This window comes from Puniceibacterium sediminis (assembly GCF_900188035.1).
GTDB lineage: Bacteria > Pseudomonadota > Alphaproteobacteria > Rhodobacterales > Rhodobacteraceae > Puniceibacterium > Puniceibacterium sediminis.
Genome location: NZ_FZNN01000001.1, coordinates 113,179 through 343,238, shown reverse-complemented (window position 1 = coordinate 343,238; position 230,060 = coordinate 113,179). Strand labels below are relative to the sequence as shown.

The 230,060-nt window shown below is 62.1% G+C and carries 208 protein-coding genes, 5 tRNA genes, 1 pseudogene and 1 riboswitch (2 of these 215 only partly in view); of the genes and pseudogenes, 85 read left to right on the top strand and 129 right to left on the bottom strand.

All coding sequences use genetic code 11. The annotated features are described in order from the left end of the window. From ccmB to yajC, 7 genes are all read right to left on the bottom strand, one after another. On the bottom strand, positions 1-471 hold the 5' portion of the coding sequence (ccmB, locus tag CHB75_RS01620) for a heme exporter protein CcmB (protein WP_089268763.1). 186 nt of this gene lie to the left of the window's left edge; the window shows 471 of its 657 coding nt (coding positions 1-471); the start codon lies at positions 469-471; its stop codon lies beyond the left edge, outside the window. After that, positions 468-1,082: a heme ABC exporter ATP-binding protein CcmA gene (gene ccmA, locus CHB75_RS01615; RefSeq protein WP_089268762.1), complete on the bottom strand. Its 615-nt coding sequence runs from the start codon at positions 1,080-1,082 to the stop codon at positions 468-470. The genes ccmB and ccmA overlap by 4 nt, the downstream gene beginning before the upstream one ends. A gap of 204 nt (positions 1,083-1,286) precedes the next feature. Continuing rightward, on the bottom strand, positions 1,287-1,640 hold the full coding sequence (locus CHB75_RS01610; RefSeq protein WP_089268761.1) for an Mth938-like domain-containing protein: 354 nt from the start codon (positions 1,638-1,640) through the stop codon (positions 1,287-1,289). A gap of 12 nt (positions 1,641-1,652) precedes the next feature. After that, positions 1,653-2,405: a sulfite exporter TauE/SafE family protein gene (locus CHB75_RS01605; RefSeq protein ID WP_089268760.1), complete on the bottom strand. Its 753-nt coding sequence runs from the start codon at positions 2,403-2,405 to the stop codon at positions 1,653-1,655. Further along, entirely contained in the window at positions 2,398-3,366 is a 969-nt protein-coding gene (gene secF, locus CHB75_RS01600; protein WP_089268759.1) for a protein translocase subunit SecF, read from the bottom strand. Before secF ends, CHB75_RS01605 begins: the two co-directional genes overlap by 8 nt. Before the next feature lie 13 nt (positions 3,367-3,379). Then, complete coding sequence (secD, locus tag CHB75_RS01595; RefSeq protein ID WP_089268758.1) at positions 3,380-5,041, bottom strand: protein translocase subunit SecD; 1,662 nt, start codon at positions 5,039-5,041, stop codon at positions 3,380-3,382. A gap of 32 nt (positions 5,042-5,073) precedes the next feature. Beyond that, entirely contained in the window at positions 5,074-5,364 is a 291-nt protein-coding gene (yajC, locus tag CHB75_RS01590) for a preprotein translocase subunit YajC (protein ID WP_089268757.1), read from the bottom strand. A gap of 255 nt (positions 5,365-5,619) precedes the next feature. Here yajC and CHB75_RS01585 point away from each other — a divergent pair, with 255 nt between their 5' ends. From CHB75_RS01585 to CHB75_RS01575, 3 genes are all read left to right on the top strand, one after another. After that, on the top strand, positions 5,620-7,122 hold the full coding sequence (locus tag CHB75_RS01585; RefSeq protein ID WP_176439035.1) for a pentapeptide repeat-containing protein: 1,503 nt from the start codon (positions 5,620-5,622) through the stop codon (positions 7,120-7,122). A 423-nt stretch (positions 7,123-7,545) separates the two neighbouring features. Beyond that, positions 7,546-8,838 (top strand): serine--tRNA ligase, encoded by a 1,293-nt coding sequence (gene serS / locus CHB75_RS01580; protein WP_089268755.1) that lies wholly within the window; start codon positions 7,546-7,548, stop codon positions 8,836-8,838. 2 nt (positions 8,839-8,840) lie between these two features. Beyond that, a complete protein-coding gene (locus CHB75_RS01575; protein ID WP_089268754.1) occupies positions 8,841-9,542 on the top strand; it encodes a hypothetical protein in 702 nt (233 codons plus the stop codon). Between the two features lie 243 nt (positions 9,543-9,785). Here CHB75_RS01575 and CHB75_RS01570 read toward each other — a convergent pair whose 3' ends face one another. The 5 genes from CHB75_RS01570 to CHB75_RS21580 all read right to left on the bottom strand — a co-directional run bounded on the left by CHB75_RS01570 (position 9,786) and on the right by CHB75_RS21580 (position 15,716). Continuing rightward, a complete protein-coding gene (locus tag CHB75_RS01570) occupies positions 9,786-11,540 on the bottom strand; it encodes a SulP family inorganic anion transporter (RefSeq protein ID WP_089268753.1) in 1,755 nt (584 codons plus the stop codon). Positions 11,541-11,811: 271 nt separating this feature from the next. Next, positions 11,812-13,269: a ribosome biogenesis GTPase Der gene (gene der / locus CHB75_RS01565; RefSeq protein ID WP_089268752.1), complete on the bottom strand. Its 1,458-nt coding sequence runs from the start codon at positions 13,267-13,269 to the stop codon at positions 11,812-11,814. 63 nt (positions 13,270-13,332) lie between these two features. Then, complete coding sequence (locus CHB75_RS01560) at positions 13,333-14,658, bottom strand: PQQ-like beta-propeller repeat protein (protein ID WP_089268976.1); 1,326 nt, start codon at positions 14,656-14,658, stop codon at positions 13,333-13,335. A 70-nt stretch (positions 14,659-14,728) separates the two neighbouring features. Beyond that, a complete protein-coding gene (locus CHB75_RS01555; protein ID WP_089268751.1) occupies positions 14,729-15,385 on the bottom strand; it encodes a tetratricopeptide repeat protein in 657 nt (218 codons plus the stop codon). 190 nt (positions 15,386-15,575) lie between these two features. Further along, a complete protein-coding gene (locus CHB75_RS21580; protein ID WP_176439034.1) occupies positions 15,576-15,716 on the bottom strand; it encodes a hypothetical protein in 141 nt (46 codons plus the stop codon). On the opposite strand from CHB75_RS21580, the gene CHB75_RS01550 reads away from it, so the two are divergent. Together CHB75_RS01550 and CHB75_RS01545 are read left to right on the top strand one after the other, a co-directional pair. Continuing rightward, positions 15,715-17,028 (top strand): efflux RND transporter periplasmic adaptor subunit, encoded by a 1,314-nt coding sequence (locus CHB75_RS01550; RefSeq protein WP_089268750.1) that lies wholly within the window; start codon positions 15,715-15,717, stop codon positions 17,026-17,028. The genes CHB75_RS21580 and CHB75_RS01550 overlap by 2 nt on opposite strands. Further along, positions 17,025-20,798 (top strand): efflux RND transporter permease subunit, encoded by a 3,774-nt coding sequence (locus CHB75_RS01545; RefSeq protein WP_089268749.1) that lies wholly within the window; start codon positions 17,025-17,027, stop codon positions 20,796-20,798. The genes CHB75_RS01550 and CHB75_RS01545 overlap by 4 nt, the downstream gene beginning before the upstream one ends. 151 nt (positions 20,799-20,949) lie before the next feature. Here CHB75_RS01545 and CHB75_RS01540 read toward each other — a convergent pair whose 3' ends face one another. From CHB75_RS01540 to CHB75_RS01520, 4 genes and pseudogenes are all read right to left on the bottom strand, one after another. Continuing rightward, the gene (locus CHB75_RS01540) at positions 20,950-22,776 is read right to left on the bottom strand and encodes an ABCB family ABC transporter ATP-binding protein/permease (protein WP_089268748.1); all 1,827 of its coding nucleotides are present in this window, start codon (positions 22,774-22,776) and stop codon (positions 20,950-20,952) included. Positions 22,777-23,262: 486 nt separating this feature from the next. Then, entirely contained in the window at positions 23,263-24,552 is a 1,290-nt protein-coding gene (locus CHB75_RS01530) for an MFS transporter (protein ID WP_089268975.1), read from the bottom strand. A gap of 330 nt (positions 24,553-24,882) precedes the next feature. Next, positions 24,883-25,529, bottom strand: a pseudogene (locus CHB75_RS22440) (transposase); the annotation flags it as partial. 219 nt (positions 25,530-25,748) lie between these two features. Continuing rightward, positions 25,749-27,395: a LysM peptidoglycan-binding domain-containing protein gene (locus tag CHB75_RS01520; RefSeq protein WP_141135063.1), complete on the bottom strand. Its 1,647-nt coding sequence runs from the start codon at positions 27,393-27,395 to the stop codon at positions 25,749-25,751. A 112-nt stretch (positions 27,396-27,507) separates the two neighbouring features. Here CHB75_RS01520 and CHB75_RS01515 point away from each other — a divergent pair, with 112 nt between their 5' ends. Next, a complete protein-coding gene (locus CHB75_RS01515) occupies positions 27,508-28,059 on the top strand; it encodes an LOG family protein (protein WP_089268974.1) in 552 nt (183 codons plus the stop codon). Here CHB75_RS01515 and rarD read toward each other — a convergent pair. From rarD to CHB75_RS01465, 10 genes are all read right to left on the bottom strand, one after another. Continuing rightward, positions 28,002-28,916, bottom strand: a complete 915-nt coding sequence (gene rarD, locus CHB75_RS01510; protein ID WP_089268745.1) for an EamA family transporter RarD — start codon at positions 28,914-28,916, stop codon at positions 28,002-28,004. The two genes, CHB75_RS01515 and rarD, sit on opposite strands and share 58 nt — an antisense overlap. An 85-nt stretch (positions 28,917-29,001) precedes the next feature. Further along, complete coding sequence (locus CHB75_RS01505) at positions 29,002-29,457, bottom strand: baeRF12 domain-containing protein (RefSeq protein ID WP_089268744.1); 456 nt, start codon at positions 29,455-29,457, stop codon at positions 29,002-29,004. Continuing rightward, positions 29,457-29,687, bottom strand: coding sequence for a hypothetical protein (locus tag CHB75_RS01500; RefSeq protein ID WP_089268743.1), 231 nt, complete (start codon positions 29,685-29,687; stop codon positions 29,457-29,459). The genes CHB75_RS01505 and CHB75_RS01500 overlap by 1 nt, the downstream gene beginning before the upstream one ends. A 138-nt stretch (positions 29,688-29,825) precedes the next feature. After that, positions 29,826-30,434 (bottom strand): superoxide dismutase, encoded by a 609-nt coding sequence (locus CHB75_RS01495; protein ID WP_089268742.1) that lies wholly within the window; start codon positions 30,432-30,434, stop codon positions 29,826-29,828. Between the two features lie 93 nt (positions 30,435-30,527). Further along, complete coding sequence (locus tag CHB75_RS01490) at positions 30,528-30,935, bottom strand: hypothetical protein (RefSeq protein WP_141135062.1); 408 nt, start codon at positions 30,933-30,935, stop codon at positions 30,528-30,530. 158 nt (positions 30,936-31,093) lie between these two features. Continuing rightward, positions 31,094-31,660 carry a sarcosine oxidase subunit gamma gene (locus CHB75_RS01485; protein WP_089268740.1) on the bottom strand — a complete coding sequence of 189 codons (567 nt, stop codon included), beginning with the start codon at positions 31,658-31,660 and terminating at the stop codon, positions 31,094-31,096. Next, positions 31,653-34,670 (bottom strand): sarcosine oxidase subunit alpha family protein, encoded by a 3,018-nt coding sequence (locus tag CHB75_RS01480; RefSeq protein WP_089268739.1) that lies wholly within the window; start codon positions 34,668-34,670, stop codon positions 31,653-31,655. Before CHB75_RS01480 ends, CHB75_RS01485 begins: the two co-directional genes overlap by 8 nt. Positions 34,671-34,732: 62 nt before the next feature. Next, entirely contained in the window at positions 34,733-35,062 is a 330-nt protein-coding gene (locus CHB75_RS01475) for a sarcosine oxidase subunit delta (protein WP_089268738.1), read from the bottom strand. Between the two features lie 96 nt (positions 35,063-35,158). Next, positions 35,159-35,446 carry a hypothetical protein gene (locus CHB75_RS01470; protein WP_089268737.1) on the bottom strand — a complete coding sequence of 96 codons (288 nt, stop codon included), beginning with the start codon at positions 35,444-35,446 and terminating at the stop codon, positions 35,159-35,161. Between the two features lie 130 nt (positions 35,447-35,576). Then, a complete protein-coding gene (locus tag CHB75_RS01465) occupies positions 35,577-36,824 on the bottom strand; it encodes a sarcosine oxidase subunit beta family protein (protein ID WP_089268736.1) in 1,248 nt (415 codons plus the stop codon). Positions 36,825-37,013: 189 nt separating this feature from the next. On the opposite strand from CHB75_RS01465, the gene ccmI reads away from it, so the two are divergent. The 4 genes from ccmI to CHB75_RS01445 all read left to right on the top strand — a co-directional run bounded on the left by ccmI (position 37,014) and on the right by CHB75_RS01445 (position 40,379). After that, positions 37,014-38,261 carry a c-type cytochrome biogenesis protein CcmI gene (ccmI, locus tag CHB75_RS01460; protein ID WP_176439033.1) on the top strand — a complete coding sequence of 416 codons (1,248 nt, stop codon included), beginning with the start codon at positions 37,014-37,016 and terminating at the stop codon, positions 38,259-38,261. 103 nt (positions 38,262-38,364) lie between these two features. Continuing rightward, entirely contained in the window at positions 38,365-38,856 is a 492-nt protein-coding gene (ruvX, locus tag CHB75_RS01455) for a Holliday junction resolvase RuvX (protein WP_089268972.1), read from the top strand. Next, complete coding sequence (locus CHB75_RS01450; RefSeq protein ID WP_089268735.1) at positions 38,853-39,086, top strand: DUF1289 domain-containing protein; 234 nt, start codon at positions 38,853-38,855, stop codon at positions 39,084-39,086. Before ruvX ends, CHB75_RS01450 begins: the two co-directional genes overlap by 4 nt. A gap of 246 nt (positions 39,087-39,332) precedes the next feature. Beyond that, entirely contained in the window at positions 39,333-40,379 is a 1,047-nt protein-coding gene (locus CHB75_RS01445) for a YeeE/YedE family protein (RefSeq protein WP_089268734.1), read from the top strand. Positions 40,380-40,687: 308 nt separating this feature from the next. Here the strand turns inward: CHB75_RS01445 and CHB75_RS01440 are convergent, their stop codons facing one another. The 5 genes from CHB75_RS01440 to CHB75_RS01420 form a co-directional block, all read right to left on the bottom strand. Then, a complete protein-coding gene (locus CHB75_RS01440; RefSeq protein WP_089268733.1) occupies positions 40,688-41,986 on the bottom strand; it encodes a DUF3422 family protein in 1,299 nt (432 codons plus the stop codon). A 337-nt stretch (positions 41,987-42,323) separates the two neighbouring features. Continuing rightward, complete coding sequence (locus CHB75_RS01435) at positions 42,324-42,782, bottom strand: tRNA (cytidine(34)-2'-O)-methyltransferase (RefSeq protein WP_342745270.1); 459 nt, start codon at positions 42,780-42,782, stop codon at positions 42,324-42,326. A 96-nt stretch (positions 42,783-42,878) separates the two neighbouring features. Beyond that, complete coding sequence (locus CHB75_RS01430; protein ID WP_089268731.1) at positions 42,879-43,391, bottom strand: hypothetical protein; 513 nt, start codon at positions 43,389-43,391, stop codon at positions 42,879-42,881. 288 nt (positions 43,392-43,679) lie between these two features. Beyond that, a complete protein-coding gene (locus CHB75_RS01425) occupies positions 43,680-45,113 on the bottom strand; it encodes an NAD(P)(+) transhydrogenase (Re/Si-specific) subunit beta (protein WP_089268730.1) in 1,434 nt (477 codons plus the stop codon). Positions 45,114-45,125: 12 nt separating this feature from the next. Then, positions 45,126-46,700, bottom strand: coding sequence for a Re/Si-specific NAD(P)(+) transhydrogenase subunit alpha (locus CHB75_RS01420; RefSeq protein WP_089268729.1), 1,575 nt, complete (start codon positions 46,698-46,700; stop codon positions 45,126-45,128). A gap of 444 nt (positions 46,701-47,144) precedes the next feature. Here CHB75_RS01420 and CHB75_RS01415 point away from each other — a divergent pair, with 444 nt between their 5' ends. Together CHB75_RS01415 and kynU are read left to right on the top strand one after the other, a co-directional pair. Beyond that, positions 47,145-47,900, top strand: coding sequence for an SDR family NAD(P)-dependent oxidoreductase (locus CHB75_RS01415; protein ID WP_089268728.1), 756 nt, complete (start codon positions 47,145-47,147; stop codon positions 47,898-47,900). Continuing rightward, positions 47,897-49,090: a kynureninase gene (gene kynU, locus CHB75_RS01410; protein WP_089268727.1), complete on the top strand. Its 1,194-nt coding sequence runs from the start codon at positions 47,897-47,899 to the stop codon at positions 49,088-49,090. Before CHB75_RS01415 ends, kynU begins: the two co-directional genes overlap by 4 nt. A gap of 40 nt (positions 49,091-49,130) precedes the next feature. On the opposite strand, the gene CHB75_RS01405 is transcribed toward kynU, so the two are convergent. The 4 genes from CHB75_RS01405 to CHB75_RS01390 all read right to left on the bottom strand — a co-directional run bounded on the left by CHB75_RS01405 (position 49,131) and on the right by CHB75_RS01390 (position 53,267). Beyond that, positions 49,131-49,907 carry a gamma-glutamyl-gamma-aminobutyrate hydrolase family protein gene (locus CHB75_RS01405; RefSeq protein WP_089268726.1) on the bottom strand — a complete coding sequence of 259 codons (777 nt, stop codon included), beginning with the start codon at positions 49,905-49,907 and terminating at the stop codon, positions 49,131-49,133. Between the two features lie 67 nt (positions 49,908-49,974). Further along, positions 49,975-50,403: a GlcG/HbpS family heme-binding protein gene (locus CHB75_RS01400; protein ID WP_089268725.1), complete on the bottom strand. Its 429-nt coding sequence runs from the start codon at positions 50,401-50,403 to the stop codon at positions 49,975-49,977. Between the two features lie 81 nt (positions 50,404-50,484). Further along, positions 50,485-52,638, bottom strand: coding sequence for a malate synthase G (locus tag CHB75_RS01395; RefSeq protein WP_089268724.1), 2,154 nt, complete (start codon positions 52,636-52,638; stop codon positions 50,485-50,487). Positions 52,639-53,069: 431 nt separating this feature from the next. Continuing rightward, positions 53,070-53,267, bottom strand: a complete 198-nt coding sequence (locus CHB75_RS01390; RefSeq protein ID WP_089268723.1) for a hypothetical protein — start codon at positions 53,265-53,267, stop codon at positions 53,070-53,072. Positions 53,268-53,394: 127 nt separating this feature from the next. On the opposite strand from CHB75_RS01390, the gene pepN reads away from it, so the two are divergent. Both pepN and CHB75_RS01380 read left to right on the top strand, forming a co-directional pair. Then, on the top strand, positions 53,395-55,944 hold the full coding sequence (gene pepN / locus CHB75_RS01385) for an aminopeptidase N (RefSeq protein ID WP_089268722.1): 2,550 nt from the start codon (positions 53,395-53,397) through the stop codon (positions 55,942-55,944). Between the two features lie 388 nt (positions 55,945-56,332). Next, complete coding sequence (locus tag CHB75_RS01380) at positions 56,333-57,199, top strand: lysophospholipid acyltransferase family protein (RefSeq protein ID WP_089268721.1); 867 nt, start codon at positions 56,333-56,335, stop codon at positions 57,197-57,199. An 82-nt stretch (positions 57,200-57,281) separates the two neighbouring features. On the opposite strand, the gene CHB75_RS01375 is transcribed toward CHB75_RS01380, so the two are convergent. Further along, positions 57,282-57,950: a transglycosylase SLT domain-containing protein gene (locus CHB75_RS01375; RefSeq protein ID WP_245840588.1), complete on the bottom strand. Its 669-nt coding sequence runs from the start codon at positions 57,948-57,950 to the stop codon at positions 57,282-57,284. 181 nt (positions 57,951-58,131) lie between these two features. Here CHB75_RS01375 and CHB75_RS01370 point away from each other — a divergent pair, with 181 nt between their 5' ends. Together CHB75_RS01370 and gatB are read left to right on the top strand one after the other, a co-directional pair. Further along, on the top strand, positions 58,132-59,382 hold the full coding sequence (locus CHB75_RS01370) for a hypothetical protein (RefSeq protein WP_141135061.1): 1,251 nt from the start codon (positions 58,132-58,134) through the stop codon (positions 59,380-59,382). 72 nt (positions 59,383-59,454) lie between these two features. Then, positions 59,455-60,969 (top strand): Asp-tRNA(Asn)/Glu-tRNA(Gln) amidotransferase subunit GatB, encoded by a 1,515-nt coding sequence (gatB, locus tag CHB75_RS01365; RefSeq protein WP_089268719.1) that lies wholly within the window; start codon positions 59,455-59,457, stop codon positions 60,967-60,969. 667 nt (positions 60,970-61,636) lie between these two features. Here gatB and CHB75_RS01360 read toward each other — a convergent pair. Then, positions 61,637-61,894, bottom strand: a complete 258-nt coding sequence (locus tag CHB75_RS01360; protein WP_089268718.1) for a BolA family protein — start codon at positions 61,892-61,894, stop codon at positions 61,637-61,639. A 74-nt stretch (positions 61,895-61,968) separates the two neighbouring features. Here CHB75_RS01360 and CHB75_RS01355 point away from each other — a divergent pair, with 74 nt between their 5' ends. Next, positions 61,969-62,592 carry a J domain-containing protein gene (locus CHB75_RS01355; protein ID WP_089268717.1) on the top strand — a complete coding sequence of 208 codons (624 nt, stop codon included), beginning with the start codon at positions 61,969-61,971 and terminating at the stop codon, positions 62,590-62,592. A gap of 111 nt (positions 62,593-62,703) precedes the next feature. Here CHB75_RS01355 and msrB read toward each other — a convergent pair whose 3' ends face one another. Next, complete coding sequence (gene msrB, locus CHB75_RS01350) at positions 62,704-63,168, bottom strand: peptide-methionine (R)-S-oxide reductase MsrB (protein WP_089268716.1); 465 nt, start codon at positions 63,166-63,168, stop codon at positions 62,704-62,706. A 223-nt stretch (positions 63,169-63,391) separates the two neighbouring features. On the opposite strand from msrB, the gene cobS reads away from it, so the two are divergent. The 7 genes from cobS to CHB75_RS01315 all read left to right on the top strand — a co-directional run bounded on the left by cobS (position 63,392) and on the right by CHB75_RS01315 (position 70,420). Beyond that, complete coding sequence (cobS, locus tag CHB75_RS01345; RefSeq protein ID WP_089268715.1) at positions 63,392-64,381, top strand: cobaltochelatase subunit CobS; 990 nt, start codon at positions 63,392-63,394, stop codon at positions 64,379-64,381. After that, positions 64,378-64,698 (top strand): hypothetical protein, encoded by a 321-nt coding sequence (locus CHB75_RS01340; protein ID WP_089268714.1) that lies wholly within the window; start codon positions 64,378-64,380, stop codon positions 64,696-64,698. Before cobS ends, CHB75_RS01340 begins: the two co-directional genes overlap by 4 nt. A gap of 98 nt (positions 64,699-64,796) precedes the next feature. After that, positions 64,797-65,204, top strand: a complete 408-nt coding sequence (locus CHB75_RS01335) for a hypothetical protein (RefSeq protein ID WP_089268713.1) — start codon at positions 64,797-64,799, stop codon at positions 65,202-65,204. A gap of 79 nt (positions 65,205-65,283) precedes the next feature. After that, the gene (gene cobT / locus CHB75_RS01330) at positions 65,284-67,161 is read left to right on the top strand and encodes a cobaltochelatase subunit CobT (RefSeq protein ID WP_089268712.1); all 1,878 of its coding nucleotides are present in this window, start codon (positions 65,284-65,286) and stop codon (positions 67,159-67,161) included. Between the two features lie 284 nt (positions 67,162-67,445). Beyond that, positions 67,446-69,230 (top strand): aminopeptidase P family protein, encoded by a 1,785-nt coding sequence (locus tag CHB75_RS01325; RefSeq protein WP_089268711.1) that lies wholly within the window; start codon positions 67,446-67,448, stop codon positions 69,228-69,230. A gap of 63 nt (positions 69,231-69,293) precedes the next feature. Then, entirely contained in the window at positions 69,294-69,638 is a 345-nt protein-coding gene (locus CHB75_RS01320; protein ID WP_089268710.1) for a DUF427 domain-containing protein, read from the top strand. A 449-nt stretch (positions 69,639-70,087) separates the two neighbouring features. After that, entirely contained in the window at positions 70,088-70,420 is a 333-nt protein-coding gene (locus tag CHB75_RS01315) for a hypothetical protein (RefSeq protein WP_141135060.1), read from the top strand. Positions 70,421-70,523: 103 nt separating this feature from the next. Here the strand turns inward: CHB75_RS01315 and CHB75_RS01310 are convergent, their stop codons facing one another. Continuing rightward, positions 70,524-72,206 carry a chloride channel protein gene (locus CHB75_RS01310; RefSeq protein ID WP_089268708.1) on the bottom strand — a complete coding sequence of 561 codons (1,683 nt, stop codon included), beginning with the start codon at positions 72,204-72,206 and terminating at the stop codon, positions 70,524-70,526. A gap of 74 nt (positions 72,207-72,280) precedes the next feature. On the opposite strand from CHB75_RS01310, the gene CHB75_RS01305 reads away from it, so the two are divergent. Further along, the gene (locus tag CHB75_RS01305) at positions 72,281-73,654 is read left to right on the top strand and encodes an FAD-binding oxidoreductase (protein WP_089268707.1); all 1,374 of its coding nucleotides are present in this window, start codon (positions 72,281-72,283) and stop codon (positions 73,652-73,654) included. 66 nt (positions 73,655-73,720) lie between these two features. Here CHB75_RS01305 and recN read toward each other — a convergent pair whose 3' ends face one another. The 13 genes from recN to ftsW form a co-directional block, all read right to left on the bottom strand. Further along, positions 73,721-75,370, bottom strand: coding sequence for a DNA repair protein RecN (recN, locus tag CHB75_RS01300; protein ID WP_089268706.1), 1,650 nt, complete (start codon positions 75,368-75,370; stop codon positions 73,721-73,723). A gap of 39 nt (positions 75,371-75,409) precedes the next feature. After that, positions 75,410-76,264 (bottom strand): outer membrane protein assembly factor BamD, encoded by an 855-nt coding sequence (locus tag CHB75_RS01295; protein WP_089268705.1) that lies wholly within the window; start codon positions 76,262-76,264, stop codon positions 75,410-75,412. Positions 76,265-76,400: 136 nt separating this feature from the next. Beyond that, a complete protein-coding gene (gene lpxC, locus CHB75_RS01290) occupies positions 76,401-77,324 on the bottom strand; it encodes a UDP-3-O-acyl-N-acetylglucosamine deacetylase (RefSeq protein ID WP_089268704.1) in 924 nt (307 codons plus the stop codon). A 244-nt stretch (positions 77,325-77,568) separates the two neighbouring features. Beyond that, positions 77,569-79,200, bottom strand: a complete 1,632-nt coding sequence (ftsZ, locus tag CHB75_RS01285) for a cell division protein FtsZ (RefSeq protein ID WP_089268703.1) — start codon at positions 79,198-79,200, stop codon at positions 77,569-77,571. Positions 79,201-79,642: 442 nt separating this feature from the next. Continuing rightward, the gene (locus tag CHB75_RS01280) at positions 79,643-80,245 is read right to left on the bottom strand and encodes a hypothetical protein (RefSeq protein ID WP_089268702.1); all 603 of its coding nucleotides are present in this window, start codon (positions 80,243-80,245) and stop codon (positions 79,643-79,645) included. A 113-nt stretch (positions 80,246-80,358) separates the two neighbouring features. Further along, the gene (ftsA, locus tag CHB75_RS01275; RefSeq protein WP_089268701.1) at positions 80,359-81,693 is read right to left on the bottom strand and encodes a cell division protein FtsA; all 1,335 of its coding nucleotides are present in this window, start codon (positions 81,691-81,693) and stop codon (positions 80,359-80,361) included. Then, on the bottom strand, positions 81,694-82,560 hold the full coding sequence (locus CHB75_RS01270) for a cell division protein FtsQ/DivIB (RefSeq protein ID WP_245840585.1): 867 nt from the start codon (positions 82,558-82,560) through the stop codon (positions 81,694-81,696). It lies immediately after the preceding gene. Next, the gene (locus tag CHB75_RS01265; protein ID WP_089268700.1) at positions 82,548-83,462 is read right to left on the bottom strand and encodes a D-alanine--D-alanine ligase; all 915 of its coding nucleotides are present in this window, start codon (positions 83,460-83,462) and stop codon (positions 82,548-82,550) included. The genes CHB75_RS01270 and CHB75_RS01265 overlap by 13 nt, the downstream gene beginning before the upstream one ends. Positions 83,463-83,544: 82 nt before the next feature. Further along, on the bottom strand, positions 83,545-84,492 hold the full coding sequence (murB, locus tag CHB75_RS01260; RefSeq protein WP_089268699.1) for a UDP-N-acetylmuramate dehydrogenase: 948 nt from the start codon (positions 84,490-84,492) through the stop codon (positions 83,545-83,547). Further along, positions 84,485-84,769 carry a hypothetical protein gene (locus tag CHB75_RS01255; protein WP_089268698.1) on the bottom strand — a complete coding sequence of 95 codons (285 nt, stop codon included), beginning with the start codon at positions 84,767-84,769 and terminating at the stop codon, positions 84,485-84,487. The genes murB and CHB75_RS01255 overlap by 8 nt, the downstream gene beginning before the upstream one ends. A 54-nt stretch (positions 84,770-84,823) precedes the next feature. Continuing rightward, positions 84,824-86,221, bottom strand: coding sequence for a UDP-N-acetylmuramate--L-alanine ligase (gene murC / locus CHB75_RS01250; RefSeq protein ID WP_089268969.1), 1,398 nt, complete (start codon positions 86,219-86,221; stop codon positions 84,824-84,826). A gap of 26 nt (positions 86,222-86,247) precedes the next feature. Further along, positions 86,248-87,360: a UDP-N-acetylglucosamine--N-acetylmuramyl-(pentapeptide) pyrophosphoryl-undecaprenol N-acetylglucosamine transferase gene (locus tag CHB75_RS01245; RefSeq protein ID WP_089268697.1), complete on the bottom strand. Its 1,113-nt coding sequence runs from the start codon at positions 87,358-87,360 to the stop codon at positions 86,248-86,250. Positions 87,361-87,405: 45 nt separating this feature from the next. Then, complete coding sequence (gene ftsW, locus CHB75_RS01240) at positions 87,406-88,572, bottom strand: putative lipid II flippase FtsW (RefSeq protein WP_089268696.1); 1,167 nt, start codon at positions 88,570-88,572, stop codon at positions 87,406-87,408. Positions 88,573-88,710: 138 nt separating this feature from the next. Between ftsW and CHB75_RS01235 the strand changes: the two genes are divergently transcribed. Further along, on the top strand, positions 88,711-89,895 hold the full coding sequence (locus CHB75_RS01235) for a BaiN/RdsA family NAD(P)/FAD-dependent oxidoreductase (RefSeq protein WP_089268695.1): 1,185 nt from the start codon (positions 88,711-88,713) through the stop codon (positions 89,893-89,895). A gap of 167 nt (positions 89,896-90,062) precedes the next feature. After that, positions 90,063-90,770 (top strand): hypothetical protein, encoded by a 708-nt coding sequence (locus CHB75_RS01230; RefSeq protein ID WP_089268694.1) that lies wholly within the window; start codon positions 90,063-90,065, stop codon positions 90,768-90,770. On the opposite strand, the gene murD is transcribed toward CHB75_RS01230, so the two are convergent. The 8 genes from murD to mraZ form a co-directional block, all read right to left on the bottom strand. Next, positions 90,763-92,169, bottom strand: a complete 1,407-nt coding sequence (murD, locus tag CHB75_RS01225) for a UDP-N-acetylmuramoyl-L-alanine--D-glutamate ligase (protein ID WP_089268693.1) — start codon at positions 92,167-92,169, stop codon at positions 90,763-90,765. The genes CHB75_RS01230 and murD overlap by 8 nt on opposite strands. A 279-nt stretch (positions 92,170-92,448) precedes the next feature. After that, entirely contained in the window at positions 92,449-93,531 is a 1,083-nt protein-coding gene (mraY, locus tag CHB75_RS01220; protein WP_089268692.1) for a phospho-N-acetylmuramoyl-pentapeptide-transferase, read from the bottom strand. Between the two features lie 34 nt (positions 93,532-93,565). Then, the gene (locus CHB75_RS01215) at positions 93,566-95,002 is read right to left on the bottom strand and encodes a UDP-N-acetylmuramoyl-tripeptide--D-alanyl-D-alanine ligase (protein WP_089268691.1); all 1,437 of its coding nucleotides are present in this window, start codon (positions 95,000-95,002) and stop codon (positions 93,566-93,568) included. Next, entirely contained in the window at positions 94,999-96,483 is a 1,485-nt protein-coding gene (locus CHB75_RS01210) for a UDP-N-acetylmuramoyl-L-alanyl-D-glutamate--2,6-diaminopimelate ligase (protein ID WP_089268690.1), read from the bottom strand. Before CHB75_RS01210 ends, CHB75_RS01215 begins: the two co-directional genes overlap by 4 nt. Positions 96,484-96,529: 46 nt before the next feature. Beyond that, positions 96,530-98,317 (bottom strand): peptidoglycan D,D-transpeptidase FtsI family protein, encoded by a 1,788-nt coding sequence (locus CHB75_RS01205; protein WP_089268689.1) that lies wholly within the window; start codon positions 98,315-98,317, stop codon positions 96,530-96,532. Continuing rightward, complete coding sequence (ftsL, locus tag CHB75_RS01200) at positions 98,314-98,661, bottom strand: cell division protein FtsL (protein ID WP_089268688.1); 348 nt, start codon at positions 98,659-98,661, stop codon at positions 98,314-98,316. The genes CHB75_RS01205 and ftsL overlap by 4 nt, the downstream gene beginning before the upstream one ends. Continuing rightward, the gene (gene rsmH, locus CHB75_RS01195) at positions 98,661-99,671 is read right to left on the bottom strand and encodes a 16S rRNA (cytosine(1402)-N(4))-methyltransferase RsmH (protein WP_089268687.1); all 1,011 of its coding nucleotides are present in this window, start codon (positions 99,669-99,671) and stop codon (positions 98,661-98,663) included. The genes ftsL and rsmH overlap by 1 nt, the downstream gene beginning before the upstream one ends. A 3-nt stretch (positions 99,672-99,674) precedes the next feature. After that, positions 99,675-100,181 carry a division/cell wall cluster transcriptional repressor MraZ gene (gene mraZ, locus CHB75_RS01190; RefSeq protein WP_089268686.1) on the bottom strand — a complete coding sequence of 169 codons (507 nt, stop codon included), beginning with the start codon at positions 100,179-100,181 and terminating at the stop codon, positions 99,675-99,677. A gap of 790 nt (positions 100,182-100,971) precedes the next feature. Further along, positions 100,972-101,181, top strand: a riboswitch (cobalamin riboswitch). Positions 101,182-101,259: 78 nt separating this feature from the next. Between mraZ and CHB75_RS01185 the strand changes: the two genes are divergently transcribed. From CHB75_RS01185 to CHB75_RS01175, 3 genes are all read left to right on the top strand, one after another. Then, a complete protein-coding gene (locus CHB75_RS01185; RefSeq protein ID WP_245840583.1) occupies positions 101,260-103,140 on the top strand; it encodes a TonB-dependent receptor plug domain-containing protein in 1,881 nt (626 codons plus the stop codon). Positions 103,141-103,272: 132 nt separating this feature from the next. Further along, complete coding sequence (locus CHB75_RS01180; RefSeq protein ID WP_089268684.1) at positions 103,273-104,253, top strand: FecCD family ABC transporter permease; 981 nt, start codon at positions 103,273-103,275, stop codon at positions 104,251-104,253. Continuing rightward, the gene (locus CHB75_RS01175; RefSeq protein WP_089268683.1) at positions 104,250-105,008 is read left to right on the top strand and encodes an ABC transporter ATP-binding protein; all 759 of its coding nucleotides are present in this window, start codon (positions 104,250-104,252) and stop codon (positions 105,006-105,008) included. Before CHB75_RS01180 ends, CHB75_RS01175 begins: the two co-directional genes overlap by 4 nt. A gap of 48 nt (positions 105,009-105,056) precedes the next feature. On the opposite strand, the gene CHB75_RS01170 is transcribed toward CHB75_RS01175, so the two are convergent. Further along, on the bottom strand, positions 105,057-106,121 hold the full coding sequence (locus tag CHB75_RS01170; RefSeq protein ID WP_089268682.1) for an Mrp/NBP35 family ATP-binding protein: 1,065 nt from the start codon (positions 106,119-106,121) through the stop codon (positions 105,057-105,059). Between the two features lie 234 nt (positions 106,122-106,355). Between CHB75_RS01170 and CHB75_RS01165 the strand changes: the two genes are divergently transcribed. Together CHB75_RS01165 and CHB75_RS01160 are read left to right on the top strand one after the other, a co-directional pair. Beyond that, positions 106,356-106,574, top strand: coding sequence for a DUF1127 domain-containing protein (locus CHB75_RS01165; protein WP_089268681.1), 219 nt, complete (start codon positions 106,356-106,358; stop codon positions 106,572-106,574). 1,124 nt (positions 106,575-107,698) lie between these two features. Next, entirely contained in the window at positions 107,699-110,791 is a 3,093-nt protein-coding gene (locus CHB75_RS01160; protein WP_089268680.1) for a valine--tRNA ligase, read from the top strand. A gap of 185 nt (positions 110,792-110,976) precedes the next feature. Here the strand turns inward: CHB75_RS01160 and CHB75_RS01155 are convergent, their stop codons facing one another. The 3 genes from CHB75_RS01155 to metZ form a co-directional block, all read right to left on the bottom strand. Then, positions 110,977-112,425 (bottom strand): TrkH family potassium uptake protein, encoded by a 1,449-nt coding sequence (locus CHB75_RS01155; RefSeq protein WP_089268679.1) that lies wholly within the window; start codon positions 112,423-112,425, stop codon positions 110,977-110,979. 140 nt (positions 112,426-112,565) lie between these two features. Then, entirely contained in the window at positions 112,566-113,669 is a 1,104-nt protein-coding gene (folE2, locus tag CHB75_RS01150; RefSeq protein WP_089268678.1) for a GTP cyclohydrolase FolE2, read from the bottom strand. A gap of 143 nt (positions 113,670-113,812) precedes the next feature. Further along, positions 113,813-114,982, bottom strand: coding sequence for an O-succinylhomoserine sulfhydrylase (metZ, locus tag CHB75_RS01145; protein ID WP_089268677.1), 1,170 nt, complete (start codon positions 114,980-114,982; stop codon positions 113,813-113,815). Positions 114,983-115,263: 281 nt separating this feature from the next. Between metZ and CHB75_RS01140 the strand changes: the two genes are divergently transcribed. Beyond that, positions 115,264-115,668 carry a hypothetical protein gene (locus CHB75_RS01140; RefSeq protein ID WP_141135059.1) on the top strand — a complete coding sequence of 135 codons (405 nt, stop codon included), beginning with the start codon at positions 115,264-115,266 and terminating at the stop codon, positions 115,666-115,668. A gap of 38 nt (positions 115,669-115,706) precedes the next feature. Further along, positions 115,707-116,372, top strand: coding sequence for a glutathione S-transferase N-terminal domain-containing protein (locus CHB75_RS01135; protein ID WP_089268675.1), 666 nt, complete (start codon positions 115,707-115,709; stop codon positions 116,370-116,372). 133 nt (positions 116,373-116,505) lie between these two features. Here the strand turns inward: CHB75_RS01135 and CHB75_RS01130 are convergent, their stop codons facing one another. After that, positions 116,506-118,935 carry an ATP-dependent helicase gene (locus CHB75_RS01130; protein ID WP_089268674.1) on the bottom strand — a complete coding sequence of 810 codons (2,430 nt, stop codon included), beginning with the start codon at positions 118,933-118,935 and terminating at the stop codon, positions 116,506-116,508. A gap of 142 nt (positions 118,936-119,077) precedes the next feature. Between CHB75_RS01130 and CHB75_RS01125 the strand changes: the two genes are divergently transcribed. Next, positions 119,078-120,214: an alpha-hydroxy acid oxidase gene (locus tag CHB75_RS01125; protein WP_089268673.1), complete on the top strand. Its 1,137-nt coding sequence runs from the start codon at positions 119,078-119,080 to the stop codon at positions 120,212-120,214. 120 nt (positions 120,215-120,334) lie between these two features. Next, a complete protein-coding gene (locus CHB75_RS01120) occupies positions 120,335-123,778 on the top strand; it encodes a pyruvate carboxylase (RefSeq protein WP_089268672.1) in 3,444 nt (1,147 codons plus the stop codon). Between the two features lie 112 nt (positions 123,779-123,890). Here CHB75_RS01120 and CHB75_RS01115 read toward each other — a convergent pair whose 3' ends face one another. Further along, positions 123,891-124,661 carry a VPLPA-CTERM sorting domain-containing protein gene (locus CHB75_RS01115; RefSeq protein WP_089268671.1) on the bottom strand — a complete coding sequence of 257 codons (771 nt, stop codon included), beginning with the start codon at positions 124,659-124,661 and terminating at the stop codon, positions 123,891-123,893. A gap of 28 nt (positions 124,662-124,689) precedes the next feature. On the opposite strand from CHB75_RS01115, the gene CHB75_RS01110 reads away from it, so the two are divergent. The 4 genes from CHB75_RS01110 (at position 124,690) to CHB75_RS01095 (ending at position 126,953) form a co-directional block, all read left to right on the top strand. Next, positions 124,690-124,764: transfer RNA gene (locus CHB75_RS01110), tRNA-Gly, on the top strand. Positions 124,765-124,786: 22 nt separating this feature from the next. Beyond that, positions 124,787-124,861, top strand: a tRNA-Gly gene (locus tag CHB75_RS01105). Positions 124,862-125,055: 194 nt separating this feature from the next. Further along, the gene (locus CHB75_RS01100; protein WP_089268670.1) at positions 125,056-126,015 is read left to right on the top strand and encodes a DNA cytosine methyltransferase; all 960 of its coding nucleotides are present in this window, start codon (positions 125,056-125,058) and stop codon (positions 126,013-126,015) included. A 17-nt stretch (positions 126,016-126,032) separates the two neighbouring features. Beyond that, positions 126,033-126,953, top strand: a complete 921-nt coding sequence (locus tag CHB75_RS01095) for a NaeI family type II restriction endonuclease (protein WP_089268669.1) — start codon at positions 126,033-126,035, stop codon at positions 126,951-126,953. A 202-nt stretch (positions 126,954-127,155) separates the two neighbouring features. On the opposite strand, the gene CHB75_RS01090 is transcribed toward CHB75_RS01095, so the two are convergent. Continuing rightward, on the bottom strand, positions 127,156-127,395 hold the full coding sequence (locus CHB75_RS01090; protein WP_089268668.1) for an Lrp/AsnC family transcriptional regulator: 240 nt from the start codon (positions 127,393-127,395) through the stop codon (positions 127,156-127,158). A gap of 132 nt (positions 127,396-127,527) precedes the next feature. Here CHB75_RS01090 and hisB point away from each other — a divergent pair, with 132 nt between their 5' ends. Next, entirely contained in the window at positions 127,528-128,115 is a 588-nt protein-coding gene (hisB, locus tag CHB75_RS01085; RefSeq protein ID WP_089268667.1) for an imidazoleglycerol-phosphate dehydratase HisB, read from the top strand. Between the two features lie 65 nt (positions 128,116-128,180). After that, complete coding sequence (gene hisH, locus CHB75_RS01080) at positions 128,181-128,819, top strand: imidazole glycerol phosphate synthase subunit HisH (RefSeq protein WP_089268666.1); 639 nt, start codon at positions 128,181-128,183, stop codon at positions 128,817-128,819. Between the two features lie 175 nt (positions 128,820-128,994). Here hisH and CHB75_RS01075 read toward each other — a convergent pair whose 3' ends face one another. Continuing rightward, complete coding sequence (locus CHB75_RS01075; RefSeq protein ID WP_089268665.1) at positions 128,995-129,381, bottom strand: DUF2147 domain-containing protein; 387 nt, start codon at positions 129,379-129,381, stop codon at positions 128,995-128,997. A 147-nt stretch (positions 129,382-129,528) separates the two neighbouring features. Here CHB75_RS01075 and hisA point away from each other — a divergent pair, with 147 nt between their 5' ends. Genes hisA through CHB75_RS01060 form a run of 3 tightly spaced genes read left to right on the top strand, consistent with a single transcriptional unit; the run spans position 129,529 to position 131,375 of the window. Beyond that, positions 129,529-130,248: a 1-(5-phosphoribosyl)-5-[(5-phosphoribosylamino)methylideneamino]imidazole-4-carboxamide isomerase gene (gene hisA / locus CHB75_RS01070; RefSeq protein WP_089268664.1), complete on the top strand. Its 720-nt coding sequence runs from the start codon at positions 129,529-129,531 to the stop codon at positions 130,246-130,248. A gap of 54 nt (positions 130,249-130,302) precedes the next feature. Beyond that, entirely contained in the window at positions 130,303-131,064 is a 762-nt protein-coding gene (gene hisF / locus CHB75_RS01065) for an imidazole glycerol phosphate synthase subunit HisF (protein ID WP_089268663.1), read from the top strand. After that, positions 131,061-131,375 carry a phosphoribosyl-ATP diphosphatase gene (locus CHB75_RS01060; protein WP_089268662.1) on the top strand — a complete coding sequence of 105 codons (315 nt, stop codon included), beginning with the start codon at positions 131,061-131,063 and terminating at the stop codon, positions 131,373-131,375. The genes hisF and CHB75_RS01060 overlap by 4 nt, the downstream gene beginning before the upstream one ends. 75 nt (positions 131,376-131,450) lie before the next feature. On the opposite strand, the gene CHB75_RS01055 is transcribed toward CHB75_RS01060, so the two are convergent. The 7 genes from CHB75_RS01055 to CHB75_RS01025 all read right to left on the bottom strand — a co-directional run bounded on the left by CHB75_RS01055 (position 131,451) and on the right by CHB75_RS01025 (position 140,477). After that, the gene (locus CHB75_RS01055; RefSeq protein WP_089268661.1) at positions 131,451-131,918 is read right to left on the bottom strand and encodes a CoA-binding protein; all 468 of its coding nucleotides are present in this window, start codon (positions 131,916-131,918) and stop codon (positions 131,451-131,453) included. A 136-nt stretch (positions 131,919-132,054) separates the two neighbouring features. Beyond that, entirely contained in the window at positions 132,055-133,158 is a 1,104-nt protein-coding gene (locus tag CHB75_RS01050; protein ID WP_089268660.1) for a DUF2235 domain-containing protein, read from the bottom strand. After that, positions 133,136-135,433 (bottom strand): xanthine dehydrogenase family protein molybdopterin-binding subunit, encoded by a 2,298-nt coding sequence (locus CHB75_RS01045; RefSeq protein ID WP_089268659.1) that lies wholly within the window; start codon positions 135,431-135,433, stop codon positions 133,136-133,138. Before CHB75_RS01045 ends, CHB75_RS01050 begins: the two co-directional genes overlap by 23 nt. Before the next feature lie 192 nt (positions 135,434-135,625). Continuing rightward, positions 135,626-136,231 (bottom strand): inner membrane-spanning protein YciB, encoded by a 606-nt coding sequence (locus tag CHB75_RS01040; protein ID WP_089268658.1) that lies wholly within the window; start codon positions 136,229-136,231, stop codon positions 135,626-135,628. Positions 136,232-136,264: 33 nt separating this feature from the next. Further along, positions 136,265-137,167 (bottom strand): DMT family transporter, encoded by a 903-nt coding sequence (locus CHB75_RS01035; protein WP_089268657.1) that lies wholly within the window; start codon positions 137,165-137,167, stop codon positions 136,265-136,267. 98 nt (positions 137,168-137,265) lie between these two features. Continuing rightward, a complete protein-coding gene (gene ftsY / locus CHB75_RS01030) occupies positions 137,266-138,465 on the bottom strand; it encodes a signal recognition particle-docking protein FtsY (RefSeq protein WP_089268656.1) in 1,200 nt (399 codons plus the stop codon). 326 nt (positions 138,466-138,791) lie between these two features. Next, complete coding sequence (locus CHB75_RS01025) at positions 138,792-140,477, bottom strand: NAD(P)H-dependent oxidoreductase subunit E (RefSeq protein ID WP_089268655.1); 1,686 nt, start codon at positions 140,475-140,477, stop codon at positions 138,792-138,794. A gap of 355 nt (positions 140,478-140,832) precedes the next feature. Between CHB75_RS01025 and CHB75_RS01020 the strand changes: the two genes are divergently transcribed. After that, positions 140,833-141,237 (top strand): hypothetical protein, encoded by a 405-nt coding sequence (locus tag CHB75_RS01020; RefSeq protein ID WP_089268654.1) that lies wholly within the window; start codon positions 140,833-140,835, stop codon positions 141,235-141,237. A gap of 133 nt (positions 141,238-141,370) precedes the next feature. Here the strand turns inward: CHB75_RS01020 and xseA are convergent, their stop codons facing one another. Continuing rightward, entirely contained in the window at positions 141,371-142,912 is a 1,542-nt protein-coding gene (gene xseA, locus CHB75_RS01015; RefSeq protein WP_089268653.1) for an exodeoxyribonuclease VII large subunit, read from the bottom strand. A gap of 75 nt (positions 142,913-142,987) precedes the next feature. Here xseA and purD point away from each other — a divergent pair, with 75 nt between their 5' ends. After that, a complete protein-coding gene (purD, locus tag CHB75_RS01010; RefSeq protein ID WP_089268652.1) occupies positions 142,988-144,250 on the top strand; it encodes a phosphoribosylamine--glycine ligase in 1,263 nt (420 codons plus the stop codon). Positions 144,251-144,364: 114 nt separating this feature from the next. Here purD and CHB75_RS01005 read toward each other — a convergent pair whose 3' ends face one another. From CHB75_RS01005 to rpiA, 10 genes are all read right to left on the bottom strand, one after another. Next, positions 144,365-145,093 (bottom strand): FG-GAP repeat domain-containing protein, encoded by a 729-nt coding sequence (locus CHB75_RS01005; RefSeq protein WP_245840580.1) that lies wholly within the window; start codon positions 145,091-145,093, stop codon positions 144,365-144,367. Between the two features lie 35 nt (positions 145,094-145,128). After that, positions 145,129-145,452 carry a 2Fe-2S iron-sulfur cluster-binding protein gene (locus tag CHB75_RS01000; RefSeq protein ID WP_089268651.1) on the bottom strand — a complete coding sequence of 108 codons (324 nt, stop codon included), beginning with the start codon at positions 145,450-145,452 and terminating at the stop codon, positions 145,129-145,131. A gap of 374 nt (positions 145,453-145,826) precedes the next feature. Further along, positions 145,827-146,840 carry a sensor domain-containing diguanylate cyclase gene (locus CHB75_RS00995; protein ID WP_089268650.1) on the bottom strand — a complete coding sequence of 338 codons (1,014 nt, stop codon included), beginning with the start codon at positions 146,838-146,840 and terminating at the stop codon, positions 145,827-145,829. Beyond that, on the bottom strand, positions 146,812-147,330 hold the full coding sequence (locus tag CHB75_RS00990; RefSeq protein ID WP_089268649.1) for a methanogen output domain 1-containing protein: 519 nt from the start codon (positions 147,328-147,330) through the stop codon (positions 146,812-146,814). Before CHB75_RS00990 ends, CHB75_RS00995 begins: the two co-directional genes overlap by 29 nt. Positions 147,331-147,485: 155 nt before the next feature. After that, a complete protein-coding gene (locus CHB75_RS00985) occupies positions 147,486-148,892 on the bottom strand; it encodes a Do family serine endopeptidase (protein WP_425439480.1) in 1,407 nt (468 codons plus the stop codon). Between the two features lie 337 nt (positions 148,893-149,229). Next, positions 149,230-149,421 carry a DUF2065 domain-containing protein gene (locus CHB75_RS00980; RefSeq protein WP_089268647.1) on the bottom strand — a complete coding sequence of 64 codons (192 nt, stop codon included), beginning with the start codon at positions 149,419-149,421 and terminating at the stop codon, positions 149,230-149,232. Continuing rightward, positions 149,421-150,311 carry a protease modulator HflC gene (gene hflC / locus CHB75_RS00975; RefSeq protein ID WP_089268646.1) on the bottom strand — a complete coding sequence of 297 codons (891 nt, stop codon included), beginning with the start codon at positions 150,309-150,311 and terminating at the stop codon, positions 149,421-149,423. Before hflC ends, CHB75_RS00980 begins: the two co-directional genes overlap by 1 nt. Before the next feature lie 3 nt (positions 150,312-150,314). Further along, on the bottom strand, positions 150,315-151,469 hold the full coding sequence (hflK, locus tag CHB75_RS00970) for an FtsH protease activity modulator HflK (RefSeq protein ID WP_089268645.1): 1,155 nt from the start codon (positions 151,467-151,469) through the stop codon (positions 150,315-150,317). A 72-nt stretch (positions 151,470-151,541) separates the two neighbouring features. Then, positions 151,542-153,011, bottom strand: a complete 1,470-nt coding sequence (locus CHB75_RS00965; protein ID WP_089268644.1) for an FAD-dependent oxidoreductase — start codon at positions 153,009-153,011, stop codon at positions 151,542-151,544. A gap of 227 nt (positions 153,012-153,238) precedes the next feature. Continuing rightward, positions 153,239-153,970 carry a ribose-5-phosphate isomerase RpiA gene (gene rpiA, locus CHB75_RS00960; protein ID WP_089268643.1) on the bottom strand — a complete coding sequence of 244 codons (732 nt, stop codon included), beginning with the start codon at positions 153,968-153,970 and terminating at the stop codon, positions 153,239-153,241. A 225-nt stretch (positions 153,971-154,195) separates the two neighbouring features. On the opposite strand from rpiA, the gene CHB75_RS00955 reads away from it, so the two are divergent. The 4 genes from CHB75_RS00955 (at position 154,196) to CHB75_RS00940 (ending at position 158,019) form a co-directional block, all read left to right on the top strand. Beyond that, positions 154,196-154,600 (top strand): hypothetical protein, encoded by a 405-nt coding sequence (locus CHB75_RS00955; protein WP_089268642.1) that lies wholly within the window; start codon positions 154,196-154,198, stop codon positions 154,598-154,600. 189 nt (positions 154,601-154,789) lie between these two features. Beyond that, positions 154,790-155,485, top strand: a complete 696-nt coding sequence (locus CHB75_RS00950; protein WP_089268641.1) for a glutathione S-transferase family protein — start codon at positions 154,790-154,792, stop codon at positions 155,483-155,485. A gap of 2 nt (positions 155,486-155,487) precedes the next feature. Beyond that, positions 155,488-156,861 (top strand): L-serine ammonia-lyase, encoded by a 1,374-nt coding sequence (locus CHB75_RS00945; protein ID WP_089268640.1) that lies wholly within the window; start codon positions 155,488-155,490, stop codon positions 156,859-156,861. 216 nt (positions 156,862-157,077) lie between these two features. After that, positions 157,078-158,019, top strand: coding sequence for a DMT family transporter (locus CHB75_RS00940; protein ID WP_089268639.1), 942 nt, complete (start codon positions 157,078-157,080; stop codon positions 158,017-158,019). Here CHB75_RS00940 and CHB75_RS00935 read toward each other — a convergent pair. Next, positions 157,943-158,626 carry a thiamine diphosphokinase gene (locus CHB75_RS00935; RefSeq protein WP_089268638.1) on the bottom strand — a complete coding sequence of 228 codons (684 nt, stop codon included), beginning with the start codon at positions 158,624-158,626 and terminating at the stop codon, positions 157,943-157,945. The genes CHB75_RS00940 and CHB75_RS00935 overlap by 77 nt on opposite strands. A 137-nt stretch (positions 158,627-158,763) precedes the next feature. Between CHB75_RS00935 and CHB75_RS00930 the strand changes: the two genes are divergently transcribed. After that, entirely contained in the window at positions 158,764-160,395 is a 1,632-nt protein-coding gene (locus CHB75_RS00930) for a hypothetical protein (protein ID WP_089268637.1), read from the top strand. Between the two features lie 87 nt (positions 160,396-160,482). Here CHB75_RS00930 and CHB75_RS00925 read toward each other — a convergent pair whose 3' ends face one another. Together CHB75_RS00925 and CHB75_RS00920 are read right to left on the bottom strand one after the other, a co-directional pair. Next, a complete protein-coding gene (locus CHB75_RS00925) occupies positions 160,483-160,704 on the bottom strand; it encodes a DUF2842 domain-containing protein (protein ID WP_089268636.1) in 222 nt (73 codons plus the stop codon). A gap of 23 nt (positions 160,705-160,727) precedes the next feature. After that, positions 160,728-162,020, bottom strand: coding sequence for an adenylosuccinate synthase (locus tag CHB75_RS00920; RefSeq protein ID WP_089268635.1), 1,293 nt, complete (start codon positions 162,018-162,020; stop codon positions 160,728-160,730). Positions 162,021-162,175: 155 nt separating this feature from the next. Between CHB75_RS00920 and CHB75_RS00915 the strand changes: the two genes are divergently transcribed. Then, positions 162,176-162,571 (top strand): DUF6524 family protein, encoded by a 396-nt coding sequence (locus tag CHB75_RS00915; protein ID WP_089268634.1) that lies wholly within the window; start codon positions 162,176-162,178, stop codon positions 162,569-162,571. 59 nt (positions 162,572-162,630) lie between these two features. Here the strand turns inward: CHB75_RS00915 and CHB75_RS00910 are convergent, their stop codons facing one another. Genes CHB75_RS00910 through nthA form a run of 3 tightly spaced genes read right to left on the bottom strand, consistent with a single transcriptional unit; the run spans position 162,631 to position 164,263 of the window. Further along, positions 162,631-162,945: a nitrile hydratase accessory protein gene (locus CHB75_RS00910; protein ID WP_089268633.1), complete on the bottom strand. Its 315-nt coding sequence runs from the start codon at positions 162,943-162,945 to the stop codon at positions 162,631-162,633. Beyond that, the gene (gene nthB, locus CHB75_RS00905; protein WP_089268632.1) at positions 162,942-163,634 is read right to left on the bottom strand and encodes a nitrile hydratase subunit beta; all 693 of its coding nucleotides are present in this window, start codon (positions 163,632-163,634) and stop codon (positions 162,942-162,944) included. The genes CHB75_RS00910 and nthB overlap by 4 nt, the downstream gene beginning before the upstream one ends. After that, positions 163,631-164,263 (bottom strand): nitrile hydratase subunit alpha, encoded by a 633-nt coding sequence (gene nthA, locus CHB75_RS00900; protein ID WP_089268967.1) that lies wholly within the window; start codon positions 164,261-164,263, stop codon positions 163,631-163,633. The genes nthB and nthA overlap by 4 nt, the downstream gene beginning before the upstream one ends. Positions 164,264-164,541: 278 nt before the next feature. Between nthA and secG the strand changes: the two genes are divergently transcribed. Together secG and CHB75_RS00890 are read left to right on the top strand one after the other, a co-directional pair. After that, the gene (secG, locus tag CHB75_RS00895) at positions 164,542-164,925 is read left to right on the top strand and encodes a preprotein translocase subunit SecG (protein ID WP_089268631.1); all 384 of its coding nucleotides are present in this window, start codon (positions 164,542-164,544) and stop codon (positions 164,923-164,925) included. A 204-nt stretch (positions 164,926-165,129) separates the two neighbouring features. Beyond that, the gene (locus CHB75_RS00890; RefSeq protein ID WP_089268630.1) at positions 165,130-166,773 is read left to right on the top strand and encodes a CTP synthase; all 1,644 of its coding nucleotides are present in this window, start codon (positions 165,130-165,132) and stop codon (positions 166,771-166,773) included. A gap of 15 nt (positions 166,774-166,788) precedes the next feature. Here CHB75_RS00890 and CHB75_RS21235 read toward each other — a convergent pair whose 3' ends face one another. After that, the gene (locus CHB75_RS21235) at positions 166,789-167,529 is read right to left on the bottom strand and encodes a hypothetical protein (protein ID WP_141135058.1); all 741 of its coding nucleotides are present in this window, start codon (positions 167,527-167,529) and stop codon (positions 166,789-166,791) included. Positions 167,530-168,338: 809 nt separating this feature from the next. On the opposite strand from CHB75_RS21235, the gene rlmJ reads away from it, so the two are divergent. The 12 genes from rlmJ to CHB75_RS00830 all read left to right on the top strand — a co-directional run bounded on the left by rlmJ (position 168,339) and on the right by CHB75_RS00830 (position 180,228). Further along, entirely contained in the window at positions 168,339-169,118 is a 780-nt protein-coding gene (rlmJ, locus tag CHB75_RS00885; protein WP_089268629.1) for a 23S rRNA (adenine(2030)-N(6))-methyltransferase RlmJ, read from the top strand. 227 nt (positions 169,119-169,345) lie between these two features. Next, complete coding sequence (locus CHB75_RS00880; RefSeq protein WP_089268628.1) at positions 169,346-169,786, top strand: tellurite resistance TerB family protein; 441 nt, start codon at positions 169,346-169,348, stop codon at positions 169,784-169,786. Then, positions 169,783-170,526 carry a phosphate/phosphite/phosphonate ABC transporter substrate-binding protein gene (locus CHB75_RS00875; RefSeq protein WP_089268627.1) on the top strand — a complete coding sequence of 248 codons (744 nt, stop codon included), beginning with the start codon at positions 169,783-169,785 and terminating at the stop codon, positions 170,524-170,526. The genes CHB75_RS00880 and CHB75_RS00875 overlap by 4 nt, the downstream gene beginning before the upstream one ends. A 115-nt stretch (positions 170,527-170,641) precedes the next feature. Beyond that, positions 170,642-171,412: an ABC transporter ATP-binding protein gene (locus tag CHB75_RS00870; protein WP_089268626.1), complete on the top strand. Its 771-nt coding sequence runs from the start codon at positions 170,642-170,644 to the stop codon at positions 171,410-171,412. A 58-nt stretch (positions 171,413-171,470) separates the two neighbouring features. Next, positions 171,471-172,199, top strand: coding sequence for a transporter substrate-binding domain-containing protein (locus tag CHB75_RS00865; protein WP_089268625.1), 729 nt, complete (start codon positions 171,471-171,473; stop codon positions 172,197-172,199). Between the two features lie 81 nt (positions 172,200-172,280). Next, positions 172,281-173,165, top strand: coding sequence for an ABC transporter permease (locus tag CHB75_RS00860; protein WP_089268624.1), 885 nt, complete (start codon positions 172,281-172,283; stop codon positions 173,163-173,165). Then, the gene (locus CHB75_RS00855; RefSeq protein ID WP_089268623.1) at positions 173,162-173,968 is read left to right on the top strand and encodes an ABC transporter permease; all 807 of its coding nucleotides are present in this window, start codon (positions 173,162-173,164) and stop codon (positions 173,966-173,968) included. The genes CHB75_RS00860 and CHB75_RS00855 overlap by 4 nt, the downstream gene beginning before the upstream one ends. Positions 173,969-174,105: 137 nt before the next feature. Further along, positions 174,106-175,440 carry a glutamine synthetase family protein gene (locus CHB75_RS00850; RefSeq protein WP_089268966.1) on the top strand — a complete coding sequence of 445 codons (1,335 nt, stop codon included), beginning with the start codon at positions 174,106-174,108 and terminating at the stop codon, positions 175,438-175,440. Between the two features lie 84 nt (positions 175,441-175,524). Next, positions 175,525-176,208 (top strand): type 1 glutamine amidotransferase, encoded by a 684-nt coding sequence (locus CHB75_RS00845; protein ID WP_089268622.1) that lies wholly within the window; start codon positions 175,525-175,527, stop codon positions 176,206-176,208. Continuing rightward, entirely contained in the window at positions 176,205-177,566 is a 1,362-nt protein-coding gene (locus tag CHB75_RS00840) for a glutamine synthetase family protein (protein ID WP_089268621.1), read from the top strand. The genes CHB75_RS00845 and CHB75_RS00840 overlap by 4 nt, the downstream gene beginning before the upstream one ends. 82 nt (positions 177,567-177,648) lie before the next feature. Further along, positions 177,649-178,953, top strand: a complete 1,305-nt coding sequence (locus CHB75_RS00835; RefSeq protein ID WP_089268620.1) for an NAD(P)/FAD-dependent oxidoreductase — start codon at positions 177,649-177,651, stop codon at positions 178,951-178,953. An 84-nt stretch (positions 178,954-179,037) separates the two neighbouring features. Next, positions 179,038-180,228, top strand: a complete 1,191-nt coding sequence (locus tag CHB75_RS00830) for a DegT/DnrJ/EryC1/StrS family aminotransferase (protein WP_089268619.1) — start codon at positions 179,038-179,040, stop codon at positions 180,226-180,228. 104 nt (positions 180,229-180,332) lie between these two features. Here the strand turns inward: CHB75_RS00830 and phaR are convergent, their stop codons facing one another. From phaR to CHB75_RS00815, 3 genes are all read right to left on the bottom strand, one after another. Continuing rightward, the gene (gene phaR, locus CHB75_RS00825) at positions 180,333-180,881 is read right to left on the bottom strand and encodes a polyhydroxyalkanoate synthesis repressor PhaR (protein ID WP_089268618.1); all 549 of its coding nucleotides are present in this window, start codon (positions 180,879-180,881) and stop codon (positions 180,333-180,335) included. Positions 180,882-181,095: 214 nt separating this feature from the next. After that, positions 181,096-181,548 carry a phasin family protein gene (locus CHB75_RS00820; RefSeq protein ID WP_089268617.1) on the bottom strand — a complete coding sequence of 151 codons (453 nt, stop codon included), beginning with the start codon at positions 181,546-181,548 and terminating at the stop codon, positions 181,096-181,098. A gap of 119 nt (positions 181,549-181,667) precedes the next feature. Further along, a complete protein-coding gene (locus CHB75_RS00815) occupies positions 181,668-183,470 on the bottom strand; it encodes a PHA/PHB synthase family protein (protein ID WP_089268616.1) in 1,803 nt (600 codons plus the stop codon). 109 nt (positions 183,471-183,579) lie between these two features. Here CHB75_RS00815 and phaZ point away from each other — a divergent pair, with 109 nt between their 5' ends. Beyond that, positions 183,580-184,845: a polyhydroxyalkanoate depolymerase gene (gene phaZ / locus CHB75_RS00810; RefSeq protein ID WP_089268615.1), complete on the top strand. Its 1,266-nt coding sequence runs from the start codon at positions 183,580-183,582 to the stop codon at positions 184,843-184,845. Between the two features lie 66 nt (positions 184,846-184,911). On the opposite strand, the gene CHB75_RS00805 is transcribed toward phaZ, so the two are convergent. The 3 genes from CHB75_RS00805 to CHB75_RS00795 all read right to left on the bottom strand — a co-directional run bounded on the left by CHB75_RS00805 (position 184,912) and on the right by CHB75_RS00795 (position 188,179). Further along, positions 184,912-185,880 carry a Gfo/Idh/MocA family protein gene (locus CHB75_RS00805; protein ID WP_089268614.1) on the bottom strand — a complete coding sequence of 323 codons (969 nt, stop codon included), beginning with the start codon at positions 185,878-185,880 and terminating at the stop codon, positions 184,912-184,914. Between the two features lie 194 nt (positions 185,881-186,074). Next, positions 186,075-186,971: an RNA polymerase sigma factor RpoH gene (rpoH, locus tag CHB75_RS00800; protein WP_089268613.1), complete on the bottom strand. Its 897-nt coding sequence runs from the start codon at positions 186,969-186,971 to the stop codon at positions 186,075-186,077. Between the two features lie 182 nt (positions 186,972-187,153). Then, positions 187,154-188,179, bottom strand: coding sequence for an RluA family pseudouridine synthase (locus CHB75_RS00795; RefSeq protein ID WP_089268612.1), 1,026 nt, complete (start codon positions 188,177-188,179; stop codon positions 187,154-187,156). On the opposite strand from CHB75_RS00795, the gene CHB75_RS00790 reads away from it, so the two are divergent. Then, positions 188,178-188,477 carry a DUF6476 family protein gene (locus CHB75_RS00790; RefSeq protein WP_089268611.1) on the top strand — a complete coding sequence of 100 codons (300 nt, stop codon included), beginning with the start codon at positions 188,178-188,180 and terminating at the stop codon, positions 188,475-188,477. The genes CHB75_RS00795 and CHB75_RS00790 overlap by 2 nt on opposite strands. Here CHB75_RS00790 and CHB75_RS00785 read toward each other — a convergent pair. Next, a complete protein-coding gene (locus tag CHB75_RS00785; protein ID WP_425439477.1) occupies positions 188,474-188,998 on the bottom strand; it encodes a GNAT family N-acetyltransferase in 525 nt (174 codons plus the stop codon). The genes CHB75_RS00790 and CHB75_RS00785 overlap by 4 nt on opposite strands. A gap of 81 nt (positions 188,999-189,079) precedes the next feature. Here CHB75_RS00785 and CHB75_RS00780 point away from each other — a divergent pair, with 81 nt between their 5' ends. Beyond that, the gene (locus CHB75_RS00780) at positions 189,080-189,280 is read left to right on the top strand and encodes a DUF6324 family protein (RefSeq protein WP_089268610.1); all 201 of its coding nucleotides are present in this window, start codon (positions 189,080-189,082) and stop codon (positions 189,278-189,280) included. Here the strand turns inward: CHB75_RS00780 and CHB75_RS00775 are convergent. Further along, positions 189,277-189,735, bottom strand: a complete 459-nt coding sequence (locus CHB75_RS00775) for an MmcB family DNA repair protein (protein WP_089268609.1) — start codon at positions 189,733-189,735, stop codon at positions 189,277-189,279. The genes CHB75_RS00780 and CHB75_RS00775 overlap by 4 nt on opposite strands. A gap of 112 nt (positions 189,736-189,847) precedes the next feature. On the opposite strand from CHB75_RS00775, the gene CHB75_RS00770 reads away from it, so the two are divergent. Continuing rightward, positions 189,848-191,212 carry an AAA family ATPase gene (locus tag CHB75_RS00770; protein ID WP_089268608.1) on the top strand — a complete coding sequence of 455 codons (1,365 nt, stop codon included), beginning with the start codon at positions 189,848-189,850 and terminating at the stop codon, positions 191,210-191,212. Further along, on the top strand, positions 191,212-191,952 hold the full coding sequence (locus CHB75_RS00765; protein WP_089268607.1) for a COG3904 family protein: 741 nt from the start codon (positions 191,212-191,214) through the stop codon (positions 191,950-191,952). The genes CHB75_RS00770 and CHB75_RS00765 overlap by 1 nt, the downstream gene beginning before the upstream one ends. Before the next feature lie 834 nt (positions 191,953-192,786). Here CHB75_RS00765 and nusB read toward each other — a convergent pair. From nusB to ribB, 3 genes are read right to left on the bottom strand one after another with little or no spacing between them, the layout of a single operon-like run. After that, the gene (nusB, locus tag CHB75_RS00760; protein WP_089268606.1) at positions 192,787-193,269 is read right to left on the bottom strand and encodes a transcription antitermination factor NusB; all 483 of its coding nucleotides are present in this window, start codon (positions 193,267-193,269) and stop codon (positions 192,787-192,789) included. Further along, a complete protein-coding gene (locus CHB75_RS00755; protein WP_089268605.1) occupies positions 193,266-193,817 on the bottom strand; it encodes a 6,7-dimethyl-8-ribityllumazine synthase in 552 nt (183 codons plus the stop codon). Before CHB75_RS00755 ends, nusB begins: the two co-directional genes overlap by 4 nt. After that, positions 193,817-194,944 (bottom strand): 3,4-dihydroxy-2-butanone-4-phosphate synthase, encoded by a 1,128-nt coding sequence (gene ribB / locus CHB75_RS00750; RefSeq protein ID WP_089268604.1) that lies wholly within the window; start codon positions 194,942-194,944, stop codon positions 193,817-193,819. Before ribB ends, CHB75_RS00755 begins: the two co-directional genes overlap by 1 nt. A gap of 274 nt (positions 194,945-195,218) precedes the next feature. On the opposite strand from ribB, the gene CHB75_RS00745 reads away from it, so the two are divergent. Continuing rightward, complete coding sequence (locus tag CHB75_RS00745; RefSeq protein ID WP_089268603.1) at positions 195,219-196,148, top strand: hypothetical protein; 930 nt, start codon at positions 195,219-195,221, stop codon at positions 196,146-196,148. On the opposite strand, the gene rlmB is transcribed toward CHB75_RS00745, so the two are convergent. Then, positions 196,145-196,924 carry a 23S rRNA (guanosine(2251)-2'-O)-methyltransferase RlmB gene (rlmB, locus tag CHB75_RS00740; RefSeq protein WP_089268602.1) on the bottom strand — a complete coding sequence of 260 codons (780 nt, stop codon included), beginning with the start codon at positions 196,922-196,924 and terminating at the stop codon, positions 196,145-196,147. The two genes, CHB75_RS00745 and rlmB, sit on opposite strands and share 4 nt — an antisense overlap. 133 nt (positions 196,925-197,057) lie before the next feature. Here rlmB and CHB75_RS21575 point away from each other — a divergent pair. Together CHB75_RS21575 and CHB75_RS00735 are read left to right on the top strand one after the other, a co-directional pair. Beyond that, positions 197,058-197,141, top strand: a tRNA-Tyr gene (locus tag CHB75_RS21575). A 486-nt stretch (positions 197,142-197,627) separates the two neighbouring features. Then, on the top strand, positions 197,628-199,577 hold the full coding sequence (locus CHB75_RS00735; protein WP_089268601.1) for a hybrid sensor histidine kinase/response regulator: 1,950 nt from the start codon (positions 197,628-197,630) through the stop codon (positions 199,575-199,577). Between the two features lie 663 nt (positions 199,578-200,240). Here CHB75_RS00735 and CHB75_RS00725 read toward each other — a convergent pair. The 7 genes from CHB75_RS00725 to CHB75_RS00695 all read right to left on the bottom strand — a co-directional run bounded on the left by CHB75_RS00725 (position 200,241) and on the right by CHB75_RS00695 (position 205,934). Next, positions 200,241-200,315 (bottom strand) — tRNA-Glu (locus CHB75_RS00725). Between the two features lie 158 nt (positions 200,316-200,473). Continuing rightward, positions 200,474-202,225 (bottom strand): single-stranded-DNA-specific exonuclease RecJ, encoded by a 1,752-nt coding sequence (gene recJ / locus CHB75_RS00720; protein ID WP_089268599.1) that lies wholly within the window; start codon positions 202,223-202,225, stop codon positions 200,474-200,476. A gap of 88 nt (positions 202,226-202,313) precedes the next feature. After that, positions 202,314-203,279: a class II fructose-bisphosphatase gene (glpX, locus tag CHB75_RS00715; protein ID WP_089268598.1), complete on the bottom strand. Its 966-nt coding sequence runs from the start codon at positions 203,277-203,279 to the stop codon at positions 202,314-202,316. Positions 203,280-203,368: 89 nt separating this feature from the next. After that, positions 203,369-203,773 (bottom strand): NUDIX hydrolase, encoded by a 405-nt coding sequence (locus CHB75_RS00710; RefSeq protein WP_245840577.1) that lies wholly within the window; start codon positions 203,771-203,773, stop codon positions 203,369-203,371. Continuing rightward, positions 203,766-205,052: a homoserine dehydrogenase gene (locus CHB75_RS00705; protein ID WP_089268596.1), complete on the bottom strand. Its 1,287-nt coding sequence runs from the start codon at positions 205,050-205,052 to the stop codon at positions 203,766-203,768. The genes CHB75_RS00710 and CHB75_RS00705 overlap by 8 nt, the downstream gene beginning before the upstream one ends. Positions 205,053-205,195: 143 nt before the next feature. Further along, positions 205,196-205,474 (bottom strand): hypothetical protein, encoded by a 279-nt coding sequence (locus CHB75_RS00700; protein ID WP_089268595.1) that lies wholly within the window; start codon positions 205,472-205,474, stop codon positions 205,196-205,198. Positions 205,475-205,511: 37 nt separating this feature from the next. Then, entirely contained in the window at positions 205,512-205,934 is a 423-nt protein-coding gene (locus CHB75_RS00695) for a c-type cytochrome (protein ID WP_089268594.1), read from the bottom strand. A 182-nt stretch (positions 205,935-206,116) separates the two neighbouring features. Between CHB75_RS00695 and CHB75_RS00690 the strand changes: the two genes are divergently transcribed. Then, positions 206,117-206,551, top strand: a complete 435-nt coding sequence (locus CHB75_RS00690) for a DMT family transporter (RefSeq protein WP_089268593.1) — start codon at positions 206,117-206,119, stop codon at positions 206,549-206,551. 49 nt (positions 206,552-206,600) lie between these two features. On the opposite strand, the gene CHB75_RS00685 is transcribed toward CHB75_RS00690, so the two are convergent. Both CHB75_RS00685 and CHB75_RS00680 read right to left on the bottom strand, forming a co-directional pair. Next, the gene (locus CHB75_RS00685; protein ID WP_089268592.1) at positions 206,601-207,284 is read right to left on the bottom strand and encodes an ABC transporter ATP-binding protein; all 684 of its coding nucleotides are present in this window, start codon (positions 207,282-207,284) and stop codon (positions 206,601-206,603) included. Further along, entirely contained in the window at positions 207,277-208,563 is a 1,287-nt protein-coding gene (locus tag CHB75_RS00680) for a lipoprotein-releasing ABC transporter permease subunit (RefSeq protein WP_089268591.1), read from the bottom strand. The genes CHB75_RS00685 and CHB75_RS00680 overlap by 8 nt, the downstream gene beginning before the upstream one ends. A gap of 293 nt (positions 208,564-208,856) precedes the next feature. On the opposite strand from CHB75_RS00680, the gene CHB75_RS00675 reads away from it, so the two are divergent. Together CHB75_RS00675 and copM are read left to right on the top strand one after the other, a co-directional pair. Continuing rightward, positions 208,857-209,975 carry a pyridoxal phosphate-dependent aminotransferase gene (locus CHB75_RS00675; protein WP_089268590.1) on the top strand — a complete coding sequence of 373 codons (1,119 nt, stop codon included), beginning with the start codon at positions 208,857-208,859 and terminating at the stop codon, positions 209,973-209,975. An 84-nt stretch (positions 209,976-210,059) separates the two neighbouring features. Beyond that, entirely contained in the window at positions 210,060-210,419 is a 360-nt protein-coding gene (gene copM / locus CHB75_RS00670; protein WP_089268589.1) for a CopM family metallochaperone, read from the top strand. A gap of 52 nt (positions 210,420-210,471) precedes the next feature. On the opposite strand, the gene CHB75_RS00665 is transcribed toward copM, so the two are convergent. Next, positions 210,472-211,668 (bottom strand): pyridoxal-phosphate-dependent aminotransferase family protein, encoded by a 1,197-nt coding sequence (locus CHB75_RS00665; RefSeq protein WP_089268588.1) that lies wholly within the window; start codon positions 211,666-211,668, stop codon positions 210,472-210,474. A gap of 140 nt (positions 211,669-211,808) precedes the next feature. Between CHB75_RS00665 and CHB75_RS00660 the strand changes: the two genes are divergently transcribed. Further along, positions 211,809-212,525: a phosphatase domain-containing protein gene (locus CHB75_RS00660; RefSeq protein ID WP_089268587.1), complete on the top strand. Its 717-nt coding sequence runs from the start codon at positions 211,809-211,811 to the stop codon at positions 212,523-212,525. Between the two features lie 45 nt (positions 212,526-212,570). Continuing rightward, the gene (locus CHB75_RS00655) at positions 212,571-212,861 is read left to right on the top strand and encodes a hypothetical protein (protein WP_089268586.1); all 291 of its coding nucleotides are present in this window, start codon (positions 212,571-212,573) and stop codon (positions 212,859-212,861) included. Here CHB75_RS00655 and CHB75_RS00650 read toward each other — a convergent pair. Beyond that, entirely contained in the window at positions 212,810-213,484 is a 675-nt protein-coding gene (locus CHB75_RS00650; RefSeq protein ID WP_089268585.1) for a glycosyltransferase, read from the bottom strand. The genes CHB75_RS00655 and CHB75_RS00650 overlap by 52 nt on opposite strands. 68 nt (positions 213,485-213,552) lie before the next feature. On the opposite strand from CHB75_RS00650, the gene ygfZ reads away from it, so the two are divergent. After that, positions 213,553-214,290, top strand: a complete 738-nt coding sequence (ygfZ, locus tag CHB75_RS00645; protein ID WP_089268584.1) for a CAF17-like 4Fe-4S cluster assembly/insertion protein YgfZ — start codon at positions 213,553-213,555, stop codon at positions 214,288-214,290. A 93-nt stretch (positions 214,291-214,383) separates the two neighbouring features. On the opposite strand, the gene efp is transcribed toward ygfZ, so the two are convergent. Beyond that, positions 214,384-214,947, bottom strand: a complete 564-nt coding sequence (gene efp / locus CHB75_RS00640) for an elongation factor P (protein WP_089268583.1) — start codon at positions 214,945-214,947, stop codon at positions 214,384-214,386. A gap of 217 nt (positions 214,948-215,164) precedes the next feature. On the opposite strand from efp, the gene CHB75_RS00635 reads away from it, so the two are divergent. Continuing rightward, positions 215,165-215,485, top strand: coding sequence for a DUF6280 family protein (locus CHB75_RS00635; RefSeq protein WP_089268582.1), 321 nt, complete (start codon positions 215,165-215,167; stop codon positions 215,483-215,485). Between the two features lie 126 nt (positions 215,486-215,611). Here CHB75_RS00635 and CHB75_RS00630 read toward each other — a convergent pair whose 3' ends face one another. The 6 genes from CHB75_RS00630 to CHB75_RS00605 form a co-directional block, all read right to left on the bottom strand. Next, positions 215,612-216,337, bottom strand: coding sequence for a hypothetical protein (locus tag CHB75_RS00630; protein WP_089268581.1), 726 nt, complete (start codon positions 216,335-216,337; stop codon positions 215,612-215,614). Positions 216,338-216,411: 74 nt separating this feature from the next. Continuing rightward, entirely contained in the window at positions 216,412-217,824 is a 1,413-nt protein-coding gene (locus CHB75_RS00625) for a TolC family outer membrane protein (protein ID WP_245840574.1), read from the bottom strand. A 41-nt stretch (positions 217,825-217,865) separates the two neighbouring features. Further along, positions 217,866-218,519: a protein-L-isoaspartate O-methyltransferase family protein gene (locus tag CHB75_RS00620; protein WP_089268580.1), complete on the bottom strand. Its 654-nt coding sequence runs from the start codon at positions 218,517-218,519 to the stop codon at positions 217,866-217,868. 144 nt (positions 218,520-218,663) lie between these two features. Next, on the bottom strand, positions 218,664-219,722 hold the full coding sequence (locus CHB75_RS00615) for an AI-2E family transporter (RefSeq protein WP_245840571.1): 1,059 nt from the start codon (positions 219,720-219,722) through the stop codon (positions 218,664-218,666). A gap of 9 nt (positions 219,723-219,731) precedes the next feature. Further along, positions 219,732-220,085, bottom strand: coding sequence for a phage holin family protein (locus tag CHB75_RS00610; RefSeq protein ID WP_089268578.1), 354 nt, complete (start codon positions 220,083-220,085; stop codon positions 219,732-219,734). Between the two features lie 3 nt (positions 220,086-220,088). Beyond that, positions 220,089-220,415, bottom strand: coding sequence for an ElaB/YgaM/YqjD family protein (locus CHB75_RS00605; RefSeq protein WP_089268577.1), 327 nt, complete (start codon positions 220,413-220,415; stop codon positions 220,089-220,091). 146 nt (positions 220,416-220,561) lie between these two features. Here CHB75_RS00605 and CHB75_RS00600 point away from each other — a divergent pair. Continuing rightward, a tRNA-Cys gene (locus tag CHB75_RS00600) sits at positions 220,562-220,635 on the top strand. 181 nt (positions 220,636-220,816) lie between these two features. Here CHB75_RS00600 and hisG read toward each other — a convergent pair. Continuing rightward, entirely contained in the window at positions 220,817-221,536 is a 720-nt protein-coding gene (gene hisG / locus CHB75_RS00595; protein WP_089268576.1) for an ATP phosphoribosyltransferase, read from the bottom strand. Then, positions 221,533-222,615, bottom strand: a complete 1,083-nt coding sequence (locus CHB75_RS00590; RefSeq protein WP_089268575.1) for an ATP phosphoribosyltransferase regulatory subunit — start codon at positions 222,613-222,615, stop codon at positions 221,533-221,535. Before CHB75_RS00590 ends, hisG begins: the two co-directional genes overlap by 4 nt. Positions 222,616-222,957: 342 nt before the next feature. Between CHB75_RS00590 and CHB75_RS00585 the strand changes: the two genes are divergently transcribed. After that, on the top strand, positions 222,958-223,158 hold the full coding sequence (locus CHB75_RS00585; protein ID WP_089268963.1) for a SlyX family protein: 201 nt from the start codon (positions 222,958-222,960) through the stop codon (positions 223,156-223,158). Positions 223,159-223,176: 18 nt separating this feature from the next. Here CHB75_RS00585 and CHB75_RS00580 read toward each other — a convergent pair whose 3' ends face one another. The 4 genes from CHB75_RS00580 to CHB75_RS00565 all read right to left on the bottom strand — a co-directional run bounded on the left by CHB75_RS00580 (position 223,177) and on the right by CHB75_RS00565 (position 229,196). Then, entirely contained in the window at positions 223,177-223,758 is a 582-nt protein-coding gene (locus CHB75_RS00580) for a hypothetical protein (protein ID WP_089268574.1), read from the bottom strand. Positions 223,759-223,896: 138 nt separating this feature from the next. Continuing rightward, positions 223,897-227,397 carry a DNA polymerase III subunit alpha gene (dnaE, locus tag CHB75_RS00575; protein WP_089268573.1) on the bottom strand — a complete coding sequence of 1,167 codons (3,501 nt, stop codon included), beginning with the start codon at positions 227,395-227,397 and terminating at the stop codon, positions 223,897-223,899. Between the two features lie 123 nt (positions 227,398-227,520). After that, positions 227,521-228,297: an outer membrane protein gene (locus CHB75_RS00570; protein WP_089268572.1), complete on the bottom strand. Its 777-nt coding sequence runs from the start codon at positions 228,295-228,297 to the stop codon at positions 227,521-227,523. 86 nt (positions 228,298-228,383) lie between these two features. Then, the gene (locus CHB75_RS00565; protein WP_089268571.1) at positions 228,384-229,196 is read right to left on the bottom strand and encodes a hypothetical protein; all 813 of its coding nucleotides are present in this window, start codon (positions 229,194-229,196) and stop codon (positions 228,384-228,386) included. 318 nt (positions 229,197-229,514) lie between these two features. Here CHB75_RS00565 and xdhA point away from each other — a divergent pair, with 318 nt between their 5' ends. After that, positions 229,515-230,060: the start of a xanthine dehydrogenase small subunit gene (gene xdhA, locus CHB75_RS00560; protein WP_089268570.1), read on the top strand. It continues 840 nt past the right edge of the window; only the first 546 of its 1,386 coding nucleotides appear in the window; it begins with the start codon at positions 229,515-229,517; the stop codon falls past the right edge of the window.

Sequence of the window (230,060 nt, the reverse complement as noted above, 5' to 3'; positions counted from 1 at the left end):
AAGGCCGCCGCGTTTCAATCCGATGGTCAGCGCCGCGCCGAAGGTCCCGATGACCGACAGCGCCGGCGTACCTACCGCCAGCGATACCAGTACCCAGAGATAGCCGCCCGGCGCGAGGTTCAGCAACACCCCCAGCACCGGCGCGGCGAGCACCAGTGGCAACCCCGTGGTGATCCAATGCGCAAGGGCCTTCACGCTCACGATCCCCTCCATCGGTAAAGGGGCGGTCGCCAGCAGATCCAGCGTGCCATCCTCCCAATCGAGCGCAAGGATCCGGTCAAGTGACAGCAGGCAGGCCAGCAGCGCCCCGATCCACAATATCCCCGGGGCAATCCGCGTCAGCAACGCCGTTTCGGGGCCGACACCAAAGGGCACCAGCACCGTCACAATCAGGAAAAACGAAAGACCAAGGCCAAAACCGCCGCCCGCCCGCACAGCCAGTCGCAGATCCCGTGCCAGCAGCGCCCTCATAAAAAGGCCTCGTCGCTCTGCGCTGCACGGGGGCTGGCACGAAAGGCGGACAGGTCCAGAACCGCCGCCTCCTCCAACCCAAGATCGATATGCGTCGCCATAAGCGCAGAGCCGCCCTGCCGCAGATGAGCGCGCACTGCAGCGGCAAAGAGCCCGACCGAAGCCGCATCAAGCGAGACGGTCGGTTCGTCCAGCACCCAGATCGGTCGCCCGGTAACCATCAACCGCGCGAGGCCAAGGCGCCGTTTCTGCCCTGCGGACAGGGTCCCGGCCATACGATCCCTCAGATCGCGCAAATCAAAGGCCTCTACCGCTGCCTCGATGTCCGTGCGGCCGAACACAGCCGCCCAGAAAGACAGGTTTTCGTCCACCGTCAGCATGGATTTCAGCCCGTCGGAATGCCCGGCATAGGCCATGGCGTCCATCGCTCCGGAAATCTCTCCGCTCTGGGCTGGTTGCAGCCCGGCGATGGTGCGCAGCAAGGTGGTCTTGCCGACCCCATTCGGGCCGCGCACAATCAGTGCCGATCCCGGCGCGAGCTCAAAGTTCACCCCTTCCAGCACGGCGCGCCCGCCGCGCGAAATCTCGAGATCTGTAACCCGCAAAGTCATGGAACATGACCTAGCTCACCGTGTCCGCTGACAAAAGCACCAAAACGCCCGGATCGTGCCGAAGCCCCTGCCTTCGTCAGCCCGCCGCCGGTTTGACCAAAGTTGAATGCGCGGTGACTACTCCGGGGATCATGCAGGACAGGCCCCCCCGCTCTGGCGCGCGCGGAAAGCCGAAACGCCGCGTGCTGAAAACCGTCGGTAAAATCAGACAGGCAAGGCCGCCAGTGCCACACGGCGACCTTCGGACAACAGCACATTGTAGGTCCTGCAGGCAGAAGGTGAATTCATCACCTCGACCCCCAGCCCCAGCGCCTCAAGCCGGTCACGCAAGGTACGTGGGATATGCGCGATATCGCTGCCGGTGCCGACAAAAAGAACATCAACATCCTGGGACAATTGCATCAGTGTTTCCGGATCATCAAGCCCGCCCCAAGGTTCCACGCCGCGCAGGGAAACACAGATCGGGCCGTGCACCGGCTTGCTGTCGATCCGAAAAAAACCGGGGCCGTACCCTTCGATCGGCAAAGCTTCTGTATAGACGATCTCGTTCATGCGCATGGCATCAATCCCCTAGTCCCACAAAGGCAACCCCAAAAGGATGGCCAAAAATATGATGCCATAGGCAACGGTTCTGTAAAATTTTTCAAGCCCGGGATGGAACAAACGCGCGCCCAAGCGCGCCCCCGTGCCGTAGGGTAACAACAATATCAGCCCCAAAACAACCGCAGGCGGAGTAAGCAGCCCCTGGATCGCCATAAGGGGCAAGAGTAGCAGGCTGGTGACGGTCAGAAACACCAGGCTCGTCGCCCGCGACGTCGTGACGGAATCACGTCCCGCCAGTTGGAACAGCACCATCACCGGCCCCAGCAGACCGGTTGCCCCCCCGACAAACCCGGTGGCAAAGCCGATGGCGGACCGCGTTGCCAGCGTCGGTGTGGTCGCATAGCGCCACCCGGCGACCAGCGCCAACAGAGTGGCCGAAGTTACGCCGATCACACCCCAGCGCAGCACGGTCAGATCCGTCACCCGCAGTATCCACAGCCCTAGTGAGGCAGACAGCGTGGCACAGACGACCATGACCGCGACGCCCCTGCGGTTCACCTGCCCCCAGGCGCGCGGCACTACGGTGACAAAGGACGATAGCGCAGAAACGGCAAAGGCCGCGACTGCGACCTCCATCGACATGACTGAAGAGGCGAGCGGCATGAAAATCAGCGCCGCGCCGAATCCTGCGAATCCATAGACCACACCGGCGATGAAGACCGTCCCGATCAGCGCCCAGAGCCCCGGCATAGCGAGGGTCTGGGCGAGCAGGTCAGGCATCAATGTTGGAATACTGGTTGCCGGAATTCGCGTCGGGTCTGGTCCAGTCCCGCTTCACTCCGAACCGCAGCAACAGGGCCGAGGCGATGAAGATCGACGAATATGTACCGACGAAAATGCCCCACATCATCGCAAAGACAAAGCCGCGGATCACGTCACCGCCCAGCACGAACATGGCAATCAGCGCCAGCATCGTGGTGAGCGAGGTCATGATCGTCCGGCTCAGCGTCTCGTTTATCGAGATGTTGAGGACCTCTTTGAGCTCCATCTTCTTGTACTTGATCAGGTTTTCGCGCACCCGGTCAAACACCACGACAGTGTCGTTCAGCGAATAGCCAACGATGGTCAGCAAGGCCGCGATGATGGCGAGGTCAAACTTGATCTGCACTTCGGAAAACACACCGATGGTCAGCACCACGTCATGCACCAGCGCCAGCACGGCACCGACAGCGAACTGCCATTCGAACCGCAGCCAGATGTAGATCAGCACCGCCCCGATAGCGAGCAGCACCGCGATCACCGCCGTCTGGATCAGCTCGCCCGAAACCTTGGGGCCGACGGATTCCACTGAGGCAAAGCTGATATCCGGTGCGACCGTGGACAATGCCTGACGCAGCTGTTCGGTCGCTTCGGCGGTGATTGCCTCTTCCTCGTCCTGCGCCTGGATGCGAATCATCGCCACATTGTGGTCGGCACCAAAGCTGGGATCAAAAACCTCGGAAATGCTCACATCGCCCAGTTCCAGCGGCTGCAGCGCATTGCGATATCCGCCCACATCCACCGGCTGCGCACTAACCGTGCGGATGGTCGTGCCGCCACGGAAATCGATGCCGTAGTTCAGCCCCTGCACAAAGAAAGAGATCAGCGCGACCACCATCATCACGCCCGAGATACCGAGCCAAAGCTTGGATCTGCCAAAGAAGTCCCAGTTGGTATTGTCGGGCACCAGTCGCATACGCATTTGGATGAACCTTTCAGACTTCGATGGTTTTGGGACGCGTGCGGCGGAACCACATCGCAATCATAAGCCGTGTGACGAAGATTGCCGTAAAGACCGAGGTCACGATGCCCAGTCCCAGCGTGATGGCAAAGCCACGCACCGGACCCGAGCCCATGACGAACAGGATGATCGCCGTGATGATCGTGGTCAGGTTCGCGTCGACAATCGCGCTCTGGGCTTTTTCATAGCCCAGTTCGATCGCCCGTGCGGGCCCTTTGGCGGTGCGCAGTTCTTCGCGGATACGTTCAAAGATCAGCACGTTGGCGTCCACCGCCATACCGACGGTCAGAACGATACCCGCGATCCCCGGCAGGGTCAGCGTCGCACCGATCATGCTGAGCACCCCAAACAGCATCGCGATGTTGATGATCAGGGCGATGTTGGCAAAAACGCCGAACAGGCCATAGGTCAGGAACATGAACAGCAGCACCGCTGCACCCGCGACGACAGAGGCAACGCGCCCGGCATCAATGCTGTCCTGCCCCAGTTCCGGGCCGATCGTGCGTTCTTCGAGGAAATCCAGCGCCGCCGGCAGGGCACCGGCGCGCAGCAGCACGGCGAGGTTGGTCGATTCCTCGACCGAGAAATTGCCCGTGATGATACCCGATCCGCCTGCAATGTGGCTCTGGATCACGGGGGCAGAAATCACTTCTCCGTCCAGCACGATGGCAAAAGGCGATCCGATGTTGTTGGCGGTATAGTCACCAAATTTGCGCGCGCCCGACGGGTTGAAGCGGAAGTTCACCGCCGGTCGGCCATTCTGGTCAAAGGTCGGCTGCGCATCGACAAGCTCTTCGCCAGTCACGACGGGCGCCTGTTCCAGCGTGTAAAACAGACCTTCTTCGTCGCCGGCGGGCAGCACTTCGTTGCCCACGCCTGCGACGGCATCCTTGTCCGATCCGCGGCCCACCACGGGCTGGAACGTCAGTTGCGCGGTGGTGCCGATGATCGCCTTGAGTTCGGCCGTGGAACCGATGCCGGGCACCTGGATCAGGATGCGGTCGGTGCCCTGACGTTGAATCGTCGGTTCGCGGGTGCCAACAGCGTCGATCCGTCTGCGAATGATTTCAAGGCTTTGGCGCACCGTGCGTTCGTCCATCGCCTGACGTTCGGCCTCGGACAGGGTGACGATCAGCTCATCATCAACGCCGTTCACTTCCAGATCTGTCGACCCCGCCCCGGTCAGCGAAACGACTGGCTGCGCAAGGCCGCGCACAACCTCAAGAGCTTTCTCCATCCCCTCGGGTTTCGAGATTTTCACCCGCAGTTCCAGAGGGTTGGAGGGTTGCAGCCGCACGGTGCCGACGCTGTCGCGTTCCGGGCGCAAGGCATCGCGGACATCGGGCCAGAGCGTTTCGAGCCGCGAGGCATAGACATCGGCCACCCGCACCTCGGCCAGCAGATGCGCACCGCCCCGCAGGTCAAGCCCAAGGTTCACAAGACCCGAGGGCAGAAAGGCGGGCCACAGGGCGGCCTGCGCCTCAAGCTCTGCCGTAGAGCCTTGTTTCTCAATGGCTTTCACCGCGTCATTATGCATTTCGACACGGGTGTAGAAGGCGTTTGGCAGGGCAAAGTAAATGCCCAAGGCCACGAGCCCCCAGATGACGACGCGTTTCCAGAGATCAGTTTGCAACATCGCGGGGGGCCTACTTCAGGTCAAAGAACGGGTCAGGAATTAGCGGCGGGTTCAGTCTTGGACAGGACCTGAGCGATGGTGGACTGCACGACACGAACCTTGACGTTATCGGCCAGCTCAACCTCTACTTCGTTGTTTTCCTTGACCTTTACGACCTTACCAATCAGGCCGCCCTGGGTCACGATCTGATCGCCACGGCGCAGGGCCGACACCATCTTCTGGTGATCCTTCAGCTTTTTCTGCTGCGGACGGATAAGCAGGAAATACATGATCGCAAAGATCAGGATCAGCGGGACGAACTGCGCGATGGTACTGGTATCCATGGGGGCTCCTTTGGCATGAGGCGGGGCACCCCCGCTCGAATTGCGCGGAACCTATGTGCAGAGGGCGGGCTTTGCAAGGCGGGTTCTGTGCCGTCTGGCTGGCGTATGGAAACCGTATGGCAAGCGTATGGCTGGCGTATGGCTGCGGCGCGCGGGGATGTTGCGCGCGATTGTCAGGGGGGTGGGGCCGGTTTCGGGCGCAGGACTGCATCTCTTCTTGGCAGTAACCTCGGCCCGCGCCATGGTGAGCGGAGCATGACCAAGACAGAGATCACCATTCCCCTGCCCCCGGACACGGTCTGGGGCATTGCGACCCTGCTGGGCGCGGCGCTGGCCATGGGGATGGTGTTTCTGGCGCTCCTGCAGATGGGCCGTTCTGGCGTGAACCCGTTGGGGCGGTTGCCGGAGCGTCTGGGCCTGAGCGCCCTGAACCCCGGTCTGGTTATTATTCTGATCACGCTCTGGGGGTTGCTGTTCCTGACCCTCACCGCTGGGCTGTTCGGTCTGATTTTCGACATCCTTGTGCACGCGGTGCCAGATGGGGGCCAGACAGAGGATGTCTGGAACTGGCGCTTCAAGCTGGTGCAGATCACCGCGCTGACCGGGGTTCTGGGAGCAGTGACCGCCCTGCCCTTTACGTTGGTGCGGATCAGATTGACCGCCACGCAGAATATCACCGCGGCCGAGTCGCTGTTCAACGACAAGATCAACGCCGCGACGACGGATCTGTATGCGCAGCGGCAGGTGACGGAGGATTTGGCAGACGGTACGCGGTTCAATCGCTGGGAAGACGATGTGATCAAGCGCAACGCCGCCATCGACCGTCTGGAGGGTCTGGTCGAGGAACGCCCCGACACCGCCCCCCGAATCGCCCGGATGCTGAGCGTCTATGTCCGGGAATTGTCGCGGGAAATGAAGCCGAAGGAGGTGCCCGAAGGGGCAGGTCCCGGTGCAGTACGCGAATGGGCGCAAACTCTGGAACCAGCGCGGTCGGATCTGGAAAAGGCGGTCCAGACGCTTGGGCGTTTGCGCCGGGTGTCGAAACGCTCTGCTGAAGAGGTGCCCATCGACCTGCGATCAACTAACCTTCAGGGTTTTGAACTCGGGCGGGCGGATTTCCAGGAAGCAGAAATGAGCGGAGCGCAAATGCAGGGGACAGACCTCAGCGAGGCACAGTTGCAGGGAGCACGCCTCTTCCGGGCTCAGTTGCAGGGTGCAAACCTCAGCTTCGCTCAGATGCAGGGCGCAGGCCTCGGCGATGCTCAGTTGCAGGGAGCAAATCTAATGGTTGCCAATATGCAAGGGGCAGACCTCAGCGAGACACAACTTCAAGGGGCGGCACTAATCAGGGCTAAGTTGCAGGGGGCATATCTAAACTGGGCGCAATTGCAGGGGGCAAACCTCATGAACGCCCAGTTGCATGGGGCAGACCTCCACGAAGCGCAGCTGCAGGGGGCAAGTTTATATGAGGCGCAGCTGCAGGGGGCAAATCTCTTTGGAGTGGATTTTGACGCTTCAACCTCTCTCAGAGCGACGGCGCTCCGAGGTGCTGCTCTGAGAGACGTTGATTGTAACGTAGCACCATTTTTGCAGGATCACATAAACGGAGCTTATGGCGACGCCTCGGTAATCTTGGGAAAATTGGCAAAGCCGACGCATTGGGATCAGGGGGACGAGCCCCTTGGATTGGCTGCATTTGAGAAGGCATGGCGCGCCCACATGCGCAAACTTGGCATGGACCCGGATGATCCGAAGTGAGGACGGGGTGAACCCCGCCCTACGGCCTCGCCCCCCGCGTTCCGCGCGCCGGGTGGTGCCTGCCCGTGGGGTGGCGCCGGGACGGGTGAGCGGGACGCTTTATGGTGCGGGGTCGTTCGTCATTTGAGGCTATGCGCTGACGTCACCAAAGCGCCAGCCCGCCCGAACGGGCAGGCGCTGCCCGGCGCCTTTGGCTTGATTCCGGGCGGGTGTGGCTGCGGCGTTGTCGGGGGAAAGGGTGAATGGGTGTGATTGCAAGGGCAGGCGCTGCCCGGTGGTGCTGCGCACCTTGATTCCGGGCGGGGGTTGGGTTCAGGTAATTTGGCTGACGGGGGGACGGGGTGAAGCCTGCCCTACACCTTGGCGCGAAGATGTTGCATAAGATGGCGACGACTCAATTTTGCCTGTCCAAGGACCGATCCCATGCATGATATCCGCGCGCTTCGCGACAACCCGGCTGCGTTTGACGCGGCGCTACTGCGTCGTGGAACCGAGGGCGTGTCGGCCCAGATCCTGAGCCTTGACGAGGCGCGGCGCGGGGCGATCCATGCGGCCGAGACCGCGCAGGCGGAACAGAACGCCGCGTCAAAGGACGTGGGTCGCGCCAAGGCGAGCGGCGATGAGGCCGAATTTGCACGGCTGCGCGCGCTGGTGGGCGACAAGAAGGCCGAAGTGGCGGCGATGCAGACCCGCGCGAAAGAGCTGGATGACGAGCTGACGGCGCTGCTGATGGCGATCCCGAACCTGCCGTTCGACGACACCCCCGAGGGCGCGGACGAGGCGGATAACGTCGAGATGCGCCGGTGGGGCACGCCGCGCGCGTTGGATTTTGCGCCGAAGGAACACTACGAGATTCCCGCGGTGATCCCGGGCATGGATTTCGAAACGGCGGCCAAGCTGTCGGGCGCGCGGTTTGTCGTGCTGTCCGGTGCTGTGGCGCGGGTGCACCGGGCGCTGGCGCAGTTCATGCTGGATACGCACGTCGAGGAGAACGGGCTGGCCGAGACCTGGACCCCGGTTCTGGTGCGTGACGAAATGATGCTGGGCACCGGGCAGTTGCCGAAGTTCGGCGAGGATTCCTACCGCACGACCAACGGCTGGTGGCTGGTGCCGACGGCCGAGGTGACTTTGACCAATATCGTCAATGGGCTGACCGTTGAGGAAAGCTATTTGCCGCGCCGGTATGTGGCGCATACTCAGTGTTTCCGGTCGGAGGCCGGGTCGGCTGGGCGCGATACGGCGGGGATGCTGCGGCAGCACCAGTTTGAGAAGGTCGAGATGGTGTCGGTCACGCATCCCGATCAGAGCCGGGCCGAGCATGAGCGCATGACCGATTGCGCCGAGGGCATCCTGCGACGTCTGAACCTGCCCCACCGGACGGTGGTGCTGTGTACCGGTGACATGGGTTTCGGCGCGAGTCGGACCCATGACATCGAAGTCTGGCTGCCGGGGCAGAATACCTATCGCGAGATCAGTTCGGTTTCCGTCTGCGGCGATTTCCAGGCGCGTCGGATGAATGCGCGGTTCAAGCCTACGGCCGGCGGCAAACCCGAGTTCGTGCACACGCTGAACGGATCTGGCCTTGCCGTGGGGCGCTGCCTGATCGCGGTGCTTGAGAATGGTCAGCAGGCGGACGGGTCTGTCGATCTGCCAGAGGCGCTGCACCCTTGGCTGCGCGGCAAGACGCGGATCACCGCGCAGGGCGAGTTGGTCTGACGATGGCACGTCTGTGGTCCATACTGGTGCTGCTGGCGGCGGTGACCTTTGCCGCGTCGCCGTGGTTCGTTGACGGGTTCAAGGGCTTTTCGGCGGATCAGTTTCCGGTTCAGGTGCAGAATCCGCCGGTGCAGCCTGCGGGCTATGCCTTTGCGATCTGGGGGCTGATCTATGTCTGGCTGATCGCCGGTGCGGTGTTTGGTGCGATCTGGCGGGGGGATGACCCCGACTGGGCAGAGATGCGCCCGCCGCTGTTTGCAAGCCTTGTGGTCGGCACGGTCTGGCTGCCTGTTGCGGTTGCCTCGCCGCTCAGGGCGACGTTGCTGATCTGGGCCATGCTGGGCACGGCGCTGCTGGCCCTGTTCCGGGTCGGGGATACGGATCGCTGGTGGCAACGGGCGCCGGTGGCAATCTATGCGGGCTGGCTGACGGCGGCCAGTGCTGTGGCCGTTGGGGTCCTGCTGGGCGGGTACGGCTGGATGGCGCCGACGCCTGCGGCGCTGGTGTCACTGGCCCTTGGGCTGGGTATCGCGCTGGTGGTGCAATACCGGCTGCACCGCGCGCCAAGTTATGGCGTCACCGTGATCTGGGCGCTGGTTGGCGTGATCGTGGCGAATTACCAGCCGCTGAACATCGCCGTGGCTGGGCTGGCGGTACTGGGGATCATCGCGATCCTGGCGCTGCGCGGGACCGATACGGAGTAGATCACGACGGTTTTGCCGGGATCGGCGACCTGCCTGTCATCCGTCAGAGCGACGTGAGCCGGGCAGTGCCTGCCCCTGGGATGGCGCATGGGACCCCGGAGCGGCGCGCTTTATGTCTGCAATGTCATTCGTTCACTTGAGCGGAACGCTTACGTCACCAAAGCGCCGGCCCCGGGAAGGGGCAGACGCTGCCCGGCGGCGCTGCGCGCCTTGATTCCGGGCGGCCTGTCGGGATGATGCGGTTCAGGATGCAGACGCGGGTTGCTCCGCCACCGCATCCTTCTGCTCCAGCACGGCCTGATAGGCGTCATACTGGGACAGGAACACCTGCCCTGTCAGCTCATCCAGCAGGTGCCCGCGCTTGAGGCGGTCCATCACCGGGCCTTTGACCTCGGAGAGGTGCAGCTTGACCCCCATCTCGGAGAGGCGGTTGTTGATCGCCTCAAGGGATTCCACGGCGCTCAGGTCAATCTCGTTCACGGCGGAACACATCAGGATCACATGGCGCAGGGCGGTGTCGCCGGTGACGCGATTTGTGACGCTGTCCTCAAGGAAGCGGGCATTGGCGAAATACAGGCTTTCGTCCACGCGCATGGTCAGCACGGTGGGGTCGGTCTGCACCTCGTGGCGGTGGATATTGCGGAAATGCTGCGTACCGGGGACCAGCCCGACCTCGGCCACATGTGGGCGCGATGTCCTGTGCAGGTGCAGCAGGATCGACAGCAGCACACCCGACGACACGCCCGCCTCGACCCCGACCAGCAGCGTGACCAGCATGGTCACAGCGACGGCGGCGAAATCGCTGCGCGAATAGGTCCAGGCGGTTTTCAGGATCGACAGATCGACCAGCCCCAGCACGGCAACGATGATCGTGGCGGCAAGCGTGGCGTTCGGCAGGTAGTGGATCAGCGGCGTCAGCATCAGCGCCGCGATGGCAAGGCCGACGGCGGTATAGGCCCCGGCGGCCGGCGTTTCGGCCCCTGCGTCAAAGTTCACGACCGACCGGGAAAAGCCGCCGGTGACCGGGAAACCACCGGTAAAGGCGGCACCAAGGTTGGCGGCGCCCAGCCCGATCAGCTCCTGATCCGGGTCGATGCGCTGGCGGCGGCGGGCCGCAAGGGTCTGCGCCACCGAGATGGATTCGACAAAACCGATGATCGAGATCAGCAGCGCCGGGATCAGCAGCTGTTTGAGCAGTTCCGGTGACAGTGACGGCATGGTCAGCGGCGGCAGGCTTTGCGGGACGGCACCGACGATGTTGACGCCGCGCGCATCCAGCCCCAGCAACCAGACGGTGGCGGTGGTGACAATGACAGCGGCCACGGGGCCGGCCTTGGTCAGGGCGTCGGCCATGGCGGGCGACAGGCCCTTGGCGCGCAACAGCGGCTTCAGCCCCTTGCGGACCCAGAACAGGAAGGCCGTGGCGCTAAGACCGATGGCCAGCGTCCAGAAATTGACCGCGCCAAGGTTGCTCACCAGAGAGGTCAGCATTTCGATCAGCGTGTGGCCAGAGGCGGGAACGCCAAGGATGTATTTCAGCTGGCTGGCCGCGATCAGAATGCCCGAGGCGGTGATAAAGCCGGAAATCACCGGGTGCGACAGGAAGTTGGCCAGAAAGCCAAGCCGGAACACCCCCATGCCCAGCAGCATCAGCCCCGACATCAGCGCAAGGGTCAGCGCGGCGGCGCCGTAGCCGATCGTGCCCTGCGCCGCGATATTGCCGATCGCCGCCGCCGTCATCAGCGACACCACCGCCACCGGGCCAACCGCCAGCGCGCGGCTGGTGCCAAAGACCGCATAGAGCATGATCGGCACGATCGAGGCATAAAGACCCGCCTCGGGCGGCAGACCCGCCAGCAGGGCATAGGCCAGAGATTGCGGGATCAGCATGATGGTGACGATGACCGCGGCCAGCAGGTCATTGCCCAGTGCCGCGCGGTCATAACGCGAGCCCCAGTCGAGGATCGGCAGGTAACGGGCGAATTTCCTGGGTATCATGGCGGGGTCCCTGCTCGGCTGCGGCACCCGGGGCGGGACCGTCACACAGAGGGAATGTATTGCGATTGTGTCAGGGACTCAAGACGCATTCAAAAAAAAGAATGTGTCTTGAGTCCCTGACCACCGATACCACGGCCGAACTGCGGGCTCGCATCCCCCACAGGCGCCAGAAACCAGCGCGTGCGGAACGCGCGCTCAATTGGATCAAGCGCGGAACGCGCGCACAAGTGGATCAAGCGCGGTAGGCGCGCCAGGTTAGATCAAGCGCGGCTCACCGGTTGGTGGGCCGCTTTCCCAGATGCTTGGTCAGCGCGCCGGCATTGGTCTTGCGGCGGCCCTTGTAGGGGTTCTTGTCCGACTGGCCGCGCATGTACAGGCGGATCGGCGTGCCGGGCATGTCGAAATCCTCGCGCAGCGAGTTCACCAGATAGCGCGAATAGCTTTCGGGCATCTTGTCGGGATGCGAACACATGACGACAAAGCCGGGGGGACGCGTCTTGGCCTGGGTCATGTAGCGCAGTTTGATCCGCTTGCCCTGCGGCGCGGGTGGCGGGTGCTGTTCCAGCATGCCCGACAGCCAGCGGTTGAGAGCGGCGGTGGACACGCGACGGTTCCAGACCCGGTGCGCCTTCATGATGGCGGCGTGCAGCCGGTCCAGCCCCTTGCCGGTCTTGGCCGAGACGGTGACCAGCGGCGCGCCGCGCAGCTGCGGCAGAAGGCGCGTGAATTCCTCGCGCAGCATCTTCAGCTTGTCCTGCTTGTCGTCCTCGATGTCCCACTTGTTCACGGCGATGACCACGGCGCGGCCTTCGCGTTCGGCAAGGTCGGCGATGCGCAGATCCTGCTGTTCGAAGGGGATGGCGGCGTCCAGAAGCACCACCACGACCTCGGCGAATTTCACCGCGCGCAGGCCGTCAGACACGGAGAGCTTTTCCAGCTTTTCCTGAATCTTGGCCTTTTTGCGCATACCCGCCGTGTCAAAGATGCGCATCGGCACATCTTCCCAGTCGATCTGCACGGAAATCGCATCGCGGGTGATGCCGGCCTCTGGGCCGGTCAGCAGGCGTTCTTCGCCCATGATCTGGTTGATCAGCGTGGATTTGCCCGCGTTCGGGCGGCCCACGACGGCAATCTGCAGTGGCTTGGACTTGGTGATGGGGCGGGGCGAATCATCGTCCTCTTCGCCCACATCCACGTCGACTTCGGGCGCTTCTTCTTCGGCGCGCTCTTCGTAGGCGTCCGACAGCGGCATCAGTTGGGCATAAAGGTCGTTCAGACCTTCGCCGTGTTCGGCGGACAGGCGGATCGGTTCGCCGAGGCCCAGGCCATAGGCCTCGAGCACGCCGGAATCCGCCGCCGAGCCTTCGCCCTTGTTGGCGGCCAGGATCACATGCTTGGCGCGTTTGCGCAGGATTTCGGCCAGCACTTCGTCCATCGGTGTCACGCCGGCGCGGGCGTCGATCATGAACAGGCAGATGTCGGCCATATCCACTGCGCGTTCGGTCAGCTTGCGCATCCTACCCTGCAGGGATTCGTCCGTCGCCTCTTCGAGGCCGGCGGTGTCGATCACGGTGAATCGCAGGTCGCCGAGGCGCGCAGCGCCTTCGCGCAGGTCGCGTGTCACGCCGGGCTGATCGTCGACCAGCGCCAGACGTTTGCCCACAAGGCGATTGAAAAGTGTCGATTTGCCCACGTTGGGGCGTCCCACGATGGCGAGGGAAAAGGTCATGGTCAGGCTCCTCGGGTCGGCCACGCCGCCCGTTTCAAGCCGTCCCTCTACCGCATCGTGCGTCTAACGGAAAGCGTGCAATTGCCCCTTGCCCGAGACCACGTAAAGCACGCCGTTCACAACGATGGGTCGGGTGGTGGCCCCGCCATCGATGGCAGTGGTGCCGACAAGCGCGCCGCTGGTGGGGTCAAAGCTGCGGATCTGCCCGTCTGTCGAGGCGACGATCAGCCGCCCGCCTGCCAGAATGGGGCCAAGATTGGCAAAGGTGCGGTCACGCTTTTTCTGCGGGTTGCTGCGGGCCAGATAGCCGGGCAGGTCCACTGCCCAGATCTGGGTGCCATCGCGGGCATCCAGCCGGACAAGCTGATTGCGGTCGGAGACGAAAAACACCGAATCCCCGGCGGGCCACATCGGACCCAGCGCGCCCTGTTTGGCCGTCCAGAGCCGTTCGCCCGACGCCTTGTCCAGCGCCACGGTGCGGCCCGAGAAGTTGCCAGCAAAGACCGTATCGCCCGAGATCAGCGGATCGCCGGTCACATCGTCGATCAGCGCGATGGCCGATCCGTCACGACCGCCCGCGATATTCGCATTCCAGAGCTGCAGACCACCCTGACGGAAGGCCGCCTGAACGGTACCGTCGCCATAGGCAAACACGACGCGCTGATCATCGACCGCGGGTGCGGGCGCACCGGCCACGTTGTTGATGTCGCCCACGCCTTCGATCTGCCAGCGGATGCGACCATCCTGCGCCTCGACCGCCCAGGCAAGGCTGTCACCCGAGGTGAGATAGATCAGCCCGTCGCGGTAGGTCGGCGCGCCCGTCGCGGCACTGTCAAGGCGCTGGACCCAGATCTCGGCACCGGTTGCAGCGTCCAGCGCGCTGAGCGTGCCAAAGCCGGACGCAACATAAAGCCGCCCGTCTGCCGCCGCAAAACCGCCGCCCTGCGCCTGATTGCTTGCATCGCGCAGCGGGGTCAGGTTGTGGGTCCAGAGCACCTGACCATCCGTCGAAACGGCGGTCACCAGATTGGCGCTGTCCATGGTAAAGATGCGCCCGCCCAGGGCCACCTGATTGGTGTTGAGCTTGTGACGGCGTTGATCCCCCTGCCCGATGTTCACCGACCAGAGCGGTGTCAGGCTGGCGCCAAGGGCAGCGTTTTCGGTGCGGGCAAAGGGGCTGACGCCGCTTTGCGCCCATGCGGCATTGGCGACCTGCGCGGGAAGGTTGATCGCCCGCTGGGTGTTGGCAGGGGTGCCTTCCTCGGTGCCGCGGTTCTGCAGCACTTCGCGGATGCCAAGGCGTTCGCCGGGCAGGACCACTTCGTTCGATCCGCAGGCAGCGAGCAGGGTCGCCCCCAGGAGACCGGCCATAATCGTCAGTTTGCGCAAAGCTCTGCCCCCGTGGTCCGTCATCGTCTGGTTCCGCTCTGCCGCTTTGGCAGGACAGATGTTGTTCTGCTCAGGCCGCATCAAGCGTGCCGCCCAGCGACACAATCAACTGCGACGCGCGGCGGCGCAAGCCTGCCGTGACTTCGCTGTCGACAAGGATCGCCTGCAGTTTGGTCAGGGCGGCTTCGGTGTCGCCTTCTTCGATGTCCAGCAGTGCCAGCTGTTCTTCGGCCAGCAGCCGCAGAGCGTTGGCGTTGGTGGCCAGTGTCTGGAACCCGTCCCGGCGTTCCTGCACCGACAGCCCGCCGTTGGAACGGGTCAGCGCCTTGAAGCTGGCGATCTGGCGGTAGATCAGCGGCACCGCGTTGTCGTTGGCTACGGATTGCAGCGTCTGTGTCGCGGCGGCATCGTCGTCGGCACCTGCCAGTTCGGCGGCCAGCAGCATGGAAAGAATGGCCTGCGCACCGGGTTCCGCGGTCTCGATCGCCTTGAGTGCTGCGATGCGCGCCTCGGGTTCCTCGGATTCGAGCGCTGCGGTGATCTGATCGCCAAAGGCCTGCGCCGCGCTGCGGGCCTGTGCCTTTTGATATTCGCGCCAGGCGGCGCCGCCAACGATCAGGATCACCACCAGAACCGCGATCCAGCCGTATTTCCGGAACCCCGCATAAAGCCGGTCGCGCCGGACTTCTTCGGTGACTTCGTCGATGAAACTGTCGGTGTTGCTCAAGGTGCGCCTCGCGTCGGGTTTTCCTGTTGGCCCCCTCTTACCCCGCCTGCCGCTGACTGCCAAGCCGTCTGATCCAGTGGCGGGCGGCGGTTCGCGCGATGGGCGGTGGTCGGGGTGGGCGGCCCTGACTGGCGTTCGAAAACTTCGCATTCACGGGCGAATTGGTACAATCCTGACACTTTTTGCCATGTCATTTGATGTATACATCGCCCTGACCTTGTGAAAACAACCTTTGAGTTTTATTTTGAACCCGGCGGTTCAGTCGGTATTGCCACATCACCTGATCCCGCCCTGCGTGGCGGCCCGCGACAATCACAGGAATATTCTGCATGCGTGTTATCCCGATCCTCACCGCCCTGATCGTGGCCGTGGTATTATATGCCGTGGTGATCGAGCGTGACCGGCTGATGCAGTTCGCCCGCGAGATGAGTCCGCTTGGTGACGAGACGACAGAGATGCAGGAGACATCGCCGACCGAAACCGTGGCGGAAGAGACCAGCGCCGATGAGCCCGCATCGGGTGTGGTGGGCGTGATGGCCCTGCATTCGGTCGCGCAAGAGGTTGACAGCGCTGTCGTCCTGCGTGGCGAAACGCAGGCCCTGCGCGCGGTCGATGTGCAGGCTGAAACTTCGGGCAAGGTGATATCGGACCCGCTGCGCAAGGGCACCTTTGTCGAGAAAGGTCAGGTTCTGTGCAAGCTCGACCCCGGCACCAGCCTTGCCGATCTGGCCGAAGCGCAGGGCAAGCTGTCCGAAGCCCGCGCCCGCATCCCCGAAACAGAGGCCCGCATCCCCGAGGCCGTGGCCCGTGTTGAAGAGGCGCGCGCCCTGCTACAAGAGGCGCAGATCAACGAAAACGCCGCGACCAAGCTGTCCGAGGGTGGTTTTGCCAGCGACACGCGGGTTGCCGGTGCGCAGGCAGGCAAGCGCAGCGCCGAAGCCGCGGTCAGCAGCGCCGAGGCCGGCCTGAAGGCGGCGCAGTCGGGCATGCAGGGCGTCGACGCCGCAATCCAGAGCGCCGAGGCTGCCGTCGCCCGCGCCCAGACCGAGATTGACCGCCTGACGATCCACGCGCCGTTTTCCGGAGTGCTGGAAACCGACACCGCCGAGTTGGGCAGCCTGATGCAGTCCCAGGGGGGCAGCGCGCTATGTGCGACGATCCTTCAGCTCGACCCGATCAAGCTGGTTGGATTTGTGCCGGAACTGAGCGTTGGCCGGGTCGAAGTGGGCGCCCCCACCCGCGCCCGCCTGACCGAAGGTGGCACCATCGAGGGGCAAGTAACCTTCCTGTCGCGCAGCGCCGATTCAGTCACGCGCACCTTCCGGGTCGAAATCACCGTGCCGAACCCCGATCTGGCGCTGCGGGCCGGGCAGACCGCCGAAATCGCCATTCAGGCCGAAGGTGCGCCGGCGCATCTGGTGCCGCAGTCGGCGCTGACGCTGAACGACGATGGCGTGTTGGGGGTGCGGACCGTGGACGCCGAAGGGCTTGCCGAATTCATGCCGGTCGAGGTGATGCGCGACACGACCCAAGGCGTTCTGCTAACCGGTCTGCCAGACAGTGTGAACATCATCACCGTCGGTCAGGAATATGTCACCGACGGCGTGCCCGTCGCACCCAGCTATGAGGACGTCATCCAATGACCGGAATCGTCGACTGGGCCGCCGCACACGCGCGGATGGTGATTGCCTTTATCGTCCTTAGTCTGGTCGTCGGTGCCTATGCCTATGTCGCCCTGCCGAAAGAGGGCGAGCCGGATATCGAAATCCCCATGCTGTTTGTTTCGGTGCCGTTTCCGGGCATTTCCTCGTCTGATTCCGAAACGCTGCTGGTCAAGCCGATGGAGACTGAACTCTCTGATCTGGACGGCCTCAAGACGATGGGTGCCACGGCTGCCGAAGGCTATGCCGGTGTGCAGCTGGAATTCGAATTCGGCTGGGACAAGACCATGATCATGGCCGATGTCCGCGATGCCATGACCAAGGCGCAGTCCAAGTTTCCCGACGGGGCGGAACAGTATTCGATTTCGGAAATCAACTTTTCCGAATTCCCGATCATCATCGTGAACCTGACAGGCCCGGTGCCCGAACGCACCATGGCGCGGGTCGCAAAGGATCTTCAGGACCGGCTCGAAGGACTGGATGCGGTGCTCGAGGCCGGGATCGCCGGCAACCGCGATGAGATGATCGAGGTGCAGATCGACCCGCTGCGGCTGGAATCCTACAATGTGACGGCGGGCGATCTGATTTCGGTTGTGCAGAACAACAACCAGCTGATCGCGGCGGGCGAAGTCGAGACGGCGACCGGCACCTTCTCGGTCAAGATCCCGTCAAGCTTTGGCACGACGCAGGACATCTATGACCTGCCGGTCAAGGTGAACGGCGACCGGGTGGTGACGCTGGGCGATCTGGCGCGGATTTCGCTGACCTTTGAAGACCGCACCGGCACGGCGCGTTTCAACGGCGAAAACACCGTCGCGTTGCAGGTGGTCAAGCGCAAGGGTTTCAACCTGATCGACACCGTGACGCTGATCAATTCCGAGGTGGAGGCCGCACAGGACTCCTGGCCGCCCGAGCTACGCGCGGTGGTGAATGCAGGCACCTCCAACGACCGGTCGCGCGAAGTCAAAAGCATGGTCAGCCAGCTGGAAGGGTCGGTTCTGACCGCCATCGCGCTGGTGATGATCGTTGTGCTGGCCGCCCTTGGCACGCGCCCCGCCCTGCTGGTGGGATTTGCGATCCCGACATCGTTTTTGCTTTGCTTTGCCTTTCTCGCACTGATGGGTATCAGCGTGTCGAACATCGTGATGTTCGGTCTGATTCTGGCCGTGGGGATGCTGGTCGACGGGGCCATCGTGGTGGTGGAATACGCCGACAAGCGGATTTCCGAAGGCGTCGGCCCGATGAGCGCCTATGTCGAAGCCGCCAAGCGGATGTTCTGGCCGGTGGTCAGTTCGACCGCGACGACCCTGTGTGCCTTTATGCCGATGCTGTTCTGGCCGGGCGTGCCGGGGCAGTTCATGGGAATGCTGCCCGTGACGCTGATCTTTGTTCTGTCCGCATCGCTGGTTGTGGCACTGGTCTATCTGCCGGTCATGGGCGGCGTGACGGGCCGGTTTTCGCGCCAGCTGGACCATGCGACCGATGCGCTGAAGCGGGGATTGCCCTGGGTGGCGCGCGCGGCGCTGGTGCCGGTGGTGCTGCTGGGCATGTTCGTGGGCGCGATGATGGTGGTGAACCCATCTTACCTGTTCAGACCGCCCTCAAGTTTCAACCTGCCGAGCGCACTGAAGGCTCTGGAGCCGATCTTAAAATTTGCGGCCTATCCAGGGGCGGCGATTGCAGTCTTTCTGATCTCGGCCGTCTGCGCGTCGATCGTCATGGACGCCGCCCGGATCGAACGCCGCCGCAAACGCGTCGACGGGCGCTATCGCCGCACACCGTTTGGCTGGTTCATCACCGCCATCGCCGCCAATCCCATCATGCCGCTGCTGACCATCGGGCTGGTGGGGTTCTTTGTCGTTTCGACCTTCACCTACTTTGTCGCGCACAACAAAGGCATTGAATTCTTTGTGGAATCCGAACCCGAGCAGGCCATCGTCTATGTCCGTGCACGCGGCAACCTGAGTTTGGTCGAAAAGGATGCGTTGGTGCAGCGGGCCGAACGGGTTGTGCAGGCGCATCCCGGGGTCAAGACCGTGTTCGCATTCGCCGGTCAGGGCGGGCTGGACAACAACAATGGCGGCGCGCAGGGGCCAAAGGATGCAATCGGTCAGGTCCAGTTTGAAATGATCCCATGGGAAGACCGCTCCGACCGTCCTGATCTGGACGGCAATGTGGTGATCGACGAGCTGAGCGCCGAGCTGGCCAGGATCCCCGGCATCAAGACCGAAGTCTCTGCGCTGGAGGGTGGCCCGGCAAGCGGCAAACCGGTGCATCTGCGGCTCAGGGGCGATGACTGGCAGACGCTGCTGGATGCAACCGCACAGGCCCGGGCCAAGTTCGAATCCACGCCGGGGTTGATCCAGATCGAAGATACGCTGCCCCTGCCCGGTATCGACTGGCAGATCGACGTGGATGTGGAAAAGGCCGGGCGCTATGGCGCGGATGTCGCCACCGTCGGCGCGATGGTGCAGCTGGTCACACGCGGCATCCTGCTGGATACCATGCGGGTCGAGTCATCCGACGAAGAAATCGACATCCGCGTGCGTCTGCCCGAAGAGGACCGCCTGCTGTCGACGCTGGATACGCTCAAGGTGCGCACGGCGGATGGGTTGGTGCCCTTGTCGAACTTTGTCACCCGCAAGCCGGTGGCCAAGCTGGCCGAGATCAACCGGATCGACCAGAAACGATACTTCGACGTCAAGGCGGATGTGGCCGAAGATCTGGCCAAGCTGGTGCATGACGGCGCGGAGGGCCCCGAAACACAGGCCATCGTGAAAGTGCTGGAAGAGGGCGTGTCGGCAGAAGGTACGCCCCTGAGCGCGCCGGATGGTACGCGCTATGCGCTGGTGTCGGTGTCAGACGGGTTCGATGCTCAGACAGTCACACAGGCGCTGGAGGCTGGTGATCTGCGCGCTGTGCCGATTAACGCGAGCGAACGCATCGCCGTGCTGAACGACTGGCTGGCCACCAGCCCCCTGCCCGCAGGCATTGATCCTGTATGGACCGGCGATCAGGAAGAGCAGGACGAAAGCATGGCCTTCCTTGGCAAGGCGTTTGCAGCGGCGCTGGGGTTGATGTTCATCATCCTGCTGGCGCAGTTCAATTCGTTCTATAACGCGACGCTGGTGCTGCTGGCGGTGGTGCTGTCCACGGCGGGCGTGCTGATCGGGATGCTGGTGATGGGGCAGACCTTCAGCATCATCATGACCGGCACCGGCATTGTCGCGCTGGCGGGAATCGTCGTGAACAACAACATCGTGCTGATCGACACCTATCAGGAATACGAACGCTACATGCCAAGGATCGAGGCCATCGTGCGCACCGCCGAGGATCGTATCCGCCCCGTCCTGCTGACCACGATCACCACCATGGCGGGCCTTGCGCCGATGATGTTCGGGCTCAGCCTCGACTTCTTTGGGGGCGGCTATTCCATCGATTCCCCCACTGCGCTGTGGTGGAAACAACTGGCAACGGCGGTGGTCTTTGGCCTTGGCATTGCGACGGTGCTGACGCTGGTGTTCACGCCGTCGATGCTGGCGCTGCGGGTGTGGTTCGTGACCTACGTGACATGGATCGCACGGCTGCTGGCGAAACTCTCGCTGGGCAGATCAAGCCGCGCCGCCCGCGACTGGGCCCTGCAGCGTGACGCCCGCCGCATCCGCGCGCCCGAGATCCTGTGGGAGGATGAGGAATCCGGCACCGCTCGCCTTGCGCCCCAGCCGGGTCGGCCCCTGCGCGCCGCGGAATAAGGGCTGCGGCATCGACCATGCCGCAAACCCGGATGCAGCTTCGTATTCTTACAGGCTCCAATCGCGGTGACCTGCAAAATTTTGGCAAAAATTTTGTCCCGGCGAGCCCGCGGGCTACCCGCAAAATTTTCCTAAAATTTTGCCCCCGCCCTCAGGCGACCGCATCCTTTTCCGCCTGCTGCCGGTGCCAGAGCTGAGCATAGCGCCCCTGCCGCGACAGAAGATCCTCGTGGGTGCCAGTCTCGACCACCTCGCCGTCCTGCAACACGACGATACGGTCGGCGTCGGCGATCGTGCTCAGCCGGTGGGCGATGGTGATCACCGTGCGCCCCTCGGCGGCGACATGCAGGGCAGACTGGATCTCGGCCTCTGTCTCGGTATCGAGCGCGCTCGTTGCCTCGTCCAGCAGCAGGATCGGCGGGTTCTTGAGCAGGGTGCGCGCGATGCCCACCCGCTGCTTTTCACCGCCCGAGAGCTTCAGCCCGCGTTCCCCCACCATGGTGTCATATCCATCCGGCAGACGGGCGATGAAGTCGTGGATCTGGGCCGCGCCTGCGGCTGCGATGATCTCATCCTCTGTCGCGCCGTCGCGACCATAGGCAATGTTGTATCGGATCGTGTCGTTGAACAGCACCGTATCCTGCGGCACCACCCCGATGGCCCGGTGCAGGCTGTCCTGCGTCACGTCCCGCACATCCTGCCCGTCGATTGTCAGTGATCCGCCGGTCACGTCATAGAACCGGAACAGCAACCGACCGATTGTCGACTTGCCCGACCCCGAAGGCCCGACCAGCGCCACGTTCTCGCCCGCGCCGACCTTCAGCGACACCCCTTTGAGGATGGGCCGCGCCGCGTCATAGCCAAAGCGGATGTCGTGCAGTTCGACCACTCCGCCGGACACTGCGATGTCGCGCGCGCCAAGTTTGTCCGACACTTCCGCGGGCTGGCCCAACAGGTCGAACATCTGGCCCATGTCGACCAGGCTCTGGCGGATCTCGCGGTAGACCGTGCCAAGGAAGTTCAGCGGCATGGTGATCTGGATCATGTAGGCGTTGACCATGACGAAATCGCCGACCGTCATGCTGCCGTTCTGCACCCCGATGGCGGCCATGACCATCACCCCGACCAGACCCGCGGTGATCAGCACCGACTGGCCAAAATTGAGGAAGGCGAGCGAGGTCGCAGTCTTCACCGCTGCCGCCTCGTAGCGCTGCATGGCGCTGTCATAGCGTCGCGCCTCGCGCGTCTCGGCGCCGAAATATTTGACGGTTTCGAAGTTGAGCAGGGAATCGATGGCCTTCTGGTTGGCATCGGTGTCCTGATCGTTCATCTCGCGGCGCAGCTTGACCCGCCACTCGGTGACCCGAAAGGTGAACCAGACATAGAGCGCGATCGTCCCGGCGACGACCACCAGATACCAGACGTCGAAAAGGTAGAACAGAACCCCCGCGATCAGTGCCAGTTCGAGCACCAGCGGCCCGACACTGAACAGCAGGAAGCGGAGCAGGAAATCCACGCCCTTCACCCCGCGTTCGATGATCCGGGACAGCCCGCCGGTCTTGCGGGTGATGTGATAACGCAGCGACAAGCGGTGGATATGGGTGAAGGTCTCAAGCGCCAGCGCGCGCAGGGCCCGCTGGCCGACACGGGCGAACACCCCGTCGCGCAGCTGCTGAAAACCGACGTTCATCAGCCGCGCCATGCCATAGGCCACGGTCAGGCCCACGGCCCCCAGGGCCAGTTCCGGCACCTGGCCGTCCAGCCTGTCGACGGCGGCCTTGTAGATCAGCGGCGTGCCCACGGCGATCAGCTTGGCCACCAGCAAAAGCACCAGCGACAGTGTTACCCGGTGACGCACCCAGGGCGTGTCGCGCGGCCAGAGATAGGGCGCCACGCGGCGGATCGTGCGCCAACCAGAGGCCCGCTCATCCCGGGCTAGTTCGGCTGTTTCGGCATCCTGTGAGGAGTCTGGCGGCATCGTCTGTCCTTGATCTTTGCGCAGCCCAGATAGACCGGGGCGTGCCGAATGACCAGTGGTCGGGCCCTGCGGAGGATCAAAGCCGCAAGAGCCTTCTTAGCCGCGAACGGAAGATCGGGTCACAGGTAACCAGCCCCCCCGTTTCATCTGCCCAAAAATATTGGGGGTGTCTGCAAAGCGTGCTGGCAACTTCGCCTGAGCGAAAAAAGGCCCATATTTTTCCGCTTTTTTACGGAGGATGCCTTGCTACACCACGACGTTCGCCGGCTTCTTGATGCCCTTCACGAGCTGAACCCGGCCCAGATCGAGGGTGCCCTGACGAAGATCAAGGATCTCCGTAGAAACACAGAGGCGATCTCGGAGATCGAAGCACGGATAAATCAGGGCCACGAGTGCCCGTTCTGCGGCGACGCGCGACGCCAGGAATGGGGACGCAAACGGACCAGGGTCCGGCGCGACCGATACTGCACCGCGCACGAACGTCAGCTATTCGGATGCTACGGCCAGCCGTCTGACCAAAACCAAGATCAGTATCACTGCAACGAAAAGAAACACCGCACCTACAATCCACGCGATGGGTGTAGAGTAAATATCAGCGACCGTTCCGGCCAAAACCAGACCCAATGCAGCCCCCAACTGTTGGATCAGCGATCTCAGAGATAGCATGATCGACCGCTGACGGTCTTCTACACAGCGATGCAGAATGCTGCTGGCCGGCGTCTCAGAGACACCAAGGATCACAGAATACAGGATGAATACCGTCACAAAGCCGAGGATACTGCCTTGCAACGCCAATGCGATCTGAACGCCTGCCAAGCAAGCAAAACTCGCCGCCAGCGTCATGGCGTGCCGCCGCTTGAAGATCCGGCTGATGTGCGCAGACAGAGATGCGCCGAAAGCGATGGAGAAGAAATAGGTCGCAGTGACGACACCGATCACAGTGTTTGCATAGCCCTCATCCAGCATGGGTTTTGCATGGGTCGGCCAGATCACCTCGACCGGGCTGGTTGCCATCAGAAAGAAGGCCAAGGCTGCCAGCAGTATCGACAGAGCGGGATGTCTCACAGCCAAAAGGCTCGCGTCCTTTATCACCGTTGGGACATTGGCGAAGCCGTGCATGAGAGCAGTGACGTCTCTGGGACGCGGTTTTTCGACAATGGCGAACATCGTGAAAACAAACACGCCCAACATCACACCAAAGCTTGCCAGGTAGGACACATCATAGGTGCTGAACCCGAGGCTTATTGCGACCTCGCCCAAAATATCGGGCAGAAGCCCCCCCACGACGGCGCCAATGGCCAAGCCTACGGCGTTAGCCCATTGCGCTTTGGCCAGTGCGGGTTGGACATCCACATCAGGGGCGAGGGCCTTGAAAGTTTCGACAAACCACGCATCAAGGGTGCCTGACCTGAGCGCGCGTCCAAAACCGATGAATGCAAATGAAAGCGCCAGAACATGGAAATCACGCGTCGACAGAAAGAGCACGAGCGAAATCAAGCTGGCGACGACCGCCGTCAAAAAGACCGGCTTGCGGCCAATGCTGTCGGCGAGACCACCGAACGGCAGCTCCATCGCCATCGTCGTGAGCGAGTAGACCCCGAAAAGAAGCGAGATTTGAACGAGGTCCATGCCACGGTCAACCAATGCCAGTGCAACAACGGCGACTGTCAGCCCCATCGCAAAACGGTCAAGGAACTGGTGAATCTGAAACACGCGAATGTGCCGTCGCGCTGACGGGTTCAGTGCTGCAAAAGAGAACTCTATTTCGGAGGCCATCTTTGCAACATCGACGTTGCTGTGGACATGCACAATACCTCAGGTGAGCCGGAACCTATTTCGCACCACAAAGCTGCCGTTCGAACAGGCGCAAAGAACGGCAGCGAGGTCCGGAGGGTGTGTCGCAACTGGTTTTGTCGCGCCGCCGCTGTCACTTTCGACTTTTGTGCCTGTTTTGGCCGAGATCTTCATGTTGGAGAATATGATGGGCTGTCTTGGCGTAAATCGCCGCCTTGGACGGATCATGCGTGTTTGGGGCACATGTGAGGCTTAGCCAGCTACTTAGACCTTCATGGCGACGATCATCGCCGGAACGCCCATCATGTTGATGACGTGGGTTTCGCCGGTTTCATCCATGCGCTGCTCGATTGATCTGTAACGCGTGGTCGCCTTTTGCTGATGCTCCAGCTTTCTGAGTGTGCGTTCCATGCGCGCTTCCGGCACCACCGGCAAGTCTGCTCACACACCTCATCAGTGCGATCCGACTCGCCCAGATAGCGCTCGATTACCTTGTCGGTCTCACCCAGCTTTTGGCCCAGCTCGCCGCGCATATAATTCCTGGCCCGGGAGTTCAGCGCCTTGGACCGGCTGCCATCAATAGCGACCACATCCCCGTCGAGCAAACCCATGTTACGGCACAGAGCGACAAATTGCTGGCACACCTTGCGGATCGCAGGCCCGTTATCTTTGCGGAAGTCCGCGATCTTCCTGAAGCCGGGCTTCTAGCGACCGGTCAACCGGATGAGCTCCAGATTGCGTCCGCACTCCCGTTCCAACCGCCGCGACGACTGGATCTGGTTCAGATATCCGTAAAGATAAATCCGCAGCATCAACCGAGGATGATAGCCTCGGCCGACCCGTGTTCGCGGGGCGCGCGTTAAACCAGGCGCGGCAAGATCAAGCAAGTCTGTGAAGGCATCAATCCCACGCACCGGGCTGTTCTCATCGACATAGTCCTCCAGAAATTCTGGCAGCAACGTCGCCTGCTGACGGTGTCAGCCTTCGATAAATTCCGACATGAGAAACCTCCGTATCGAATACGGAAATCATACCAGCATGCAGAAAAATAGGGAGTGTTCACACACCCTCTCGGCACAGCAGACCAACACGATTTGCGGACAGCCCCAAAGATATTCCCGGGGAGTTGCCCGAACGGGCGGCGGGGGCAGCGCCCCCGTCAACCCCGCAGAAAGCGCCTAGTCCGGGATGGTGAACACCTGTCCGGGATAGATCAGGTCGGGATTTCGGATGGTGTCCCGGTTCGCCTCAAAGACGCGCACATAGGCGGTGCCTTCGCCATAGCGGTCCCGCGCGATAGCCCAGAGCGTGTTGCCGGGCTGCACGGTGACGGCCCGGACTGCGGCCGATCCAGCCTCGGCTGCGGCGGCGGCCAGAGATTCCGGCGTTTCGCGCAGGAAGGGGCTTTCGACGCGCGAGGTTACCGTTCCCGCCGGTCCAAGCTGATCGACACGCAGCCTGTAGGTTCCACTTTGCACATCCTGCAGCGTCGCCCGCCAGCGTCCGTCCGGCTGGATCGGTGTTGTGCTGACGGGGCGGTTGTTCAGGTAGATGCGCACCGACTCGGCACTCTTGCCACGGCCGGTCAGGACCACGGCACCGTCTGCTTCATAGGTGATCGCATCCAGCGCGACCTCGCTCTGGACGGCTGGACGGGCCGCGGGCCCTGATGGCGGCTGGAGCACATCGATCCCTGCCCGGTTGGACAGGATCACCGCCGGGGCTTGGGCCGTGGACGGGGTCGTCGGCGGGGCGGGCACAACTGGGGACGCGTCGCGCGTCACGGTACCATCAGGTTTACCCGGTGCCGTCGCCACAGCCTGCGGCAGGGTCGCGGCATCCGTGGCCGCGTCTGTGGTTTCGGATGTCGGCGTGTCCCTGTCAGCAGCGGCGGCAATCGCGTCTGCCTGTGGGGTGTCGACAGTTGTTTGCGGGGCGCTGGCCGCATCGGGCGCGGACAGTCCGGCGATTTCGCGGGTCGCATCGGTGTCAGCGGTGGTCTGGGGAACCTCGGGCATGGTGCCCGGCACTGACGTTGCTGCGGCCTGTGCGGTGCCTTCGGGCTGGGCGGTGCCTGTGGTATCGGGGCCTGCGGTATCGGGGCCTGTGGCGCTGTCCGTGGTTGCAGTCTGCCCGTCCCCCGTGTCGTCCATGGCGGCTGTTTCTGGCGCAGAGGCCCCTGCGGGTGCGCCGGATGCCGCCTTGGCGAGGTTCTCACCTGCTGCAGCGACCTGCGCCCCGGCATCAGGCTGTTGCGACCTTGGCGCAGGTTCGGTCTGGGCGACCTGCGGGGTGGGCGCAAGGATCACCTCGTCCAGCGAGTCGCGCGGACCAGACTCTGACTGCGCACGCAAGCTAAGGATGCGGGCCTGATCGCTGGCGGGAATACTGAGGAAAATCGCAAAGCGGCCCGTGGCATCGGTCCGGGTGCTATCGGTCAGGGCGCCGTCCAGCAGCACCTCGACAACACTGTCCGGTTCGGCGACACCGGCCACAAGGGTTTCACCGTCCTGCTGAACGCGCACGATGTCAAAGCTGGGCAGGGTGGTGTCAGCCCCCTGCGGCGCGGCCTGCGCCTGCCGTTCGGCGGCGGGTTCCTGACTGACAGTCCCGGGATCGGAAACCATATCCTCCCCCCCGGCAGGCAGTTCGGTTGCCGGGACAGAGGCCGCGTCGATTGCGGGCAGCGGCACCGCGTCATCGCCGCCTGTGTCCTGCATCACCGGGCGGCCAAAAAAGAACACCCCCGCCAGCACCAAAGCCAGCGCGGCAGCCGCCCCCGACGCGACGCCACCCGCGCCCTTCAATCTTGCATTCCCGGTCATATGGTCCCTTTTATCCCGCATCATCCCGGGCTGCGGCACCCTGTGCGGTTGAGAGTGTATAGCAAGGGGGTTAACAGCGGTCAAAACGCCAAATTCAGTCAGGATCCCAATGATGTCCGTCAAATCCATCTGTGTCTATTGTGGCAGCCGTTCCGGTACAAATCCGGCCTTTACGCAAGAGGCCGAGGCGCTTGGCCGTGGCATTGCCGATGCCGACTGGCGACTGGTTTACGGCGCGGGCGATGTCGGGCTGATGGGCGTTGTCGCGCGTGCAGCGCAGGAGGCCGGGGCGGACACCTTTGGCGTGATCCCCGAACACCTGCTGAAATGGGAGGTGGGTAAGACCGACCTCACCCGGTTCATCGTCACCGAAACCATGCACGAACGCAAAAAGGTCATGGTGATGAACGCCGACGCCATCGTCGTGATGCCGGGTGGTGCCGGGTCGCTGGACGAATTCTTTGAGGTGCTGACATGGCGCCAGCTGGGCCTGCATGACAAGCCGATCGTGCTGATGAACGTCGCTGGCTACTGGGATCCGCTGCAGGGGCTGATCGACCATGTGGTCGACCACGGCTTTGCCGACGAAAGCCTGAAGGGATTTGTTCAGAGCGAAGGCACCGCCGCCGCCGTTCTTGACGCTTTGCGCCGCGCGCTTTCCTGACGCATGGAGGCGGCGGAATAGAACCCAAGCGCCGTCCAGATCAGCCCGAAGGCCACCGCATCCACCATCCCGAAGGCTTCGCCAAAGATCACCACCGCGCAGAAAAATTGCAGCGTCGGGTTGAGGTATTGCACCAGCCCGATGGTGGTCAGCGTGACCCGCTGTGCGGCATAGGTGAACAGGATCAGCGGCACCGCCGTCAGCAGCCCCGAGAACATCAGCAGCGCGGTGGTGGCAAAATCCTCGCCAAAGGCGCCGCCTGCCCCGTTGTGGGTGTGCCACAGCCAACCCAGCGCCAGTGGCGAAAGCAGCATCACCTCGGCGGTGACTGACACAAGCGGGCCGACGGTGACGCGTTTCTTGACCAGACTGTACAGGCCGAATGTCAGCGCGATCAGCAGCGATATCCACGGCGCGACACCGGATGCGACCGACAGCACCACAACCGCAGTTGCAGCCAGCGCAACGGCAAATATCTGCACCCGGCCCAGACGTTCACCAAAGGCCACCACCCCCAGCAGCACAGCCACCAGCGGATAGATGTAATAGCCAAGCGACGCCTCGGTCGTATGGCCGTTCTGGACCGAAAAGATGAACATGAACCAGTTGGCCGAGATCATCAGCGCGGCAAAGCCCAGGATCACCACGCTGTGCAGTGATCCAAGGGCATCGCGCAGCCGACCCAGACGGCCCTGAAACAGCAGGACCACGGTAAAGAAGACCGCAGACCACAGCGTGCGATGCGACAGCACCTCAAGTGGCGGCACATGGGCAAGAAGTTTGTAATAAAGCGGGGACAGGCCCCAGACGGTGCAGCTGGTCACCATCGCAAGCACTCCGGCGCGTGCGCTCTGCATGATGATCCTTCCCGCTGCATTCGTTTGTTGAGCGGGTAGTAGCCCGCCACCGCAGGGGCGGCAAGGCGCTGCGCCGAAGGTTTGTTCAGCTTTCGTCTGGCAGGTCGCGCAAAAGCTGTTCGATCTTGTCGAGCGGGTGGTTTGTCAGCGTTTTGGCAACCTCGGCCACGACGCGCGACGACACTTCGCTGTGCAGCTTGGCGCGCAGCTCGCCCAGAATGTTGGGTGCTGCGACCAGAACGATACGGTCGAACGCGCCCTTGTGGGCCAGCTTGTACAGCTTTTCCGCAAGGTCGTCCGCGAAACGTTCCTTGGCCAATTCGTGCCAGTCCGTATCGTCCAGCGCCGACCGCTGCCCGGTGCCGGTGTCAGGCACCCGCCCGGGGCGGTTCGCCGACTGTTCGCGGTTTGACGGGTTGTCCTGAGTTTCGATTTGGACAACGTTCAGATCCGGGTTCATCTGATCCAGATCATTGCGCAGGAACAGCGCCTTTTCCCCGTCCGCGACGAGAACCCAGGTCCCCTTGGTCAAAATCGCCATTATACTTTCTCCTTGTCACCGCTGCCGTTCTTGTCCTGCCCAAGAGGGCGGGTCGCGCCAGCCGACGTTTCATCATAGCGCTTGCCTTCGTCACGGGTGCCGACCTTGCGCTGAAGCTCGCCACCGCTCCGGCCCTGTTGTGCCGGGCCTTTGGATGCATCTTCGGGGGATTGACCAAGCACCTCTGCAGTTTCGCTCTTGCCATCCTTGGATCTGTGACGCTCTGCCATGAAATCTCTCCTTGATTGTTCACAAAGTCAACGCAGGTGCCGCGGCTGCGTTCCCGCAAAGGTCCGGCCAGACGCAAAAACGCCCCGCAAAATCAATGCGGGGCGTTTCAAAACTCAGCGAGCTGTGGGCCGGTTGGATCAGGCCTTGGACAGACGCTCGGCCACGTTTTCCCAGTTCACGAGGTTGTCGAGGAAGTTCGTGAGGTAGGCGGGACGCTTGTTGCGGAAGTCGATGTAGTAGGAGTGCTCCCACACATCACAGCCCAGCAGAGTGGTCTGGCCAAAGCACAGCGGGTTCACGCCGTTTTCGGTCTTGGTGATCTTCAGCGTGCCGTCGGTGTCAACCACCAGCCACGACCAGCCAGAGCCGAACTGACCGGCGCCGGCGGCGGCAAAGGCTTCCTTGAACTTGTCGACCGACCCGAAGGCTTCGGTGATGCGGCTTTCCAGTTCGGACGGCATCGGGTGCGAACCCGGGCCCATCATTTCCCAGAACTGGGTGTGGTTCCAGTGCTGCGATGCGTTGTTGAAGATGCCCGACTGCGCCACTGCGCCCGCGTCGTAGGTGCCTTTGATGATCTCTTCGACAGACTTGCCTTCCCATTCGGTCCCGGCAATCAGCTTGTTGCCGTTGTCGACATAGGCCTTGTGGTGGATGTCGTGGTGAAACTCGAGCGTCTCCTTGGACATGCCTTTGCTGGCAAGCGCGTCATGTGCATAGGGAAGATCCGGAAGTGCAAAAGCCATTGTGTGACCCCTCTCGTGTTTTTGAAATCGTTGTACGTTACCTGCTACCTTGCGACACGGACGTCAAGGCCGGGGTATGGCAGCGCTGATGGATCAACGCACCTCGACCGCGCAGGTTCCCTCGCCCTTGAAATGGTTGGTATAGCCTATCGGGGTCGCAGACAGCAGCATCTTCTTGGCCTGCTTCAGGTAGGTTGCGGTATATTGAAAGTTCCGAATGTACTGGCCGTGGTTGCTCTTGACCGAAATGGACCAGACAAATGTCGTACGCTTGGCGTTGTCGGCTGCCACCTTGCCTGACACCGGCGCGCCGTCGTTGTAGTATAGGATAATGGGGTCCGAAATCGTGACGGTATCGGCACCGTCTTCGCGCCCCACAAACAGGATCTCGGGAATCCAGCCGCTGCGACCTGTATCGGCTATCCTGCAAATATAGATCTGTGCCGCCTCAGCCATCGGAGCGGCACAAAGGCAGGCAGTCAGGACAATAGCTCTGAGCAAGAAAATCTCCTTTGGACGCGCGTTTCGCGTCTGGACTGCTTCATGCAACCCTAAGGAGGTCTGCGCCCGGTTAACAGCCTTGCCAGCCGCAGGGGCAATTTTCTTTGCAATCTGAGGTAGCCGCCGTTCAATCCCGCCCGGCCCCGCATCGCGACTGGTCAGAAAATCCCCACTTCGGTCCCCGGCGTCGCCGCATTGCAGAGCAGTGCAAACATATAAGGCGCGACTGAGCGGAAACAGATGATCTGCGCCGTTTCATCGTCCCGCAGCCACACCGCCGCCGCGACCTGTGCAAACCGCGTGCGGCGCACCATGCCGGGGCGGAACGCCGCTGGCGACATGTCCACCGGGGCAAGTTTGGCGATGACGTCGCGGATATGGGTCCCGGTCAGGGTAAAGACCACCCGCGCGTCGGACACATCCACCGCAAGCGCGTGGGTATCGCCCAGCGCCTCGGTCAGCTTTGTGACCGTTTCGCCCGCTTCTGCGTAGGGGCACAGCAGCAGCAGCTCGTCCGGCGACATCCAGATCAGAGACGTGTCGCCACCCGACACAACCTCGCGCTGGTCGGGCATGGCGACCCCGGCGACATCGGCCACAGCCTGGGCAAAATCAGCATCAGCGTGATCGCCGCGCAGGGTGATCATGCCATGCAGTCCGGCCTCTTGCACATGAGCAAGACCGTCAAAGGCGGCGGCGTTCAGGGCGCTTACGGGCTCAGACATTCTGTTTCTCCCCTTCCGGGTCCAAGAACACGGCATTGACGATTTTCGTCGGGATGGTGGTCCCGTCAAGCTTGGTGAACTCCAGCACCTCGCCCATGCGATCCGGGCCGTTCAGCACCAGCCCCATGGCGATCCCGCGGTTCAGCGTCGGCGAATGGTAGGTCGACGTGACCCGCCCTTGGGTATGACGCTGGCCGTTGGCATTCGTCCCCGATGCCACAGCCAGCGCGCCATCGGGCAGAACCGAGCCGTCCACCGTCTCAAGCCCGACAAGCTGCCAGCGGGTCGGATCGGTCATATGGCTGCGGGCCTGCGCGCGCTTGCCGATATAGTCGGCCTTTTTCTTCGAAATAGCCCAGCCCAGCCCCAGATCCTGCGGGATCACCGTGCCGTCGGTTTCATCCCCGATCATGATGAAACCCTTTTCGGCCCGCAGGATGTGCAGCGCCTCGGTGCCATAAGGGGTGGCGTTCCATTCCGCGCCTTCGGCGTGCAGCCGTTCCCAAAGCGCAAGGCCCTGCGACGCAGGCACGGCGATTTCATAGCTGAGCTCACCCGAGAAGGAGATCCGGAAGATCCGCACCGGGAAACCGCCCAGCGTCCCGGCCGCCCACTGCATGAAGGGCAGCGTTTCGCGGCTGACATCCATGCCGCCGAGTTTCTCCAACAGCTTGCGGGCGTTGGGGCCAACCACGGCGATCTGGGCGTATTGCTCGGTCACGTTGGCGCAGTAGACCTGCCAGTCCCACCATTCGGTTTGCAGCCATTCCTCCATATGGGCGTGGATGCGTTCGGCCCCGCCGGTGGTGGTGTGGCACAGCCAGGTATCATCAGACATCCGCGCGACAACGCCGTCATCCATCAGAAACCCGTTTTCGTTGCACATCAGGCCATAGCGGCATTTGCCCACCGGCAGCGTGGACATCATGTTGGTATAAAGCATGTCGAGGAATTTGCCCGCATCCGGCCCCTTGACCACGATCTTGCCCAGCGTCGATGCATCCAGCAGGCCAAGGCTGTCGCGCGCAGCCTTCACCTCGCGGTTGACGGATTGTTCGACCGTCTCGTCCTGCTGTACAAAGCTGTAGGGGCGACGCCACTGACCGACGGGTTCCCAGTGAACGCCGTGGGCCTCGTGCCAGCCGTGCAGCGGAGTCTCGCGCACTGGCTGAAAGATGTCACCGCGCGCCTGCCCGGCAATCGACCCCATTGAGATCGGCGTATAGGGCGGGCGGAAGGTGGTTGTTCCAACGCTTGGGATCGCCTCGCCCAGGGCCGCCGACAGCGTGGCCAGACCGTTGATGTTGCTCAGCTTTCCCTGATCCGTCGCCATACCGAGCGTTGTATAGCGCTTGGCGTGTTCAACCGATTCATACCCCTCTTGCGCGGCAAGCTGGATGTCGGACACCTTTACGTCGTTCTGGAAATCGAGCCATGCCTTGGACCGCAACTTGACGTTGGCCCCCTGCGGCATCAGCCAGACCGGCAGCATCGCCGCCTCTTCGCGCGGCGCAACCTGCGGCAGGGTGCCGACCTTGGGCTGATGACCGGCGGCTGTGGCGGCGCTGGACCCGGCTGTGGTGGCGTCGGCAAGAGTATCCTTCAGCTGGATATAGCCGTTGGCCGAACCGGCCGGGATGACAAAGGGGGCACCGTCGTGACTGGTCGGGGCGCGCGACAGGTCCGGGCGGAAAAAGGCGTTGCCCTCGTCCCAGCTCAGCTTGCCGCCGCAATGGGACCACAGGTGCACCACCGGGGACCAGCCGCCGGACATGGCAACCGCATCGCAGGGGATGGTTTCCAGCACCGCGCCCTCGCCCGCCTGATCGCAGATCTCGACCGCGGTCACCTTGCGGGTGCCCTTGACCTTTGCGATGGCCTTGCCCTTCAGGACGCGAATGCCCAGCGCCTCGGCCTGCGCCATCAGCGCACCGCCGCCCTGCATCCGCGCGTCGATGATCACCGGCACGTTCAACCCGTGTCCATGCAGACAGATCGCGGTGCGGTAGGCATCGTCATTGTTGGTGACGACGACAGTACGATCCCCGATCGACACGCCGTAGTTCACCACATAGTCGCGGATCGCCGAGGCCAGAAGCACACCGGGCACATCATTGCCGGCAAAGCTGAGCGGGCGTTCGATGGCCCCGGTGGCGGTCACGATCTGCTGCGCGCGGATGCGCCACAGCCGGTGGCGCGGCCCGGGCGTTTCCGGTGCGTGGTCCGTCAGACGTTCATACCCCAGCACATAGCCGTGGTCATAGACCCCTGCCCCCATGGTGCGGCTGCGCAGGGTGACATTCCCCATGGCTTCCAGCGCCTGAACGGTGTCCTTGATCCACTGTTCGGCAGGTTTTCCGTCAATCTCGCCACCGTCCACCGGCGTGCGACCGCCCCAATGGGCGTTCTGCTCCAGCAGCAGAACCTGCGCGCCAGACCGGGCCGCCGTCAGCGCCGCCTGAAGGCCCGCCACACCGCCGCCAAGCACCAGAACATCGGTGAAGGTATAGAAATGTTCGTAGGTATCGGCATCCACCGTTTCTGCATCGGGCGCGGCACCCAGACCGGCGGACCGGCGGATGAAAGGTTCGTACACGTGCTTCCACAAGGGGCGCGGATGGATGAACATCTTGTAATAGAAACCGGCGGGCAGGAAACGTGACAGGTGCGTGTTGATCGCACCCACGTCGAACTGCAGGCTGGGCCAATGGTTCTGGCTGGCTGCAACCAACCCGTCAAAAAGTTCGGTGGTCGTCGCGCGCTGGTTCGGTTCGAACCGCGCCCCCTGCCCAAGGTTCACAAGGGCGTTGGGTTCCTCGGAACCGCTGGCGACCGGGCCGCGCGGGCGGTGATATTTGAAACTGCGCCCCATCATCAACTGACCATTGGCCAGCAAGGCCGAGGCCAGCGTGTCACCCTCAACGCCGCGCATCTGCTGGCCGTTGAAACGGAATTTCATCTGCTTGGTGCGGTCGGTCAGGCGGCCGCCGGTGGCGAGACGGGTGCTCATGTCTTAGACCTCTGCGCTGGTGGTTGGGGTCGTATCTTGCGTATTTGAAATGGCGGGGCGCGTCATGCGAGCTCCCTCCATGACCAGCCGGGGCGTTTTGCGCTGATACGGTCGCGGATATGCTGTGGCGGCTCGGATGTCTGGGCACTGTAGGTGCCGAATACTTCGAGCGTCGCGGTGCAGCGCGCGGCATGGAACCACTTGCCGCAGCCATGGACGTGCCGCCAGCGTTCAAAATGCACGCCGCGCGGGTTTTCGCGCTGAAACAGGTAGCCCTCAAAATCCTGATCCGAGCTTTCGGGGCCATGCCGTGTCAGATGCGCCTCTCCGCCGCCATGAAGTTCGGTTTCTTCGGCATGGACGCCGCAATAGGGGCATTCAAGGATCAGCATGACACGACACTTTCCGGGCGGAGGGCGGACAGCAAAAAACCGGTCGCACGGCAGGTGCGACCGGTCGGGTTCAGAACTGTGGTACGGGTGGCGGGGTTAGTTGCCGCCGGTTGCGTCTTTGGCAACGCCTTCGACAGCGTTGGCAGCGCCCTGAAGCGCAGTGCCAACGTCATTGGCCGCTTCGCCTGCGCCATCAATGGTGATGTTGAGGTCATCGGAATTGTCCGCTGTACCGCCGAATATGACAAAGGCAAGGACCGCCACAACGACGACCAGAATGCCGACGACAAAGGCGATGCCGGTGTTGCCGCCAGAGCGCGTGGTGGTCGTGGTTGTGGTGTTGGACGGCGGCGGGGTCTGTGTTGTGGTGTAGGGTTCGGCCATGACGGCGCTCCTTTGCAATGCGTTGTTGCAATTGGAACAATCGTCGACGGCATTCGGTTCCCGCCCATCTCAAAGATAACCGGCAGAGGCGAATTTTCGCCTGCGCGGGCCGGGGGACAGATCGCAGACATCAGTGCGCCACCCCGGCGGCAACGGATTCGTCAATGAACCGACCCTCGCGGAAGCGTTCGAGGCCAAAGGCCGATGCCAGCGGGCCGGGGGCGCCCTGCGCGATCATCTCGGCCGTGGCCCAGCCGGAGCCGGGGATCGCCTTGAACCCGCCGGTGCCCCAGCCGCAGTTGATGAAACAGCCGCCCAGCGGTGTTTTCGAAATGATCGGCGAACGGTCACCGGTGATATCCACGATCCCGCCCCACTGGCGCAGCATCTTGAGCCGCGACAGCATCGGAAAGGTCTCGATCAGGGCGCGCACGGTTTCCTCGACATGGTGAAACGATCCGCGCTGGGTGTAGTTGTTGTACCCGTCCGTGCCGCCGCCAATGACCATCTCGCCCTTGTCGGATTGCGACATGTAGCCGTGCACGGTGTTGGCCATGATGACCACGTCCATCGCCGGTTTGATCGGCTCGGACACCAGCGCCTGCAGCGCGACCGATTCAATCGGCAGGCGGAACCCGGCCATATCGGCCAGCACACCCGAATTGCCCGCGACAACAATGGCCAGCTTGTCACAGTCGATGTCACCCATGGTGGTGGTCACGCCGCGCACCTTGCCCGCGTCCGAGCGTACTGCGGTCACTTCGCACTGCTGGATGATGTCCATGCCCATGTCCGAGCACGCCCGCGCATAGCCCCAGGCCACCGCATCGTGGCGCGCCGTGCCACCGCGCGGCTGATAAAGCGCCCCCAGAACCGGATAGCGCGGTCCGTCCAGACGGATGATCGGGCACAGCTCCTTGACCTTTTCCGGGCCGATGAATTGCGTCTCGACACCTTGCAGGGAATTGGCGTGCGCCGTGCGTTCGTATCCACGCACCTCGTGATGGGTCTGGGCCAGCATCATCACGCCACGCGGCGAAAACATGACGTTATAGTTCAGGTCCTGACTCATCGTCTCGTACAGGGACCGCGCCTTTTCATAGATCGCCGCAGACGGATCCTGAAGGTAGTTCGAGCGGATGATCGTGGTATTGCGCCCGGTGTTGCCACCGCCCAGCCAACCCTTTTCCAGGATCGCGACATTCTTGATCCCGTGATTCTTGCCAAGGTAGTAGGCCGTGGCAAGACCATGCCCCCCCGCACCGACGATCACCACGTCGTACTTTTTCTTGGGCGTCGCCTTGCGCCAGGCGCGCTCCCATCCGGTGTGGTGACGCAGGGCTTCTCGGGCGATGGCAAAGGCGGAATAGCGTTTCATGGCACTCGATTCTGATCCACGGGTGGGCTTGGGCGATATGTGGACCGGTGCACCAATTCCCCCACTGCTGCAACCGTCACAACATCGCGCAGTTGCGACATGCGTCACGATGTCGGGGTTTTGCCCTTTTGTCACGGGGCTGCGCGCATTACATGTCTGGCTGGGGATATTTTCGGTTGAGGAGACCGCATGATTTTGTTCTGGAGCCTCTGTGCCGCGCTGGCGCTGGCAATGACCGGCCTGCTGGTGACGGCACTGCTGCGCGGGCGTCGCGACACCGGGCCGGTGCAGGCCTTCGACATGCAGGTTTACCGCGACCAGCTGCGCGAGGTTGAACGCGACCTTGCCCGCGGCACGATCAGCCCGGAAGATGGCGAACGCCTGCGCGCCGAAGTCTCGCGCCGCCTGCTGACTGCGGATGCGCAGGTGCAGGGCGACACCGGCGGGGATACACAGCCGCGCGGTGTGGCTCTGGTCATGGCGGTGGTCGTTGCGGCATCGCTTCTGGGCGGGGGTTTCTGGCTTTATGCCCGGCTTGGCGCGCCCGGATACGGCGACCTTGGCCTGAAGGACCGCATCGCCGCAGCCGCGCAGGCACGGGAAAACCGCCCCAGCCAGCAAGAGGCTGAATCCCAGGTTCCCGCGACCAGCCCCACCGATGCACCACCGGAATACGCCGAACTCGTGACCCGCCTGCGCGCGGCCGTGGCCGAACGCCCCGATGATCTGCAGGGCCACATCCTGCTCGCCCGGAGCGAAGCCGCCCTGAGCAATTTCACCAAGGCCTACAAGGCGCAGGAACAGATCCTGCGGCTCAAGGGCGATGAAGCCACCGCCAAGGATTACGCCGATCTGGCCGATATGATGGTGCTGGCCGCCGGCGGCTATGTCTCGCCCCAGGCCGAGGCTGCACTGGACGCCGCCATGACCCGCGACCCCGGCAACGGCGTTGCGCGCTACTATGGCGGGCTGATGCTGGCGCAGACCGGCCGCCCCGATGCCGCCTTCCGGCTCTGGGACAACCTGCTGCGCGAAAGTGCCCCCACAGACCCATGGGTGCCCCCGATCACCAGCCAGATAGAAGAGATGGCCCTGCGCGCCGGCGTCAACGACTACCGCCTGCCGGAAACCGCCATCCCGCTGCCCGGCCCGGCCCTTCCCGGCCCTGGTCAGGATGACGTGGCCTCTGCCGCCGACATGACGCCCGAACAGCGCACCCAGATGATCCAAGGCATGGTCGCGCGCCTGTCCGACCGGCTGGCGACCGAGGGCGGCACACCGCAGGAATGGGCCCGGCTGATCGGTGCCTACGGCGTGCTGGACAATCAGGCTCAGGCCATCGCGATCTGGGACAACGCCAAAGAGGTCTTTGCAGGCGACGAAGAGGCGCTCAAGATCGTCCGCGAAGGGGCCGCAAACGCCGGTATCGCGCAATGACCTCCATACCCCGGCAGCTTCATCTGCCGATAATTTGCCCGGGCAGGGTCCGCAGGACGGGGGCCAGCGCCCCCCTGCCATGCCCCGCAAAGGTGCCGCGCCCATGATCATCGAAACCATCGACGACTTCGCCCCCCTGCTACCGCGCGGCCGGCCCATCCTTGGGCTGGACCTTGGCGAAAAAACCATCGGCGTGGCCACGTCCGACGGGCTGCTGTCCGTCGCCACCCCGCTTGAAACCGTCCGGCGCAAGAAATTCACGCTGGACGCCGCCCGCCTGCAGGAACTGATCGCAGGCCGCAACGTGGCCGGGGTCGTGCTGGGCCTGCCGCGCAACATGGATGGCTCTGAGGGCGCGCGCTGCCAGTCCACCCGCGCCTTTGCGCGCAACTTCGAACGGCTCTGGCCGGGACCGATCACCTTCTGGGACGAACGCCTGTCCACCGTGGCCGCGGAACGTGCCCTGCTCGAAGCCGATACATCGCGCAAACGCCGCGCCGAAGTGATCGACCATGTGGCGGCCTCTTATATCCTTCAGGGCGTGCTGGACCGATTGGACCACATCCGCCGAAACGCCAAAGGCACCCCGGAATGAGCGACGACATCTGGACCCGCGACGAGGTTGAAAGCCCCTGCATCAAGATCTGCGTCATCCACCCGGAATCGCGGCTCTGCACCGGCTGCCTGCGCACCATCGACGAAATCACCCGCTGGTCGAAAATGCCCCCCGAGGAACGCCATACCGTGATGGCCGAACTGCCCTCCCGTCAGGGGCAGCTGACCAAACGCCGGGGCGGTCGCGCCGCGCGCCTCAACCGCAACTGACAGGGTCCCCCCCGGAATCCGCCGCCACAGGGCCCCAAACGCAAATAAGACGCCCCGCCCCGGTCGCCCCCACCCGGCTGCAACCGGCAATCGGCGCAAACCGGCAAACGGGTGACATTGTTCCTCCTCATGCCGAATCCCGGAACAACGTTCTTCTGCGCACCGCGCATCTGAACGCAAACAGACTTGCATCCCGCCGCAGCTCTCGACATCAGGGCCGGAAAACAACATTCCGGAGACCCTCCAATGTTCGAAGAGCTCGGATTCGAAACCCTGACCGCCCCGCAAGTGGTCGTCATCTTTGCCCTGATCCTGGGCGCTGTCTTTGGCATCCTGGCCGAGCGCACCCGCTTCTGCTTTCGCCGCAGCCTTGTGGGCGATGACCGCCGCGAGGCGTTGGGCGTCTGGATGACGGCGCTGGCCGTGGCGATCCTTGGCACCCAGTTCGCGGTTTATCAGGGCTGGATCGACTTTTCCGACCACCGTTTCATGACCCCCGACATGCCGGTTCTGGCCATCGCGCTGGGGGGCGCATTGTTCGGTGCGGGCATGGTGCTGACCCGTGGCTGCGTTTCGCGGCTGACCGTGCTGACGGGCGGCGGCAACCTGCGCGGGCTGTTCGTGCTGATACTCTTCGCCATCACCGCCCATGCCACGCTCAAGGGCGTACTTGCCCCGCTGCGCACCACACTTGGCGCCTACACCCTGCCGCTGGGCGATGCCGTATCGCTCGCCGCACTGCCCGGTGGCGCGCTGTTCTGGACCGCCGTTCTGGCGCTGGCGGCGTTGTGGGTTGGTCTCACTTCGGGCAACCGCCGCCGTACGCTGGTTCTGGCGGCGCTGATCGGCGCGCTGGTGCCGCTGGCCTGGGTCGGCACGGGCTACGTCCTTTATGATGACTTCGACCCCATCGCGATGGAGTCCTTCTCCTTCACCTCGCCCTTTGCCGAGACACTGTTCTGGGTCGTGGCCTCGACCTCGATCCCTGCGGGTTTTGGTGTGGGCCTGATCGGTGGCACGCTCCTCGGCGCGCTGGTCTCGTCGCTGGTGTTCGGCAGCTTCCGCTGGCAGTCCTTCTCGACCCCGCGCGAAACCGGCCGCTACGCCTCTGGCGCCGTGCTGATGGGCGTGGGCGGCGTGCTGGCAGGTGGTTGCACCATCGGCGCGGGCCTGTCGGGCATCCCGACGCTGTCGCTCGCCGCCGTACTGGCACTGGCCTCGATCGCAGCGGGTGCCCTGACCATGAACGCCGTGCTGGGGCAATCGGTGACACCGCTGCGTGCCCGCCCCTAGAGGTAACGCATTACTATCTCTGCCACATTTGGGGCTCTGCCCCGCCCGCGCAAGCGCGGACTCCCCGGAGTATTTGGGGGCAGATGAAAACGAAGACGTGTTATGAGGATCGGCCCGCAGCAGTGCCACGGGCCGACTATGAAGCATAGCTTCATCTGCCACGGTCATCGGCGCTCCCGCCTGTACCGTGACTCCATGGTGGCAGCGCGTGGTTAACAAAATCTTTTCGTTGTTTCATCTGCCCCCAAATACTCCGGGGAGAGTGAGGGGCCGGCCCCTCACTCCGGCGCGCGCCAAAGGCGCAAAGGTCAGCTTTCCGGGCCCTGCTTTTCTATCTGGTTATGGATCCGGCGGATCATCAGCCAGACCGTTGCGAAAACCGGCAGGGTCGCAAGCGCCGTCAGCAGCCCCTTTGAGATGCCGACAACATCGGCCAGCGGATACAGCAGGTAGGACACCAGCGACACCGCGTAGTAGCTGATCGCCACGACCGACAGCCCCTCGACCGTGTGCTGCAGACGCAGCTGCATGTCGGCGCGCTGGTTCATGCCCTCCAGCAATTGCTGGTTCTGAGCGGACCGCTCAACCTCAACCCGTGTGCGCAAAAGATCCCCGGCCCGCATCGCCCGGTTCGCCATGCTGGCAAGCCGCAGTTCGCTGGATTTGACCGTCCGCATGGCCGGGTCGTACCGGCGCATCATGAACTCGGCAAAGGTCTGCCGCCCGCGCCAGCGCGCCTCGCGCAGCACCTGAATACGCTGGCCCACGATCGCCTCATAGGCACCCGTCGCCCCCAACCGGAACGACGCCTGCGCCGACAGCGACTCAAGCTCGGCCGAAACGGACAGCAGGGATTTCAGCGTGTCCTCGGCCGGGCCGGTGCCCTCGGTCATCGCGACCATCAGCTTGGACAGCTCGCTGTCGATCTCGCTCATCCTCGGAGCCAGTTCGCGCACCCGCGAAAAGCCCAGCATCGACATGATCTTGTAGGTCTCGATCTCGCACAGCCGCTGGACGATCCGCCCGATCCGGCGTTCCCCCACATGCGGGCGCGGAAAGACCGCAAACCGCAGATGGCCCGCGGGATCGATGCGGAAATCGCCCGCAATCACCGCCTCATCGTCGATCACGCTGCTTACCGCCAGGCTTTCGGGGACAAACCAGTCGTCGATCTGTTCACCGATCACATCGTCATCCACCCGTTCGCAGACCCGGATCAGCGCCGAGGTGATCCGCACCCCGGGCGCCGCAGCCAGCCATTCGGCAGGAAAGACATCGAAATCCGACGGATCAAAGACCCGCGGCGTGACGCCGCTGAAAAACACCGTGTAGGTCACGAATTCGGTGTGCTGTTCCCATTTCAGAACATGCTGGCCGATGCGGTCGGAAAAATGCGTCGCCCCCGGCTGCGGATGCGCGGTGCCGTACCGGTCCAGCAGGTCGGTCAGGTGCTTTACGTCCAGCGACTTGTCCCGCGATGCGGCATCGTGCGGTTTCTTGATGGCCAGAAACACCGCCCGGCACGGCGCCTTAAGCGATGGAAACGGGCGGGCGTGCAATTCGTTGGCAAGCTTGAATCGCAGGGGGTGATCTTGGATCGGGGGCATGGCTCAGTCCGCTCTGTACCCCTCTGGCGTACCGCCGCCCCCGCGTCATGTAAAGAAAAAGTCTGTTGTGTTTCATGGGTTTGTCGGTGCGCAACCGCATACCGCCGCGCGCCGGGGCTTCGTCCCTGCGATCATGACAGCACCGTCCAGCCCGCCGACCGCCGTTGCAGCGGTCGATACACACGCCTCCGGCCCCTTGCTGCTGCGCTGTTGTCAGGAACACCAGAAACCCACGAATGCAGCCAGTTTACCCACAGAGGAAAAGAGGGCGTTCGCGCCGTCCGTGCATGAGCGCGGAGGTTACAGGCATAGCCAGCCCTGTCGCTATTGGCTGCTTTCAGCCGCCCAGCTGAGTACGCATAGCTTGATAGACAACTGCTGTGGCTACATTTGCCAAATTGAGCGATCGGACGCGTGAATCGAGCATCGGTAAACTGAATGTCCGATCTTCCATCCCATCCAGTATCGCCAATGGCAGGCCTTTGGATTCACACCCGAATACCAGATAGGCATCCTGTTGATAGTCAGGATCGTAAAGTGTTTGTTCGCCGTGCTCTTCGAAGAAGAACAGACTTTCGGGGCGTGGCTTGCGATCATCCAGAAAGCTTTCCCAACTGTCATATTCGCTGAGGTGAACATATTTCCAGTAGTCGGTCCCGGCCCGCCGCACGGCTTTCTCGGCAAGGGAAAACCCGTAGGGCTTGATCAAAATCAGCTCCAGGTTCAACGCAACGCAGGTCCGCCCAATTGCGCCCGTGTTGTAGGGAATTTCAGGCGTGACCAACACAACTTTCATGCAGGGCTCAGACATCGGATGTGTGGACCTTCTCACTCGATGACGCTGCATTCGCAGCGCATCGCTTAGTCGTTCTGATAAATAACGCTCGGGAAACTACCGGTTTTCAAGAAACTGGTGAGCCTGCAGTAGCGTTGTGGCGAGCCCGTCAAAAAAGCCCGGCACGCCAACATCTATCAGGGCTGAAGGCGCGTTTTCTTCTTGTGATGTGGTGCTTTCGGCAGGTTTCACATGAAAAAGTGTGGTCGGAGTATTGAGCAATTCCCGATAGCTCGCGCCTTTTCCGTGTTTGAGCACGTTGATCGCCAGATAATATTCGTGAACTCTATCGGCCAGATCCGTCTCTCCGCTATCCAGAAGAGCTGATCTTAATTTTCGCGAAAACGGACCCCGTTTGAAGTGATTCTGCATGCGCCCCTCGAAAAGGGTGAAGATATCAACCGCAGCCAATTCAAGCGCGACATTCGCGGCGCGAAGCTCTTCTACTTGGGCGTCGGACTTCGCCTGCCCTTCCAACTGATCCCGAATTTCCGAAATTCTGTCTTCGGATATCTTTGCTTTTGCCTGCGCTGCCGCAATCAGTGTCGGCACATCCTGTGATGTTGTCATCGTTCATTCTCCGTAGCGTCCCCCCTCCCTTAAGCTAAGCGGCCGGGAATGATAGGGGCAGGAAGGATTCGCAGGAAGGATTCATCGTGTCGCCGTACAAAGATCATTCTCGGGCGGCGATGCTCCAGGCCGACCATGCGCTGCGCGCCTGACAGAAGTCCGCCCCGATCTCAACGCCAAACTCCTTGAGCATGACACCCGAGCCGCCTGTCGCCGTTCACCGCCCCGGAATGCGAAAAGCCCCGCCGTTTCGGGCGGGGCTTTCCAGTAGCGTCCTAAGGCGGTGCCTCAGGAAATCTTTGTCAGCAACTCATCCAGCGACTTTTTCGCGTCACCATAGAACATCCGCGTGTTGTCCTTGAAGAACAGCGGGTTCTCGATGCCGGAATAACCGGTGCCCTGCCCGCGCTTGGACACGAACACCTGCTTGGCTTTCCAGCACTCCAGCACCGGCATCCCGGCGATGGGCGAATTGGGATCGTCCTGCGCCGCCGGGTTCACGATGTCGTTGGACCCGATGACGATGGCCACGTCGGTCGTGGGGAAATCGTCGTTGATCTCGTCCATCTCCAGCACGATGTCATAGGGCACCTTGGCTTCGGCCAGCAGCACGTTCATGTGCCCCGGCAGACGCCCCGCGACGGGGTGAATGGCGAAACGCACGACCTTGCCCTTGGCACGCAGACGCTTGGTCAGTTCGGCCACGTTCTGCTGCGCCTGTGCCACGGCCATGCCGTAGCCCGGGATGATGATGATCGAATCCGCCTCTTCCAGCGCGCTTGCCACACCATCGGCGTCGATGGCGATCTGTTCGCCCTCAACCGCCATCTGCTCACCCGCCGGGCCGCCAAAGCCGCCCAGGATGACCGACACAAAGGACCGGTTCATCGCCTTGCACATGATGTAGCTCAGGATCGCACCGCTTGAGCCGACCAGCGCGCCAACCACGATCAGCAGATCGTTGCCAAGGCTGAAACCGATCGCCGCCGCCGCCCAGCCTGAATAGCTGTTGAGCATCGACACAACGACAGGCATGTCCGCGCCGCCGATGCCCATGATCAGGTGGTAGCCGATGAACAGCGCCGCCAGCGTCATCAGGAACAGCGGGAACAACCCGCCGGTGTTGAAGTACCAGATAAGGCAGATGACCGAGACCGCCGCCGCCGCGATGTTGAGCATATGCCCACCCGGCAGCTTGACCGCCGCCGAGGATACCTTGCCCGCCAGCTTGCCATAGGCAATGACCGACCCGGTAAAGGTGATCGCCCCGATAAAGATCCCGAGGAACAGCTCGACCCGCAGGATCGACACTTCGACCGGCTGCTTGTGCGCCAGAAGGGCGGCAAAGCCCTCAAGCGCGGCACGCTGGGTTTCGTCCATCGCCATCACGCGGCCCATTTCGATATGGGCGACGTAGCCGACAAAGACCGCCGCCAGACCGACCAGCGAATGCATCGCCGCGACCAGTTCCGGCATCTGCGTCATCTGCACCTTGGTGGCCAGCTGATAGCCGATGGCCCCGCCCAGCGCGACCAGCACCAGCGATGCCAGCCACAGCCCCGAACCGGGGCCGATCAGCGTCGCGACAACCGCCAGCGCCATGCCGGTGATGCCGTACCAGACGGCCCGCTTCGCGCTTTCCTGACCCGACAAACCGCCGAGCGACAGGATGAAGAGCACCGCCGCGACCACATAGGCCGCCGTTGTAAATCCGAATTCCATTGCTCTGCCCCCTTACGATTTCTGGAACATGGCGAGCATGCGCCGTGTTACGAGGAAACCGCCGAAAATGTTGATGCCCGCCATAAAGACCGACAGCGCCGCCAGCAGGATCACCAGCCAGGACCCCGACCCGATCTGCATCAGCGCACCCAGGATGATGATCGACGAAATCGCATTCGTGACCGCCATCAGCGGCGTGTGCAGGCTGTGCGCCACACCCCAGATCACCTGGAAGCCGATGAACACCGACAGCACAAAGACGATAAAGTGCTGCATGAAGCTCGCCGGGGCGAACAGCCCGACAAACAGCACCAGCGCGCCGCCCACAGCCAGCAAAGTGACCTGCGATTTGGTCTGCGCCTTGAACGCCGCCACCTCGTCTGCCCGCTTCTCGGCGGGGGTCTTTTCCTTGACCTTTTCCTTGGGCTTCTGCGCCGCGATCGCCTTTACCTTGGGCGGGGGCGGCGGGAATGTGATCTCGTTCGCATGGGCAATCGTCGCCCCGCGGATCACGTCATCCTCCATGTTGTGATTGACGCGGCCGTCCTTGTCCGGCGTCAGGTCCGTCATCATGTGGCGGATGTTGGTCGCATACAGGGTCGAGGATTGCGTCGCCATCCGGCTGGGGAAATCTGTATAGCCGATGATCGTGACACCGTTGTCGGTGACGATCTTCTGATCCATCACCGTCAATTTGCAGTTGCCGCCCTTTTCCGCCGCAAGGTCGATGATCACCGACCCCGGCTTCATCGCGTCGACCATATCCTTGGTCCACAACTCGGGGGCTTCGCGGTTCGGGATCAGCGCCGTGGTGATGACGATATCGATATCGGGCGCAATCTCGCGGAACTTGGCCAGCTGGGCCGCCGCGAATTCCGGGCTGGATACCGACGCATAGCCACCCGATTCAGCGCCGTCCTTGGCGGTTTCCTCGAAATCGAGGTAGACGAACTCGGCGCCCATGCTCTCGACCTGCTCGGCCACTTCGGGGCGCACGTCAAAGGCATAGGTGATCGCGCCCAGCGCGGTGGATGTCCCGATGGCGGCAAGGCCTGCCACACCGGCACCGACGACCAGCACCTTGGCCGGGGGCACCTTGCCCGCCGCCGTGATCTGACCGGTAAAGAAACGGCCAAAGTTGTTGCCCGCCTCGATCACCGCACGGTAGCCCGCGATATTGGCCATCGAGCTTAGCGCGTCCATCTTCTGCGCCCGGCTGATGCGTGGCACCATGTCCATGGCGATGACGCTGGCACCCTTGTTCGCGGCGGCCTGCATCAGGTCACCATTCTGGGCCGGCCAGAAAAACGAGATCAGCAATTTGTCCGCCGTCAGCATCCCTACTTCGGCGTCCGAGGGCGGGCGCACCTTTGCGATGACATCAGCCCCCCGCCACAGCGCTTCTGCGCCGTGCACAACCTCGACCCCGGCTTCGGCATAGGCCTCGTCCATGAAACCTGCGGCCACCCCGGCCCCGGCCTCAATGGCACAGTCATAGCCCAGCTTCTGTAGCATCCGTGCTGATTCCGGCGTCATGGCAACCCGTGCCTCGCCGTCAAACACTTCCTTTGGCGTTCCAATTTTCACGTCTTAATTCCCCTCTTGCGTCAGACGGCGCCCTTTTAGGCAGCGGCGACCCATTCACTGATGGGTCTACCGTGCTGACCTAGCTCAGACAAGCTTGCTTGCGGTTGTAGACCATAGACTGCCGTGGAGTTTAATCCACCTATACGTATGTTGCGCATGTCAGCGGTGGCTCGCAACATCCTTGCTTTGATTTTGGCGTGTTTCCTATTGGAAACGTTGCAACACGCGGCATCCGGGGGCCTCTGCCCCGCCCGAAACCGCCACGCAGCCACGCGATACGCGACTCTGGGTCGCACCCGGCCAATGCATCCTGGCGCTTGGCAGCCATACGCCAGCCATACGCTTTCCATACGCAAACCATACGGGTTCCATACCGGTCATTTCACATCGCCTTGCCACCGCTGACCGCTCGGCTAACCTGTTGTGAAATCGGGGGAGGCACAGATGAATATCGCAGGGAAACATGCACTTGTCACAGGTGGCGGCACCGGAATCGGCCTTGCCATTGCCCGTGCCCTGGCTGCCAATGGCGCGCAGGTCACCATAACCGGTCGGCGCAAGGACAAGCTGGACGAGGCCGCACAAACCCAAGGCCTTTTTGCGCAAGTGATTGATGTGATGGACGAAAATTCCGTCGTCACCGGCGTCGCCACAGCCGTCGCGGCCCGCGGACCGGTGCAGATCTGCGTCCCCAACGCCGGAATCGCCGAAGGCCGCGCGCTTCACAAGACCGACCTTAACTTCTGGCGGACCATGATGGCGACCAACCTCGACGGCGCGTTTCTCACCATCCGCGAATCCCTGATGTCGATGCGCGAAACCGACTGGGGCCGGGTGATCGCCGTCTCCTCCATCGCGGGGGTCAAGGGTCTCAAGGGCGCCCCCTGCTATTCCGCGTCCAAACACGGGCTGATCGGCCTGATCCGCGCGCTTGCGGCGGATTCTCTGGGCAAGCCCTATACCTTCAACGCGCTCTGCCCCGCCTATGTCGATACCGACATCGTGCCGCAGAACATCACCCGCATCATGGCCCGCACCGGCATGTCCGAGGCTGAGGCCCACGCCGTCATGGACGGCGCCAACCCCCACGGCCGTCTGATCACCCCGGAAGAGGTCGCCGAGGCCGCGCTCTGGCTGTGCGGCGACCATTCAGGCAGCGTAAACGGACAGGCGATCCAGATCGCAGGAGGTGAGATGTGACCGATTTCAACTGGACACGCGATCAGTTCCACCTTCCCCAGGGGATGATCTATCTTGACGGTAACTCCTTGGGGCCGTTACCTAAAATGGCCCCGGCGCGGGTCATGGAGATGATGGAGAACGAATGGGGTGAACAGCTGATCGCCGGCTGGAATGCCTCTGGCTGGATGGCCCAGCCCACCCGTGTCGGCGACCGCATCGCGCGGCTGATCGGCGCCGAAAAGGGCCATGTGGTGATGGGCGACACCCTGTCGATCAAGGTGTTTCAGGCGCTGGCAGCGGCGCTGAAACTCAACCCAGATCGCAAGGTGATCCTGTCGGATTCCGGCAACTTCCCTTCCGATCTCTACATGGCCGAAGGGCTGGTGAACCTGCTTGGCAACGGTCTGGAACTGCGCATCGTCGCCCCCGAAGAGGTCGAGGATGCCATCACCGACGAAATCGCCGTCACCCTGATCACCGAGGTCGGCTATACTACGGGCCGCAAGCACGACATGGCGAAACTGACCGCAAAGGCGCATGAACACGGCGTGATCACCGTCTGGGACCTGGCGCATTCCGCCGGTGCGATTCCGGTTGATCTGGCGGGCGCTGGCGCGGATTTCGCTGTCGGATGCACCTACAAATACCTCAACGGCGGCCCCGGCGCCCCGGCCTTCATCTACGTCGCCCCGCGCCATGCCAAAACCGCCCAGCCCGCACTTGCCGGATGGCTGGGCCACGCCCGCCCCTTTGCGTTTGAGCAAGGATATGACGCCGGCAAGGGCATCGAACGCATGCGCGTCGGCACCCCGCCCGTGCTGCATTTGACGGCGCTAGAGGTCGCTCTGGATGTCTGGGACAAGGTCGACATGGCGGACGTTCGCGCCCGGTCGATCGCGCTCTGCGAAAGGTTCATCGCCGGGGTCGAGGAGCATTGCCCACAGCTAAGCCTTTGTTCTCCCCGCGATTCTGACTTGCGCGGCTCGCAGGTTTCGTTCCGGTTCGAACACGGCTATGCGGTGATTCAGGCGCTGATTGCCGACGGGGTGATCGGCGACTTCCGCGCGCCCGATGTGATGCGTTTTGGGTTCACGCCGCTTTACACCAGCGAAAAGGATGTGGACGAGGCGGTCGGGGTGCTGACACGGATCCTGCGCGGGGCGCTGTGGGACCGGCCTGAATTTCTGGAGCGCAAGGCGGTGACCTAAGCGGTCGGTCACACCAGCCCGGCAGGAACCCGGTGTCGGCTCAGGCCGATTTCCGACCCGGAAACGCCTTGGCCGCCACCCAATCCCGCGCAGCATCCCCAAAGGCCGTAAACAGCGGGCGCGAGACGGGATCGTTCGCCGCATCCCATTCCGGATGCCATTGAACCGACAGGGTAAAACCCGTCGCGCCCTCGATATAGGTGGCTTCTGGCGTGCCGTCGGGGGCATGGCCATCCACCACAACCCGCGCGCCGGGGCGCTTGATCCCCTGCCCGTGCAGCGTGTTGGTCATGACCTCCTGCGACCCCATCAGGCGGGAAAACGGCCCCCCTTCGGTGAAAGTCACCACATGGCGCAGGGCAAATTTCTCTTCCAGCGTGCCGTCGGGGGGCATCCGGTGGTTAATCCGCCCCGGCAGGTCCCGGATTTCAGGGTAAAGCGAACCGCCCATGGCCACGTTCACCTCCTGAAAGCCGCGGCAGATGCCCAGAAAGGGCTGTCCCCGCTCGACACAGGCGCGCACCAGCGGCAACACGATGGCATCGCGGGCGCGATCAAAGGCACCATGCGCCTCGGTCGCCTCTTCGCCGTATTCTTCGGGATGCACATTGGGCCGTCCGCCGGTCAGAACGAACCCATCGCAGGCCTCAAGCAGTTCATCGACCGACATGAACCGCGGATCGGCGGGAATCAGCAGCGGCACACAATCCGCCACACAGGCCACCGCCTCGGAGTTCATCGAGCCGCCGGCATGGGCCGGATACTGGTCGTTCAACAGATGCTGGTTGCCGATGATGCCAACGATCGGACGGGTCATGGTGCCCCCTTCAGGATAGTCGAATGCACATTACATAAGCTACCCTGAAGGAATGGAAAAGAGCGGCTCAGATTTCGGCGCTCAAACCCACGGATTCAATGCCCGCTTTTGCGGCGGCTGCATCATTTTCCGACGAATCACCGGTGACCCCCACTGCGCCGATCACGGCCCCCTTGGCATCACGTACCAGAACACCGCCCGGCACCGGGATCATCTGCCCGCCATAGGCCGCCCCGGCAGCGGCGATGAAATAGGCCTGCGCCTCGGCACGCTTCATCTGCGCCGTGCCCGCCATGCCCAGCATGATGGATCCATAGGCCTTGCCCTGCGCGATCTGGAACCGCCCCGGGCTCGCGCCGTCTTCACGCTCGAACGCGATCACATGCCCGCCCGCATCCAGCACGATGGCCGTCAGCGGGTTCATCCCCGCGGCTTTGCCATGCTCCAGCGCCTTGCGAATGATCGTCCGCGCCCGTCTCAGTGAAATCCCGGCCATATCGTCTCCAATCCCTGTTTCTTCTCTTTCCATGCGCGCCTGAAGGTACCCGAGGGGGCCGACAGCCCCCTCATCCCCTTGTCACGAAGCCTTCTGTGAGGCGGCCTTGAGCTGCAATCTGCGGGCATGAAGCACCGGCTCGGTATAGCCCGAAGGCTGCACGCGCCCGCGAAACACCAGATCACAGGCCGCCTGAAACGCGATGCTGCCAAAGTCCGGTGCCATCGGGCGATAGGCCGGATCCCCGGCATTCTGACCGTCCACGACCACGGCCATCTTGCGCATGACTTCCATCACCGTGGCCTCGCTCACCACATCGTGGTGCAGCCAGTTGGCGATGTGCTGCGCTGAAATCCGGCAGGTCGCGCGATCCTCCATCAAGCCCACATTGTTGATGTCCGGCACCTTGGAACAGCCTACGCCCTGATCGATCCAGCGCACAACATAGCCCAGAATACCCTGTGCGTTGTTCTCGACCTCGCGCAGAACCTGATCTTCGGACCATTTCTGGAACGCCGCCAGCGGGATGTCGAGGATGGTGTCCACATGCGCACGCCGCCCGCCCTTGCGCAGACGTGCCTGCACGGCGAATACGTCGATCTTGTGATAATGCAGCGCGTGCAGCGTGGCGGCGGTGGGCGACGGCACCCAGGCGCAGTTGGCGCCGGCCTTGGGATGCTCGATCTTCTGTTCAAGCATCGCGGCCATCATGTCGGGCATCGCCCACATGCCTTTGCCGATCTGGGCCTTGCCGGACAATCCGCACTCCAGACCGATATCGACATTGCGGTTTTCATACCCGCCGATCCAGGCCTTGCGCTTGATGAAATCCTTGCGGCTGAACGGACCGGCCTCCATCGAGGTGTGGATCTCGTCCCCGGTCCGGTCAAGGAACCCGGTGTTGATAAAGGCCACGCGCGATTTCGCCGCCCGGATACATTGCTTGAGGTTCACCGAGGTGCGCCGTTCTTCGTCCATGATGCCCAGCTTGACGGTGTTCTGCGGCATGCCCAGAACCTTTTCGACAAAGCTGAAGGTCTCGTCGGCAAAGGCGACCTCTTCGGGGCCGTGCATCTTGGGCTTGACCACATAGACCGATCCGGTGACCGAATTGCCGCCCACGCGGGCAAGGTCGTGCTTGGCGATCACCGCGGTGATCATTGCATCCATCAGACCTTCGAACACTTCGTGGCCGTCACGGTCAAGGATCGCGGGGTTCGTCATCAGATGACCCACATTGCGGATCAGCATCAGCGCGCGCCCCTTCAGGGCCACCTTGCCACCGTCCGGCGCGGTATAGACCCGGTCCGCGTTCAGCGCACGGGTCAGGCTCTCGCCGCCCTTCTCGAAGGTCTCTTCCAGATCGCCCTTCATCAAGCCCAGCCAGTTGGCATAGGCCTGTGTCTTGTCTTCACCATCGACGCAGGCGACGGAATCTTCGCAGTCCATGATGGCGGAAATCGCGCTTTCCATCTGGACGTCAGCCAGACCGGCCTGATCCCGGCTGCCGATCCGGTGGGTGCGGTCAAACACCAGTTCAACGTGCAGTGCGTTGTTGCGCAGCACCACCGCTTCGGGTGCACGGGGGTGCCCCTTGTAGCCCACAAATTTCGACGGATCGACCAGCGGCATGTCATCCACCAGCAGGGCGCCGTTGTGAATGTGATAGCGGCGCGCATCCGCGTGGCTGCCGCCATCAATCGGGAATGCCTCGTCCAGGAAAACCCGCGCCCGCGCCACGACCCGCGCACCACGGCCCTTGTCATAGCCGCCCTTGGGCGCTGGTGTGCCCATGGCGTCCGTGCCGTAAAAACCATCATACAGGCTGCCCCAGCGGGCATTCGCGGCGTTCAGGGCATAGCGCGCGTTGGTGATCGGCACGACCAGCTGCGGCCCCGGCACGGTGGCGATCTCGGGGTCAACGTTTGCGGTGTCGATCTCGAAGTCATCACCCTCGGGCAGAAGGTAACCGATCTCGGCCAGGAAGGCCTTGTAGGCTTCGTGATCATGCGGCTGGTTGCGCCGCTTGATGTGCCAGCCGTCGATCTGGGTTTGCAGTTTGGCGCGCGTTTCCAGCAAGGCACGGTTGCGAGGCCCGAAATCGTGGATCAGATCCGACAACCCCTGCCAGAATATGTCCGCAGACACATTGGTGCCCGGCAATGCCTTTTCTTCGATGAAGGAATACAGGATTTCGTCGATCTGAAGATCGGATCGGGTGATACGTGTTGTCATGTCGGCCTCCCCCTAGGATTTGTTCGGTATGCAATTGTGTGCATCATTAGAAAAAGAGTTTCCGATAGGCAACAGGCGAAGCTGATCAGAAGCGGTTCAAAGTGCTCATTCCGCCATTCTGCCGCCTGCCTTCGCAAATTGCGACAACGATCCTCACAACCGGGGAATCCATCCCGGACCCGTGCTCGCCACTGCGCCAGACAAAGAATGATGTATCGCTTCTGTGCAGAGATTTCACCGGCTTCGGTGACTGGCATGATGTATGTCCGTACTGAAAGCGGACATCACAGAAACGAAAACTGACGGCCCGATGTACAATCAGACCGTCAGTTATCTGGTTAGAAAATAGAATGAATCAGCTGCACGCCGGTGCGCGAAATTCCAACAGAAACGTGGCCTATGTCAGAACGACCAACCATGTCACCGAAAGGCTATTCCGTCTGAACCTCTTCGCCGGTGCGCCCGTCGATCTGCGCCTTTGCGCCGTCTGGAGCGTCGGCGGCGCTCACTGTCCAGACAAGCCAGCCAACCAATAGAATGGCGACAAAGATCAGCACCGCCTTCATTCCCAGAATCGAAGGTTTGTGCCGCTTTTCTTCGGTTGTCGTGTTTGTATCGGGTGCAGACATAGGAGAGACCTTTCCAAAAAACAGTGGGAACGCTGTTGCAGCGTCCGTTTCACGGACCTAACACTCGGACAAATGACGCGGTTCCATACGATCAGGGCCTGCGCTGCGAATTCAGGAGAGACCGGAAATGAAAGACGCCGCCCCCCAAACGATCTACCTGCGCGATTACACACCCTTTGGGTTCGTGGTCGAAGAGGTCCATCTGACATTCCGGCTGGCCCCGACCAGCACCCGCGTCCTGAGCCGCATCAAGTTCGCCCCCAATCCGGAGGCCACCGACAAGACGTTCTTCCTGCATGGCGAAGATCTGATCCTGAAGTCGTCCAAGATCGACGGCAAGAAGGTCACGCCCACCGTGACGCCCGAGGGGCTGACCTGCGCCGTGCCCGACAAACCCTTTGTCTGGGAGAGTGAAGTCGAGATCAGCCCGCAAACCAACACCGCGCTGGAAGGGCTGTATATGTCGAATGGCATGTACTGCACCCAGTGCGAGGCCGAGGGTTTCCGCAAGATCACATACTACCCCGACCGCCCTGACGTGATGTCGGTCTTTACCGTGCGCGTCGAAGGCCCGCATCCCGTTCTGTTGTCCAACGGCAACCCCAAGGACAGCGGCGACGGCTGGGCCGAATGGCGCGACCCATGGCCCAAACCGTCCTATCTGTTTGCGCTTGTGGCCGGCGATCTGGTGAATTTCCCCGGTGAATTCACCACCTGTTCGGGCAAGGATGTCGAACTGAACATCTGGGCGCGTCCGGGCGACGAAGGCAAATGCGCCTTCGGCATGGAAGCGCTGAAAAAGTCCATGAAGTGGGATGAGGAAGTGTATGGGCGCGAATACGATCTCGACATCTTCAACATCGTTGCGGTGGACGATTTCAACATGGGCGCGATGGAGAACAAGGGGCTGAACGTGTTCAACTCCTCTGCCGTTCTGGCATCCCCCGAAACCTCGACCGACATGAACTTTGAACGCATCGAGGCGATCATCGCGCATGAGTATTTCCACAACTGGACCGGCAACCGCATCACCTGCCGCGACTGGTTCCAGCTGTGCCTGAAAGAGGGTCTGACGGTTTTCCGCGACTCGCAGTTCACCTCTGACATGCGTTCGGCCCCGGTCAAGCGGATCAGTGATGTGATCGACCTGCGCGGTCGCCAGTTCCCCGAGGATCAGGGTCCGCTGTCCCACCCTGTGCGGCCCGAGTCGTTTCAGGAAATCAACAACTTCTACACTGCCACCGTATATGAAAAGGGCGCCGAGGTGATCGGCATGCTAAAGCGGCTGGTCGGTGACGAAGATTATGCCGAGGCGCTGGAGCTGTATTTCGCGCGTCACGACGGGCAGGCCTGCACGATCGAGGATTGGCTGAAGGTGTTCGAGGATGTGACGGGCCGCGACCTGACCCAGTTCAAGCGCTGGTATTCCCAGTCAGGCACCCCGCGCCTTTCGGTCAGTGAGGCCTACGCCGACGGCACTTATACACTAACCTTCAAACAGCATACGCCGCCCAGCCCGGATCAGGCGGAAAAGCTGCCGCAGGTGCTGCCCATCGCGGTGGGTCTGCTCAACCCCAATGGCGACGAAGTGGTGAAAACCACGCTGCTTGAGATGACCGAGGCCGAGCAGAGCTTTGAATTCCGGGATCTGGCGAGCAAACCCGTTCCGTCCCTGCTGCGTGGCTTTTCCGCCCCCGTGGTGCTGGAGCGCGCGGCAAGCCGGGACGAACAGGTTTTCCTGCTTGCGCATGACACGGACGCATTCAACCGCTGGGAAGCGGGGCGCAACCTTGCCCGCGCCAGCCTTATCGCGATGGTGCGCGACGGTGCGGCCCCCGATCAGGCCTATCTTGACGGCCTGGCTGCGCTGCTGCGCGACGATGACCTCGACCCGGCCTTTCGCGCGCTGATGTTGTCCCTGCCGTCGCAGTCCGAACTGGCGCAGGCGCTGTACGAAGTGGGCGTGACGCCGGACCCCGATCAAATCTGGCAGGCCAAGGAAACCATGGCGGACACCATGGCCCGGACCTTCCGGGATCTGCTGCCCAAGCTAGCCTTTGAGGGCAAGGTGACGGAGCCCTATGAACCCAGTGCAGAACAGTCTGGCAAGCGTTCGCTGGGCGCGGCGGCGCTGGCCCTGCAGACGCGGCTGGACGGCGGTGAAGCGGCGCAAAAGCAGTTCGACAAGGCCGACAACATGACCTTGCAGCTCTCGGCGCTCAGCCAGCTTATTCAGGCGGGCAAGGATGCGAAAGCGGTGCAATCCTTCCACGACCAGTGGAAGGATGACCGGCTGGTGATGGACAAATGGTTCGGCCTGCAGGTCGGTGCAGCGCATCCCGCACAGGCGGTGGACCGGGCGAAAGCGCTGACCGAACATCCGGCCTTTGACATGAAGAACCCCAACCGGTTCCGCGCGGTCTTTGGCGCGCTGGCGATGAACCACGCCGGGTTCCACCGCAAGGACGGCGCCGGTTATGATCTGCTGGCCGATTGGCTGATCAAGCTGGATGCAAAGAACCCGCAGACCACGGCCCGGATGTGTTCCGCTTTCCAAACCTGGCGGCGCTATGACGCCGACCGGCAGTCCCTGATGAAGGCCGCGCTGGAACGCATCGCCGCCCAGCCAAGCTTGTCGCGTGACACGACGGAGATGGTCAGCCGGATTTTGGGCTAAAGCTTTGGAGAGCAGGGCCGGGATGGCGCGGGGGGCATGGCGGGCACCGTCTCGTCCACCCCGACCATCCCATCCTTGGAAATACCTGCCAGACCAGCATTCGACATGATGGACCCCTGTGCCGATCACACAGACAGATCCGATAATAACGGATCTGTCGCCAAGGCAATTGATGACCGGAACAGGATTGAACTTGAGCTTTCGCTCTGTTCAATCGCCTCTTTTTTCGATAAATCGAAGGAACCGGCGGCTTCACGCCCGCGTTATCCGATTGGACTTGCTGTTTTCCGCTCACGCCGGGAGCCAGCACTTTCCTGGGCTTGCGCTGCTTGAACAGACAGCGCGACCCTGTCACAGACCTGTTTCAATAACCTGTTCTGAGTGCCATATGCAGGACCGTATCGACCCATTGATCCAAGAACGCGCGCCGTGGCTATTTGCCGATCGGCCCGGAACGCGGCATGCTCGCGCCACCCTGAACTTCCTGCTCGGGTACGAAAAGACCGTCTCGCTTGCCAGCGCGTTCGAGGAAATGCCCTCGGACAAGATCATGGCAGCGATGGGCCAGCTGTTGGCGCGCGACGTTGAGGTCGCGGGGCTGGGCCACGTTCCCCGTCACGGAGCGGCATTGATCGTGGCGAACCACCCCACCGGGATTGCTGACGGGATCATCCTGAACCATTTGCTGACCAAGGTGCGGCCGGACAGCTATTTCTTTGCGAACCATGACATCCTGCGCGTCCTGCCGCAGATGTCAGACATGATTGCGCCCGTCGAATGGCGGCAGGAAAAGCGCAGCCATGGCAAGACGCGTGAAACGATGGCCTTTACCCGCTCGGCGGTCGAAGGTGGGCGGCTTGGCGTCATCTTTCCGTCCGGACGGCTGGCGAAACGCCGCGGTCTGTCGCTGCATGAACGGCCTTGGCTGGCGTCGGCTGCGATGATCGCGCGCAAATTCGACCTGCCCGTGATCCCGGTAAACATCCGCGCCCGCAATTCGGTGCTGTTCTACCTGTTCGACCTAATCCACCCGACCCTGCGCGACATCACCCTGTTCCATGAGACGCTGAACAAGCATCGCCAACCCTACCGTGTCACGGTGGGAGAGCCGATTTCGGCCAGCGCGCTGCCTGCGCGGTCGGATGAAAGCATCGAAATGCTGCGTCGCGCGACGCTGGCACTGGGTGGTGCGCGGGCACCGGCTGTGTCTCTGGTGGACAGTACGCGCAAGCCATCCTGGCTCAAGGCATACTAAGCGAAAGTTCTGATAGATCGCTCTGGGTCCGCGCCATTGCGGGCCAAACTGCGCTGACCGCCCCGTATTTACTGGCCCTTGGCTAAGGGATCGGCCGCGCCTTTGGCCTTGTGGCGTCAAGCGCGCGACAAAAACTCTGCGATCGGGTCCAGGACATCATGTCGTCACGCTTGGCCGCGTTGTGGAACGGCCCCCAGTCAGCGGCCACACCACGCATCCCCTTTGACACCACACCGTCACGCGCGACAGTGTGCGCCATGATCCTGAGCGCGCAGGACAGGTTAGCAGGCCCGTAGATCAGCGCATCGCCGCTATAGGCGCGACATCCATAGCTGCGCGCCGTTCCCGGCAGGATCTGCAGCAACCCATACCACCGCCCACCACCACCGACGGCTTTGGGGCGGTAGGTGCTTTCATGTTTGGCCAAGGCAGACAGCAGGCCGACCCAGAACGCCTCGCGCTTGGCCTTGTCGGCCGTTCGGTAGGCGGGGCACCAGGCATCAATGTCACGCGGCACCATTCTGGGCAGATCACTGGCATGTCCGCGCAGCGCCGATACCGAAGCGCGGGTCCACAGCAGGCCGCGCGCCCGATCGCTCCAGCGTACGGCAGGCAGGCTTTCAGACCGTGCGACCGGACGCAGAGATTCGGTCACCGCCAGCGGCGATTGCGGCGGAAAGGCGGGCGATGTGGTGGCCCACCCTCTCAGAGGAGCCAGAATCATAGCCAGAAGAAATGCGAAACGCAGCATGGCGGCCACATTGCCTCACATCCACGCTGCCGCACAAGTCGGAGCCCCCGGACGCCGCTGCCCCGCCCAACAAGAGAGACTTCAAATTATATAAAATCTTTGCAAGAATTTTGGAAAGAATATCACTCAAGTGACGCGCGGCTGCCCTTTTTGGGCCAGATTGTATAGGCAGAATAACTGGATGAACCTGTCACATCGCCTTTACTCCCGCTCGCTGGGCCTGCAACTTGGCCCAAGATTGAACGCCCTCAAGTCGGTGTTTCGACCGGGACAGCGTACGCCCGTCGCCGCGAACACCTCACCGCTAGTGCCTAACCTCGACATTACAACCCGTGTCGAGACGCCGGAGACATGCGCACAAGCCCAATATCGCACGCACGGCCAACTCCTCGCGCGGCAGGGCCGGTGGGATGAATTGGCCCGCCTGATCGCCGCAAGCGACCGTCAGCGTCTTGCCACGCCCGGTGCCACCTCAGTGGTTGACCTTCTGGCGCAAGGCGCACGGGGCGATGCCATGGAAGTCGCACGCGACGCCGCGCGGCGCGATGATGTACAGGGCACCAAAGCGGCCTTGGCCACGCTTGACGATATGCAGGCTGACTATCCCCACGACTACGGCATCGGTCTTGTCGTCGCTCAAGCGCATATAGAAATCGGTTGTGAATGGCGTGGTGAAAGCGGGCCAGAAGAAATTCTGACGCACCGTTTGGCCGCTTTCCATGCACACTTCCGGACCGCTGCACGGATTATCAATAGCTTCGACCCTTTTGAGCTTGACGCGCCGTCTCTTGCCGCCGCGCGCTGCGCTCTGCTCGTCGGGCATCCGCGCCCTGCCCCGCGGGTGGCCGACGACTACGAGGATATTATTGATTTCGACCCACACAACCCGAACCACATGCGCAATCTGGGCAATTACCTGCTGCCGCACTGGTTTGGCAGTTACGAGCATCTTGAGCTGGAAGCGCGGCGCACTGCGGCGCGCACCCGCGATATCTGGGGTGCCGGTGCCTATGTATGGGTGTATTTTGACGCGCTGGCGGTCGATCCAGAGGCATTCGGCCTGCTGGATGCCGAATACTTCGTAGAAGGCCTGCACGACATCGTCGCGCGGTGTTCGGATCAGCATACCATCAACCTTCTCGCTGCCTTTACGGGTTTCACGCTTGCGCAATCGGCCGCACCGGTCGATCTCCGCGACCGAATTTCGGGCTGTTTCGACTGGATCGTGCATGACCACCTGCGCGAGCTGCATCCGGTCGTTTGGGCGGCGGCGCTGCCAAAGGCAAAAACGAACCCGCAGACGGGTAATGGAGAGATCGCAGCCAGGGGTCGTGCGCGCGCCATGTCCTCGCTCGCCGGGCATTTTGCATCTGAAATCGAGCATGATCACAAGGACAACTTTGAACAGGACTGTTTGCGCATCGTCAACTGACCGCCCGCCCCCTTGCCCCGGAGCGGCACCTGCCCTAAGACCGGAGCGTTCATACGAATGAGGACGCAAGGCATGCTGGATCTGAGCTACGACTCCCCCAAGCCCAAGGTTATCGCCGGGGCCAAGCACGACTGGGAACTGGTGATCGGGATGGAGGTCCATGCCCAGATCGCGACGCAGGCCAAGCTGTTCTCGGGTGCGTCGACCAAATTCGGCGCGGAGCCGAACTCCAACGTCTCCTTTGTGGATGCGGCCATGCCAGGCATGCTGCCGGTGATCAACGAATTCTGCGTCGAACAAGCGGTGCGCACGGGGCTGGGCCTGAAGGCAAAGATCAACCTTTTCAGTGCATTCGACCGCAAGAACTACTTCTACCCTGACCTGCCGCAGGGCTATCAGATCAGCCAGCTTTACCACCCCATCGTGGGCGAGGGCGAAGTGCTGGTGGACATGGAGCCGGGCATTGCACGACTGGTGCGGATCGAACGGATCCATATCGAGCAGGACGCCGGGAAATCGATCCACGACATGGACCCGAACATGTCCTTCGTCGACCTCAACCGGACCGGTGTGGCGCTGATGGAGATTGTCAGCCGCCCCGACATCCGTGGACCCGAAGAGGCCGCGGCCTATGTTGTCAAGCTGCGTCAGATACTTAGGTACCTTGGCACCTGTGATGGCAACATGCAGAGCGGCAGTTTGCGGGCGGATGTGAACGTTTCGGTTTGCCGTCCCGGGCAATATGAAAAATATCAGGCGTCCCAGGATTTTGGCGATCTTGGCACGCGCTGCGAAATCAAGAACATGAACTCCATGAGGTTCATCCAGCAAGCCATTGATTACGAGGCAAAACGCCAGATCGCGATCCTTGAGTCCGGTGGTAAAATCGATCAGGAGACCCGGCTATACGATCCAGACAAGGGCGAGACGCGGTCGATGCGTTCGAAGGAAGAAGCCCATGATTACAGGTACTTCCCCGATCCTGATCTGCTGCCGCTGGAAATCGAGCAGGAGTGGGTCGATGCGATCGCGGCCTCGCTTCCGGAACTGCCTGACGCCAAGAAGGCCCGGTTCGTCAAGGATTTCGGCCTGTCGGAATATGATGCTTCTGTCCTGACCGCCGACACGGCAAATGCCGTTTACTTCGAAGAGGTTGTCGGCCTTTGTTCAGACGGAAAACTGTCGGCGAACTGGGTCATAAATGAGCTTTTCGGGCGCCTGAAAAAGGACGATCGGGACATTTCCGAGTCCCCGGTGACGCCAAAACAGCTGGCCGGGCTGATCACGCTGATCAAATCGGGCGATATCAACGGCAAAATCGCCAAGGATGTGTTCGAAATCGTGTTTAACGACGGCGGCGATCCCGCGGATATCGTTAAAGAAAAAGGCCTTCTTCAAGTAACTGACACCGGCGCGATCGAAACCGCAGTGGATGAGGTCATCGCGGCCAATCCGGCGCAGGTCGAAAAGGCGAAACAGAATCCGAAACTGGCGGGCTGGTTTGTTGGTCAGGTGATGAAATCCACCGGCGGCAAGGCCAACCCGGCGGCGGTGAACGCCATCGTAGCGGCGAAGCTGGGCCTGTAAAAACCGGCAAAATCGGCGTATGGAAGGCGTATGGAAGGCGTATGGTTTGCGTATGGCAACCGTATGGCTGGCGTATGGCGCCGTGCCATGATCAGAGGCGGCGATCAGCGTGAGCAGGTCGGCCCTTGCGGAATTTGCTGCGTCATCCGTTCCTTGCGCGCCCGCCCCGCAGGGCGGACGTAGAGACATGAACAGCCGTTAATCACCGTGTGGTTGAGGTCGCACTTGTTGATGTCGTGCTTGTTGTCGAACTGGTGCTTGATGCCAGGGTCGATAGAAATGACAGTCCCGGATTTGGCGAGCCGCTGCTGAGTCCACCAAGATCCGGCAGGACCTCATCGGCCATAACCGGCGGTGCGAGCACAAGTGTGAGGGCGGCCAGAGTGGCCGGGAACAGGAGCTTCATTTTAGGTGTACCTTTCGAGTTCAAGGCGGAACGCGCCTGCTCATGGCCCGAAGGACACATGCAGACTCGACCCGGGCTCTCCTCCCGCAAGCAATACCGCCTGCCCAACTCCACTTAAGCGTGTTAGTCATTTTGATTTCAATTGGCGCACTGCGAATGGTACGTGAAATACCGAATCCGCCCGGTGAATGGCCGGAATTGCCACCGCCACGCACACATTACGTGCGTTAAATAAAAAACCACAACCTTAGGTAGATGGAATCAGGCCCCGAGATCCAGAGACAGGGCGTGGATGCGGCCCATGAGGTCGGCGCCGAGGGCGCTGTGGACGGCGCGGTGGTTACTGATACGCGACTGACCTTGAAAAGCAGGGCTGCGGATCACCACATGAAAATGGCTTTCGCCGCCCTCCTGAAACCCAGAATGGCCCCGGTGGCTTTCGCTGTCATCGCGCACAATCAGTTCACTTGGATCGAATGCTTTGCGCAGACGCGTCTCGATTTCCTGAGTTCTGGTCATTTTTTAGCGTTCAACCTCTGTCATCTGTCGGTGGATAGTCTAGAGTTTGGCGTCCGAGTCGAAAAGGTGTTCCCATGAGCAAATCAGATCCATTCGGTTTCGACATGTCAGTGTCGTCTTCGAAAAAGAAAAATCCACGCGGGCGCCGCGGCATGTCCGGTGAGAGCACGACCTCTGTGAGGCTGTGCGAGCACGAGGGCTGTGAGGAGCCGGGCAAGTTCCGTGCGCCCAAGGCCCCGGATGTGCTGGACGACTTTTTCTGGTTCTGCAAGGACCATGTCCGCGAGTACAACCTCAAGTGGAACTTCTTCCACGGCAAGACCGAGGCCGAGATGAACGCCCAGGCCACATCGGACAAGGTCTGGGAGCGCAAGACCAAGGATTTCCGCGACACCGAGCAGCTGGCCTGGTCGCGGCTGGGCATCGAGGACCCGCATCAGGTGCTGGGCGACAATGCGACGCGCAATCCGGGCAAATCGATCACCGGTACCCGCCGCCTGCCCCCGACCGAACGCCGCGCGATCGAGATCCTTGAGTGCAAGGATCACTGGACCAAGGCCGAGGTGCGCAAGGCCTACAAGGGGCTGATCAAGGTGCTGCACCCGGATATCAACGGCGGCGACCGGTCGCAGGAAGAGCAGCTGCAAGAGGTCGTCTGGGCCTGGGATCAGATCAAGGACAGCCGGAACTTCAAGTGATCTGGATGGCCGGGTGGTGAAGACCGGGCGCTGCCTGGGCTGTTGGGTCGCAGCCTGCGGCCGCCCCAAACCGCCCGGCAGCTGGATACTGTTTGAGACGCCGCCGGGGGATCAGGCGGGTTTGAACACCAGGCTCACACCGTTGATGCAGTGACGTTTGCCTGTCGGGGGCGGGCCGTCGTCAAAGACGTGGCCAAGGTGCGATCCGCATCTGCGACAGTGTTCTTCGGTTCGCACACCAAACAGAGAACGATCCGCCTTATTTTCGACGGCGCCGTCGATGGCCGCATAAAAGCTGGGCCAGCCGGTGCCGCTGTCGAATTTCGTATTTGAGTCGTAAAGCGGCAGATCACAGCCGCGGCAGTGAAATGTCCCGGGGCGCTTTTCGTCATTCAGTGCCGAGGTGAAGGCGCGTTCGGTGCCTTCCTTGCGCATCACCTTGTATTCGAGATCCGACAGCATTGCCTTCCATTCGGCAGTGCTGCGGGTGATTTCGAAATCCTGTGCGGCCATCGCAGGCGCGTTTTGCAGCCCGAGGGCGGCGGCGGTGGTGGTCAGGAACAGGCGTCGGTTCATGGTATCCTCCCTTTTCGATGGGATGACTGTGCAGGCCCCGCCCCTGTCAGAGCAAGAGCGGGTGCCGCACATTTACGCGACCATAATGTGTGGTCAGGGGCATGATTGAGAGACAGCCATGCCGCGCCGGACGCAGAACTTGTGCGCTTCCCCTTGCCCCTTCGCGCGTTATGTTGCACCACGGGCACGACACAATTGCGCGACGCTAAAGGACGGTTTCATCATGGCTGACGGTACGACAATCGACATCAATGCAAAGCCGACCGAAGAGATCGACGTTCGCGAGGTTTTCGGAATTGACACCGACATGATCGTTCACGGGTTTCCCGACCGGACAGATCGTGTGCCCGACATCGACAGCACCTACAAATTCGACGCCGATACGACGCTGGCGATTCTGGCGGGGTTCCGCAACAACCGTCGCGTGATGATCCAGGGCTATCACGGCACGGGTAAATCGACGCATATCGAACAGGTGGCGGCGCGGCTGAACTGGCCTGCGGTGCGGGTGAACCTTGATTCGCACATCAGCCGTATCGACCTGATCGGCAAGGATGCGATCAAGCTGGTCGATGGCAAGCAGACCACCCAGTTTCAGGAGGGCATCCTGCCCTGGGCGCTGCGCAACCCCTGCGCCATCGTGTTCGACGAATATGATGCCGGGCGCGCGGATGTGATGTTCGTGATCCAGCGGGTGCTTGAGACCGACGGCAAGCTGACGCTGCTGGACCAGAACAAGGTGCTGACACCGCACAAGTATTTCCGCATCTTCGCCACCGCCAACACGGTCGGCCTGGGGGATACGACGGGCCTGTACCACGGCACGCAGCAGATCAACCAGGGTCAGATGGACCGCTGGTCGCTGGTTGCGACGCTGAACTATCTGAGCATCGATGCCGAAACGGCGATCGTCCTGTCCAAGAACCCGCACTACAACACTGACAAGGGCCGCAAGACCCTGCGCCAGATGGTGACGGTTGCGGATCTGACGCGGACGGCCTTCATGAACGGGGATCTGTCCACCGTGATGTCGCCGCGGACGGTGATCGCCTGGGCGCAGAACGCCGAGATTTTCCACAACATCGGCTATGCCTTCCGGGTCTCCTTCCTCAACAAATGTGACGAGCTTGAGCGTCAGACAGTGGCAGAATTCTATCAGCGCTGCTTTGACGAAGAGCTGCCCGAAAGCGCGGCTTCGCTCAGCATCGGGTGATAAGGGCCGCGCTGGTCCTGTTGCTGGGGGCGACTCCGGCGGCAGCGCAGGAGGCTGACGTCACCTGCGCCGCGCTTTGGTTGGGCTACGCGGATTTCGCGCGCGTCTCGGCCTATCTCGATATTGGTGATGCGGATCGGCAGGCGGCAAGGCACCGCGCGATGGCGATCCGCGCCGGGCTGTCGCCCAAAGATGCCGATCGTCAGATAGATGCGCAGCGGGGTGGCATGTTCCTGCTGGTGCGCGCCACGGTCGAAGATGATGATCCCCTGAGCAGACAGCTTTTCGAACGCCAGATGCAGCTATGTGCGGGGTGAGTCCTGCCGTTCTGATCGGCTGCTTTCTTTACAGTTTTAGAAAGATGCGGGCGCCGGGTTAAGCGTTTTGCCAGTTTTCCGGGCGCATCCTGACCGGCATGGCAAAGTTGCACCACACTCTGGGCACCCTGTGTGCCGCATTGATCTGGATCGCCGCGCTATCCGCGCCCGCCAGCGGCCTGCCAGCAGCCAAACGTGATCTGGCATATGTCTTTGCCGATTGCGCCGGGCGGATGTCGGCGATGATGGAATTCCAGTGGATGTTTGACGGCGCGGCGTCGGAGCGGACGGATGTGACCATCACCCGGTTTGATGTCCTGATTGATGCGACGGCGGGCCCTGAGCAGACCGGGCGCGAGTTGCTGAACTGGCGGATCGAGGCGAAGATGGCACAGTCGCGTCTGCTCAACCTCGCCACCTTTGGTCAGGATGAACGCCTGCGCCGTCAGGCCGCCCGCGCCGCCGCGCAATACGTGGCGCATTGCGAAGCACTGTTGCTGGGCTGAACGCCGCCCCCGGGGTCCGCAGGGATCAGTGACAGATCGGCACTTGTCAAACAGCGTTGGATGTCCAATTAGTCGGGGTATGGCTCAGCAATCCGACAACCCCGCAGATCCCTTCAAAAAGGCCCTCGCCGAGGCGACCAAGGTCATGGCGCACGACCGCGACCTGACGGTCAGCTATTCGGTCGACCCGTCCGGCGTGTCCGGCGATTCAATGCGCCTGCCGCAAGTGTCACGCCGCATGACCCGGGACGAGGTTCTGCTGGCGCGTGGCACGGCGGATGCGCTGGCCTTGTATCACCGCTATCACGATGCGCGCACGCACAGCCGTTACGCCCCGCCGGGTGACATGGCGCGCGAGCTGTACGAATCGATGGAGACTGCCCGCTGCGAGGCAATGGGCGCGCGGGACATGCCGGGAACGGCCGGGAATATCGACACCAAGATCGCCCACGAGGCGACGCGGCGCGGCTATGATCAGGTCAAGCAGGCGTCAGATGTGCCGCTGGCGGTTGGTGCGGGCTATCTGATCCGCCATCTGGCGACCGGGCGCGATCTGCCGCCGGGGGCGCAGAACGTGATGGATCTGTGGCGCGGGTTCATCGAGGATCAGGCTGGCGGATCGCTGGACGCGTTGCAGGACAAGCTGGCGAACCAGAGCGAATTCGCCAAGTTCGCGCGCCAGATCATTTCGGACCTCGGGTATGGCGACCAGCTGGGCGATGACCCGGACGACATGGACGACACCGCCGAGGATCAGGCCGAAGACGGTGGCGAAGAGGAGCAGGATCCCGATAGCACCGGCGATGACGAAGAGGGCGAAGAGGATTCCGAATCCTCGCCTGAGTCGTCGCAGGATGAGACTCAGGACAGTTCGCAAGCTCAGGTCAGCATGGACGAGCTGGCGGATCAGGAGCTGGGCGACGAGGCCGAGATGCCCGATGGCGAGGCCCCGATGGAGCCCCCCGCCCCGCAGCCGTTTTCCGATGCCGATCCGAATTACACCGTCTATGACAGCGCCCATGACGAAGAGATCAAGGCCGAGGATCTGGCCGAACCCGTCGAGCTTGAGCGCCTGCGCGCCTACCTTGATCAGCAGCTTGAACCGCTGAAGGGCGCGGTGTCACGGCTGGCCAACAAGTTGCAGCGGCGTCTTCAGGCGCAGCAGAACCGGTCATGGGAGTTCGACCTTGAGGAAGGGATACTGGACGCCGGGCGTCTGGCCCGCGTGGTGGTCAGCCCGACGACGCCGCTGTCCTTCAAGATCGAAAAGGACACCGAGTTCCGCGATACGGTGGTGACGCTGCTGCTGGACAATTCCGGGTCCATGCGCGGGCGGCCGATTTCGATCGCGGCGATCTGTGCGGATGTGCTGGCGCGCACGCTGGAGCGGTGCAACGTCAAGGTCGAGATCCTGGGCTTTACCACCAAGGCGTGGAAGGGCGGCATGGCGCGTGAAAAGTGGCTAAACGAGGGCCGCGAACAGCAACCCGGGCGACTGAACGACCTGCGGCACATCATCTACAAGGGGGCCGATGCGCCCTGGCGGCGGACGCGGTCGAACCTGGGTCTGATGATGAAAGAGGGCCTGCTGAAGGAAAACATCGACGGCGAGGCGCTGGAATGGGCGCACCGGCGGATGGTGAACCGGCCCGAGGCGCGCAAGATCCTGATGGTGATTTCCGATGGTGCGCCGGTGGACGATTCGACCCTGTCGGTGAACCCGGCGAATTATCTGGAAAAGCACCTGCGCGACGTGATCGCCATGGTCGAGCGGCGGCGTCAGGTCGAACTGCTGGCCATCGGCATCGGCCATGATGTGACACGGTACTACAACCGCGCCGTGACGATCACCGATGTAGAGCAGCTGGCCGGGGCGATGACCGAGCAGCTGGCATCGCTGTTTGATTCCGACCCACGGGCACGGGCCCGGGTCATGGGAATCAAGCGCGCGTCCTGATCTGGTTTCGGATCGGCTTTGCCGATCCGACCGGCGCGGCCATGCGGGCCGCGCATCCGGGGCGCTGCCCCCGTCGCCCATCATGCCAGAGGCCTGACTATGGCGCGACGGGCGGCTGCCCCGGAAAATTCAGGGGCAGATGAAACAGGCGCTTGCCTGTTCTGATCCGGTATCTGGAAATTCGGTCTGGCCGATTGGCGTTTTGGCAGCGGAAGCGAGCCAAAGGTTCCACTGGCGGGCTTTGGCTAAACCAGTAATCTGACGCGCAAAGACGAGGAGTAGGCATGTTTCAGTCATTTCAGGAAACCGCATCACCCGAACAGGGGCCAGCGCGTCTGGCAGCGCTGCGCGAGGCGTTGCAGGCTATGACGCTCGACGGGTTCATCGTGCCGCGCTCTGATGCGCATCAGGGCGAATATGTGGCCCCGCGCGACGACCGGCTGGCCTGGCTGACCGGGTTCACCGGATCGGCAGGGTATTGCGTGGCGCTGCGTGACAGCGCCGGTGTGTTTGTCGACAGCCGCTACCGGGTGCAGGTCAAGGCGCAGGTGGCCGATGTCTTTACCCCCGTCGACTGGCCCGAGGTGGGGCTGGCCGAGTGGATCGCCAAGGCGTTGCCGGATGGTGGGCGCGTCGGGTTTGATCCCTGGCTGCATGCGGTCGAACCGCTGCGCAGCCTACAGGGTAAGCTGGACACAGTGACGCTTGAGCGTTGCGCAAACCTTGTGGACCGGATCTGGGAGGATCAGCCGGCACCACCCACCGGCCAGGCCTCTGTCCAGCCGCCGGAACTGGCCGGTGAGGCGCATGGCGACAAGATCACGCGGCTGGCGGCAAGGCTGGGCCGGGCAGATACGGCGGTGATCACCCTGCCCGATTCAATCGCCTGGCTGCTGAATATCCGCGGGTCGGACATTCCGCGCAATCCGGTGGCGCATAGCTTTGCCCTGCTGCATGCCGACGCCACGGTCACGCTGTTCATCGACAAGGCCAAGCTGGTCGATCTGGGCGATCACCTTGGCCCCCGGGTGTCGGTCGTATCGCCGGACAGCTTTCTGGCCGTGCTTGCCACGCTGAGCGGGCCGGTGGCGATTGATCCGGCGACCTGCCCGGTGATTGTTGCCGATACGCTGTCCGAGGCCGGTATCGAGATGATCGAGGCGCAGGACCCCTGCGTCCTTCCCAAGGCCTGCAAGAACGAGACCGAGATCGCCGGATCCCGCGCGGCGCATCTGCGTGACGGGGCGGCGATGGTGCGGTTTCTGGCCTGGCTTGACCGCCAGCCGCCGGGCAGCCTGACCGAGATCGACGTGGTAAGCGCCCTGGAGGCAGAGCGGCGCGCCACCAATGCCCTGCGCGACATCAGTTTCGAGACGATCAGCGGTACTGGCCCACATGGGGCCATCGTGCATTACCGCGTGACGGAAAAGACCAATGCGCGGGTCGAGGACGGGCATCTGCTGCTGGTGGATTCCGGCGGGCAGTATGTCGATGGTACCACCGACATCACCCGCACCGTGGCCGTCGGCCATGTGGGCGAGGAAGAGGCCGCCGCCTTTACCCGCGTGCTGCGCGGCATGATCGCCATCAGCCGGGCGCGCTGGCCCAAGGGGCTGGCCGGGCGCGATCTGGACGCGCTGGCGCGTGTGCCGCTGTGGGAGGCGGGGCTGGATTACGGCCATGGCACCGGGCACGGCGTGGGCAGCTATCTGTGTGTGCACGAAGGTCCGCAGCGGCTGGCCCGCACGGGAACAGTGCCGCTGATACAAGGGATGATCCTGTCAAACGAGCCGGGCTTTTACCGGGAGGGTGCCTATGGTATCCGTATCGAGAACCTTATTGTGGTGACCGGCGCTCCGGCCCTGGCCGGGGCGAGTGTTCCGGATATGCTGTCTTTCGAGACATTGACCTATGTGCCGATCGACCGGCGGCTGATCGTGACAGAGATGCTGACCGGGCCCGAGACCGATTGGCTGAATGCCTATCATGCAACCTGTCGCGCGCGGCTGGAGCCTTTGGTCGAGTGCGAGGCAAGAGACTGGCTGATCGCGGCGACCGAACCGCTGTGACGCATCCGACATGAACCCGTTACACGGGCAAGAGACAAAGACAAAGTTTTGGGGAGAGACGACATGACGAAACATATCACCATCCGGCCCGCCGAGGGCACATGGGTTGTCCGCGCCGGCGGCGCCGTTCTGGGCGAGAGCAACAAGGCGCTGGAACTGACCGAGGGCGATCTGCCGTTCGTGATCTATTTCCCGAAGGCCGACATCGCCATGGCGATGCTGGACAGCACCGATCACAAGACAACCTGCCCGCACAAGGGCGAGGCGTCGTATTACTCGATCATGTCCAAAAGCCGCACCTACACCGACGCCGCCTGGTCCTATGAGGACCCCAAGCCCGAAGTGGCGGACATAAAGGGCTATATCGCCTTTTACGTTCAGGACGGCGTGATGGTCGAACAGGTCTGAGGTCATTGGCTGGGGCGGGTTCTGACAAGGGCCGCCCCGGTTAGACGGCGCTATGGCGTCAAGGGGGCGGGCTAAAGGCGATCGGCCCTGTGCTTGCGAGGTGCCTTTGCGTTCGGCAGGCAATATATGTCGGATACATCTCCGCGAGATGTTCTGAAGGTCAGATCACCACCAAGAATTTTTGAAGTCCGCTATCCGGAGATACTGTTGAAACAGTTGGTGCGCGACCGCCAACTGCGGAATCAGCGGAACACTTTTCCTGTGAAAGGCCGCTTCGCAAACACTGGTTTTAAGAGCCCAGCTAGCAAGAACAATATTCCGGAATTTAGACGCGAATTTCCAGTGGAGGACTATTTCAACAGTATGAGGACGAAGCGGACTTTGACAAAACTGCGGCCTCAGCTGTAGCAACGCCGAAGCAATCTTCGGTCGAGGGCTTGATCTTCTCAATGACGAAATTCGAAGTCCGACTAATGTTTGAATGGGGAGGACCCTGTTTGTGGGGCATGAATGAGGCGGCTCAAGCCACCTTTGGTGGCTATTCAAACCTGGAGAGCACCCTGCCATTATCTAATAAAATAAAGGCAAAACTGGGCGAGCTAATAGAAATTCACGACGGAGCCTTAGACTGGACAAATCCCGGTGGAGCCAGTCCCTGGTCAAAGCAGGACTTTGATAAGTTCGAGACCGAAGCAAACGCCATCCTGAAAACACTTCAAGCGGACCTGGGTGACCAGTTTCTGATTTGGTACGAGCCGATAGGTGGAGCTGAAAAGCGGTAGCTTTGGGCTCGAAGCGGTCCTTGACTGAAACTGAAGCTGGGCTGGCCCGTCACTTTTGCGGGCGGCGGGCGTTTGGGTGATTGCGGACCTGCATTTCGCCGCCTCAGCTGTGTTCTTCTGCCGCCGTGGCGGCCAGTGCGCGGTTGTAGGCCTTGAGCGCATCCAGATGATACAGCGCGCCCTGGATCACCGGCAGCTTGTCCGTGCCTTGCAGTTCAACCACCGGCAGGAATGGATTGCCGGTACGTTCAAACAGCGGCAAAACGGTGGCCAGCGTCGAGGATGAGGTCACGAACAGCGCCTGCTGGATCATCTCGGCGCAGGTCGCGGCGTCCTCTTCTGACAGGTCTTCGCTTTTGCGCATGACGGCGCTGACCCGGAACATCCGCAGAAGATAGGACTGCGGCCCGGCGGCAAGCTGGATGTTGCGGCGTTCAAGCTGGGTCAGGAAATAGGATCGGTCCACCAGCCGGGCCGCAAGGCTGGTCGACAGCGAGACCGACACCATCACCGCAAGCCCGGTCTGCCAGTCCCCGGTCAGTTCGAACACGATGAGGGTGGTGGAAATCGGCGCGCCCAGCACCGCCGCCGCGACCGCCCCCATGCCGGCCAAGGCATATAGCGTCGAGGCGCCGGAATTGTCCGGGAACAGCCCCGTGGCGATCAGGCCGAATGCCATTCCCGTCAGCGCGCCGATCATCAGAGAGGGCGAAAATATCCCGCCGCCCATGCGCCCGGCAAAGGTGATCGCCACGGCGATGACCTTGATCACGGTGAAGACGATTGCCTCGTGCAGGATCAGGTTGCCGGTGAGGGCGCGGCTGGTCGTTTCATAGCCGACGCCGATGATATGGGGATAAAAGATTGCCAGCGCGCCAAGCAGCAGTCCGGCGGTGGCCGGGCGCAAGAGGTTCGGCATCTTCAGGCCGCGCTGCAGCCGGGTGCCAAGGTCATCAGCCCAGAAGATGCCGCGCATGGTCACAACGGCCACCAGCCCGCAGACCAGGCCCAGTATCAGAAAGGCCGGCAGTTCCAGATAGAATTCGACCGTTGTGGTGCCGGGCAGGCGGAATTCGGTGACGTTGCCGAAGGCCAGCCGGTTGATCACCGTCCCTGCGGCCGAGGCGATGACGATGGGGGCAAAGGCGTGCAGGGCAAAGTGGCGCAGCACGACTTCGAGCGCGAAGAGCGCCCCGGCAATGGGCGCGTTGAAGGAGGCAGAGACGGCCGCCGCCACGGCACAGCCCAACAGGTCACGTCCGGTGATTCCGTCGGCGTGAATCAGATTGCTGACCCAGCTCGACATCATCGCGGCCATATGGACGACCGGCCCTTCGCGCCCCGACGACCCGCCCGTCGACAGGGTGATCCAGGAGGCCAGAATGGATGCGATGCCGGCCTTGCGTTCGACCCGCCCGTTATAAAGAGCCGCGCCTTCGATCACGTCAGCGACGGCGCGGACACGGCCATCGGGTGTGAAGAAATGCATGATCAGCCCCACAACCAATCCACCCGCCACCGGAATCAGCAGCACCCAATACCACGGCAGCGTCTGGGCAAAGCTGGCCAGCAGGTTGACATCTTCGGTTCCGTAGAGGGCTGTTTGCAGTGTCTCGATCGCCTTGCGGAACAAAAGCGCGGCGGTGCCGGCGGCGATTCCGATGGCCAGAGCGATGAACCAGAACTGGATCTGACCGGGACCGCGTTCGCGCAGCAGTTGCCATCCGCGGCCACAACTCGCCGTTGCCTTGCGCCACTGTCGTTTCACCTGCAGGTCCGGCGCCATGCCACCTCCGTCATCAGGGTTTCACACAGGTGGCGACCGGGCTAGGATCGCGCCTGATATGACCGGAGAATTCCATGTACCAGCCCCAGGCCCTGTCCGCCCTTGGTTCTTTTCTAGGCCAACGGTTGAGTACCTCCAAGTCCGATTTGGACCTGCATGGCCAATCAGAGTCCTATTTTTCCCTCAGCCCGCCCGACGCGGTCGCCTATCCGCAGAACACCGGGGAGGTGCAGAAGATCATGCGGATCTGTGCGGAACACGACATGCCGGTTATCGGCTGGGGTATGGGGACCTCACTTGAAGGTCATGCGCTGCCGGTAAACGGCGGGCTGGTGGTCGATTTCCGGCTGATGGACAAGGTGCTGGAAATCCGCGCGGCGGACATGGATGTGGCGGTGCAGCCCGGCGTGACCCGCGAGGCGCTGAACGAAGAGCTGCGCGCGACCGGGCTTTTCTTTTCCGTCGATCCGGGGGCGAATGCGTCGTTGGGCGGCATGGCGGCGACCGGGGCATCGGGGACAACCACGGTGCGCTATGGCACGATGCGCGACAACGTGCTGGGTCTGCAGGTCGTGCTGGCCGATGGCCGGGTGATCCGCACCGGTGGCCGCGCGCGCAAGTCAGCGGCGGGCTATGACCTGACCGGGCTGATGGTCGGATCCGAAGGCACGCTGGGCCTGATCACCGAACTGACCCTGCGCCTGCATGGCCTGCCCGAGGCCGTGTCGGCCGGGGTCTGCGCCTTTACCCGCAACGAGGATGCGGTGAATACCGTGCTGGACACGATCCAGATGGGCATTCCGGTGGCGCGGATCGAATTCGTCGATACGGCGACGGCTGCGGCCTTCAACGCCTATGCCGGGACCAACCTGCCCGCCTGCCCCCACCTGATGGTGGAATTCCATGGATCACCCGATTCTGTCGCGCAGGATGCCGCCCGCTTTGGCGAAGTCGCGGCGGATCACGACGGCTTGGGCTTTCAGTGGTCCACCAAGGAAGAGGACCGTCGCGCACTTTGGGCGATGCGGCACAATGCCTATTACGCCATCCTTGCATCGCGCCCCGGCGCACGGGCGATGGTGACGGATGTCTGCGTGCCGATCTCGCGGCTGGCGCGCGCGGTGACGGAAACCCAGGCCGATCTTGCGCAGGCGTCGATTCCGGGGCCGATTCTGGGCCATGTGGGGGATGGCAACTTTCACAGCGTCCTGTTGATCGATCCCACCCGCCCCGAGGAGCTGAGCGAGGCGCGCAGGCTGTCGCACCGCATGGTGAAGCGGGCGCTGGATCTGGGCGGCACGGCGACGGGGGAACATGGCGTCGGCATGGGCAAGCTGGAATACATGGAGCGTGAACACGGCGAAGGCTGGGATGTGATGACCACGTTGAAACAGGCGCTGGACCCGCAGGGCATCCTTAATCCGGGCAAGCTGATCCGTCCGGTCTGAGGCTGTTACGGTGCGATGAGTCACGCCGACGAAGCGAGGCGGCGGCGATGGGGCAGCGCCCCCGCCCTAGCCTGCGAGAAGCGCGCGCGCGGCGGCGCGGGCCTCGGCGGTGACGGTGTCACCAGCCAGCATCCGGGCGATTTCGCCTTCGCGGGCGGCGCTGTCCAGCGGGACCACGGTCGAGGTGGTCACATCGCCGTCCACACGCTTTTCCACCCGCCAGTGATGCGCGCCAAGGGCCGCGACCTGCGGCGAATGGGTGACCACCAGAACCTGACCGCCCGTCGCCAGCGCCGACAGACGCCGCCCGACCGCATCCGCGGTTGCGCCGCCGACACCGCGGTCAATTTCGTCGAATATCATTGTGACGCCGCGGTTACGCTCTTTGGACAGGCAGACCTTGAGCGCCAGAAGAAAGCGGCTGAGTTCACCGCCCGAGGCGATCTTGCCCAGAGGGCCTGCCGGTGCGCCGGGATTTGTGGCGACGGTAAAGGCAACGACATCGCGCCCTTCGGGACCTGCCGGGCCGTCGGTGATGGCGGTCTGGAACACCGCGCGTTCCATCTTGAGCGGGGCGAGTTCCGCCGTGACAGCCGCGTCGAGGCGACTGGCGGCTGCGCGGCGCGCGGCAGACAGGGCATCGGCGGCGGCGGCGTAGTCGGAATTGGCGGTATAAAGATCCGCCTTCAGCGTGGCCAGATCCGCAGCGCCCGCATCCAGCGCCGCCAGTTTCGTCTGCAATCCAGCGGCAAATTCGGCCAGTTCATCGGGTGCGACCTGATGTTTCCGGGCAAGCGCGCGGATGGCAAAGAGACGCTCTTCGGCGTTCTCCAGCGCGTGGGGGTCAAAGTTCAGCCCGTCAAGGCAGCTTTCGACACCGGCGGTCGCCTCGCCCAGCTCGACCATGGCACGTTCCAGCGCGGCCAGCGGCGCCTCGAGCGCGCCCTCGGCCCGGTCTGCAACACCTTCGAGCCAGCGCAGCGCATCCCCCATGGCCTGTTCGGCCCCACCTGCCAGCGCGGCGCGGGCGCGGGTGATATCCTCGCGGATGCGTTCGGCGCCCTGCATATTGCGGCGCTGCATATCAAGCTGTGCCTCTTCGCCCGGTTGCGGGTCGAGCGTTTCCATTTCGGCCACGGCGTGGCGCAGGAAATCCTCTTCGGCGCGGACGGCATCAAGCGCGGTTTGGGCCGTGGCCAGTGCCCTTTCCGCCTTGGCCTGTCGGGTCCAGGCCTTGCGCGTCGCATCAAGCGCCTGTTCCAGCCCGGCATAACTGTCCAGAAGAGTCCGGTGGCCACGCGGGTTCAGCAGGCCGCGATCATCATGCTGGCCGTGCAGTTCCACCAGCGTTTCCGACAGGGCGCGCAGCACCTCGCCCGAGCAGCGGCGGTCGTTGACCCAGGCGGTCTTGCGCCCGTCGGAACCGTTCACCCGGCGCAGGATCAGTTCTGAGCCGACGGGCAGTCCCGCATCTTCGAGCACCAGACGCGCCATGTGATCGGGAGAGAGGTCGAAGACTGCCGTCACCTCGCCCTGATCCGCGCCCGCGCGCACCAGTTCGGCGCGACCGCGCCAGCCAAGCACGAAGCCCAGTGAATCCAGCAGGATGGATTTACCCGCGCCGGTTTCGCCGGTCAGCACGTTCAGGCCCGGCTGAAAGGCAAGTTCCAGCCGGTCGATGATCAGCATGTCGCGGATTTCAAGCGCGCGCAGCATGGAACGTTCCCCCGGGGACGGCGAATGCCCGTCCCGAACCTAGAGCCACTGCCCTTTGATCATCTGGCGATAAATCTTGGACAGCCAGTTGTTGCCCGACGCCTTCAGTTCAAGCCCGCGCCCGGTCAGCAGCTTGTAGCTGTCCTGATACCATTCGGTGGACTGATAGTTGTAGCCCAGAATCGCACCAGCGGCCTGCGCCTCTTCGGTCAGCCCCAGTGACAGGTAGCTTTCCACCAGACGGTGCAGCGCCTCTGCGGTATGCGAGGTGGTCTGGAAATCTTCGACCACGACGCGGAACCGGTTGACGGCGGCGGCGTAGTTCTTGCGCTTGAGATAATAGCGCCCGATCTCCATCTCCTTGCCGGCAAGGTGATCGAAAGCCAGATCGAATTTGAGAATCGACGAGCGGGCATATTCGCTGTCGGGATAGCGTTCGATCACGGTGCGCAGGCTCTGCAGCGCCTGAAAGGTCAGCCCCTGATCGCGGCCGACCTCTTCGATCTGGTCATAGTAGGACAGCGCCAGCAGGTACTGCGCATAGGCGGCATCGTCTTCAAGCGGATAGAAGTCGATATAGCGCTGCGCGGCGGAACGGCTGTTTTCGTAGTCCTTGTCACGATGGTAGGCAAAGGCCTGCATGATCAGCGCGCGTTTGCCCCAGTCCGAATAGGGGTAAAGACGCTCGATCTCGCCAAAGTAGAAGGCTGCCTGAGTCGGATCGTTGCGGTTCAGTTCGAACTCGCCCCGCTCATAGATCTGTTCAGCTGTGAAATTTTCGAGTTCGGGATTTCGGCCCAGGCTGGTTGTGGCACCACGGTCGCCACAGGCCGACACCAGGCCCATTACCAGAACTGCCCCGATCACAGAAAGTCGCGACCTGCCGCCTGTCATGCCTGCTCACCCTTGATTGCGTATTGCAGGACCCCGGGCCCCGCTATTGCCACCGGTCCTAGCACAGAAAATTCCGGTGCAAAACGCCTTTGCACCGTTTTCCGCTGACCCAATGTCAGAAGCTATACCGAACGGTTCAGGCGACTGCCGGAATCTCGTGACGGTTGACGCCGGCACCGGGCAGACGCGCCGCGGTTTCGGCGGATACGGCGGACATCCGGAAGGCCCCCGGCGTGCTGAACAGTTTGCGCAGCAGCAGGTTTGTCAGGGTGTGTCCCGCCTTGTGGCCGGTGTAATGGCCCAGGATGGGCGCACCGGCCAGGGCCAGATCCCCCAGCGCATCCAGCATCTTGTGGCGCACGGCTTCGTCCGGATGGCGCAGGCCACCGGGGCTGAGCACCTTGTCGCCATCGACGACCACGGCATTGTTCATCGTGCCACCAAGCGCCAGACCCTGTTCGCGCATCGCGTCCACATCCGCCTGACGGCAGAAGGTGCGGCTGTCGCACAATTCGCGCACAAAGGTGCCGTTGCGCAGATCAAGCGACATGTTCTGCGTTCCGATCGCCTTGTCGGCAAAATCGATGTGGAAATCCATCGTCAGGCCACCCGACCCGGGTTCGAGCCGCGCCCAGCCCTGATCGGTTCTGACCTCGACAGGTGCCAGAATTTCGATGACGCGCACTTCGGTATCAAGATCACGAACACCACGGTCCAGAATGCCGCGCACAAAGGGGGCGGCGGATCCGTCAAGGATCGGCACTTCGGGGCCGTCGATTTCAATCAGGGCGTTGTGCACACCGCAGCCGACCAGCGCGGCCATCACATGTTCGATGGTCGAGACAGACACGCCGACGCGGTTGAAGATGCGTGTGCAAAGCGGTGTATGTTCGGTCGCGTCCCAGCGGGCGGGCACCATGGCATCGCCAACGGCAATATCCGTACGCTTGAACCAGACGCCGTATTCGGCCGAGGCAGGACGAATGGTCAGACGCGCGGGTTTGCCGGAGTGGAGTCCGACACCTGAAAATGAGATCGCTGATCTGATAGTGGTCTGCACGGCTTAATCCTTACGGCTAGGCGAAAACGTTTATAGCCCGTTAACGCTCTGAAACTAATTAAAGGGTCACCTCTGTTGTCTCAAATCAAAGATTGCAACGTTCTGAAACATCACCGTGCACTGCGTCGGCGCATCCCCGCGCAACGCTAAAGATCACCACGCAATAGGCTGATATAAAACAAAAAAACGCCCCCGAAATTCGGAGGCGTTTCTGTAACATCGTGTTCAGTCTGAACGACTTGGTTCAGTTTGCCTGACGCCGCAGGAAGGCGGGGATTTCAATCCGCTCCTGATCTGCGTCGGTTTCCTGATCGATCATCGGGTCCGGCTGCAGCTGCTTGCGGGTCTGAACCGGCGGCTGTTGACGGCGGGGGGCTTGCGCCTCTTGTCCATGGCCAGTCATGCGGTTGATCAGTGAATTGATGCCAAAGCGCGGATTGCGGTCGCTTTCGGCGGGTTCTTGCGGTGCGGGGGCGGCCGAACGTCCCATGCCCTGCGGCTGGTTCGGACGGGTGCGCGCGGCAGCGGCCTGAAGACGCGCCATCGTTTCAGCCGACGGCGTGCCGGGGGCCGGAGCACGGGGCGCGACAAAGGTATCCGGCTCGGCCTCGATTTCGGAACGGGGCTGGAACTGGGCTACTTTCGGCTTGTAGGCCGGGGGCGGCAGGCCGTCATCCTGGGCTGCAACCTCTTCGTACTGCTCGTCTTCCTCGAACACTTCTTCCTGATGACGCTGCGCGCCGGCCATGCCTTCGAACAGCGAGGGCTCTTCTTCCTCGTACTCAGGCTCGACCTTCTGGGCCGCAACAGGCTGCGGCTTGGCGACCGGAGCGGCGGGAACCTCATGAGCCTGCTGCTTGAGCGGCTGAGCCAGCGAACGGCGCGGCACGGGAACTTCGGTGTTCACATCCATTGCGTCGATGCCAGTGGCCACAACGCTGACGCGCATCCGGCCTTCCATCGAGGCGTCGAGGGTCGAGCCGACGATGATGTTCGCATCTGCATCGACTTCTTCGCGGATGCGGTTGGCGGCTTCGTCGAGTTCGAACAGGGTGAGGTCGTGCCCGCCGGTGATGTTGATGAGAACACCCCGTGCGCCACGCAGGCTGATTTCGTCGAGCAGCGGGTTCGCGATGGCCTTTTCGGCGGCCTGGATGGCGCGATCTTCGCCCTCGGCTTCGCCCGTGCCCATCATCGCCTTGCCCATTTCGTCCATCACGGCGCGAACGTCGGCAAAGTCGAGGTTGATCAGGCCCGGACGGACCATCAGGTCAGTCACGCCCTTGACGCCCTGATAGAGGACATCGTCTGCCAGAGAGAAGGCTTCGGTAAAGGTGGTCTTTTCATTCGCCAGACGGAACAGGTTCTGGTTCGGAATGATGATCAGCGTGTCGACAACCTTCTGGAGCGCTTCGACGCCGGCCTCGGCCTGCTTCATGCGCTTGTTGCCCTCAAACTGGAAGGGCTTGGTCACGACGCCGACGGTCAGAACGCCAAGTTCCCGCGCGGCCTGCGCGATGATCGGCGCGGCGCCGGTTCCGGTGCCACCGCCCATGCCGGCGGTGATGAAACACATGTGTGCCCCGGCCAGATGATCGACGATCTGTTCGATGCTTTCTTCGGCTGCGGCGGCGCCAACGCTTGCGCGGGCCCCTGCCCCAAGACCTTCGGTGACTTTCACACCAAGCTGAACCTTTGACACCGACTTGGACTGCTGCAGCGCCTGAGCGTCGGTGTTGGCGACGACGAAATCGACGCCGTCCAGTTCCTTTTCGATCATGTTGTTGACCGCGTTACCACCGGCACCCCCTACGCCGAACACCGTGATCCGAGGTTTCAGGTCTTCTTGTCCGGGCATAGTAAGGTTGAGTGCCATGTAAAATTTCCGCCTGTATTAACCGCCCGTTTTTCGGGCTTGCTGCCATAGGTTTTAGGAAATCTAACCCGCCGGGGCGGTCACGTCACGCAAAATATCTAAAAAAGGCACAATTTGTGGGGGCTTTGGGCGGAAATACACCAGTAACGGGGCGTCAAGACTAATTGTGGTGGCCCAACTACAGCGCACCACTACAGGCACCCCCGGACATCCGCCGGGCGCGCTAAAAATCTGCTTGTGTTCGATGGTCGCTGCTCGACCGGATTTCGCCTCATTATGTGCTATGCACTGCGCCTCTGACGGGCGCTGACCCAAGATCGCCTATTAGCGACGGAATGTCATCCGGTTTCTTCGGCAAAGCGACGTCGCTGGCGATTGTCCGCACACGCAGGAAAGCCGGCCCGCGAAGGACCGGCTTTGGTCTTGTCATCAGTGGGTGGATTTAAGAGCGCTGCCTGCGGCGCAGCACGACCGCTGCCGCGACGCCAATCAACAAAAACAGCGCGCTTGTCGACAATGGCACTGGAGCAACATCGGCGATCACCGAAGCTGTCGCCCGGAAAGCCGCGCGACCGCCGTCGTTCACCCTGGTTTCATCCCGCAGGGCAAAGGTCAGCGTATTGACGCCACCCTGAAACAGGCTGGACATAGACGTCCCGTATGCCGTCATCGTGGTAAAGTTGCTGGTGTTGTATTTACTCAGCGTAGCGATTTCGCTGCCGTTCAGGTAGATCGCACCATAGTTGTCGACGCCCCACATGCCGGAAAGGCTGGCCGTGGTGACATCGTACCCGGTCAGGTCGAACTGAAACGAATAACGTGCCGTGTTGACCGAAAACGGATCGTCGATCCAGACCCAGTCTGACGAGATCTCTGTCGAATCTTTGGCGTAGGAGCTGTGATTTGACGCAACGGATACACCCGTATACGCGTTGATCCCTGCTCCATCACCAACCTTGGTACCACCGTAGGAGACTGTAGCTGCCTGGGTCGCCATCGGCAAAGCAAGCATAACAGCCGCAATAATGGCGTTGAACACGCTCATTTTAAAACTCCAATACTAGATATACTGGAGCCTGTTGTCAGGTGATTGCGGCAAAGTTGGGTCCGAAGGCGTCCAATTCTATGGAAACGCCCTCGATTGAATCGCGAACACTCCTACCAGTTGTCGCGGAACCATTTGACCGCCCGTTTGAGCGAGCGTGCGGGATAGCGTTCGACCGGAATTTCGAAATCCCACCATTCGTCCTGCGGATGCGCCGCGAACAGGCACAGCCCCACCGCGCTCGCAAAGCCCGGGCCTGTCGCGGCCTGCGGCAGGCCGTGCACGCGCATCGGGCGCCCCAGACGGACCTGCTGGCCAAGGATCTTGCTGGCCAGACCGTCAAGGCCGGGGATTTGCGACCCGCCACCGGTCAGCACGATCTGTTGGCTGGGCAGGTGTTCAAAGCCGGCCGCATCCAGACGGGCGCGCACCTCTTCGAGGATCTCTTCGACCCGGGGGCGCATGATGCCGATCAGTTCGGCCCGGCTGACAGTGCGCCTGTCGTGGTGCCAGTCGCCAGTGTCGCCGCCGATTTCGATCATCTCGCGGTCATCCATGCCGGTGGCAACCACGCCGCCGTAGAATGTCTTGATCCGTTCGGCGGTCGCCATCGGCACCTGCAGACCCATCGATATGTCGCCGGTGACGTGATCGCCGCCCATGCGCACCGCATCGGCATAGATCATGTGTTTCTTCATGAAGATCGACACACCGGTCGCACCGCCACCAAGGTCGATACAGGCCGCGCCGAGTTCCTGTTCATCCTCGACCAGCGCCGAAACGCCGCTGACATAGGCGGACGACGCGATGCCGGCCAGTTCCAGATCGCAGCGCTTGACGCAATGGGCGAGGTTCTGGATCGCCATGCCGTCCACTGTCAGCATGTGCATGTCGGTGCTGAGTGTCTGACCGAGCTGGCCACGCGGATCGCCCAGACCCGAGCGGTGATCGAGCGCAAAATTCACCGGCTGGGCGTGCAGGATTTCGCGGTCATCGCCGAATTCCGGAACGTCGCAGGCAGACAGCACCCGGGCGATGTCCTGTTCGGACACTGTGGTGCCTTCGATATCGACCTTGCCGTCCAGCCCGTATGACCGAGGCCCCGCCCCCGAGAAGCAGGCAATCACGTGATCCACCCGGATCTGGGCCATCTTCTGCGCCGCCTGAACGGCAGTGCGAATGGCACGTTCCGTTTCACCCATGGCGTTGATTTCGCCAAAGCGCACGCCGCGCGACCGGGTCGTCGCCGCGCCGATCACGCGGAACCCGGATTGCCCGGCCAGCGACCCGATGCCGTCGCTTTCGCCGCTCTTTTCCGAACCGTCGAACCGCAGCACGAGGCAGGCAATCTTGGACGATCCGACGTCCAGGACCGCGATTACACCCCGCTGCATCGCGGCCTTGCGCATGTTGCGCATTGCGCGCTGGGATTGATACAGCTCGATCATTCAATTTCCCTCAGTTTGCATCGTCTTCATCTGCCACATTTCCTGCACCGCATGTCCGGTCAGCCGCAGGGTGGGCCGCTGCGGCAGGCGCAGATCAACCGTCTGCAGATCCCGTTCAAGCAGGTCCACCGCCTCGTCCATCGCTATCGCACGTTCCAGCGCCTGAACCGCTCCGGATTCGGGTAGCAGCAGGCGCTGATCCCGGTCCAGCACCACGTCCCAGCGCCGCTCTCCGATCCGCTGCATGGCGCGCAGGCGCGGCCAGAGCGGTTTCGCCGCCGCCAGCAGCGCCAGTGCTTCGCTCACGTTTGCGTCGGCGCCATCGCCGACGATCAGCGGCAGTTCTGCATGATTGGCGCGATGCGCGACCGGCCCCACATGCACGCCCTTTTTATCCAGAAGCTCAAGCCCGACATCGCTGCGCCAGACCACCACCGGCACCCGTTCGACCACATCGACCTGCAGCACCCCGCCCTGCCGGATACGCAGTCGCGCGCTTTCGACGGCATCCAGACCGACAACCGTGTCGCGCATGGCATCCAGATCCATATCGAAGGACGACACCGGGAAATCATCCGGCAGGATCTCGCGGATATCCTCGGCAACGCTGTCGCTGGCACCGTCGATGGCCATCAGCTTGACCATGAATTCGGGGCGGTGTTCGATCGCGTCGCGGGCATTGGCGATCATGCCAAAAACGACGTCGCGGTTGGCCTGAACCGAAAACCACGCGGCTGTGCCCCCGATGACGATGGCAAGCGGCAGACCGACACGCAGCAATATCCGATAAAGCGGCGTCAGCATCACCCGGTGCATGCGGTAACGCAGGCGGGATGGTGCGGGGTCGGCGCGGCTTATCTGTTGCAAGACGCGTCCTCCACCAGCCAGGAACACAGCTCGGGGAATGTAATTCCCACCGTCTGCCCCTGCTCGGGTGACAAAGAGGTCGGCGTCATGCCCGGCTGGGTGTTGGTTTCCAGCAGGATCAGCCCGGCCAGCCCGCGGGATTCATCCCAGCGAAAATCAGTCCGGCTCATCCCGCGGCAGCCAAGTGCACGGTGGGCGCGCAGAGCATAATCGAGACAGGCATCAAAAATTTCCTGCGGGACCTCGGCGGGGACCACATGGCGCGACCCGCCCGGTTTGTATTTCGCGTCGTAATCGTACCAGCCGTCGGTCAGGATATCGGTGACTGTCAGCGCCCGGTCGCCCAGCACCGTGGTCGTCAGTTCGCGGCCCGGGGCAAAGGCCTCGACCATGACAGTCTCGGGCATGTCGTCGGATAGCTGCGGCGGCCCGTTGGCGGCCTCTTGCACAAGGTAGACGCCGACAGACGACCCTTCGTTGTTCGGTTTGACCACATAGGGCGGCGGCATGACATGAGTGCGGCGCACGTCGTCACGCGGGGCCAGCAGGCTTTGCACCACCGGCAGACCGGCGTCACGGAAGACCTGCTTGCTGCGTTCCTTGTCCATGGCAAGGGCCGAGGCCAGAACACCGGAATGCGTATAGGGAATCTTCAGCCATTCCAGCAGGCCCTGAACACAGCCATCTTCGCCCCAGCGGCCATGCAGGGCGTTGAAAACGACGTCGGGCGCGGCGTCCGTCAGACGCTGCACCAGATCCGGGCCGGCATCGACCTCGGTCACATCATATCCGTAGTCCCGCAAAGCAGTTGCGCATTCCTGCCCGGAGCTAAGCGAAACCTCGCGCTCAGCCGAGGGGCCGCCCATCAACACCACTACTTTCGGGAATGTCCTGCTCGACATCCCTAAACGCCTCAATATGTCCCGGGCTTGTTGCCCTTATCGTTCTGTCCGGCCTGCCTGTGGCCGTGTCTTTTATGGTCTTTCAAGGGCCTTTTGCGGCCTCTTCGTCGCGCGCCGGTTCACCGACCCGCATGATTTCCCAGTGTAACTGTATTCCGCAGTTTTGGTAAACCTTTTTTCGGACCTCTTCGCCCAAGGCTTCCAGATCGGCAGCCGTCGCGCCGCCGGTGTTGACCAGAAAATTGCTGTGCATCTCGCTCATCTGCGCCCCGCCCCGGCGCGCGCCGCGCATGCCTGCGTCGTCGATGACCTTCCACGCCTTCAGGTCCTGCACATCATCCGCGCGCCCCGTGCTGGAAAACCCCGCCGGATTGCGAAAGGTGCTGCCGGCGGTACGGTCCTTTGTCGGCTGGGTCGCGTCGCGCTTGGCGATCTGCGCGGCCATACGCTCGGCAAGGTCGGCAGGCTCGCCGCGCGGCGCCTCGAATGTCGCGCTGACCAGCACCCAGCCTTCGGGCAGGTCGCTTTGGCGGTAGCGCAGGTTCAGATCGTCGGGCGTCAGCGTCACCAGTGCGCCGTCGCGGGTCACGGCCTGCGCGGAAACCAGCACGTCCCTGACATATGATCCATAGCAGCCGGCATTCATCCGCACCGCACCGCCAATGGCCCCCGGAATGGTGCGCAAAAAGGTCAGGTCAACGCCTTCGACCGCCGCCTTCTTGGCCACATGCGCATCAAGCGCGGCCACACCGGCGGTGACACGGGTGTCGCTGATTTCGATACCGTTGAACCCCCGCCCCATCCGGATGACCACGGCCCGCAAGCCGCCGTCCCGCACGATCAGGTTCGACCCGACGCCCATGGGGAAGACGGCAATTTCGGGATCCAGCGCCGCCAGAAACGCCTGCAAATCCGGCAGATCCGCAGGCTGGAACAACCAGTCCGCAGGCCCGCCCACGCGCAGCCACGTGAGATCAGAAAGAGGTCGGTCCGGCGTCAGCGTGCCGCGTACAGGGGGAAGGTCAGCCATGCGGCGTCTTCTGCCTGTCTTTGCGGCTTCGGTAAACCCCCGTCAGAACGCCGGTTACAGTGCCCAGAAAGACCGGAAGCACGACCAGAACAGAAAGGATGGCAAAGCCGATGGCATCCCAGTCCTGATGCCCCCGACTGGTGTAGACTGACCACGACAACAGCAGCGCGCAGACCACCAGAAGCCACCGGATCGACCGGGCAAACCCGCGCCGAACGGCCACCAGCGTGCCGATCAGCGCGCCAAGATAACACAGCAATGCCACGGCATAGATCATGCGCCGCTCAGCCTCCGTGCACAGATAGCAGCGCCGCCAGACGCAACGCCAGCGTCACTCAGCCAGCTTGCCGGGCAGCGCGTTGGCCCAGGCGCTGATCGTACCGGCGCCAAGGCAGACAACCATATCGCCCGGCTGGGTCTGTTCGCGCACCAGCCGCTCCAGATCCGCCTCGTCGCGGATCGCGCGGGCGTGGCGATGGCCGTGACGGATCAGCCCGGCAACCAGATCGTCGCGCGAGGCCCCCGGGATGGGATCCTCGCCCGCCGCATAGACTTCGGCAATCGCCACCACGTCGGCATCGTTGAAGCAGGCGCAGAAATCCTCGAACAGGGACGACAGCCGCGAATAGCGGTGCGGCTGGTGCACGGCGATCACGCGGCCTTCGCTTGCCTGCCGGGCGGCTTTCAGCACGGCTGCAATCTCGACCGGGTGATGGCCATAGTCGTCGATGATGGTGACGCCGTTCACTTCGCCCACCCGGGTAAAGCGCCGGTTCACGCCGCCAAATGCCGCCAGAGCGGTACGTATTTCGTCCCGCGCCATGCCCAGGTGACGCGCCACGGCCACCGCCGACAAGGCGTTTGAGACGTTGTGATCGCCCGGCATCGGCAGGGTACATCCTTCGATCAGCAGCCCCTCGGATTGCAGGGAGATGTCAAAATGCGCGACGCCCTTTTGATACCGCAGGTTCACCGCCCGCACATCGGCCTGCGCGTTAAAGCCATAGGTCGTCACCCGGCGATCGGTGATCTTGCCCACCAGCGCCTGAACCTCGGGGTGATCGGTGCAGCAGACGGCAAGACCATAGAACGGGATGTTCGACACGAAGTCGTAAAAGCCCTTACGCAGGGTGTCGAAGTCGCCCCAGTGTTCCATATGCTCGGGGTCGATGTTGGTCACGATGGCAATGGTCGCGGGCAGCCGGTTGAAGGTGCCGTCGCTTTCGTCCGCCTCGACCACCATCCACTCGCCCTCGCCCATACGGGCGTTGGAGCCGTAGTTGTGAATGATGCCGCCGTTGATCACCGTGGGATCAATCCCGCCGGCAACCAGCAGCTCGGCCACCAGCGTGGTGGTCGTCGTCTTGCCATGCGTTCCGGCAACGGCGATGTTGGATTTGAGCCGCATCAACTCGGCCAGCATCTCGGCCCGGCGCACCACCGGCAGGCCGCGCAGGCGGGCCTCGTCCAGCTCGGGATTGCCCGGCTTGATGGCGGAGGAGATCACGACAACCTCGGCCCCGGCCAGATTCGACGCCGCCTGACCCTCAAACACCTCGGCGCCCAGGTTTTCCAGCCGATCGGTGATCTTTGAGCGTTTGAGGTCGGACCCCTGCACCACATAGCCAAGGTTCAACAGCACCTCGGCAATACCGGACATGCCGATGCCGCCGATGCCGACGAAATGAATGGGCCCGACATCGCCGGGAAGCTTGGTTGCGGCGTGCATCATCTCGGCCTCTTTGACTGTCTTGTTCATACTTTTGGCTCCTGCAGGGCCAGTTCCTGGACGATATTGGCAAGGTCGGTTGCCGCGTCGGGGCGGCCTTCGGACAGGGCAGCCCCCGCCATTTGCACAGCGCCGTCCGGGTTGTCCAGCACCGCCAGGATCGCCTCTGACAGAGATTCGACGGTCAGTCTGGCTTCGGGAATACGGATCGCGGCACCGGCGTCGACCAGACCACGGGCATTGGCGGTCTGATGATCACTGGCCGCAGCGGCAAAGGGGATAAGGATCGAGGGCCGCCCGATCACGCTGATATCTGCGACCGATGACGCACCGGAGCGGGAAATGACCAGCTGCGCCTCGCTCATCCGGGCAGGGATATCGTGGAAAAACGGCAGCACCTCGGCGTTGATGCCGTGTTCGGCATAGTAGGTCGCCACACGTTCTCCGTCTTCGTCGCGGGCCTGATGGGCGACGCGCAGATGCCGCAGCGCCTCCATCGGCAGGCCTGCAATGGCGGGGGGCACCACATCCGACAGGATGCGTGCGCCTTGCGACCCGCCGATCACGAGGATCGACATGGGATAATGCCCAGGGGGGATGTAGGACGCCCCGGCCCGGTCATGGACCGACATACGCACCGGGTTGCCGACATGCACGCCCTCGACCCCATCAGGCAGAACCGTGGGCCAGGTGCCGCATGCGACGATATCCACCCGTTTGGAAAAGATCTGATTCACCCGGCCCAGAACGCCGTTCTGTTCATGGATCATCCGCGGCAGGCCCAGCAGCACAGCCGCGCCAAGTGCCGGAATGCTGGGATAACCGCCAAAACCGACCACAACGGCAGGCCGGTCGCGGTACATCCGCACCGCCGTGCTAAGGACACCCATCGCGACGCGGAACGGCACGGCCAGTTTGGCCAGCAGCCCGCCACGGGCAAAGGTGGCCGAGGCCACCTGCTCGATCTCGACCGAATGGGGAAATCCGCCGGTGTAGCGCGCGCCGCGTGCGTCGGTGGACAGCTTGACCCGCCAGCCGCGCCGCAACATCAGCTCGGCCAGTGCCTGCGCCGGAAACATGTGCCCGCCCGTCCCGCCGGCCGCGATCACCAGCAGCGGCGGTTTTGCCTGCTCAGCCATGACCCAACCGGCAGGCACCGTGCGGGGCCTTGTTCAATGTAGTGTTCACCGGGTTCTCCCCCTTAGAATGTCGCCAATTTCACCCTGCGGGCGCACCCGTGTAAAGGCCAGTAGCATCCCGACGGCAATTCCACCCGCGATGAGCGAGGACCCGCCGTAGCTGATGAATGGCAGGGTCATGCCCTTGGCCGGCAGCAGGCGCACGGCGACGCCCATGTTGATCATTGCCTGAACGCCGAACATGCAGGCCAGACCGGTGCCCGCCAGACGGATGAACGGATCGCGTTCCCGCATCAGCCGGATCAGCGACCGCACGACGATGGCGGCATAGATCGCAAGGATGCAAAGCACCAGCACAAGGCCGTATTCCTCGGCTGCGACGGCGATGATGAAATCGGTGTGCGCGTCCGGCAGCGACCACTTCACCTGCCCCTCGCCCACGCCGACCCCGAAAAAGCCGCCTTCCTGAATGGCGTTGGTGGCATATCCCATCTGGGTGTTCGGATCGATTTCGGGGGACAGGAAGCCGTCGATACGGCGGGCAAAGTGTTCGGAATGTTCATAGGCAATGCTGCCCCCGAACACGACCAGCCCGGCCATGCCCATCAGCAGCAGGATCGGCGCGCCGGCCACGAAATACATCACACCCCAGCCGAACAGCACAAGACAGGCCTGACCGAAATCGGGCTGCATCGCCAGCATCAGCACGATGGCGACTGCCAGCGCAAAGGACCACAATTTGCCCGGAGGGCCGTTGATTTCCTGGCTGGCGGCCATCATCCACGCGGCCACGACGACAAAACCGGGCTTGAGGAATTCACTGGGCTGAACAGAGGCGAACCCCAGCGAATACCAGCGAATGGCGCCCTTGCCAAAATCCGTGCCCAGAAACGGCAGCATCGCCAGCGCGACAAACGCGATAAGAAATCCGATGACCGCAAGGCGGCGCACCATGACCGGCGAGGCGAGCGAGGTCAGGAACATCGCCGTCAGCGCAAGACCGCCGAAAAACGCCTGTCGCTGAACGTAATAGAACGGGTCAAGGTTGTTGCGTTCCGCCAGCGGGGGCGACGCGGCAAGGCCCAGAAGAATCCCGATCCCGAACAGCATCAGGATGCAGGACAGGGACCATTTATCGACTGTGCGCCACCATTTGGGCAACACAGGTTCGCTGTCACGCACGGAAACCGTGCCGTAAACCATCTCGGTCATGTAAGTACCGCCAAAACTGCCTCAAAACGCCCGGTTTTCCGGGTCTGAGGTCAAGTGTAGCGAATTCGAAGTACCCAAGCCAGAGGAAAGACGCGCCCCGCCCTTGCGTGCCGGGCCGCGACGTGGCTATTCGGCGCCATGAAAGTGACGACCCTTATCCTTGGTGCCGGGGCGGCCGGCCTCATGGCGGCGGCCCATGCCGGGCGCGGCACGCTGCTGATCGACCACGCCCGCGCACCCGGCGAAAAAATCCGCATCTCGGGCGGCGGGCGCTGCAATTTCACCAACATGCACTGCGATTTCCCCAACTTCCTGGGCGGTAATCCGCATTTCCACAAATCCGCGCTCAGCCGGTACACCCAGTGGGATTTTCTGGATCTGGTTCAGCGTCACAACATCCCCTGGCATGAAAAGACGCTGGGCCAGTTGTTCTGCGACCGCTCGGCCAAGGACATCGTCGCCATGCTGCTGGCCGAGACCGAGGCGGTGGGTGCGCAGCTCTGGCTCCAGACCAGCCTGAAGGATCTGCGCAAGACCGACACAGGCTTTGCCGCCGTGATCGAGAAGGACGGCAAGACTACTCAGGTGACGGCGGACAATCTGGTGGTCGCCACCGGGGGCAAATCGATTCCCAAAATGGGCGCCACCGGCCTTGCCTATGACATCGCGCGGCAGTTCGACATGGCGGTGACCGAAACCCGTCCCGGGCTGGTGCCGCTGACCTTTGCCGAAGACCGTTTCACCCCGCTTGCCGGTGTCGCTCTGCCCGTGCGCGTCCATCACGGCGCCACCCATTTCGACGAGGCGATGCTGTTCACCCATCGCGGGCTGTCCGGACCGGCGATCCTGCAAATCTCAAGCTATTGGCGCGAATCCGACAGCATCGAAGTTGACCTGCTGCCCGCGACCCCGCTGGCGCAAATCCTGCGCGACAAACGAAAGGTCGAAGGCCGACGCGCCCTGACCACCGAACTGGGCCATCATCTGCCCACACGGCTGGTCGAACATCTGGGCCAGACGATGGATTTCAAGGGCAATCTTGGCGACCTGTCCGACAGCCGCATCGACGCGCTGGCCAACGCCCTCAACCGCTGGGTGCTGATCCCCGGCGGATCCGAAGGCTACCGCACCGCCGAAGTGACCCTGGGGGGCGTCGACACCGACGGGCTGTCGTCGACGACGATGATGTCAAAGACCGTGCCGGGGCTCTATTTCATCGGCGAAGCAGTCGATGTGACCGGCTGGCTGGGCGGCTACAACTTTCAGTGGGCGTGGTCGTCGGGCTTTGCGGCCGGCACGGCGATCCGCGCGGCAGCGGGCTGAGGTCGGGCGGGCGCGCGACTGCCCCCGTCTACGTCCAGCGCCCCAACCGACGCAGATTCATCCCGTGTCGCAATAGCACCGCTGAACACCGCGTCGCGCGGCACGGATCTTGAAACGTCAAGAAAACGTCATATAACTGCTATCTGTTCTTCACATACGGCGTTCCGATGTCCTTTGCCGATCACCCCACCCTGCACCCCTTGAACCTGGGTCGCACGATCGAGGCGCATGTGCCGCGCAAGGCGCTGCGTGATTGGTGGAATCGTGTGCTTTATGGACCCGATGCGCCGCTTTCGGATGAATGCATCTATGTGCGGCCCCGCGACGTGATCTACGGCTACGCCAAGGATGCCGGCAAACGCCCCCTGCGGCGCCACGAAAGCGGGCGTGTGGTGGATGGCGACTGGGATCTGCAACGCTACAGTCTTGAGAGCCACCTGAAGCTTGACAGTTCCCGGATGCATTTTGTCGAGGGGGTTCCGTGGGAACAGACGCCACTCTACGACAGCCTCATGCGCGCCATTTCCAAAGGTCATACCCCCGACGGATGTGCCACCCGCGAAGATGTGCTGGCCCGCTATGCCGCGCTGGACCGCGTCTTTGAAGATGTCCAGCGTCTGGGCCGATTACTGACCCGTGCCGAAATGCCCGAATATTTCCGCCGCGAACATGGTGGCATTCTGATCCATCTGGGCAGGGATGGCACCTTTCTGCGGGCCAGCGGCGGCATGCACCGGTTTGCCATCGCCAAGATCCTGGATCTGCCCGAAATCCCCGCGCAACTGGGCGTGGTGCATCCTCAGGCCCTCTACATGAACCTGCTGGCGCCGCTGCGCAAATCCATCCACCACCGTCCGGGTCCGGTGGTCAGCTAAGACCCAGACCGCCACGCACCAGCGCGGTGAAATCATCGCCGCGCTGCTCGAAATTGTCATACTGATCGAAACTCGCCGCCGCAGGCGCAAGCAGCACCACATCACCCGGCTCTGCATCCGCCATGGCCCGGCTGACGGCGGCCTGCATCGTGGTGCAGACCTCTGCCTCCACCCCGCCAAGGCCAAGCGCAAATCCCGCCGCCTCGCGTCCGATGACATAGGCCTTGCGCACGTGGCCCAGCCCCGGGGCCAGCCCCGCCAGCCCGCCATCCTTCTGCAACCCGCCACAGATCCAGCGGATGTTGTCAAAAGCCAGCAGCGCCTTCACGGCCGAATCGACATTCGTCGCCTTGGAGTCGTTGACGTAGGTCACGCCACCTGCCTCGGCCACGATCTGGCTGCGATGCGGCAACCCCTGAAAGCTATGCAGCGCCGCCTCGATCTGCCGCGGCCCCATACCAAGCGTCCGACAAACCGCAAAGGCGGCACAGGCATTCTGATGGTTATGCGCGCCGGGCACCCCCTTCACGCCGCGCAGATCAATGGATGCGACCTGCCGCCCCTTGCGCCACTCGCTCAGGAACCCCTTGTGCACAAAGACATCCCAGCCCGGCCCGCCCAGCTTCTGGCCTGACGACACGCGGATCACCCGGTCATCCCCCGGCCCCTCGCTCAGCTGATTGACAAGGTACTGGCCCTCGGGTTCGTCCACGCCGATTACCGCACGGTCCGGGCCACCTTCGGCAAACAGCCGCCGCTTGGCCGCGAAATATCCGCCCAATCCGCCGTGCCGGTCCAGATGATCGGGGGACAGGTTGGTGAACACCGCCACATCCGGCGTCAACGACCGGGCAAGGTCGGTCTGATAGGAACTCAGCTCAAGCACCACGACACCAGCCTCACCGGGCGGGTCGATGTCCAGCACCCCGCGCCCGATATTGCCGGCCAGCTGGCTTTCGCGTCCCGCCTCGCTCAGAATGTGATGGATCAGTGCCGAGGTGGTGGATTTCCCGTTTGATCCGGTGATGGCCACAACCCGCGGCGTCACGTCGTACTGGTCCCAACCCGACAGGGCGAGCGACCGGAAGAAGACCCCGATGTCATTGTCCACCGGCACCCCCGCCGCCCATGCGGCAGAAATCACCGGGTTCGGAGCAGGATACAGATGCGGGATACCCGGGCTGACCATCAGGCTGGCGATATCCTCAAAGGCACCGGGCCGGGTCAGGTCACGCAGCTCGAACCCCTCGCCCGCCGCACGGTCGCGCGCCTCGGGGCTGTCGTCCCAGCAGACCGGCACCGCACCACCCGCAACAAGCGCCCGCGCCGCCGACATTCCAGACCGCCCAAGCCCCAGCACGGCGACGCTTTGCCCTTCAAAACCCTGAACCGGTATCATGATGTCCCCTCGAAACAGTTGCTCCAGCGCTAACCGATCCCGCCCAGCGTTGCCAGAGCCACCCTATTTCATCTGACCGAAAATATCCCAGGGGGCGCCGATCAGGCGACGGGGGCCGCGCCCCCGAAACCACCCCCGAAACCACCCAGGCCACAAGCCGATCAAACGATGCGGCGCGTCACACCAGCCAGAGGCGCCGAGGCGGAGGAGGCACGACGACAACGAGACAACCAGCGCGCGCCGTGAGGCGCGCTCCGCCGGATCAAGCCATGAACCGGATCAGCGGACCTTCAGCGTCGCAAGGCCGATGATGGCAAGGATCAGCGAGATGATCCAGAACCGGATCACGATTGTCGGCTCGGCCCAGCCCTTCTTTTCATAATGGTGATGGATCGGCGCCATCAGGAACACGCGCTTTCCGGTGCGCTTGAAATAAAGCACCTGAATGATCACCGACAGCGCCTCGACCACGAACAACCCGCCGACGATGCCCAGCACGATCTCGTGCTTGGTGGCCACCGCGATCGCCCCCAGCGCGCCCCCCAGGGCCAGCGATCCGGTGTCACCCATGAACACCGCCGCCGGTGGCGCGTTGTACCACAGGAACCCCAGGCCGCCGCCGATAAGCGCGGCAGAAAAGATCAGGATCTCGCCGGTGCCGGGCACATAATGCACATCCAGATACTCGGTGAAGTCCACCCGCCCGACGGCATAGGCAATCACACCCAGCGTGCCGCCCGCGATCATCACCGGCATGATGGCCAGCCCGTCAAGGCCGTCGGTCAGGTTCACGGCATTGGCCGCGCCAACGATCACGAACATCGAAAACGGGATAAAGAACCAGCCCAGATTGATCAGCGTATTCTTGAACACCGGCAGCGCCAGCTGGTTGGTCAGCTCAGCCGGATGATAGAGCGACGCCCAGTAGGCGGCGATGCCGGCAATCAGGAACCCAAGCAGCAGCCGCACCCGCCCAGACACACCGGCCGAGCTTTGCTTGCGCACCTTGGCATAGTCATCGGCAAAACCGATGGCGGCAAAGGACATGGTCACGAACAGCACCATCCACACGAACGGGTTGTCCAGCCGCGCCCACAGCAGGGTCGAGGTCAGCAGCGCGCCGACGATCAGCAGCCCACCCATCGTGGGCGTGCCGGCCTTGATGAAATGCCCCTCGGGGCCATCGGATCGGATCGGCTGGCCCTTGCCCTGTGTGCGGCGCAGGACGTTGATCAGCGGCTGGCCAAAGATGAACCCGAACACCAGCGCGGTCATGAAGGCCCCACCGGCGCGAAAGGTGATATACCTGAAAAGGTTAAAGAAATCCCCGCCATCCGACAATCCGGTCAGCCAATACAGCATGTCATTCTTTCCTTTTTCACGTGCTCGTGCGCCCTCAGGCGTCGGTCAATCCCGCGCCTTGGCGCATTTTGCGGATCACGTCAACCACACGGCCCAGCCCCATGCTCAGCGATGCCTTGACCAGAACCACATCGCCGGCGTCCAGATCATGGCGCACCGCTTCGGACATCTGCGCGCTTGTCTCGCTCCAGCGTCCACGCTTTTCGGTCGGCAACGCCTCGTACAGATTTTTCATCAGGGGGCCGACGCAGTGCACCACGTCGATTGCCTTCATCGCCGTCTGCCCGGCCAGCGCCGCATGCAGTTCTGCCTCGGATTGGCCCAACTCTTTCATGTCGCCCAGATAGGCGATCCGTCGGCCCTTGCTGACCCGGCCCAGATCGTGATGCACCTCTGCCGCCGCCAGCACCTCAAGCGCTGCGGCCATCGATGCGGGGTTGGCGTTATAGGCGTCGTCGATCAGCTCGAAGGTCATCTGCGTTTCGACCGCATCCATGGCGATGACTTCGCGCATGCCGCGCCCGGCGCCGGGCGTCCAGCGCCCCAGATCGGCCAGCGCCGTCGCGCGGTCCAGCCCCAGCGCGCCCGCAACCGCCACCACCGCCATGGCGTTGACGGCAAAATGCCGCCCCGGCACAGAAATCTTGTAAAGGACCGGCGTGCGCCAGGCCCGCCCCTGCACAACAGTCGCCTGATCTCCGATCCGCAGATCGCTGACCCGGTGGTGATTGCTGCGCTTTTCACCAAAGGTCACGACCTTGGCGCCCTTTTTACGTGCCGCGTCGATCAGGATGCCCGAGGTGTCCAGATCGCCGTTCACAATCGCCACGCCATTGGGCTCCAGCCCCTCGACAATCGCGGCCTTTTCCCGGGCGATGCCCTCAAGGCTCTCGAAGGCGGCCAGATGCGCCGGGGCCACGATGGTCACCACCGCCACATGCGGGCGCGCCATACGGCTCAGCGGTGCGATCTCTCCGGGGTGGTTCATGCCGATTTCGATCACGGCGAATTCCGTATCCCGTGGCATCCGTGCCAGCGTCAGCGGCACACCCCAGTGGTTGTTATAGCTGGCCTCGGCGGCATGGGTCCTGCCCTGCCCGCCCAGCACCTTGCGCAGCATCTCCTTGGTCGAGGTCTTGCCGACCGACCCGGTGACAGCGACGACTTTCGCGCGGCTGCGGGCGCGGGATGCAACCCCCAGCGCCTCAAGCGCGGTCTGCACATCATCCACGATCAGCAGCGGCGCATCGGCGCCCACACCTTCGGGCACCCGTTCGACCAGCGCGGCGGCCGCTCCGGCCTCCAGCGCCTGTGCGACAAAGTCATGCCCGTCGCGCGCCGCCTTGAGTGCCACAAACAGATCGCCGCGCCGCAGAGTGCGGGTGTCGATGGACACGCCCGACGCCTGCCACTCGATGGTCGAGGATCCCCCGGTGGCGGCTTCGGCCTCGGATGCACTCCACAGGGTCATGCGAATTTCCCATCCAGCGCTGACACCGCCACGCTGGCCTGTTCGGCATCGTCAAAGGGAAACACGGTTTCCCCCACGATCTGCCCCGTCTCATGCCCCTTGCCGCAGATCAGCAACGCATCGCCGGGCCCGATTGCATCGACGCCGCGCAGGATCGCCTCGGCCCGGTCACCGACTTCCAGCGCGCCGGGGGCACCTGCCATGACAGCGGTGCGGATCAGCGCCGGATCTTCGGATCGCGGGTTGTCGTCGGTCACGATGACCATATCGGCCGCCGCAAGGGCAGCCTGCCCCATCAGCGGGCGCTTACCGACATCGCGGTCGCCGCCGGCACCGATGATGGCCACAAGGCGGCCCATGACATGTGGGCGCAGGGCGCGGATCGCCTTTTCCACCGCATCCGGGGTATGGGCATAATCGACATAAACAGCCGCGCCGTTTTCGCGCGTCGCCGCCAGCTGCATCCGGCCCCGAACGGTGTCAAGAAACGGCAAGGTGTCGAACACCCGGTCCACATCCGCCCCGCAGGCAATGACCAGCCCGGCAGCCAGCAGCACGTTTTCCGCCTGAAAGCCGCCGATCAGGTCCAGCCGCATCTGCCACACACGGCCATCCCAGCGAATGCGCACATCCTGCCCCGTGGCATCATAGCGTTGCGCCATCAGGCACAGATGCGCGCCCTCTGCGGTACCGACAGTGATCAGACCCTGGCCACGCGCACGGGCGATGGCGGCCATATCCACGCCGCGTGCGTCGTCGATATTGACCACGGCCACACCATCTTCGGGCAGCACGCGGGCGAAAAGCCCGGCCTTGGCGTCAAAGTAATCCTCAAAGCTGGCGTGGTAATCCAGATGATCCTGGGTGAAATTCGTGAACCCCGCCGCGCGCAGTTGCACCCCGTCCAGACGACGCTGTGCCAGCCCGTGCGAAGACGCCTCCATCGCGGCATGATTGATACCCGCCGCAGCGGCACCCGCCAGAATCCGGTGCAGGGTGATCGGTTCCGGCGTGGTGTGACGCAGTGGCGTTTGCCAGTCGCCCTCGACGCCGGTTGTGCCGATGTTGACCGCCGGAAACTCAAGCTCCTGCCAGATCTTGCGCACAAAGGTTGCAACGGATGTCTTGCCGTTGGTGCCGGTCACGGCGACCATCACATCGGGCTGCGCCCCGAACCAGAGCGCTGCGGTAAAGGCCAGCGTCTGGCGTGGATCGGCGGCGATGACCAAGGCGGCGTCGGACGCGGCAAGCTCGGCACTGGCGATCCGCGCGCCCTCGGCATCCGTCAGGATCGCCACGGCCCCAAGGCTCAGCGCATAGTGGATGAACGTCGCACCGTGGATACGCGTGCCCGGTAGGGCGGCGAACAGATAGCCCGGCTTTACTTCGCGGCTGTCCACCGCAATGCCGCTGATCTGCGCGTCGCGTCCGCCGCGGGCGGTCAGCCCCAGCTGGCTCAATGTCTTGATGGCTTCGCTCATGAAAGCTCCCCAGCCTTCGATTTGCGTGAGATCTCCGCAGACCCGTCTAGTTACGGGATAGCACGATCGGTGCTTGTTGCAACGGTTCCACCTCGGGGCGCAAGCCCAGAAGCGGCGCAACCCGGCCAATCAGTTCCGCCGCGACCGGAACGGCGGTCCATCCGGCAGTGCGGCGCGGCTTGTCGCCGCTATTCTCGGACGGCTCGTCCAGCGTCAGGATCAGCACATATTTCGGGTCCGTGGTCGGGAACATCGTGGCAAAGGTCGCGATGACCTTGTCCTTGTAATACCCGCCGCCATTTTCCTTGGGCTTGTCCGCCGTACCGGTCTTGCCGCCAACGGAATAGCCCGGCACGTCGCCAAAGCTGGCGGTGCCTTCGGTCACCACCTTGCGCAGCATGACCCGTGCGGAAGCTGCGGTGGCTTCGGACATCACGCGCGGGCCCAGTTGCGGCCTGCTCTGCTTGAGCAGTGTCGGCGTCACCGTGTGGCCGCCATTGGCGATGGCCGCATATCCCGCCGCCAGATGCAGCGGCGAGGCGCTAAGGCCGTGACCGTAGGAAATCGTCACAGTGCTCAGGTCCGTCCATTTCTTCGGCAACAGCGGCTTGCCGCCCGCCGCCTCGACAATCTCAAGCCCCGTCGGCTTGAAAAAGCCCAGCGATTCCAGGAACTCCTGCTGGCGCTGCGGTCCGATGGCCAGGGCAATCTTGCCCGTGCCCCGGTTGGAACTATGCACCATAATGCCTTCGACCGTCTGTACGCCGTAATTCTTGCCGTTGAATTCGCTGATCTTGAAGCCGCCGATCTTGAAGGGCGGCGAGGTGTCGATCACCGTATCCGGCGTCACCAGACCCAACTCCATCGCCTGACTTGCGGCAAAGATCTTGAAGGTCGAGCCGAGTTCATAGACGCCCTGCACCGCGCGGTTGAACAGCGGGCTGTCACTGGGGCTGCCCTTGGTGGGGTTTGCCGGGCGGTCGTTGGGATCAAAGTCCGGCAGACTCGAAATGGCGATCACCTCGCCGGTGTGCACATCCATAAGCACCGCCGCCGCGCCCTTGGCGTTCATCAGCCGCATGCCGCCGTCCAGAACCCGCTCCATCGCCGCCTGAATGGTCAGGTCGATGGACAACTCCAGCGCCGCACCTTCGCGCGCCGGATTGCGCAACTCTTCGTCAAAGAACTTCTCGATGCCCGCAGTGCCGACCACTTCGGCGGAATGCACGCCTTCGCGGCCGAAACCCGACCCGCCCAGCACATGCGCGGCAAGGTGGCCGTTGGGATAAAGACGCATCTCGCGCGGACCGAACAGCAGGCCGGGCTCACCGATGTCATGCACTTCCTGCTTCTGCTCGGGCGACAGTTTCTTGCGCACCCACAGGAACTTGCGCGGGCCACTGAAATCCTTGCGCAGGCGGTCCTCGTTCAGCTCGGGAAAGATCCGGACCAGCTCCTTGATCGCCTTTTCGCGGTCGATCATCTGCTGGGGATGGGCGTACAGGCTGTAAGTGTCCATGTTCGTCGCCAGGATACGGCCCCGGCGGTCGACGATATCGGCGCGCTGCGCAATGATCGACGCACCCGCCACCTGTGCGCGCGGCTCGGATGGTTCGGAATTGGCCAGAACCCCCATCCGCACACCGATCACCGAAAAGGCGCAAAAGAACATCACACCCAGCACCAAAAGCCGCCCCTCGGCGCGGTTGCGGGCGCGGTCGCGCATCTGTTCGTGCCGAATGCGCAGATTCTCGCGGACGATCGCATCGGGGTTTTCACCCTTCTGGCGGGCTTCGAGAATACGCGCCAGAGGACGCAGCGGCGTGCGGATCATGGCTCTTGTGCTCCTGTGGTCACGATATCTTCGTCACTGATGGCGGGTGGTTCGGGAGCAACCGGATAGGCGATCTGATCCACCCGCCCGAAATGACTGGCGCCCAGCGGCAGAAGGCCCAGCCGTTCAAAGTTGATATCGGCCAGATCACGCAACCGGTCCGGGCGGTTCTGATAGGCCCATTCGGCCCGCAGCACCGACAGCCGTTCACGCGCCCCACCGATGTCGCGCTGCAACTGTTCGACCACGCCGATCGCCGCCTGAGTCTTGTAATTCTCGTGATAGGCCCAGAAGGCCAGCGCGATCATGCCCAGAAAACTGGTGACATACAAAAGCGACCGCATCAGCGCGCGCCCTTCGGTTTGGACGGGCCACCAGACGTCAGCACGGGCATGGCCACGGATTTGGCGTCAATCTCGCCAGACGGCGCATCAGTGCGCCGCGCGACGCGCAACTTTGCCGACCGCGCGCGCGGGTTTTCGTCCAGCTCTTCGGGATCCGGCCCCACCGCCTTGCGGGTCAGCAGTTCGAACTGCGGCGGCTCTGTATCCAGAACCGGGGCAAAGCGGTTGGCATTGCCGGTTTGCCCGGCACGCGCCTGCAGGAACCGTTTTACCATCCTATCCTCGACCGAATGGAAGGTGACCACCGCAAGTTTTCCGCCGGGTTTCAACGCGCGCTCAGCAGCCATCAGACCTTCGAACAGCGCGCCGTATTCATCATTCACCGCGATGCGCAGCGCCTGAAAGCTGCGGGTCGCCGGATGGCTCTGCCCGGGCTTGGACCGTGGCAGGCAGGATTCGATCAGTTTCGACAGCCGCAGGGTCGAGGTGATCGGCGCATCCGCGCGGGACCGCACAATCGCCTTGGCAATCCGGCGCGACGCGCGCTCTTCGCCATAGACGAACAGGATCTCGGCCAGCGCCACCTCGTCCAATTCGTTCACGAGGTCAGCAGCAGAGGGGCCATCCTGGCTCATCCGCATGTCCAGCGGACCTTCCTTCATGAAGGAAAAACCGCGCTCTGCCCGGTCAAGCTGCATGGAACTGACACCCAGATCCAGCACAACCCCGTCAACACCCGACGCGACCTGATCCATCTGGGCAAAGTTGGCCTGCACCAGCCGCAGCCGGTCGCCATAATCTGCCGCCCAGGGTGCGGCCATCTGATGCGCCAGCGGGTCACGGTCAATACCGATGACCTGCGCGGCACCCGCGTCCAGCAACCCGCGCGCATAACCGCCCGCGCCAAAGGTGCCGTCAATCCAGACACCCTCAACAGGTGCAACAGCCCGCAAAAGCGGGCGCAGTAGAACGGGAACATGTGGGGCTTTGTCTGGGGTCTGCTCTGCCATCGCCTAACCCTCCAACGTCGCGCCATCCAGGAAGCTGAGCGGATCGAAATCCTCGGGAAGCTCGTCCAGCCATTCCTCGGTCTTGGCGACCTCTTCGGCTTCGTAGGTCTCGGGGTTCCAGATCTGAAACGTGTCGCCATTGGCAATAAAGAACGCCTCGCCCTCAAGCCCGATCTTTTGGCGCAGCTTGGCCGGCAGCACAAGGCGGCCGGTTTCGTCGACGTTGGTGGGATGGCTCTGACCATGGAACAGCCGCTGGAGCATCTTGCGCTCCATCGCGCCGCGCGGCATGGCGTCGATCTTTGCATCGACCTCGTCGATCGCCTCGATCGTGTAGCATTCCAGAAATTTGCGGCGGTGATCGCCATAGACGATGACCAGCTCGGGGCTCAGCCCTTCGGTCCAGTTCGGGTCCGACGCCTCAAGCACACGGCGAAACGAGGCCGGGATAGACACCCTGCCCTTATTGTCGACCTTATGCTGGCTTTCGCCTCTGAACCTGCGACCCACTGTCCCGTGTGCCCTTTTTATCTGCGCCCTGGATATGAAAACGCCGGGAAGATCCGCTGCCACTGATCAACCCGGCGTCTTCGTCCCGCTGTGGCGGGAGTGACCAGCTGCGCGCGCCATCTGGGGGGATGTCTGCTCGCTCGCGCGCTGGATCTCTTGCGGTACGATGAAGGTCGGGGCCTGTATGAAACCTGCCGGTTCTCTTGTTTTTAGTCTGGGAATGTTCGTTGGGGTTCTTGATGACCCTCTGTCTTTCCCGTCCCTCATCGCATGCACTATGGATGCCATGGGAATTCGTGGGAATCAACTCATTTTTGCACCACGCCGCTATCTCGCCCTGCCTTTTGACTAAGGAACAAGCGTGGTTTTTGGGGGTGATTATCCCTGAATTCGCTGAATTGGTGAAAATTTTCGACTTACACACTACATATAGTGCACAACTGAGTACGCAAAAAATTCCCCCGAAATCCCAAAAAATATTCCATCTCAGCGCCTGACGGGGGTGCATCAGCCATACGCACCCTCAGAACAGGCCGGAATCAGTTGAATATTAACACTTTCTTTAGTTTTTGATTCGCGATCCGACGTCTTTTCGCGCCTCGCCCATGAATTCCCATAAATCCCACCGGATCTCACCCCGAACCGGCAGGATGGCGACAAACCACGCCAGACTGTCGCGATGAGGTCACAGGTTCGGCCATCGCCCCCCGCAGGAACACACCCGGCAAACGGACGTGACGACCCTGCGCCCATGACACGTTTGACAGCTTGATTTCGTGGCACGCTCCGCCTAACGAAGGGATGCCTCGGTCCGGATGGTGACATTCGGTGAATAGGGAACGTGGTGCGCGCGGTTCAGACCCCGCACAAATCCACGACTGCCCCCGCAACTGTGAGCGGCGAGCGTGACCGGCATATGCCACTGGGGAACACCCCTGGGAAGGCCCGTATCACGCAGCGACCCGCAAGTCAGGAGACCTGCCAAGGTGATCACCCCTACCCCAGCGCGGGGCGCGCACGGGTTACGGTTCTCCGTAGTGGTGACGATTTTCACCGTTTGCGGAGGGGCCCCTTTCCAATGACACGCCAAGATGACCCGAAGACCCGCCACAGAGGCGGGCACGACCCGGAAAGGTTCACCATGACCCGCCTTTTGTGTGGCGCCTCGCTGTTTGCGCTGGCCACGATTCCCGCTGTCACGCCGCGCGCGGCCGCAGCCCAGGACATTCTGCAACTGGACCCGATCACCGTTTACGCCAACCAGAGCGATCTGCCGCTCTCGCGCACAGGTGCCAGCGTTGACATCATCGACGCCGACGAGATCAAGGGCAGCGCCAGTGACTCCCTCACCGACATTATGTCTCAGACACCCGGCGTCACCTTCACGCAGGCAGGCGGCCCCGGTGGTCTGTCCTACAGCAACACCGGCGGCATTCGCATCCGCGGCCTCGGCGACAGATACGTGACGGTTCTGCTGAACGGGATCGACATTTCCGATCCATCCTCGCCCCAGACCAGCTTTGACTGGAAGAACGTGCTGGGCGGCGGCATCGGCCGGGTCGAGATCGTCAAAGGCGCGCAATCTGCGCTTTACGGCTCCGAAGCCGTGGGCGGTCTTGTCGCCCTTACCGCCGCCGATGCAGCAGAGGAGCCAGGCACATCCGGCTCGGTCGGGATCGAGGTCGGATCTTATGGCACACGCCGCGCAACCTTGTCCTATGGTGTCTCCACAGATCGATCAGGTCTGGCCGTGACAGCATCGCGAACACGCACCGACGGGTTCAGCGCCTTTTCCTCGGATTCAGAAAAGGACGGCTTCGCCGGCGGACAGTACAGCTTTGATGCCTATTACGACCTCACGCCCGATTTGCGGCTGGGTCTGACCGGCTTCTCCTTCGATTCGGAATTCGACTATGACTCCGGCGCAAACACCGCCGACACCCGGACACGCGGCCTGCGCGCCTATGTCGAAGCGACAACCGGCCCGCTTCAGCACACCTTCGACATCTCGCGCTTCACCATGGACCGGACTACGCCCTTGGGCTTCACCCCCGAATTTGAAGGGATGCGCGACAAGATCGGCTACAATGGCAGTTGGACAGCCTCGCCCGCTCTGACCCTGTCTTATGGTGCGGACTGGACACAGGAAACCGCCGACAGCTTCACCAAGAAAGAGGTCCGCGTCACCGGTGCGTTCACCGAAATGCAATATGCCGCCACGCCCGATCTCGATCTGGCCCTGTCGGTGCGTCACGACGAAAACTCGCAATTCGGCGGTTTCACAACCGGACGCGCCGCGCTCACATGGCGCGCGCGCAATGATCTTACCCTGCGCAGCACTCTGGCCAATGGCTTCCGCGCGCCGTCGCTGAATGAACTGTACGGCAACTTCGGTGCCAATCCCAAACTCGACCCTGAACAAAGCCGCAGCTTTGACCTTGGCGTCGAAAAGACCTTTGTCGGCGGTGCCTCGGTGACCGCGACGCTGTTCTACACCGAAATCGACGATCTGATCGACTACACCACCGCCTACAACCAGATCGACGGCACCTCGGCGTCCAAAGGTATCGAACTCTCGGGCAAGATGCCTGTCACGGACCGCATCACCCTGACTGGCGCGTTCACCTATACCGACTCCCGCGACAAGGACGAAAATCCGCTGCAGCGCGTACCGCGTTACGCGCTGGATCTGGGGATTCTTGCGGACATTACCGATCAGATCAGCGCAGCCGCCAGCCTGACGCGCCGTGCCGATCTTGCGGCAACCTATGGCGCGTCAGGCGTCCAGTCCGTCCCGAGCGACTATACTGTCGTGAACGCCAAGCTCGGCTATGATTTCGGCAACGGGGTCGAGGGTTATGTCCGCGTCGAGAACCTGTTCGACGAACAGTACGAGGCAATCCCCGGCTACCAGACCTCTGACCGGGCCGCGTATTTTGGCGTTGTCGCGTCATTCTGAACGCCTCTGTCCCGCCGCCGCATCGGGTGCATCCCGGGCGGTGGCGGCTCTCTCTATTATATGGTGTGTTAGCGGCACCAATGACCCGCGCGTCAAAACCGCAAAGGTCGGCCCAATGATCATGAGACCTGAATGAAGCTCGCCCTGATCCTGTCCGGACTATTGTTGGCGCTGTTCACCGCGTCGCTCTGCCTTGGCAGTGTCGCCATCACGCCCGTCGCGGCGCTCAGCGCGCTGCTGGGTTGGGGCGATCCGCTGCACATCATGATCCTGCAGGAAATCCGCCTGCCGCGCGCCCTGCTGGCGGCGATGGTTGGCGGATCGCTGGGGCTGTCGGGCGCGGCAATGCAGGGTTATCTGCGCAACCCGCTGGCCGAACCGGGGCTGATCGGCGTCTCGGGCGCTGCCGCCCTTGGCGCTGTCATCGCCCTGCAAACCGGCATCGCCACCCTGTTCACCCTTGCGCTGCCGCTCTCGGCCCTGCTGTTCGCGCTGGCCGCTGTCGGGCTGATCCTGCTGCTGGCCGGGCCGCGCGGCGGGTCGATGACACTGATCCTTGCCGGTATCGCCATTTCCGCGCTGGCCGGCGCGCTGACCGCGCTGGTGCTGAACCTCTCACCCAACCCCTATGCCGCGTCCGAGATCATCTTCTGGATGATGGGCTCGGTCGCGGACCGTTCGATGGAGCATGTGACCCTCGCCCTGCCGGTCATGCTTCTGGGCTGGGCGCTGCTCGCTACGCTCGGCCGGGGGCTGGACGCGCTGACACTGGGCGAAGACGCCGCCGGGTCGCTGGGGATTTCGATGTCATCGCTGCGCCTGCGCCTGCTGATCGGCACCGCCGCCGCCGTGGGCGCCGCCACCGCCGTCGCCGGGGCTGTGGGGTTTGTCGGGCTGATCGTGCCACATCTTCTGCGCCGCGTGACCCAAGGCCGCCCCTCGGCCCTGCTCTGGGCATCCACCCTTGGCGGGGCGTCCATGGTCCTTGCCGCCGATATAACGGTACGACTGGTGCTGCCGACGCGGGACCTCAAGCTTGGGGTCGTCATGGCCCTGATCGGCGCGCCGCTGTTCCTGCACCTTATATACCGGACAAGGAAAGAGCTGCCATGACCCTGCTGCGCCTGTCCGATCTGACGGTCACGCGCGGGCAATGCCCGGTGGTTGACCATGTCACACTCGACATCAAAGCCGACGAATGCGTCGGCCTGATCGGCCCCAATGGCTCGGGCAAGACCACGCTGATGCGCGCAGCCCTTGGGCTTTTGCCCCACACCGGCACCAGCAGCCTGTCACAGATGTCCCCGCGCGCCCGCGCCGCACAGGCCGCCTGGCTGCCGCAGTCGCGCGAAATCGCCTGGCCGGTCACGGTCGAATCCGTCGTGGCACTGGGCCGCCTGCCGCATATGCCGCGCGGCACCCGGCTGCGCCCGGAGGATCAGGCCGCCGTCGACGCAGCGCTTGACCGGATGGGGCTGACCGCCTTCCGCCACCGTCTGGCGACCGAACTTTCGGGCGGTGAACAGGCCCGCGTCCTGATCGCCCGCACCCTTGCGCAGGACACGCCCCTGCTGATGGCGGATGAACCCATCGCGGGGCTTGATCCGGCGGCGCAGCTGTCCACGCTTCAGGTCTTTGCCGATCTCGCCCGCGAAGGCCGCGCCGTGCTCACCTCGCTGCATGATCTGTCGCTTGCCGCGCGCTACTGCACCCGGCTGATCCTGCTGCACCGTGGCCGCCTGCACGCCGACGGCCCCCCGGCCACAGTACTGACTCCCGACACCCTGGCCGAAGTCTTTCACCTGCGCGCCCGCGTGCACATGACCGACGATGGCCCGCTGTTCCAGCCGCTGGGTGTGTTGAGCTAGCGCATATCGCGTTTGATTGAACGCGACATGCTCTGGGCGCGCCGCGACTCAGGCCATACCGCCCTTGATCAGCCCCTCGGCCAGCCGGGCATAGGCCTCGGCCATCACGCCCTCGCCCGCCGCAACCGGGGTACCGCCATCCCCGGCCAGCCGGGTTTCAAGGTCAATCGGCAAAGACGCCAGCATCGGCACGCCCAGACGCTCTGCTTCGCGCTGCACGCCGCCACTGCCAAAGATATGACTCTCGCCACCGCAATGCGGGCAGTGGAACACCGACATATTCTCGATCAGCCCCAGCACCGGCGTCTTGAGCGTCGCGAACATGTCCAGCGCCTTGCGCGCATCCAGCAGCGCCACATCCTGCGGCGTCGACACCACGATCGCCCCGGTCAGATCAGACTTCTGGCACAGCGTCATCGCCACATCGCCGGTCCCGGGCGGCAGATCCACGATCAGCACATCCAGCTCGCCCCAGGCCACCTGCCCCAGCATCTGCTGCAACGCGCCCATCAGCATCGGCCCGCGCCAGACAACCGCCTTGTCTTCGGGCAGCATCAGCCCGATCGACATTATCGTCACCCCATGCGCCTGAAGCGGGATGATCGTCTTGCCGTCCGGGCTTTCGGGCCGTTTGCTGACCCCCATCATGCGCGGCTGGCTGGGACCATATATATCTGCGTCCAGCAACCCCACGCGCCGCCCCTGCCGCGCCAGCGCCACGGCAAGGTTGGACGACACGGTGGATTTCCCCACACCGCCCTTGCCCGACCCGATGGCCAGAATGCGGTCAACACCGGCGGGCTTGGTCGGACCCGCCTGCGGTTTCGGATGCCCGCCGATCTTCAGCGATGGCGCCTTTTGCGCCGGGCCATGTGCCGTCAACGCCGCCGAAACCGATTCCACCCCTGCGATTTCCGCCACGATCTTCTCGGCGGCCACACGCAGTGGCTCCATCTGGCGGGCGATTTCGGGCGAAGGTGCCTCGATCACAAACCTCACCCGGCCCTGATCAACGTTCAGCGCGCGAATCATGTCACGCGAAATCAGGTCCCCACCGTCCGGCAGGACGAGTCGCGCAAGCTGCGCCCGAATCTCTGTCTCCATCAAATCCATGCCAAATCTCCCGCGAATCGCGCCCGAACCCCGAGCGATTGTTTCGATTGTGTGAACGCTAACAATAAACCGTACGTACTTTCGCCCAACAGGTGAGCAATTGCCTGAAATAGGTCAGTATTCACTATGCATTTTCTGCATAGCAGCATTGAGCCTAAAAACCATTGTGCAACTGCAGCAATTACCCCATCTTGGATGCAACAGAACGAAACACATGAACCGAGGCGAAGCACAATGGCCTACGCAACAAACATCCACACCGCACCGCAAGATGCAGCAGCATCGCGCTTTTCGGCAATCGTCCACACTCTGCGCACTGGCCTGGCCAAGCGCAAGCTCTACCGCAACACGCTGGACGAGCTGCAATCGCTGAATGACCGTGAACTGGCCGATCTGGGCCTGCACCGCTCCATCCTGCGCCGCGTCGCTTACGAGGCGGCTTACGCGGCCTAAACTTTCGGCAGCGGGCAGATGATGCCCCTGCATGACGCAACGGCAGATGTTTTTCTGGCGAAGCATTGAAACTAAATCAAGGAAGATAGAGTTCCTTGAAAACAGTTCGGTGGCCCTCTCCTCCTCCCTGGGTCCTCGATAGCGCGGCGACACTACTCCTCCCCCCTGGTGTCGCCGCACCAAAGTTTCCGGGATCGGTCCATCGGGACCCACTCCCACAACAGTTCGGCGGCCCCTCCTCCTCCCTGGGTCGGTCGATAAAGCGGCGGCACCTCTCCTCCTCCCTGGTGTCGCCGCACCTAGTTTCCGGGATCGGTCCATCGGGACCCACTCCCACAACAGTTCGGCGGCCCTCTCCTCCTCCCTGGGTCGGTCGATAAAGCGGCGGCACCTCTCCTCCTCCCTGGTGTCGCCGCACCTAAGCTTCCGGGATCGGTCCATCGGGACCCACTCCCACATCAGTTCGGCGGCCCCTCCTCCTCCCTGGGTCGTTCGATAGCGCGGCGGCACCTCTCCTCCTCCCTGGTGTCGCCGCACCTAAGTTTCCGGTCTGCCACTGCGGACCACACCAATCGGGGCCCCTCTCCTCCTCCCTGGGGTTTCGTGAACTCAAACGGCGGCGCAAGTTTCCCTCGCGCCGCCGTTTTTTTATGTCCCACATATCTGAAAACCTCGCGCCAGCGCCCTGCCAGCCCGGCATCGGCCCGCGCAGGGCCACCCGACAAGCGGGCGGACAATTCCAGATTGCAGTCAAAATGAATTTATCAATTGCCACGCGAATTAGCCCGAGCTGGACAAAGCCTGCCGCTGCGTCAGGTGCCTCCCCAAAACGCAACGCACCGGCACCCACCAACACCGCCGACAACACACCGCGGCGCTAGGCCGCATTGCGTAAATGGCACCCAGAATAACCACAAAGCGCAGCACCCTGTGACGCCCCGCACTCACCGTGCCGACGCTGCGCCGCAATTGCACCCGCTCCCTGTTGCGCACGCTTCCGTAGCCCCCCGGGTCGCCAGCCTGTTTGCGCCTGAACAGCGTTTTTGCGCGGCTCCCGCTTCCCCTTGGCCCGTCGCTTCGATAGACCACTGGCAACAGAATTAAGCAGAACGGGACACGCACCCATGCCGATGGAAAAAACATTCGACGCCGCCGAGGCCGAACAGCGCCTGTACAAAGCCTGGGAAGAGGCGGGCGCGTTCAAGGCCGGTGCCGGCCCCGCGCAGTCCAACCCCGACGCGCAGCCCTACAGCATCATGATCCCGCCGCCCAACGTGACCGGGTCGCTGCACATGGGCCACGCCTTCAACAACACGCTTCAGGACATTCTGGTGCGCTGGAAACGGATGCAGGGGTTCGACACGCTCTGGCAGCCCGGCACCGACCACGCCGGCATCGCGACGCAAATGGTGACCGAACGCGAAATGACCGCCAATCAGGAACCCTCGCGCCGCGAAATGGGGCGTGACGATTTCCTGAAACGCGTCTGGCAGCAAAAAATCAAGTCGCGCGAAACCATCATCGGCCAGCTAAAGCGCCTTGGCGCCTCCTGCGACTGGTCCCGCGAAGCCTTCACCATGTCCGGCGCCCCCGGTGCGCCAAAGGGCGAAGAGGGCAATTTCCACGACGCCGTGATCAAGGTCTTCGTGGACATGTACAACAAGGGCCTGATCTATCGCGGCAAGCGGCTGGTCAACTGGGACCCGCATTTTGAAACCGCGATCAGCGACCTTGAAGTCGAAAACATCGACGTCGCGGGCCACATGTGGCACTTCAAATACCCGCTCGCCGGTGGTGAGACATACGAATACGTGGAAAAGGATGAAGACGGCGAAATCCTCTTTACCGAAACCCGCGACTATATCTCGATCGCCACAACCCGCCCCGAAACCATGCTGGGCGACGGCGCGGTCGCGGTGCATCCGCTGGACGAACGCTATGCGCCCATCGTGGGCAAGCTTTGCGAAATCCCCGTCGGCCCCAAGGAACAGCGCCGCCTGATCCCGATCATCACCGATGAATACCCCGACCGGACGTTCGGCTCGGGCGCGGTCAAGATCACTGGCGCGCATGATTTCAACGACTATGCCGTCGCCAAGCGCAATTTCATCCCCTGCTACCGCCTGATGGACACCCGCGGTGCCATGCGCGCCGACGGCGCCCCCTACGTGGACGAGGCCGCCAAGGCGCAGACCATCATCGACGGTGCCGAGTTCACCGAAGCCGAAGTGGACGCCATCAATCTGGTCCCCGAGGCCTATCGCGGCCTTGACCGGTTCGAGGCGCGCGAACGCGTCATTGCCGACATCACCGCCGAAGGTCTGGCCGTGATGACCCAGATGAACGATCCCCGCCTTGGCAAAGCCGCCAAGAAGCCCATCGCCCCCGAAGAGGGCGGCGAGGCGCGCGAAGATGAACTGGTCCCGCTGGTCGAGGCCAAGACCATCATGCAGCCCTTTGGCGACCGCTCAAAGGTTGTCATCGAACCGATGCTGACCGACCAATGGTTCGTCGACACGGCCAAGATCGTCGGCCCGGCGCTCGACGCCGTGCGCGATGGCACGACCCAGATCCTGCCCGAGCGTGAGAAAAAGGTCTATTTCCACTGGCTGGAAAACATCGAACCCTGGTGCATCTCGCGTCAGCTGTGGTGGGGCCACCAGATCCCGGTCTGGCACACCCCGGGCCTTGGCGGTGAATGGCGCAGCTTCTGCGCCGCGACCGAGGAAGAAGCCCTGGCAGAGATGCAGCTTTTCTTTGGGGATGAGGCCGATTTCCTGATCGTCGAAGACGCCGCCGCGGCCGAAGACATGCTGGCCGACATGCTGTCCCAGGGCACCGACTACACCGGCGTCGATCAGCGCCACCGCGCGCAGGCGATCCCGGTCTTCCGCGACCCCGACGTGCTCGACACATGGTTCTCCTCGGGTCTCTGGCCCATCGGCACGCTCGGCTGGCCCGAACAGACGCCGGAACTGAACAAATACTTCCCGACCAGTGACCTCATCACCGGCACCGACATCCTGTTCTTCTGGGTCGCGCGCATGATGATGATGCAGCTGACCGTCGTCGATCAGGTGCCGTTCAAAACCGTCTACCTGCACGGCCTCGTCCGCGACGCCAAGGGCAAGAAGATGTCGAAATCGCTTGGCAACGTCGTTGACCCGCTCGACCTCATCGACGAATTCGGCACCGACGCCCTGCGGTTTACCAATGCCGCCATGGCCTCGGTCGGTGGCGCGCTGAAACTCGACACGCAGCGCATCGCCGGCTACCGGAATTTCTCGACCAAACTCTGGAACGCCTGCCGCTTTGCCGAAATGAACGGCGTGTTCCAGCCATACGCCAGCCATACGGAATCCATACGCTTTCCAGACGCTTCCCAGACGGCCAATAAATGGATCATCGGCGAAACCGCCAAGGTCCTGGCCGAGGTCAACGACGCCCTTGAAAACTACCGTTTCAACGACGCGGCAAGTGCGCTCTATGCCTTTGTCTGGGGCAAGGTCTGCGACTGGTATGTCGAGTTTTCAAAGCCGCTGTTCGACAGCCAGGATGCTGAAATCATTGCCGAAACCCGCGCCACAATGGCTTGGGTTCTCGACCAGTGTCTGATCCTCTTGCACCCCATCATGCCCTTCATCACCGAAGAACTCTGGGGCACCATGGCCAAGCGCGACCAGATGCTGATCCACGCCGACTGGCCCACCTACCAAGTGTCTGACCTTGTTGATGAAACCGCCGACTCCGAAATGACCTGGGTCATCTCCCTGATCGACGGAGTCCGCTCTGCCCGCGCCCAGATGCACGTCCCCGCAGGCCTTCAGGTGCCGATGCTGGTCACCGAACTCGACGCCGCCGGACAGGCCGCGTGGGACCGCAACGAGGCGCTGATCAAGCGTCTTGCCCGTATCGACAGCCTCGACAAAACCGAAGGCTTCCCAAAGGGTTGCGTCACGGTTCCCGTCGCGGGCGGCACTTTTGGCCTGCCCCTTGCCGGGATCATCGACGTGGCCGAGGAAAAGGCACGGCTGGAAAAGACGCTTGGCAAACTAGGCAAGGAAATCGGCGGTCTCAAGGGGCGTCTCAACAACCCCAAGTTCGCTGAAAGCGCACCAGAAGAGGTGGTCGAGGAAGCCCGCGACAACCTGAACGCCCGCGAAGAAGAGGAAACCGCCCTCAAAGCCGCCCTCGCCCGGCTCGCCGAACTGGGCTGATCCGGGCGTTAACCATTAAGTAACACCCGAGTGTTAGATATCGGCGAAGACAAGAGTTCTTCTGCCCGTCAGAGCAGTTCAGCCCGGACTTGACGGGCTGGAAAAGCGCCCGGCCTCCTCCCCCTAGGGTGCGGGCGCTTTTCGCTCTGTCCGATTTTCGCAGAAAATGTTCGGTCGGCCTGGCTTCACGCCCGCCAGAACCGCACTGTCAAAATCGCATAAACTGACAAAAGCTCCAGCCTTCCCAACAACATGGCAAAGATCAGGATCCACTTTGCCGTGTCGTTCAGCCCCTGAAAATTGCCCGACGGACCGATTCTGTCGCCCAAACCCGGGCCGATATTGCCCAGCGCCGTCGCCGCCCCCGAAATCGCGGTCACGAAATCCAGGCCTGTCATACCCAGCGCCACCGACAGAATTCCCAGTGTCACGACGAAGAAAACAAAGAACGAAATGACCGACGACAGCACATCCTCGCCCACGACGCGCCCCTCGTAACGGGGGGTAAAGATCCCGTGCGGCGCGCGGATCTTGCGCAGCTGCACCCCGATCGACGCGAACAAAAGCTGATACCGGAACACCTTGACCGAACACGCAGTCGACCCGGCGCAGCCGCCGATCAACCCGATGAAAAAGAACAGCGCAATCAGGAACGGCCCCCAGGTCATGTAGTCGACCGAGGCATAGCCGGTCCCCGAAATGATCGAGGTGATGTTGAACAACGCCTCGCGAAATGCCTGCTCCGGATGATGCGGAAACACCCGCAACAGCACAAAAACCGTGACAAGGACAAGCACCGTGATGATCATCAAAAAGGTCTTCACCTGGCTGTCGCGGAAAATCGCCCGCTGATTGCCGTTCACCATCTGCACGTAGCGCACGAAGGGCAACGCGGCGAGGATCATGAACACCGAAGCGACGTATTCCGCAGGCCCCGAGAATGTCCCGAAAGACGCATCGTAGTTGGAGAATCCGCCGGTCGAAACAGTGCTAAGAGCATGCACAGAGGCATCAAAGGCGTTCATCCCGCACATCAGATAGGACACCGCGCAGGCCATGGTGATCGTCACGTAGATGGTCGAGATGGATGAGGCGATCTCGGTCGCCCGCGGCAGGATTTTTCCCATCGTGTCAAAGGCTTCGGAACGGAACACCTGCATGCCACCAACCCGCAGTTCGGGCAGGAAAACCATGGCGACAACGATGATCCCGATCCCGCCCAGCCACTGCAGCAGCCCGCGCCACAGCAGGATGCCCTTGGGCAGCGTCTCAAGCCCGGTGAACACCGTTGACCCGGTGGTGGTCATGCCCGACATCGCCTCGAAAAACGCATCCACAAAGCGCGCCTCTGTCGCCCCCATCGCAAAGGGAATCGCGCCAAAGATCGGCAGCGCCACCCAGACCCCCGTGGTCAGAAGAAAGGTCTGCTGGATCGAAAGACGCTCTTGCACCGCATTGGCGCAGGCCAGGGCGATCAACCCGCCGCAGAACATTGTGACGATGGAGCTTTGGGCGAACACGGTCCATTCGCCACGCCCCTCGGCGATGTCCACCAGCATCGGCAAAAGCATCGTGGCGCCCAGAATGGTCACCAGGATACCGATCACATAAAAGACGGGGCGCAGGTCAAACATGAGGCGAAGCGTTGGCCCCGCGCCGCTCTGGTGTCAAGCCGATGCTCTCGGAACGGCAGCCGCCGGGGCAACGTCACCCGCGACAGATGCCGCAATATCGCGCCCTGCACCTGCCCGGAAAACTCAGGCGCACCCGCCGATCAGCCGACGTGGAACAGCGTCGAGAACAGCTTGGGATCCAGTGAATCACTGGCAAATGTAGTGCCTTCTGTCAGCACCGACACCGCGTCATGGCTGTGCAGGCTCTCTTGGTGCGAGGCAAGCACGCGATAATCACCGATCCGCGGATCATTCTGCAAGGCTTCGGCGAACAGCCGTGCCGCATCCTCGACAAAGATGGGATTGGCCGCGTTCAGCTCGGCAAAGGCCTGCTCGTCCTCGCGCTTGACCATGACCTGCGTTTCCGTCGGCACCGCGCGGCGGCACATGTCGATCAGATCCTCGAACCACAGGCATTTACCGTCCGCCGTCAGCTCGACCGAAATCCGCGCGACCGACCGCTGGGAATGCGGCGTCGCCAACTGTCCGCGCGTGCGGCGGGCATGTTCCGACAATTCCAGCGAACAGGGGCAGGTCGAGCTGTAGACATAATCCAGATGCATGATCTTGCGCCGCACCCCGTCGATCTCGATCAGTTCCAGCGCGATATCGTAATACTGGTACCCCGACAGTCCCGAACGCAGGCTTTGCACCTTCACCGGGAACTTCAGCCGCATGTTGATGCGCGCGTCAAAGCTTTCCAGATCGGTCTTGTAGTCGTCCAGCGCCGCCTCGATCACGCCAAAGCTGAAGGTTTCCTCGGCGTACTCATAGAACGACCGCATGATCCGGGACATGTTGATGCCCTTCTTGTCGGCCTCAAGGCTCACGGTCCCCGTCACGCTGGTTTCCAGCGAAAGGTCGCCCTTGTCCCGGGTGTGGTACTGAATCGGCAGGCGGAAATTCGAAATGCCCACATGCTGGATTGCCCGGTTCGCCCCCTTGATCAGCGCCGAAGGACCGTTCTGCAGATCCGGCAGAGTGTCCTTGTAGGCGGGGCTGGCGTCGAAATCCGCCTCATAGGCGCGCGACAGCAAAGGATAGGCGTCGACCGGCGCGTCAGGCGCCAGACGGGCCAGCACAGGGTCCAGAGATTCGATTTCGCTGTCATGGGCCTTTCCGGCCCATTTTCGCAGCACGGCAAGCGCCGCAGCCGCCTCTTCGCGGCTTGGTTTGCGGTCCATTTCGGGCGTGTGCATGTTCATCAGTAGGCCCCTCTCGCCTCAGCGTTCAATGCTTACATAAGTCTTCCGACAAAGGAATTCCAATTTTACAGAACAATACGAAGGGATGCCCCCGCCAGATCACCATAAGTTCACCGGCAGGGGCAGTATCATGCAGCTGTATTTCAGACGGCCGCCAGCGCCTGCAACACGTCCTCGACCAGATCCTCGGGGTCTTCGATGCCCAGCGACAGGCGGATCAGCCCTTCGGTGATCCCCAGCGACGCCCGCAGTTCGGGTGCCAGACGCTGGTGCGTCGTGGTGGCCGGATGGGTGGCGATGGATTTCGCATCCCCAAGGTTGTTCGAGATCAGGATAACCTCCAGCGCATTCAGGAACCGGAACGCCGCCGCCTTGCCACCGGCAAGGTCAATGGACAGCATCGTGCCGCCCTTGCCCAGCTGCCGCAGCATCAGCGCGTATTGCGGATGGCTCTCAAGCCCCGGATAGATCACATTTGCCACGCCGGGTTTCCCCTCAAGCGCGCGGGCAACCGCCATCGCACTGTCGGTCTGTGCGCGCACCCGCAGGTCGATCGTCTCGATCCCCTTCAGCAGCACCCAGGCCGTGAACGGGCTCATGGATCCGCCAGTATGCTTCATGTAGGGCTCAACCACCCCGCGGATGAAATCCTTGGTGCCCAGGATCACACCGCCCAGAACCCGGCCCTGCCCGTCGATATGCTTGGTCGCGGAATAGATCACCACATCCGCGCCCTGCGCGATGGCATCTGAATAGACCGGCGTGGAAAACACGTTGTCGACCAGCACCAGCGCACCCTGCGCATGGGCGATCTTGGCCACACCTTCGATGTCCACCAGTTCCAGCGTCGGGTTGGACATGGATTCAAAGAACACCGCCTTGGTGTCGGGCCGCACAGCCGCGCGCCACTGCTCCAGATCCGCACCATCGACAAAGGTCACCTCGACGCCAAAGCGCGGCAGGATCGTCTCCAAGATATACAGACAGGACCCAAACAGCGCCCGGGCCGAAACCACATGGTCCCCGGCTTTCAGCATCGACACCAGCGCGCCGTTGACCGCCGCCATGCCGCTTGCCGTGGCAAACCCGTCCTCGGCACCTTCCAGCAGCGCGATACGCTCTTCGAACATGCGCACGGTCGGGTTGCCGTAACGGGCATAGATATACTCGTCCGGCGCACAGTCGATGAACCGGCCCTCGGCCTGCTCGGCGCTGTCATAGGCAAATCCCTGAGTCAGGAAAATCGCCTCGCTCAGCTCGCCCCACTGGCTGCGTTTGGTCCCGCCATGCACCAGCTGTGTGCGTTTCTTCATTGTTCTGTCTCCTGGCCCGCGGCCACAAAAAAACCCCGTTGCGGCCAAGCGCAAGGGGGCTCCCTCGTCGTCTGACCTCTTTAGCGGCATTTCCGGGGTTGCGCCTGACACCAGTCAGTCTCCCCCCGAGTGGCCCGCAATCCGGTAACAAATCGCCACGCAAATCTCTTAGGTGGCGTTGCGCAACAGGTCAATACCGTCACGGTCCTGTAACAGCCGCTTCACGCCAGCTTCGTATGGATGGGTTACCGATCAGCAACCAGATCTTGTGGGGCCTGACCATGTCCTTTTTCGACACCAGCACTGCGCGAACCCTGTTCCTTGACATGATGCGGCTGGACGGGCTGCGACAAAGCCTGGACGCAGCCGTCGCCAATGCCATGCCGGAAAACACGCTGGAAGACGAATTCACCGAAGCGGTGCTTTTCGTGCTCTCGATCCGGCTCAACCGTCTGACCGGGGGCGCGGCGGACATGACATTCTCGGCGCGCTGTCACATCACGTCAACCCGCGCGCAATGGCTGCCAAAACGCATGGCCTGGGGCGGGATGCGCCGCGTGATCGACCTCTATTGCGCCGCCTTCCGGGGCGAGGTGCTGCATTGCGAAACGGCGTGGTACAATCATCAAAGCCGCGTAGACCCCAGCGCAAAACCTGAACGACCCCGGACTTGCGGTCGCGCATAAATCCGGCATGATCGGCGGGCCATTTCAGGAGCCCCCGCATGACCACCCCAATCGATCTCTATTTCTGGCCCACGCCAAACGGCTGGAAGGCGTCCATCGTCCTCGAAGAGATGGGACTGCCCTACACCACCCACCTCATCGACATCTCGGCGGGTGACCAGTTCACGCCGGAATTCCTGGCAGTGTCCCCCAACAACAAGATCCCCGCGATCACCGATCCCGACGGCCCCGATGGCGCGCCGATCCACATCTTTGAATCCGGCGCGATCCTGCAATACCTGGCCCGCAAGACCGGCACCTTTGGCGGCGCAACCGAACGCGACCGCATTGCCGTGGATCAATGGCTGATGTGGCAGATGGGCGGCCTTGGCCCGATGGCCGGGCAAACGCACCACTTTCTGAAATTCGCCAAACAGGACATTCCTTACGCCAAGGACCGCTTCCGCAGCGAAACCGGACGCCTTTACAAGGTGCTCGACCACCAGCTTGGCCAAAACGAATACGTTGCTGGCCCCGACTACAGCATCGCCGACATGTCGATCTGGGGCTGGGCCTCGCTCTGGGAAGGTCAGCAGCAGACGCTTGAGGACAAGCCAAACCTTGCCCGCTGGCTCGAAACCGTCGGCAATCGCCCGGCGGTCAAACGTGGCCGCGCCCTGCACGCGGATAAACGCCGCGATCCAACGGCAAAACCACAAACCTGACCACCCGCACCACGACCGGACAAAGGCGTCAGATCGCAACCCGCGCGAAGACCGTGGCCACAGGGCCGCGCTCGACATGACCAGAATGCGCCGCAGGCGCATGCCGCCGGATCACATCACCACAGATCCGAATTCAGAACGGAACATCATCCGCCGCGCAGATAAACCGCGCCACAACCTTCTTGGTGCCCGATTTTTCGAATTCGATTTCCAGCTTGTCACCCTCGATCCCGATAATGGCGCCATAACCGAACTTCTGGTGAAACACCCGCTCGCCCATCACATAGGATGACACCGCGTTCAGATCGATCACCGTGTTGCGGCTTTCCTTGGGCTGGCTTATCGGCCGCGTCGCCGCGCGCTCCTGCAACCGCTTCCAGCCGGGCGAGTTGTAGACATTCGCCTCCATCGCCCGCTTCTCGATCCCCGATGACGCGCCGCCCATGCCCGCAGCGCCGTACCCACCGCCATACAGCCCCGGCGGCGTCAGCACCTCCACATGCGCCTCTGGCAACTCGTCAATGAACCGCGACGGCATTTGTGATTGCCACTGGCCATAAACCCGCCGGTTGGCGGCAAAGGATATCGTGCACAGCTCCTCGGCCCGCGTGATGCCCACATAGGCCAGCCGCCGCTCTTCCTCCAAACCCTTGACGCCGCTTTCGTCCATGCTGCGCTGCGACGGGAACAGCCCGTCTTCCCACCCCGGCAGAAAGACTGCCGGAAATTCCAGCCCCTTGGCGGCGTGCAGCGTCATGATCGAAACCTTTTCGCCGCTATCTTCGGTCGAATTGTCCATGATCAGGCTGACGTGTTCCAGAAACCCCTGCAGGTTTTCGAACCCCTCCAGCGCCTTCACCAATTCCTTGAGGTTCTCCAGCCGCCCCGGCCCCTCGGGCGTCTTGTCGTTCTGCCACATCGTGGTGTAGCCGCTCTCGTCCAGAATGATCTCGGCCAGCTCCATATGGCTGATCTCTGGGGGGCCATATTCGTACTGCGGACCGTCGGCCCCATCGTCCAGAACGTCATCCTCGCCAAGGCCCACAGCCCGCACCGGGCCGTGTAGCTTGCTATTCCAGCGCGACAGCCCCTCGACCAGCTTGCGCAGCTCGGACCCGCCCTTGCCCTTGATCAGCCCCTGATCCACCGCCATCCGCGCGCCTTCGACCAGGCTCACACCCGCCGCCCGCGCCGCCACCTGAATGGTCTGCTGCGCCTTGTCACCCAGCCCCCGCTTGGGCGTGTTCACGATCCGCTCAAACGCCAGATCATCGTCGGGGGATATCACCAGCCGGAAATAGGCCATGGCATCGCGGATTTCCAAACGCTCATAGAACCGCGGCCCGCCGATAACCCGGTAGGGCAATCCGATGGTCAGAAACCGGTCCTCGAACGCCCGCATCTGATGTGACGCCCGTACCAGAATCGCCATGTCGTCCAGCGAAACCCTGCGCATCCCGCGCGTACCGGACTGCATCGATTCGACCTCTTCACCGATCCAGCGCGCCTCTTCCTCGCCATCCCAGTGACCGATCAGCCGGACCTTTTCGCCATCCGGCACCTCGGTCCACAGCTCCTTGCCCAACCGGCCCGAGTTGCCCTTGATCACCCCCGACGCCGCCTTCAGGATATGCGGGGTCGAACGGTAGTTTTGCTCCAGCCGCACCACATGCGCGCCGGGAAAATCTTTCTCGAACCGCAGGATGTTGCCCACCTCGGCCCCGCGCCAGCCATAGATCGACTGGTCGTCATCGCCCACGCAGCAGATATTCTTGTGCGACGCCGCCAGCAGCCGCAGCCACAGATACTGCGCGACGTTGGTATCCTGATATTCGTCCACAAGGATGTACTTGAACCAGCGCTGATATTGTTCGAGCACGTCGGGATGCTTCTGAAAGATCACGACGACATGCAGCAGCAGATCACCGAAATCGACGGCGTTCAGCTCCTTCAGCCGCGCCTGATAGGCGGCGTATAATTTCGGCCCCTTGTCGTTATAGGCCCCCGCATCCGCCGCAGGCACCTTGTCAGGCGTCAGCGCGCGGTTCTTCCAGCCGTCGATGATGTTGGCCAGCATCCGCGGCGGCCAGCGTTTGTCATCGATCCCCTCGGCCCGGATCAGCTGTTTCAGCAGCCGGATCTGGTCATCCGTATCCAGAATGGTGAAATTCGATTTTAACCCCACCAGTTCGGCATGCCGGCGCAACAGCTTGACGCAGATCGAATGGAACGTTCCAAGCCAGCGCACACCATCAGCCGTGCCCCCCAGCAGGCGGCCCACACGCTCTTTCATCTCGCGCGCGGCCTTGTTGGTAAAGGTCACCGCCAGAATCTCGTCCTGCCGCGCCCGACCGGTGGTCAGCAGATGCGCGATCCGCGCGGTCAGCGCCTTGGTCTTGCCCGTGCCCGCCCCGGCCAGCATCAGCACCGGGCCGTCCATGGTTTCGACCGCCAACCGCTGCTCGGGGTTCAGCTCATCCAGATAGGGCGCGGGCCGGGCGGCCATTGCGCGCGCGGACAGCGAAGCGCCTTCGAAGGCGTCCATTTCATCGAAACTGCTCATCCCCCCAAGATAGCGCTGTCGCTGTCCGAGATAAAGGGATGTTCGGGAATTGTTCCAGCCGCCGCCGGGGAAAGCCTGTAACCTCCTGAACAGCAACGCGTCCCCCCTTGCAGCCGGTCCCGCAACCGGCCAATCATGCGCCATGGACATGAACAGCCGCTTCCCCGCCATCACCGACCTGCGCGCCCGCGCCCGTCAACGTATTCCCCGGTTTGTCTGGGAGTATCTCGACTCGGCCACCGGCACCGAAGCCACCCAGCGCCGCAACCGCGCAGCGCTTGACCGTATCCTGTTCACCCCCTCGATCCTGCACGGCGAAATCTCGTCTGATCTGACGACCTCCCTGCTTGGCGAAACCCATCCCCTGCCGGTGGGCATCGCGCCGCTTGGCATGTCGGGGCTGGTCTGGCCCGATGCCGAACGCACGCTGGCCACCGCCGCCACCCGCGCGGGCATTCCCTATGGCCTGTCGACCGTCGCCACCCAGACCCCCGAAACCATCGGCCCGCTGACGGGTGGCAAGGGCTGGTTCCAGCTTTATCCGCCACGCGACACCGAGATTCGCCGTGACATGCTGCGCCGCGCGCGTGAGTCGGGCTTTTCCACCCTGATCCTGACCGTGGATGTCCCCGTCGCCTCGCGCCGCGAACGCCAGCTGCGCTCGGGCCTGACGCAACCGCCACGCCTGACGCCCCGCCTGCTGGCGCAGGTGGCGCTGCGCCCCGCTTGGGCGATGGGCACGGCGCGGCTGGGCATGCCGCATATGCGCACGCTCGATGATTACAGCAGCGACACGGGGTCAAAGGATTCCACCGCCCATGTCGGATACCTGCTGCGCACCTCGCCCGACTGGGATTACCTCGACTGGCTGCGCGAACACTGGCAGGGCAATCTGGTGGTCAAAGGTGTGCTGAACCCCGCCGATGTGCCGCGGCTGGAACGTTCCGGCGTCGATGCGATCTGGGTCAGCAACCACGCCGGCCGCCAGTTCGACGCCGCCCCGGCCAGTATCGAGGTTCTGCCCGCCATCCGCGCCGCCACCACCCTGCCGCTGATCATGGACAGCGGCATCGAAGGCGGGCTGGATATCCTGCGCGCCATCGCCCAGGGCGCGGATTTTGTCATGCTGGGCCGCGCCTTTCACTACGCGCTTGCCGCCCTTGGGCAGGACGGCCCGGCCCACCTGATTGACACTCTGGCCCGCGACATGGCCGCCAACCTTGGCCAGCTGGGCGTCGCCCGCCCGACCGATCTGCGCGGCCTTGCCCATCTGGGCTAGGCCGACCGCCACAAATTGAGGCATCCAACCGGGCACAGGCGACCTACCCGTTCCGGCCAGTTGTGAAGCTGAAACTTCTTCCGTAACCTCACGGCAATCCTCATTCTCAGGAAGCTCCCCATGCCCGAATTCAAGAAGATCCTCATCGCGAACCGTGGCGAAATCGCTATCCGCATCATGCGCGCTGCCAATGAAATGGGCAAAAAGACGGTCGCCGTCTTTGCAGAAGAGGACAAGCTGGGATTACACCGCTTCAAGGCGGATGAGGCGTATCGCATTGGCGAAGGCCTTGGCCCCGTCGCCGCCTATCTCAGCATCCCCAACATCATCCGCGTCGCCCGTGAATGTGGCGCCGATGCGATCCACCCGGGCTATGGCCTGCTGTCCGAAAACCCCGATTTCGTTGATGCCTGCGACGCGGCCGGAATCGCCTTTATCGGCCCCAAGGCCAAGACCATGCGCCAGCTGGGCGACAAGGCCAGCGCGCGCCGTGTCGCGGTCGAGGCCGGCGTTCCGGTCATCCCCGCGACCGAAGTGCTGGGCGATGACATGGCCGAGATCAAGAAACAGGCCGCCGAAGTCGGCTATCCCCTGATGCTCAAGGCGTCATGGGGCGGCGGCGGTCGCGGCATGCGCCCGATCATGTCCGAGAAAGAGCTTGAGGAGAAGGTCCGCGAAGGCCGCCGCGAAGCCAAGGCCGCCTTTGGCAACGACGAAGGGTATCTTGAAAAGATGATCCTGCGCGCCCGCCACGTCGAGGTGCAGATCCTTGGCGACCAGCAGGGCAACATCTACCACCTGTTTGAACGCGACTGTTCGGTGCAGCGCCGCAATCAGAAGGTGGTCGAACGCGCCCCCGCCCCCTATCTGAGTGAGGCCCAGCGCGAAGAAATCTGCGAACTGGGCCGCAAGATCTGTGCCCATGTGAATTACGAATGCGCCGGCACGGTCGAATTCCTGATGGATATGGACAGCGGCAAATTCTTCTTCATCGAAGTGAACCCCCGCGTGCAGGTCGAACACACCGTGACCGAAGAAGTCACCGGCATCGACATCGTGCAGGCCCAGATCATGATCGCCGAGGGCAAATCACTGGCCGAGGCAACCGGCAAGGCGTCTCAGTATGACATCCGCCTCACCGGCCACGCGCTCCAGACCCGGATCACGACCGAGGACCCGCAGAACAACTTTATCCCCGACTATGGCCGCCTGACCGCCTATCGCTCGGCCACCGGCATGGGCATTCGCCTCGACGGCGGTACCGCCTATGCCGGCGGGGTCATCACGCGGTATTACGATTCGCTGCTGGTCAAGATCACCGCTTCTGCCCAGACCCCGGAAAAGGCCATCGCCCGGATGGACCGCGCCCTGCGGGAATTCCGCATCCGGGGCGTTTCCACCAACATCGCCTTTGTGGAAAATCTGCTCAAGCACCCGACCTTCCTCAACAATCAGTACCACACCAAGTTCATCGACGAGACGCCCGAACTGTTCCAGTTCAAGAAGCGCCGCGACCGGGGCACCAAGGTGCTGACCTACATCGCCGACATCACCGTCAACGGCCACCCCGAGGTCGAGGGCCGCGCCAAACCGCTGGCCGACCTCAAGAACCCCAAGGCCCCCGCGACCCGCGCCGACACCATGCCCTACGGCACCCGCAACCTGCTCGATGAAAAGGGCCCGCAGGCGGTGGCCGACTGGATGGCGGCGCAGAAACAGGTGCTGATCACCGACACGACCATGCGCGACGGGCACCAGTCGCTGCTGGCCACCCGGATGCGGTCCATCGACATGATCAAGGCCGCACCGGCCTATGGCGCCAACCTGCCGGGCCTGTTCTCGGTCGAATGCTGGGGTGGTGCGACCTTCGACGTGGCCTATCGCTTTCTTCAGGAATGCCCATGGCAGCGCCTGCGCGATATCCGCGCCAAGATGCCCAACATCATGACGCAGATGCTGCTGCGCGGATCGAACGGCGTCGGCTACACCAACTACCCCGACAACGTCGTTCAGGCCTTTGTCGCGCGCGCCGCCCTGTCCGGCGTCGATGTCTTCCGCGTCTTTGATTCGCTCAACTGGGTCGAAAACATGCGCGTCGCGATGGATGCGGTGCTCGACTCCGGCAAGGTGCTGGAAGGCTCGATCTGCTACACCGGCGATATCCTTGACCCCGACCGCGCCAAGTATTCGCTGAAATACTATGTCGAGATGGGCAAGGAGCTGAAGGCCGCAGGCTCTCACATCCTGGGCCTCAAGGACATGGCCGGCTTGCTGAAACCCTCTGCCGCCGGTCCGTTGGTCAAGGCGCTGAAGGAAGAGGTCGGCCTGCCGATCCACTTCCACACCCACGACACATCGGGTGCAGCCATCGCATCAATCATGGCCGCCGCCGCGGCCGGGGTTGATGCCGTCGATGCCGCAATGGATGCGCTCTCGGGCAACACCTCGCAACCCACGCTTGGTTCGGTGGTCGAGGCGCTGCGCTTTACCGACCGCGATACCGGCCTTGATATGTCCGCAATCCGCGACATGTCGAACTACTGGGAACAGGTGCGCATGCAATATGCCGCCTTTGAATCCGCCATGCAGGCCCCCGCCTCCGAAGTCTACCTGCACGAAATGCCCGGCGGTCAGTTCACCAACCTGCGCGCCCAGGCCCGCTCGCTTGGCCTCGAGGAACGCTGGCCCGAAATCGCCCGCACCTATGCGGACGTGAACCAGATGTTCGGCGATATCGTCAAGGTCACGCCCTCGTCCAAGGTGGTCGGCGACATGGCCCTGATGATGGTCAGCCAGGGCCTGACCCGCGCCAATGTCGAAGACCCCAAAAGCGACGTCAGCTTCCCGGATTCGGTCATTGACATGATGAAGGGCAACCTTGGCCAGCCCCCGGGCGGCTTTCCCACGGGAATCGTCAAGAAGGTGCTGAAAGGTGAAAAACCCAACACCGAACGCCCCGGCAAGAACGTTCCAGCCGCCGATCTGGAAAAGATCCGCACCGAGGTCAGCAAAGAGCTGGAAGGCAAGGAAGTCGATGACGAGGATCTGATGGGATACCTCATGTATCCCAAGGTGTTCCTTGACTACATGGGCCGCCACCGCACCTACGGTCCCGTCCGTGTCCTGCCGACAAGAACGTTCTTTTACGGCATGGAGCCGGGCGAAGAGATCACCGCCGAAATCGACCCCGGCAAGATCATGGAAATCCGCCTTCAGGCCATCGGCGAAACCCAAGAGGATGGCGAGGCGCGGGTGTTCTTTGAACTCAACGGCCAGCCCCGCACCATCCGCGTGCCCAACCGCAAGGCCAAGGCATCGTCAACCGCCCGCCCCAAGGCCGAAGTCGGCAACCCCAACCACATCGGCGCGCCGATGCCGGGTGTGGTGGCGACCGTCGCGGTGCAGGTCGGCAAGTCCGTGAAAGAAGGCGATCTGCTGCTGACCATCGAGGCGATGAAGATGGAAACCGGCCTGCACGCCGAACGCGACGCCACGGTAAAGGCGGTGCATGTGCAGGCAGGCGGCCAGATCGACGCCAAGGATCTGCTGATCGAACTGGAGTAACCCCAAGGCTCCCTGGCCTTCCTCCGCGCAAGGGAACAGGATCCGTCTGCGCACGTCAAAATAGAAAGGCCGGGCCTCCAATGCCCGGCCTTTCGCGCAGATGACGATGGGCTCAGCCCTTGCGACGACGCAGCGCCGAAAGGGCACCAACGCCTAGCAGAATCAAAGGCAAGCTTGCCGGCAGCGGCACAGCCGCGACAACTGAATAGGACTGCGCTCCGATTCCGAAAGCAGTATCAAAGTTCTGCACAAGCGTCTTTCCCGTTGAATAGGACACCGAAAAGCTGCCATTCGGAAACAGGACGCTGCGGTAATCCATGACCACATTCGCATTGTCGGGATCGAAATCCGCCTTGAAACTAAAGGTTTCAAGGCTGTCAAAACCCGAAAACGTCCAAATCAGGTTGTCGACGCGCAAACCACCATCGCCGGTGTCAAACGGTGCCCCCGCACCAACGACAGCCGCAGTTCCGCCTTGTGCAATGGTGGAATCAAAATTTCTGGAAAGATCACCGATGAACATATTAAGCCCGGTTATCATCGCAGAATCCGAGGTGTTGGTTAGGCTGAAGACCGGTACGTTCCCATCCGCGCTAATGCCAAGATCGAATCCGACAGATCCCGCCGAAGCTGCGCTCCCCATGAAAAGTGCGGTGATGGACAGGGTGACAAAACGCTTCATTGCATGCTCCGATTTCAAACTAAGGCCAAAATGTGTCCAGAATAGATAAAAAGCAGTTAAGATCAGTGGCGGTTGAGATTTGTCGGCTTCGGGCAGGCCGAAGCCCACGCAAGGCAGAAACGGATCTCCGGGCACGCGTTGATCGGCATGTGGTGAAATTACCGCCTGAACGGAAATTTCCTCTTGCAGCCCGCGGCTCACACGACTAAATCCGCCACACCATCGGTAAGCGGGCGTAGCTCAGGGGTAGAGCATAACCTTGCCAAGGTTAGGGTCGGGCGTTCGAATCGCCTCGCCCGCTCCAATGGTAACGAAACGACTGAAGCGCGGGCGTAGCTCAGGGGTAGAGCATAACCTTGCCAAGGTTAGGGTCGGGCGTTCGAATCGCCTCGCCCGCTCCAGTCGGAATCGTAAAGTACTGCATTTAAGGCCGCCCTCCGGGGCGGCCTTTGCTTTTGCGCCCCACCCTGAAAACGCGTCTTGCCGGGCACTCTGGTTGCGGATAGAACGAATGCGGAACGTGCCGGGTGCCACCATTCTTGGCTTGCGAAGGCGGCCCGCAATGGGTTGTATCCGGGAAAAGAGGGCCGACAAAATGCTGACATCGGTAGAACTTTGCGCAGGTGCCGGCGGTCAGGCCCTTGGCCTTGAAAAGGCGGGATTTCATCATTCCGCTCTGGTCGAAATTGACAGCCACTGCTGCAACACCCTGCGCCACAACCGGCCTGAATGGAATGTGCTCGAACAGGATATGCGCCTGTTCAAGGATCAGGCCGCGGGCTTCAAGGGCCTTGATCTGCTGGCCGGTGGCCTGCCCTGCCCGCCGTTTTCCGTTGCCGGCAAACAGCTTGGCGAACAGGACGAACGCAACCTTTTCAACGATGCCATCGACATCATCGACGTGGCCCGCCCCCGCGCCGTGATGATCGAAAACGTGCGCGGCTTTCTGGATGCGGTGTTCCACGACTACCGGGAAAAGCTCAAAGGCCAGCTTGATAAACTCGGCTACCGCACCGACTGGCGTCTGCTGAACGCCTCCGATTACGGCGTGCCGCAGCTGCGCCCCCGCGTGGTCATCGTCGCGATTCAGAAATCCCGCGCCGATCTGTTCCAGTGGCCCGAACCAAAACCCCACAACCCGCCCACCGTCGGCGAAACCTTGCATGACCTGATGGCGGCGCGCGGCTGGCGTGGGGCGGCTGACTGGGCTGCCAAGGCCGATGAAATCGCCCCCACCATCGTCGGCGGCTCGAAAAAGCACGGCGGCCCCGATCTTGGCCCCACCCGTGCCCGCGCCGCCTGGGCCACTCTGGGTGTCGAGGGACGCACGATCGCCCCCGAGGCCCCCGATCCCTTCCACGACGGCATGCCGCGTCTGACCGTGCCGATGGTTGCCCGCATTCAGGGCTTTCCCGACGACTGGCACTTCACCGGCGCAAAAACCAACGCCTATCGTCAGGTCGGCAACGCCTTTCCGCCGCCCGTGGCGCAGGCCGTCTCGACCCAGATCGCGCGCGCCCTGCGCAAACGAATGCTGCGCTCCGTCAGCGCCTGACCTGCACGGGTCCGGACATGAAAAAGACGCTCCCCCCCAGCCTTATCAACCCGGACCACGTCGATTTCCCCCTGCTTGACGCGCTGGCGCGGGACATCACCAAACGGGCCGGTGGCGCCGATGCCCTGGCCGAATCCTTCCCCACCATGCTGCGCCGCTGCATCGATGACGTCATCATGACGCCCAAGACCGGGCGGCGGTCCTATGACGAGCTGGAAAAGACCGAAAAGACCTATATCGGCACCCGCGTCGAAATCGAACTGCGCGCCCTGCTGCGGCTGTCCAAGGGGCGGCTCGATACGGTGATTCTGGGCCATGACGTCGATATCAAGAACACCATGGGCAGCAACTGGATGATCCCGACCGAAGCCGTCGGCCACCCCTGCCTTCTGGTCGCCGCGGACGAGGCGCGCGCCACCTGCTACCTCGGCCTGATCGTCGCGCGCCCCGAATATCTGACCGCCGGGCAGAACAAGGATGCCAAGAAATCCGTCTCGGCGACCGGCTTTGGCCACATCCTCTGGCTGCTCTGCCATCACCCCTATCCTGCGAATTTCTGGCGCACCGTGCCGCCCGACACCATCACCCGCATCTTTGCCGGCACTACCGGCAATCAGCGTATGGCCACCCTGTTCCGCGCCGTTCAGGGCCTGCCGATCACCCGCGACGTGGTCGAAGCCGTGGCGCAACAACAGGATTTCATGCGCCGCATCCGAAGCGACAAAGGGCGCGGCACCCGCGATCATCTGGCCGAAGAAGGCATCCTTCTGCTCTCGGGCCACTACGACGCGCCGCTGATCAAGGCACTGAACCTGCCCCCCTGCGCGGGCAGCGAATTCATATCCTACCAGCCGGTGACACAGGCAGAGGCCGATCTGGCGATCCGCACAGGCGCACCGCTCTGCTGGCCGCCGCGTCAGGGCGCGATGGATCTCTGAGCCAGACCGGAAAGAGGTCCAGCGCCGACCCGCGGGGTGGCGCCTGCAACGATTGAGCCGGGCATTTTATGCCTGCAAAGTCATTCGCATCTCAGAGCTATGCGCTTACCTCACCAAAGCGCCGCCCCGGGGGGCGGGCCGGCGCTGGACCGGCGCGCTGCGCGCTTGATTCCGGTCCGGGACTGCGGCCCAAACAGCCCGCTCAGAACGCCTTGAACGTCAGCGTTGTCAGCGTCCGCTCCAGCCCCTTGATCCCGGTCATGTGCTCATTGATGAAATGGCCCACATCCTGCCCCTCGGGCACGTACAACTTGACCAGCAGGTCGTATTCCCCGCTCGTCGAATATAGCTCGGAATGGATCTCGCGCAGGGCGATTTCCTCGGCGACGGCATAGGTCGTGCCGGGCGTGCAGCGGATCTGGACAAAGACGCAGGTGGTCATGAAAGGCTCCTATTCATTGCCCAAAAGCTGGCACAGCCACCCCGCCCGCACAATCGCAAAACGCATGGCCCCCTTGGCGCTGCCCGCCCCGCCGCCTATAAGCTCTGCGAACGCCTATCGCAGGAGAGCCCCATGCGCACCGCATCCGTCACTCGCGCCACAAACGAAACCGACATCACCGTCGACATCAACCTCGACGGCACCGGCGTGTATGACAACCAGACCGGCGTCGGCTTTTTCGACCACATGCTAGACCAGCTGGCGCGCCACGCGCTGATCGACATGACCATCCGCGCCAAGGGCGACCTGCATATCGACGATCACCACACCGTCGAAGATACCGGAATTGCCCTGGGTCAGGCGCTGACACAGGCGCTTGGCGACAAGAAGGGCATCCGCCGCTACGGCTCCTGCCTGCTGCCGATGGACGACGCTCAGGTGCGCTGCGCGCTGGACCTCTCGGCGCGGCCCTTCCTCATCTGGAACGTTCCCATGCCGACCTCCAAGATCGGCACCTTTGACACCGAACTGGTGCGCGAATTCTTTCAGGCGCTCTCCACCCATGGCGGCATCACCCTGCACGTGGATCTCCTCCACGGGTTCAACAGCCACCACATCGCCGAGGCGGCCTTCAAATCCGTCGCCCGCGCCCTGCGCGACGCACTGGAAACCGATCCGCGCACCGCGCAGGCCATCCCCTCGACCAAAGGTGCGCTGTAACGCGCCCATCGACCAAAGGCGCGCTCTGACGCCCCCCACCTGACACATCTGGACCAAGGCCCGACATGCTGACAGCCATCATCGACTACGAAAGCGGCAATCTGCACTCCTGCCAGAAAGCCTTTGAACGCATGGCCACCGAAACCGACGCCGGTACGGTCATCGTCACCACCGATCCCGACGTGGTGGCCCGCGCCGATCGCATCGTGCTGCCCGGCGACGGCGCCTTTCCTGCCTGCGCCACCGCCCTGCGCGGTGACAGCGGGCTGTATAACGCCATGGTCGAGGCGGTCGAGGTCAAGGCCCGCCCCTTCCTTGGCATCTGCGTCGGCATGCAGCTGATGGCGCGCAAAGGCCACGAATATACCGAAACCGATGGTCTGGGCTGGATCGACGGAGAGGTCATGCACATCGCGCCCAAGGAACGTTCCTTCAAGGTGCCGCATATGGGCTGGAACGATCTAGTCCTGAACCACCCGCACCCCGTACTGGCCGGGATCGAAACCGGCGACCACGTCTATTTCGTGCATTCCTACCAGATCCGCATGGCCGACCTGACCCAGCGCATCGCCCATGTGGATTACGCCGAAGAAATCACCGCCATCGTCGGGCGCGACAATATGCTTGGCCTGCAATTCCACCCCGAAAAATCGTCAGAAAACGGTCTGCGGATGATCGCCAATTTCCTCGGCTGGAAACCCTGACACCACGGGGTACCCCGCCAACGCCCTATCGCAGCCATACGGTTTCCATACGCATACCATACGTTTTCCATACGGCGTTTTTCCTTGCCTGCCAAAGACTTGGACACAAAAAAGGGGCCGACATCAAAATGTCGACCCCCCGTATGGTTCTTTGACGCGAACGCCGGGTTCAGACCTACTTAACCCGCGCCCACTTCTGCTTGGAACACAACAGGCCCCCAGCCACGCATCCCGACAGCTGAAGCGCGTCGCCTTCAACCAGCATCTTGCCCATGTAGATCTTGTTGTTCGACGGACGCCACACCTGACCACGGTATTTACCGTTGCCCTCCGGCGCCATGTCGATGACCAAGGTCTTGCCAAGGTTGGGGGATTTGTATTCGCCCGTGTCGTTGAACGTACGGTCGATCGTGCCGCAATAGTTCGCGCCACAGGGCTTTACGCCCACAAGGGCATAGGCCCCGTCATCCACTTCGGTCTTCCAGGTCCCCTCGACCGGATCGGCCCAGGCCGCCCCCGCACATAGCGTCAGGGCCAACATAGCAACGCTCAGCTTCGTCATGTCTCAACTCCTCCCAAAGTGTTCTGCCCAAACCGTGCAGCCGCCCCCGTTCCCAATCAAGTCTGACGTGAGGTCGCGTTGCATCTGTCGTTCCGTCATGCCAGACACGCGCCATTCACGGGCCGGAAATTTTCAGGGAAAACGCGCATGATCCTCTACCCCGCAATCGACCTCAAGGATGGTCAGGCTGTCCGCCTTCTGCGCGGCGACATGGAAAAATCCACTGTTTTCAACGACAACCCCGCCGATCAGGCCCGCGCCTTTGTCGATGCGGGCTGCGAATGGCTGCATCTGGTCGACCTCAACGGCGCCTTCGCAGGCACCCCGGTCAATGGCGCTGCGGTTGATGCGATCCTCGCCTCCTGCAAGGTTCCGACCCAGCTCGGCGGCGGCATCCGCGACATGGCGACGATTGAATCATGGCTGACCAAGGGCCTCGCCCGCGTGATTCTCGGCACTGTGGCGGTCGAAAACCCGGACCTCGTACGCGAAGCCGCCCGCGCCTTTCCCGGTCAGGTCGCCGTCGGCATCGACGCCCGCAATGGCCGCGTCGCAACCAAGGGCTGGGCCACGGAAACCGACGTGATGGTCACCGATCTGGCCAAATCGTTTGAGGATGCCGGCGTCGCCGCGATCATCTACACCGACATCAACCGCGACGGCGCCATGCAGGGCCCCAACATCCCCGCGACCGAGGCTTTGGCCCGCGCCGTCAGCATCCCTGTAATCGCCTCCGGTGGGGTCAGTTCCCTCAACGATCTCAAGGCCCTGCGCGACACCGGCGTGATCTCCGGCGCAATCTCGGGACGCGCGCTCTATGACGGCGCGCTTGACCTCTCTGCCGCACTTGCAGCACTCAGGGACTAGGCCACTGGAAACTGCCCGGCGGTTTCGCTAAACCGTCCCCAAAGGACAATTGCCATGCTCAAGACCCGCCTGATCCCCTGTCTCGATGTCGCCGATGGCCGCGTGGTCAAGGGCGTCAATTTCGTCGATCTGCGTGACGCAGGCGACCCCGTCGATGCAGCCCGGGCCTATGATGCGGCGGGCGCGGATGAGATCTGCTTTCTCGATATCCACGCAACCCACGAAAATCGCGGGACAATGTTCGATGTGGTAACCCGGACCGCCGAACAATGTTTCATCCCCCTCACCGTCGGTGGCGGTGTGCGGACGGTGGCTGATGTCCGCGCCTTGCTGCTCGCGGGCGCGGACAAGGTCAGCTTCAATTCGGCCGCAGTCGCCAACCCCGATGTGGTGACCGAAGCGGCGGACAAATTCGGCAGCCAGTGCATCGTTGTGGCCATCGACGCCAAAACGGTCAGCCCCGGCAAATGGGAAATCTTCACCCACGGCGGACGCCGCGCCACCGGCATCGACGCCGTCGATTTCGCCATGACCGTCACCGCCAAAGGCGCCGGGGAAATCCTGCTCACCTCGATGGACCGGGACGGCACGCGTTCCGGTTTCAACCTTCCCCTCACCCGCGCGATCAGCGATGCAGTCAGCGTTCCTGTCATCGCGTCCGGCGGCGTCGGAACGCTGGATCATCTGGTCGAAGGCGTGACCATCGGCGGCGCAAGTGCAGTTCTTGCCGCATCGATCTTCCACTTCGGTGACTTCACGATTGCCGAGGCCAAGGCCCATATGCAGGCGGCCGGCGTGCCGATGCGCCTGTCATGACCCTCGACGATCTCGCCGCGACAATCGCCGCCCGCGCCTCTGCGGATCCCGAAAGCAGTTGGACCGCCAAGCTCCTCGCCAAGGGCCCGGAAAAATGCGCCGAAAAGTTTGGCGAAGAGGCGATCGAGGCCATCATCGAAGCCGTGAAAGGCGACCGCGACCGCCTGACATCCGAAGCTGCCGATGTCCTCTTCCACCTGCTGGTGATGCTTCAGTCCCGCGATGTCCCCCTCGCCGATGTGATGGCCGAACTCGCCCGCCGTCAGGGCACCTCGGGGATCACCGAAAAGGCCGCGCGCCCCTCGACCTGACCGCGTCTTCATGCCTTCAGCATGGGACGGCGGGCGGGGCGCCTTTCGGCTTTGCCGAAACAGCGCCGCTCGGTGTCAGAGTTTCGACGAAATCACACCGGTCGCAAAACCACCCATGCGCAACTCACCAAACAGCCGCTGATATTCGATCTTGGGACAGCGGTTCTGGATCACATCCACACCACGCGCCTCGGCCATCTTGGCCGCCTCGGCGTGCTCAACCCCGATCTGCATCCAGATCGTGCGCAGCGTCGGAAGAAACTCCAGCGCCTCCTCGACAATCCCCGGCACCGCTTCAGAGCGCCGGAAAATATCAACCATGTCCACAGGTTCAGAGATTTCGCTCAGCGACGCCCTCACCTCCTGCCCGAACAACCGCGCCCCGGCGTGGCCGGGATTGACCGGAATCACGCTGTAGCCGCGCAAGCTCAGATACCGCGCCACATAGTAGGACGGGCGCACTGGGTTCATCGACACGCCCACGACCGCGATCACCTTTGTGCGCGTCAGGACGTCCTTGAGAAAGGTATCGGAATAACTCATGGCCTCACGCTACACCCACGCACGAAAAGAAAAAAGCGCCCAAGGAAAACCTTGGGCGCCAGTGCGGAACGAGGGACAGTAAAGGTGTCACGGGGGTTCCGATCCCGCGAGCCTGTAATTTAGATAGGCGTGAAAGTCACAGTTTAAAGCGTTGTAAAGAAACTGTGAACAAAAGACTTGCTTTCTTCCATGCAACCGAATCGATCTCTCTTGCCGAACCCCTGCTCACTGACTCGTGCAACTGTTCTGACGGGTCCCGCCCGACCTCTCGTGGCCCACGCAGCAGAAAAAATTTCCCCGTACCGTACCAGGTCCCGATTGATGGCGCCTCCGCGTCGCAGGGAAATCGCCCCCTCCAACCCGCGGGCAGTGACAGATCACGCGCCTCCAGCTTGTCCAGCATCCAGACCAGCGGGATATTCGACAACCCCCGCGCGGCACCAGAACGGCCCAGCTGACCGCCGACATCGCCATGGGTGCCCGGAAACCAAACCTGCTCGACCGTCACCGACCAGTCCTGCGGGCATTGCCACAGCACCGGCGCATAGGCCCGGCGGCGTTCATCCAGTGCCAGCGCATGATACCCGTGGCGCACGGACCGGCCGAGCTCATGGTTGTGAAAGGCATGGCTGTCGGTCTGCAGGCGCCACAGCAGCGGCAGCCGCAGCCCCAGCGCCTTTACCGTATCCCAGACGCCCAGCATTTCGATTGCCGTTTCTGGATGGCAGTATAGCCGCGCAAAGGCCTGGGCCGTCGCGCCCTCCGGATCCATCTGATACAGGCGATAGATCTGGCGGATGTTGCTTTCGGTCGCGTCATCACGCCTGATCAGCCCGATCCGGTCGATGATCCCAGCCAGCGAACGAACCGCATAGGCCCCCCGCGAATACCCCAAAAGGAAAATCCGGTCCCCGGGCCGATAGCGCGAGGCAAGATAACCATAGGCCCGCCGGATTTGCCGGTTGATCCCGCGCCCGGTCACCACATCAACGGTCGAAGCCCAATCAGGCCACTGCAGCCCCGCCTCGTAGTAGACCGAAACGTTGCCGCCCTGTTCGCGCAACAGACGATAGGTCAGGCCGGCATTCGTCTCTTCCCCCGCCTTCAGCGACGACATGGTGCCGTCAAGAATGATCACATGGTCCCGCGCCCCGCGCGCAACAGAATAGCTGGAGTGGTCGGAGGCGAAACGCCTCGCGAACCATCCACGGACTCTGTCACTCAGCGGCGATCTGATCATTCTGTAATAATTCCCACACCCTTTGCGGTGTAAACGGCATGTCGGCCTGCCGGACACCCCGCTCCCACAACGCATCTTGCACCGCATTCGACACTGCGGCCAAAGCGCCCACCGTACCGGCCTCGCCACAGCCCTTCATGCCCATTGGATTGGCCGTCGACGGCACGGCCTCGGTGGTGAAGCCGATCATCGGCACATTGTCCGCACGCGGCATCGCATAATCCATGAAACTCGCCGACAGCAGCTGCCCCGTTTCGTCGTAGACCACCCGTTCCTGCAACGCCTGACCGATGCCCTGGACCACACCGCCATGCACCTGCCCTTCGGCCAGCATGGGGTTGATGAGGTTTCCGAAATCGTCGACCACCGTGTAGCGTTCAACGGTCACAGCACCGGTTTCGGGGTCGATCTCGACCTCGGCGATGTGCGCGCCGTTGGGGTAAGAACGTGCTGGCAATTGCGCTGTTGCCTTGTGACTTAGCAAGTCGTCGCGCCCCGCGACCCGGGCCATTTCAGCCACGTCAAGCATGGTGGGCGTCAAGTTCGACCCCTCGGCGCGAAAGCGTTCATCGTCAAAACTGATCTCTGATGCAGGCACACCCATCTCTTCCGACAGGAAGGCCGAGAATTTCTCGACAATTTGGGCAACTGCGGTCAGCGTCACGTTGGTCTGTACCGTCACAGACCGTGACCCGCCCGTACCGCCACCCTGTGCGATCAGGTCGCTGTCACCCTGCACCACACGAATGCGGTCCGCTGGAATCCCGGTCTGATCCGCCAGAAACTGAGCATAAACAGTCTCATGACCCTGACCGTTTGATTGTGTGCCCACAAAGATCACAGCGCTTCCATCCTCTTCAAACGTGACCTGCACGTTTTCAGTAGGAGACCCCAAAATGCTTTCGATATAGTAACAAAGGCCCTGCCCGCGCAGCTTGCCCGCCTTCGCCGACGCCGCCTTGCGCGCATCGTACCCGGCCCGGTCCGCAGTTGCCGCAGCGCGCTCCAGCACCCTGGCGAATTCGCCGACGTCATAAGTTTCGCCAACGATGGTCTTGAACGGAAACTGGTCGGGGCGGATAAAGTTGATCTTGCGCAACTCCCAAGGATCAATACCCAATTCGCGTGCGGCGCGGTCCATGATGCGCTCCAGCACATAGATCGCCTCGGGCCGTCCGGCCCCGCGATAGGCATCCACCTGGGTGGTGTTGGTATAGATTCCGTCGACCTGAATGAACATCACCGGGATGTCATAGACCCCGGGCAGAACCCGGGAAAACAGCTGCGTCTGGATCATCTGGGCAAAATTGGAATTATATGCTCCCAGATTGCTGACCGTCTGCAGGCGATAGCCCGTGATGCGGTTATCCGCGTCAAAAGCCAGTTCGGCCAGCGTGACCAGATCGCGCCCGGCATTGTCGCTCAGCATCGCCTCGCCTCGCTCGGACATCCAGCGCACCGGACGCCCCAGTGCCCGCGCCGCTTGTGCGCAGACGAAATATTCGGGGTACGGCATTCCCTTCATGCCAAACCCGCCGCCCACATCCGGGTTGGTCACGCGCACGTTTTCCGGCGCGAGTCCCAGCAAATCAACAAGGTTCTGCTTGAGCCCCCAAACCCCCTGCCCGCCAAAGGCCAGATGCAGCCGCGTGCCATCCCATTCCGTGAAACAGCCGCGCGGCTCCATCGAATTCACGATGATCCGGTTGTCCGCAACCTCAAGGCTGACGGTACGCGCCGCCGACGCGAATGCCTGATCGGTCGCCGCCTTGTCGCCCAGCGCCCAGTCAAACGCCTTGTTTTCAGGTGCTTCGGGGTGGATCGCCTCACCACCCACTTCCAGCGCAACATGTACCGGCAGATCATCATAGTCGAATTCGATCAACTCGGCTGCGTCGCGCGCCTGTTGCAGCGTTTCGGCAAAGATCATTGCAATGGGTTCACCAACAAAGCGCACGCGGCCCCGCGCCAGCAACGGGCGCTCGGGTGCGGCCCCCATGGATCCGTCCTGATTCTTGGCCAGTGTCGCCCCCATACCCAGCCGCACACCCGCATCCAGAAGGTCCTGTGCCGTCAGCACAAGGTGTACGCCTTCGGCCGACCTCGCCTCGGAAACATCCAGCTTGGTAATCTCGGCATGGGCAACGGGCGAGCGCAGGACATAGCCATGCAAAGCGCCTTCGGGGGCGATATCGTCCACATATTGCCCATGACCCGTCAGGAAACGTGTATCCTCGACCCGCTTCACCGGTTGGCTTTTGCCGAATTTGTCCATGACCCGTTCCTTTGCGCAATGTCCGTGTTGAACGGGACATTAGACCGCAGAGTCACGGTGTCCAGAGCGGCAGCCGCCTCAGGTCACGCTCAGAATGAATAAGTCCCCACGCCGACAATTACGCAAGCAGTCAGATTGCGGGATAAACGCCGGGAAAAGCCGACCTGCCCGGCTGGGAACAGATCGTAGGCATCAAACCTCGTCTGCATTCTCCACGGCGTAGCGTTTGAACAACCCGCCCTGCGTAAAGAAAAACCCAAAGATCGCCGCGGTCAGCCCGAAGGTCTTGAAGTAGACCCATGTTTCGGTGCTCATCGTGCGCCAGATCACCTCGTTGGCCAGGGCGAGCGCAAGGAACAGCGCGCAGACCCGTTTGGTCAACAGCATCCAGCCCTCTTGCTCCAGCGGCATCAGGCCTTCCATCACGTATTTGAGATAGCTTTCACCCTTGAGCAGGCCGAACGCCAGAACGCCACCGAACAACAGATAGATCAGCGTCGGTTTCATCTTGAAGAACCGGTCGTCGTTCAGCCAGACCGAAAGCCCGCCAAAGACGGTGATCAGCACCACGGTGACGATCTGCATCCGGCTCAGCTTGCCCGTCAGCGCCCAAAGCACGGCGGTCGAGGCGATGATCAGCGGGATGAAACCCGCAGTGACAATGATGAACCCCTTGTAGTCGGTGCCCGCGATGTTGAAGGTCTCGTCCTTGAGCCAGACATAGGCTGCAAAGAACAGCACCACCGGCCCCAACTCCAGGGTGGTTTTCAGCATCGGGTGGATCTTGCGTTCTGCCATGGGGGCCTCCGTTTCAAAGTCTATATGGGGGGGTTATCCAGAGAACTCAACAATCACCGCACCCAGCGCGATCAGGGCCATCAGGGCAATGCGACGCGGCCCCACGGTTTCCTTCAGCACCAGCCAGCCGATCAAGGCCGCAAAGACGGTTGAGGTCTCACGCAACACCGCTGCCTCTCCCACATTGTCGAGCCGGGTGGCCAGCATGATCGCCCCAAAGCTGAAGAAGGCCACGATGCCCCCAAACACCCCGCGCAGCAGAAGCGGCACCAATGTCGGGCGGTCGGCCATATGACGCCAGCGGTGGGCGGCATAGAACGGCAAGGCAAATCCGTCGATCACAAAGAACCAGGCAAGGAAGGTGAAAGGATCGGCCGTCGCGCGGATGCCATAGGCGTCATAGGTCGTATAAAGCGCTACAAAAAGGCCGGTTACAAAGGCAAGTCCCATCGCCACCGGCAGCGTGTCGCGCTGGGGTTGCAGATAGATCATGTTGTAGACGGCAAGGCCGAATATCCCCGACAGCAACACGCCCACGCCCATCCATTGCATCGGGTTGAACACTTCACCGAACAGAAAATAGGCCCCGATCACAGCAAACAGCGGCCCTGTCCCGCGCACCACCGGATAGACCACCGTATAGGCGCCCTTGGTGTAGGCCATGGCCTGCAGGCTTTTGTAAAAGATGTGGATCAGCCAGACGATGGCAAAGACTGACCACATATGCGGTTCGGGCCAGGGCACCAGAAACAGCGCCACGGGCAGCGCCATGACAAAGACACTGGCATCAATCGCGCCGCGGGTCAGCCAGGGATCGTGCCGCCCCTTCTGCAGCGCGCCAAAGACGGCATGCAGGAAGGCCGCAAGCACGGCAAGGATCAGGGCCAGATTGTGCCCCGCCTCGGTGCCCTCTAGCGAGATGAGCCAGTTGCTCACTTAACGCCCCGTGGCGGCCCGACACCGGAGGGCCAGCCCTCCGGACCTCCCGGAATATTTTTGGACAGATGAAGATGGGGAAGAAGACAGAGCGCAGCTCATTCGTCGTCAAGGCCTGTCAGGGCGGCGGCGAATTCTTCTGGATCAAAGGGTTGCAGATCGTCGATCTGTTCGCCCACCCCGATTGCATGGATCGGCAGGCCAAACTTGTCGGCCAGAGCGACCAACACGCCACCCCGGGCGGTGCCGTCGAGTTTGGTCATGACAAGGCCGGTCACATCGGCAAGTTTCTGGAACGTTTCAACCTGACGCAGGGCGTTCTGACCGGTCGTCGCGTCCAGCACCAGAAGGGTGTTATGCGGGGCGTCCGGGTCCTTTTTACGGATCACGCGGACGATCTTGGACAACTCCTCCATCAGATCCGCGCGGTTCTGAAGACGACCAGCCGTGTCGATCATCAGCAGATCCGCCCCATCGGCCTGCGCCTTGGTCATCGCATCATAGGCAAGGCTCGCCGGGTCCGAACCTTCGGGCGCGGTCAGAACCGGCACCCCGGCGCGATCGCCCCAGACCTGAAGCTGCTCGACCGCAGCGGCGCGAAAGGTGTCACCGGCGGCGATCACCACCTTCTTGCCAGCGCCGCGAAACTGCGAGGCGAGCTTGCCAATGGTCGTGGTCTTGCCCGATCCGTTTACACCCACCACCAGAACCACCTGCGGCTTGGTCGGATATAGCGGCATCGGCCGGGCCACCGTGTCCATGATCCGGGCGATTTCGGCGGCGAGCAACTGTTTGATCTCGCGGGTCGAAACCTTTCGCCCCATGCGCCCTTCGGCCATGTTGGCCGTCACGCGCAGGGCGGTATCCACGCCCATGTCAGCGGCGATCAACAGCTCTTCGATCTGTTCGAGCATGTCATCGTCCAGCGTGCGGCGCATGACCGGCGCGCTGTCGCCACGTTTGAACAGACGCCCCAGAATGCCGCCGCCAGTGGTCTGGCCCGGATTAGCAGGCAGCTCCTTTGGCGGCGCGACCGGCATCTCCGGATCAGACTGGGGGATCTCAGGCGGCGGCGCGACAGGCTGTGGGGGGGCCTGCGGCGTGGGATCGGCGGGCTGCGGCATGTCTGGCGCCGGGGGCGCGGGCGCGTCGGGGGCCGCTGGTGCCGGTGGCACGACGGGGGGAATATCCGGTTCCGGCTCGGCGCTGCCGCCGTCCTCGACAATGGCATCCAGCCCCTCTTCCAGCTTGGAAGAAGATTTGAACAATTTGGTTTTCAGCTTGCCGAAAAAGGACATCGCACCGCTCCCGCTCAGGTGACTTTGACCTAATACGCCTTTGGCCCAGATGAAAGTCTGTTGACGCAACGCGCCCCGGAGGGAGTTGGATCCGCATCTCACAGAGGGTGATCATCTGTGCGGGGGCTGGTCAGGCTGGGCAGTGCCCAAACGTCGGCCACGGGACCGTCTAGGATCGGGCGGGAATGGCAACATGGCACTGGCGCAGCGAACCGGCCCCGGGGCGTATCCGCGCGACGACGCAGGCGAAACTGCCCGATTTCAAAAGGGACAAGAGACGGGCGGCCCCCGCCGGGCGCCCGTCATCCTCGCGTCAAAACCCGCGCTCAGACCTCGTTTGCAAAATGCTTCATCGTCAGGCGGATCGGGTTTGGTGCCGCCTGCCCCAGACCACAGATCGACGCATCTGCCATAGCCTGGCAGACTTCCTCGAGCAGCTCGGTATCCCAGCTTGGTGCCTGCATCAGCTTGACCGCCTTTTCGCAGCCCACACGGCAGGGCGTACACTGTCCGCAGCTTTCCGCCTCAAAGAACCGCAGCATGTTCAGCGCCGCACTCCGGGCAGAATCCTGATCCGACAGCACCACCACAGCAGCAGACCCGATAAAGGTATCATGCGGCTGCAGCGTGTCGAAATCCAACGGGATGTCGTCCATCGACGCGGGCAATAGCCCCGAGGACGGCCCCCCCGGCTGATAGGCCTTGAGAACATGGCCGTCGAGCATACCGCCCGCAGCCTCAATGATATCACGAATGGTCGACCCGGCTGGCAGCAGATGCACACCGGGGTTCTTGATCCGCCCCGAAACGGAGTAAGAGCGCAGGCCCTTGCGGCCGTTCCTCTCGACCCCGTTCAGAATCTCGGGTCCCTCGCGGCAGACCCGCGCCACCCAGTGCAACGTCTCGATATTATGGACAAGCGTGGGCCGTCCAAACACCCCGACCTGCGCCACGTAGGGCGGGCGGTGGCGCGGAATGCCGCGCTTGCCCTCGATCGATTCGATCATCGCGGATTCTTCGCCGCAGATATAGGCCCCCGCCCCGCGCCGCAGGTCGATATACCCTTCGGTGACGATCCCCGCTTCCACCAGCGCTGCAATCTCGCGCCGCAGGATTTCCAGAACGGCGGGATATTCGTCGCGCATATAGATAAAGCAGGTCTCTGCCTCGACCGCCCATGCGGCGATCAGCATCCCCTCAAGAAACATATGCGGCGTGCTTTCAAGGTGAAAGCGGTCCTTGAAGGTCCCGGGCTCGCCCTCATCCCCGTTCACCGCAAGGTAGCGCGTACCGGAGTTCGCACGCACGAACCCCCATTTGCGGCCAGACGGAAAGCCAGCACCGCCAAGACCACGCAGCCCGGAATCGTGCAATTTCTGCTGCACCGCTTCCCAGTCGCCGCCCTTGCGCAGCGCTGTCAGTTCTTCGTAGCCGCCCGCTGCGACATAGGTCGCGTAATCCTCGTACTCAGGAATATGCGCATGGGTGTGCCCCGCCGCGATTGCGGCCTGCACCTTGTCCGGCGTGGCGTGGTCGATATGGGCGTGGCCCAACTCCAGCACCGGCGCGGTGTCGCATCGCCCCATGCAGGGCGCGCGCAGCACCCGCACCTGCGCCGGGTCCATGCCGTCCTGCAGCGCCGCCAACAAAGCCTCGGCACCCGCCAGCTCACAGGAAAGCGATTCGCAAACCCGGATGGTCAGGGCGGGGGGCGGGGTTTCACCCTCTTTCACCACATCGAAATGGGCATAAAAGGTCGCGACTTCATAGACTTCAGCCATCGACAGGCGCATCTCTTCCGCTAGGGCACGCAGGTGCGCCGCAGAAAGATGCCCGAACCGGTCCTGGATCAGATGCAGATGTTCGATCAGCAGGTCGCGTCGACGTGGCGCCGCGCCAAGCAATTCACGGACCTCGGACCAGGCGGTGTCGTCCAGCTGACGGCCCTTGGGCGTACCGCGTCCCTTGCCCTTGCCCGACTTCCAGACGCCCTTGCGCTCATCCACTGCCATGCCTCTTCCCTCTTCCCTGGTGCCAGCACCCTAGCCGACTCACCCCCGCAAGTGTCACCAAAAACCGACATCAAAGCCGATTGAAACGGCCGCAAAAATGTCGTGGTTCGCCCTGATGGGTGTCCGAATTTTCCTATAGGCCTAGCATGCCGCTTCCGGCGCCTTAAGGCAGCCAAAAGGATTGGGCCTGACTGGCAAAGGCCGCACAGGCACCGTGTCCCCCGCCCCGCACCTACGCCGCTTCGGCCATACTTGTGCCACCATTCGAGGCAGTCATCCACTTTCTGACAATTTCGTTAACCTAAGCAGCGTTTACCGCATTCCCAGATCGCGATGTCTCTGGCAATCTATTCAAATGCAACACATCCTGTCCCTTGTCACCGCCCTCACCCTTTCCCTGACTCTGCCAGCAGCGGCGCAGTCGCCCATGTCCGGGGCCGAATTCGACGATTATGCCACTGGCAAGACGCTGTATTTCGGACTTGGCGAACAATCCTACGGGGTCGAGGAATACCTGCCCGACCAACGCGTACGCTGGTCCTTCCTTGATGGCGAATGCAAGGAAGGCACATGGTACGAAGACGCAGGCCAGATCTGCTTTGTCTACGAAAATGAACCGACCCCGCAATGCTGGAGCTTCTTCAAGGACGGATCAGGCCTGCGCGCGGTGTTCGAAAACGACCCAGGCGCAACCACCCTCTACGAGGCGCGCCAGAACGAAGAGCCGATGATGTGCTACGGTCCCGAAGTGGGCGTCTGAGCGTACAGCTCACTCTCCCGCGCGGACAAGGCGTCACAGCCCAACCAGCCCCCTGATGAGGCGGCCGCAGGCCAACGACGAGGTAGTAGCCGGAGCGCGCGAAAGCGCGCACCGCGGGATCAGGCCCCGATTGTCAGAACAGGGATCCCTGTTCCGGGGCCTTCTTGGCACTTTTCTTCGGTACCGCCCCGCCGATCTTGTAGCGTCCGTCGGCAAACTCGATTTCCAGCCCCGAAGCCGCAGCCGCGTCTGCCTTGGTGGACACCACATGCCCATCCCCACGCACCACCGCATAGCCGCGCGCCAGCGTTGCCTTGTAGCTTAGCGTCTCGCGCAAACGGTCCAGCGCCTCAAGCCGCTTGCGCAGGTCACTCATCTGCCCCCGGCCTGCATCGTCAAAGCGGCGCGACACGTCACGCAGCCGCTCTTTCTTCATCGCAACGTCGCGCTGGATGGGGCGCATGCTCAGCCGGTCCGCCCGCCGCCCCAGCGCCTCCCGTTTTGCCAGCACCAGCCGCCCAAGGCGAGGCACCAACCGCGCGGCCCGGTCGTCCAGCCGCCCGCGTCCTTGCGTAATCCGCATCGACAGCGTCGCAGGCCGCAACGATCCCGCCTGTTCCGACAGCCGCACGCGCCGGATCTGCACCGACCGGATCAGCGCCTGACCCAGCCGTTCGCCGACCGAATCAACCTTTTGGCGCGGCTGTTCCAGCAGCGTCTCGACCCGCGGCAATGCCCGCGCCAGATCGCGCAGACGCTGGCCGCGCACCTCCAGCCTCTGACTCAGAGCGCGGCCCAGACGGGCCTGCATGTCCCCGACCCAACCCAACAACTCCAGCCGCACCGGCACCGCCAGTTCCGCCGCCGCCGTAGGTGTCGGTGCCCGCCGGTCCGAGACGAAATCGATCAGCGTGGTATCCGTCTCATGCCCCACGGCCGAGATCAGCGGAATCTCACTCGCCGCTGCGGCCCGGGCCACGATCTCTTCGTTGAAGCCCCAGAGATCCTCGATCGACCCGCCGCCCCGCGCCACGATCAACAGATCCGGGCGTGGAATGGACCCTCCCGGCGTCAGCGCATTGAACCCGGCAATCGCCCGCGCCACCTCGGGCGCACATTTTGCCCCCTGCACCGCTACCGGCCAGATCAGCACCTTGCGCGGAAACCGCTCGCGCAGCCGGTGCAGGATATCGCGGATCACCGCGCCGCTGGGCGAGGTCACGACCCCGATCACCTCAGGCAGATAGGGCAACGGCTTCTTGCGACCGGCCTCAAACAGCCCTTCGGCCTGCAACGCGGCCTTGCGCTTTTCCAGCATCGCCATCAGCGCGCCCATACCGGCCGGGCGGATGTCTTCGATCACGATCTGGTATTTCGACTGCCCCGGAAAGGTCGTCAGCCGCCCCGTGGCAACGACTTCCATACCTTCCTCCGGCTGGGTCTGCAGCTTGGACACGGTGCCCTTCCACATCACCCCGGAAATCACCGACCGGTCGTCCTTGAGGTCAAGGTATACGTGACCAGAGCGCGGCCGCGACACGCGCCCCACCTCGCCCTTCACCCGGACGAATCCAAATTCGCCCTCGATCACACGTTTGACCGCGCCCGACAGTTCGGAAACGGTGAACTCCGGTGCATTTGCCCCGTCGGGGGCGTCGTCGATCAAATCGGACATCTGCGCTCGCTTGCTCTTGCCTGCCCGCAACCTTAGAACGCGGGGGCACAAAGGCCAAGCAGGAGAGCGCGCCCCATGAACATCCTCATCCTCGGAAGCGGCGGGCGCGAACATGCGCTGGCCTGGGCCGCCCTGCAGAATCCTAAATGCGATAAACTGATCGTGGCCCCCGGCAATGCCGGCATCGCCATGATCGCCGAATGTGCCCGGCTCGATATCAACGACGGCGGCGCAGTGGCCGAATTCGCCGGGGAAAACGCCATCGACATGGTGATCATCGGCCCCGAAGCGCCGCTTGCCGCCGGTGTTGCCGACCGCCTGCGTGACGCGGGCCTGCTGGTCTTTGGTCCTTCGGCAGCGGCTGCGCGGCTTGAGGCATCGAAAAGCTTCACCAAGGAAATCTGCGACGCCTGCAACGCCCCCACCGCCGCCTACGGGCATTTCACCGACGCCGCAGCGGCAAAGGCCTATGTTCAGACGCAAGGCGCGCCCATCGTCATCAAGGCCGACGGACTTGCCGCCGGCAAAGGCGTGATCATCGCCGAAACCCTGGACGAGGCCGAGGCCGCTATCGACGATATGTTCGGTGGTGCCTTCGGCGGGGCCGGCGCCGAGGTGGTGATCGAAGAATTCATGACCGGCGAAGAGGCATCCTTTTTCGTCCTCTGCGATGGCACCAACGCCCTCCCCATCGGCACCGCGCAAGATCACAAGCGCGTCGGTGAGGGTGACACCGGCCCCAACACCGGCGGCATGGGCGCCTATTCCCCGGCCCCTGTTCTGACCGATGCGCTGGCCGAACAGGCCATGGCCGAAATCGTCCGCCCGACCATCGCCGAAATGGCACGTCGCGGCACGCCCTATCAGGGTGTGCTTTATGTCGGCCTGATGATCTCGGAACAGGGGCCACGGCTGGTTGAATACAACGCCCGCTTTGGCGACCCCGAATGCCAGGTCCTGATGCTGCGTCTTGGTGCGCAGGCGCTCGATCTGATCCATGCCTGCGCCGAAGAGCGGTTGGGCGAAATGCAGGTGAACTGGGCCGACGACCACGCGGTGACCGTGGTGATGGCCGCCAATGGCTATCCCGGTGATTACGCAAAGGGGGACGTCATCGAAGGGCTGACCGACCTGCCCGAAGACAGCTTTACCATGATGTTCCACGCGGGCACGGCTGAATCCAAGGGCCAGATTACCGCCGCAGGTGGCCGCGTTCTGAACGCAACGGCCCGCGGCGCAACACTGCAAGAGGCCCGCGACCGCGCCTACGCCCTGCTGGATCGGGTCAACTGGCCCGGAGGGTTCTGCCGCAACGACATCGGCTGGCGCGCTCTCTGATCCGTCGGTGCGGGGGCTCTGCCTCCGCCGCAGTGTTTATGGGCAGATGAAGCAGGCGGTCCCGTCTTCATCTGCCCGCAGATATGCCCAACGGAATGATACGTGTTCTTGGGGTTACCGACATGCCAGCGCGGCATCTATACTTGCGCGGCTTGTGTAAGGACCGACCTCACGCGCCACCAAACGACCAGCGGCAAACCGCACCGCCATCACTTGGCTCCAACCCGCATTGGCAGCGATGATTTCTGCCCCACTACCGCAGTCACGGATGCCGCTCTCTACGTGGTCCCATCCGATACGGTGATTGGTAAGGCCAGCCAGCTCGGCCACAGGAACCAGCTTGCCATCCTCCAGCCGAAAGAGCCGCAGAACCCGGGCCAGATGCGGGCGGTCGATATAGGCAATCTCGATCCGTCCATCGCCGTCCAGATCCGCCGCCCCCAATGGCGCGAGCCAGCGGTGGCGCTGACCAATATACGGCGTTGCAGCGATGCGCCCTTCGGCATCCCATATGGCAAGGCGCGCGCCATGGGACAGGCTGCTCTCGACAGTGACCACCTCTGGCGCACCGTCGCCATCCACATCCCAAAGGCGGGGCGCGATATCCTCGAACACCAGTGACTCGGGCAACACCGCGCGCAAAACCCGCCCATCTCGCAAGGTCAGCTCCAGCGCGCCCCATTCCAGCGCATCGCCCAGAATGGCATGGTCATAGCGCCCCGTCGGCTCCAGATACCGCGCGTCGATAATTTCTGCCCGAAGCGCGCCGCTGGCGCCCAGCAACGCCAGCCACACCGGCAAAGCTCTCAGCGCGCGGCGGGCCTGCCGCCCCCACAGACGCAACGCAGGGCGCCGCGCCGGATCTGATCCTGCCGGGATCAGATCTGCTTTTCCGGCATCTGCACAACCAGCCCATCTAGGGCATCGGTGATCTTCAGCTGGCAGGTCAGGCGCGACCGCTCGGGGTCCGGCTGGTATGCGAAATCCAGCATGTCCTCTTCCATATCGTCCTTCGCGGGCAGCTTGGAAACCCAGGCCGGATCCACGTAGACGTGGCAGGTCGAACAGGCGCAGGCGCCGCCGCAATCGGCCTCGATCCCCGGAATGTTGTTATCCCGCGCGCCTTCCATGACGGTCAGACCGTTGGCCACTTCCACCACATGTTGGGTGCCGTTGTGCTCGATATAGGTGATCTTTGCCATGTGATCTTACTCCTAAAACATGTTTGCCGACTTACCTAGTGAAGCACACAGCAACCTGCCAGCCCTTTTGCGATAACAGGCCCTGCACAGTTGCGCCAATCACCATGTGTTCTAAATTTGCTCCGATGAAGGTCACGCAACCGTCCATAACCTGCAAACTCCCGCCGAACGCGCTTCGGAGGCGATAAGTTCAAGCGATCCAGAACGTTCAAACTGGCACGATCAAAGCACGAGGCATTGCGCCCGCCGCTTCCGAACCTGTCAGCTTCACCGGATCATGGGCAAGCGTTGCGCCATCATAACCCCACGGCTTGATCCGAAGGTTCAAGGCCGGAAAATCCGCAGTCGCGGCACCGAATCGCGCAGATGCCGTTTCAGATCAGACGCGTCGGGGGGGCCTCGGCGGCAAGGGTGATCTGCTCCAGCTTTGCACGCCGTTTTTTTGCGGCATACATCCGGCTGTCAGCCGTTTGCAGCAGTGCCTTCACATCCGCCCCGTCTTCGGGCCAGCGGGCACGCCCCAGCGCGACCGAAATGTTGTCAATTTGCTCGGGCGCTTGCGGCACAGTCAGGCGGATCGGCTCGGACAGCGCCTGTTCAAGTCGGGCCACGATACGCTCGCAAACCTCCTCTGATACCCCCGCAAGCCAGATCCCGAACTCGTCACCACCCAGCCTTGCGATCAGGTCATTCTGACGCAACTCGGCGCGCAGACGCTGGGCCGTGCAGCACAGCACCGCATCGCCCACCGCATGTCCGAACCGGTCGTTGACCGCCTTGAAGCCATTGAGATCCAGATAGAGCAGAACTCCCTGCGCGCCATCGGCCAGCAAGAGAGCATCGCCGGTCATCTGCGCGAAGGTCGCGGAGTTCAAAAGCCCGGTCAACTGATCGGTCGACGCGAGACGGCGCAACTGCTGTGCCTCGCGGCGCAGGTCGGCCTGCTCGGCCAGGCTCTGACGCAAACGGTCGCGCGCTGTTTCCGCGACCGATTGCACTTCGATGAATTTGCTGACCATCGTCTTTGTCTGATCGGCCTGAACCAGGGCGAGGGTCCGCCCGCCCTTCCAGTCAAAATCCAGCCGTCGGATGTAAAAGACGAAGGACTGCCCGCTGGCAAGTTTCAGGCGCATATGGCTGGGGCCTGATCGCCGGATTGCCCGTTCCAGTAGGGTATCGTGGTCCGAATGTTCCGTAGTGCCGATAGCCCCAAGGGTTTCGGGCGCGTGTGGGTGGGTCAGTTTGACCGCCGCTTCGTTGGCCAAAAGGATCTGGCCCAGGTCATTGACGACAAAAGTCGGTTCGCTGGCGTGCTGGATCGCGATCCGGATGCCCGTCAGGACAGCATTTTCCTCGTCATCATTCGAAAAATTCGTACCAGCTACCATCGGCCACACGCTCCAACGCCACGACAACGCGGCACTTGGGGGCACCACGGGCAATCGCTTGTTCTACTTGGACGCCAGCATACCCGTTTGTTTCAGCAGCGATGCGTCCAAAAAGATTCGTGGTTATCATGCAAAGCGAAGGCCGCCCTTCGACGCGGCTTCCAAAGGGACAGCGCCGGTTTACAAAAACGATCCTGTCTTTCTCGACGCTCTCGATCCGGAAGTCGCCGCCGACGCGGCGCATGACGTCCACCAGAACCCGTCCGATCACCTCGGCATCTTTCGGAAGTTCGCCCAGTTCCGATTCGTACAAGGCCTTCAACCGCAGGGCTATTGCGTCGCCTGCGACCGAAATGAACGCCGAAGAATCGTCGAGACCGAAAACCTCTTCCAGAGTTCCGGCGAGAGTGCCGACGATATCCCCGAAAAAGCCGCCCACAGACAGGTCAATGAAGGCAGTCTCTGGATCCGGACCTCGCACGGGCTGCATCTGCTCTCCTTCCAAAGGAAATGTGCACCACACAAGGATATGCAAAGAAACTTAAAGAACCGCGAATACTGACCGGACAGCGCACCGACGGTCACCTCAAACACAAAAGGCGCCCCGCTACCGGGACGCCTTTTGCCTCATTGGATAGTACCTGACTATTCGCTGTGCAGGCTCAGCGCGACAAAGCGCGGATCGCCGCCACGCCGCACCAGCAAGAGCAGAGACTTGCGCCCGGCCTCTTCGGCTTCATCGATACGGTCCTGAAGATCGGACACGCTCAGCACGGCACTTTGTCCGGCCTCGGTGATTACATCGCCGGTGCGCAGCCCCTTTTCAAAGGCCTCGGATGTTTCATCAACGGCGGTCACGGCCAGACCCTTGATCGACTCGGGCAGCTGCATCTGGTCGCGCATTTCCGTGCTTAGCGGTGCCAGCGTCAGCCCTAGCAGAACGACCTCGGCCGGCTCTTCTTCATCTTCCGGCTGCACCTGCGATGCGGGCACGGCGCTTTCCACTTCTTCCCGGCGGCCTAGCGTGATGCGCAGCGTTTCGGTCTTGCCCGCACGGTTGACGATCACACGCACGGTCTTGCCGACCTCGGTATTGCCCACCTGACGGACAAGCCCGCGGGTATCGGCCACGTCATTGCCATCAAAGCTCAGGATCACGTCGCCGGACTGCATCCCGGATTCCATCGCCGGACCTTCGGGAACATCCGTCACCAGCGCGCCTGCGGTATTCGCCAGCCCCATCGCCTCGGCGACGTCATCCGTGACGTCCTGAATGCGCACGCCCAGCCACCCGCGGCGCGTTTCACCAAATTCCTTGAGCTGGTTGACCACCCGCTTGACCACGTTCGACGCCATGGAAAAGCCAATCCCGATCGACCCGCCGTTGGGCGACAGAATCGCGGTGTTCACGCCGATCACCTCACCATTCATGTTGAACAGCGGTCCGCCCGAGTTCCCACGGTTGATGGCCGCATCGGTCTGGATATAGTCGTCATAGGTCCCCGACAGGGCGCGGTTGCGCGCCGAAACGATCCCGGCCGAGACTGAAAATCCCTGACCCAGCGGGTTGCCCATCGCCACCACCCAGTCGCCGACGCGCGCAACGTTGCTGTCACCGAAATTCACGAACTTGAGCGGCTCTTCGGCATCAACCTTGAGCAGGGCGATATCGGTGTTGGGGTCAGTGCCGACCAGCGTGGCAGGCAGCTCGAAACCCTCAAAAAATTCGATCTGGATCTCGTCGGCGCCTTCGATCACATGGTTGTTGGTGACCACATAGCCGTCTTCGGAAATAACAAAGCCCGAACCAAGCGCCGAAGATTTACGCGGCCGCTCGCCCTCACCGTTTCCGTTGCGATCCTGGAACTCGCGAAAGAAATCCTCGAACGGGGACCCTTCGGGCACGATGCCCTGCGGTCCCGTCCGCCCTGCCACCGTGGTCGAGGTCGTGATATTGACCACAGACGGGCTGATGCGTTCGGCCAGTTCGGCAAAGCTGCTCGGCAAGCCCTGAGCGGCGGCCATCAGTGACGTCGAAAGGATCAGTATCATGGACAGCGTCGTCAGCCAGAACAGACGTAGCGGCGTCGCGTTGTCGCGTGTCCGTGCAATTGCTTGGGGTTTCAAGTGGAACTCCTTCCTTCTGGGGATCAGGCGCGCGGCGGCGTTCGTGCCTCTATACGATTTAGAACATAAGGGTGTTTGAGCAACACTCAAAGACAGACTTGCCTGATCAAGCGGATGTGACGGAAACGTGAGGCATCGCGCCAGCTTCGACGCATTTTTTCAGGTGTCGGCCAGTGTCGGCATATCAAAGTTAATATGGCCTTAATTGCAGGCCGGGATCTGGCGACGCCTCTGGTATTTCCTTGTCTGTCAGGACAGCGGTTCAGCCGACCCGCTGCGCCGCCCAAAGGAAAATAAGTCCAAAGAAGATCGCGCCAAGCCCAACAGCGCGCCGCGTCTCGACCGGCATCGCCCGCAGTGTTTCCAGCAGACGTTCAACAAGCGAAGGGGCCAGTGCGTACACCAGCCCCTCGATCACAAGAACCATACCGATTCCCAGCAGAACGTCCGACATTACTGCGACGCGGGTGCCGCAAGACGTTCAGATTTGAAGTAGTTGAAGAACTCCGAATCCGGCGTCATCACCATGGTCGAGTTGCCTCCGGTCAATGCCGTCTCATAGGCCTGAAGCGACCGGTAGAAGGCAAAGAATTCCTGATCCTGACCATAGGCCTCGGCAAAGACCTGGTTTCGCCGCGCGTCTGCTTCACCACGAATGATGTTGGCATCACGGTCGGCCTCGGACAGTGTCTCGGTCACGGTCCGGTCGGCCAGGGCGCGCACACGCTGCGCCGCCTCGTTACCGCGGGCGATCTCGTCCGCAGCTTCGCGTTCGCGTTCGGCACGCATCCGGGCAAAGGTCGCCTCGAGGTTCTGCGTCGGCAGGTTGGTCTGCTTCAGCCGCACGTCGACGACATCAAGCCCCAGACCGCTGGCCGATGTCCGTGCCTGATCCCGGATCCGGGTCATCAGCAGACGGCGATCCTCGGACAGGATGGTGTCGGACGTCACCTGATCCGCACCCAGAACCTCACGGATCTGCGCGTTGAGGACAGACGACAGACGATCCTCGGCAGCACGAATGCCACCCACGCCCACGGCCTGACGGAACTGCACCACATCGGCAATGCGGTAACGTGCAAAGGCGTCAACGACCAGACGACGGTCATCCGATGGCGTGACTTCGATGGTTTCGGTATCCAGGCTCAGGATACGGTCGTCATATTTGACCACGTCCTGAATGAAGGGAACTTTGAACGCCAGACCGGGTTCTTCCTTCACGGCCTTGATCTGGCCAAACTGCAGCACCAGCGCCTTTTCACGCTCGTCCACAACAAAGACCGAGGACCAGACGCCAACGACAATGACCACAGCTGCGATCAGAATGATATTCAGCTTGTTCATGGCTCAGTTCCCCTCCTGCGTCGATTTCCGGCCCAGCTCGTTCAGCGGCAGATACGGCACGACGCCGCCCCCCTGCCCGTCGCTGCCGGTTACCGACTTGTCCAGGATCATCTTGTCGACGTTGCCCAGAACCTTTTCCATGGTCTCAAGGTACAGGCGCTTGCGCGTCACATCCTCGGCCTTGGAATATTCCTCAAGCACCGAGGTAAAGCGGCTCGCATCACCTAGGGCTTCGTTGACCACACGGGCGCGATAGCCCTCGGCCTCTTCCTGGATCTGCGCGGCTTCACCACGTGCCTCGGCAAGGACGCGGTTGGCATAGGCATCAGCCTGACGCTGAAGACGATCACGTTCCTGCTCGGCGGCCTGCACCTCGCGGAAACTGTCGATGACTTCGCGGGGCGGATCGGCGGTTTCAAGGTTCACACGCACGATGTTGATACCGCTCTGGTATTCGTCCAGCGTCGCCTGCACATCTGCCATCGCCGTATCAGCGATCAGACCCCGGTCCCGGTTGAGGATCGGCGCCAGGTTGCTGGCGGCGATGATCTCGCGCATGACGGATTCAGACACAGCGCCCACGGTCAGTTGCGGATCGCGGATGTTGAACAGCAGCTTTGCCGGATCGTTGATGTTCCAGACCACCTGAAATTCGATATCCACGATATTGGCATCGGTGGTCAGCATCAGCCCGTCACCATTGTCACCGCGCCGGTTGCCGATATTCTCGGTCCGCTCGGATGTGACGTTGATCACTTCGTAGGTGACAAACGGCCAGGGGGCAAAGTTCAGACCGGGATTGCCGGTCGACGAATACTTGCCCAGAAACAGCTCGACCGATTGTTCTTCGGGTTTCACGGTATAAAAACTGTTGAACGCCCAGAAACCGGCCACAACCAGCGCGCCGATGATCATCGTGCCACGGGTCAGCATCGGACCACCGCCGCCAGTTCCACCGGAACCGCCGGTCGATCCGCCATTGCCACGGCCGCCCATGAGCACCCGAAGACGCTCCTGACCCTTTTTCACAAGCTCGTCGATCTCGGGGATCTGCGAAGAGCCTTCCTCGGGCCGTCTGCCACCGCCGTTGTTACCGCGATTGCCGCCGCCCTGTCCGCTTCCGCCGCCGCCCCAGGGGCCGCCGTTGTTGCCTGCCATTTGGTTTCTTTCCCTCTCCGTCAAATTCATATTTGGCGCTTACGCTATAAACTGTGCAATCCTGCACGAAATTCAAGCACTGCGCACTGGATTGCGCATTGTCACGATCTCTTCCGACATGGTCGGATGCACTGCGACGGTGCGGTCGAAATCTTCTTTCGTCGCGCCCATCTTGATCGCAATTCCCGCCAGCTGGATCATTTCGCCGGCATTCGGGGCGACGATATGGCACCCCAGCACCGTGCGGCTGGCCTTGGACACGATAAGTTTCATCAACACCCGGTCCGGCTTGCCGATAAAGGCGGTCTGCATCGGGCGGAACGAGGTGCAGTAGACCTCGATCTCTTCCTGTTCGCGCGCATCCTCTTCGGTCATCCCGACGCTGCCCAGCTCGGGCTGGGTAAAGACGGCGCTGGGGATCAGCGCATGATCGACCGGTGTCGGGTTGCCCTTGAACACAGTCTCGACAAAGGCCATGCCCTCGCGGATCGCTACCGGGGTCAGGTTCACCCGGTCGGTCACATCACCGATCGCATAGATCGACGGCACCGCGGTCTGGCTGTATTCGTCCACCACGATCTGCCCGTTCCGGCCCAGCTTGACGCCCAGCTCTTCCAGACCCAGCCCGTCCGTGTTCGGCTTGCGCCCGGTGGCAAACAGCACCCGGTCAAAGACGCGGGTATCGCCATTGGTTGCTGTGACCCGGATCGGCCCCTTCTGCGTGCCGCCACCATGCGTGCCCTGATGGGCCATGCCGCTGTCGCCAACTGATTCGCCCGTCTCCTGGATCGAAACGCCCATGCCTTCGGCGGTCTCACCATCGGCATCACAGCACATCTCGACGATGTTGGTGCCGGTGTGGATGTCGATGCCGCGCTGTTTCATTTCCTCGGCAATCAGCCCGCGGGCCTCTTCGTCGAAGCCCCGCAGGATCTGCGCCCCGCGGTAATACTGCGTCACCGCGACACCCAGCCCATGCAGGATACAGGCAAATTCACAGGCGATATACCCGCCACCCACGATCAGGATCGAACGCGGCAGGGTCTCCATCTGAAAGATGTCGTCAGACACGATCCCAAGTTCGGCGTTCGGCATGTCCGGGCGCACCGGACGCCCGCCGACAGCCACAAGAATATGGCGGGCTGTCTTCTCTTCGCCGTTGGACAGCAGAACCGTGTGCGGGTCCTTCATTGTCGCACGGCAATCGAATGTTTCCACGCCCGAACCGCTCAACAGCTTGCGATAGACGCCCTCAAGCCGGTCAAGCTCACCGTTCATCCGCCCCGAAAAGACGTTCCAGTCAAAGGCACCGGTGGTGATATCCCAGCCATACAGCCCGGCGTCCTGGGCAATTCCGGCGTATTCGCTGGCAAAGACCATCAGCTTTTTCGGCACGCAGCCGCGGATGACACAGGTGCCGCCATAGCGGCTCTCTTCGGCCAGCCCGACCTTGGCCCCGGTCTCGCCGGCCGCAATCCGCGCCGCGCGCACGCCGCCCGAACCGCCACCGATGACAAAGAGATCATAGTCAAACTCGCTCATGGCCTATCCCCTTCCGGTCTCGGAATGAAGGTATCCCACAGGACCCCCTGCTTGGCCAGTGCTGCAAACGCAAAAGCCACAGGGCCACTCGCGCCCCAGCCGCCCCCAAAGCCTCCGACAACAGCATTTAACGAAGAGTGTGAAGAGCTGGCCCCTTCACACCGATCCTGACCTCCCTGCGGGACAGCACCAAGCGTGCCGACCCGTTTGCGCGGCAACGGGTCTTGCTACACCTTCCCGGCGTTGATGTCGCAAAGTTCGACCCGCCCGTCGATGTGACCGATGACCACCAGATCACAGATATCGATGAACAGTCCGTTCTCGACCACACCCGCGATCTGGTTCAGCGCCATGGCAAGCTGGGGCGCATTTCCGATCCGGCCAAGATGCAGATCAAGGATGTGATTGCCCTCATCCGTGATGTAGGGCTGCTCGCCCTCCATCCGCAGGCTCATCTCGCGGCCCGCCACGTCCATTCCACCCAGCATATTCCCGATCAGTTTCTGCGTGGTGGTCCAGCCAAAGCGAATCACCTCGACCGGCAACGGAAACATGCCAAGGGTTTCGACGGCCTTGGCCGCATCGGCGATCACGATCATCCGGTCGCTTGCCGATGCCACGATCTTTTCCTGCAACAGCGCGCCGCCACCGCCCTTGATCAGGTTCAGCTCCGCATCGAATTCGTCCGCCCCGTCGATCGTCAGATCCAGCCAGCGCGCCTCTTCCAGCGTGATCACTTCGATACCGACCTCGCGCGCCAGATCCGCCGTGCGGGTCGAGGTTGGCACACCGTGAATCTTCAGCCCGTCGTCACGCACCCTTTCCCCCAGTCGCCGCACCAGCCAGGCGGCGGTGGACCCGGTGCCCAGACCGACACGCATGCCGTCCTCGACAAATTCGGCGGCGCGTCTGGCGGCGGCATACTTGGCTTTGTCGATGGGCGACATATCTGCGGACATGGGCGGAGCTCCTCTGTTTCGCATTGCTTATAGAAAAGATGCCCCCCCCATGCGAGCGCGAATTGCCCGCCCCCCCACGGGCAAGATCTGGCGATATGGGGGTATACCATACTTACTGCGAATCAGCGCATCCTGTAGGTTGAACATGCAGCCAATATTATTTCAGGCCGCATCTTAACTTTATCAAAAATTCATCTCAACCATCCATTTTCAAAGGATATTATCATGGCAACTGTAAGCCGCGTGAACCTGCGTATTGAAGACGCAGGCAAGAATAGCAGCCGGGTCCACCTGTCCTATCGCATCTGTTTTTCGCACTGCGAAGCGATGGCAGGATCGACCTTTGTCGAGAACGTGACACTGCGCGGGGATGACCCCGTCTGGGACGATCACCTGATCACCCTGCGCAACGGCTGTATCCGTGCCCAGAACGGATGCATCGACCGCGAGATCACCCGCGTCGTGTCCAACAGCGTGCTGGACGAAGATCCCGACACGATCATCTTCGGCTGGGTCATCGGCAACAAGGACGAAATCTATGGCCGCGTCAGGCTGACCCCCTTCGCACCGACCGGCAGCCGGGGCGACAGCAACATCGTTTCGGCCAATTTCGGCCCCGCCGGTCGCTAGGCCTACCGAGATGCCTGCCGACGCCAACCCGGCAGGCTGCGACCACCGCTAAGGCTGCGGAGCTTCGGTGGTCCTCCCCATGTCGCCTCTGGCGGCATGGGGTACCGTTTTTGGCACAGATACGCTTTCTGCTGGGTCTGTGTCGCTTCTGACACCCCGGGCATGACCGCCGTCGCATAGACGGACAGCATGACACCGCAATATCGCCTGCATTTCGCCCCCGACAACGCCTCGCTGATCATCCGGCTGGCGCTGCTCGAACTGGACGTGCCGTTTGAAACCGTTCTCGTCGACCGCGCCAACCGAGCTCAGAATAGCGCCGCCTACCACCAGCTGAATCCCGTCGGCCGCATCCCTGCCCTGGAAACCCCGCATGGGGCGATGTTCGAAACCGGCGCCATCCTGCTCTGGCTGGCCGACCGGCACGGCGCCCTGATGCCCGCGCCCGATTCCCCGTCCCGCGGCGCGGCGCTGTCCTGGCTGTTCTTTCTGTCGAACACCCTGCACGCCGAACAGCGGATGCTGTTCTACCCCGACACCTATGCAGGTGTAGCGCCGCCTCAGATGCACCCCACCCTTACGGCCAGCCTGCACCGCCATCTGACTCTGCTCGACGGTCAGGCGGCCAAGGGCACGGGCTGGCTTAATGCCGCGCAGCCTTCGGCGCTGGATCTCTACATCGCGCCGATGCTGCGCTGGTGCGCTCTGTATCCCGCAAACAAGACCGGCTGGTTCAACCTTCGCACCTACCCCGCGCTCGCCGCCCTTGCCGCCCGGATCGAGGCGCGCAACAGTGTATTGACCGCATCACGCGACGAAGGCCTTGGCCCGCACCCCTTCACCGCCCCTCAGCCACCGATCCCTCCGATAGGAAGCGCAACTTAACCATGTTCCTCTCCGTTTTTGACATGTTCAAGGTGGGCGTTGGCCCGTCCTCCTCGCATACCATGGGGCCCATGGTGGCCGCCGCGCGCTTTCTGGATGCCCTGCGCGCCGCGCCCTTTCACTGCGCCGGCGTGCGCGCCACGCTGCACGGCAGTCTGGCCTTTACCGGCGTCGGCCACGCGACCGACCGCGCCACGGTGCTGGGACTGGCCGGGTTCCGTCCCGAAACCTATGACGCCGCCGCCGCGCAGATCGCGCTGGACCAGATTCGCGACACCCACAGGCTGCATCCCCAAGGCCTGCCGGAACTGCATTTCGACCCTGTGCATGACCTCAAGTTCGACTTTGGCCCCAACCTGCCCGGCCATGCCAATGGCATGATCCTCATGGGGACCGACGCACAGGGCGACGTGATCCTTCAGGAAACCTATTACTCCGTCGGCGGCGGTTTTGTTCTGACCGAGGCAGAGCTGGCTCAGGGCAAGGATACCGACACCGGCGCGCCGGTCCCCTACCCCTTCAAATCCGCGAACGAGATGATGTCGATGGCAAAGGCATCCGGCCTGTCCATCGCGCAGATGAAGCGCGCGAACGAACTGTCACGCGGCACCGTCGAAAGCGTCGACGCCGGGCTCGCGCGGATATGGCAGGTGATGAATGACTGCATAGACCGCGGCCTGACCAACGACGGCATCCTGCCCGGCGGGCTCAAGGTGAAACGCCGCGCCCGGGCGATTCACGACGCCCTGCTGGCCGAACGCGGCCTGAACCAGAGCGCGCCGCACACCATCAACGACTGGATGTCAGCCTATGCCATGGCGGTGAACGAAGAGAACGCCGCCGGTGGGCAGGTCGTCACCGCCCCCACCAACGGTGCGGCCGGTGTGGTGCCCGCAACGATTCGCTACTGGCTTGACCACGTACCCTCGGCCAGCAAATCCCGCGTGCCCGATTTTCTGCTGACCGCCGCCGCCATCGGCGGGCTGGTGAAATACAATGCCTCCATCAGCGGAGCCGAGGCCGGCTGCCAGGCCGAGGTAGGTTCGGCCGCCGCCATGGCCGCCGCCGGTTTCTGCGCCGTCATGGGCGGCACCCCCGAACAGATTGAAAACGCTGCTGAAATCGCTCTGGAACATCACCTTGGCATGACCTGTGACCCGGTCAAAGGTCTGGTGCAGGTGCCTTGCATCGAACGCAACGGCCTTGGCGCGATCAAGGCGATCTCGGCCGCCTCGCTCGCTCTGCGGGGCGACGGCGTGCACCTCGTCCCGCTTGACGCCTGCATCGAAACCATGCGCCAGACCGGCGCGGACATGTCCGAACGCTACAAGGAAACCTCGTTGGGCGGATTGGCGGTCAATGTCCCCAACTGTTGACGCAAGATCAACTTGAGTTGGCCGAATTGCGGTCGGGAAGGTAACCCTCAGGACTCTTGTCACGAAATCCCAGTTGCGTCAGGAACTTACCCGAACCAAAGTGCTTTGATCGTGGGGGGGGGCATAGATGACTACCGGAAAAGCAGCAAAAAATTTGGCGCACTCTGCTGTAAGTAGAGGCTTGTCACGCCACCTGACTCTGGATAGCGTCACCTCATGAATAAAGACAACCCTCTGTTGGGCATCTTGTTGATGTTCGGTTTCTGTGTCGTTGCCCCCATGGGCGACGCGGTTGCAAAGCTTTTGGGCGGCAAGGTGCCACTGGGGCAATTGCTGTTTTTACGCTTCGGCATACAGGCGGTCGTGCTGATCCCGCTCATCATGATGAGCGGTCGGATCTGGCGCATGCACGGCCGAATCCTGCGGCTGACTGTCCTGCGCACGCTTCTGCATATTCTGGGCATCGGGATGATGTTCACCGCGCTGATGTATCTGCCGCTGGCCGATGCCGTCGCCATCGCCTTCATCATGCCCTTCATGATGCTGATTCTGGGGCATTTCGTGCTGGGCGAAGAGGTCGGCATTCGCCGCCTTCTGGCCTGTGCCGTCGGCTTTATCGGCACGCTTCTGGTGGTTCAGCCGTCGTTTGCCGTTGTTGGCTGGCCCGCGCTGCTGCCACTGGGCGTTGCGGTGAACTTTTCCGTCTTCATGCTGGTCACCCGCCAGATCGCCAAGGAAACCGACCCCATCGGCCTGCAGGCGGTCAGCGGCGTCATCGCCGTCATCATCATCGGCCCGGCCCTGCTTCTGGTGCCTGCCGATGCCATGCCGGCCCTGGCCTGGACCAATCCGACCAGCAGCACCTGGGGCCTTCTGCTGGGCATCGGTCTGCTCGGCACACTTGGCCACCTGCTGATGACATGGTCGCTGCGCTATGCGCCCTCTGCCACCCTTGCCCCGATGCAGTATCTGGAGATCCCCATCGCCACGATCATCGGCTTTGCGGTCTTTGGCGATCTGCCCAACCCGCTGGCAACCATCGGCATCTGCATCACCATGGCCGCCGGCCTCTATATCGTCATCAGAGAGCGGGCCATGATGCAGGCGTCGCGCTCAGCGCCTCCATCAAATGATCCAACGCCGTCACCGGCAGAATAACCAGCATCTTCGCGGAATCGAACCGCAGCCGCACCGGGCCCGAAACGACGTTAGATGTGCCCACGCGACCGTCAGGCTGAAATGCGATGCCCGAAATCGGCCACTGCAGCCCCTCCGAATCACCACGGACCGGCCCCAGAGGATAAAGCGAAATCCGACTGCCAAGCGGCAGATCCAAGCGAAGATCCGGCGGACACAGGAGCAACACATCGTCCTCACCGACCAGAATGCAGCGCTTTTCAGGATACCGGGTAAGCACGGTCATCGCCGCCAGCTGATGATCAACCCGCGATCCCAGAAACCCGTAGCCCAGCACAAGCGGAGCCGTCACATGCCTCAGGCACTTGTCAAAATCGGTACTGTCCTGCTCGTCCAGCCTGTACAGGACCCCCGGCGGCAGGGCAGCAATCGTTTCCGCGCTGGCGGAATCCATATCTCCGATCACCGAATCGGGCGCGATTCCCACGGCCCGCAACACATCCGCCCCACCGTCCGCCGCGACAATCAGGTTAACCATGCCCGCCAGTCGAATGACCGTCTCTTGCCGCGCAACGGCGCCACCGATCAGAAAAACAGTTGCAGAAGTCTGAATTATGGGTTTTTTCATAGGCAGTTAATGCCTCTTCTGGAAACTGACCACAATCTCGACATTGAATGATACCCTCTACGACACAAATTTGGTCGGCTTTGGCCTTCGGTACATGCTAATAATTGTAGGCGAAGTAGAGTAAAAGTGAGTAAAGCATGGCCGGTTTAACTAAGATCCTAAAGGTTTCCTACGGGTCCTTCGCCTGCACCTTTGAAGGGTTCGACGATCCGTTCGTCGCCATAAAGGCCATCACTGAATACCTCCACGACATCGCTCGGGACGACCCCGATTTCTGCGCGCCCCCGCGGGATGCAGCCGCGCAAAAGCTGGCTGAAATCGTTGGGCGCGAAAGCGGGGTCTCTGTCGAGGCGCGGATTGAAAACAGCGTTTACGTTCTGCGCGCGCCCGCCCCGAGCCACCAAACCGCCCCGCCTGCCGCCCGCAGCCCTGACAGCATAGATGCCAAGCTGCGACGAATCCGTGACGTCGTCATGGCAACGCGCGGCGGTTCACGCGCGACCGGCTTCCAGAATGCGCTGTCCAAGCGTATTGGCTCTGGCGTTACCAACGCCGCGCCCGCCGCAATGAGCCAGACAACTGATCCGCGCAGCGGCACGGCACCCCATGTCACTCCGGGTGCCACCACAATTGTGCGAGCCGCTTCATCCAGACTCGACCTTTCCAAATTCGCCATCATGCAGACCGAAACCGAAGGCAAGGAAGAGCTGGCCGGCAAAGACATCCCTGCCGGCCCCCGGCCGAACACCGATAAATTCGACCCGACAACTGGACACAAGGCCACCGCAACCGCGCCCAAGATATCAAACGGCGCGAAAAACGACAGGCGGAACAGCGGCCTGACCCCCGAGCAGCAGGCAGAGCTTGCCCGCGAACTTGCCGAAATCAGGGCAATGCTTCAGGACGACTTTGTCGGCACCGAAAATGACACATGGGATGTCCCGCCCGCTCAGCCCGCTGTCCCCCCCACTGTGGCCGGAAATTCCGATGAAGAACGCGATGCCGTGAGTTCTGCGCTTGATGATGCCGTGGATGACGCGGTCGAACGCGTTGCACTGGACGGACATCACAAGGCTGAAAAGACGCCCCGTCAGGCCCGGTTCCTGCGCACCGAAAACCTGATCGCAGAGGGCGATACATCTGTCGATCGTATCCTGCAGGAAACCAACACCCAGCTGCGCGAACCCGAAGCGGACCGACGCCGCAGCGCCATCGCCCATCTGCGCGCCGCCGTTAGCGCAACCCGCGCCGACCGGATCCTCAGGCGCAAGACCGATGTCGAGAACGCGGCCGACCCCTATCGCGCCGACCTCGCAAACACCGTTCTGCCGAAGGGCCTGTCTTCCGCTTCTGCGCCCGCTGCAAAGGCCAACCCGAATTATGCGTCCCCGGCACCGCTAACGCTGGTCGCGGCGCAGCGCGTCGATCGCCGCGCCAGCGATGATGGGGACACCCCCTCCCCGCGGGACCCTGAAACCGCAAAACACGGCTTTGGAAAATTCGCTGAAAACATGGGCGCGCACGCGCTCTCGGAACAGCTCGAAGCGGCGGCGTCCTACCTTTCGTTTGTGGAAGGTCACGAAGAGTTTTCGCGCCCGCAACTGATGATCAAGGTAAGCGCCGTCGAAACGACGCCGTCCAGCCGCGAAGATCGCCTGCAAACCTTCGGTAGGCTGGTGCGCGAAGGAAAAATTCTAAAGGCCGGTGATGGCCGTTTCACTGCCTCAGAGCGGATCAGGTTCAAACCGGGCACGCGCGCGGCGGGCTGATCCCACATTTGGCGGTTGTCGTAAAAACGGCGGGCTGCAAGGGCCCGCCGTTTTCATGTCTGGCATTTTTCCTGAATGCAGGTGGCGTTACTGGTCCTCGTCGGGATCGGCCTGACCGACACCCCGAAAGACGTATTTGAACGGCAACGCCCAAAGCACGCCCAGCACCAGATAGACCAGCAGCTCAACGAAAATCGGCGGGCGCCCCATCCATGTCACGATGGAAAGCGCCAGAACGATGTAGACCGGCAGCCCGACCAGAAGGATCAGCGCAGACAGCCGGCGGCGGGTCTTGTAGGTCAGGGCCATGATGCGCTTGCTCCGGGTTCAGTTCAGTCGGCGAAGGGGTCGGTCACAAGGATCGTGTCTTCGCGCTCGGGTGAGGTGGACAGCAGCGCCACCGGACAGCCGATCAGCTCTTCCACACGGCGGACATACTTGATCGCCTCGGCCGGCAGATCGGCCCAGCTGCGCGCGCCTTCGGTCGACTGCGACCAGCCGGGCATTTCCTCATAAACCGGCGTGCAGCGCGCCTGCGCATCCGCCGCCGTCGGCAGATAGTCCAGCTGCTGACCGTCCAACTCGTACCCCACACAGATCTTCAGCGTCTCGAATCCGTCCAGCACGTCAAGCTTGGTAAAGGCGATACCGTTCACGCCGCTGGTCGCACAGGTCTGGCGCACCAGCACCGCATCGAACCACCCACAGCGCCGCTTGCGCCCGGTGACCGTGCCAAACTCATGGCCACGCTCGCCCAGCCGCTGACCGTCGGCATCGTGCAGTTCCGCCGGGAACGGGCCCTCACCCACGCGTGTGGTATAGGCCTTGACGATGCCCAGCACAAAATCGATCGCGCCCGGGCCAATGCCCGTACCCGTCGCCGCCTGACCCGCAATCACGTTGGACGAGGTGACAAAGGGATAGGTGCCGAAATCGATGTCCAGCAGCGCGCCCTGTGCGCCCTCAAACAGGATACGCTTTCCGGCGCGGCGCTTTTCGTTCAGCACCTTCCAGACGGGTGCGGCATATTCCAGCACCAGCGGTGCGATCTCGCGCAGATCCGCCAGCAGACGGTCGCGGTCAACGGGCTCAAGCCCCAGACCACGGCGCAGCGCATCGTGGTGCACCAGCGCCCGGTCAACCCGCGCCACCAGCGTCGCATCATCCGCCAGATCCGCCACCCGGACCGACCGCCGGCCGACCTTGTCCTCATAGGCCGGGCCGATGCCGCGCCCGGTGGTGCCGATCTTGGCGACATTGGTCGCCGCCTCGCGCGCCCGGTCCAACTCGCCGTGAATCGGCAGGATCAGCGGCGTATTCTCGGCAATCATCAGCGTCTCGGGCGTGATCGTCACACCCTGACCGCGCAACTGCTCGATCTCTTTCTTCAGGTGCCAGGGGTCCAGCACCACGCCGTTGCCGATCACCGACAGCTTGCCGCCGCGCACGATCCCGCTTGGCAGAAGGGACAGCTTGAACACCACCCCGTCAATGACCAGTGTATGACCGGCGTTGTGACCACCCTGAAAGCGCGCGATCACATCGGCGCGCTCGCTCAGCCAGTCTACAATCTTGCCTTTGCCTTCATCGCCCCACTGGGCACCTACGACGACCACGTTTGCCATGTCTTACGACCTTCTGCTGCGGTTCCAAACCCGCGTCGGTATAGCGATGCATGAACCGCAGCGAAACCACGAAATTGCGAACATGCTGGACAGTCTTCTGGCATCACGCCATCAAGGGGTCCGGATTGACGTGGCAAAGGTCGGAGAGACAAGGCATGGGCTTCTTCATACGCTGGCTCTGCGCCTTCGCCCTTCTGGTAATCACCTACAACCCGACGCCGTTCAGTTACGTCCGCTGGGCCGCGCAGAACTATCAGACCCAACTGCCGCTGACCGTGCTGCTGGGGCTGATCCTGCTGATCGGCTACCTGATCTACCTGCGCGCCACCCTGCGCAGCATCGGCGCCTTCGGGATGATCCTGATCCTTGCGCTGGTCACCTCCCTGCTCTGGGTGCTGTATGATTATGGCCTGCTGGACCTGTCCAACCCCGATTTCACCCTCTGGATCGGGCTGCTCGCGCTGTCACTGGTGCTTGGCATCGGCCTCAGCTGGAGCATTATCCGCCGCAAGCTGTCAGGTCAGGTCGATATGGACGACGTCGACGAATAACCGCGCGGCCCGCAAACCACGGCCAGCGTCTTCTCTTCCAAAATACCCAACTTTCCGCCCTAGGACCTCTGCGCCAGACGCACAGGCTGTCCGTGTGGGGTCGCCAGATACGCCGCCTCCCAGTCCGATTTGAGCCGCGCCAGATCCGCAGCCCCGGCCAGCCCCCGCGCCGTCAACAAACGCTCAAGCGCCTCGACCCAGGCCAGGAAATAATCCTCTCCGCCGTCCAATTCCTTATCCAACCCCTGTTCCGCCAGAACCGCGCCAAAGCCCTGCGCCCAGTCCGGCCAGGAAAACACCCCGGTTTCGGACAGATGCACGGTCAGCGCAAAGATCTGCGCGTGCCATGGCTCCAGAAACACCGGCTCTTTCATGCGGGCACCAGATAGCTTTGCCAAAGGTCCAGAATGACCTCGTCCCTGGGGTTTTCCGCATCGACCCACAGTTCTGAAGCGGCGAACACCACCGCATATAGCGGCTCGGGGCACTCACCCAGCCCATGCGCATTGGTGTCGGGCAAAACATGCGCGCCATGGCACATCAAAACACGGCCCGTGGCCCCGGCGGCATAACCCGGTAGCCGCGTATGTCCGCCCTCGACAATCCGGTTGGCGGCGGGCCGCAGCGTGCGCACCGAATCCCCCGGCGCAAACCGCGCCGACACGCCGTTTTCCCGCGCAGAGGGTCCACCGCGCTCCAGCGCCTCGGCGACCTTGCTTGCGCGAAGCGCGCGAAAGTCCAGCGGCCCGGGCACCGGCGTATCCCCGGCAAGCGACCCGGAGTCGCGCAATTCCTGCGCGCTGACCAGCCCCCTTTCGACCAGCAGATCTGCCAACCCGGCGATCCACTTTTCGTAATAGGAAAATCGCGCGTAATCCTTTGGTGCTACACTCTCGCGCGCCCGGCGCGCCGCATCTATCGGCCAGGCCCCAAGCGCGCCGCTGGCGACGGTCATCGCAAGCGCCCGCTTGTGCCACTCCGGCGCGTGCAGCGGCGCATCCTCGGCCTCGGGCACAACGGCCCCGTCACCGAACCGCCCGCCCATGTCATGAACCCGGCTCATTCTGGCGCTCGGGCTGGCACCCTTGCCAGCCCGGTCCCGATCATCGAATCGCGTGTGACCAGCGTCATCAACGCGTCCTCATCCATGCCTTCGGTGCCCGGCGGTTTCTGCGGAATCACGAGGTAGCGGATTTCCGCAGTGGAATCCCAGACCCGCACCGCCTGCCCCGCAGGCAGTTCCAGACCGAAATCCGCCAGCACGCGACGCGGTTCGCGCACCACACGGGCGCGGTATGCATCGGACTTGTACCAGCTTGGCGGAATCCCCAGCAGCGGCCACGGATAGCAGGAACACAAGGTACAGACGACGATGTTGTGGGTTTCATCGGTATTTTCGACCGCAACGATATGTTCGCCCTGCCGCCCGTAATATCCCATCTCTGATATCACTTCGGTCGCATCACTCAGCAGACGCGCACGAAAACCATCGTCGGCCCAGGCGCGCGCCACCACGCGGGCACCGTTCTGCGGGCCGATCTTTGTCTCATAGGTGTCGATGATGGCATCCAGCGCCGCGGGATCGATCAGCCCCTTGCGCAGCAAAAGGGTTTCAAGCGCCCTGACCCGCAGCGCCGGATCGGGTGGCAGCAGGCTATGGGGATGGTCGTCGTCGTGATGATCATGGGGCATCTCGGGATGATGCGATGATAGCGGCGTTTGGGCAAGTCCCAGTTGCCGCAGCGGCTGCACGCTCGGGCGCTTTGCCGCTCGATATTTTCCGCCGCGATCGCCTCTCGGACCAATGGCGCGACACTGTCGGCCCTTGGGATATTTCTGTCCCGGACAGGACCGGACCCGCGCAGCGACAGAGGAACCGGAACAATGCCCCACCGACGGGGCACAAGCGGGGTTGCGCCGCCGCCTGCGAACTTCTAAGTACCCGACGATCCCGACCAAAGGCAGCCGCTATGGAAAACGTCATCCTCATCATCCACCTGCTCCTGGCGCTTGCCCTCATCGGGGTGGTGCTCATGCAGCGTTCCGAAGGCGGTGGCCTTGGTATGGGCGGCGGTGGCGGCGGCGGCGCCATGAGCGGCCGCGCAGCGGCCACGGCTCTGGGCAAGATAACCTGGTTCCTTGCAGCGGCCTTCATCTGCACCTCGATCACACTCACCGTGATCGCGGCGGCCAACAGTTCGGGCAGCTCTATCATGGACCGGCTGACCGGATCGGCCCCCGAGCCCGCAGCAGACATCACCATGCCCGACCTGAATACCGACGGCCTGCTGCCGCCTCCAACCGCTTCGGAAGGCGACGCAACATCGCCGCTGGTCCCACGCGCAACCGAGTAATCGGCCAACGGTGGCAGCCAAGCCACCACACCACCACAACAATTTGAGTTTCGCACTCCAACCGCAACAGCATCTTGCGGTTGGCTGGACATTTCGGTGCGAATCCTCTATGGCTTTAATCCCGTGATGCTACGGTCCCGAACGGGGCCGTGGGTGACCAATTCTCGACCAAAATCACCAATCTAATCACGGGGTTCGCGCCACATGGCACGTTTTATTTTCATCACCGGCGGTGTCGTTTCTTCCCTTGGCAAGGGGCTCGCTTCGGCGGCTCTTGGCGCTTTGCTTCAGGCACGCGGCTTTTCGGTGCGCCTGCGCAAACTCGACCCCTACCTGAACGTCGACCCCGGCACGATGAGCCCCTTTGAACATGGCGAGGTCTTCGTGACCGACGACGGGGCCGAAACCGACCTCGACCTTGGCCACTACGAACGCTTCACCGGCGTCTCGGCGCGCAAGACCGACTCGATCTCCTCCGGCCGCATCTATTCCAACGTGCTGGAAAAGGAACGCCGCGGCGACTATCTGGGCAAGACGATCCAGGTCATCCCCCACGTCACCAATGAGATCAAGGATTTCATCTCGATCGGCGAAGATGAGGTCGACTTCATGCTTTGCGAAATCGGCGGCACCGTCGGCGATATCGAAGGCCTGCCCTTCTTCGAGGCGATCCGCCAGTTCTCCCAGGACAAGCCGCGCGGCCAGTGCATCTTCATGCACCTCACCCTGCTGCCCTTCATCAAGGCGTCCGGTGAACTCAAGACCAAGCCGACCCAGCACTCGGTCAAGGAACTCCGCTCCATCGGCATCGCGCCCGATATCCTTGTCTGCCGCTCCGAGGGTCCGATCCCCGCCAAGGAACGTGAAAAGCTCGCCCTCTTCTGCAACGTCCGCCCCGATGCCGTGATCGCCGCACAGGACCTCAAATCGATCTACGAGGCCCCCCTTGCCTATCACCGCGAAGGCATGGACCAGGCCGTGCTCGACGCCTTCCAGATCACCCCGGCCCCGCGTCCGATCCTTGACCGCTGGGAAGACGTCGCAGACCGCATCTACAACCCCGAAGGCGAAGTGAACATTGCCATCGTCGGCAAATACACCCAGCTTGAGGATGCCTATAAGTCGATCGCCGAGGCGCTGACCCACGGCGGCATGGCCAACCGGGTCAAGGTCAACATTCAGTGGGTCGATGCCGAAACCTTTGACCGCGAAGACCCCGCCCCCTACCTCACCGGCCTCCACGCCATCCTCGTGCCCGGCGGCTTTGGCGAGCGCGGCACCGAAGGCAAGATCAAGGCGGCCCAATACGCCCGCGTCCACCAGATCCCCTACCTTGGCATCTGCCTCGGCATGCAGATGGCCGTGATCGAGGCCGCCCGCAACGTCGCCGGCGTCAAGACGGCAGGCTCGGAAGAATTCGACCACGAATCCGGCAAGAAACGCTTTGAACCCGTTGTCTACCACCTCAAGGAATGGGTTCAGGGCAATCAGCGCGTCAACCGCTCGGTCGGTGACGACAAGGGCGGCACCATGCGCCTCGGCGCCTATGACGCCGTGCTGACCCCGGGCTCGAAGGTTGCCGAAATCTACGGCACCACCACAATCGACGAACGCCACCGTCACCGCTACGAGGTCGACACCCAGTACCGCGAACAACTCGAAAAGGTCGGCCTGTCCTTCTCCGGCATGTCCCCCGACGGCAAACTGCCCGAGATTGTCGAATGGAAAGACCACCCCTGGTTCATCGGCGTCCAGTTTCACCCCGAGTTGAAATCAAAACCATTTGACCCGCATCCCCTGTTCAAGGACTTTGTGCGGGCGGCAAAGGATGTGTCGCGGTTGGTATAAATCCCACGCGCGGTCTTAGCCCTTTATGTCTTGCCCTAAACCGCGTGTCACACACCCCTCACTGGATATCGATTCAGATGGTGAGAATGTTGAAGCGACATGATCAGGAAGTGAGTTCCCACGCCCAAATGACATCGAGCGTAGCTGTCCGGATACCTCCATTTGGAAGCAACCACTTACCGCATCGACTTCATCTGTAAAGCCTTGAGGACTTTGTGTTACTTCATAACAAAGAAAATTCTTGTTAATCGTTTTGCAGAAACGACTATCCGTTCTGGCGTCGACAATCTTACCGCCCTGCCAACTCGTGGTAAAAATGCTTCCATTCCCATAGCTGCCACTAGACTTACGAAGCACGTTAGGTTCATGCACTAAGGCCCAACATACAGCCTTATCTTTCGTGATTGTGAATACACCGCTTTTAGCAACCCGGAGCACACCAGCCTTGAGAAACCAAGATATAAGTCCGGATGCAGGGTAACCGGCGATCGCAGTTTCCAGAGACGATTGGATTTTTTCTCCTAAGCCGTCGCTTTTGCCAGAAGTGCAACCGGTGAGGACTGAGACGCGATCCGAGAGTGTATAATCCACAAAAACAGTTTTTGATCCAGGCCCAGCTCCGGGAGGACCTGCGCCTTCTGTGGCTAATTTACTTAGCGCCTGGAAATCAAATTCTTGCGCTTCAGTGGATATCGGCGCCAGAAAAACACATATAGAAAAAGAACAAGTCAACCCAAAGCTTTGAAATATATCCATAAATACCTCCTTTTACAGAATTTCCCACCGGAGAGATGGCAAGCAAAATGCTAATAATAAAAAAATATAATTCAACATAAAATGCCACTTCCAACGGTTTCACAAGGATGTCATTATGCCAAAAAAAAGTTTGGCCCCTAATTTTTGGCTTTAACCGGCTACCCTGACTCCCAACACAGGGCCAGCGCCTGCCCGTGGGATGGCGCTCGCAACACCTGAGCGGGGCTCTTTATCCCACCACGTCATTCACCGATCAAAGCTCAGCACCAACGCCACCAAAGCGCCAGCCCGCCGGAACGGGCAGGCGCTGGCCCGGCGGTGCTGCGCACCTTGATTCCGGGCAGGCACACCGCTCGGCTGACTGCTCGAACACTGCGCCGCCAATCCCGACCATTCCAAACCCCTCCCCATGGGATGGCACCCGCAACACCTCAGCTGCGCACTTTATCCCACCACGCCTTCGTCGATCAAAGCTCAGCACCAACACCACCATAGCGCCAGCCCGTCCCGCCAAAGGCGTGCCTCTGTCACGACACGGGCAACCGCTGGCCCGGCGCGCTGCGCGCTTGGTCCCGGGCAGGCACACCGCCCGCCCCAAAAAGGATCACAGCCTCAACCCGCCCGAAATTCCCCATAGGGCGGGCATCACCCCGCCCCCACTTCGGGAGGGACCATTCCGCCCCAACCCAGAACCGCACAACTCCAGCGTGCGCCCGAGCCATACGCAAGCCATACGGTTTCCATACGCGTTCCATACGCCGCCCAGACGCCCTCTTGCGCCGCCACCGCCCCCCGGCTAAGCCAAACCCATGCTGTCTTATCAACACCACTACCACGCCGGGAATCTGGCTGACGTTCACAAGCACGCACTGCTTGCCTGGATGCTCAACTACCTGATTCAAAAAGATAAACCGCTGACCTATATCGAAACCCACGCGGGCCGGGGCCTCTATGACCTCTCCGCCCCCGAGGCGGTCAAGACGGGCGAGGCGGCCATGGGCATCACCCGCACCGCAGGCTGGTTCCCAAAGGGCCACCCCTACGCCAAGTCACTGGAATCCATACAGAAAAAGCACGGCAAAACCGCCTATCCCGGCTCCCCCCTCATCGCCGCGACCATCCTGCGCCCCGACGACACCCTGCATTTCGCCGAACTCCACCCGGGCGAATTCACCGTCCTGCGCGACGCCCTGTGGGACTATAAAGGCCATACATATCAACAGGATGGCTTCGAACTCGCGCAAAGCCTCTGCCCCCCAGAACCGCGCCGCGGCCTGCTCCTCATCGACCCGAGTTATGAGGTCAAAACCGACTACGACACCATCCCGAGGTTCCTGCAAACGCTGCACCGGAAATGGAACGTGGGCATCCTAACCCTTTGGTATCCCATCCTGAAATCCGGCGCACATCTGGAAATGCTCGCCCAGTTGCAGCACGATCACCCCACTGCCCTCCGCCACGAAGTAACCTTCCCCCCCATCCGCGACGGCCACCGCATGACGGGGTCCGGCATATTCGTGATCAATCCCCCCTACGGTATTGAAAAAGAAATGAAATTCCTGTCAGATCGTTTCAAAGGCCTGCGCTGACCGCCACACTAAAACCCGTCATACGCCAGCACGAAAAAAAGGGTCGCCCTTCCAAAAACTGTCGCGAAGCCCAATTCACCAGCCCCCTGTTTTCCAGGCAAAACGATTACCTGCAGCAGGCGATGACTGAACGTAATCTAGGCGTAAGCGCAGATTCACTCGTACAGATACAGAATTCTTTGTCTTATGACATTTCGTTAAGACACAAATAGACTATATGTGATGGCATGTTTGCAGAATTCCTCCAGCGGCTGACCCGGCCCAACCCGACCCCGATGCAAGATGCCGATGCGCGCCTCGCACTGACCGCCCTCTTGGTGCGGGTGGCCCGTTCCGACGGGTCTTATGATGCGCAAGAAAGCCAGCGTATCGATCGCATTGCCGCCTCGCGTTACGGACTGTCGCCTGCAGGGGCCACCGATCTGCGCAAGCAGGCCGAAGAGTTGGAGACCGAAGCGCCGGACACTGTACGATTTACCCGCGCGATCAAGGATGCCGTCGTATATGATCACCGCATTTCCGTGATCGAAGCCCTTTGGGAGGTGGTTCTAGCCGATGGCGTAAGAGAGGCCGAAGAGGATTCTCTGCTGCGTCTTGTCTCCAACCTGCTGGGTGTCAGCGACGTTGACAGCGCAATGGCGCGTCAGCGTGTCGAAACCCGCGAATGATTGCCTTCTTTCCGATGTACGACCGGGCCGAGACTGCTTCGGCCAACGACGCCTTGTGGGCAGCTTTCCGGGCGCGGCTGGGATATGGTCCGGACCGACTTGACCGCGAAATCGGCCTTTGGGATGGGTGGGAAAATCCCGAACTACTATTGTCGCAGACTTGCGGCCTGCCCTATCGCACGCGGCTTCAAGGCAAGGTCACTCTGGTCGGTAGTCCCGATTACGGTCTGCCCGGCTGCGCCCCCGGGTTCTATAACTCGGTTCTTGTGACCCGGGCCGACAACCGCCACCCTGTGCGGAATCTTTTGGGTCAGCGCCTTGTCATCAATCAGCACCATAGCCAGTCAGGCCATGCCGCAATGGTCTCCCACGCGCAATGGCTGGGCGCCAATCTGGGAACCATGCGTGAAAGTGGCGGGCATATCGAATCCGCGCACATGGTCGCCCGAAACGAGGCAGATCTGGCAGTGATCGACGCCCATACCTGGCGGTTGATACAACGCTATGAAGAAGTGGCGCGGGAGCTGCGGGAATGTGACCGCACGATGCCCACACCGGCCACGCCTTTCATCACGGCGCGGGGCACCGACCCGCAACCGCTGTTTGTCGCGCTGAGATCGGCCCTCGAGGATCTCCCCCCCGAGACCCGAGCCATCCTGAACCTTCGCGCCATTGTCGATATCCCGCACGAGGTCTATGTGGCCGTCAAAAATCCGGTTCGCGCCTTCGAAACCAGCTGACCTTTGGTCAATACTTGGGCATATCGGCCAATGCTGCCGCTTTCGACGTTGCATTGCACATAATTTTTCCGTCATTCTGCACAGCAACTCGGATCAACAATCTGGCAAGGCCTTCGTGACAGACAGCACCCCCGTGATCGCCATCCGTAATCTCCACAAGCAGTATGGCGCGCTTGAGGTTCTCAAAGGTGTCGACATAACCGCACGCCGCGGCGATGTCGTCGCACTCATAGGCTCGTCCGGCTCTGGAAAATCAACTCTTCTGCGCTGCGCCAACCTGCTTGAGGACAGTCAGCAGGGCGACATTCTGTTCAAGGGTGAACCCGTCATCTGGAAGGGTCGCGCCATGTCGCGCCGTCCGGGGGATGCAAAGCAGGTCCTGCGAATCCGCACCAACCTGTCCATGGTGTTCCAGCAATTCAACCTGTGGTCCCACCTCACCATCCTGGAAAATGTGATGGAAGCACCGGTTACCGTTCTGGCACGCGATCCGGACGAAGTGGAAAAGGCCGCACGGCGATATCTCGACAAGGTCGGCATCGGTGACAAATGCGACAACTACCCGGCGCAGCTGTCTGGTGGCCAGCAGCAGCGCGCCGCCATCGCGCGTGCACTCTGCATGGAGCCCGAGGCGATCCTTTTCGACGAACCGACGTCTGCTCTGGACCCGGAGCTTGAGCAGGAAGTGGTCAAGGTTATCAAGGATCTGGCGGCCGAAGGGCGCACGATGCTGATCGTGACCCATGACATGAAACTGGCCCGGGATGTGAGCAAGCACGTCGTGTTCCTCCATCAGGGCCTGATCGAAGAGGAAGGCCCGCCAGAGACGCTTTTCGGCAATCCGAAATCTGAGCGCCTGCAAGGCTTTCTGCAATCCACCACATGAGACCGCGTTCGCCCCGCGCCCCGGTCCCAACAAAAAAGTCGCAATAAGGGAGACTGAAATGAAAAAAATCCTAATCGGCACCGCCGCACTGGTGCTTTCGACCTCTTTGGCCTTTGCCGCATCTCATTCGGTCGTCCGTCTGGGCACCGAAGGCGCCTACCCTCCGTACAACTTCATCAATGACGCAGGCGAGGTCGACGGCTTCGAACGCGAGCTGGGCGATGAACTTTGCGCCCGTGCCGAACTGACCTGCGAATGGGTCACAAACGACTGGGACAGCATCATCCCGAACCTCGTCTCGGGCAACTACGACGCCATCATCGCCGGCATGTCGATCACCGACGAACGGGACGAAGTCATCGACTTCACGTCGAATTACACCCAGCCCGACCCCTCGGCCTACCTCGCGCTGGAAGGCGCCGCGCCGGATTATGCCGGTGGCGTCTTTGCTGCACAGGCCGGTACGATCCAGGCCAGCTACATCGCCTCCTCCGGCGCCACGCTGGTTGAATTCGCGACACCGGACGAAACCGTCGCGGCCGTGCGCAACGGCGAGGCGGACGCAGTGCTGGCCGACAAGGCCTACCTCCTGCCCATCGCCGAAGAGTCGGGCGATCTTGCCATTGTCGGTGACGACGTCCTAATCGGCGGCGGCATCGGTCTGGGCATCCGCGAAAGCGATACCGAACTGAAGGCAAAGTTTTCTGGCGCAATCGATTCAATGAAGGCAGACGGCTCGCTCAACGCCCTCATCGAAAAGTGGCTGCCGGGCTCGGCCACTTTCTGAACCTAACTGGGGGAGGCACCAAGGCCTCCCCCTCTTCTATTTCCAGCTACGCACATTCCGACTCCAGTCAGGGGCGCTGACATTTTCAATTTCTGCACAGATCCCAGCACCCTGTCCGATGCCGCATGGCTCGGATGCTACCTGACGACCGGCAAACACATGGCGCTCTACTGGTCCTTCGGGACAGTTCTGCTGCTGCTGGCAATCACCGCGCCGACTGCGCTGGCCTTCGGCTTTGGCGGCGCGGCGGCCGCCCGTTCGCGTTTTCTGCCGCTGCGCTGGTTCGGGCAGGCCTATATCGCGCTCGTGCGTGGCGTTCCCGACATCGCATTTTTCCTGTTCTTCGTCATCGCGCTGGATCAGGCGTTCGAATATCTCCGACACAAGATCAAATGCCCCGACTGGGATCAGCCGATCCGGCAGGGCAACGATTTCGTGGTCTGTCAGGCCGCCAAGCTGCCGCTTGGAAATGCCGCGCAGTGGGTGCACGAAACCTATGGCTTCTTCCTCGCCGTGCTGACCTTTTCGATCGTCTTTGGCGCCTTCGCCGCCAACGTCCTTTACGGTGCCATGCGTGCCGTCCCCCACACCCAGTTGGAAACCGCCGAGGCCTATGGCATGACCCCGCGCCAGACCTTCCGCCGCATCCTCGTGCCACAGATGTGGGTCTATGCCCTGCCCGGTCTTTCGAACCTCTGGATGGTGCTGATCAAGGCGACGCCGCTGCTGTTCCTGCTCGGGGTCGAGGATATCGTCTATTGGGCGCGTGAATTGGGCGGATCCAAGACGCCGCGTTTCACCGATTATCCCCATGGTGACTGGCGCATGTGGTACTTCTTTGCGCTTCTCGTCTTCTACCTCTGTTTCACCCGCGTCTCGGAAATCGTGCTCGAAAGACTGATGATCAGGCTGACACACGGGCAGGCCACCATGGGTGGCGAAGCGCAGCGAAAGGCCAACGCATGAGCTGCTGGGACACCATCGCCGACTACGGGCTGCGATCCATCGGGATTGGCGAGCGCCTGTTGCCGCGTTCCGATTTCACCCTGTGCCAGCAGGTCGTGCTGATCGGGTCGGGGATGATCTGGAACATCTATTTCGGTATTGTGGCACTGGGCACTGGCTTCCTGCTTGCCACTGCCGTGGCGCTTGGCAAGGCGTCAAGCCACAAGGTCACGCGCAAGCTGTCCGAATGGTTCATCTTTGTCTTCCGGGGCTCACCGCTCTTCATCCAGTTCTTCTTTGCCTATTTCGGTTTCCAGGCCCTCAAGTCGGTCTCATCCGTCTTTGATGCCTTCTCGGCCGCCTGGCTTGGCGCACTGATCGTGCTTTTTCTCAACACCGCTGCCTATTCCGGCGAAATATTTTATGGCGCGCTGCGGTCGGTCCCCAAGGGCGATGCCGAGGCGGCAGATGCCTATGGTCTGTCCGGCTGGCCACGGTTCCGGCGGATCATCTGGCCCACGATGCTGCGCCTCGCCTGGCCCGCCTATACGAACGAGGCGATTTTCCTGTTCCACGCCACAACGCTGGTCTACTTTTCAGGCTTCCCCGCCTGGCAGCAGCGCGGCGATGCGCTCTACTATGCCAATTACTTTGCCGACAAGACCTTCAACCCCTTCGTGCCCTACCCGATCCTTGCTGGCTATTTCATCGTTCTGACGCTGATCGTCGTTTCTTTTTTCGGCCTGATCAACCGGCGTCTTAACCGCCACTTGCCACAGGAACGACGTGCAAAGATACGCTACCGCCCCAATCTGATCCGCTAATGCCCCAACATTCTGGGGCAGACAGTCCGCCAAGTCTGGAAGATCGGCCAGATTATTAGCTTGCAAGCCCCCCCGGGCAGTCGCTATCTCTAATTTGATCAAATTACTCTTATAACCGGTGTCCCATGTCCTCCGCCATGAAGAACTACCTGCGCAAACACCCAGAGGTCCGCACGATCCGCGTCGCGGCTGCCGATCTTAACGGTCAGCCCCGTGGCAAGCGCGTGCCGTCGCGCTTTGCCGACAAGGTGGTCGAGGATGGCACCCGCTTTCCGATGTCCGTCCTCAACCTCGACATCTGGGGCGAAGATATCGACAACAGCCCGCTGGTTTTCGAAACCGGCGATGCCGACGGTGTCCTGAAACCGACCGAACGTGGCTTTGTCCCGATGCCCTGGCTTGAGGCACCGACCGCCCTGCTGCCGATCTGGATGTTCCGCGAAGATGGCCGCCCCTACGAAGGTGACCCGCGCCAGACTCTGAAGACCGTGCTGGATCGGTTCAAGGAAAAGGGTCTGACCCCCGTCGTCGCGGTCGAGTTGGAATTCTTCCTGATCGACGATTCCGGGCGAAACCTTCAGGTGCCGATCTCACCGCGTTCGATCAAGCGTCGCAAGGCTGCCGAGACGATGTCGATCCGTGCGCTCGACAGTTTTGACTCCTTCTTTACCGATCTCTACGACGCCTGCGAGGCCATGGACATTCCCGCCGACACCGCGATTTCCGAGGCCGGGCTTGGCCAGTTCGAAATCAACCTGATGCATGGCGACGATGCCCTGCGCGCCGCCGATGATGCCTGGCTGTTCAAGCTGCTGGTCAAGGGACTTGCCCGTCGCCACGGCTTTGCCGCATCGTTCATGGCGAAACCGTACGAGGACTACGCCGGTTCCGGCCTGCACACGCATTTTTCCGTCGTGGACAAAAACGGCGCGAACATCTTTGACGATGGCGGCCCAAGAGGTACGGCGCTGATGCGCCACGCCGTCGCGGGATGTATGAACGCGATGCACGACTGTGCCCTGATTTTCGCGCCGCACCAGAACTCATTTGACCGGATGGTGCCGGGGGCGCATGCGCCTTCAGGCATTTGCTGGGCCTATGAAAATCGTACTGCGGCAATCCGCATTCCGTCGGGCAGTTCTGCTGCGCGTCGGATCGAACACCGTGTGGCCGGGGGCGACGTGAACCCCTACCTCATGCTCGCCGCCATTCTGGGTGCTGCGCTGAACGGAATCGAAGACGGGGTCGAGCCACCCGAACCGATCACCGGCAACGCCTATGCGCTCGAGCTGCCCCGCATCCCGACGACCTGGGGTGAGGCGATCGACGCATTCGAGAACAGCACGATTGTGCCGCGCATCTTCTCGGCCGAGCTCATCCGCAACCTCGTGTCGACCAAGCGACAGGAGCTTTTCTACATGGCGGAGCTTAGCCCCAACGAACAGGTCGAAATCTATCTCGACACTGTCTGACCCTTGCACGGACGGGCGCCCCCCCTTGTCGCCTGTCCGCCGCATCCCTAGCTTTGTTATGACATTCCTAAAAAATGGTGCCTTATGAAAATCGGCATTCTGCAAACCGGCCACGTCGCAGATGACCTTGTCGCCGAGAATGGCGACTATCCAGAAATCTTCGCCCAGTTCCTGTCCGGGCGCGGTCTCACATTCCAGAACTACGCTGTAGTGGACGGCGAATTTCCCGACGGCCCCGAAGACGCCGACGGCTGGCTCATCACCGGATCGCGCTTTGGCGCTTACGAAGATCACCCCTGGATCGCGCCTCTGGAACAGCTGGTGCGCGACATCTACGCCTCGGGCCTGCCGCTGATCGGGGTCTGTTTCGGCCACCAGATCATCGCACAGGCTCTTGGTGGCAAAGTCGAGAAATACGGCGGCGGCTGGTCCGTTGGCCGCACCGCCTATGAAATCAACGGCGAGACCCTGAACCTGAACGCCTGGCATCAGGATCAGGTAACTGCCCTGCCCGAGGGCGCGCAGAACATCTCGAGCACCGATTTCTGCACGCATGCCGCCGTTCTGTATGGCGACCGGGCCTTCACCATCCAGCCCCACCCCGAGATCAACCGTACCTATATCAAGGGTCTGCTCGAAACCCGCGCCCCCGGCGTGGTGCCCGAAGACCTGCGCCAGGACGCTCTGGCCCAGCTCGACAACGATACCGACAGCGTGCGGCTTGCCGAGATGTTCGCCCTGTTCTTTACCGAAAAGAGGATAGCATGACCGACTGGACAGACGCCCTCCCCGAGGCTGCAAAGGCGTTCCTTGAAAACCGACGCCTGGACGAGGTCGAATGCATCATCTCGGACCTGCCCGGCATTGCCCGAGGCAAGGCGGTTCCGGCATCAAAATACGCACGGCAAAAGTATTTCCACCTGCCGGATTCGATCTTTTTCCAGACCATCACCGGCGACTGGGGTGAGGCGGCGGACGAGAACGAAGGGTTCATCGAACGTGACATGATCCTGAAGCCGGACATGTCCACGGCCACTGCCGCCCCCTGGACTGGCGACTGGACGCTCCAGATCATCCACGACGCCTATGACCGCAAGGGCCGAGCAGTTGGCTGCGCACCGCGCAACGTGCTGAAACGGGTTTGTGATCTTTACAAGGCGCAGGGCTGGCAGCCGGTCGTTGCGCCCGAGATGGAATTCTATCTGGTCGCGCGAAACATCGACCCGGCCAAAAGCATTGAACCGATGATGGGCCGTTCTGGCCGCCCCGCAGCCGCACGTCAGGCCTATTCGATGACGGCAGTGGACGAATTCGGCCCGGTGATCGACGATATCTACGATTTTGCCGAGGCGCAGGGATTCGAGATTGATGGCATCACCCAGGAAGGTGGCGCCGGCCAATTGGAGATCAACCTGGCCCATGGCGATCCGGTCAAGCTGGCGGACGAGGTGTTCTTTTTCAAACGCCTGATCCGCGAGGCAGCGCTGCGCCACAACTGTTTCGCCACCTTCATGGCAAAACCCATCGCCGATGAACCCGGTTCAGCCATGCACATCCACCACTCGGTGCTGGACATGGAGACTGGCAAAAGCATCTTCACCGGCCCAGCGGGTGGTGAAACGGATGCGTTTTTCAATTTCATCGGCGGACTGCAGACGCACATGCCGGCAGCGCTGGCTGTGATGGCGCCCTATGTGAACAGCTATCGCCGCTATGTAAAAGATCACGCAGCACCGATCAATCTGGAATGGGGCCGCGACAACCGCACCACTGGCATCCGTATCCCGCTGTCGGGGCCGGAATCGCGCCGGGTCGAAAACCGTATCGCGGGCATGGACTGCAATCCCTACCTTGGCATCGCGGCCTCGCTCGCCTGTGGCTATCTGGGCATGATGCAGGAACTGCGCCCCACCAAGCAGTTCAAAGGCGATGCCTATGAAGGCGAGGGCGACATCCCCCGCGTGCTTGGTCAGGCGCTGGATCTGTTCGACGCCTCCAAGGACCTTCACGAGGTGCTGGGGCCGGAATTCGCGCGGGTCTATTCCATCGTGAAGCGGACGGAGTATGAAGAGTTCCTTCAGGTGATTTCCCCATGGGAACGCGAGCATCTTTTGCTGAACGTCTGAGCCAGTATCATTGTCGGACCGGGGCGATGCCCCCGGTCCGCCGGCTTATTTTTCGAAGAGAAGAAACAGGGGAGCCGAGCGGATGGATCTGCTGTTTTCCAATGACAAACGCGGCCAGTATCCGCAGAGTTGGTACGCCGCGACGGCGGACACCTTAGAACCATTTGCCCCGCTCAAGGGCGAGACGCGGGCGGATGTCTGCATTGTTGGCGGCGGCTACACCGGCCTGTCGGCGGCGCTACATCTAGCGCAGGCCGGTCTGGACGTGGTTCTGCTTGAGGCACATCGCGTCGGCTTTGGCGCGTCGGGGCGCAATGGCGGGCAGCTTGGATCGGGCCAGCGGCAGGATCAAAAGGTACTCGAGTCGATGCTGGGCGCGGACCATGCCCGCAAGCTCTGGGAACTGGGTGAGGACGCCAAGGCGCTGGTCAAGTCGCTGATTGCCGAACACGCGATCGACTGCCATCTGAAACCCGGCGTGGCCTGGACGGCATCAGCGGAAACCGACGTTGGCGATCTGCATGGATATGCCGAACACCTGTCGCAGCGCTATGGCTATGACCAGATCGAGACGCTGGACCGGGACGCCTGTTTCGCGCTTTGCCCTTCGCCCGATTACAAAGGCGGAATTTTGGATATGGGCGCCGGACATCTGCATCCCCTGCGCTTTGCACAAGGCCTGGCCCGTGCCGCCACAGCGGCGGGTGTGCGGATCCATGAGACGAGCCATGTGCATCACATCGTCAAGGGCGATCCGGCCACGGTTCAAACCGATGCAGGCCGGGTGAGCGCGCGGCACGTGATCCTTGCGGCGAATGGCTACCTTGGGGGGCTGGAACGCAGGGTCGCGGCGCGGGTCATGCCGATCAACAATTTCATTGTCGCAACCGAACCTCTGGGAGCGCGTGCCCAAGAGGTGCTGACCCGGGACGTAGCCGTTGCCGATTCCCGTTTCGTTGTGAATTATTTCCGCCTGAGCCATGACAAACGCCTGCTGTTCGGCGGTGGCGAAAGTTATGGCTACCGTTTTCCTTCCGACATCCGATCAGTGGTGTCAAAACCGATGCTCAAGGTCTTTCCACACCTCAGCGACGTCAAGCTCGACTACGCTTGGGGAGGCACGCTGGCGATCACCATGAAGCGTATGCCCTACCTCACCCGCCCGGCGCCGAACATGCTCTCGGCCACAGGCTATTCCGGGCATGGAGTCGGCACCGCAGTGCACGCAGGTCAGCTCATGGCGCGGGCGATCCAGGGCCAGGCCGAAGGGTTCGACACCCTGGCCTCCGTGCCCCTGCCCGCCTTCCCCGGTGGTCCGGCGATGCGCAATCCGCTTCTTGTCCTCGCGATGACTTGGTACGCCCTGCGCGATCGGCTGGGTGTGTGACCGCGATTCCGTCACAGGATTTTCACTTGGGGAAGTTCCACGCCTGATTTACAAAACCTGACACTGACCTTCAGGAATTTGAAAATGACGCCGATCCCGGACATGCACGATGCGGAACCGATCCCCGAGGAAGCCCGCGCAGAAATCGACAGGCTGCTCAGATCAGGCGACCTGTTCCGGTACCACGCGCCCGCAGACGCGCCAGTCAGCCTGTTGGAAGCCGAATTCGCCGCGCAGTTGGGATCGAAATACGCGCTGGCGGTCAGCAGTTGCTCGGCTGCACTGTTTATTGCGCTCAAGGCGCTGGATCTGCCGCGCGACGCCAAAGTGCTCATCCCCGGCTTTACCTTCGCCGCAGTGCCTTCGGCTGTGGTGCATGCCGATTGCATCCCGGTGTTGTGCGAAGTTGGCGGTGACTACCGTATCGACCTTGATGATTTCGCCGCCCGGCTGGACGGGGTGCAGGCGGTCATAATCAGCCATATGCGCGGTCACACCTCGGATATGGATGCGATTCTGGCGCTATGCGATGCCCGCCAGATCCCGGTGATCGAGGATGCCGCCCATAGTCTGGGGACAACTTGGGGCGGGCGTAATATCGGTACTCTGGGCCGGATTGGTTGCTTCAGTTTTCAAAGCTACAAGCTGATCAATGCCGGCGAAGGCGGGATTCTTGTGACCGACGATGCGGAACTTGTGGCCCGCGCGATCATCATGTCCGGGGCCTACGAACACAACTGGGCCAAACATCCGGTACTCGGGGCTGCCTGCACGAAATGGCAAAACAAACTGCCGCTTTATAATCTGCGCCTGTCCAACCTCGCAGCCGCGGTCATCCGCCCGCAGCTGCCGCATATCGCACGCCGTGTGACAGACGGGCGGCGCAACCATGACCATGTTGCCGCGGCGCTGAACGCCTGCCCTTGGATCGAAGTCCCCGACAAGCTGCCGCAGGAACAGCGCGCGCCGGATTCGCTGCAGTTCAATCTATGCGGCATGTCGGATTCGCAGGTATTGGACTTTTCCAACGTGGCAGGCGCTGCGGGCGTCAAGGTGCAGAATTTCGGGCTGAGCGTCGACAATGCTCGGGCGTTCTGGAACTGGAAGTTTCTGCCCGATCTGCCTGACCTGCCCCGAACCCGCGCCATGCTCATGCGGGCCTGCGACACCCGGCTGCCTGCGCGACTCACGCTCGACGAATGTTCGGCGGTGGCGGATGCCCTGCTCAGTGCGGCGCATCAGGTAATGGACCGGCAGAAGGCTTATGCCACCTGATCCGCCGAAACCTTTGCGTCGTCATCTGTCCATAATTCCTCCGGAGAGCACGAGGGGCTGGCCCCTCGTGCCGTCACCAGACGCGGCACTTTCGAAAGGATGTTTCAGCCGCCCAGCTTGTTGAGCTTCTTCTGCAGCGCAGCAAGCTCTTTCTTTATTGCGTCCAGATCCTCGGGGGTGCCCTCTTCCTCGGCTTCGGGTCCAGACCACTGCTTGCCCACAGTGCCGGTCATGGCCTTGATAAAGGCTTCCTGCTGAGCCTGCACCGCCTCGAATCCGGGCACCTTTGTCATCGGATTGATCGAACCCATGTTCTCGACCCACTTCGACTGGCTGTCGCGAAACATCTCAAAGCTTTGTGCCAGGAACTGCGGGACGACGCTGGTCGCCTGTGTCGTATAGCTGCGCACAAGGTCGGTGAGGACATTGATCGGCAACACGCTTTCACCCTTACTCTCGTGCTCGGCCACGATTTGCAGCAAGTACTGACGGGTCAGATCATCGCCAGATTTCAGATCGACGATCTTCACCTCACGGCCGATGCGGATAAATCCGGCAATATCTTCAAGCGTTACGTAATCGCTGGTCTCAGTGTTATACAGCCTGCGACTGGCATAGCGTTTGATCAGCAGCGGTTTGTCTGGATCAGCCACGAAGTCCCTCCCAAAGATGCAGCGGTGCAGCAAAGTCTAGGCGGCTGTTGCACAAAAGAAAAGGCCAAGCTTTGCGCATATGCACAGACACTATGCTGCACGTAAAAAAGGCGGGATCCGAAGATCCCGCCCACCGAACTGCACCACTTGGGAGGAGAATGGTGCAATTCTCAAAGCTGTGCGTGCTTTGAATACTAGCTAAACTGTCCAAAACTTACTTTGCCGGAGCTGTGGCCTTCTTCGCAGCGGCAGTCGCGTCGTTAGTAGCTTTCTTGATGGCCGCGGAAGCATCCTCGGTGATGTCCTTGCCAGCCGCCATCATCAGCTCGACGGTGTCCATCTGGATCTTCTTCGCAATTTCAGCGAAAGCCGACATGTTCTCGGCAGCGGTTTCGGCCTGGGCAGATGCAAAGTCGGTCATCGCCTTGGCGTAGTCAGCCGGCTCGGACTTGGCTTTGGACATTTCCGACAGCTTGGTCAGAGTTTCTTTTGCCCACTTGGACGAAATCTCGGACGACTTGTTGGCCGCTTCCAGAGCCACACCCGAAAGCTTCTCGCTCAGAGTTGCTGTTGTCTTGAATGCATCGTCCATAGCCTTCGTATCCACGGGGAATGCGCCCATCATGTCTTTGATGGCAGCGGTGAAATCTTGTGCTTTAGCAACCATTGTATTGATCCTTTTGCTTATGGCGGGCCCACCCCGCCTTTCCTTAAGCTGCCCCTAATATGCATGCTGCAGTGCAGCATTTCAAGGAAAAATGCCGCGCTGCAGCAAAATTCTGCAACCTATTGATTTGGCTTGGTTGCCTTGATCTTTACATAGGTTCCCGGAGCAGGTTCGAGGCTGGGATGCGCCGAATCACCGGGCTGACGGGCCTCAATCCACTTGCCCGAACGCTTTGCCAGCCAAGCCTCCCACCGCGGCCACCAGGAACCATTGGTGAACTCTGCCGTCTTCAGCCACTCATCAGGTGAGAGGTTCATATCATCGTTTGTATAATGGCCGTACTTCTTCTTGCTGGGCGGGTTGACGATGCCAGCGATATGCCCGGACTCTGAAACCACAAAGGTCTTGGATCGGCTGCCCATCTTCTGCACGCCCCGATAGCAATCCTTCCAGGCAGCGATGTGATCCGTCTCGCAGGCTATCGACATCAGCGGAACCGACACGTCCTTCAGGTTTAGTGTGTGTCCCATCAACTCGAAACCGCCATCAGCGAACTTGTTGTCCTGACACAGCTTGCGCAAATACTGCACCGCCATCTTGCCCGGCAGATTCGCCCCGTCCCCATTCCAGTACAGCAGATCAAAGGCCGGGGGCGTCTCACCCATCATGTAGCTTTTGATGGCAGGACCATAGATCAGATCGTTCGAGCGCAGATAAGAAAAGGTCCGTGCCATGATGAAGGACTTGAGCAGCCCGGTATCACCAATCTCGTTCTCGATGCCGTCGATAAAGTCGTTTTGCAGGAAGGGTGTGAACTCTCCCTGATCGCTGAAATCAGTCAGCGCAGTAAAAAAAGTCGCGGATTTGACCGATTTGTCCCCATCCTGTTTCATCAGCGACAAGGTCAGGCTTAGCGTCGTGCCGGCGATACAGTAGCCAACAGCGTTGACCTTTTCCTGCTTCGTGATTGCCTTGGCTTCGCGGATGGCCGTCAGAAATCCTTCGTCGATATAGGTGTCGAGCCCCACGTCAGCATAGCTTTCGTCCGGGTTGATCCAGCTGACTACAAACAGGGTATAGCCCTGATCAACAACCCAGCGGATCAGGCTGTTCTCGGGCTTGAGATCAAGGATATAGAACTTGTTGATCCACGGCGGGAACAGCACGATTGGTATCTCGCGCACCTTTTCGGTGGTGGGGCTGTACTGAATCAGCTCCAACATCCGGTTGCGATAGACCACCTCGCCCTTGGCGGTGGCGATGTTCTTGCCGATCTCAAACGCACTCTCGTCGGCAAGGCGGACCACCAACTCGCCATTGTTGGCTTCCAGATCCGCCACCAAATTCTCAAGCCCCTTGACCAACGACGCGCCATCGGTCTCGACCGCTTTTTGCAGTGCGTCGGGATTTGTCGAGAAAAAGTTGGTCGGCGCCATCATATCCACGATCTGGCGCGCAAAGTAGCGCAGCCGCCGCTTTTCCAGCGGCTCCATGTCATCGATCTTTTCGACCGCCTCTTGCACTGCTGCGGCGTTGATCAGGTACTGCTGCTTGATAAAGTTGAAATAGGGATGACTGTCCCACATCGGATTGGAAAACCGCCGGTCCTTGGGGCCGGGATCCGCAGGTGCCTCAAGTTTGCCCTTGGCCAGTGCCTGCTGCGCCTCGACAAAGTGAGTGACGGATCTGCCCCAAAAACTAATCTGATGTTCAAGGATTCTTGACGGATTATGAACCCATTCCTGCCAGTATGCCTTCAGCGCCTTGCCATACAATTCCTGCCCGGGGCCAGACAGGGCGGGGTTCACACGCTGCTTGCTGCCCATCGCCGAAAGAAGCCTCTGGGTCAGCGCCTCTACTTTGGTCAAGTTTTCATTCAGCCGCTCCAGATCTTCGGATGCGACGATGTCATTAGTTGTCATTGCGAGATTTCCCCCCTATCTTCGCTGCTGTGCAGAATACCGTCGCCTCAGTCGGGGGGCAAAGCGACGATTTAGCTCGGACCCCACTCCGAAACAAAGGAGACGCATCATGCGCCACATGGCCACATACGACCTGATGGAGACCATCAGGAACACAAATCAATGGATGGGCGCCACGGCGCGTACCGTTGCGTCTTACCCTGCATTCGCGCTTTTTTCCAACCCGGCGATCCAATGGATGGCTGCGTGGGGTGAAGTGGCGGAGCGCAGCTTTGAGCGGATGAATGCCAAGCCGGACTGGGGCATACGCTCTATCACCTGTGCCGACGGCAGGGATCATCTCGTCAACATTGAAACGGTGGTTCAACGCCCCTTTGGCGATCTGCTTCATTTCGATGTTGCTGGCCGCGCCGAACAAAAGCGCAAGATACTTCTGGTTGCACCGATGTCCGGCCACTACGCCACGCTTCTTCGGTCGACTGTGATTTCGCTTATTCCCGACTGCGAGGTCTATGTCACCGATTGGCACAATGCCCGCGACGTGCCCGTCAGCGCCGGCAAATTCGACATTGAGGATTACACCCTCTACCTTGTTGATTTCATGCGCCATCTAGGTCCCGACACTCATGTGATCGCGGTCTGCCAGCCAGCGCCTTTGACACTGGCGGCCACCGCCTACCTCGCCGAGGAAGATCCCGACGCGCAGCCCCGTTCGCTCACGCTCATTGGCGGTCCTATCGACCCCGATGCAACTCCGACGGATGTCACTGACTTTGGACGGCGCGTCACGATGGGTCAACTGGAAGAGACCGCAATTCAACGCGTTGGCTTTTCTTATCCGGGTGTCGGACGGCTTGTCTACCCCGGCCTCCTGCAGCTCTCGTCCTTCGTCTCTATGAATCTGGACCGCCACTCCAAGGCCTTTGGCGATCAGATCATGCGCGTTGCACGTGGCGAGGCCTCGGACCACGACGCCCACAACCGTTTCTACGACGAATACCTCGCCGTGATGGACATGCCGGGCGAATTCTACCTCTCGACCGTCGAACGGATCTTCAAGAACGGCGAGATTGCAAAGAACGAATTCGTCGTGAACGGCAAACCAGTGGATATCGGAAAGATCACCAAGGTCGCAGTCAAGACCGTCGAAGGTGCGAACGATGATATCTCGGCCCCCGGTCAGTGCATCGCGGCGCTTGCCCTGTGCACCGGCCTGCCCGATTCGATGAAGGCAAGCCATCTGGAACCGGGTGCGGGCCATTACGGCATCTTCGCCGGCAAGAGCTGGCGTAATAACATTCGCCCACTGGTGCTTGAATTCATCGATGCGAACTCGGGTAAAAAGCCGACAGCGGCAAACAGCAACGCGGCCTGACGCAAAACTCCAGTAATTTTTCAAAGGCCCGGCAGGATGACCTGTCGGGCCTTTTTACGCTCCGCCTCAGCGTGCCGCGTCGAACACCATATCCATCATCGCCTGCGTTCCGCGCGAAAACTCCAGCGGGCAGGCGAACTCTGCCCCGCCTCGAACCGCAGTGTTAAAGGCTTCGACTTGCTGCACATACTGGTTGTCCGCAGTGAACCGCCACACTTGCGATGCCTGGTCTGCGCCGGACAGGTCAATCCGCGCTTCGCCGTAACTGCCGGCATTGAACGGCGCCGAAAGCTTCATGAGCCCCTTGTCGCCATGGAATACCATCTCCTGAAACGGCGCCAGACGCATCGAAACCATGCCGGTGTAATGGAACGACGGGAACTGTGCAGTCAGGTGCGCCGTGGTATCCACGTCGCCGTCCCAATCAATCTGCGTTGAAAGAATCGCCTCGGGCTCTTCTCCGGTGACGAAACGCGTGGCGCCAAAGATGTAAACGCCGATATCACGCAGACCACCGCCGCCGATATTCTTGCGGTTGCGGATATTGCCCGGATCCGGGTTGTTGTAGCTGAAGGTCCCTGCAACGCGACGGATCTGCCCCAGAACCCCGTCGCGATACAGGGCTTGCGCCTTGATCCACTGCGGGTGATGCACGATCATATAGGCCTCGGCGATCAGCAGGCCGGTCCGATCGCGCAGCGCGATGAGATCGTCGATCTCGCCCGCCTCCAGCGCAATGGGCTTTTCACAGAGCACATGCTTGCCCGCTTCGGCCGCCTTTGTAGCCCATTCAACATGCAGATGGTTCGGCAGCGGAATGTAGACCGCGTCGATCCCCGGATCTGCCAGAAGCGCCTCGTAGCTGTCATACAGCTGCAAGCCCGGCGCCATGCTGACAAAATCCACCGCCTTGGCCGGATCTGATGTCGCAAGCGCTGCCAATTCGCCTCCCGCCGCCAGATGAATGGCCGGCGCCATCTGGCGCTTTGCGAAATTCGACGCTCCCAGAATGCCCCATCTTACCGTTTTCGACATGTCCCGCTCCCTATCCTGATGACACCACAGTTAGCGCGAACAAGACCGGAAAAGCCAGAGCGTCTGACCATGGCCCAGCGTAGGTTTACTAGTTCAAAAATTCGCCGCCGGAGACGAAAAATATTCCTAACGAGCCGAAAAAAAGGCGGCCGGGGAAACCCGACCGCCATCTGACATTTGGCAAACGTACAGGATCAGGCCTGAGACATCATCCCTTGATCACGCGCCAACTCGCGCATCCGCTTCTGCAGCTTTTCGAAGGCTCTCACCTCGATCTGACGGATACGTTCGCGGCTGACGTTGTACTGAGTGCTCAGATCCTCAAGCGTCACGGTCTGATCGGATAGACGCCGCTGGGTCAAGATATCCTTTTCCCGGTCGTTCAGCACGTCCATCGCACTGGCAAGCAGGGCGCGGCGGGCCTCAAGCTCGTCACGCTCGGCATAGTCGCCGGCCTGATCGGCGTCCTCGTCTTCAAGCCAGTCCTGCCACTGCATAGATCCTTCGCCCTCGGAACCGACAGTCGCGTTCAGCGACGCATCGCCCCCCGACATACGACGGTTCATCGAGATGACTTCGGTTTCGGTCACGCCCAGATCGGTTGCGATCTTGGTTACATGTTCCGGGCGCAGGTCGCCCTCTTCCAGTGCGCCGATCTTTGACTTGGCCTTGCGCAGGTTAAAGAACAGCTTCTTCTGGCCCGAGGTCGTGCCCATCTTCACCAGCGACCAGGACCGCAGGATATATTCCTGAATCGAGGCCCGGATCCACCACATCGCGTAGGTCGCCAGACGGAAGCCTTTTTCGGGATCAAAGCGCTTTACCGCCTGCATCAGGCCGACATTCGCCTCAGATATGACTTCGGCCTGAGGCAAACCGTAACCGCGATAACCCATCGCGATCTTTGCTGCCAACCGCAGGTGAGACGTGACCATCCTGTGGGCCGCTTCGGTGTCCTGCTCTTCGACCCAGCGTTTGGCCAACATGTATTCTTCTTCCGGCTCAAGCAGCGGGAATTTCCGAATTTGTTGCAGATAACGGCTCAGCCCACCTTCCGGTGACGGGGCCGGCAGATTGCCATAATTACTCATCCCTCTTCCCTCCATTTGTCGGGGCCGCGCAATGTATAAACGCTTAACATACATATGGGCAGCGGCCCGAGGGGTTTCAAGCGCATAGCGCGCCATTCGTTAAAGAGAGCTTAACGCATACGGCAGCGATGTGGATCCCTATGTCAGTGCGCTCACGCGCATGTGCTGTTTGTGAGAGCCCCTCAGGCGCGCAAATGCGCAATGAGGTTCTCCATATCTTCTGGCAGGGGGGCCTCGAACTGCATCCATTCCCCGCTGACAGGATGTTTAAAGCCAAGCTCTGCCGCATGCAGCGCCTGACGAGAAAACCGCTGCACTGCCTCGGCGGCCTCGGGTGATACAGCAGAAGCCGCCAGTTTGCGCCGCCCGCCATAGGTCGGATCACCCACAAGCCCGTGCCCGATATGCGCCATATGCACGCGAATCTGGTGCGTGCGCCCAGTTTCCAGACGGCATTCCAGCAGCGCGAGGGTCGGCGGTGTCCCAAAACTCTCGAGCACTCGCGCCCGCGTCACCGCATGTCTGCCCTGTCCAAAGAACACAGCCTGTTTCTGCCGGTCCGTCCGGTGCCGCGCCAGTTGAGTCGTCACCTTGATCACCGCCCCCGGCTCGGCCGACACCCCGCGGATACCACGCAGCCGGGGATCACCGGTGTCTGGCACCCCATAACAAAGCGCGAGGTAGGATCGTGCCGCTGTATGAGCCTCGAACTGGGCCGCGAGGCCATGATGGGCGCGGTCCGATTTAGCCACCACCAGCAACCCGCTGGTATCCTTATCGATGCGGTGCACGATCCCAGGGCGTTTTTCGCCACCCACGCCGGACAGATTGCCGCCGAAATGATGCAGCAGGGCGTTTACCAGCGTCCCCGAGGGCGAACCCGGCGCCGGATGCACCACCATGCCTACGGGTTTGTTCACGACGATGAGGTCCGCATCTTCATAGACGATGTCCAGGGCTATCGGCTCGGGGCCGATATGACTCTCTTCGGCTTCCGGCAGAACGATGTCGATTTCGTCACCCTCGGCCACCTTGGCCTTGGGATCGGCCAGTGCAGCGCCGCCGCAGGACACATGGCCCTCGGCGATCAGCCGGGCCAGCCTTGTGCGCGACAGCGCCGCTTCCTCTGGCACATCGCGCGCCAGCGCCTTATCAAGGCGCGGCGGCGGTGCCGCGCCAATCACCACCCGCAAAACGTTGGACGCCATGACCGATACCCCCGAGCCGCCCCTGCCCGAGCCGGCCAATCTGAAATTCCTGCGGTTGCTTGTCACGACGCTGACAGCCACCATGATCGTCGGGCTTCTAATCATCATCACGCTGATTGTCATCCGCTACCGTGACCGCAGTGCGCCTTTGCCCGATACAATCACTTTGCCGGACGGGGCCACAGCCACGGCATTCACCCAAGGGCCGGACTGGTACGCGGTGGTGACGGGCGACAATCACATACTGATCTTCGATCGCAGCACGGGTGTCCTGCGCCAGACAATCGACGTCGATTAAAGGTCGACCTCCCAAGTCTGCTCCACCAGATCCACGCCGAAACTGTGCACCGGATTCGACTCGACCAGCCGCCAGCCGTTACGGGCATAAAGCGCGCAGGCCGCCTTGTGGCTTTCGTGGGTCCAGAGCACCATGCGGCGATATCCCGTTTCGCGTGCGTAGCCCATGCAGGCCTGCAACAGCCTCAGGCCAAGCCCCTTTCCGCGAGCGGCAGGCGTCAGAAGGAACAGCCGCAACTTGGCGGTTTCTGTATCTTGGCGAACGCAAAAGATGCTCCCCAGCCGCTGACCGTCCTCCACGGCGATCCAGGCCCGTTCGCAGGCAGGATCCCGTTCACGTTGATAGGTTTCAAGGATACCAGCCACCAGCGGACCAAAGCTTTCGTCAAAGCCTTCGGCACGCGCGTAAAGTTCGCCGTGCTGCGCAACCAGCCAGCCGACATCGCCTGCTTCCAGATCTCGCAACGTTACCACCATGGCATTAGGTAACCCGGTCCGCGCTTGCATTTCAACGGTCTGCATCGTAGGGAAACGCCCTTGATACAGACCGCCGCAAAGACGCCTGCATGGGCGGATGCGCGGCCCCCGCCCCCGGAGCGCGCCATGAGCATCAATACCGAACGCGACGTCGAAGCCAACCTTCAGATAGGTCCCACCGATATTGGCATGGTGCGTCTCTTCGTCCTGACCGATCAACTCGAAATCCCGATGGACTTCACGCCCGAAGAGGCCGACGAAATCGCCGAGGAAATCCGCGCCGCCGCCGCCGCCGCCCGCAAGGTCAAGCCGCGCGGCAAGCGCTAACTCGATCCCAGCCCAAAGTCGGGATCCCGTAGTAATTGCAGCCGCTGCGCAGCATGTGCGGCGAACCGGCGAATCAGGGCATTGCGCCGCGCCCCTGCCAGCTTTGCCTCGGGTGCCATTCGCAGGATTTCGGCATCGTAGGCATCCGCGATGATCAGACCGGTGCCCTCGGGCAGCAGATCGGTGGGAAATTCCTGATCCACGGCCCAGAAGTATCTGTCACACCAGTCAAGATAACCCTGCCATTTGACGTCCGACATGAAATCCGCGCGGCTCGACTTGCATTCGACCACCCAGATTTCGCCCTTCGGACCCAGCGCCATTACATCGACCCGCTTGCCGCGCTCTGGCGTGAACTCTTCGATCACGGAAAATCCGTGGCTCGCCAGGTGGCGGCACACGCCGCGTGCCAGCAACTGGCCGGGCATCAGGGGAATATCAGGCTGCATGGACATAGGTAAATGTACGAACAATAGGTGAACAAATGCAACCCCCACCACAGAACCCTTCCATCGTGGCCACTGACGCTTAGATTATGCAAAATACGTATCCCTCGAAGGAGCCGACATGACCGAAGACACCAGGCTGACCTCGGCCCAGGCGCGCGGCGTGCGCTATGCCCGCGAGTTGGAAAACCACCTCAGTTGGCTCGAAACCTTCTCGGGCACCGCATTGGGCGTTCTGGCCGTGGCCTCGGGGATCTACACCTACCTTGGGGTTTCCACGCTCCTCGATGACAACGGCGCGATGTCGGTCTTTGCCGCGATCGCTTATTCCGTCGCGGTGTCAGTCGGTATTTTCGTATTCTGGTCCTACCTCATGCGGCTTTTCCCGGCGGTGCGGTCCAAGGGGGCAAAGGCCGGGTTGCTGGCCTCCATGGGCCTTGGCTCTCTGGCGATCATCGCCATGTCTTCCTGGCTCAATGCGGCAGCGCTGGCCGGATCGGCGGCCGTTGAACAGCACCTTGCCAAGACCGTGCAGGACTACCAGTCGTCACTGGAACGGGTACACGAGGTTGCTCTGACCGGTCAGTCGTTGGAACGCGATGTCGCCCGCGTCCGCCAAAGTTTTGAAGACCTTTCCGAACAAGAGGCCGCCGGTTCGCTGTCCGGCCTTGCAGGGCGCGGCGCGGTGTTCCGCGTGTTGCGGCAGAAAGCCTCTGAACTCTCTGGCCTTGAGGCACAGATCGCCGCCCAGACGCCGCTGGTTGAACAGGCCTTTGCCCAAGGCAACAGCATCCTGTCGCGGATGCGTGCCCTTACCGTTGAACCCGGCCCGGTCGAGGCGCGCTCGGTCGAATTCTCTGAATCCGCCGTGCAGCTGCAGGGCCTCATCGCGCAGATGCGCCAGCTTTCTGTCGCGGCTTTGGTCGAACGCGCGGCGCAGGACCTGTCGGCCTCGGTCGTCCTGCCGGAGCTCGACGGCGGGACAGAGGCGAACCGTGGCAGCCAGGCCGCCACTATCACATCCGTCCTTGAGGTACTTTCGCAGCGCGCCACGACGCTGGAACGGGCCGCACAAGACGTTCTGGCCCTGCAACCGGCGGAAGAGGTTACCTATACGCCGATCTCTTCGGCCGACGCCGTAATCCTTTATGCCCGCAATTTCGTGCCGTCCTGGGCCGGCGCCATTGCCATTGACCTGCTGCCTGCCGTTCTTGTCTTTATCCTTGCCATTACCCAATCCGCCATCCGATCGGGACGTGAAGGCGTTGGGGTCGAGGACACCATGACCATTGCCGAACTACGGGCTGCCCTTAGCGCCGTGCGCGATGTCGAAGAGGCGATCAGCTTTCGACCGGACCCCGCCTTGACAGCGCAGGCTGCGGCACCTGAGCCATCGACGACGGTGGCTGAAGGCAGCGCAGAAACCCCAGCCGACTCCGCCGCCCAACACGCAGACATCTCCCGCCTCCCGGGAAAAACCGCCTGATGCGCAGTTTCTCGATTTCGCGGGTGCTGACCGGCGCGTTGGTGGTCCAGCTTGGCATCGGCGCGCTGCTGGTGCTGGACGACATACGCGAAGGCGGCTTCCGGTTGCCGAATTTCGGCCCTAGCGCCCCCCGACTCAGCGAACCAGTGCACCCCGGGGATCAGCGCCGCACATTCAACCCCTCCCGCGACCGCCCGCCACAGTCCCCCCTCCGGGACGCGGATGCCCTGCCCGACCGACTGACCCTGACACAGGACAGCGGCGGCATGTGGCGGCTGGAGGGCGGCATTGAAAGCGGCGATGCTGCGCGCATCCGCGCCCAGATCGACGCCGCCGAAACGCCGATCGAGACGCTGATACTGCAAAGCCCCGGCGGATCGGTGCAGGCTGCATTGGAACTGGGGCGATACCTGCGCGAAGTTGGGATCGATACCCGGATACTGGACGGCGAATTCTGCTATTCCGCGTGCCCCTACCTGTTTGTCGGCGGCGTCGGACGGCAGATAGCCGAAGGCGCGTCGGTCGGGGTTCACCAGCACTATTTTGGTAAAAGCTCCCTCTTGCCCGCCTTTGCCGCAGTCGAAGACATCCAGCGCGGTCAGGGCGAGGTTATGATCTATCTAGAAGAAATGGGAATAGACCCACTGGTCATGCGACACGCGCTGACCACACCCTCGGACGAGATTTATATTCTTCTACCCGAAGAGCTTGAACGCTATGGATTTGTCGGTTCGGAATAATAGCGCAGGACAGGCCGACCCGGCGGCGACCGCCATCCCGACTCGGGGAAAAGTATGCTTTGGGAACGAAGCTGTAAAACTGACACACAATCCGCGCCGATGCCCCTTGTCGAAGGTCCACCCAGCGCCTAACTTGTGCGGTGGCGGGTTTCTGCTCTTCTCGTTTATGGTTGCATTCCGGTGGCCTTAAGCAATTCCGAGGGAGTTGGCTCTGTCCGGATCCTGGTCCGGTTACCTGACGCCCACCTGTACATACAGGTCCTCGGGAATGAGATAACCACACGGTTGCTGCGGTTCCCGCCACTGAAGAACGCCCGCCAGAAATGGGGGGCGTTTTTTGCAATCTGAAACGCAGTCCCGGGACCGGTCTCATGGGCGCTGCGGCATTTCGCTAAGAGGATCCACAAAAGGCCTTTGATCTCGGCCCCGCTTCGATCCTCTTCACGAACGCCTGCAGATCCCGAAGCTTCCGGATGGCAGCTACATATTTTTAGCAGCGTCACTTCCTATCCTATGTCACGATCATCCCTCACGAAAAATACCAGACCACCATGCAACCGATTGAAACGCCGACATTTCAAATCCAGCCTGACGCTTCCGAGTGCAACGCAAAATCTTTCCGGGCGCGGATAAACTGCGCGGGTAACGGTACAAACGCCCCTCACCTGGCACAGATGAGTGTATTTTGAGGATGTGAGCCATCACCATGGGCCGTGCCGAAAATAGAAATAGCGCGCCAGAATACTGGAGCGCTATTATCAGTGGTCTGCAATGAAAAGCCGTTCAATCCCCGGGGCGGGCTTTGTTCCGGAAACGCTGGACAGACATGCCTGGTCAGAATGCTTCGGGACGCGCCTCGCGCGCCATGTGATCCAGCACCGCATTCACAAAGCTGGGTTCCTTGCCATCAGGATAGAACGCGCCGGCAATATCAACGTATTCCTTGATCACGACCCGTGGCGGCGTGTCGGAATTGACCAGCTCGGCCCCGGCGGCGCGGAAAAGTGCGCGGATCGTCGGGTCGATCCGTGCAATCGCCCATTTCGCAACGATGGCGCGGTCAGCCATCTGGTCGATCTTGCCCTGCCAGGCCACGGCATCCTCGATCGTTTTGGTAAACAGATCGACATCGCCTTCCATCATCTCGTCGCCCTCATAGATCTCGCCAAAGCGGTGATCCAGAAACTCGAGCCGCACCTGATCGACGGTCTGGCTGGAATGCTCCATTTGGAACAGCGCCTGCACAGCATAGAGCCGTGCCGCCGATTTCATCTTGCGCTTCATGTTCCCCGAAGGGGCGGTGGATGGCGTGGTCATGCGGAGGTCTTGCCCTTGATGCTTGCAGCGATCTGGTATTCGTCCCGGGCGGGTTTGAACCCCACGCCCTCGCGCTGGCCGCCCCACTTACGGCTGAGCGCGATCAGATGCAAGGCCGCAGCGGCAGCACCGCCACCCTTGTTTTGTCCTGCCGCCTCGGCGCGCGCTTCAGCCTGGGCCATATTCTCGACCGTCAGGATGCCGTTGCCGATACACAACCCCTGCAGGCCCAGCAGTGCGAGCCCGCGCGAGGAATCGTTGCACACCGTGTCGTAATGAGTCGTCTCACCCCGGATGATGCACCCCAGCGCGACATAGCCGTCAAAGTTGCTGAGCCGTTCGGCGATGCCGACGGCGGTCGGAACCTCCAGCGCTCCGGGCACTTCGACCGTTTCGTGTGTCCCGCCGGATGCTTCGATCTCGGCCCGTGCGCCAGCCAACAGCTGATCGGCGATGGCGCGGTAATAGGGCGCGACCACGATCAGCATCTTCACCGGCTTGTCGAATTCTGCGCGCGGCAGGGTGTAGTGCGCTTCACTAGCGGCCATTATCCAAGCTCCGAGATTTTCTGGGTTCCAGTGATTTCCAGACCATAGGCTTCAAGCCCGACAACCTTGGGCGTCGGCGAATTGGTCAGCAGCGTCAATTTCGACAGTCCAAGTGAGGACAGAATCTGCGCGCCCAGGCCATACTGGCGCAGTGTTCTGGGCGACACGTCATCATGGTGGTCCAGCTTCATCGCCGTGTCACGCAGCAGCACGACAACACCGCGTCCCTCGCGGGCGACGGCCTCCATCGCGTGATGGAACTCGGACGCACGACCCTTTGGTCCGGTGCCGATCACGTCCAGCATCGGGTCCATGGCGTGCATGCGCACCAGTATCGGCGCGTCGCCGGAAAGGTCGCCCTTGGTCAGGACGATGTGTTCGTCGCCATGGGTTTCATCCGTGTAAATCCGCATGTTCCATTCGCCGCCGAATTCGGAGGTGATCACTTCTTCCTTGCGCACCCGCACAAGGTTGTCGTTGCGCCGCCGGTAGGAAATCAGATCACTGATCGTGCCGATCTTCAGCCCGTGGCGCTGCGAAAACGCGACCAGTTCCGGCAACCGCGACATTGTACCGTCTTCGTTCATGATCTCGCAGATCACACCGGCCGCGTTCAGACCGGCAAGCCGTGCCACATCCACCGCCGCTTCGGTATGGCCCGCACGCACCAGCACGCCGCCATCTTTCGCGCGCAGAGGGAACACATGCCCCGGCGTCGCGATGTCCTGTTCACCCTTTGAGGCGTCAATCGCCACGGCGATGGTCTTGGCCCGGTCAGCAGCGGAAATGCCGGTTGTCACCCCTTCGCGCGCCTCGATCGAGGTGGTGAAAGCCGTTTCGTGGCGCGACGAATTGTTGGTCGACATGAGCTTCAGGCCCAACTGTTCGACACGGTTGGCAGTCATCGCAAGGCAGATCAAGCCGCGTCCGTAGAGCGCCATGAAGTTCACCGCATCCGGCGTCGCCCATTGCGCCGGGATCACCAGATCGCCTTCATTCTCGCGGTCTTCGTGATCGACCAGAATGAACATGCGCCCGTTTCGTGCATCTTCGATGATCTCTTCGACGGATGAGATCGCGTCTTTCCAGCTTTCTTCGACTGAACCGGGGGTTTCGTAATCCGCCATGGGACCTCCGCAAATGTCGCCGCCACGGGTGCGGCCAAGGGTTACGCGCCAGATAAGCCACACAGACGCAATTGACCAGTGCGACGTGACGGGGCGAGGAGCCGCCAAAGCGTATGGCACTGGGGCAGTCAGGGCTGATTAGCGCGCGCGATCGCACCGTCAGGGACGGCGAGCTGCCCATGGGGGCGCGACAAGAGCCATCCCTGCAAAGGAAAACGGCACAAACGCGCAGCCTGTGATACACTATTCAAATTGATGAAAATGGATTTCAAACATGCCCGATTCCCGCGATAGCGACCCGGTCGCAGCAGATTTGACAGCCCCCATCGCCCCTGCACGGTCCAACCTGGCGCCAATCGATTCCCTGCCTTTCACCGTCAGCCTGCGCCGGGTGAACCTTGGCGTCGGTTACACAGCGGCCTGCCTGCCGCTTGCGGTCTGGCTGCCCGGTTTTCTGCTGGGTACCTGCGCGCAGAACAACGGGTTGGATTCGATCAGCCACTATTACTACAGCCCCATCGGCGGCGATCTTTTTGTCGGCGCGCTGTTCCTGATCGGCATGCTCATGCTGTTCTTCTTCACCGTCCCCGATGCCGCCGTAGGCGTTGAGGCGGTCAGCCAGGTCGATGAATACCGCCGTTTCAGCCAACGCGACCTGCGGCTGGCCCAGATCGCCGGGGCAATGGCATTTCTGATCGCCCTCATGCCCACAAACGGGTCAGGCTGCTCTTTGTCTGACGATACGATGCGCGCCTTTTACGTGGCCGCGCCTGGCAGTGGACTTTTTAGGAGCGGAACACAGAGTGTCAATCAGGCGGTCATCGGCTTTGACCTTGGGGCGATCTCCGGCATCCCTTTCACTGCGCTGATCCACAGCCTGGCCGCTGGCGTGATGTTCTCAATCCTCGGCTACTTTTCGCTATTCGTCTTCACGCGCGTACAATCGGCCAAGTCGATGAAGACCGCCACCTCAACCGGCTTCAAGAAAAAGATGCGCAACGTGATCTACGTCACATCGGGCATCACCATCTTTGCCGCCGTTTTTGCACTGATCTTCAAATACGCGGCCTGCATAGGCGCAAAAGACTGCTCCTATGACGCCAGTAACTTCACGTTCTGGGCAGAAGCCATCGCGCTGCTCGCCTTCGGGTTCAGTTGGCTGACCAAGGGGCGGTTCATCGGCTGGCTGGCCGACGAACCTTAACCACGCGCCGCATAAAGCGACACCGCCGCTGCGTTGGACACGTTGAGCGACCCGAAATCGCCCGCGAAATCGATCCTCACCAAGGCATCACAAGTCTCTTTGGTCTTTTCACGCAGCCCCGGCCCCTCGGCCCCCAGCACCAGCGCCACGGCCCGGTCACGCCGACCTTCCAGCGCGGATTCGATGGTCTGCTCGGCCTCGCCATCCAGTCCCACGATGAAATAGCCCATGACCTTCAGCCGCTCCATCGTATCGGCCAGATTGCGTTCCCGCAGGTAGGGCTGCCGTTCCAGCGCGCCGCTGGCTGTTTTTGCAAGGGCCCCGGTCTCGGGCGCGCTGTGGTGTAGCGTGCCGATAACCGCACAGGCACCGAATACCTCGGCCGAACGCAGAATCGCGCCGACGTTATGCGGATCAGTCACCCGGTCCAGCAAAAGCACCCGTGGCGGACGCGTGCCGTCGCCCAATGCCACATCTTCCAGCCGCCCCCAATTCAGCGCCTTCACCTCAAGCGCGGCCCCCTGGTGCACAGACTGCGGATCCAGCGGCGCGGAAAACCGGCGTGGATCGCTGATTTCGGGTTCGATCCCTGCGGTGGCGATCGCGTCCTCCAGCTTGCTCTGCGCATTCAGCGTCACGATCAGCCGCAGCTTTTCGCGTTTCGGGTTCATCAGAGCATCGCGCACCGCATGCAGCCCGAAAAGCCACACCGTCTCAGCCGCCGACGCCTTGCGCGACTGTTCTTTTTCCACGACCCATTTGGGTTTTTTCACCATGTTCCGGCCCTTTTCGAGATCCGCGGGACCATGGGCAAAGCCGACGACGACCGCAAGGGATTTTCCGGTTGACGCCGGATTTATGCCCGAGTAATCACCCCCTCACGTCAACGCACCCCGGTGCATTGACAGTGGGCGACAGGCCGCAAGGTGTGGCAGGGGACTGTAACTCCCTCGCGGAGACGCACGCCTGGTTCGATTCCAGGGTCGCCCACCATTTTCCTTCCCAATATCAAAAAATCCTGGCCCCTCAGGGCAGATTGTCAAACGGGCTAAGCGGGTTTGACTCTTCATGTATCGGTTTTCTTCGATCCAAGAAATATCAATGCCTGCTTGCCCCCCGGCCTATGACCACGACCGTGTCGCGAGACCTCAACAGAGCATGTTCCTGAGGAACTCAGACACCCGCTAGCAAGGGTTTGTGTGGCGACGAATTTTATTAGCTACTAGGATATATTTTACACGGACAGCCCCATATGCATCGTGATTTTTACTACGCCGACGGTCCAAGAGAATAGTCATTTATAGCTCACTAGCACCTTTTGTGTAATCAGTTTGCAAAATTATCCAACACATTGCACCTTGCGTCGTTAGAGTTCACGCATCTGTAAGGACGCCGTGTTGTCCTGTGACGAGTGGTCTGGTGAGGTCGAGAGGCGCTGCATTAAATGATTGGAAGCAACTGCTTAGCCCGGATCGCACCATGCTGACCAAACTGCTATGGGCCCTCCCCGCCGCCGTTGCGATCCTTTTGGTTGAGACCAGCATGGGCACTGGGATTTCTGTTCCCGTACCGTTTTTAACTATTATTGTCTGCGTCACAATTGCAGGCGCTTTTGGTGGACAGCGCGCCGGGCTTCTTGCCGGAAGCATGGGAGCACTATTTGTCGTCCGAGCGTATTTTGAACAATTTGGCCCCCCCAGTCTAACGGGGGGTGTACCGCAAGCAGCTATTGGTTCGGCGCTGATCTTTTCCATCGGCACCCTACTTGGGCGTTTGAAAGACCAGCGCGATACCAGCGTAAAATCCTTGCGCGAAAACGAAAAAATCCTCGAATCCTTGCTGGACAGAGAGAAGGTTGAAAAGGGCAGGCAGGCTACCAAGGTTGCCGAGAGCGAAGCAAGGCTAAGCACCGCCGTCCGTATCGCAGGCGTCGGCCACTACTCATTCAGTGTGAAAACCGGAAATTGTGATTTCTGCTCGGATCAGCACGCCGCGCATTTTGGCCTCACACCTGACGAATATTGCGCTAGGGCAGCTGGACCGAATCCGGAACTTTTCTACGTGCACAGTGATGATCACCACATCGTCCTGGACGCTATCGGCCGGATAAACTCTGGTGAGGCCCTTATTTTTGAATATCGTGCAGTGCGTCCAAACGGCGAGATAAGGTATATCCGGGAATTCGAAGAGCCGATTTTTGATCACAACGGTGACGTGGTCGAAAATGTCGGCACCAGCATAGATTTAACCGAATTGCGCCAGGCCGAGATACGTCTGCGCCAGTCGCAGCGCATCGAAGCACTTGGCACTCTTACTGGTGGCGTGGCACATGATTTCAACAACTTGCTGGCCATTATTCTTGGAAATCTGGAGCTGAGCCTCGAAAATGGACAGGCCGATGACTGGCGGGACCTTATTGGAGAAGCAATCAAGGCAACCAAGCGCGGCGCGGATCTGACAAAAAACCTGCTCAGTTTTTCCCGGCGCGCCCATCTTGAACCCAGGCGCCTGAATCTGAACCAGAGCATTCAAAAGACGATGGCTTGGGCCAGCCGGGTTTTGCCCGAAACGATCGATGTCGAAAACGCGCTCATGGCCGGGATTTGGGATGTTGAATTGGACGCCGCCTCAGTCGAGAACGCGATCATCAACATTCTACTGAACGCGCGCGATGCAATGCCCGCAGGCGGCAAGGTGACAATCGAGACCGCAAATATGAGGATCGGCGAAGAATACTTCAATCAGCGAGACGAGGATATAGCGCCCGGCCGCTATGTAATGCTGGCGATCAGTGATACCGGACACGGCATTCCGCCCGAAAAGATCGACGCAATCTTTGAGCCTTTCTACACCGACAAGCCCGTTGGCCAAGGGTCTGGCTTGGGGCTTTCGATGGTGCATGGATTTATCAAACAATCCGGTGGCGCGATCCGCGTACATTCCGAAGTTGGTGTTGGGACGACATTCAAGCTATACTTCAAGGCCGCGATGCAACCCGAAACGCCCCCCCAAAGTGAGATTACCGAACCGCTTCATCCAGTAGGCAAACGCGCCGAAATCCTCGTTGTAGAGGATGAAAAAGATGTCATCCGCATCCTGAAACGCGTTTTGGAGGGTGCAGGATATGCGGTAACGACCGCAACAAGCGGCGATGAAGGTTTGCAGAAATTCAAATCCTCCGGCCGGTTTGACCTTCTCCTGTCAGACGTTGTTATGCCCGGCAAACTTCAGGGTCCTGCTTTGGCAAAAGCGATCCGGTCGATAGATCCGGACATCCCATGCATCTTCCTGTCCGGCTACGCGTCAGAGGCAACAATACACGGCAATGGGTTAAAGCCCTCGGATATCCGGCTGATGAAACCGGTAAGCCGCCTGGACCTTCTCCGTGCGGTGTCCAAAGCGCTGATTCAAGTTAAAGAGAAAACTTGATATCCCCATTTCTATTCCTGATCGATTGGCTTCGACCTGACAGGCCGCTGAAACAGTGCACGCGCCAGAGAATTTCCCGGTCATATAAGCAGTGAACCTTTTGATGTCGGAGGGTCGCCGCGCAATCCTCCCGTTTGTAACGGGACATGGTCGTAGAACTTGCGCAGAAATCCTCTGTTTCTGGGCGGGGATGATGCCGAGGGTGCCGATTATGCGCGAGCTCATATAGGAGCGTGACCTGCGGGAATGACATCAAAATGCCTTTCTAGTCAGTGGAAAGGGCGCGCCATCCGCGTCCAAGAAGAGCCTTGAAACAGGATCGCGAAGTGAGCAGTCCAAGGCAGCTTTTTCAAGGATGTGGGGGTGGTCGACAGAAGACCGGCACAACCCAAAAAAGACGCGGCTAACAAGCTCCCAGCACGGCATTCTGAAGACGACAGCGCATGAGTTCGCCGCGTCAGTCTATGGGATTGCTGCGCGGCTCTCGTACTCAGATTTCAAGTCGTCGGCTCCCCACGCCCGATACATCGAGCGAAGGTGCGTTACCGAGATCAGCATTGAGCGCGTCGAGGAGGCCAAGAAGTGGCAAGGTGCCCACTGCCCGATTATCAGGCGCTACTCGAAGACAGCTAGACCAATAAATCAAGCGTCTTTAAGGTAAAGTGGCAGCCCGTAGGGGAGTCGAACCCCTCTTTTCAGGTTGAAAACCTGACGTCCTAACCGATAGACGAACGGGCCATGCCTTGGCGTGAGGCGGGTTTTAGGGAAACCCTGCTACATGCGCAAGCGCTAATTTTGGAAAAAACGCCTTCGATGCAAAAGTTTTTCCGTGTCCCCGTCAAATTGTCGAAAACAATCGGGGAAGACATGAATAACAAAGGCTTAAGTGACGGATGTCACGCAGCGGCCCCAGCAGGGGCCGCATCTTCCAGCCGTAACTGGACAGAACGACGCCCGCCCCACTCATTTACTTCAAGCCGACCAGCCAGATGGAATCGTTTCCCGCCGTGATCGCGAAGCGCCGGGCCGAGCGGTCCATCGAGCGCGCCAAAGCAGATTGCATCGATCCGCGCACCAAGGCCGTCACCGAACGAAATCTTGAGATGGCTCTGTCCGACCTGCTTTGCAAATCCGATCTGCACATCCGGAAAGACGTAGCGGGGCGCCGCCGCGCCGGCACCGAAGGGACCTGCCGCCTCGAGCTGTTCCAGAAGCTCCAGACTGGCCGCACCGGGCATCAGGATGCCGTCCAGCCGCAAGTCGACCGCGCCACCCTGCCCTGCGCCCTGACGCTCCAGCAAAGTGCCAAGGCGCGTCATCGCTGCCTCTACGCTGTCACGCTTTACCGTGAGGCCTGCGGCCATCTTATGCCCGCCGCCCCGCAGCAGCAGCCCCTCAGAAGCCAGCCGCTGGATCGCCGCGCCAAGGTCGACACCGGCGACCGAACGGCCAGAGCCTTTGCCCTCGTCCCCGTCCAGGCCGATGACGATGCTGGGGCGGTTGGTCATCTCTTTCAGGCGCGATGCGACGATGCCCACGACACCGGGGTGCCAGCCTTCGCCCGCAGCCCAGACCAGCGGTCCGTCCAGCCCGCGTTCCTCGGCCTGTGCCAGTGCTGCGGCACGCACGGCGCCTTCGATCTCGCGACGTTCGGTGTTGAGAAGGTCAAGCCGTTCGGCCATGGCCTGCGCCTCGTGCGGGTCCGTGCAGGCCAGCAGCCGCGCGCCAAGGTCCGCCTGCCCGATCCGCCCGCCGGCATTGACCCGGGGGCCCAGCACAAAGCCAAGGTGATAGGATGTCGGCGCGGTATCGAGCCGGGCCACATCCGACAGCGCCACCAGACCGACACGTTCACGCCGGGCCATGACCTTGAGCCCCTGACGCACCAGCGCCCGGTTGACGCCCTTCAGTGGTGCCACGTCCGCGACCGTTGCCAGCGCGACAAGATCCAGCACCCCCATGAGATCCGGGCCCTTGCGCCCTGCCTCGCGTATTTGCCGACCTGCCTCGACCAGTACGAGGAAAACGACAGCCGCCGCGCAGAGATGCGCCAGGTCCCCGGATTCGTCCTGCCGGTTGGGGTTCACCACCGCCAGCGCATCTGGCAGGGTCTCTCCCCCCAGATGGTGATCCAGAACGACGACATCCGCGCCTTTGGCGGCAGCAATTGGCCCGTGGCTAAGCGTGCCACAGTCCACACAGACAATCAGATCATGCGCGGCGGCCAGTTCGGCCATGGCGGCGTCGTTGGGGCCGTATCCTTCGTCGATCCGGTCAGGGACATAAAGGGTGACGTTCTGACCCAACTGGCGGAACCAGTCGATCAGCAGCGCCGCAGAGGTGCCGCCGTCAACGTCATAGTCCGCAAATATCGCCACCCGTTCGCGCCGCTCGGACGCCTGCAGCACCCGGGCTGCGGCCTTTTCCATGTCGCGCAGGGATCGCGGGTCGGGCAACAGATCGCGCAGGGTCGGCGCAAGGTAGGCCTTCGCCTCCTCGGTCGGCACGCCAAGCCGCGCCAGCGCCTGACACAGCGCCGGGGGCAGGTCCGTCTGCTGCGCCATGGCTTCGGCTTGTCGGGTGACTTCGGGCGCCGGGCCGACCCAGCGCCGCCCCGTCAAAGATGACTCCACGCCAAGATAGCTCATGCCTGCCCCACCCCGGGCGTGATGCCCAGCTTCTTCTCTTTCAAAATACGCAGAACCCGGCGACGCAACCGTCGCAACGCCTGAAGGATCAGCGTGTCGGGTTGCGGTAGGTCATGCGCCGTACCGACCCGGTTTTCGACCGCATCAGGATCGTTTCGGTGGTCAGATAGCCGACTTCCCGCTTGATCCCCGCAACGAGCGAGCCTGACGTAACGCCGGTCGCGGCAAAGATCACGTGATCCGTCACCATGTCATCGCGCGCATAGATCCGGTCCAGATCGGTGATCCCGGCCTTGCGGGCGCGGGCCGCTTCATCTTCGTTGCGGAACAGCAGGCGACCGTAGATCTGCCCGCCCATGCATTTCAGCGCCGATGCGGCCAGCACACCCTCGGGCGCGCCGCCGGAACCCATGTACATGTCGATGCCCGTCACATCCGGTTCGGCGCAGTGCATGACACCAGCCACATCCCCGTCAGTGATCAGCCGGATCGAAGCGCCGGTGCTACGCACCTCCTGGATCATATCTTCGTGCCGGGGGCGTTCCAGAATGCAGACGGTGATGTCCGAAGGATCGCAATTCTTGGCCTTGGCCAGGGCCGCGACCCGTTCAGCCGGGGACATGTCGAGCGTCACGACCCCTTCGGCAAAGCCCGGGCCAATGGCCAGCTTGTCCATGTAGACGTCCGGCGCGTGCAGCATCGACCCGCGCGGCCCCATGGCAATCACCGTCAGGGCGTTGGGCATATCCTTGGCCGTCAGGGTCGTGCCTTCGAGAGGGTCAAGCGCGATGTCCACCCCGGGGCCCTTGCCCGTGCCGACCTCTTCGCCAATGAACAGCATCGGTGCCTCGTCCCGTTCGCCTTCACCGATCACCACGACGCCGGCAATGTCCAGCATGTTCAGCTGGCTGCGCATGGCGTTGACGGCCGCCTGATCAGCGGCTTTTTCGTCGCCGCGCCCGATCAGTTTGGCCGAGGCGATGGCAGCGGCTTCGGAAACGCGGGCAAGACCCAGCGAGAGCATGCGGTCATTGAAGTCGATGGGCGTGGACATGGGGAAATTCCAATATGCTTTTGGCAGTCCGGCAACACCTACCCTGCGCCACAGGCTTGGTGCAAGGCGGCGCGACGTTGGTTTCGTCGCTAACAGTTGTGTCCTGTGGCACGCAGGCAGACCCTGTCGACATCGCGGCTGGCCATCAGTCGGCCCGCGATCACATGGGTACGGGGAAACCAATGCACAGCGTCCACATCATCGGCGGGACGGGCGGTTCCGGAAACGTAGTCACAGAGGGCGATATCAAGGCGAAAGCGATAGCCCTCGGCGGCAATGTCCAGATGCCCCAGAGAGGCGCGCAACCGTGCGGTGACGCCGGTTTCCTCAATCAGTTCGCGCAGGGCGGCCTGTTCCAGCGTTTCGCCCGGATCGACCTTGCCCCCCGGAAAGCCCCAGAGCCCGGCATCCGGCGGATTGCGGCGGCGCACCAGAAGCACCTCTGCACCGCGCAGGACAACCGCCAGTGCCGCCGGGACTGGCGCGTCAGACACTTTCGATGCGCAGGGCCACCGGTTCACCCGACACAACGCCGGTATTGGCCATTGCGGCCAGCGCGACATCCAGCGCGGCGCGAGTCGTCTTGTGCGTGACGATCAGCACCGGGGCCGCATCGTTGGTGTGGTCGTACTGGCGCATCCGGTTGATCGAAATCCCGGCATCCCCAAGCGCGGTCGCGACCTTGGCCAGCGCGCCAGGTTTGTCGATCAGCCCCATGCGCAGGTAGTAGGGCGCGGGGCTGGCAACCCTGGACGGCGTTACGGGCTTCAGCGAAGAGGCGGGCTGACCAAAGGTCGACAGTCGCGTGCCACGGGCAATGTCCAGCACGTCGCCCATGACGGCGCTGGCGGTCGGGCCTTCGCCTGCCCCTGCCCCGCGCATGACGATCTGGCCGACCTGATCGCCCTCGATCACCACCATGTTCGTGCCGCCGTCCAGCTGGCCCAGAGGCGATGTCGCGGGCACAAGGCAGGGCGCCATGCGCTGTTCCAGACCGCGCCCGGTCATGCGGCAGACGCCCAGCAGCTTGATCTTGTAGCCCATGTCGGCAGCCTGACGGATATCGTCGATCGACACCTTGCCGATGCCTTCAAGTTCGACTGCATCAAAGGCGACCTGCGTGCCATAGGCAATCGCCGCCAGCAGCGACAGCTTGTGCCCCGCGTCTATGCCCCCCACGTCAAGGTTCGGATCCGCTTCGAGGTAGCCAAGCTTGTCCGCCTCATCAAAGGCCTGATCATAGGTCAGACCGGCACTTTCCATGCGGGTCAGGATATAATTACAGGTGCCGTTCATCACGCCCATCACGCGGCCGATGTCGTTCCCGGCAAGGCCTTCGGTCAGCGCCTTGATCACCGGAATGCCCCCGGCCACGGCAGCCTCGAACCGCAGGACGCAGCCCTTGTCTTCGGCCAGTTGGGCCAGCGCCTGACCGTGGTGGGCCAGCATCGCCTTGTTGGCGGTGACCACATCCTTGCCCGCGGCAAGCGCGGCTTCGGTCGCGGCCTTGGCGGGGCCGTCGCTGCCCCCCATCAGTTCGACAAAGACATCCACATCGTCGCGCACGGCCAGTGCCACGGCGTCATCTTCCCAGGCATAACCGGCCAGCGATACGCCACGGTCCTTGTCCCGGTTGCGTGCCGCGACAGCGCTGATGACGATGGGTCGACCACTGCGTTCGGCCAAAAGGGTGGCTTTCTGGCGGATGATCTTGATCACCCCGGCCCCGACCGTACCAAGACCCGCAATTCCAAGGCGCAGGGGTTCGGTCATGGCATTTCTCCTGAAAATAAGGTCCGGGGATCGGATTTTGTTCAGGCGATGCTGTAGTCCGTTCGCCGGGGGGGTGCAACAGGCCGACAGGCCCGTCGGCCCCCGGTCCGGCATTCGCCGATGCAGCCGCATCAAGGATCGGCCTATTCGGTTTCTGGTACGCCGCTTTCCATCCGGCTCTGGGTTTGTGCGTCCACCACCGGTCCGACCAGCAGCGCGGCCCGCGCCCGCAGCGCTTCGGCCCGGGCCAGCACGCCTGCGCGCATTTCCGGCGTGGCCCGTGGGGGATCCGAGACCAGCAAGGTTTCGATCGGGACCAGCCGGGGATAGGGCGCATCTGCCACGCCGGGCGTCTGTGTGCTGTCCAGTTCGGGGAACTGGGCGCAGGCACAGAGCAGCAGGGTGGCAGGCAAAAAGCGCATCAACTGTAGTCCGTTACGTGTATCGGTGCGAACCGCCTTAGCGGGACACCTGAATGGATTCGAGGTATTCCGCCAGCGCCACAAGCTTGCGTGGTGTCGGGGTCATTCTGCCGTCGCCGGAATCATAGGGGATAAGGTCGCCTTCCAGCAGGGCACCGAATTCCGGCATCCCCGGTCCGGTCATGGTTTTTGAGTGGGCATAGCCGTCGATGGTCGACATGATCTTGGCCCGCGGGAATTTATCGCCGTGCCGCACCGAGATCAGGGTCAGATCCTTGGGAGCCTTGGCCATCGCGCGGGCCATGGGGCCGTCGCCCTTGGCCGCGTTGCCATGACAGACTGCGCAATTCGCCACAAACAGGCTGCGCCCGTCATCGGGTTGCGGCATGGCGTCGGGCGGCGCGCAGGCGGCGATCAGCAGGGCTGCACAGGCGCTAAGCGCAAACGATGTCCGGACCATCACACTGACCTTCTCTTTGAATAATGACTTCCCCATCTCTTGCCCGGGGTCCCGAACGATTCAAGCCCTATTCGGGAATGAGGGCCTTGATAAGCGTCAACAAGCGGTCGAGAAGTAACGGCAGGACTTGGGGCGCGGCTGTGCGCCCTGTGCCCTTGATCACCAGATCCGGAGACTCCGCCATGCCCCTTGCCGCCCTTACAATGCTGGCCGCCGGACTTGGCATTCCTGTTCTGGCCGCGCTGAATGCCGCCCTGGGGACGCGCCTTGGATCGCCCGCAGCGGCGGCGGCGATCCTGTTTTGCGTGGCGCTGGCGGCGACGTCTGTAGTTGTGGTTGTGACCGGGCCGCAGGCATTGGGCCGGGTGGCGGGAACGCCGAAACACCTGTTTACCGCCGGGCTGTTGGTGGCCTTCTACATCCTGTCGATCACCTATATTGCACCGCGATTCGGGGTCGGAAACGCGGTGTTCTTTGTGCTTTTGGGGCAGTTGTTCAGCGCCGCCGTCATTGACCATTTCGGCCTGTTCGGCGCGCGGCTCAGCCCGCTGACCCTGACCCGGGCCACGGGGATTTCACTGATGGCGCTGGGGGTCTGGGTGACGCAGCGCGCGTGAAGTGACGCATAACCAATTGATTTAAAGCAATATTTGCGCAATCCCGCTGTCACCCTGCCCGCAACAGCCCCTGATCAAGCCGCAAGATTCGGTCCATTCGCCCCGCGAGTTCAAGGTTATGCGTGGCGATCACCGCCGACATGCCGGTTTCGCGGACAAGGGCGATGAGCGCGCCGAACACCTGATCCGAGGTTTCGGAATCCAGATTGCCGGTGGGTTCATCCGCCAGCAGAAGCTTGGGCCCATTCGCCATGGCGCGGCAAAAGGCGACGCGTTGTTGTTGCCCGCCCGACAGGGCCGCGGGCCGGTGACTGGCGCGGTCGGCCACGCCGACAGAGTCCAGAAGTTCCATGGCGCGCGCCTCTGCCGCCTTGGTCGTGGCGCCATTGGCCAGTTGCGGCAGCACGATGTTTTCCAGCGCGGTGAATTCCGGCAGCAGGTGGTGGAACTGGTAGACAAAGCCGACGTCCGCGCAACGAACCGCCGTGCGTTTGCGGTCATTCAACCCGGTCATGTCGGTGCCGGCGATGGCGACCGTTCCGGCGTCGGGCGTATCCAGCAACCCGGCGATGTGCAGCAGGGTCGATTTGCCCGCACCCGAGGGGGCGACCAGGGCCACGATTTCGCCCCGCGAAACGGTCAGATCCGCGCCGCGCAGGACCTGCACCTCGCTCGGCAAGCCCTTGAAATATATCTTTTCTATGCCCTCAAGGCGCAGTGTCACGTCATTCATAGCGCAGCGCCTCTACCGGGTTCATCCGCGCGGCACGGCGTGCAGGAAAGATGGTGACAATAAACGACAGGCCCAGAGACAGCGCCACGGCGGACAGGACATCACCCAACTGCAGTTCGGCCGGCAGTTGGTAGATACCACGCACCGATGGGTCCCAGACACCGCCGCCAGAGACGTAATTCACAAAGCTGAAGATCGGGTCAATGTAGAGCGCGAAGAGGCATCCGAAGATCACGCCAAGCGCCGTGCCGATCAGCCCGGTGAAGGCGCCGCAGATAAAAAATACCCGCATTACAGAGCCTTGGCTAAGCCCCATGGTGCGCAGGATGCCAATGTCACGGCCCTTGTTCTTGACCAGCATGATCAGGCCGGAGACGATGTTCATCGCTGCGATCAACACGAGGATCGACAGGATGATGAACATCACGTTGTCTTCGATTTCCAGCGCGCGCAGGAAACCGCCAGAGGCATCTTTCCACGTCCAGATCAGCGCGCGGTCACCCGCCTGTTGCAGCAGGGCGGCGGCGTAGCTTTCGGCCTGTTCGGGATCCTGCACCGAGATTTCGAATTCATCGGCCACGCCGTCGCGGTTGAAATACCGCTGCGCCTCGGCAATCGGCATGTAAATCCGTGTGCGATCAATATCATAGCGCCCGGCGGTGAATATATAGACCACCTCGTAAGCCTTGACCCGGGGGCTGGTGCCGAAGGCGGTTTTCACGCCGTCGGGCGAAATCAGCCTGACGGAATCGCCAAGGCCCACGCCGATTTCCCGCGCGACGCCGGACCCGATGGCGATGCCGTCGTTGAACCGGGTGATGTCGCCCTGGGCGGTTTCGGGGTCGGCGATCCGGGGGATGGTTTCGAGGTTTTGTTCAGATATGCCAAAGACTTCGACACCGGCGTTGCGGTTGTTCGCGGTGGCCATGACCTGACCCTTGACCAGCGGTGCTGCGCGGATCACGCCGGGCACCTGCGCCAGTTTTGCGGCCGTCGCATCGTAGTCGGCAATGGTGCGTGAGACGCGGCCAAACTCGTCCTCTTCGCCCGCGTAATAGACTGTCACATGGGCGCTGGAACCAAGGATGGTGTCGACAAATTCCGTGCGAAATCCGCTTCTTACGGCCAGGGTCGCGATCAGGGCAAAGACCGCGAGGGTGATCCCGGCAAGGCTGATCCAGGTCATGACGCTGACCCCGCCTTCGGCCCTTTTGGCGCGCAGATAGCGCCAGGCGATCATCCATTCGAACCCGGCAAAGGGCGGTGGGGTACGGGCCAAATCTGATGCCTTTCGCGGTGTCTGGTCGGGCTGGAAGGTGGCCCCAGAGCGGTCTGGGGTCAAGCCGCCGAGCGAATTTCTGCCGGTATGCAGAGCCCCCGTCTAGGCCGTTTCGGGCCGTATGGAAAGCGTATGGTTCGCGTATGGATTCCGTATGGCTGCGGTATGGCAGCCCTGCCCCGGCGCGGCGCGGACCGGGGCGGGGAAATTTGCGTTTCCGGAAAGAGATGGAGCGAGCGGAGTGGCGGCGCCTGCCCCCTTGCCCCCGCGCGCGTGATGAGCATAGTGCCCGCATGACAGGACCCCGTTACACCCCGCTTGTTCAGACGCTTCCCGCAACCGTGCCGTTTGTCGGCCCCGAGGTGCAGGAGCGCGAGATGGGCCATACCTTTCGCGCCCGTCTTGGCGCGAATGAAAGCGTCTTTGGCCCATCCCCGGATGCGGTCGAGGCGATGGCGCGCGAGTCGACGCAGATCTGGAAATATGCGGATGCGACGAATTTCGATCTGAAGGCCGCGCTGGCGCAAAAGCTGGGCACCACCCAGAAGAACCTGATCATCGGTGAGGGCATCGACGGGCTGCTGGGCTATCTTGTCCGTCTGCTGGTCGCACCGGGGGACCGGGTTGTGACATCCGATGGCGCCTATCCGACGTTTAACTATCATGTGACGGGGTTTGGCGGGGGACTGGTCAAGGTGCCCTACCGCAGTGACCACGAGGATCTGCCTGCACTGATCGCCAAGGCAGTCGAGGTCGATGCCAAGATGGTCTACCTTGCCAATCCGGACAATCCGATGGGCAGTTGGAACACCGGGGCCGAGATCGAGGCGGCGCTGGATACCATGCCTGAGGGCGTGCTGCTGATTCTGGACGAAGCCTATATCGAATTTGCCCCGGCAGAGGCCGTGCCGCAGATCGCGCCCGACGACCCCAGGGTGATCCGGCTGCGCACCTTTTCCAAGGGCTATGGCATGGCGGGGGCGCGTGTGGGGTATGGCATCGGCGCGGTCGATCTGATCCGCAGCTTTGACAAGATACGCAACCATTTCGGCATGAACCGCGCCGCGCAGGTCGGGGCGCTGGCGGCGTTGCAGGATCAGGACTGGTTGCAGAGCGTTTTGACCTGGGTCGCCGAGTCCAAGGCGCGGATCGCTGAGATTGCCGTTGCGAACGGTCTGACCCCGCTGCCGTCGGCGACCAATTTCGTGACGGTGGATTGTGGGCGCGATGGGGATTTCGCCCGGACGGTGCTGCATGAGTTGGTCGAGCGCGGGGTTTTCGTGCGGATGCCCTTTGTGCCGCCGCATGACCGCTGCATCCGGATCAGCGCGGGCACGCCTGCCGATCTGGACGTGCTGGCCGAAGTGCTGCCGCAGGCGCTGGCAGCAGCGAACGCCGACGCGGCGAGCTGACCCCCGGCACCACACCATGATGTGAGGTGCATCGCGCGGGATTTCCGGCGAATATGGCGGCATGGATCGCATTTGGAGGATGCCATGCGCCCGTTTTCCCTAGCCCTGCTGTGTTGTCTGCCAACCCTGCCCGTTTTTGCCGAAACGATGGATCACACGGCCCATCAGGCCCCGGTGTCAGAGGCATCACAGGCGTATCTGGATGCCAGTGCCGCAATGCATGAACAGATGGACCAGAAACTGACCGGCAACCCGGATGTCGATTTCATCCGCGGCATGATTCCGCATCACCAAGGCGCTGTCGCCATGGCGCAGGCGGTGCTGAAGTACGGATCGGACCCCGAGGTGCGCAAGCTTGCCCAAGGGGTGATTGCCGCGCAGGAGGCCGAGATTGCCTGGATGACCAACTGGCTGGCAAATCAGGACGAGAAACCGATGAACTAGGGCGGGGCGAGGTCTGTGTAAAAGACCCGGCTCCGCCCGCGCGGCGGTTACGTCACGCCTGAGAGATCACCTCGGCCGCCGCCGATACGCCGCCCTTGCCGTGGGGGACCCCCAGCGCGATCAGGCCGGCCTCGACCACGCCCAGCAGGCCGAGGATCATGTGGGCGTTGATGTGCCCCATGTGGCCAAAGCGGAAAAATCCGGTGCCATCCGGGTCATGTTCTTCGGACATGCCAAGGCCGATGCCCAGAACGACACCCGCCTTGGACGCGGTCCATTCACGCAGTTTGGTGCCATTGGGCGCGCCGACCCGCAGGGCGGTGACGGCATGGCTGCGGTTGGCCGGATCGGGAACGTTGAGGCTGAGCGGACCGCCCTGCCCCCAGACATCGCAGGCCGCCCAGATGGCGCGGGACAGATGAGCGTGGCGGGCCCAGACATTTTCGATCCCTTCGGCGTGGATCATGTCGAGCGAAGCGCGCAGGCCCATCAGGTGATGCGTCGGCGCGGTGCCGCTGAAGTACTGATACAGCATTTCCGGCTGGGAACGCGGGTTCCAGTCCCAGTAGCGGGTGACGCGGGGCATCTGCGCGCGCTGCGCGGCGGCGCGGTCGTTGAAGAACACGAACCCCAGCCCCGGCGGCACCATCAGACCCTTTTGCGACGCGCCGACCATGACATCGGCACCCCATGCATCCATTTCGAACACATCACAGGCCAGCGAGGCGATGCAGTCCACCATCAGCAGCGCGGGGTGACCCAGATCGTCCAGCACCCGGCGCAGACCGGCGATGTCGTTGCGCACCGAGGACGAGGTATCCACATGCTGCGCCAGCACGGCGCGGTATTTGTGGCCGGTGTCGGCCTTCAGCGCCTCGGCGACGCGGTCAAGGTCGATGGGATCCTTGCGGCCAAAGTCGATGATGGTCGCGTCGATCCCCATGCCGGTCGCCGTATCCGCCCAGCCCATACCGAAACGCCCGGTCGAGGGGACAAGGATCGATTCGCCGGGGGCGACGGTGTTGGACAGGGCTGCCTCCCATGCGCCGTGACCGTTTGCGATATAGATCGCCACATGACCTTCGGTGCGCGCCACGCGGCGCAGATCACCGATAAGGCCTGCGACCATGACGGGCAGATCGCCTTCGTAGATGTTGGGCGATGCGACATGCATCGCGCGCAGCACGGCATCGGGCATGACAGACGGGCCGGGAATAGCCAGATAAGGACGACCATTGGCCAGTGACATGCGCAAATTCTCCTGAATGGGAATGGGCCTTTGGCCCGACGGCGCAACACTAGCCAGCCACATCGCGACGTCAATCGCTTCTGCGCCGCTTGCCAGCCCTGGTTGCAGCGCTTAAACCCCCGCTCACGAAGGGGATTGCAATGTTGTCAGAGATCTGGAGCCGTATCGAACAGGGCGAACGTCGTTTTCGGCGCTCGTTCGGTAAGGATATCACGGATCCCGTGTCGCGGCGCTGGTCGGCGCTGCACTATAATGTGTTCGACCATGCCTTTCTGCGCAGCATATGGACCAACTTTTTTGAAATTGCGCCCGGCGTTTATCGGTCGAACCAGCCAACACACCGGCGGTTCCTGAAATACGCGAAGCTTGGCGTGCGCACGGTGGTGAACCTGCGCGGCGAGGAAAAATATTCCCACTACCTGTTCGAGAAAGAGACGCTCGACGGGTTGGGCATTACCATGGTCAACGCCAAGCTTTGGGCGCGCATGGCGGCAAGCCGCGAACGGGTCGTGCATGTGATCGACGTGCTTCGTGAGGCGGAAAAGCCGGTGCTGTTTCACTGCAAGTCCGGGGCCGACCGGGCGGGGTTCGCCGCTGCGCTGTACCTTATGGTGTTCGAGGGTCAGCCGGTCGAAGTGGCCCGCAAGCAGCTGGGGTTGAAATACATCCATCTGGATTTCACCAAGACTGGAATTCAGGACTATATCCTTGATGTTTATGCCGCACGGGTAAGCCAGAACCCCATAGGGTTCGAGCAGTGGATCCGCACCGAATACAACAGCAAGCCGATTCAGATCGGGTTCGACACGCGTGCAGATCCGGCGAAAATTGCCACGGAACTAACGCAACCTGCGTGAACCGCGCCGCGCGGTCCAGGAACGGCACCCCCATTTGGTCGGCATATGGGTGTGTTGCTGGTCGCGCTGGCCTTGGTGATGCCTGAAGGCCCGGACATCGGGAACCTCGGCTACATGATAAAGCCGGTGTTCGATCAGGCGCTGGCGGGCGGCTCACAATCCGCGCGGGTCTGGGTGGCGATGGCAAGCTTTGCGATCTTCAACATCCGCGCCGTGGCCAGTATGGCACATGATGTGCTGCTGGCGTGCATTTCGCAGCGGACGGCGGACAGCGCCTGCCTATGCTATCCGCGATATGCACCATGCAGCGCCGCCGGGTCGGTACCACCCAGATAGCGCACCAGATTGACCGTGTTGCGGGTGCCGCGCCGCAGCCAGCCTGCCTCGGCATAGGTGCGCGGGCAGGTTTCGGCATAGACCGGCAAGCTGCCCAGACGTGCCCCAAGGGCGCGGGCGATGGCGACATCCTCCATCAGCGGCAGGTCCGGGTAGCCGCCGACGGCATCATAGGTTGCGCGGTCGATCAGCAGCCCGTGTTCCCGGTCAGGCAGGCGCATCCCGGCGCGCAGGTTGGCGACCCCGGCGGCCATGCGCGGGAACAAGGCCCGGCCATGGAAACGCAGGCGGAAATGATGGGCGCCCGGTGTCTGCAGAACTTCGCCCAGATCGCGGGCCCAGCCTTTGGACAATGCGGTGCCGGATTCGAGAAACATCAGCCAGTCGCCGCGTGCGGCGTCCGCCCCGCGCCGCAGCCGGACCGAGCGCGAAACCGGTGCTGTCAGCCAGACCGCCCCGGCCGCATCCGCCACCGCGCGGGTGGCATCAGTGGATCCGCCGTCCGACAGGATCAACTCGCGCACCAGTCCGGCCTCCAACCCCTCCATCAGCGAAGGGATTGTCACGGTCAGCCCGTCAGCCGCGTCAAGTGTCGGTATGATGATCGAAATCGGCGCGCGCATGGCCTGCCCCTGTTTGCCTCGGGTCGGTCATCCTATATGAACGCCGTGGGATCAAGAGGAAGACCGCAATGACCACCCCAGAACGCACCGTGTTGTCCGTCACCGGCCCAGAGGCCGCGAGCTTCCTTCAGGGGCTTGTCAGCAATGACGTGACGCGCCTGAAGGACGGGCTGGTCTATGCGGCGATGCTGACACCGCAGGGCAAATACCGCGCGGATTTCTTTCTGGTGCCTGACGGCGACGGGGTGCTGATCGACGTGGCGACGCCACTGGCGGCGGACCTGCTGCGGGCGCTGACGATGTACAAGCTGCGATCCAAGGTTGAGGTGGCGCAGACCGACCGCGTCGTGTCGCGCGGCACTGGCCCCGCGCTGGACGGTGCCTTTGCTGACCCGCGCGACCCGCGCATGGGCTGGCGCGCCTATGACGGGCGGCCGGATGAGGCGGGGGTTGACTGGGATGCCCTGCGCGTTGCCGCCTGCGTCCCGGAAAGCGGTATCGAACTGACGCCGGACACATTCCTTCTTGAGGCCGGGTTCGAGCGGCTGAACGGCGTCGATTTCCGCAAGGGATGTTATGTCGGCCAAGAGGTCACCGCGCGTATGAAGCACAAGACCGAATTGCGCAAAGGGCTGGCCGTGGTCACCGTGACCGGCAGCGCGCCTGTGGGCACCGAGATCACGGCAGAGGGCAAGGCGGCCGGGGTGCTGTTCACGCAGTCCGGTGGCAGCGGCATCGCCTATCTGCGCTTTGACCGTGCCAAGGGTGAGATGACGGCGGGTGATGCCCGCCTGACCCACCCCTGATCGGCAGGGCATAAAAAAAACGCGCCCTGCCCGCTGGGCTGGACGCGTCCTAATTCCATGGCGCCGGGCCTTGCGCCCGGCACACCCCCCGCATCAGGCGCGTTCGGCGTATTCCATGGTTTCGGTGTTCACGATGATGTCTTCGTCCTGGCCCACAAACGGCGGGACAGAAACGCGGATACCGTTGTCCAGAAGCGCAGGTTTAAAGCTGTTCGCAGCGGTCTGGCCTTTGACGACCGGCTCTGTCTCGACGATGCGGCAGGTGACTTTCTGCGGCAGGGTCGCGTTCAGCGCCTCGTCTTCGTGGAATTCGATGTGGATCGTCATGCCGTCCTGCAGGAACGGGCGGCGTTCACCCAGGATGTCTGCGGGCAGTTCGACCTGCTCATAGGTCTCGGTGTCCATGAAGGTCAGGATGCCGTCGGTTTCGAACAGGAACTGCATGTCCTTCTGATCGAGGCGCACACGCTCGACCTTGTCCGCCGAACGAAAGCGTTCGTTCAGCTTGGAGCCGTTGCGCAGGTTCTTCATTTCGACCTGGGCAAAAGCGCCGCCCTTGCCGGGCTTTACGTGGTCGACCTTCACAGCCGCCCAGAGGCCGCCGTTATGCTCCAGCACATTACCGGGGCGAATTTCGTTACCGTTGATCTTGGGCATATGTCAAAACCGTGTCAGAGGGTTGATGAGGGACTGAGCGACCCTATATATCGCTATACCCGCCCTGACAAGACAACCAGATATCGTGCTGCGTCTGCAGAAAGGTATGCGTCAGGGTTATGGGTGCTATGCGATATCGGGGTATCCGAATCGAGTTGAATAGGCCATAAGGGCGCTCACGCCTGAAAACACAAGAGCAATAATCAAAGGACGAAACATGCGAGATTTCGTTGATGGAACAGCCTACAACAGCGAACAAGGCAACCGTGCCAAGAAGCTGTTTGCGGCGGTGGTCCTCGCGGCACTGGATGATGCAATTGCCGACGACAAGAAGTACGGCAATGGCCCCGAACAGATCGCCCGCTGGGCACGCTCGCGCGATGGGCGCGAAGTGTTGTCCTGCGCCGGGATCGACCCGAACGAACGGGTTGTGACGGGTCTGATGGATTTCGTTGGCAAGGGTGTGCGCACCTCTGTCGCGTTGTCGCGCGAAGAAAGCGAACGCCGCCACGCGGCGGAACAGGCCGAAGCTGCCTGATCCTCTATCAAGTCAACTAAGATCAAAGCACGCCCCAGGGCGTGCTTTTTTTATCCCCGAAGCAGATATTTTTGGGCAGGGCTGACCTGCGGCAGTGTGCCTGCATGTCCACGGCTGCCGACATCTTCACTCTGGGTTCGATCCCACAAGTGTGCGCTGGATTTCCCGCTGGACCAGCTTTTGGACATTCCGGGTGATGCGATCACCCAGCACGCCCTGCAATTCCTGCCGCACAACGTCAGCAACCAGATCACGCAGCATCAGCTCGTCGATCCCGCCGTTCAGGTCGGCAAAGACATTTTCGGGTGCCTCCAAATTCGCGTTGGCAAGGATGTCGCTTGTCAGGACGTCCTGCGCAGCGCGGTGCGGCATCGCCCTGGCTGTGGTATTTTCATCACTGACGGGGCTGGCATGGCCTGAATGCAATGCGTTCAGATCCACGTTCCCGCGCATCGCACCGGGTTGCCCTGCCATGAAGTCGGGACTGTCAGCAGCTGCCGCTTTGCTGGAAATCATCTCTTCCAGAGCCGCAATTTTCTGTTCCAGTGTCATGTCGTTGACAGAAGTGCGGTGAGATCGCGCCGACGCGCTGTTCGGCGTCTGGGCGGCCTTGGTCGACGGCCCGGACGAACCTGCACCATAGAGCAGCGCCTGCGTCAGAAGCATGGGCTTTTTATCCGGCTCCTCAGCCCCGTACCGGGACCCGTCCTGATCCACCCGTTGGGCGGGGGTCAGCACCAGCCTGTCAAACACCTTGGGGGATTCGGGTGCCGAATTGAAATTGTTGGATAGGAGCCTGCGGATCGAGGAAAGGACGCTTGCAGGCTCTGTTCTTACCTCGGGGTTCGACATTTCTGGTTCCATTTCCGCCTCGGCGTAAGTGTAGCGAGCGCCGAGACGTCAAACAACCTATGGTGTAGAAAAGATTACTCTTTTCCCAAAGCGCGCAGGACACGATCCAGTTCCCTGCCCTGCTTGCTGATCTTGGACGGCGCGCCCTCGACCAGGTTGTAATAGGCCGACGGGTCGTATTGCTGGACTTTGAGACCCAGCTGATCCGCGGTCAGCACACCCATGGAGAACAACACGGCGTAGGCCGCAACATATTCATCGACCGAGGCAGAAATCTGGCTGGCACGGGCATCAAGAAGTTCCTGTTCGGCGTCCAGCACATCCAGCGTTGTGCGTGCGCCAAGCGTCGCCTCTTCGCGGACACCGTCAAAGGCGATCTGCGCCGCGCGCACCTGATCCGCACTGGCAGAACGGCTGGACCGGGCGACCTGCACCCGGACATAGGCGTTGGCGACATTCTGTTCGATACCAAGCTGGGTCAGCTGAAGCTGTGCGCGGGACGAATCCCGGTTCGCCATCGACTGCCGCACGAGCGAGGAGAGACGCCCGCCCTGATAGATCGGGCCAGAGGCGTTCAGCGAAACCGATCCGCCCCGGGTAAAGGCGTCATTGTCCACGTTTTCCGTGATGCCGATGGTGCCCTGTACGGAAAGCTTGGGCTTCATCGCCGCCTTGGCGCGCAGAATGTTGAGTTCGTTGACCGAAACCACATATTGCGCCGACAAAAGGTCGGGATGGGTGCGCATGGCGACGGCGCGCGCGGCCTCGACCGAAGGGGGCAGTTGCGGGACAGTGCGCGGATAGCTCAGCGCGCCGGGGCGACGGCCGGTGGCGACGCGGTATTCTTCTTGTGCAATAACAAGATTGCCCTGCGCGGCGGACAGTGCCGAACGCGACGCGGCAAGGCGGGCCTGCGCCAGGGCGACATCGGTGCGGGTCACTTCGCCAACCTCAAAGCGGTCTTCGGCGGCGCGCAGTTCCTGCGTGATCAGACGCAGGTTGTTCTGCCGCAGCGATACGGTTTCCGTGGCCCGGCGCACTTCGAAAAACGCCTGAACCGCGCGCAGAAGGATCTGCTGTTCGACAGACAGAAGGCTTTGACGGGTGGCAAGCACCGATTCCTTGGCCGCGTCGATGGCAAGGCCCGTCTGACCGAAATCAAACAGTGTGATTTCGGCGCTAAGCCCGATCGACGTGGTATTCTGCACGTTGGCAACGGTCTGAAACCCGGTTGTGGCACTGCGGACCGTGCCAAAATCACGGCTGAGGTCTGCAACCCAGTTGAGGACGGGACGCAGGCCCGAAATCGACTGTGCCACGCTTTCATCCGCCGAACGCAACACCGCACGGTTCTGTTCCAGAAGGCCGCTGGTGTTATAGGCCCCGACCAGCGCATCGGCCAGAGTATCGGCCTGCGCAGCCGCTGCGATCCAGACCACGGCCAAGCCGGTGGTCACATGTTTCAGTAACGCCCTGGGTGTCATCATTGCCTGTCCTGCCTGCTACGAGCCGCTTTTCTTGCTCCTGCTCAGAGCGCGAAGGCGAATTCTTTTTCAAACCCTGCCAGCACCGGAGCGCTTGCGTTGAATGCAAATCGCCAAGAAACGGCGCCATCTATCCTGTGACCTATCTGAACCACGCCCAATGCCCCCTCCATAAAGAGGCAGGCGATGCGGCCGCCATCCTTGAGCTGGTCAATCAGCGCCTGCGGCACCTGTTCAACCCCGCCTTCGACGATGATCGCATCATAGGGGCCGTGTTCGGGTGCACCGGCCGCAAGCGGGCCTTCGTGCAGGATCACGTTGTCGGCGTGGTGGTCCGACAGCAGGCCAAGTGCCTCTTTCACCCGGGACGCGTCGTCTTCGACGGCGACAACGGCTTCGGCAATATGTGCGATCACGGCAGAGGAATAGCCAAGCCCCGCCCCGATATCGAGCACGAGGTCGTCATTGCCGACGTCCAGCGCATCCAGCATCTTGGAAAAGGTGCGTGGCTCAAGCACGACACGGCCACCGCCAATGTCGATATTTTCACTTATATACGCGGCCTCGGCCCGGTCGCGGGGCACAAAAGCCTCGCGCGGGACATCAAGCATCGCGTCGATGATCGGGAACTTGGTAACATCGGAGGGCCGCACCTGCGTGTCGACCATCATTCTGCGGCGGGTGGCATAGTCTGACATGCACTAAACTCTTTCGTTCAGAATCCTGAACCTGTCATGCCACAGAAGGTACGCCACGGCAACGTCCGGGCGCGACAAATACATCAAACTAAGTGCAACCTGTCGAATCTGCGCAACGCCCGGGCGCTGTGCCCGGGCGGCGTATCAGTTGCCGTTATTGCCGACGGTCCTGCGCACGACGCTGTCATCCAGCAGCGCCGCCGCGATCACCATGACCGGGATCGACACGATGCCGCCAATCGGGCCCCAGAACCACAGACCAAACACCAGCGCCACAAACACCAGCAAGGCGTTGAGGGATACGTGTTTTCCCACCAGCGACGGGGTGACGAACTGCGCCTCCATCATGTTGAGGCTGAGATACCCAAGGAAGGGCGCGCCCACCATCAAGCCATCGAAATGCACCAGCCCGCTGAGCAGCAGCCCCGCCATTATCAGGGCCGGTCCCACGTAAAGCACGTAGTTGAGCAAGAACGCGGCCATCCCCCAGACCCAGGGCAGCGGCAACCCGAGCAGCATAAGAACGCCGGTCAGTGCCAGACCCAGACCGAAGTTTATAAAGGAAATGGTCACGAAGTAGCGCGACACCAGAGTTTCGGCCGTCTTGAACCGCTGCTGGATGATGCTTGACTGCGCCACGCCGCCGATCCGCTTGGCCAGGGCCGAATAAACCTCGAGCCGGGTCAGCAGGAAAAAGTAGTAGGTTCCGGCAAAGACCAGCACCTGCCCGATGATCACCGGCGCAAGAAACAGGGCGTCCGACACCGAGGGCAGCGCCGATGCGGCACCCTCTGTGCTGCTGTTTTCCGTGGCCTCTCCGCCAAGGGCGCGCTGCACTTCGGAATTCATGTCGTCCAGCCCGCGGATCATGCCGCGCAGATCATAGATCAGCGACTGCAATTCATGGCGAATGCGTGGGATTTCATCCATGACACGCCACAATAGCGGTTCGAGCGCCAATATCAGCAAACCCAGCGCCGCAAGTGTCATGATCAGAATGATCGTTGCCGAATATCCCACCGGAATTCTGAGCCGATTGAAAAGATCCATCAGCGGCGCGACGATAACGCCAACGACAACGGCAAGCGTCATCGGTGCCGCGATATCCTGCGCGAAGTGCAGCGCGCACAGCGATACGATCAGCGCGATCAGCACCGTCGCGCTGCGTTGCGGGTCCGAGGCGGACATAAGTCGGTTTGCCATGATCGGGGATCAGCGCGGTTTGTTACGGGAAGTGCCACGCCCGGCAGCCAATCCCATCAGAAAGCCTTCGATCATCTGCAAGACGGGATCTGGCGCCCCTGCCGCAGGAGTCGGTGGCGGCCTGCGGTACACACGCCGTTTCTGGGCACTGGCGATGGCAAAAAAGATCAGACCGCTGGCAAAATAGACAGACCCGACCACCTGCGCCGCAAAAATAGCACCACCCCAACGTTCAAGCATGAGCCAGGCGGCAAATGTCAGAAATGCCGCGCCAATCGAAAGAAAGACGGCCCCGGCCAGCGAAAACGCGACTGCGCGCGACGTCCGCCGCGCGTAGTCCCTAAGCGATGCAAGCAGAAGCATCCGTTATTTCCGACTGGTCAGAAGACCAGCAAGAAAGCCGATGCCAACCGCGATGCCGATGGCTGTGCCCGGCTGGTTGCGGATCGCGGCAAGCGCCTGCTGTTGCATATCCTCTGCGCGAAGCTGCGCTTCGGTCAGCGTGTCGGAACCGCGCTCACGCAGATAAGCCGCGCGTTCTTTTGCAGCCGCGACGGTTTCGTCCTTACGGCGCACGCCGATCTCGGTCAGCAATTCAGAGATCGAGGCCAGATCCTGTTTCAGTGTCGATACCTGATCCGAAAGATCCTTGTAGTCGCTTGATGCGCTATTGGGTGTAGTTGTCTGTGCCATTTCTTGGTCCTTCCAACGAGTGGTCTGTCTAAGGAACGCCGGCCCCACGGCTTTGTTCCGTCTGAAACGTATTAGAGCATACCGTGACGGGATGCGCCAAACCTGCTTGACGTCGCAGATGAGAAAACCTAATCAGGCGAAGCTCCGGCGGGTTGGCGGAGAGGTTACGCAGCGGATTGCAAATCCGTGAAGACCGGTTCGATTCCGGTACCCGCCTCCAAGCACTTTCACTTTATACTGGTCTGCCGGATATCCTGTGGCTGCGCGGGTTTATCGCGACGCGGGCCGAACAGCCCCGTCCGGGGCTGGTTTTCTGCCTCACACCGCTTCAGGCATACCGCGCGCGTGTCGCACGCCTAGCATACCTGATCCGACCTGAACGCGATTCTGCCCCGCCGCCCTCAGTCGTCAGCGGTCCGGTTGCGCACATGCAGCCCCAGCGCGTCATAGAGCGCCCCGAGCGCGCGCTGATCATCGCTGTTGCGCGGTGCCGTTCGGCTGCGGAACAGCGTCGCCTGCGACCGCAGGACAGGCTCTTCGCTCAGGATCTTGAGGTGGTTGGCGCGCAGCGTCTCACCGCTTGATGTGATGTCGGCAATGGCTTCGGCGGTCAGGTTCTTGACTGTGCCTTCGGTTGCGCCCTGGCTGTCGACCAGCTGGTAATCCGCAACCCCGCCATAGCGCAGATAGTCCCGCGTCAGGCGGTGATATTTGGTCGCGATGCGCAAACGGAAGCCGTGTTCCGCGCGAAAGGCCGCCGCCGCCGCATCCAGATCATCGAGCGTATCCACATCGACCCAGGCCTGCGGCACGGCGACGATGAGGTCGGCAAAGCCGAATCCCAGCTCGCGCACTTCCTCGACCTTCTGGTCCCATTGCACCAGCTTTTCGCGGATCAGGTCGGTGCCGGTCACCCCCAGATGGATACGCCCGGCGGCCAGTTCGCGCGGGATTTCTCCGGCGGACAGCAGGACAAGCTCAATCCCCTCAACCCCCGTCACCGCCCCGGCATATTCGCGCTCGGAGCCCGTGCGGCTCAGCGTGATGCCGTGCTGCGCGAACCACTCGAATGTCTTTTCCATCAGCCGCCCCTTGGACGGCACACCCAGTTTCACGCTCATTGGCCCTGCTCCAGCGAACAAAGGATATCGGGCCGGATCACCCCGCCCACCGCCGGGATCGACGCGCCATCGCCCAGGCGCTGCGTCAGCGCGTCATAGCGCCCGCCGGTCGCCACGGGCGGCAGATCGGGCCGGGCCTCGGGGTAGAAACCAAAGACGAACCCGTCGTAATATTCCATCGATGTGCGCCCATAGGCCGCCTCGAAATCAAGCTTCTGCACATCGACCCCGCGCTGGTACATGGCATCGCAGCGCCGCGAGAACTGCTCGACTGCGGTGCCGATGGACGGCATGTCCACCGCGATGTCGCGCAGATGTTCCAGAGCAAAGACACAGGTTTCGCGCACCGCCAGCACCGCGTCGATCAGCGCCACCTGCCCCGCACTCAGCGGCGGTTCGGCGGCGTCTTCGCGCAGGGCGCTGATGCGGGCGGCGATTTCTTCCTGCGACCGCAAGCCGATCATCGTGCCCGCGCCCGCCATCGGATCCTCGGCCGCCAGCAGCGCGGCCCGCGTGGGCGGCACCGGGGCACGGCCCGAAAAACGATCCATCAGCGCGCGGAACCGCTTGGGTCGCCAGATGTGGCGCAGCAGCGCGGCGCGACGACGCTCGGATGTCTCAAGCCCCTGCACCGCAGCCAGCAGAATGCCCATGTCCCCGGTCGCGGCGCGCAGCCCATAGGGCTTCAGCACCTCGGAAAACAGGGAAAACACTTCGGCATCGGCCGCCGCCGGATCGCGCCCGTCAAACACCTCATACCCGACCTGAAGGTATTCCGACGCCCGCTCCGGGTGGTCCTCCTGACGGCGAAAAACCTCGCCTGAGTAGGTATAGCGCGCAATTTCGGCACCGTGGCTCATGTGCATCTGCACCACCGGCAGGGTGAAATCCGGGCGCAGCATCTGCTCGCCCCGGTCCGGATCCTGGGTGACATAGGCGCGCGCCCGGATGTCTTCGCCGTAAAGGTCGAGGAACACCCGCGCAGGCTGCAGGATCGAACATTCCACCGGCTGCCCGCCCGCGGCCTCGAATGCCGCGCGCAGGCGCTCGGCCACGGCGCGTTGCGCTGCGATGCTCATGCGCGGCCCTCCGGATGCTGAAAACCATCGGCCCACACATGACCGCGCTGACCGCCGCCAACGCTGGAAATCCGGGTCGCCCCGTGACGGGCCGATTGTAGGGTCTTGGCCATGATGCATTCCAATCCGGCTCTGCTGCGCCGCTCATGTATCCGCTCGTCCCCAAAGGGGCAAGCGCACCCGCCCCAAAGGCGCGCGCACATCTGCACCCTGCCTCACCTGTCCAAAAATATTATCCGGGGGCTGACCATCCGTCAGGTGGGGGAAGATCACAGCAAGATCACAGGCAGTTGCGCGCGGGCGGCGCGCGCATTATGCCACAGGCCTGACCCGGAGGCCGACATGTCCAACACCGACATCGAAGAACGCATCGCCCACCTGACCCGCGCGATCGAAGATCTGAGCGACACCGTGGCGCGTCAGGACGGCGAAATCTCGCGCCTGACCCGGCGTGTGGAAATGCTGATGCATCGCGAAGCGGGGCGCGAGGCCGAAGGCTCTGGCGGCGTCGTGCTGGGCGACGAAAAGCCGCCGCACTACTGACCGCATGACTGACGGGCGTCAGTCGCCCTTCAGATCCATCGCCAGCGCCGCGCCGTCATGGACCAGCACAGTCTTCCAGCGCGGATTGCTGCCGAAATTTTCGTAGATGCTCAGAAACGCCGTGTTCCGTTCCAGCCGCCCGATCCGCGACCCGCAGGGCAGCCCCTTGGCCACCGCACAGATCCGCGATTTCAGCGCCTCATAGGCGGCATCGGTCCTTGATCTGGGGACTGTGTCCGACGGCAGGCCATAGCGCAGCTGTTCGTAATCGCTGGGCGCGCTGAAGATCGCAAAGGCGGCAGTGAACTGGCGCGCGCAGCCATCGTCGAACCCGGTCAGAAAGAAGCTGCGTGCGGCACTGGTCCCCGGTTCGGAATCAAACAGCGCATAGGCCGGCCGCCCCTTGGGATAGGTCGCAACCCGGGTGCCGAAATCCCTGCCCGGCGCGCCGCAGAACCGCGCGATCTGGCCATAGGGCAGCGTTTCGTCCGGTGTCGCCGTCACATAGTTGACCGCACCGCTGCTGACGGTGCCGGAATTGCCATTGGCGCAGGCCGCCAAAAGGCTCAGGACCAGAAGCCCCCAGACAGATTTCCCCAAAACAGCCCCCACGCCTTTGGTATTGCGGGGTATCTATCGCATTTTGTCATGGCCCGTCCACCGGGCCAGACCCCATCGGCAGGATCTGACACACAGTGCGCCGCGCCGGATCGCGGAGTGACGCCGAAACGGGCGTTTTCAGAATTCCTCGACCGCGAGGATGCCACCCAGCGATTTGATCGCGCCCTTGATTTCGGGCGTGACGGGGAAATCCTGGTTCAGGTCCACCTCGACCTCCCCGGGCAGGCCCGCATCCGACAGGCACAGCCGCACCGGCCCGCGCCCGGCCTTGGGCAGCTGTTCCGCCGCGCGGTTCAGCACCGACGCGATGTTGGGCAGCGCGCTGGCATTGTCGACGTAGATCAGCATTCCCGCAGACCCGGCCCCCGCGACGGCCACATCGATCGGCGCGACAGACCGGCCCAGCAATTTCAGCTGATCGCTTTCCAGCGTCGCCTCGACCGTGATCACCACCTTGGCGCCGGTTTCCAGAAAATCGCGTGATTTCTCAAGTGTTTCGCTGAACAGCGTGACCTCATAGTTGCCGGTGGTGTCTGACAACTGGGCAAAGGCAAACCGGTTGCCGCGCGCCGATTTGCGTTCCTGCCGCCCGGCGACCACCCCGGCCAGCTTGGCGATGCAGGCACCGCCCTGCACCTTAGCCAGAAGTTGGTCCAGCGTGAGGACACCCTTGCGTTTCAGCGGTGCCATGTAGTCGTCCAGCGGATGGCCCGACAGGTAGAAGCCGATGGCCTTGAATTCTTCGCTCAGGCGTTCGGCGGGCATCCAGTCGTTGACCGGCGACAGGCGCGGTTCGGGCAGATCATCGCCCGCCTCACCAAACAGCGACACCTGATTGGAATTCTTCTGTTCATGGATCGCCGCCGAATAGCCCACCAGCGATTCCAGTGAATCAAACACGCGCCGCCGGTTCGGATCCAGCTGATCGAACGCCCCCGCCCGTGCCAGCATTTCCAGCGGGCGCTTGCCTACGCGCTTCAGATCGACCCGCCGCGCCACGTCAAACAGGTTCACGAACGGTTTGTCGGCACGTCCCTCGACCACCAGCCGCATCGCATCGGTGCCGACGTTCTTCAACGCGCCCAGCGCATAGACCAACTCGCCGTTCGCCACGTCGAACGTGGCCTGCGAACGGTTCACGCAGGGCGGCACATAGCCAAGCCCCAGCCCCTTTTTCACCTCTTCGAAATACACCGCCAGCTTGTCGGTCAGGTGGATATCGCAGTTCATCACACCGGCCATGAACTCGACCGGGTGATTGGCTTTGAGCCATGCGGTCTGGTACGAAACCACCGCATAGGCCGCCGCGTGGGATTTGTTGAAACCGTAGTTGGCGAATTTTTCCAGAAGGTCAAAGACCTCGCGCGCCTTCTTCGGCTCGACGCCCTTGGCCTTGGCCCCGGTTTCGAACTTCGGGCGCTCGGCGTCCATCGCCTCCTTGATCTTTTTACCCATCGCGCGGCGCAGCAGGTCAGCGCCGCCAAGGCTATATCCCGCCATCTCCTGCGCGATCTGCATCACCTGTTCCTGATAGACGATGATGCCTTGGGTTTCCTCAAGGATATGGTCAATCAGCGGGTGGACCGATTCCAATTCCTTGAGGCCGTTCTTCACCTCGCAATAGGTCGGGATGTTTTCCATCGGGCCGGGACGGTACAGCGCGACCAGTGCCACGATATCCTCGATGCAGGTTGGCTTCATCCGCTTCAGGGCATCCATCATGCCGCTGGATTCCACCTGGAACACCGCCACCGTCTTGGCCGCCGCGTAGAGTTTATACGACGCCTCGTCGTCCAGCGGGATCGCGCCGATATCGTCAATCGCGACCTCGGGCGGGACGTACAATTCCGTGCCGTCCGCTGCGATATGCAGATGCCGCCCGCTCTTCTTGATCAGGTCTACGGCGTTCTGGATCACCGTCAGCGTCTTCAGACCCAGAAAGTCAAACTTCACCAGACCGGCCTGTTCCACCCATTTCATGTTGAACTGGGTCGCGGGCATGTCGGACCGCGGGTCCTGATAGAGCGGCACCAATTCGTCAATCGGGCGGTCGCCGATCACCACGCCGGCTGCGTGGGTCGATGCGTTGCGCAACAGCCCCTCGACCTGCTGACCGTAATCCAGCAGCCGCGCCACCACTTCCTCGGAGCGCGCCTCTTCGCGCAGGCGCGGTTCATCCGCCAGCGCCTTTTCGATGCTGACGGGTTTCACCCCCTCAACCGGGATCATCTTGGACAGGCGGTCCACCTGGCCATAGGGCATCTGCAAAACGCGGCCGATGTCGCGCACTGCCGCCTTGGACAGCAGCGCGCCAAAGGTGATGATCTGCCCCACCTTGTCGCGGCCATATTTCTCTTGAACGTAGCGGATCACTTCTTCCCGCCGGTCCATGCAAAAGTCGATGTCAAAGTCCGGCATCGACACACGTTCCGGGTTCAGGAAGCGTTCGAACAGCAGGCTGTAACGCAGCGGATCAAGGTCGGTGACCGTCAGCGCATAGGCGACCAGCGAACCGGCACCAGACCCCCGCCCGGGGCCGACCGGGATGCCATTATCCTTGGCCCATTTGATGAAATCGGCAACGATCAGGAAATAGCCGGGAAAGCCCATGCCTTCGATGATGCCCAGCTCGAACTCCAGCCGGGCGTCATAATCCTCGACCGGGGCGGCGTGGGGAATGACCTTCAGACGCTCGACCAGACCGGCCTTGGCCTGACGGCGCAGTTCGACCACCTCGTCATCGGCGAATTTCGGCAGGATCGGGTCGCGCCGATACGCCATGAAGGCACAGCGCCGCGCGATCTCGACCGTGTTTTCCAGCGCCTCTGGCAGATCGGCAAACAGCGTCGCCATTTCCTGCGGGGATTTGAAATAATGCTGCGGGGTCAGCCGACGGCGCGGCTCCTGCTGGTCGACATAGGCGCCTTCCGCGATGCAGATCAGCGCATCGTGGGCCTCGTACATCGAAGGCTTGGGGAAATAGACATCGTTGGTCGCCACCAGCGGCAGACCCATGCCATAGGCCATCTCGATGAAACCACGCTCGGATGCGCGCTCGTTCTCGGGCAGGCCATTCTCGCCGGGGTGACGCTGCAATTCGACATAGAGCCGATCCGCGAACACCCCGTGCAGCCGCTGCATCAGCGCCTCTGCCGCCGCGCGCTGCCCCTGTTGCAGCAGCAGGCCCACAGGCCCCTCGGGTCCGCCGCTCAGACAGATCAGCCCCTCGCCGTGTTTTTCAAGATCCGCCAGCGTCACATGCGCCAGCTGCCCGTCGCCGCGCAGGTACAGGCAGGAATTCAGCTTCATCAGGTTTTCATAGCCGCGTTCGTTCTGCGCCAGCAGAACCACCCCCGCAGGGTCGCGCGGACGTTCGCCCGGCTGGGGATCGACAAAGCGCAGATCGACCTGACAGCCGATGATCGGCTGCACACCCGCCCCCGCCGCCGTCACGGAAAACTCCAGCGCAGCAAACAGGTTGTTGGTGTCGGTGACCGCAACGGCGGGCATACCCATGGTGTCGCACAGACCGGACAGCTTTTTCAGCCGTACAGCCCCTTCGAGAAGGGAATATTCGGTGTGGACACGCAGGTGAATGAATCGGGGATCTGAGCTCATGTACCCTCAGTATGAAGTATCCCGCGATAGGAAAAGGGGTCACATCCGCGATGCGACCCCTCAGCGCACAATCCTGCGCGTCAGATCAGAAGTTGCCCAGCGGAACCCGGATGCCGACCGAAATCACGTGATCGCGCTGATCGAACTCCAGTGGCGTGACAGGGCTGGACGAGCCGCTGCCCGGCACGGGCGTATCGACCCCGAGGCAGTGCCCAGGTCGAAATAGCGATAACTCGCCTCGAGGAAAACCGGGCGGCCACCTGTGTTCAGCTCGGCCGAGACGCCAAAACCCACCGACCAGGCAAAGCCGGTGTTGGTGTCGCCTTCGAACGTGCGTGAAACCGGGGTCGAGGTCGCATTGGTGCGCGTCCAGTCGCTCATCTCGTTTCTGGCCATACCAATGCCCGCCGTCAAAAACGGCTGAAACGACTCATGCCGCCCCATGTAGGCCAGCGGTTCAAAGTAGCCGTTCAGCATCATCGCCCGGCTCTTGATCGACCCGCTCATATCCGCATGCGGCCCGGGCGTGGTCGGATTGGTGTGCGACCAGTCACCGTCGAAATCCGCTTCGCCAAAACCGGAAAACGCCAGATCGCCACGGAAACCATTGGCAAAGTCGTACCCGATCGCCGCTTCGACAAAGCTGGCATCATCGACATCCATATTGAAATGGACCCGCGGATCGCCCGGAAAACCCGGCGGCTCCCAATAGGCGTTCTGCGCCTCGGAACGTGCCTTGCCCAGCGCACCGCGCACATAGGGCCCCGCCGCGGATGCAGGTGTCGGCAGGGCAATGGCCGGGTTCTCAACCACCGGCGTCAGGCCATTGGCGCCCGCCGCAGTTGCGTACTGACTGAGGGCAAGTGCCGCAGCCGTCAGCGTTAATTTACGTATTTTCACAGGGTAAGCCTTTTACTGCCACACGCCTCAGGCCCGCGAAATTGCGGGCCTGAGGAATTTTACCTTAAATTTGACTTTGTGAATAGTCAGCCGTGACCCGTCAGTACCGCGACCCGAACCGCTTCGGCATCTGCTGCCAGCGCGGTCGCCTGCGCATCAGTCAGCTCTGCCCCGGTCAGGATCTTGACCACCGCATAGGCAGTCAAAGGAGTGACTTCCAACGTCTTGTCGGATGCAGTTCCCAGGAACACGGGCAGCAACGCCGTCGACGGAGTGGACACCCCATATGTGGACAGGATTGAACTGCCATCCAGTGCATCCTTGAACAGCGCGAGGTTCTGCAACGGCGAGTCGACGAAGAGCAAGTCGTCGAAATTCGTGGCCAGCTGCAGGATCGCCTGATCCAGCGTCAGATTGTAGAAGTCGGCCATTTCGGGTGTGAAGTTGGACAGAGCCTCTTCCAACGCCCGGTTGAGCACGGAATCAGGTGAACGCGCCACGCTCAGGCGGCCCAGTTCGACCTCGGGAATGCCCTCGGCTGCCCAGACCGGCTTGCCGCCGCCCGATCCGCCCTGACCGGCCGCCGGTCCCTGACCTTCGGAGTCGTCCGACGGACCACCCGCGTTGCCCGAACCGCCACTGCCAGCGTCCGTGGCCCCGCCATCTTCGTGGCCACCGTCTTCGTGGCCACCGCTACCCTGACCGCCCTGCCCCTGACCTTGGCCTTGGCCTTCCCCCTGGGCTTGATTTCCCTGACCATTTCCCGAGTGAGACTCAGCAAAGGCCGACTTTGCAAAGAGCGACACCGGATCGCCAATGCTACCGAAGGCTACAGCCGCCCCGATGGCCAGTGCCGAGACGCAAACCAGCTTGGTATTTGATTTCAATTTGAACGACATGCTAATTCCTCCACATGTTGTTCGCTTATAACGCCCACTGCACATTCGGATTTTGACGCGCGTCAAGTCGGCCGAAATTCCTCAGGAATAATTTCTTCTGTCCGGCCCGTTGCCGCGACCCTCTTGTCATCACCCAGCCTGCCCAAAATTCCGGCATCGCTGTCGGCTTGCCGCGGCGGGACCATGATTTTTCCCTTGCCAAGCAGGTTTTCCCCCGCCTAGCCTGAACGCCAGTCAAAAACTGACCCGCGCAACTTCTACGCCGCATCGAGGGCGCGCAGACTTGGGGTCTTTTCGGTAACGCGGCAGGTCTTCATCATGGATATCACCTTTCTTCTGAACGGAGAGAGTGTTGAGATCAGGGACGTCGATGCGACGACAACCCTGCTCGACTGGCTGCGCGAGGACCGCGGTCTGACCGGCACAAAAGAGGGCTGCAACGAAGGCGATTGCGGTGCCTGCACGGTCATGGTCACGGACCAGACCGGGGCCCGCGCGCTGAACGCCTGCATCCTGTTCCTGCCCCAGTTGCACGGCAAGGCGCTGCGCACGGTCGAAGGACTGACCGCCCCCGACGGCACCCTGCACCCCGTTCAGCAGGCGATGATCGACCACCACGGGTCGCAATGCGGATTTTGCACACCGGGTTTTGTGATGTCGATGGCCACCGCCCATGCCAACGGCGATACCGGCCACGACGATGCACTGGCCGGGAACCTTTGCCGCTGCACCGGCTACGCGCCGATCATCCGCGCTGCGAAGGCAGCACAGAATGCACCCATCCCCGACTGGCTGGCGGGCGAATCCAGCCGCGTCACCCCCTACACCGCGCCGCAGACAGATTCGGGCAATGCCCACGCCCCC

Coding starts and splice junctions, on each gene's coding strand:
- yajC (WP_089268757.1), bottom strand. CDS start 5,364: ATGGATACCAGTACCATCGCGCAGTTCGTCCCGCTGATCCTGATCTTT.
- CHB75_RS00835 (WP_089268620.1), top strand. CDS start 177,649: ATGGATCTGCTGTTTTCCAATGACAAACGCGGCCAGTATCCGCAGAGT.
- CHB75_RS00735 (WP_089268601.1), top strand. CDS start 197,628: ATGCTGACCAAACTGCTATGGGCCCTCCCCGCCGCCGTTGCGATCCTT.
- ftsZ (WP_089268703.1), bottom strand. CDS start 79,200: ATGGCACTCAACCTTACTATGCCCGGACAAGAAGACCTGAAACCTCGG.
- CHB75_RS01040 (WP_089268658.1), bottom strand. CDS start 136,231: ATGGCAGAACGCAAGATCCACCCGATGCTGAAAACCACCCTGGAGTTG.
- ccmA (WP_089268762.1), bottom strand. CDS start 1,082: ATGACTTTGCGGGTTACAGATCTCGAGATTTCGCGCGGCGGGCGCGCC.
- ftsW (WP_089268696.1), bottom strand. CDS start 88,572: ATGACCGAGATGGTTTACGGCACGGTTTCCGTGCGTGACAGCGAACCT.
- CHB75_RS01175 (WP_089268683.1), top strand. CDS start 104,250: ATGACCCTGCTGCGCCTGTCCGATCTGACGGTCACGCGCGGGCAATGC.
- CHB75_RS00755 (WP_089268605.1), bottom strand. CDS start 193,817: ATGGCCGCTAGTGAAGCGCACTACACCCTGCCGCGCGCAGAATTCGAC.
- secD (WP_089268758.1), bottom strand. CDS start 5,041: ATGTTGCAAACTGATCTCTGGAAACGCGTCGTCATCTGGGGGCTCGTG.
- CHB75_RS01520 (WP_141135063.1), bottom strand. CDS start 27,395: ATGACCGGGAATGCAAGATTGAAGGGCGCGGGTGGCGTCGCGTCGGGG.
- CHB75_RS01000 (WP_089268651.1), bottom strand. CDS start 145,452: ATGGCAAAGATCACCTATATCGAGCACAACGGCACCCAACATGTGGTG.
- CHB75_RS00775 (WP_089268609.1), bottom strand. CDS start 189,735: ATGTCCATGCAGCCTGATATTCCCCTGATGCCCGGCCAGTTGCTGGCA.
- CHB75_RS00880 (WP_089268628.1), top strand. CDS start 169,346: ATGTTTGCAGAATTCCTCCAGCGGCTGACCCGGCCCAACCCGACCCCG.
- CHB75_RS00605 (WP_089268577.1), bottom strand. CDS start 220,415: ATGGCACAGACAACTACACCCAATAGCGCATCAAGCGACTACAAGGAT.
- CHB75_RS01205 (WP_089268689.1), bottom strand. CDS start 98,317: ATGATCCGCACGCCGCTGCGTCCTCTGGCGCGTATTCTCGAAGCCCGC.
- CHB75_RS01445 (WP_089268734.1), top strand. CDS start 39,333: ATGTTCGAAGAGCTCGGATTCGAAACCCTGACCGCCCCGCAAGTGGTC.
- CHB75_RS00585 (WP_089268963.1), top strand. CDS start 222,958: ATGTCCAACACCGACATCGAAGAACGCATCGCCCACCTGACCCGCGCG.
- CHB75_RS01425 (WP_089268730.1), bottom strand. CDS start 45,113: ATGGAATTCGGATTTACAACGGCGGCCTATGTGGTCGCGGCGGTGCTC.
- hflC (WP_089268646.1), bottom strand. CDS start 150,311: ATGAACAAGCTGAATATCATTCTGATCGCAGCTGTGGTCATTGTCGTT.
- CHB75_RS01025 (WP_089268655.1), bottom strand. CDS start 140,477: ATGGCAGTGGATGAGCGCAAGGGCGTCTGGAAGTCGGGCAAGGGCAAG.
- serS (WP_089268755.1), top strand. CDS start 7,546: ATGCATGATATCCGCGCGCTTCGCGACAACCCGGCTGCGTTTGACGCG.
- CHB75_RS00855 (WP_089268623.1), top strand. CDS start 173,162: ATGAGCTGCTGGGACACCATCGCCGACTACGGGCTGCGATCCATCGGG.
- CHB75_RS01415 (WP_089268728.1), top strand. CDS start 47,145: ATGAATATCGCAGGGAAACATGCACTTGTCACAGGTGGCGGCACCGGA.
- folE2 (WP_089268678.1), bottom strand. CDS start 113,669: ATGAACATGCACACGCCCGAAATGGACCGCAAACCAAGCCGCGAAGAG.
- CHB75_RS00665 (WP_089268588.1), bottom strand. CDS start 211,668: ATGTCACTGGCCAATGGTCGTCCTTATCTGGCTATTCCCGGCCCGTCT.
- CHB75_RS01610 (WP_089268761.1), bottom strand. CDS start 1,640: ATGCGCATGAACGAGATCGTCTATACAGAAGCTTTGCCGATCGAAGGG.
- CHB75_RS01255 (WP_089268698.1), bottom strand. CDS start 84,769: ATGATCTATGCCGTGGCATTGCTGTGTTATCTTGGCGCGCTGATCGGC.
- CHB75_RS01185 (WP_245840583.1), top strand. CDS start 101,260: ATGACACGCCAAGATGACCCGAAGACCCGCCACAGAGGCGGGCACGAC.
- CHB75_RS00830 (WP_089268619.1), top strand. CDS start 179,038: ATGACGCCGATCCCGGACATGCACGATGCGGAACCGATCCCCGAGGAA.
- murB (WP_089268699.1), bottom strand. CDS start 84,492: ATGGCTGACCTTCCCCCTGTACGCGGCACGCTGACGCCGGACCGACCT.
- nthB (WP_089268632.1), bottom strand. CDS start 163,634: ATGAGCCGGGTTCATGACATGGGCGGGCGGTTCGGTGACGGGGCCGTT.
- pepN (WP_089268722.1), top strand. CDS start 53,395: ATGAAAGACGCCGCCCCCCAAACGATCTACCTGCGCGATTACACACCC.
- ribB (WP_089268604.1), bottom strand. CDS start 194,944: ATGGCGGATTACGAAACCCCCGGTTCAGTCGAAGAAAGCTGGAAAGAC.
- dnaE (WP_089268573.1), bottom strand. CDS start 227,397: ATGAGCTCAGATCCCCGATTCATTCACCTGCGTGTCCACACCGAATAT.
- CHB75_RS00790 (WP_089268611.1), top strand. CDS start 188,178: ATGACCGATACCCCCGAGCCGCCCCTGCCCGAGCCGGCCAATCTGAAA.
- CHB75_RS01575 (WP_089268754.1), top strand. CDS start 8,841: ATGGCACGTCTGTGGTCCATACTGGTGCTGCTGGCGGCGGTGACCTTT.
- hisF (WP_089268663.1), top strand. CDS start 130,303: ATGCTCAAGACCCGCCTGATCCCCTGTCTCGATGTCGCCGATGGCCGC.
- CHB75_RS01515 (WP_089268974.1), top strand. CDS start 27,508: ATGTCCGTCAAATCCATCTGTGTCTATTGTGGCAGCCGTTCCGGTACA.
- CHB75_RS01450 (WP_089268735.1), top strand. CDS start 38,853: ATGAGCGACGACATCTGGACCCGCGACGAGGTTGAAAGCCCCTGCATC.
- CHB75_RS00590 (WP_089268575.1), bottom strand. CDS start 222,615: ATGAGCATCGCAGCGCAACGCGCCGTGGCCGAGCGCCTGCGCGCGGCA.
- CHB75_RS00930 (WP_089268637.1), top strand. CDS start 158,764: ATGGCCGGTTTAACTAAGATCCTAAAGGTTTCCTACGGGTCCTTCGCC.
- CHB75_RS00610 (WP_089268578.1), bottom strand. CDS start 220,085: ATGCTTCTGCTTGCATCGCTTAGGGACTACGCGCGGCGGACGTCGCGC.
- CHB75_RS00615 (WP_245840571.1), bottom strand. CDS start 219,722: ATGGCAAACCGACTTATGTCCGCCTCGGACCCGCAACGCAGCGCGACG.
- CHB75_RS00685 (WP_089268592.1), bottom strand. CDS start 207,284: ATGAATGACGTGACACTGCGCCTTGAGGGCATAGAAAAGATATATTTC.
- CHB75_RS01530 (WP_089268975.1), bottom strand. CDS start 24,552: ATGGCCTCCGAAATAGAGTTCTCTTTTGCAGCACTGAACCCGTCAGCG.
- CHB75_RS01495 (WP_089268742.1), bottom strand. CDS start 30,434: ATGGCTTTTGCACTTCCGGATCTTCCCTATGCACATGACGCGCTTGCC.
- CHB75_RS00675 (WP_089268590.1), top strand. CDS start 208,857: ATGACAGGACCCCGTTACACCCCGCTTGTTCAGACGCTTCCCGCAACC.
- nthA (WP_089268967.1), bottom strand. CDS start 164,263: ATGCCCCATGATCATCACGACGACGACCATCCCCATAGCCTGCTGCCA.
- hflK (WP_089268645.1), bottom strand. CDS start 151,469: ATGGCAGGCAACAACGGCGGCCCCTGGGGCGGCGGCGGAAGCGGACAG.
- CHB75_RS01480 (WP_089268739.1), bottom strand. CDS start 34,670: ATGAGCACCCGTCTCGCCACCGGCGGCCGCCTGACCGACCGCACCAAG.
- CHB75_RS01605 (WP_089268760.1), bottom strand. CDS start 2,405: ATGCCTGACCTGCTCGCCCAGACCCTCGCTATGCCGGGGCTCTGGGCG.
- CHB75_RS01055 (WP_089268661.1), bottom strand. CDS start 131,918: ATGAGTTATTCCGATACCTTTCTCAAGGACGTCCTGACGCGCACAAAG.
- CHB75_RS01435 (WP_342745270.1), bottom strand. CDS start 42,782: ATGAAAGTTGTGTTGGTCACGCCTGAAATTCCCTACAACACGGGCGCA.
- nusB (WP_089268606.1), bottom strand. CDS start 193,269: ATGACCACGCCATCCACCGCCCCTTCGGGGAACATGAAGCGCAAGATG.
- glpX (WP_089268598.1), bottom strand. CDS start 203,279: ATGTCCACGCCCATCGACTTCAATGACCGCATGCTCTCGCTGGGTCTT.
- CHB75_RS01405 (WP_089268726.1), bottom strand. CDS start 49,907: ATGACCCGTCCGATCGTTGGCATCATCGGCAACCAGCATCTGTTGAAC.
- CHB75_RS01470 (WP_089268737.1), bottom strand. CDS start 35,446: ATGGCCGAACCCTACACCACAACACAGACCCCGCCGCCGTCCAACACC.
- CHB75_RS01500 (WP_089268743.1), bottom strand. CDS start 29,687: ATGGCAGAGCGTCACAGATCCAAGGATGGCAAGAGCGAAACTGCAGAG.
- CHB75_RS01335 (WP_089268713.1), top strand. CDS start 64,797: ATGGCAAAGTTGCACCACACTCTGGGCACCCTGTGTGCCGCATTGATC.
- CHB75_RS00980 (WP_089268647.1), bottom strand. CDS start 149,421: ATGTCGGACGTTCTGCTGGGAATCGGTATGGTTCTTGTGATCGAGGGG.
- CHB75_RS00700 (WP_089268595.1), bottom strand. CDS start 205,474: ATGCGCTTTTTGCCTGCCACCCTGCTGCTCTGTGCCTGCGCCCAGTTC.
- rpiA (WP_089268643.1), bottom strand. CDS start 153,970: ATGTCCGCAGATATGTCGCCCATCGACAAAGCCAAGTATGCCGCCGCC.
- hisB (WP_089268667.1), top strand. CDS start 127,528: ATGCGCACCGCATCCGTCACTCGCGCCACAAACGAAACCGACATCACC.
- CHB75_RS01245 (WP_089268697.1), bottom strand. CDS start 87,360: ATGGCTGAGCAGGCAAAACCGCCGCTGCTGGTGATCGCGGCCGGCGGG.
- rarD (WP_089268745.1), bottom strand. CDS start 28,916: ATGCAGAGCGCACGCGCCGGAGTGCTTGCGATGGTGACCAGCTGCACC.
- CHB75_RS00985 (WP_425439480.1), bottom strand. CDS start 148,892: ATGATACTGATCCTTTCGACGTCACTGATGGCCGCCGCTCAGGGCTTG.
- CHB75_RS00910 (WP_089268633.1), bottom strand. CDS start 162,945: ATGAAAGAGCCGGTGTTTCTGGAGCCATGGCACGCGCAGATCTTTGCG.
- CHB75_RS00630 (WP_089268581.1), bottom strand. CDS start 216,337: ATGTCGAACCCCGAGGTAAGAACAGAGCCTGCAAGCGTCCTTTCCTCG.
- CHB75_RS01235 (WP_089268695.1), top strand. CDS start 88,711: ATGAAAGTGACGACCCTTATCCTTGGTGCCGGGGCGGCCGGCCTCATG.
- CHB75_RS01095 (WP_089268669.1), top strand. CDS start 126,033: ATGAAAAAGACGCTCCCCCCCAGCCTTATCAACCCGGACCACGTCGAT.
- CHB75_RS01135 (WP_089268675.1), top strand. CDS start 115,707: ATGACCACCCCAATCGATCTCTATTTCTGGCCCACGCCAAACGGCTGG.
- CHB75_RS00935 (WP_089268638.1), bottom strand. CDS start 158,626: ATGAAAAAACCCATAATTCAGACTTCTGCAACTGTTTTTCTGATCGGT.
- CHB75_RS01380 (WP_089268721.1), top strand. CDS start 56,333: ATGCAGGACCGTATCGACCCATTGATCCAAGAACGCGCGCCGTGGCTA.
- cobT (WP_089268712.1), top strand. CDS start 65,284: ATGGCTCAGCAATCCGACAACCCCGCAGATCCCTTCAAAAAGGCCCTC.
- CHB75_RS01140 (WP_141135059.1), top strand. CDS start 115,264: ATGTCCTTTTTCGACACCAGCACTGCGCGAACCCTGTTCCTTGACATG.
- CHB75_RS01045 (WP_089268659.1), bottom strand. CDS start 135,433: ATGGACAAATTCGGCAAAAGCCAACCGGTGAAGCGGGTCGAGGATACA.
- ftsA (WP_089268701.1), bottom strand. CDS start 81,693: ATGATCGAGCTGTATCAATCCCAGCGCGCAATGCGCAACATGCGCAAG.
- CHB75_RS01320 (WP_089268710.1), top strand. CDS start 69,294: ATGACGAAACATATCACCATCCGGCCCGCCGAGGGCACATGGGTTGTC.
- CHB75_RS00945 (WP_089268640.1), top strand. CDS start 155,488: ATGTTCCTCTCCGTTTTTGACATGTTCAAGGTGGGCGTTGGCCCGTCC.
- CHB75_RS00745 (WP_089268603.1), top strand. CDS start 195,219: ATGCCCGATTCCCGCGATAGCGACCCGGTCGCAGCAGATTTGACAGCC.
- recJ (WP_089268599.1), bottom strand. CDS start 202,225: ATGAGCTATCTTGGCGTGGAGTCATCTTTGACGGGGCGGCGCTGGGTC.
- CHB75_RS01120 (WP_089268672.1), top strand. CDS start 120,335: ATGCCCGAATTCAAGAAGATCCTCATCGCGAACCGTGGCGAAATCGCT.
- CHB75_RS00620 (WP_089268580.1), bottom strand. CDS start 218,519: ATGTCAGACTATGCCACCCGCCGCAGAATGATGGTCGACACGCAGGTG.
- hisG (WP_089268576.1), bottom strand. CDS start 221,536: ATGAGCGTGAAACTGGGTGTGCCGTCCAAGGGGCGGCTGATGGAAAAG.
- CHB75_RS01355 (WP_089268717.1), top strand. CDS start 61,969: ATGAGCAAATCAGATCCATTCGGTTTCGACATGTCAGTGTCGTCTTCG.
- CHB75_RS01280 (WP_089268702.1), bottom strand. CDS start 80,245: ATGAGCGTGTTCAACGCCATTATTGCGGCTGTTATGCTTGCTTTGCCG.
- der (WP_089268752.1), bottom strand. CDS start 13,269: ATGACCTTTTCCCTCGCCATCGTGGGACGCCCCAACGTGGGCAAATCG.
- purD (WP_089268652.1), top strand. CDS start 142,988: ATGAACATCCTCATCCTCGGAAGCGGCGGGCGCGAACATGCGCTGGCC.
- CHB75_RS01075 (WP_089268665.1), bottom strand. CDS start 129,381: ATGACGAAGCTGAGCGTTGCTATGTTGGCCCTGACGCTATGTGCGGGG.
- CHB75_RS01295 (WP_089268705.1), bottom strand. CDS start 76,264: ATGACAGGCGGCAGGTCGCGACTTTCTGTGATCGGGGCAGTTCTGGTA.
- xseA (WP_089268653.1), bottom strand. CDS start 142,912: ATGTCCGATTTGATCGACGACGCCCCCGACGGGGCAAATGCACCGGAG.
- rlmB (WP_089268602.1), bottom strand. CDS start 196,924: ATGGTGAAAAAACCCAAATGGGTCGTGGAAAAAGAACAGTCGCGCAAG.
- CHB75_RS01400 (WP_089268725.1), bottom strand. CDS start 50,403: ATGGCCGGGATTTCACTGAGACGGGCGCGGACGATCATTCGCAAGGCG.
- CHB75_RS00795 (WP_089268612.1), bottom strand. CDS start 188,179: ATGGCGTCCAACGTTTTGCGGGTGGTGATTGGCGCGGCACCGCCGCCG.
- secF (WP_089268759.1), bottom strand. CDS start 3,366: ATGCGTATGCGACTGGTGCCCGACAATACCAACTGGGACTTCTTTGGC.
- CHB75_RS01160 (WP_089268680.1), top strand. CDS start 107,699: ATGCCGATGGAAAAAACATTCGACGCCGCCGAGGCCGAACAGCGCCTG.
- CHB75_RS00625 (WP_245840574.1), bottom strand. CDS start 217,824: ATGATGACACCCAGGGCGTTACTGAAACATGTGACCACCGGCTTGGCC.
- CHB75_RS00660 (WP_089268587.1), top strand. CDS start 211,809: ATGTTGTCAGAGATCTGGAGCCGTATCGAACAGGGCGAACGTCGTTTT.
- CHB75_RS00950 (WP_089268641.1), top strand. CDS start 154,790: ATGACACCGCAATATCGCCTGCATTTCGCCCCCGACAACGCCTCGCTG.
- CHB75_RS00565 (WP_089268571.1), bottom strand. CDS start 229,196: ATGTCGTTCAAATTGAAATCAAATACCAAGCTGGTTTGCGTCTCGGCA.
- hisH (WP_089268666.1), top strand. CDS start 128,181: ATGCTGACAGCCATCATCGACTACGAAAGCGGCAATCTGCACTCCTGC.
- CHB75_RS01370 (WP_141135061.1), top strand. CDS start 58,132: ATGAACCTGTCACATCGCCTTTACTCCCGCTCGCTGGGCCTGCAACTT.
- secG (WP_089268631.1), top strand. CDS start 164,542: ATGGAAAACGTCATCCTCATCATCCACCTGCTCCTGGCGCTTGCCCTC.
- CHB75_RS00655 (WP_089268586.1), top strand. CDS start 212,571: ATGGGTGTGTTGCTGGTCGCGCTGGCCTTGGTGATGCCTGAAGGCCCG.
- efp (WP_089268583.1), bottom strand. CDS start 214,947: ATGCCCAAGATCAACGGTAACGAAATTCGCCCCGGTAATGTGCTGGAG.
- phaZ (WP_089268615.1), top strand. CDS start 183,580: ATGCGCCACATGGCCACATACGACCTGATGGAGACCATCAGGAACACA.
- CHB75_RS01130 (WP_089268674.1), bottom strand. CDS start 118,935: ATGAGCAGTTTCGATGAAATGGACGCCTTCGAAGGCGCTTCGCTGTCC.
- murC (WP_089268969.1), bottom strand. CDS start 86,221: ATGCACGCCGCAACCAAGCTTCCCGGCGATGTCGGGCCCATTCATTTC.
- recN (WP_089268706.1), bottom strand. CDS start 75,370: ATGCTGCGCGCGCTTGAAATCCGCGACATGCTGATCATCGACCGGCTG.
- CHB75_RS01020 (WP_089268654.1), top strand. CDS start 140,833: ATGCAACACATCCTGTCCCTTGTCACCGCCCTCACCCTTTCCCTGACT.
- murD (WP_089268693.1), bottom strand. CDS start 92,169: ATGATACCGGTTCAGGGTTTTGAAGGGCAAAGCGTCGCCGTGCTGGGG.
- CHB75_RS01125 (WP_089268673.1), top strand. CDS start 119,078: ATGGACATGAACAGCCGCTTCCCCGCCATCACCGACCTGCGCGCCCGC.
- CHB75_RS01440 (WP_089268733.1), bottom strand. CDS start 41,986: ATGCCCCCGATCCAAGATCACCCCCTGCGATTCAAGCTTGCCAACGAA.
- gatB (WP_089268719.1), top strand. CDS start 59,455: ATGCTGGATCTGAGCTACGACTCCCCCAAGCCCAAGGTTATCGCCGGG.
- CHB75_RS01230 (WP_089268694.1), top strand. CDS start 90,063: ATGTCCTTTGCCGATCACCCCACCCTGCACCCCTTGAACCTGGGTCGC.
- CHB75_RS00990 (WP_089268649.1), bottom strand. CDS start 147,330: ATGCAGCCCGTGCGAGGTCCGGATCCAGAGACTGCCTTCATTGACCTG.
- hisA (WP_089268664.1), top strand. CDS start 129,529: ATGATCCTCTACCCCGCAATCGACCTCAAGGATGGTCAGGCTGTCCGC.
- CHB75_RS01090 (WP_089268668.1), bottom strand. CDS start 127,395: ATGACCACCTGCGTCTTTGTCCAGATCCGCTGCACGCCCGGCACGACC.
- CHB75_RS00845 (WP_089268622.1), top strand. CDS start 175,525: ATGAAAATCGGCATTCTGCAAACCGGCCACGTCGCAGATGACCTTGTC.
- CHB75_RS01465 (WP_089268736.1), bottom strand. CDS start 36,824: ATGAAACGCTATTCCGCCTTTGCCATCGCCCGAGAAGCCCTGCGTCAC.
- CHB75_RS00890 (WP_089268630.1), top strand. CDS start 165,130: ATGGCACGTTTTATTTTCATCACCGGCGGTGTCGTTTCTTCCCTTGGC.
- ftsY (WP_089268656.1), bottom strand. CDS start 138,465: ATGTCCTTTTTCGGCAAGCTGAAAACCAAATTGTTCAAATCTTCTTCC.
- CHB75_RS01475 (WP_089268738.1), bottom strand. CDS start 35,062: ATGCTGATCCTTGAATGCCCCTATTGCGGCGTCCATGCCGAAGAAACC.
- CHB75_RS01305 (WP_089268707.1), top strand. CDS start 72,281: ATGTACCAGCCCCAGGCCCTGTCCGCCCTTGGTTCTTTTCTAGGCCAA.
- CHB75_RS01550 (WP_089268750.1), top strand. CDS start 15,715: ATGCGTGTTATCCCGATCCTCACCGCCCTGATCGTGGCCGTGGTATTA.
- CHB75_RS00765 (WP_089268607.1), top strand. CDS start 191,212: ATGCGCAGTTTCTCGATTTCGCGGGTGCTGACCGGCGCGTTGGTGGTC.
- CHB75_RS00875 (WP_089268627.1), top strand. CDS start 169,783: ATGATTGCCTTCTTTCCGATGTACGACCGGGCCGAGACTGCTTCGGCC.
- CHB75_RS01165 (WP_089268681.1), top strand. CDS start 106,356: ATGGCCTACGCAACAAACATCCACACCGCACCGCAAGATGCAGCAGCA.
- CHB75_RS01060 (WP_089268662.1), top strand. CDS start 131,061: ATGACCCTCGACGATCTCGCCGCGACAATCGCCGCCCGCGCCTCTGCG.
- CHB75_RS01180 (WP_089268684.1), top strand. CDS start 103,273: ATGAAGCTCGCCCTGATCCTGTCCGGACTATTGTTGGCGCTGTTCACC.
- CHB75_RS01485 (WP_089268740.1), bottom strand. CDS start 31,660: ATGTCTGAGCCCGTAAGCGCCCTGAACGCCGCCGCCTTTGACGGTCTT.
- CHB75_RS00690 (WP_089268593.1), top strand. CDS start 206,117: ATGCCCCTTGCCGCCCTTACAATGCTGGCCGCCGGACTTGGCATTCCT.
- CHB75_RS01585 (WP_176439035.1), top strand. CDS start 5,620: ATGACCAAGACAGAGATCACCATTCCCCTGCCCCCGGACACGGTCTGG.
- rsmH (WP_089268687.1), bottom strand. CDS start 99,671: ATGGCAGAGCAGACCCCAGACAAAGCCCCACATGTTCCCGTTCTACTG.
- copM (WP_089268589.1), top strand. CDS start 210,060: ATGCGCCCGTTTTCCCTAGCCCTGCTGTGTTGTCTGCCAACCCTGCCC.
- metZ (WP_089268677.1), bottom strand. CDS start 114,982: ATGAAGAAACGCACACAGCTGGTGCATGGCGGGACCAAACGCAGCCAG.
- CHB75_RS01265 (WP_089268700.1), bottom strand. CDS start 83,462: ATGTCGAGCAGGACATTCCCGAAAGTAGTGGTGTTGATGGGCGGCCCC.
- CHB75_RS00815 (WP_089268616.1), bottom strand. CDS start 183,470: ATGACAACTAATGACATCGTCGCATCCGAAGATCTGGAGCGGCTGAAT.
- CHB75_RS01050 (WP_089268660.1), bottom strand. CDS start 133,158: ATGATCAGATCGCCGCTGAGTGACAGAGTCCGTGGATGGTTCGCGAGG.
- CHB75_RS21235 (WP_141135058.1), bottom strand. CDS start 167,529: ATGGATATATTTCAAAGCTTTGGGTTGACTTGTTCTTTTTCTATATGT.
- CHB75_RS01360 (WP_089268718.1), bottom strand. CDS start 61,894: ATGACCAGAACTCAGGAAATCGAGACGCGTCTGCGCAAAGCATTCGAT.
- CHB75_RS01540 (WP_089268748.1), bottom strand. CDS start 22,776: ATGCCGCCAGACTCCTCACAGGATGCCGAAACAGCCGAACTAGCCCGG.
- cobS (WP_089268715.1), top strand. CDS start 63,392: ATGGCTGACGGTACGACAATCGACATCAATGCAAAGCCGACCGAAGAG.
- CHB75_RS00780 (WP_089268610.1), top strand. CDS start 189,080: ATGAGCATCAATACCGAACGCGACGTCGAAGCCAACCTTCAGATAGGT.
- CHB75_RS01310 (WP_089268708.1), bottom strand. CDS start 72,206: ATGGCGCCGGACCTGCAGGTGAAACGACAGTGGCGCAAGGCAACGGCG.
- CHB75_RS01315 (WP_141135060.1), top strand. CDS start 70,088: ATGACGAAATTCGAAGTCCGACTAATGTTTGAATGGGGAGGACCCTGT.
- CHB75_RS00820 (WP_089268617.1), bottom strand. CDS start 181,548: ATGGTTGCTAAAGCACAAGATTTCACCGCTGCCATCAAAGACATGATG.
- CHB75_RS01325 (WP_089268711.1), top strand. CDS start 67,446: ATGTTTCAGTCATTTCAGGAAACCGCATCACCCGAACAGGGGCCAGCG.
- CHB75_RS01170 (WP_089268682.1), bottom strand. CDS start 106,121: ATGGATTTGATGGAGACAGAGATTCGGGCGCAGCTTGCGCGACTCGTC.
- CHB75_RS00805 (WP_089268614.1), bottom strand. CDS start 185,880: ATGTCGAAAACGGTAAGATGGGGCATTCTGGGAGCGTCGAATTTCGCA.
- CHB75_RS01430 (WP_089268731.1), bottom strand. CDS start 43,391: ATGACAACATCACAGGATGTGCCGACACTGATTGCGGCAGCGCAGGCA.
- CHB75_RS01215 (WP_089268691.1), bottom strand. CDS start 95,002: ATGACCCTGTGGAGTGCATCCGAGGCCGAAGCCGCCACCGGGGGATCC.
- CHB75_RS00920 (WP_089268635.1), bottom strand. CDS start 162,020: ATGGCAAACGTGGTCGTCGTAGGTGCCCAGTGGGGCGATGAAGGCAAA.
- CHB75_RS01570 (WP_089268753.1), bottom strand. CDS start 11,540: ATGATACCCAGGAAATTCGCCCGTTACCTGCCGATCCTCGACTGGGGC.
- CHB75_RS21580 (WP_176439034.1), bottom strand. CDS start 15,716: ATGCAGAATATTCCTGTGATTGTCGCGGGCCGCCACGCAGGGCGGGAT.
- CHB75_RS00635 (WP_089268582.1), top strand. CDS start 215,165: ATGCGAGATTTCGTTGATGGAACAGCCTACAACAGCGAACAAGGCAAC.
- CHB75_RS00850 (WP_089268966.1), top strand. CDS start 174,106: ATGAAGAACTACCTGCGCAAACACCCAGAGGTCCGCACGATCCGCGTC.
- CHB75_RS01375 (WP_245840588.1), bottom strand. CDS start 57,950: ATGCTGCGTTTCGCATTTCTTCTGGCTATGATTCTGGCTCCTCTGAGA.
- CHB75_RS01100 (WP_089268670.1), top strand. CDS start 125,056: ATGCTGACATCGGTAGAACTTTGCGCAGGTGCCGGCGGTCAGGCCCTT.
- CHB75_RS00695 (WP_089268594.1), bottom strand. CDS start 205,934: ATGGTCCGGACATCGTTTGCGCTTAGCGCCTGTGCAGCCCTGCTGATC.
- CHB75_RS00940 (WP_089268639.1), top strand. CDS start 157,078: ATGAATAAAGACAACCCTCTGTTGGGCATCTTGTTGATGTTCGGTTTC.
- CHB75_RS00770 (WP_089268608.1), top strand. CDS start 189,848: ATGACCGAAGACACCAGGCTGACCTCGGCCCAGGCGCGCGGCGTGCGC.
- CHB75_RS00955 (WP_089268642.1), top strand. CDS start 154,196: ATGGCAACTGTAAGCCGCGTGAACCTGCGTATTGAAGACGCAGGCAAG.
- ygfZ (WP_089268584.1), top strand. CDS start 213,553: ATGACCACCCCAGAACGCACCGTGTTGTCCGTCACCGGCCCAGAGGCC.
- mraY (WP_089268692.1), bottom strand. CDS start 93,531: ATGCTGTATTGGCTGACCGGATTGTCGGATGGCGGGGATTTCTTTAAC.
- CHB75_RS00865 (WP_089268625.1), top strand. CDS start 171,471: ATGAAAAAAATCCTAATCGGCACCGCCGCACTGGTGCTTTCGACCTCT.
- CHB75_RS01390 (WP_089268723.1), bottom strand. CDS start 53,267: ATGTCTGCACCCGATACAAACACGACAACCGAAGAAAAGCGGCACAAA.
- CHB75_RS00925 (WP_089268636.1), bottom strand. CDS start 160,704: ATGGCCCTGACCTACAAGACCCGCCGCCGGCTGTCTGCGCTGATCCTT.
- ftsL (WP_089268688.1), bottom strand. CDS start 98,661: ATGCGGTCGCTTTTGTATGTCACCAGTTTTCTGGGCATGATCGCGCTG.
- CHB75_RS00650 (WP_089268585.1), bottom strand. CDS start 213,484: ATGCGCGCGCCGATTTCGATCATCATACCGACACTTGACGCGGCTGAC.
- CHB75_RS00785 (WP_425439477.1), bottom strand. CDS start 188,998: ATGCAGACCGTTGAAATGCAAGCGCGGACCGGGTTACCTAATGCCATG.
- ccmI (WP_176439033.1), top strand. CDS start 37,014: ATGATTTTGTTCTGGAGCCTCTGTGCCGCGCTGGCGCTGGCAATGACC.
- CHB75_RS00840 (WP_089268621.1), top strand. CDS start 176,205: ATGACCGACTGGACAGACGCCCTCCCCGAGGCTGCAAAGGCGTTCCTT.
- CHB75_RS00965 (WP_089268644.1), bottom strand. CDS start 153,011: ATGAGCGAGTTTGACTATGATCTCTTTGTCATCGGTGGCGGTTCGGGC.
- CHB75_RS01505 (WP_089268744.1), bottom strand. CDS start 29,457: ATGGCGATTTTGACCAAGGGGACCTGGGTTCTCGTCGCGGACGGGGAA.
- ruvX (WP_089268972.1), top strand. CDS start 38,365: ATGATCATCGAAACCATCGACGACTTCGCCCCCCTGCTACCGCGCGGC.
- CHB75_RS00995 (WP_089268650.1), bottom strand. CDS start 146,840: ATGGTAGCTGGTACGAATTTTTCGAATGATGACGAGGAAAATGCTGTC.
- CHB75_RS01395 (WP_089268724.1), bottom strand. CDS start 52,638: ATGACAACACGTATCACCCGATCCGATCTTCAGATCGACGAAATCCTG.
- msrB (WP_089268716.1), bottom strand. CDS start 63,168: ATGAACCGACGCCTGTTCCTGACCACCACCGCCGCCGCCCTCGGGCTG.
- CHB75_RS01155 (WP_089268679.1), bottom strand. CDS start 112,425: ATGTTTGACCTGCGCCCCGTCTTTTATGTGATCGGTATCCTGGTGACC.
- rpoH (WP_089268613.1), bottom strand. CDS start 186,971: ATGAGTAATTATGGCAATCTGCCGGCCCCGTCACCGGAAGGTGGGCTG.
- rlmJ (WP_089268629.1), top strand. CDS start 168,339: ATGCTGTCTTATCAACACCACTACCACGCCGGGAATCTGGCTGACGTT.
- CHB75_RS01210 (WP_089268690.1), bottom strand. CDS start 96,483: ATGAGCGAAGCCATCAAGACATTGAGCCAGCTGGGGCTGACCGCCCGC.
- CHB75_RS01545 (WP_089268749.1), top strand. CDS start 17,025: ATGACCGGAATCGTCGACTGGGCCGCCGCACACGCGCGGATGGTGATT.
- CHB75_RS00915 (WP_089268634.1), top strand. CDS start 162,176: ATGGGCTTCTTCATACGCTGGCTCTGCGCCTTCGCCCTTCTGGTAATC.
- CHB75_RS00705 (WP_089268596.1), bottom strand. CDS start 205,052: ATGACCGAACCCCTGCGCCTTGGAATTGCGGGTCTTGGTACGGTCGGG.